The sequence below is a fragment of the Bacteroides sp. AF29-11 genome, from assembly GCF_003602895.1.
Taxonomy (GTDB): domain Bacteria; phylum Bacteroidota; class Bacteroidia; order Bacteroidales; family Bacteroidaceae; genus Bacteroides; species Bacteroides uniformis.
Genome location: NZ_QTLY01000001.1, coordinates 591 through 231276, shown reverse-complemented (window position 1 = coordinate 231276; position 230686 = coordinate 591). Strand labels below are relative to the sequence as shown.

The following is a 230686-nucleotide window of genomic DNA, read 5'->3' as shown; positions in this document are numbered from 1 at the left end:
ACGGGGGCCATCTCTTCCGTAAAGGCTGAAGATTTTGAAAATCGTACCATTACCAATGCCGAGCAGGCCTTGCAGGGTAAGACAGCCGGTGTGCAAATTATTTCTGCATCTGCGGCTCCTGGTTCGAATCCCGCCATTCGTATCCGTGGATATAGCAGTAATGCCAGCTCAGATCCTTTGTATGTAGTCGATGGTCTGCGTACGAAAGACATCAGCAACCTCGATCCGAACGATATTGAGAGTATGGAAGTATTGAAGGATGCTGCCTCTGCTGCTATCTATGGCGCCCAGGCCGGTAACGGTGTTGTCTTGATTACCACCCGGAAGGCAAAAAAGGGAGTCCGCCGTATTTCTTATGATTTCCAGTTGTCCTCCCAGTCTTTGGGTCGTACTCCTGATATTCTGAATGCTCAGGAATACGTCAATTATATGACTGAAGGCAATCTTATTCCCAGAGAAACAATAGATAGGTATTGGGATGGAAAGACAAATACTGATTGGGTGAAAGAAACGTTTGAATCATCCATGATGCAACGTCACAATGTCAATTTCCAAGGGGCCAATGATAATGGTTCACTGTTTGCATCGCTTTCTTATTTAAGCAACAATGGTCCCATTGTAGGCAATAAGGACGTTTTTGACCGTATTACCGGCACTGTCAATGCAGATTATAAAGTAAAGGATTGGTTGAAGTTCACGACAAACAATTCATTTTCCCGTTATCATGTACAGTCTGTAAGCGAAGGCTCAGCAACCGGTTCTTTGATGCTGTCTGCCATTCAGCTTGACCCTCTTACTCCAGTTACCTATACACCGGATAAACTGCCCGACACTATGATTAATTATATGAACCAAGGGCATACCTTGCTTCAGAATGCCAATGGTGATTATTATTCTATTTCCCCTTATGGTGACTCCAATAATATCAATCCGTATATTATGCGTGACCGTGGTACAACGAAAAGAGATGGTTTTGTGTTCAGCGGCTCCACTTATCTGGATTTTACTCCGATTAAAGAGCTGGTCATCACTTCACGTTTGGGATACCGTTATACTTACAGCAATTCCTACGGCTATGTTATGCCTAACATTACCTGCTCTGACCTTTATCAGGACTATGTATCGGTAAGTGCGACAAGCTCCAACACCACGTACTGGCAATGGGAAAACTTTGCCAACTATACCAAGACATTTGCAGATAAGCACAATGTAAACGTGATGCTTGGTATGTCCTATTCTTCCAATACTTCCTTTGGAGTGACGGGAGGAATCAATGGTAGCCGTTCCGGCGACAAGGTTGATTTGGGTATTACCAAGTTGGATCCCAATTATGCCTATTTTGCTTTTCGGACCGGTACTGCCACCCGTACGGTAAGTGGTGGAGAGAAACGGAGGTATGCCAATCTTTCTTACTTTGGCCGGGCATCTTATGACTATGCAGGCAAGTATTTTGCCCAATTCACCCTTCGTGCGGATGCAGCCGACTTGTCTATCCTTCCTTTGCAGAAACGTTGGGGCTATTTCCCGGCTGTGTCTGTCGGCTGGGTACTTTCCAACGAGAAATTTATGGAAAACCTCAAGTCAATCTCTCATTTGAAGTTGCGTGCAAGCTGGGGACAGAATGGTAGTATCGCCGGTTTGGCAGACTATATGTATGATGCTACGATTTTGTCTGGAATCAATTATCCAATGTCCGGTGATGTGTCTTATGAAACAGGTTCGTTGCCATCTGCAACCGGTAACTATGATTTGAAGTGGGAAACTTCCGAACAGATAGACTTGGGTATTGACCTCCGGATGCTGAATGACCGTTTGAGCTTCGGATTTGACTATTATGAGAAGAAAACCAAAGACTTGATTGTAACCGGTATTACTCCTTCTTTGATTGTGGGTAACACTACTTCACCTATGAATGCGGGAAATGTCAAGAACAGCGGATTTGAGTTTGAACTCTCATGGCGTGATCATATCAAAGATTTCAGTTATAGTGTAAAAGCTAACATCGCTACTTTGAAGAATAAAGTAACTTATCTTCATGAAACATTGGAGCGTATTGCCAGTACAACAAGTGCAGGTATCGGCACTATGAATTATTTTGAAGAAGGACATCCCATTTGGTACATGCGCGGTTATGAGTGCACGGGTATTGATCCGCAAACGGGTGACCCAATATTCAAAGACAAGAATGATGATGACATTATTGGAGATGCCGACCAGACAGAAATCGGTTCTGCCATTCCCGACTTTACTTATGGTATTACTTTGACAGCTGCCTGGAAAGGCCTTGACCTGACAATCTTTGGTTCCGGTTCTCATGGCAATGATGTGTTTGCCGGCTATAACCGTACTTCCCGTATGAAAGCGAATACCTTGAAGGAATTCTATGACGGACGGTGGACTGCTGTGGGAGACAATGCAAAATATGCCCGTTCCAATCCCAGCAATTATGATAAGTATTTAAAGAGCTCCAAATTTGTATTCGACGGTTCATATTTTAAAATCAAGCAGATACAGTTGGGCTATAACCTGCCTAAGAATTTGTTGAAGCAGGTGGGTTTGAGTAACCTTCGTTTGTATTGTTCTTTAGACGACTTCTTCACATTTACCAAATATCCCGGATTTGATCCTGAATTTACGAGTACAGGCAATGCGATGGGTTTGGATATGGGCTCTTATCCGTCCAGCAAGAAAGTCGTGCTCGGTCTTAACGTAGTATTTTAATCTTTAATTCAATACGAAATATGAAAGCAAAATATATTTTATCAAGTCTGTTACTTGCCGGCTGCACTTTCTTTTCCTCTTGTGAGGACAATCTGGATATTTCGCAGCATGGGGTAAGCACTTTCGAAAATTTCTATAAAACGGATGCCGATGCGGAAGAAGCCATTATAGCCTGCTATAGCAATTGGAAGGACACCTATGCGCCTGCGTTCTGGCTGAAGAATCTTCTTTCTGACGATTGCTATTCGGCAGGGGAAAGCTGGACGGCTGCCAGTGCACAGTTGCTGTCGACTTATACGTTCGACTCTGATTTTTCCCATATTAAAACGTTGTATACGAATCTTTATAAAGTGATTTATGCCGCCAACATTGTTTTGCAGTATGTAGGCGATGATTCTGAGGTTAAGCTTCGTGCACGTGCAGAGGCAAAGGTTTTCCGTGCGATGTCCTACATCGAATTGATCAGTCTTTGGGGAACTCCGCCGTTGGTGGACCATCCGTTGAAAGCAAACGAATATTCCCAGGCAAATGGTAATACAGAGGCGCTTTGGGCATTGGTGAACCAAGATTTGACCGAAGCTGTCAACAGTGGCAATTTGGAGGAAAAGACAAGCTTGGACAACTTTACCTATCGTATCACCAAACAATTTGCACAAGCCTTGTTGGGCAAGGCATACGTATTCCAGAAGAATTATGGTGCTGCTGTTACAGTTTTGGATGAGGTAATCAATAGCGGGAAGTACGACCTTTACAGTGATTATGAGAATATCCAGACTACCAAAGGCGAGGCGAATTGTGAAAGTCTGTTTGAAAGTAATTATGTTTACGACGCCAACAATGTTACCGGCATTATGAGTAACATGATTTGGGTATATGTGCATTGGCGTGGAGACATGCTTGCATTCAATGAGCCTACTCAAATCTATTCTCATGGCGGCTGGGGATTTTTTAATCCGACGAAGGAAAGCTACGATGCGTTTGTCGAAATGGGAGATACTTATCGCTTGAATGCCTCTATCAAGACATACCGGCAAATGGAGGATATGGGTATCTCATTGAGCAATGCCATAGCTTATATGCCGGACAATGCCGGTTACTTCAGCTGGAAATACCGTGTTTATGAAGCAGATGTCATCAACTATTGGTGGTTGCGTTGTCCTAACAATACCCGTGCCATGCGTTATGCCGAGGTTCTGCTGCTTGCTGCTGAAGCGAGTCTTCAGTCCGGAAATGCAAGTAAGGCTGCCGGATATGTGAATAAAGTGCGTGACCGTGCCCAGTTGCCTGCATTGGGCAGCGTCTCTATGGATGATATCAAGAAAGAGAAGCGTCTGGAGCTTTGGATGGAAGGCTGCCGTTACCAGGATTTGATTCGGTGGGGTGATGCTGCTACGGTACTTGCCAAGAGAGGGCAGGAAAGACCGGCTCTTTACAAAGACGGCCGTGTAAGTTGGGATGAACAGAAAAATGCTTCTGCCGGCTTCAAGAGCGGTAAGCATGAACTGCTTCCGTTCCCTGCTACTGAAATGAATGTCAATAAGAATATGACCCAGAACCCGGGTTGGTAATTAATCAATAAAACTTAGTTTATGAATAAATTAAAATGCTTATTCCTATCAGGCCTTATGGCTGTGATGCCGGTTTGCATGAGCGGACAGCAGACGCCCGGTGAAAAATCGTCAAAACCGCGTGTCATCATTACTTGTGACCCGGAACTTGATGACCTGAACTCTTTGATACGTTTCCTGCTTTTCAGTACGGATTTCCGTGTGGAAGGCTTGATTTATGCCAGCAGCCAGTTCCATTGGAAAGGTGACGGGCACGGCACGAAGTGGTATGTGCCTGGACGTGAATATTCCCGTAATGGCATAGACTACGGACCTATGGAAAGCTGGCGTTGGGATCCGGATGAACGTTTCATTGACGATGCCGTGGAAGCTTACGAGAAAGTATATCCCAATCTGAAAGTGCACGACCCGTCTTATCCGACTCCCGAATACCTGAAGTCTAAAGTGCGTATCGGTAATATCGAGTTCGACGGTGATATTTCCAAGGACACTCCGGGGTCGGAGCTGATTAAAGCTGTATTGCTCGATGATTGTACGGATCCGGTATTCATCAATGCTTGGGGAGGTGGCAGCACCATCGCCCGTGCCTTGAAGTCCATTCAGGATATTTATGAGCATACCGATGCCTGGAAAGGCATCCGTGAGAAGATAATAGGAAAAGTGGTCCTTTCCCTTTCGGGTGATCAGGATGATACGTATGCACGGTATATCCGACCTTTCTGGCCGGAACTCAGACAAATGGAGATGGGGGGGATGACAGTCGGCCTGGCTTATAATGCACAGTTAAGAGCCTCCAAGGAAAATCAGGTTTTCTACTCTCCGGAATGGATGCAGGAGAACATCCGCAGTAAAGGTCCTTTCGGTGAAATGTATCGGGTCTGGGGAGACGGTAAGCAGATGGTGAAAGGTGATAAGTTCGATTTCTTCGGTTTGTCGGGTTATACGGTTGATGAATTGAAAAAGCAAGGCTATGTGGTTTGGACCGGAATCCAGCCGAAAGGCTCCTATCTGGCTGAAGGCGATACTTACTGTTTCCTGAATTTGATAGGTAACGGCCTGCGTGGTCACGAAGACCCCACTTATGGGGGATGGTGCGGTGGAAGAACCGTCCTTCCCGATTCGGTGAAGAATCTTCCGCGCATGGAGCAGATGAAGTATAGAGCCGAGCACTATCCTTTGCCCGACTTCACAGCTCCGGTAATGAATGGATTGGCTGCCCGCTTTAAATGGTCGGTCACTCCAAACTATGCCGACGCAAATCATGAGCCGGTGATAAAAGGGGCGCTTGCCATGAGTGCCAAGCCGGGTGAGAAGCTGAAACTTAAATACACTGTAACCGATCCGGATAAGGATGCCCTTACCATTAAATGGTGGCAGTATGTGTCAGCCGGTACATATCGGGGCAAAGTAACGGTAGATGACCCTGCTTCTGCAAATACAGCTTTTACTGTTCCGGCTGATGCCAACCCCGGTGATACCATCCACTTGATTTTGGAAGCTACGGATAACGGTACGCCACAGATGAACCGCTATCACCGCCTGATTATTACAGTGGCAGAATGAACTTGAATCAATGAACTTTAATTTGAAGAACTGAAATGAAAAAGATTATATTGGCTGCATTTATGGCAGCTTGTGGACTGCAAATGTCTGCCCAGCAGAACTTGTTTGTTGCGCAAGACCTCGAGTCTGCAATCGTGAATAAAGACAACACAGTGACTTTTAACTTCAAGGCTCCCGATGCCAAGAAGGTACAGATTGCAGGTGACTTTGCCGAAAGGGCGGAGGGACAACACATTGGCGGTATGGTGGGCGCAGGCCTGATAGACATGACGAAGAATGCCGAAGGAATCTGGACCTATACCACCAAACCGCTGGACTCGGAACTCTACAGTTATGAATTCATGGTAGACGGCGTACCGACCATAGACCCCAACAATGTTTATGTCTATCGTGACTTTGCCACAACAAGCAATGTATTCATCGTAGGGAATGGCAAGGCTGATTTATATAAGGTCAATAAAGTGCCTCATGGAACATTGGCCCACCGTTGGTATCACTCTGATGGCATGAAAATGGATCGCCGTATCAACATCTACACACCGGCGGGTTATGAACAGTCCGGTAACAGAAAATATCCTGTGCTCTACTTGTTGCATGGCATGGGCGGTGATGAAGACGAATGGACTACTTTCGGACGTGCGGCACAGATTCTCGATAATCTGATAGCACAAGGCAAGGCTGAACCGATGATTGTCGTGATGCCCAATGGACATGCCGCCATGGAAGCTGCACCGGGTGAAAGCAGCCTGGGTTACTATAAGCCCTACCACATGAAGAACGGAACCATGGACGGTGCATTTGAAACCTATTTCCCCGAGATTGTGAAGTTCGTAGAAAGTAATTACCGTGTGCAGGCAGACAAGGCACACCGTGCCATTGCAGGCCTTTCAATGGGTGGCTTTCATTCTGCCAATATTTCTTTGAACTATCCCGATATGTTCGATTATGTAGGTTTGTTCTCTGCCGCTCTTAATGTCCAGAGTGCAGGCCAGCGGAATAGCCCGGTTTATCAGGATATGGACAAGAAGCTGGCTGTCCAGTTTGAAAAAGCTCCTAAACTCTACTGGCTGGGTATCGGCAAAGACGATTTCCTGTATAAGAACAATGCCGCCTATCGCGCCGATTTGGATAAGAAGGGATATAAGTATGAGTTTATGGAAACTCCCGGTGGGCATGTATGGACTTGCTGGCGTATTTATCTCTCTGTATTTGCTCCCAAGTTGTTCAAATAAATCATAACACACCATGAAGAAACAACTATTCAGTCTGCTGTTGGTCGCAAGCGTTTTGAGCGCTTGTGGACCGGCGGCTCCCCAACTGGGTAAAGATTCCGTTGAGGATGTTATTGGTGCCATGACTTTGGAAGAAAAGGCACATTTGGTTATCGGTACCGGAATGGTGGGTACTTCGGGTGACAGTACGGTGATTGGCACTACAAAGAAGTTGGTTCCCGGTGCAGCAGGTACTACTTATCCGATACCCCGTTTGGGAATTCCTGCCATTGTGTTGGCTGATGGACCTGCAGGTTTACGTATAGATCCTATCCGCGAAGGGGATTCTGCTACTTATTATTGTACACATTTTCCTATCGGTACGTTACTTGCTTCTACTTGGAATCAGGATTTGGTAGAGGAAGTTGGAAAATCAATTGGTAATGAAGTGTTGGAATATGGTGCGGATGTTTTACTGGCTCCTGCTTTGAATATCCATCGGAATCCTTTGTGCGGGCGTAATTTTGAATATTATTCCGAAGACCCGTTAGTGTCTGGCAAGATAGCTGCTGCATATGTTAGAGGGATACAGAGCAACGGAGTGGGAACTTCCATCAAACATTTTGCTGTTAACAACCAGGAAACCAATCGGAATGCTAATGATGCTCGTATCACTCCTCGTGCCTTACGGGAAATCTATTTGAAGGGGTTCGAAATTGCAGTGAAGGAATCGGCACCATGGACAGTAATGTCCTCCTACAATCATATTAATGGCACCTATGCTTCTGAGAATACAGACTTGCTGTCCACTTTATTGCGTGATGAGTGGAATTTCGAGGGTATGGTGGTAACTGACTGGTTTGGAGGAAAGGATGCCGTGGCTCAGATGATAGCAGGTAATGATATGCTCCAACCGGGAAGGGCTAACCAGTATGATATGATTATCGAAGGGGTGAAATCCGGAAAATTGGATGAATCCATACTGAATCGTAATGTGAAGCGTGTTCTTGAACTTATTCTCCAAACTCCTCATTTTAAAGAATACAAATATTCCAATAAACCTGATTTGAAGGCGCACGCAGCAGTTACCCGCCAGTCAGCGACTGAAGGAATGGTTTTGTTGAAGAATAATAACGAAACCTTGCCATTTGAAAGGAAGGTCAGAAATATAGCTCTTTTCGGGTGTACTTCCTATGATTTCATAGCAGGAGGTACCGGCTCAGGTAATGTGAATCGTGCCTATACAGTCTCATTATTGGATGGTTTGAAGAATGCTGGATACCAGATAGATGAAGCATTGAAGGCCGATTATGAACAGTATATTGAGGCCGAGAATAAGAAAAATACTCCTGACTCGTCTCAGCCTTTCTCCAGATTTATGCCGGTACCTCGCCCGACAGAACTTATCCCTACTACAAAGGTGTTGTCAGAACAAGTTGCTAAAGCGGATGTTGCATTGGTTACGCTGGGACGTACTTCCGGTGAATTTGTAGACCGTAATGTCAGTGATTTTGAACTGAGTGAGGAAGAATTGCAACTGCTGAAGTCCGTCAGCCAAGCTTTCCATGCTGCTGGGAAGAAAGTGGTGGTGGTATTGAATATCGGAGGTGTAATCGAAACAGCTTCTTGGAAAAAACTACCGGATGCTATTTTGCTGGCTTGGCAGGCAGGACAGGAGGGTGGAAATAGTGTGACGGATGTGTTGAGCGGTAAGGTATCTCCATCGGGTAAGTTGACAATGACTTTCCCGAACAAGTTGATGGACGTTGCTTCTTCGACCAATTTTCCTATGGATGCTAGGGCTAATACAGATGTGAGGAATAAGGAGGACAAAAGCTCTTCAGTGAAGAATGTAGACTATACGGATTATGAAGAAGATATTTTTGTCGGTTATCGCTATTTCGATAGTTTCGGAAAGCAAGTGTCTTATCCTTTCGGCTATGGTCTTTCGTATACAACATTCGAGTATGTCAATCCGTCTGTCAAAGTTGATAATGGTATATATTCTGTTTCTATTGATGTGAAGAATGTTGGTAAGTTTGCAGGGAAAGAGGTTGTTCAGCTTTATGTCTCCGCTCCCAATAGGTTTCAGATGAACAAACCGGAAAAAGAACTTAAAGCTTTTACCAAAACTAAGGAATTGAGGCCAGGTGAGACTGTTACTGCCACTTTGAAACTGAACACTACGGATTTGGCTTCTTATGATGAAGCTTCTTCTTCATGGGTAGTGGATGCTGGAAATTATAAGTTTTTGATTGGAACCTCTTCCAAGGATATTAAGGCTGTACTTGATGTTGATGTGGTATCAGTTGTGGAAAAAACAAATAACATATTGAAACCACAAGAGACTGTTAATACGATAAAACGCTGAAGGTGAGTATAATATTATTCTTGGTTGTGATTAGGTTGATTTGTAGTGCTTAGGTAAATTAATTGTAATTGGGTAAAATTGGGAAAGAAGCTGCCTCGGAGTTATGAGGTAGCTTCTTCTTTTATTTGGTAATAAGATAAATTAATACCCTTCGTGTCCTACTTACGATATAAATCCCTATCTTTGTGGCGCTTTTTAGCTGAAAATAAGATTCAAATTAATTTAGATACAACAGAAAATGGCACAAGAAGACGTTTTTAAGAAACTCGTATCACACTGTAAGGAATATGGTTTTGTGTTCCCTTCCAGCGAGATTTATGATGGACTGGGAGCTGTGTATGACTATGGTCAGATGGGTGTGGAACTGAAAAATAACATCAAGCAATACTGGTGGCAGAGTATGGTGCTGCTGCACGAAAATATTGTCGGTATCGACTCAGCAATCTTTATGCACCCCACCATCTGGAAAGCCAGCGGACACGTAGATGCTTTCAATGACCCTTTGATTGACAACCGCGATTCCAAGAAACGTTATCGTGCCGATGTGTTGATAGAGGACCAGCTTGCTAAGTACGATGACAAGATAAACAAAGAAGTGGCCAAAGCTGCCAAGCGTTTTGGTGAGGCTTTCGATGAGGCTCAGTTCCGCAGTACCAACGGTCGTGTGCTGGAACACCAGGCCAAACGTGATGCCTTGCATGAACGTTTTTCCAAGGCTTTGAACGATAATAATCTGGACGAACTCCGTCAGATTATCCTTGACGAAGAAATCGTTTGCCCTATCAGTGGCACAAAGAACTGGACAGAGGTACGCCAGTTCAATCTGATGTTCTCAACTGAAATGGGCTCTACCGCCGATGGTGCCATGAAGATATACCTTCGCCCGGAAACGGCACAAGGTATCTTCGTAAATTACCTTAATGTACAGAAAACCGGTCGCATGAAGATTCCTTTCGGTATCGCCCAGATTGGTAAGGCTTTCCGTAACGAAATTGTAGCCCGCCAGTTCATCTTCCGTATGCGCGAGTTCGAGCAGATGGAAATGCAGTTCTTTGTGAAGCCGGGTACAGAGCTTGACTGGTTCAAGAGTTGGAAGGCTACTCGCCTGAAATGGCACAAGGCGCTGGGCTTCGGTGATGACCATTACCGTTATCACGACCACGACAAACTGGCCCACTACGCTAATGCTGCTACAGACATTGAGTTCTTGATGCCTTTCGGTTTCAAGGAAGTAGAGGGTATTCACAGCCGTACAAATTTCGACTTGTCCCAGCATGAGAAGTTCTCCGGCAAGAACATCAAGTATTTCGATCCGGAAACCAACGAAAGCTATACCCCGTATGTCATCGAGACTAGTATCGGTGTAGACCGCATGTTCCTTAGCATCATGTCGGCTTCCTACTGTGAAGAGACGTTGGATAGCGGTGAATCCCGTGTTGTCTTGAAGTTGCCTGCTGCACTGGCACCGGTGAAACTGGCCGTAATGCCGTTGGTAAAGAAAGATGGTCTGCCCGAAAAAGCGCGCGAAATCATTGACAATCTGAAGTTCCACTTCCATTGTCAGTATGATGAGAAAGATTCTATTGGTAAGCGTTACCGCCGCCAGGATGCCATTGGTACTCCGTACTGTGTCACCGTGGATCATCAGACTTTGGAAGATAACTGTGTGACACTGCGTAATCGTGACACCATGCAGCAAGAGCGCGTGGCTATCTCTGAACTGAATAATATTATTGCAGACCGTGTAAGCATCACATCGTTGCTGAAAACCTTGCAATAAAGCGGTTATGGAATAGACCGGTGCGTGAACAAACTGAAATAGTAAATAGTAAAATAGTAAAATAGTAAATGAAAAAGTCCCTTTTGTTTTTGCCTTTCTTGCTGTTGCTGGTGGGTGCTTTTATCTCTTGTGAAGAAGTGGAAGAGGCTGGAAAGTATGATAATTGGAGAGAACGCGGCGAGGCTTTTGTTGACTCGATAAAAAGGCTGACTGGCGAGAATTATGTCGCCACAGCAGAGCAGGCCGATGCTATGGAACTCGGGAAACTGTATGCCATACAGACGACTGCAAGCACTTCTGAAGGTGCTCAGTATGTCTATTGCAAGAAGCTTGTGAAGAATGAGACGGGTGAACGCCCGTTGTATACGGGTTATCATTCAAAGGTGAATGCTTATTATTATGGGACTTATGTGAATGGCGAAGAATTCGACGGTTGCTTTGACGGTTATAGTGCTATTGACCGCGATATACCTATTCCTCCGGTAAAAGAACCTACGGTTTTTGATTCATTCGTGGATTTTGAAGTTTCGGGTGTCGTTGCCGGTTGGGCAGCTGCCTTGCAGCTTATGCGGATGGGTGAGCGGTGGATGTTGTATATCCCTTATCAAAGCGGATATGGTATAAATGATTATACTGCTCCTTATTCTACAAATACAATCCCCGGAGGCTCTCTGTTGACGTTTGACTTGCAACTGGTTAGCTTTGCCGAATGAGATAAAAGAGGGTGTGTGCCGAAACGCCCCGAATATAAGAATTCCCCCTGCTATAGATGTCTATGGCAGGGGGAATCTAGTTAATGGAGAGATGTCTTCTTTAGCCTGTTGGTAGTGTGGCAGACGTTCGGAGACTGGTTCGTTTTATATTTTCTTCTTAATGGCCTTTACCCAGATTTTGTATCCATCCTCATTCAAATGCAGTCCGTCGCCGGTCAACTCACTGCGTAGTACATTTGTTCCCTTCTCTGTAAATAGTGGAAAAAGATTGATATAGGCAATGCCTTCCTCTTTGGCAAACGCCTCCAGACGGGAGTTGATTTCAGGAACCATATCTGTCTTTCCAGTCAGTTTTTTGTATCGGCCGAAACTTTCATTGAAAGGGAGTAGGCTTTGTAGGTAGAGTTTTGTGTCGGGAGATTCTTTCCGGATGCGTTCCACCGTCATGCGAATCATGTCTACAATACTGTCTGGTGCCAAGTCATGGGAAATGTCATTGACTCCGATAAGCAGGAACAGCTTGGCGGGATGTCCGGGAAGTATCTGATGCAGGCGGTCATAGATACCCATCACTTCATCACCGATGATGCCGCGATTACGTACATTCTTCTTACCAAGACGGGCAGACCAGTCACCGCCACCTTCAGTCAGGCTATTGCCAAGCATGACGATGTCCTTGCTTGTAATGGCAGGCTCATCCATAAACTGTAGGAAACGTTTGTAGTAATGGTCTGTATAAATACGCGGAATGGGGTAGATGGAAGCCGCCACAGCGTTGGCAACCAATGAACGCAGGCGAACTACGCTGTGTCCGTCTTCCGGATGTACGGCGTTGATAAGGAGTATGACGGAAGTGTCATTGTCCGGATCGATAATGATGGAGGTACCCGTGTAGCCGGTATGCCCATAGGTATTAGGACCAAACAAATCTCCATTGTTGGAGGCATAGGCTGTAAAATTATCCCAACCGAGAGTGCGTCCCAGACTGGCGGTAGTGCGTGGCACAGTACGCATGGCTTTTACACCCAGCGGACTCAGGATGCGGCGTCCGTTCCATTCACCTCCGTTTTGCAGGGCTGCGCAGAGTATGGCAATATCATCAGCACAAGAGAATACTCCTGCATTACCGCTGATACCTCCGTTCATGACACGTGCCAGCGGGTCATGAACTTGTCCGCAGAGAACTTGTCCATTAGGTTGCTTTTCAGTGGGGGCAATGTTATTCAATTGAGAATTGCGAATTGAAAATTGAGAATTGGCTACGTTGTTTTCCTTGTGTCCTTGTTTTCTCGTTCCTTTGTCAACTATCGTAATCCAGTTACCATCCTTATCACGTTGGCAAGGCAGATAGTCGGTATGCTCCATGCCGAGTACATCAAATAGGTTTTCACGTGCAAAGTCACGCAGGCTCTGTCCGCTTATAGTCTCGATAATGTGCTGCAAAGTGATGAAGTTGAGGCAACTGTATTGAAAATCAGTCTGCGGCTTGAAGTCGCGTTTACAAGTAGCAATATATTCCATAAGCCCATCAGGATTGGGAGAACCGTACTGCTTTTCTAGCTCGGCTACCGGTGCATAGGGAGGAAGACCGGAAGTGTGTGTCATCAAATCGGCAATGCGGATTACCTTTTTCTCTTTGCCGTCTTCGCTTTCCCAATTCTTAAAATTGGGTATGTAGAGGCTGACGGGGTCCAGCATGCGGAGCTTGCCGTGTTCTGCCAGTATCATTGTACATACGGCAGTCGACATGGATTTGCTGCATGATGCCATATCAAAGATGGTATTGGTAGTCATTGGCTCTACACTGGGGTAGATGCGCTTGTTACCATAGGCTTTCAAGTATGCCATTTTCCCATTGCGCACTACGGCAAGTACGGCACCGGGAATATCCTTGTTGGCGATAGCCGTTTCAATCGCTTCATCGGCATACATCAGTTTGCGGGAGTCCATTCCCACTTGTTCAGGAGCTACACGCTGCAAAGGCTGCGCAGTGGCAACTTGCAGACAAAGAGAAAAGAGAAAAAAACAGATTGCTTTCATAATAAAAAGATTTGCCCCGCCCCCCCTATGAAAGGGGTTTTGACACACTCTTGAAAGGGGAAGGGGATAATTAATCGGGTTAATTGTTCTTGAAACTATTCTTCTTCCTCTTTAGTGGCACGAGGGGCTCTGTACGCATCCACTGCCTTCTTCACCGAGCCGTGCATCAACAGCAGTGCCTTGGCTTTGCCATAGTCCAGTCCGAGTTCCTCTACAATCATACGGGTACCACGGTCCACAAGCTTTTTGTTACTGAGTTGCATATTCACCATTTTGTTGCCTTTCACGCGTCCCAACTGTATCATGACGGAAGTGGTAATCATATTCAGTATCATTTTCTGTCCTGTTCCCGATTTCATGCGTGAGCTTCCCGTCACATATTCAGGTCCTACAATCATTTCGATGGCTACATCTGCCTCTGCTGCCATTGGAGAGTCCGGGTTGCTGGTGATACAGCCGGTCAGTATGCCGTGTTCGCGTGCCTCGTGCATGGCACCAATCACGTAGGGGGTGGTACCGGATGCAGCAATACCGATGACCGTATCCTTATCTGTAATATTGCGTTCCGTCAACTCTTCCCAACCGCGGTGAATGTCATCTTCGGCATTCTCTACCGGATTTCTCAATGCAGTGTCACCACCGGCAATCAAGCCGATAACCAGCGTGGGGGGCATACCGAAAGTCGGTGGAATTTCCGAAGCGTCGAGTACGCCCAGACGTCCACTGGTACCCGCACCCATGTAGAAGATGCGTCCGCCTTGTTTCATGCGGGGCACAATCTGGGTTACCAACTTTTCTATTTGAGGGATTGCCCTCTGTACGGCAAGCGCCACTTTCTGGTCTTCGGTATTGATGTCTTCCAGAATTTCACGGACTGATTTCTTTTCCAAGTCATTGTAGAGCGATGGTTGCTCTGAGATTTTTACGAACATAAGGCTATTTACTATTTGACGATTTACTATTTACGATTTGTCACTTTCAGTTGTGATATTTGATGAGTCCTTCCATGGGGCTCTTGATGATTGCACCCAGTTGGATACCCATTTCTTTGGCAGCTTCTGCCAGAACTTCCTTGTAATAGAAGGCTACGGAACCGATGAAATGTACTTTTTGATGCTGATAGTCTTCATATTGCATGACATTGCGTTTAAGGAATGCCTTAAAGCTGTTCAGTACCAGAGCGCGTACACAAGGTTCACCCAGATTCTGTGCAAGAAATGGTGACAAGCTTGCCAGGAAACGGTTGGGGAAAGGTTTACGGTAGACACGGTCGATGATATCAGCAGGTGTCAGGTCGAACTGTTTGAGGAATTTCTCTTTCAGCTCGGGTGTCATCTGATTTTTCAAGATATCGCCTACCAACAGTTTGCCCAAGCAGGCTCCGCTGCCTTCGTCTCCCAAGATGAATCCCAGAGGAGATACATTGGTGACAATGCTTTTTCCGTCATAATAACATGAGTTGGAGCCGGTCCCCATGATGCAGGCAATGCCTGAGTCATGTCCGCAGAGGCCACGTGCGGCAGCCAGCATATCGGTATTGACTTCCACTTCATTTTTCACACTGAGGTGTTTGGTTATGGCACGGTGCACCATACTTATCTTGTCGGGAAATCCGCATCCTGCACCATAAAAGTATACGGCATCCAGCTCACTTGTCTTCAGCTGAGGTAATAGCGCTGTTGCTATTTCATTACTGATTTCCTCTTCCGACTGAAAGAAAGGGTTCGTCCCTTTCGTGAATATCTGTTGGAGAAGTACTCCATTCTCTACAACACACCAATCGGTCTTTGTAGAGCCACTGTCTGCTATTAGAATCATATAAATAATGTTTAATGATTAGGGATTAGGGGTTAGTGATTAAGGATTAGTGATTAATGGTAGGTGATACTGTTTCTTAATTATAGGCAACGTATTAATCACTAATCCTTAATCACTAACCCCTAATCCTTATATTTTGATATATATTTTTCGTTTGTACAACTGGTAGCCGATACACCAGTTAATGGCGATAAACAGCAGGGCAAAGGCAAGGGAACCGGCGGTTTCACCGAAAACGGGCATGAGGACTATATTGTATAAGAATCCGTGTATGCTGATGCTGCTGTTTCCCCACGGGAAACTGATACTACCGAAAAGTATGCTAAGTACGCCGCCCAATACATACATGAACAGCGGATTCACACCGAATGCCTCGAAAAACATGCTCCACTTCTTATAGCCTTTCACATCAATAATCCAGATAAGCAATGCCAGAAAACTGGATGCCAGTCCGCAAGTGACGAGTACGTAGGTAGGAGACCATATTTTCTTGTTGATGGGGCAGCCGTAGCTTAGCAGGAAACCGGAGAAAGTAAGGATAACACCTACCAGAAACAGTGTGATAAGCTGCGAATTGAGAAATGAGGCACGGTCTTCCGACTTGTTGCCATCCAGCATCAGCCGCCCTACACAGAAGCCCAGCAACACATGTGCAATGGCAGGAATGGTGCTTAACAAACCTTCGGGATCTATGCCGTTATCCTTGTACATGTGTGCAGGGGTCAGGATGGCACGGTCTACCACGGAAAGAATGTTTGTTTCATTATAGGCGAAACCGTTGCCGCACATCAACAGTATGAAGTAGCCTGTCAATAGGCCGGCTATCAGATAAGGTATATGTTTATGCTTCATGGTTAGTGCAATGATGGAGGCTGCTCCGTAGCAAAGGGCCAGCCGTTGCATGACACCCAGAATACGGATACGGTCGAATGTCCAGACGGAAGCCCATAGCTTCTCTCCGAAACTGAGGTCGTCCGGAGCGGAGGCCCAGTAATAGCAGAAACGCGAGAACCAGCCGATAGCCATGCCTATAAGGAAAATGACGATGGTGCGTTTCAGTATCTTCATGCCGGCGGCGTGGCTGAACTCGAAGTTGTATTTCTTCAGGGAAATGTATGTGGAAATTCCCATGATAAACATGAAGAAGGGAAAGACGAGGTCGGTGGGGGTCAGACCGTTCCACTCTGCATGCCGCAAGGGGGCATAGATATGTCCCCACGAACCGGGGTTGTTTACCATAATCATACCTGCGATGGTGACACCACGGAAAATGTCGAGTGCAAGGATGCGTTTACTTGCTTTTGTACTGTTCATTGTAATATTTGTGTGTTAAGTTAATTATCAATCCTAATTATCAGCTGCCTTTGTACATTCGTCTACCAGATAGGCAATGGATACATAGGGGATACCTGAGTTTGTTGTCAATCCGATTTCACAAGTACGGCTGTTAGAGTAGCCTATATTCACTCCGGACGCTTCTATTTGCGGGCGGAGTTTGCGTAGGGCGTACGAGTTCAGCTCAGGATAGGTGAATCCCCGGTCTCCGGCAAAACCGCAGCAACCTACTTCTTCCGGCACGATGACTTTATTGGAGCAAAGGCGTGCAAGGGCTATAATGGTATCTGCCAGTCCCATTTTCCGCATGGAGCAGGTGATGTGGATTGCTACGGGGCGGTTAATAGGTGTGAAAATCAGCTTCTCACGTAAGAATGTATAGATGAATTCTGCAGGTTCATACAGTTTCATCTTCTTGATACATTCGCGCATGCGGTGCAGACAAGGGCTTTGGTCACAGAGGACGGGGTATTTGCCTTGTTCGCTGGCTTCCCAAAGTGCGGCCTCCAGTTCGGCTGTCTTGCGATCGGCAATGTCCAGCATCCCTTTACTTTCCCAAATGGTGCCACAGCAAAGCTTGTCCATATCTTTCGGGAAGATGATTTCGTAACCGGCTTTTTGCAACAAGGACACCATTTTATTTACCAATGGCTGCTCTACGGGAGACTTCTTTGCCAGACCCATAGTCTGGTTGATGCAGCTGGGGAAGTAGACGACTTTGTAGTTACGAGTTACAGAGCTACGAGCTACAAGTGCTGCGCTATTATGCTGCATAGTGCTTGTAGCTTGTAACTCCGTAGCTTGTAACTGATAACTTTTCGGCATAGCCGGCGTCCATAGAGGTATGCCTAATGCATTGTGCAGCCCCTTGGTAATGCCGCTCATCGCCTTTGTCCCTAATAGTGAATGTCCGAAGTTGGCTAAGGACAATACGGGACGCAGTGCACTCTTGACACCAGCGAAATGATTGGCGACAAAGTCTCCGGCTTTGTATCCCAGACTGCCTTTGGGTAATGCTTCCTGGCGGATTATATGGGTAAGGTCGCCCGTATTGATACCCATCGGGCACGACATGGAGCAGAGGCCGTCTCCGGCACAAGTCTGGTTGCCGGGATAGCGGTATTGTTTTTCGAGCAGTGCAAGGCGTGTCGGGTCCTCGCTGCTTTGTTTCAGCCGGGATATTTCGCGCTGCAACACGATACGCTGGCGCGAGGAAAGGGTAAAGCCGCAGGAGAGACAGTTGACTTCGCAGAAACCGCACTCGATGCATTTGTCAGCTACGAGTGACGTAGCTTGTCTCTTGTCACTCATCACTAATAAAGGCAGCGGCTTGAAGTTCTTGATATGGCATTGCGGGTCATCATTGAAAATGACACCGGGGTTTAGCAATCCTTGTGGGTCAAACAGCTCTTTGACGGCTTTCATGGCTTTGTAGGCGTCATCTCCCCATTCATGGCAGACAAAGGGAGCCATATTCCGGCCCGTGCCATGCTCGGCTTTCAGGGAACCGTCATATTTATCTACTACCAAGGTCTTGATGTCATTCATCAAGTCTTCGTAGCGTTTCACTTCCGCTTGGGTACTGAAGGACTGGTTGATGATGAAGTGGTAGTTGCCTTCGAGAGCATGGCCGTAGATGCAGGCGTCATTATATCCGTGGCGGGCTATGAGCTGTTGCAGTTCTGCCGTTGCCTCCGGAAGGTCTTCAATGTGGAAGGCGATGTCTTCGATGAGACAAGTGGTTCCCGGCTGGCGCGTACCTCCCACAGAGGGGAAGATGCCGGAACGGATGGCCCAGTATTTGGAATATTCCTCCGGACGGTCGGTGAAGCGTACCGGAATATAGGTGGTGAAGGCTTGCAGGCAAGCTTCAATGGCAGATATGTTCTGTTGCAGTTCTTCCGGGGTACGGGCTTTGGTTTCGGTCAGCACTGCTGTCAACCCGGTTTCGTCGCCGGGCTCCACGCCGGGGAGGGCAGAGGAGGCAACTTCGCCTTTGTATTTTAGGAATACGGGGTCGTTGACGGAAGAAAGGCTCTTATAGTCTAGCATTTCAGCCCCTTTTACTGTCCATTCGCCGGTTTCGTCGACCAGCTTCTTCATGGCTACCACAGCGCGGCTCGCTTCTTTGATGGTCTTGAAGTAGAGCATAGCGCTGGCCTTGTAGGGATAATCATATTCAGTCTTCATCGTCACTTCCGAAAGGAACGCCAGTGTACCTTCGGAACCTACCATGAGGTGGGCAATGATTTCGAATGGGTCGTCGAAACGGACGAAGGGCAACAGATTGAGCCCGGTTACATTTTTGATGGAATATTTGTAACGGATGCGTTCGGCCAGTTTTTCGTTGGTACGTATTTCATCGCGCAGTTCGCAGATGCGGCGAATGAAGTCACGGTGACTCACTTCGAAGGAGGCGCGGCTGACGGGATTTCCGGTATCCAGCAGGGTACCATCCATCAGGATAATACGGGCGGAAACAAGCACCTTGTCGCTATTGGCGTGCGTACCGCAGTTCATGCCGGAAGCATTGTTCATGACAATACCGCCTACCATGGCGCTTTTCACCGAGGCGGGATCCGGTGCAAACTTACGGCCGTAGGGAGCTAACAGTTCGTTCACACGTTGTCCGATGATGCCCGGTTGGAGGGTTATCTGTTTGTAGTCGGTGGATATGCTGTATTTTTCCCAATTCTTACCGGCTACGATGAGGATGGAGTCACTAATGGCTTGGCCCGACAAACTGGTCCCTGCCGCTCGGAAGGTGACGGGCAGCCCGTGGCGGCTCGCCAGTTTCAACAGTTGTGAAACTTCATCTTCGTCTTTCGAACGGATTACAATCTGGGGAATCAGTCGGTAAAAACCGGCATCCGTACCCCAAGCCAGCCGGCGAAGTTCGTCGGTGTAAATCCTTTCCTGCGGAATGAATTGTTTTGCTTCCTGCAGGAAAGCCATGTAACTATGCTCTTTCATGTTCACTTTTTTTATTGCATCACTTCGCTTCAAAGTGCTCTGTAAACGTGTCTTACGAGGGGGTACATTCAGTCGTATACTGAATATATTTAAGTATACGACTGAATGTGGTTCTGTATACGACTGAAATAGTCTCCGTATCAGGCTCTTTTCCCTTCCTTATTTATCTGTAAATTTATTTATATAAATAATACTTTTTCGACAACTTACGGAAGTCTTCGGCATCTTTATACCAGTAGTCGCGTATGTCCTCCCAACGGTTCCGTTTCGAGAAGCGCTCGCGTATCTGCCGCGAACCGCTTACTTTGTCGAACATGTTGAAACGTCCCTTGTCGGCATGGTCAAACACGGCACGGTCAGGATAGAGGGCGGCGACTTCCTGCATGACCAGGAATTGCAGGTCGCTCAACGGTGCTTTGCCGAAATCCATGATGTGCACTTGCACACCTTGCAGCAACTCGCCTTTGCCTACACTATAGAACGGCTTTAGGTACATCGGTCTGAAGATGACCCCCGGTACGTTCAGACGGTTCAGGTTTCCGGCCAGCTTTTCCGCTTCCATCCATGGTGCGGCAAACATCTGGAACGGAATGGTATACCCCACGCCGATAGACATATATCCTAGTTCGCCCAGAATGCCGCTGACGGGGTAGAAGAATGCAGAATGAGGATGTGGAATGTGTGGAGAGGAGGGAACCCATTGCAGTCCGGTTTGGGTATAATCCATCTTGCGTTTCCAGCCTTTCATCTTCACTATGTGGAGATTACATTGTTCCCCATCCTTCAACATCTTCTCGCCATTGAGCATCAGTGCCAGCTCACCGCAAGTGAGGGCGTAAAGGTACGGAATTTTAAACTGGCTTACAAAAGAAATGCAATCATCTTCAACCAAGTTGCCTTCAATCTTCAATCCGCCTACGGGATTGGGCCGGTCCAGCACAATGAATTCCTTGCCGTTTTCGGCAGCGGCTTCCATGGCCAGTCCCATGGTGCTGATGTAGGTAAAGGAACGGCAACCGATGTCTTGGATATCATACACTAATACATCCACATCTTTCAGCATGTCCGGCGTGGCCTTGCGGGTCTTTCCGTAAAGCGAATAGACGGGCAGTCCGGTAGTCGCGTCTTTGATGTCCGTCACATGGTCGCCTGCGTGCACATCGCCGCGCACGCCGTGTTCGGGGCCGTAGAGTGCCACAAGGTTCACGTTGGGCGCCTCGTGCAGGATGTCAATGGTGGACCTCATCCGGTTGTCCACCCCCGTCGGGTTGGTAATCAATCCTACACGCTTACCTTCCAGGCATCGGAAATTCTGTTCTTTCAGTACCTCGATACCGGTCTTTATTCTGATCTTCTGTGCTTGCATCGCACCTCCGCAAAGGAGGCAGAGCAAGGATATAATAATAGTCCTCTTCATAACCAATCACTAAATATTACTCACAAAACATTAATCATTAACCATTAATCATTTTTTTCCATATTCCGGGTCTATCCTTCTGTCTGCAAAAATGGTGACAACAACCGTGGCGAAACAGCATATCATTACCAACCAGAAGAAGTCCGTATATCCGATAGCCTCCTGGATATATCCCGCAAACATACCTGGTATCATCATGCTTAGTGCCATGAATGCGGTACAGATGGCATAGTGGGATGTTTTGAATTCACCTTCGGAGAAGTACATCATGTAGAGCATGTAGGCCGTGAAACCGAAGCCGTAGCCAAATTGCTCGATGGCGATGGCGGTTGAGATAGCAAACAGATTGTCGGGCTGGGCAATGGCAAGATAGACAAACGTCAGGCATGGCAGAGTCATGCATCCTGCCATCCACCAGATGGATTTTTTCAAGCCAATGCGTGATGCGAACAATCCTCCGAGGATACCGCCCAGGGTGAGGAATATGACTCCGATGGTGCCGTATACGATACCTACTTCTGCTGTCGATAGTTCCAGACCTCCCGATTCTTTGGAGGCAACCAGGAAAGGCATACACATTTTGATGAGGAATGCTTCAGGCAGGCGGTACAGCAACATGAACACGATGGCCAGCAATGCGCCCGGTTTGGTAAAATAGGTGGCGAATGTTCGTCCGAATTCTCTGAATATAGCTCCTGCAGTGGCGGCATCGGCAGCCAGTGTTGACTTATCTGAGGTGGGTTTGGGGACTGCAAAGAGGTGATAGAACGTCACCAGGCTGAACAGAACGGCTGTAACCAGCATCGTGATGGTCCATGACAGCGGAATGTTTTCGGTTCTCAGTTCGATGGCGCCGGCAATGGCTACGAGCACGCCTTGTCCGAAGATAGAGGCGAGCCGGTAAAACGTGCTTCGGATGCCAACGAAGGCTGCCTGGTCACTCTGTTTCAGTGCCAGCATGTAGAAGCCGTCGGCGGCAATGTCGTGTGTGGCAGAGGCAAAAGCCGTGATGATGAACAGCATCAGCGTGATGCTGAACATGCTGATGGGGGTTGTTCCGGCCGCCATAGTCGCCTCGTCCGGCCGTGGAATGGACAGCGTCAGCAGGATGAATGCCACAGACATCAGAATCTGCATGGAAAGGGTCCACCATCTTTTGGTCTTGATGATGTCGACAAACGGGCTCCAGAAGGGTTTGATAGTCCATGGCAGATAGAGCAGGCTTGTGAACAAGGCCATTTCTCCGTTCGGTACGCCCATTTTGGTAAACATCATCACGGAGATGTTGTTTACGATAAAATATGGAATGCCTTGTGCAAAGTACAAGGTGGGTACCCATGCCCATGGCGATATGTTTTTTGTATGGTTCATGATATTGATTTATTGTGTTCTATTCGATTATTCATACAGCTTGTCAATGCTGGCACCTATATAGTAGTGCAGCAGTATTGCATCATACTTATACCCTTGCTCGCCCATCACGGCTGCACCTATTTGGCAAAGTCCCACACCATGCCCCCAACCGGCGCCGGTGAGGATGAAGCGTCCGGGAATGCCTTCGGCGGACAACTCCTCTTTGTCTACCACGAAGGCAGAGCTGTAGAGGTGTGAAGTGGAGAGCGTGCGGCGGATTTCCAGTTCCTTGCCGATGGTGAGTGTGCGTTTGGTTCCCACAATCTTCAGTTTCCAGAGGCGTCCGCTGGTTCCGCGGGCTATGGGGATAAGGTCGATGATTTGTCCGTAGTCGATGCCCGAACGTTTCAGAATGAGGGCTGAAAGCTCTTCCTGGGTATATTCCACTTTCCAGCGATAGAAGTCCGTAGTCTCCTGGTCATAGTTATTGAGTACCTGCGAGAGGATTTTCTTGTCGGTGGTGTTGCAGAATGCTTCGGGGGAGGTACGAATCCAGCGGTCCGCTTCGACTTCCTGCGTCAAATCGGGCAGTGTGGCGTGCGTTTTGCTGTCTCGTTGTTGGGCAAGATAGGGGTATTTGATGTCTTCCCAGCAGTATTGGAACTCCTCGAAAGCACCGCCGCAGCATTTGGAGAAACGGGCGTCGCAAATCTTACCATCAGATGTCAGTACCTGGCCGCGGGTAGCGGAGATGGCTTGTTTCACAATATCGGTAGAGGCACGTGTAATGCCCTGGTAGCGTTGACAATGGTCGTCGGCGCATACATCGAAACGTGTGTGGTCTTCTCGGTCGTACCAGCGAATCAGCTCTTCGTCGGTCTGCGTAAAGGCCGAGTAGTTAGCTTGGGCTTCGGTGATTTCCTTATTCTTTTGTATTTGTGCCAGTAGCCAGCTTCGGGAGATGACAGCGTGTGCCTTGAGCAGCTCCAGAGAAGCGGTGGCACTCATCTCGGAGGAGATGACGCTGGTCAGATAATCTTCTACATGGATGACGTTGATGCCGGTGAGCTTTCCATTCTCAACGATGATTTTGAGAGCACCCAGAAAACGCTGGTCTTCCTTGCGCTCCCAATGGAAATTGATGCCGATGGTAACGTCCAATAGTTCGAAGGCATCGGTCTGCTCGTGTTGCGGTTCAAACAGCAGTTCGTCATACCGGCGTCCATTCCAGAGAATCTTGCCTTCGTCGTAGGTCACTACCTGCTTGCCGCTGACTTCCGTTCCGTCCATGCGATACGGATTCAGCAAAACGAATTCTATCTGCGGTTCAAACAGAATGCCTACTTGTACTTTGGGCTCTTTCATAATGGTATTTCTTTAAAATTAGAGTTCTTGGATTTCAGAAGTCATATTTTTTCCCTGATACGCTGCCGTACCTTGTGGAAATCTGTGGCAGAGAGGCATACTTCACTTAATATCTGCGCCACGTCTTCCGCAGTGATTTTCAAGAAATCCTTTTCTACGGGGGTGATAAAGACACCTCCCAAGTCGACGGATGCCGGGCTGCTCAACAGATTGGCTTCTCCTTCGGCAGTATAGCAGGCGGGGCGGTGTTTCTCGCGCGGGAAGACAAAGACCACCCAACGGTCGGCCTCGTATAGGACCAGTACGTTCATCATCGGCTCGTCTTCTTCGGGTTTCACGTCCAGAGAACGGTAAATGATGTCGAACAAGTCTGCCGCGTCCTCTTTGGAGGTGGATTCAATCACAAGTGTGGCACGGGGAGCGTCGTCAAGATACCACAGTGCTGCTTTCCTATAATCGGCTATTTTCCCGGCAGTCTGTCCGCGCCACTCCTTTTCAATAGGCATGAACCCTTTGTTTCCTGCCTGGAAATGAGCATGGTCGGGGGCGGAAGCACCACATTTGGGACCGTTGTAGAAGATGGTGTAATCCGTCAGCGCCTCGGCCAGCTCCAGCATGTCGGTGAAGCGGGTGGCTATGCGTTGAGGGGTATGTGCCAGTTCCGGTACTGTCAGGTGGCGGGGGAAGATGGGGAACGGATTCACCAGAATATTGTAGTGTCCTCCGAACGGGATACCTTTCTGTACCGGCGGCAAATTGGCTGGGCACAGAAAGCATTTCCGTTCCAGGATGGACTTGGCATCCACTTTGGCACCGGAGGAAACGATGCGTGCGGGGTTGAACTGTACCTTATAAAGTATCCCGTTTACATTCAGCTCTTTCACCCGCACACCGGAGAGGGCGGCATAGTTGTTGCGTGCCGTCTCCCAGGATGCCAATTGTCCAGTCAGAAGATGGTGTATCGTTTGATTCATATCACTTGTTTTTGTTCATCGCTATGCGTGCCTGAAGTTCCCAGGTACGGATGCGGTCTTTGTAGAGGTTGTGTCCGTTCATTTTCACGATGTCCAGTGAGGCATCGGAGTTGTCGTCCCAACGGCGGCAGAGGTAGACCACGTCGTACACACGTCCTATCTGGTATTGGCGGGAGAAGTTCAGTCCCAGTGCATAGTCTTCGCCATAGCTGGTATTGGGTACTTTCACTTCGCGCAGCACCGGGGTATAGAAGGCGCGCGGGGCACCCAGACCGTTGATGCGGAGGGCGTTGTTGCGTCCGTTTGCCGGAGTCCATTCCTTGTGGTCGATGATGCCCGGAGCAATCATGTTCATGTTGAAGTCCGTCATCATATAGGTGCCTACTACCATGGCGCAGTTCTGCTCGTAGAAGGCGCGGACCATGATGGCGAGTGTATTTTCGTCTTTGTATACGTCATCGCTGTCCAGCTGCACGGCAAACTTGCCACACTTGGGGTGGTGTACACCTACATTCCAGCAACCGCCGATACCGAGGTCGTTGCGTTCGGGGACGATATGGATGAGGCGTTCGTCGTCCTTGAATTCGTCGATGGCCTCCGTTGTGCCGTCTGTGGAGTGGTTGTCGATGATGATAAGATTATATTTGAAGTCTGTCTTCTGCATCAGTACCGACTTGATGGCATCGCGGATGGTACGGATACGGTTGCGCACCGGAATGATGACCGAAGCTTCATACTCAAAGTTACCGGCAGAGAACTCAATCTTCTTGAACTCCGGTGCCAGATATCCCCCGATTTCTTTCAGATGTTCGGTACATGCCTGCTCCATCTCAATCTGGCGGTCACGGTTTTTGGGGTCTACATAGTCGAAAATCTTTTCGCCGCTCTTGCGGGTATCGTTTTCCACCTCGCTGTATAAGTATTCGTTGATATGTACCAAGTTTGAATGTTGGCTCAATTTCAAGCGCAGGTCGTAAAGTCCGGCGAAGTTGTAGTCAGACTTCATGTGTCCGGCGGCTTCCTTTAGTTTTTCGGTGTTGAAAAGGAGCAGGGAGCCAAAGTTGAAGTCATCCCTCAAGGAACCGAATTGGTAGTCGATTACCGGAGCGTTGCTCTGCTTGCCGTCTGCTATTTGGTAGTGGTCGGCATATACCATACCGGCGCTTGAATCTTCAAGGATGTGTATCATACGTTCCAGTGCAAACATACCCATTTCGAGCGTAGTCTCTTTGGTATAAAGCAATGTGTATTCTCCCTTGGCTGCATTAGCAATAGCTTTGAGAGTTGCACTGCTGTAGGGCATGTCAACAAACAATATTTCGCAGTCCGGGAGCGATTCCAGAGTGGCATCGGTCGTGATTAACCGGATTTCTTCTATAAGTCCTGTCGCCTGTAGGCTATTCACTGTTTTTTCTACTTGTTCTTTTCCTGCGTAGGGAAGAAAGCAACTGATTTTATTCATGATATATCTTTTAATTTTTAATTCTCAATTTTTAATTCTCAGAAGTCCCACTTCCCCGCTGGTTGCCGTGAATAGAACTTCGTGGCCGTTCAACGGAACTACGGTACTGATGAGTGAATTTCCTATTTTATGTTTCCACAGTACTTTGCCTGTTTTTCCTTCCAGTGCGAAGATAAGTCCTTCTTTGGTACTGCCAAACATTACCCCCTCTTTTTCCACTTGCATGGAGGGGGCATGCTCATAACCGAAACCTACATTGGTTGCCCACAACTCCCGCGGAGTATCTCCTTGAGCTGCATAGCAAACAATGCTGTCGTTCATCGTTTTGCTATAGATACGTTCACCGTCTTCGGAAAGTCCGATGGTCTCGCGCACCATGGACTGGAAGGTGCGCCACACGGTATTGCCCGTATGGATGTCTATGGCGGTCATGGCGCGTTGCGGGTCGGTAATGAATACTTTGCCGTCGGTGGCTACCGGCCATACGGCGGCTGGAGAGAAGTGCATACGGGTCAGTCCGCCCGTCCATTTCCATAGTTCATGCCCGTTTGCCTTGCTCAGGGCATACAGTGTATTGTCCCATGCGCCGAAGATAACTTTGTCTTCCGTCACCAACGGCTTGGTCTCGATGTAGCCCTTCACGCCGGTGTAGGCCCAGATTACTTTTCCCGTATGGATGTCTATGGCACGGAAAGTGGCGTCACTGGCACCGATGTATGCTCTGCCGTCTGCGATGGTCACGGCTCCGAGCACCGGTTCGGCGGCTTCTACCGTCCAGAGCAGGCTGCCGTCTTTGGCGTTCAATCCGTAGATGCGACGGTCAGCAGACCCGAATACAACGATACCCTCGCTTACGGCCGGAGTACCGACAATGCGCTTGCCGGATTCAAAGCTCCATAGCTTTTTACCGTTTTTCAGGGCGTAGGCTGTCAGCTGTCCCATATCGTCTCCTACGAACACTTTATCTTTTTCTACGGCGGGAGAGCAGTAAATGCCTGCGCCCGTCTGCACCATCCATTGCTCCTTTACTTGCGGATACTCCTTGTTGACCGAGAAGTCAGGATATTTCTCTGCCTTTCCGTTGCGGTCGTAATACTGTCCGGTCAGCGAGAATGCTGTCCACTGCTTCTTGGGCTCGCCGATACGTTGCGTGTATACCCGGATGGAATCCCCGGTTACTTCATAGATGCCGTAACCCGGTTTCCCTTCTTTGTCGCACAGGTTGCTGCGCATCAGTACGCCCGGAATGCCGTCGTAACGTAAATCCCGGTTGCTGTGGTAGTGTCCGCCGATAAACAAGCGCACGTTGTAGGGGCGGACGGCATCCGTCACCTCATACCAATTGTCCACATCACCTTCCATTAGCGGGTAGTGGGTGACAAGTATCACCGGTTTGTCTTTGCCGTTTTTATCCATTTCTTCCGTCATCCAACGGATATCTTGCGGCACTACATGCCCGTAGGCCATACGCATCAGCGGACCGGAGTTGAAGCCGAGGAAAAGGAATCCCTTATGCTCGAACTCGAAGCGTTCGCCGCCAAAGATTTCTCCGAAAGCGGTACAGCCGGAGTCGCTCCATTTCGTTTCATGGTTGCCTAGGACTACGTGGTAGGGGACCTTCAGCAAGTCAAGGCACGATTTCACTTTTTCCATGGTAGTACGGTCGCCTTCTTCGGTCAGGTCGCCCGTCACCAGGACAAAGTCGATACTGTCGGTGGCATTAATCTGTGCCACGGAACGCAGCAGGTCCTCTGTGGGATTCGGATTGTTCGGGGTCAGATGAATGTCCGTCAGTTGGGCAAAACGGAATGTCCCTTGCTGTGCCTGCATCCCCAGGGGGAGCAGGCAAGCCATCAGGACGATTATTAACAGTCTTCTGTTCATAGATGATGATTGGTTGATATTACTTGTTGTCGTTGAAGAATGTCAGTACAGCATTCATGAGTGCCTCTCTTTCAGAATCAGTACGTATGGATTCAAAAGGGAATCCCAATACACAAGTCTTGTAGTCGCCTTGGTAGGCCACACCGGCACTCAGGTTGTTTTCAGAATACCGCATCACGGTGTGTGCATCTTTGGTTGCCGGTTCAATGGCGTCCGGTGATTCCACCACATACGAATCGGCATTCAGCTCATTGTGATAGGTATAGTTTCCTGAAAGGGCGGGGAACGGAGAAGCTACGCTTTTCACCTTACCCATTGTAGCCGCTTGTCCCACACGCCACTTATATTTCAGTACTTCCATCGCAAATTTCTTGTCGGCTTCGTCGGCGGTTGCAAGGCGGTTGTCCCATAAATCCGTTCCTACAAAAGCGCCCGAAACAAAGATATTTCCACCTTGCTTACAATAAGCCGCAATAGCCTCCTGCATCGGTTTGCTGAAAGTCTTGAACTCCAACGGTTTTACGCCTCCCCGTCCCATCTTGGTCTGGCATTGCTTCCCAAGTATCAAGTCCACATACCTATACTCCCTCATATCCACCGGAATATTCTTCTCTCCCTTTCCTACGGGGGAGAGACTTTCATTACTAACCGATACAAACGAATATCCCGCTTTCAGGATAGCTGCACCATGTACAGCAGGATAATCGAACGTATTTCCTGCAATCACTTGAGTTTCGTAGTTCCCATAGCTGTCGCCAAAACCGGAGGCGTCGTCGTCCATCCAGGGAATGGAACGGCGGTATTCCTTCATCTTGCCAATGTAGCTGATGTCATGGATATAGGGGACCCCGTGGTCCTGCTCATCCAGAAATCCGGCAAGGAGGGTGTCGGCGGGGGCGGGGGCCGTAAAGTCGGCAGGGGCACTGATACGGTCGAATCCGTTTATCACCAATACGGTACCTTTGGAATTGAACGCCCGTCCGGCGGAAAGAATTTCGGAAGGGAAACTTTCACCGCCCTTGTTGACAGCGGTAACCTTGTAGCTGCATACCATGCCGGCGGGGAGCGTGGTTCGGTAACTGTTGCCGTCCACCAATACTCCGTTGTCGAAATCCCCGTCGCCGATACGGGTATAAACAATGTATTTCTCTGCTACGGCAGTTGGTTCCAACGCATCCGCTACGGGTTGCCAGGTCAGTTCCACTTCGTTCTCGCTGGTCATGCGCAAGGCCATGTGGTCTACCGGTAACGGTTGCACTACATAATCCATGTTGTATTGTGAGCAGAGGAACTGAAGCATACCTTTGTAGATGGCGCGGCTTACGGTGAAACGAAAACGCGGGTCCAGTCCGTAGCGCATGTCTGCAAAGTTTTGATGGGAAAGTAGTTCGAGTAGCATGGTAGGTACGCGGGGTACACGGGCCTCATAGTAGGATTGGTTCCATTTGCCCCGGCGTGTCCATTGGGGTTCGTAGAGGGTACGCACGTCACGCACGATGTTGGACTGAATCAAGTCTGTCAGGTCGTGGCTCAAGTAGCGGGATGCTCCGTTGGCGAATTTCTCATTGTAGGCGTTGGTATAGTAGATGCCGAGTGTCCCGATGATGGAATCGTTCAGTGTAGTTCCTGCATCGGAGTGGAAGGCAAAGGCCATGTTGACAGGGATGTTCAGCCCTTTTTCCGTCGGGTTCACGGCAGAGCCTCCGGAAAGGTAGTTCACCCAGATACCACGGCATTTATAGTCGTCGGTATAGTCATTCTTGCCGTTGCTTTCTGAATATACGCTGTCCGGTATGCCTGCCCATTGCAGCCAGTAGCGGGCGGCTTCGCAGAAACGGGGATAACCGCTGACTTCCTCTTTGAATTGAGAATTGAGAATTGAGAATTGAGAATTGGCTGCGCTGTGTTCGCTTGTGAGGTTGCGGGTATCGGAGCTTTTCAGGTTTTCGGTGGCACCTTCTTTGGAGATGCAGCGAGCTATGTTTCCCATGCCGCCGCCTATCTTCACGGCGTCGGCAGTGATGATTCTTCCTACTTTGGAGGAAAGGTTGCTCAGAACGACTTTGCATTCATTGTTCCGGCCGGCATTGAAGCCGAAGGTGCCGAGGTAAATCCAGGTGCCGCCTCCCATTTGCTGGTTTACCTTGAACTGCGTGGTGCCGCCTTTGTGATAGACGGTGTAAAGGGCATCGTCCGCGCTGTTTGGCAAGGTTTGGTAAGAGACGTATACGGCGTATTGTCCGGTCGAAGGAATTTCGGGAATCCATTCGGCGGTGCTTGCGTTTCCTTTCTTGATGGTTTCTATGGCGCGGTAGGTGCCTTCCTTGAAAGGATTCTCAAAGTCTATGTATTGGGGGCGCAGGTGGGCGAAGCCTTGTCCTTCTCCCTGACTCCAGAGCTTGTCACCGGAATTTTCTGTATAGACGGAACGGCCGGTCAGGCAACCGTCATTGTCTACGATGACTTCTGCCGTCTGGCAATCGCGTTCGCGGGGAAGCAGCACATTGGCACCGGCATTTTCCAACATCGGTACAAGGAAGGGCAATACGTAGCTCTGGGTGTAGAGGTCTTCCACTGTCTGGAAGATACGCGCACGCTGCCATTCCCAGCGGTCGAGTTTTGATTCGTAGTACCAGCCGTGGCTTTGCCATAGGGCGATATGCCGGTTATGCAAGCCGTTGGTGGGGGTGTAGGGGGAGGAAACTTCGGTAACCAGAGGCTTGGAAGCGACGGGGCTGAATGTCTTCGTCTTTTTGTCTTTTTTACTGCGCAGGGCTTGGGGAACCAGTTCTTCGATACTGCGCTTGTTGGTACGGATTTGCAGCTTGTATTTGGCAAACTCCACCGGCAGCAGGGCGCTTACGCCTTGGTAGATTTCGGCCACATTGTCCTCACGGAAAGGAATATAGGCACAGTTCATGTTGGCAAACAGTTGCAGTGTATTTCCTTCCACAGCCACTGAGTCGATGCTGATACGTCCTACGGAAACTTCTTTTCGTGCGGTGGTATCCAAGAATTTCCCGATTGCCTGGCGGACATCCGTCGGAAGTCCTTGCGCGCCTCCCGCGTGGGGGAAGAGGGAGGCGGCAAGCAGACTAAGTAAAAACTGACGTCTTACATTCATAGATGATGTATTAAGTTAATTGTTCTTTTTATCTTTCTTAATCAATAGACAGAGACCGATGAAAGTGAACAGTGCATTGAAAATCAGCAATTCGTAGCTGAATTGATAACCTCCGAACCAGGCTTCGGAATTCTTCTGCAGAATGAAGCAGAGAACCGGGGAGGCGATGGCAACTAACGGGATGTACTTGTCACGCACTTGTTGTTTCATGAAAATGCCGAAAGCAAACAGACCCAGTATAGGACCGTAGGTATAGCTTGCCAGAATATATACAGCGTCGATGACACTGGTGTTGTTGAGAAGATTGAATACGAAAATGGTGATTCCCATGACAACCGCCATGCCGATGTGCACTTTCTTGCGCATCTTCACAACCGTCTCTTCCGACTTGCCTTTCGTTCCCAGAATGTCTACGGTGAAGGAAGTGGTCAGCGCGGTGAGTGCCGAGCCTGCGGCTGAATAGGCAGAAGAAATCAGGCCGATGATGAACAGTATGCCCACAATGGCAGGGAAATAGTTGCCGGTGGCAATCAGCGGGAACAGTTCGTCACTCTTCTCCACCGCAATCTGCTGGTTGGCGGCAAAGATGTAGAGCAGCACGCCCAGCATCAGGAAAAGCAGGATGACGAAGAACTGCGAAATGACACTGGTAATCATGTTCTTCTGTGAGTCCTTGAAGTTCTTGCAGCTCAGGTTGCGCTGCATCATGTCCTGATCCAGCCCGGTCATGGCAATCATGGTGAAGGCACCGGCGAGGAACTGCTTGAAGAAGTACTGCTTGCTGTTCACATCGTCGAAGAAGAAGATGCGGGACATGTCACTGTCGGCAATGGTGCTTACCATACCGGTAAATGACAGATTGAGGTCGGAAGCGATATACCAGATGCAGAGTACGACCGACACCACCAAGCAGAATGTCTTCAGAGAGTCTGTCCAGATAAGAGACTTTACGCCACCCTGGAAAGTGTACAACCAGACCAGTGCCACCGTGATGGCCACGTTCAGTAGGAAAGGCAGTCCGAAAGGTTCGAATACCAGCAGTTGCAACGTCAGGCATACGAGGAACAGACGGACAGCGGCACCGAGCATTTTGGAGATGAAGAAGAACCAGGCACCCGTGCGGTAGGAAGACATGCCGAAACGGTTCTCCAGATATTCGTAGATGGATACCAGGTTCATTTTGTAGAACAGCGGTACCAGCAGATAGGCTATGATGAGCTGTCCGGCAATGAAGCCCAACACCATTTGCAGATAGCCGAAGCTGCTGGCGGCAACCATGCCGGGTACGGATACATAGGTCACACCTGAAATGGCGGAACCGACCATGGCGAACGCCACGACATACCAGGATGACTTGCGGTTACCCACAAAGAAGCCGGCGTTGTCTGCCTTCCTTCCTGCAATATAGGATACCGTGAACAGTATCGCGAAGTAGGCGGCTATGGTGATGATTACGGATAGTGGAGTCATGAGGTTATTTACGATTTTATGATTTACGATTTTATGATTTACGATTTACGATTGAAATTACTTCTTTTGATGATATGTACGACTTTGATTATCCTATGTACGCTCTGACGTTCTCTTCCAATTCACGTTCATTTTTTTATCGTAAATCGTAAATCGTCAAATCGTACATCCCTTTATTCTTCGTAGAGCAGGTAGGGCTTGCGCTGTACCTTGAATTTCTCTACGTCGTCTTTCCATCTTGCCTTGATTTCTTCGGCGCTCTTCCCTTCCTTTATCATTTTGCGCACGTAGTCGGTGCCTATCAACAGTTCGAAGAAGGAACGGAAGAAGTGGTCGTCCATGTTCAGATTCCGGTAAGCGTCTATCACGTAACTCAAGTCAATACCGCGTTTCCAGATTTCCTCGTCGCTCATGTTGCTCAGGTTCACGCCGTGGCAAAGCTTGCCCAGCTGGGGCGGATTCTTGGCTCCGGGAACACTGCGCGGGGTGAAGCTGTAGCTGTAGCCCGTCATGTTGGGATGCCCGTAGACCTGGAAGGGGAGGTCGGTTCCTCTTCCCAGACTGACCGGAGTGGCCTCGAAATAGCAGGTCGAGGGGTACAGATAGATGGACTTCATGTTCGGCAGATTGGGGGACGGGGGAATCGGCAGCTTGTATAGGGTCTGGTGCGTATAGTTCTTGCAGGGAATGACGGTCAGGTCGCAAGTGCGTGACGCCGGCAACCAGCGTTCGCCGTTTACCATCAGGCCCAGTTCGCCCAGCGTCATGCCGTGCACCACGGGAATCGGCAGCCAACCTACACCGGATTTATATTTCATGTCCAGTATCGGGCCGTCCACGTAGTGTCCGTTCGGATTGGGGCGGTCCAGTATCAGCACCTTACGGTTGTATTCTGCACAAGCGTCCATCAGCCGGCACATAGAGGCATAATAAGTATAGAATCTTAGGCCTACATCCTGGATGTCTACCACAAGGATATCAAACTTGCGCATGGATGCTTCGCTTGGTTTTCCGGATTTCCCGTCGTACAGCGAGAGGATAGGTACTCCGGTCTTCTTGTCTACCGAGCTGGACACGTGTTCGCCTGCGTCGGCATCTCCTCTGAAACCGTGTTCAGGGGAGAAAATGGCTACTACATTGAACTTGTTTTCCAGCAGAATGTCCAGCAGATGCTTGTCTCCTATCATTCCAGTATGATTGGAGAATATGGCAATTCGTTTATCTTTTAGGATTGGAAAATACTCGGAAGTCTGTTCATCACCTAAAATAACTCGTTCTTCTTGTGCCCGGCACAGTAAAGAACTACATAGCACAAAGGCTAAAAGCAGCAGTTTCTTCATAATAGTATTATTAAGGAGGACGTTGTTTGCAACAAAGATACGTTTTATTTTAATATCAAAAACACTTATTTGGGTATTTTTAGTATTATCAATCATAATTTGCAAATAGTCAACTGTTCACCTTATTAATAATGGTTGAACTGCATCAACTGCGTACGGAAATACTTTTTATAAAAAGAGTGAGGGCCAAGTTTGCCCTCACTTTGGTACAATCGGTGGGAGTGCCGACTCATTCTTCTATTCTTACCAGATGATAAAGTGTTCCCCGGTTCGATTTCTTGTTGAGGATGTCCAGCTTGCGGAGCGTGCGCCCGAAAGCTGCTATCCGGTTGATGGCCAACTTATCCCTCGTTTTCTGTTGCAGGTCGTTGAAAATCTGCATGGCTGTGAGCCATTCGCCTTCTTCGCTCTCCTCCGCGCCACGGAAATGGCAAAGGAAAAGTTCTTCCAATGGGTCTACCCGCTCGAATTCCCGGTTGTACTCCTTTACGATTGCTTCGTCAGTGTCGTCCAGCCAGTAGCGTTCACCCTTCATGATGTCGTGCATGGCTTGGGCATAGAGCTGGCGATAATTGATAGTGACGTTTGTCTGGATAGGACCGGTCACTTCGATGCAGATGAAACGGCGACTTCCCGACGGGTCGGTCAGCAGGTCTTTCAGATTGCTGGTCCCGATGAAGGAGGCATAGCGGCGCATTTCCTGAATAGTGGTACCGTAGGGCTTTCGCAGGTTGGCAACCGGTTTTTGCAGGAGGTGCTTCAAGAAGCCTTGCTGATTGGCGTTTATCTGGTCGAATTCGTCGATGTTAATCAGAAAAAAGCGGCCAAGGCTGCGCTCCGCTTCCTGCTTGCTCTTGAAGTCGATACTGTCGGTGTAGCCGAAACGCAGTTCCGGTGGCAATAGGATACGGCAGAAAGTACTTTTGCGGTAACCTTGCGGACCTACGAGCAGGGGCGAGGTATTGTTGCCGTGCTGTTTGTCGATTCCCCGCCAATGTGCCACCATGCCAAGAAACCACCGGTAGAACAGTTCCCTCCAGTGGGGATTGTGGCAGGGCACGAGGTCGGCCAATGCGCGGATGCGGTCTTTGCCGTCCCAGCGTCCGGTGTTATAGAGATATTCTTCGATGGGGTTGTATAGCGGCACGTAGTCCGAAGACAGGAAGCGGGTAATGTCGCGGTCCCACACACGTACTCCCTCTTTCAGTGCCTTCATGGCGATGCTGCTGCGTACGCGCTGGTCGGCAGGCTGGAAGTAGAAGTGGATGGAGTCGCGCTGCCGGTATTCCAAGTCGCCAAGCACGGTGTTGTAGCGGAATTCGTAGCGGCGTTTCATGAACTCCTCCAGCCGGAAAGCAGTTTCCTGGTCTTTGTTCAGGCTGCTGCGGGTGCCGAAGCCTTTCAATTCCCCGTAAAGGTTATGCAGCGTCAGGCGTACAAGGGGTTCGTCTGCCTCCCGGTAGTAGTGCATCAGTGTCTGGCGCACCGCTTCTTCTTCAGGAATGCCGGCTTTGAAGCAATGTTCGGCAAGGCGGGACAGCAGCGGGCGCAGGTCGTCGCCCCGTCGCCAGTTGTCCAAATCGCGGAAGGCACGGTCGAGGGCGGCCTCGAAGAGCAGGTTGCATGTGTCCGCCACTTCGTAGCCGGGAGTCATTCTCAGCAACGGATTGCTTTCCTGCTGTTTCCGTTGGCGGTAGTTGTCTTCCGAGGGCAGGGCGCAGGGCTGTTCCAGGCAGAAGGCCACGGCGGTGGGGCTATAATAGGGCTGTTCGTCCACGGTCATCCGGCAGCTTTGTAGGAGTGAAGGAGCCTGGAGGGTGATGGGGAAAGGGAGAAGGGGTTGGTAGCACTTCACTGCCAGGCGGTAGGCGTGGGCGTGGAATAAGGCGATATCGTCTTCATTCTTTGGAAGCCCTCCGTCGGGCAGGGTGAAGCGTACCCATATTTTGGCGCTTCGTCCGCTGGAGCCACAGAAGGCGGCAAAGGTTTGCGGCAGCAGGGCGGCTTGTTGTTTCACCAGTTCGGCTTCGGCCACCCCGGCCAGATTGTTTACTTCCAGTAGTACCAGCCCGTTGTAGGTCTTTATCCGGTGTTCTCCTGCTTTGGTGCGGGTCATTTCTACGGCGGGATAGAGACGCGGCAGTCTGTCGATATGCTCATATCGGGCGTTGGTCCCTTTCAAATGCGGGATGATGCTACGCAGCTCCGTAATGTATCCGGTCTTGTTCTCTGTTTTCAGCTTTTCCATCAACATGTCCGTTTCTTGTGTGCTGACGGCCTCTTTTCCGCTTTCGCGTTCCTCTCTGATCAGTGTGATTTTCATTCTTTATCGTGTATGTAATATTCTTGTAAAGATACGCCGGGAAAGGGGGGGATACAAGCTTTTCAAGGATTATTTTCCGATTGGCTTCTTTTTGGGGGTGGAATGTCTATATGTTTCTTTTATAAAAGGTGTTCGTTTCTTTGCTTATCCCCATAGTTTTGTCTACTTTTACACCAGAGTTTATGAACAGTCCACTAAAGTGGTCTTTCTTGTTCATATTAGTGAACGGAGCAGCTCACTACAGTGAACGGTTCTGCTCACGGGCTGGGCTGTGATATAACCTTGGTACTTCAACAGACTGCGTACGTACTTCGCACGTGTTCCGTGCAGTGCTTTATCGTATAATGTAACCCTTTAACGCAGTTTGAACTATGGCTATTTTGTTTGATTGGTACGAGAATCCGGACTCGTACGACAAATCTCCGGAAGATAAAATCCTTCATCCCCGTCTCCGCCTAAATGGGAGCAGGTCTACCGATGAATTGCGGCGGGACATCCAGGCACGTTGCTCATTGACAGAAACCGATGTGACGGCTGTGCTTGATGCTGTGTCGCACGTCATGGGCAGGGAACTTGCCGAAGGAAGGCAGGTGCATCTCGACGGCATCGGCTACTTTCGCGTGTCGCTCACCACGATCGAACCGGTAGTGGCTGCTACCAAGCGTAAGTTGACGAAGGTGAAGATGGCGGGTGTGAAATTTCGTGCCGACCAAAAACTGAAAAATGAAATTGGTACCATCAAGGCAAAGGCTTTGAAGGCAAACGAGCATTCGGCTAAACTGACGGATAAAGAGATAGACCGTCGGCTGACCAACTATTTCGCCACTCGCCCTTTTATGACACGGAATGACTTTCAAAGCGTTTGCGGCATGATGCGTACTACTGCCATGCGGCATATCCGTCGGCTGCGCACCGAAGGAAAGTTGAAGAATGAGGGAACAATGCTGCAACCGATTTATGTACCCGTTTCAGGATATTACGGTAAGAATGAGTGACTTATAACTTTGAACGAAGAAATCTTGTGGTGAGGGCAAATTTTGCCCTCACTTTTTAAATTTGCTCTCACCCACCTCTTGAATGCCGATGAATAGGGCGATGCGTGCGAAAGGTGAGGGTGGTGAGGGTGGATGTGTGAAATTTAGTTTAGTTTGATGGGCGGCTGAATATGGGTATTCCCATACGGTGTATATGTTCCAAAAGGTCGGCATTCTTTAATTTGCCATAGATGGAAAGGTCTACGCTGTAAGGCAAAAGCAGGTCGTCTATTTCATCGGAAAGGCTGCTTAAAGTATTATACGTAAGTCTGTCTCCCATCAGCGTGATGTCTATGTCGGAAAAAGGCTTGAAATTTCCTTTGGCTCGTGAGCCGTACAAAACAGCCTGCTCTATTTCTTCATGTTTCCGGAAGAGATTGCATAGCTTTTCCAGTTCATTGTCGGTCAATCCGTACATAGCTCAATCGAATAAGGATGGTGTATTCAAGGATTGCATTTTCTCTTCAGAGACTACATCGTTGTCATGATTGTGCGATGTCAGATTTCGGGCTTCTATAGTCTCCGTCCATTGCTTGTCATCAATCAATCCCATTTCAAGGGCTTTGCGTATGGCATCACGGGAGCTGCGGATGTCGGTATACCCCTGATATTCTGCATAGTCCTTCATCACTTTCCAGGCCAGTTCGTGGGTATATTCAAAACGCTGTATCCATCGTATGTCTTGCTGTACCATGATAGCTGTCTGTTTTTAAGTAAGCAAATATAAGCTTCTTTTGTGTAACGAGCAAATGGATGGGGGCTTTTTCGTGAAAGCTGTCTGGGGCTATTTTGGAGAAAGGCTGTTTTTAGGTGTGGAATAAGTTCCTGAATTTGTTGAGCCGATGTCGAAATAGTTATATATGTATGTTCTGGTTCCACATGCATTTATGAAATCAACCGTTACGCAAACTCGTTCAATTTCATGACTGTTCCGACTGCTGAAAGTAGTGAAATAATATCCTTGCATGTCTACCTCCCAATCGCAGTCAACACTCCAATGAAAATCATGCGCACCTTCAGGAATAGGATTCAATCCGCATTCACCTCCGCTTTGTGACAGATAGCCATATATAATGTCATGGTCATTTTCTTGTATTCCTGATACATTGAAAGTAATTGGTTTGGAAAACTGAACAGTGTATTCCTTTGTGTGTACTATTGCGGTTAAGGTCGTATAAATGGAACTGCCTCCGGGTGTCCCTAAATTATTCAGGGTGATAGCAGGTGATGCCTGATTTAATTGCGAATATAAATCGTTGCCAACAATCCAATCCACTGTTGCTTTTGTGGGAAAATTCTTGATACTGAATGTCCCGTTGTCACAGATTACGTCAGGGCCAATCAGTTGCATTGATGTCTTAGATACACTCAAAGGTAGCTCATTGGTAAAATTATCGGTTTGATTTTTATATTTGTAGCTCACTTTGACACTTGCGTTACCGGGTTGTGTCGGTACGATTGTTACCGTAGAGCTGTTCTGACCACTTACTATCTTAATATTCTTCCCGGTCCAATAAAATGTATGTGCCTTGCTGTCATTGATGGAATATATGTATTCTTTATATTGTTCAATATTTCTGTAGCCATCTATTTGAGGACCCATATTGGGAAAACTGATATTGCTTTTCCGAGCCATGAAATACTCTTTTGCTCCGATAGAATTTATGTAGAAATCATGGACTTCTACTCCGACATCGCTGTTCTTGAAGGCTTGCTTTGATTTCAAATTTATTTGGAATCTACTTTGTGTGACAGATGCACTTTGAGAGACTTCAGCGAATAGATTTTTATCGTAAGTCCACTTTATGCCCGTATCTTTGTTTATGGAATAATTGCACCAAAGTGTTATCGTATCTCCCAATTCAAATGTTGAAGGGGCATTGATTGGCATAGGTTTCATTTTGACATTGATGTTTCTTAGATCTGCGGTAAGTTCGATTGTACTTTTTTCAGGACGTACCATCAGGGTAGAATTACTACCTGCTTTAGTCCATAATACATTTATTGGAAAATGGTTTTTTCCTGCTGGAATTTGGGTTACCCATGTACTCTCGAATCGTTCTTGGTAGTTTGTTTTGAATCGTGCTTCTCCACCGACTGCTGAAATTCTTATACCTACAGATTGTTTTTGTATAGGAATACTTAAATCATAAGTGTAGTAACCATCACTAACATAGGGGTTCATTTCGCCCGTAATAGTACCGCTTATGTAGGAAGCACGTGTTGTGACATCAGAATAGAAATCCTTATCTTGTAACTCGTCTGTTTGTTCTTCTTTGTTGCAACTACTATTGATGAAGCAGATTAGTAGTACGAAAAATATGTTCTTCTTTTTCATGATATGTTTCTTGTTAGTATGTTATGAACGAAGGGAAAGTATATGATATTGATTTATGGTTCCTTTTAGAAGGTGCTATTCGTGTTTCTATACACCTTTTAAAGGGAATAACAAAAGCGTCCATACATTTGTATTTAGATACATGGAATGTATGAACGCTTTAATTAAATCCAAACGAGGTACAGCGCGATATGCTGTTTTTAGTTGATTACCAACCCGGATTCTGCTTCATGTTTTTATTCAGGGTCAACTGTGTAGTTGGAATCGGGTAGAAATAATGTTTGGCTTCATAAGTACGGATTTGTGCATCGGAGGCATCTATATATCCGTTCTTGGTCGCTTCTTCACAGTCAGGCACATTGCTTACGTTGGCGCCCAACATGGTGTTCGGGTACTTGGTTGAATCCAATTTGTCGAGCTGGTGCCAACGGATTAAATCCCAATATCGGTACCAGTTATCCATAATCAGTTCGCAACGGCGACAGCGGCGTATCTCCCAAATCAGATTGCTTACTCCCATATTATTGGCAGGATCGGCATCTGGAGTAGTTGTCATAGCCGGCAGGCCGGCACGAGCCTGAAGCTTGTTTATGGAGTTGTTGAGATCGTCTTGTGTGAGAGAACCCATTTCGGCTTTGGCTTCTGCAAAGTTCAGATAAATAACTGAAATCCAATAGAGCGGGCAGTCGGTGTATTGGTAGCCGATGTTGTTTCGGTCGCTAACACTCAATTCTTCGGGGTTATCATACTTGGCGATGCCATAACCGGTCGATGTGGTGAAGGCTGCTACACCGGCACGGCTGTAGGCGTGGCCTCTGAAAGAAAGTACCGGGTCAAGAATTTCGGACAGGCGCTTGTCGCGTACGGCCAAAACCTCTCTTATAGAGTAATTTTTGTCTGCATCCAATACGGCTGCATCGTCCTTGTTTTTCGAGGTTGTTGCCAACGGTTTTCCATCAAGGAAAAGGAAACTGTCGAATGCGTCCTTTGAAATGCCGTGCGTACCACTTGTATTGATTGTGTAGTCAATGGTGGAGTGCCTTAACGAACTTTGTGCATAAGGCTTGTAGAAAATCATTTCCGGATTGCTTGCCAGGCTGACAGAATTATAGTTGGCTTTGTAACTGTTACTTAGAGAGTAGTTTTTGGCCATAAGATATTCGCAGGCTGATACACATTCTTGCAAGTATTTGTTGGCGCGGCTCTCATCAGCGGCTTTGCCATTCTCAGCTTGAGTGCGATATTTGCAGTATGTACCTTCATATAAGGTGATGTCTGCTTTCATGGCATATGCCATGTCGGTGCTGAAACGTTGCCGATTGCTGTTTGCGGTAATGTGTTCGCACGCATAATTGATGTCTGTCAGCACATGGTCCATCACTTCATCCCGGTCGGTGCGTGGTCCGTAGAGGGCTTCGTTGTCGGCTGGGTCGATAACTTTGTCTATCCATTGAACATCGCCGTACATACGGACCAACTGATAGTATTCCCACGCACGGTTCATGCGTGCAAGACCTTCATAGTGGGCCTTTGTTGCTTCATCAAGAGAGGAAGACTGTACACCGGCAATGATATAGTTGGCGCGTCGGATTTCTGTGAAAGGGGCTGACCAGTTTGTGGAAGATGCGACCACGTTAGTGTAAGTCCAGTTATGGCTTTCTGCATCTACCTGGTCATCGCTTATTGTTTTGAAGTAGAACCATCCTCCACTGGCTCCGTTGCCAAAGCCGGTAAAGTTGTTATAAAAAGTATTGCACTGATTATCCAAATTATCGGTGTTGCTCCAGTATGCCGGAGTATTCGTGAAGGTATCCAAGGGGGATTTGTCCAGCAAATCGTTGCAACCGGTTAACATCGCCAGCGCTGTGACCCCATATATAAATAATTTCTTCATTGTTCTTAAGTTTTTGAGGTTGTTATAATGTTACCTGGACTCCAAATGAGAATGTGCGTGTAATAGGAGCTATACGTCCCCATCCACCGGCTGTAAGTCCATTGCCTGTACTGATTTCGGGGTCGACTGGAAGGTCATTCCCTTTGTGGAGCAGAAAGAGGTTGCTGCCACTGAAGTAGATACGTGCTTTCTCAATGTAGGCTTTGCGTGTCCACTCTTTCGGAAGGGTATATCCCACAGTTACGTTCTTCAGACGAAGATAGGACATGTCTGTCAAATAGCGGGATTGGGGATAGTAGTTGTTGCAGCCGTTAGCTATACCGGATACGGTACCTCCACTATTATTTGTACCACGATAAAGACGTGGATAACGGTTGCCTTGATTTACTTCATAACCGGTAATGGCGGTATAGTCTGAATTCCAAAGCACTTTGTTATAGCTTGTTTGGTGGGAATAGATGGCTACGTCGGCATGTACCATGGCGGGAAGGTTTAGGGAAGAAGTCGTCCAGTCCTCACGTTTGCCTACACCTTGGAAGTAGAGGTCAAGGTCGATACCTTTCCACGCTCCGCCTAAATGGAAGCTGTATTCGTAGCGTGGCATAGAGTTTCCGATGACTTTCAAATCGCCGTGGTCGTCTGCTGTGCCTTTTCCACCGTCAATCTTGCCATTGCCGTCCAAATCCTTGAACTTGACGTCTCCCGGGCCGTAATGGAAATTACCGGATTCCAGTCCTGCCTGGCTTGCAATGCCGTTTGCATAATTCCATGAGCCGTCTGCATTTTGGCTGGTGAAGTCTTTTTCCTCGAAGTAACGGTCGGTTTCAAAACCGAAAATGTCACCGTAGGTTTTACCGGTGTAATAGGTGCTGAGCAGTTTGGAATCATTGTCCCACTTTGTTACTTTAGTCTTGGAGTCACCGATGTTGAAGTTGGCATATACGTCGAAGTCGCCGAAGGTATGGCGCCAGTTCAAGTTCAACTCCCATCCACGTGTACGTAAGGTACCGGCATTTTCATAAGGAGCAGAAGCACCCAGAGTGTTCGGCAATACTTGTGCCGGTGCCAGCATGTCACGATTCTCACGTTGGAACCAGTCGAAACCTATAGTCAGTTCGTCATTCAAGAGACCCAGGTCAAGACCTATATTGAGGGTGCGGATACGCTCCCAGGTCAAAGTACTTGATACCAAATCCGGCATGTTATACATGGTCAGGAGATTAGCGTTGGCATTATTGTTTTCAATCCAATAGATATAGCCGGTACTTTTATTGTTCAACCGTTGGCTTATTAATTGTTCGAACATGTAGTCGCCCACAGCCTCGTTGCCGATTTCGCCAAAAGAAGCACGCAACTTACCATTGCTGACAATATGTTTCAGTGGGGCGAAGTAGGCTTCTTCGGAGAAGCGGTAGCCGATGGATGCAGAAGGGAAGAAGGCCCACTGGTCGGTATGGGGGAAACGGGAAGAACCGTCGTAACGTCCGTTCAGTTCCAATAAATAAATGCCTTTGTAGTCATAATTGATACGGCCGAAATAACCGGCAGAAGCGCGGGATGTATGATTCCAACTCAAATCTTGTCCATCCTTGCCAGCCATATTCAGTTCGGGGTATCCCTCTTGATCGTACATCACATTGCGGGTACCATACAGATATTTGTATTCCTCTTCTTCTGCGTTGACACCTGCCATTACATTCAGGTTGTGTTTTTTGGCAAATGTTTTGGTATAGTTTACGTATGCGTTGGCCGTCCATGTGTTCTGTTTGGAAAAGTCTCTCCAGATACCGCTATTGCCTTTAGTGACGATGTAAGAGGGTACCGGTTTCCCGCTCCAATTGATGCCGTAAACGGAGTTGTCCTGCGAACCGCTGTTCATATTCTGAATGGCATATGTAAAGTCTGCATTAAGGGTCAGTCCTTTAACGATTTCAGCTTTCAAGAAGGTGTTCATACGGGTCAGGTCTGTTGTCACTTCACGATCGGCAGCTTGCTTCTGCATGGCTATGACGCGTGTGTCATAGCCGTCGATTGTGCCCGAAGGAATGAAATAAGAACCCCAACGCCACAAATATTGGTAGGTGTTGGCCCATGTGTCCGGGCGTTTATAGTTCTTACGACTATAGTTGATGCGTGCACCCACCTGTAGCCAGTCGTAAACATTAGTGGTGACATTGACTGAGGCATTGTACTTTTTTAGTTCGTCCGGGTGAATCTTCATCTGTCCTTGCTTTTCGTTGTAGCCGAAAGATAGGTAGTAATTGGTCTTACCAGATGTTCCTTGTATAGAAACATTGTGGCTCATGGAAGGAGCAGCTTTGTTGAAGTAGATGTCCTGTACATCCCAGTCAGCATAATAAAAAGGAGTGCCGTCCAATACGATATAGTCACCCACGTTACTATCGCTTTGGTAGAGGTTCATAGGACGGTAGCCGGTCTTGCCGCCGTTCTGTTGCTGCCACTTTTCGGCGTAAGGTAACAATTTGTCGAAATACATACCGAACAATTCAGGCATACCGGCACCACCGTTCATACTGGCTTCGATACCCATCTTTAATTGTGTGGGTACATCGGGATAGTCCGGCAGGTAAGTAGCTTGATCCCATGCAAAATTGTTGCTGTAATTGATGGTAACCTTTTCGCTAGGCTTTGCGCTCTTGGTATTGATTAGAATCACACCGAAAGCGGCGCGCGTTCCATAAATGGAGGAAGCGGAAGCGTCCTTCAGTACGGAAATATTTTCGATGTCTTGCGTATCGAGGAAAGAAATGTCATCCATCGGAACGCCGTCCACTACAATGAGTGGATTGCTGACTTCTCCATTACTCAATGTCCCCAAACCACGTATACGCATGGAGGCTGTCTCGTCGATGGCACCACTTGTGGTGAGAATGCTTAGTCCCGGAACAGCCCCTTGCAATGCTTTGGCTACATCTTGTTGTGGACGACCTGCCATTGTCTTGTTTAAGTCCACTGTAGAAACTGCTCCTGTCAAGTTAGCCTTCTTTTGTACACCGTAGCCTACTACTACTACTTCATCCAGCATCTCGGTATCTTCTTTCAGAGTTATTCTCATCGTTTTGGCTGCCTTCACTTCTTGTGTCTGATAGCCCACAAATGATATTTTTAGTGTTGCTCCCGGTGTTATGGTCAATGTAAACTTACCGTCTAAGTCGGTAATTCCGCCGTTGGTAGTCCCTTTTTCTACTACGCTGGCACCGATAATCGGTTCGCCGGCTGCATCGACAACTAAACCGCTGATGGTGATAGCTTGTAATTGTTCTGTTACACCAAGCGATTTATCAGGATTGGCTTGTGCAGCCATCACGTTGCCGCTACTTAATAACAGTGAGCTGATTGCCACTGCTGTGAGGAGTTTGCTATGTGTTAGTCCTCGTTTTTTGTGATCTTCATTCATAAATGATTGATGATTTGTTGTTAATTAAATACTTCTTAAATTTAGGGTAAGGGTAATAAGGGCCGAATAGTGAGACTATTCAACTTGCAGGATTGTTTCTTTTTCCATAGGCATTTTCTCTTTTTAAAGGTTCATAACTTTATATTATCTCTTGTTTTCCTATTTGTTTGCTAAGTTCAGACGGAACTTGGAATTCAGTCAGATAGTATCTTATTGTTAGTCTGTTATCGTCTTGTTTTGACTAAAACGCGGTTGCGTTGGAAAAGTGGGAATACTTTGTTGGATGATTGAGGATATGAGCAAAAGGGAGATGTATGGCCAGTAAAATGATTTTTTCTTGAAATAGCCTTGGAAAGATTAAAAAAAGCTATATATTTGTATTCAATTCTAAAACTAACTACCTATGAAACTAATTGCAGAAAGTGGTTCTACGAGAACAGAATGGGCGCTGGTTGAAGATAATCGTCTGATACAGCGAGCCTTCACAGAGGGCTTAAATCCTTTCTTTCAAACGAGAAGAGAGATTAGCCGAAGTGTGCGGTTAGGATTACCCGAGCATTTTTTCAAAAGGAAATTGGAACAAGTCTATTATTATGGTGCCGGATGTACTTCTTATGAAAAGAAAAATGTATTGGGAGCTTCATTGGTAGCACAATTCAAAACTCCAATTCAGGTAGAGAGTGATTTGCTGGCAGCTGCACGTGGCTTGTTCAAATGCGAGGCCGGCATTGCTTGTATTTTGGGAACCGGCTCAAACTCATGTTTTTATGATGGGAAAATCGTTGTAAAGAATGTCCGGGCAGGAGGTTACATCCTGGGGGATGAGGGTAGTGGTGCTGTATTGGGCAAAATGTTCTTGTCTGATGTACTGAAAGGTTTGGCTCCTAAAGATGTAACGGCGGATTTCTTTGAGAAGTTCCGTATAAGTCCGAATGAGGTTATGGAATCTGTGTATAACCGCCCGTTCCCCAATCGCTTTTTGTCTACTATATCTTATTTTTTGGCTGATTATACCAATGATGACTATGTATTTGAGCTGATTACCGGTAATCTGAGAAATTTCTTTACTCGTAATGTCTGCCAATATGACTACAAAAATTATCCTATTCGTTTTGTGGGTTCATTGGCTTACAGCTACGCGACCATTTTGCGGGAAGTTGCCCGTGAATTTGGCATCGAACTGGAAATCATTGAAGAAACACCAATGAATGGCCTGATTGAATTCCATTCTTTAAATATAGAAGAACCTTAAATTCTTTATATAATAAGGTGTATAACCTCCTTTTTGCAAATGTATAAATATAAAGTTAAATAAATGCAAAGGAATGTTCTTGATATTAAATAATAATGTATCTTTGTTAGGACGAAATGAATGAATCATTTCTCACCTTTGTTAATAACGAGTTTTTTATCTCTTAAAACAACCAATAGAGTTAAGTAATTAACAAGATTTTAACCTTGTATAATATATAACTAAGTTCCGTCTGGACTTGGTAAATAAATAGAAAAAAAGAGAGATAATATAAAAGTTATGAACCTTTAAATAAAGAAAACGCCTATGAGAAATTAAAGAAGCCTTCGGAAATAGTCTGACTAATCCGAACTATATGATTCCCTTACCCTAATTTTGAAAAACTGGTTTAATTAACAAAATCATCAATCACTTATGAATGAAGATCGCAAAAAACGAGGACTTGCCAATGGTAAGTTCTTTACGGCGGTGGCAATCTGTGCTCTGTTTTTAGGCAGTGGCAACGTGATGGCTGCCCAAACAGCATCCAACGACTCACAAGGAGTACAAGAACAGATGCAATCTATCTCTGTAACTGTCACAGTTGTAGATACAAAAGGTGAACCTATTATTGGTGCCAATGTCATTGAGAAAGGTACGACCAATGGTGGCATTACGGATTTGGATGGAGTTTCCAAATTAAATGTAAAGCCCGGTGCTATTCTGCAAGTATCATTTGTGGGATATACTACTCAAGAAGTTAAGGCAACTTCGGTAATGAAGGTTGTTTTGAAAGATGATACGGAATTGTTGGATGAAGTTGTCGTAGTAGGTTATGGTGCACAGAAAAAGGTGAACCTGACCGGTGCGGTGGCTAATGTAGATGTCCAAGAGGCGATTGCAAGCCGTCCGGTAACAGATATTGCAAAAGCTTTGCAAGGTATAACTCCTGGTTTGAGTATCACGACTAATGTAGGAGGTATTGGCGTTGATTCTAATATCAAGTTGCGTGGTGCTACTGGTTCTTTGAGTGCTACGGAAGGGACAAGTCCACTGATTTTGGTGGATAATGTGGAAGTTCCCAGTTTAAGTTTGGTGAATCCGGACGATATTGCCAGCATCTCTGTCTTGAAAGATGCTGCGTCTGCTTCTATTTATGGTACACGTGCTGCCTGGGGGGTAGTCTTGATTACGACAAAGACTGGTAAAAAAAATGATAAACCGCGTGTTACCTACTCTAATAACTTCTCTTGGAGTACTCCGACTGTGATGCCACAAGTCGCTAAAACCTATGAGGGAGCACAAGCTATGTTACTGGCTGCCAATAGAAGCGGCGCTTCTACTGTAAGTTCGATAGGATATAATGTCGATGAAATTGCAGTTCAGAAGATGAAGGAATGGTACAACACTTATGGTGGAATGTCACAATCGGAATTAGGCGAAATGCAATTAGGTAGAGATTTTGAAGAACGTGGTGGCAAGTATTATTTTTATCGTCAGTTTGATCCGTTAGATATGTTTATGAAAGATTGGACTCCCCAACAGAAGCATAATCTTTCTGTCAGCGGCGGTAGTGATAAGACAACCTATAATATTAGTTTAGGCTATTTGAATCAACAAGGTATTTTAAAGGTTAATACAGATGAGTATGACCGTTATAATTTCAATGCCAATGTCAATACACAGATTCGTGACTGGTGGTCTGTGAGAGCAAATGTTATGTTCTCTCGTTCCACAAAATCAGAACCATATCAATACACAAGTGGTTATACAGACGTTTGGTACTATTTGTTGCGTTGGCCTTCTTTCTATCCTTATGCTGATTACCAGGGGATTCCTTTCCGTTCAGCTATGACTGAGATAGCACAGGCTAATCGTGAAAGTTTAACTAATAACTTTACTCGTGTTAATTTAGGAACTACTATTAATCCGATTAAGGATTTGGCCATTAATTTTGACTACACTTTCGCTCTACTTAATGATTATCAGAAGCGTAACGGTGGTGAAGTTGGTGGTTGGGATATGTTCAACAGTAGTAATCCTTTGACTTATAATTCAAGTTTTTATGGTGCTACCCATAATCGTGTAGTTGAACGTAGTCGATATACAATGTCCAATACTTTCAAAGCTTATGCCACTTATGAAAAATCTTTTGTACAAAAGCACAACTTGAAAGTGATGGTCGGTATGGATGCTGAAACCCGTGAAAAACTGGGTCATAGTTCAGACCGACGGACATTAGTGAACTTTGATAAACCGGAAATTAATCTGGCCATTGGTGATCAGTATGTAGATGGTACTACCTATCATAATGATTTTGCGGCAGCCGGTTTCTTCGGACGTATTAACTACGATTATATGGGTAAATATCTTCTTGAGGTGAATGCACGCTATGATGGTTCTTCTAAATTTCCCTCGGGAGATCAATGGGCTCTGTTTCCTTCTGTTTCTGCTGGATGGCGTTTAAGTGAAGAAACTTTTATGAAATGGGCAAAACCAGTTCTTTCTGATTTTAAAGTACGCGGTTCTTGGGGTACAATTGGTAATCAGGATGTAGCTGCCAACTCTTTCCTTTCTGTAATGTCTGTAAATAAGTCCTCGGGCTGGGTGATTGATGGTAAGCAGGTACCTTATATTGGTATTCCTTCCGTTGTTTCTCCGTCATTGACTTGGGAACGTGTTACTACTATTGATCTGGGTTTTGATGCCCGTTTTTTCAATAATGAACTTGGTGTCAGTTTTGACTGGTATCAGCGTACTACTTCTGATATGCATTCACCAGGTGAAACATTGCCTTCTACTTTCGGAAGCACAACAATGCCTAAGGTTAATTCCGGGGAATTACAAGGACGCGGCTTTGAGTTGTCAATAGATTATAATAAAAGATTTGCTTGTGGGCTTGGTTTAACAGCACGTGCAACTTTATCTAAGATTCGCGAAAAGATTACGAAGTATAACAACCCGAATAAGAATATTTATGGTAACTACGAAGGCAAGATTATAGGTGAAATCTGGGGATATGAGACAGATCGTCTGTTCCAATATGAAGACTGCTATCAAGATGCAGATGGAAAATGGTTTATTGATACCAATAAAGTACCTTCGCAGGCATTGTATGAAACCGGTGCATTCAAATATGGTCCGGGTGATGTAAAATATAAAGATTTGGACGGTAATGGTGAGATTACTTATGGTGAACAGACTTTGGAGGATCATGGTGACTTGAAACGCATTGGTAATACTTTACCAAACTTTGAATACGGTTTCTCTGTAGCATTGACATATAAGGATTTTGACTTCAGCACATTCTTCCAAGGTATTGGCTCAAGAGATGTATGGGCTGTTGGGCAAACTGGTATTCCGGGATTTATGCCAGGCGAAGGGTGGTTAGAGCATCAGATGGATTATTGGACTCCTGAAAATACAGATGCATTCTATCCTACACCGACTTCTCACTCTTGGATAAACAACGGACAGAATTTCCTGCGTCAAACTCGTTATTTGCAGAACATGTCATATCTGCGTTGTAAGAATATTACATTAGGTTATACTGTTCCGGAAAAATGGATGAAAGTAATAACTTTTACAAGTGGTCGTATTTATGTTAGTGCGGAAAACTTGTTCGAGTTTGATCACACTAATATTCCGGTTGACCCTGAAACGACAGAGAAAGCTGCTGCTTCTAACGGTGAGTACAAATTTGGTAAGAGTTATCCGTTTATGAGATCTATTTCATTTGGTGTTCAACTTACATTCTAATAAAATTATGAAAACAAAAATATTTGCAGTTTTAGCATTGGCTGCTGGTCTCTCTTCCTGCTCGGACTTTCTGGATCGTCCGCCTATGGATCAGATAGAGAATAGTGCAGATTTCTATAATAGTGAGAATAATATTCGCTCTACGATATATGGATGGTATGATATTTATTTTACCGGTTATCAAAGCGGTTGGGTGAAATCGGATTTTTTCGACGGAACTAATGTTGCTAATTGGGTAGATGATTTGGCGCAGAAAGAAGCGACTTTCTTTACAAATACAGCCCCTGCAACTAGTGCCGACTGGTCTTTTGCAAACGTTCGCCGTATTAACCTTGTGTGTGACGGACTTGTAAATTCCACCTTGCCTGAGAGCGTTAAGAACCATTGGATAGGCGTAGCACGCTTCTTCCGTGGTATGGAATATGCTCGTTTGGTAAGGATGTTTGGTGATGTTCCATATTATGACCATGTTGTAGATAATACGGATGAAAAAGCTCTTTATAAAGGGAGAGATTCCAGAGATTTTGTAATGGATAAAGTGTTGGAAGACTTGGAATTTGCTGCAGACAATGTAAAAGAGGCTGATGGAACAGATGGGCTTTGTGTAAATCGGCATGTGGTGAATGCTTTTGAGTCTCGTATTATGTTATTTGAGGGAACCTGGCAGAAGTATCGTGAGGGAAATACAGAATTGGCAAAGAAGTATTTAGAGGCTGCAAAGACTGCCGCGAATAGAGTAATGTCTGCGCAAAAATATAAAATTTCTAGTGATTACAAAGCATTGACTATTTCACTGGACTTGGCTGGTAATCCTGAAATGATATTATATCGTTCTTATGTGGAAGGTATTCTTACTCATGCTGAAATGTCATGGCAATCAGAACAAACATTGGGCAATGGACCTTCTAAGGATTTGGTTGATAGCTATTTGACAACTAATGGGTTGCCTATTCATCAAGACGGAAATACAGTATTTAAAGGTGATAAGGTTTTCAAGGATGAAATGACTGACCGCGACCCACGTTTGGCAGCCAATATTGATCTTGAAGGTGTACGTTTAAATGGTATTGCAGGTGCGGTATATGGTATTGGAGGTTATTTTGGTACTCGTTTTGTTAACGAAGATTTATTCAATACTGCTGCAGGACAGAGTAATACTAATACAACCGACGCACCTATTATGAAACTGAATGAGGTGCTATTGAATTATTTGGAGGCTGCTGCTGAATTAAATGATATGGGAGCTTATACCTTGTCACAAAAAGATTTGGATATTACAATTAATGAAATTCGTAAGAGGGCTTCTGTAAACATGCCTGCTGTTACATTAAGTGGTAAGAACTTTAGTGTGAATGGGGTGATTATCAATGACCCAGATCGTGATTTAGGAAACTCCGAAGTGGTTGGTGACTATGAAGTTTCGCCTATCCTTTGGGAAGTACGTCGTGAAAGACGCATCGAATTGGTGTATGAAGGCATTCGCTTCGATGATATTCGCCGTTGGGGAAAATTGCATTATGCGGATATGAAGATTAACAAAAAGTTAAACTTGGGGGCATGGTTGGATAAGGAAGCTTATTTGAAAGAATATAACCAAGCTAACGGAACGTCATATACCATTGATGATTTGAAAGACATTCTTTTGGATCGTGAAGGTAATTCAGGTTATATCAAACCTATCCAGGTTTCTTCATTATTGCGTACTTATGGAGAAAAAGATTATCTTTATCCTATCCCGACAGGACAGATATCCTTGTATAACAGTAAGAGTGAACAACTGGGAGATTCTTCTATTAAGTTAGAGCAGAACCCAGGCTGGTAATAAGATGCATCACAATGGGAGCTGATTAATTGCTACCCATTGTGATGCATGTTTATTTAGTTGAATCTATAATGGCGGTATACTTGCCTTAATATTTGAAAGATTACAAATAGTTGAGCTGTTATAAACTTAAATTAATATTTATGAGAACATTAACGAAGCTTTTGTGGATTTTATTGCTAGGAGTTGTTTTTTCTTGTCAGGACAATGTGATTGACGCAATTGATGCGACGATAGATGAAAAAAACTTTGATACGAAAATGTATGAGACTTCTGTATCTGTGGAAGATGCAAGAAATGTTGCTGAACTTTTTACTGTAAAGGATGCTCCTCGGACTCGCGTTAGTAAATCTGTCAAGGAAATAATTACTATTGAGGGAGAAGTTAATAAGCCAAGTATGTATATTATCAATTATGATAATGAACAAGGCTTTTTACTTGTTAGTGCTACCAAAAACTTCCAACCTATATTGGCTTATGCTGAGAGAGGTAGTTTTAATGCTAATAATAGAATGCCGGATGGACTTTCTGATTGGCTGGGAGATATGAAGAATGTTATTGAGGAACGAGATAAAATGCCGATTGATAGTACTTTTCAATATAGAGCAATGTGGGAAGAATATATACCTGCTATGAAAGATAAGGTATATACGCGTTCTAATATAGCTGAGTTTGAAAATTACATAGCAGATTGTTGCCGTGAATGGAAAAAGGAAGGCTATGGATATATTCCGTTTGCTGGTGCTAGGGATTATTTGCCGGAAAGTATATACGAGCAATTTCGTGCTGTTGCGGAAGGAATGACTTATATTGAATATGATTATAATCAACATGCTTACTTGCGCTGGAAACAAAAAGGTTATGAAGAAAAAATGGGAAATATATTATCAACAACTTGGACACAAGAATCTGGTTTTAATGTTGCATTACCTCAAATAAGTGGTCAATATCCACCTGCTGGTTGTGCAACAATAGCAATGGCTCAAGTAATGAAATATAATGAGTATCCAACTTTTTTTAATTGGAATTCAATGCCAAATAGTTATGCCTCTTCTGTCACTGCTGCATTTATCAGAGATGTTGCAGATGCAATTAACGCAGATTATGCATTAGATGGGACTAGTGCGTCATTATCGGATGTGCGAAATGCATTAGTGTCCAAATATGGCTATTCGACGACAGCTCAAGTTGTAAATCATTCGGCAGCAAGAACTATCGGCAACTTGAGAAAAAAGCAGCCGGTAATTATGCAAGGCTTTACAGATGATGGTAAGGTGGGGCATGCGTGGGTTGCATGTGGATATCATGACATTGATCATTATACAGAATATGAACTATTAACAATGCCAGAGGAGTTCCATCCTGGAGGGACATTCGTTTTTCTTATTTCAGATTCTTATACAACTGATTTTGATATCCGTACTTATTTTTATATGAACTGGGGATGGGGAGGTAGTTATAATGGAATGTATCTTGATACTAATTTGTATTTGGAACGTTCTGATGGTAGCTTCTCTTGGAATCGTAATCGTAAAGATATAGTTGATATTGTTCCTAAGTGAGGTGTTATTGTCTTTTTGATTTTGTCATGAAATATATGAATAACAAATAGTATTTTGACTTAAAATGTTTTTTTTGAATTACTTATAGCAAAATTTGTTCATATGAATTAGCGAACTTACCCTTATAAAAGGTGATAAAAATGCAAGTTCTAAAAAGGGTGAGAGACTGACTTCAAAATGAAGTCAGTCTCTCACCCTTTTTAGAATGCTTTTTCCTTAATCAGGTATTCTGCAATCTGCACCGCATTCAGTGCAGCGCCTTTCTTAATCTGGTCGCCCACAATCCAGAACGTCAATCCGTTTTCGTTGCTGAGGTCCTTGCGGATACGGCCTACGTAAACCGGGTCTTTGCCGGCGAGGAACAACGGCATGGGGTATTCCTTTTCTGCCGGATTGTCCATCAGAACCAAGCCTTCGCCGTTGGCAAATGCTTCGCGGGCTTCTTCTATGGAGACGGGGCGCTCGGTCTCTACCCAGATACTTTCGGAGTGGGAGCGGAGAGCGGGAACACGTACGCAAGTAGCACTGACCTTTACGTCAGAGTGCATAATCTTACGGGTCTCGTTGAACATCTTCATCTCCTCTTTGGTATAGCCGTTTTCGGTGAATACGTCGATTTGCGGAATGAGGTTGAATGCCAGCTGGTAAGCGAATTTCTCAACGGTTACGGGTTCGCCTGCCAATACCTGGCGGTATTGCTCGTACAACTCATCCATGGCAGCGGCGCCGGCACCACTGGCAGCCTGATAGGTAGAAACGTGTACGGTCTTTATATGGGAAAGCTGTTCGATGGCTTTCAGTGCCACTACCATTTGGATAGTAGTACAGTTGGGGTTGGCGATGATGCCGAGAGGACGTTCTTTGGCGTCGGCGGCATTCACTTCGGGCACTACCAAAGGTACATTGTCGTCCATACGGTAAGCGCTGGAATTGTCAATCATCACTGCTCCGTACTTGGTAATGGTTTCGGCAAATTCTTTGGAGGTGCCTGCGCCTGCGGAAGTGAAAGCGATATCAACCCCTTTAAAGTCATCATTGTGTTGCAAGAGTTTCACCTCGATCTGTTTACCGCGGAAGGTATATTTGGTTCCGGCACTGCGTTTAGAACCGAACAATACTAACTCGTCCAACGGGAAATTTCTTTCATCGAGCACTCGCAGGAACTCTTGTCCCACGGCTCCGCTTGCTCCAACAATAGCTACTTTCATTTTTCTTTTGTTTTAAATTAAGTTTATAAAAAAGTGAAATACTATCTCTAAAAAGATAGAATTGGTCGCAAATTTATAACAAAATGCTGTATAACACCGCATAAAGTGAAAAGTTTTTCGTTATTTTGCATTCAAAACCTAAAACTTATAGCCTATGGATTGGTTTGACTTCAGCTTGAAACTTCCCATCACCGACCCTACATGGATATTCCTCCTTGTACTCCTCATTATATTGTTTGCTCCCATATTGTTGAATAAGCTTCGTATTCCGCACATTATCGGAATGATACTGGCGGGGCTTGTCATTGGGGAGCATGGTTTCAATATCTTGGTGCGTGACAGCAGTTTTGAGCTTTTCGGCAAAGTAGGCTTGTATTACATCATGTTCCTTGCCGGTCTGGAAATGAATATGGGGGACTTCAAACAGAACCGGGGCAAAGCGCTTGTTCTGGGGCTCTTGGCTTTTATTGTGCCCATAGGCATAGGCTTGGTAACGAATATAGCTTTGTTGAAGTACGGGGTGCTGACCTCTGTCCTACTGGCAAGTATGTATGCGTCACATACGCTGGTGGCCTATCCCATCGTGATTCGTTACGGTGTGTCGCGGCATCGCAGTGTGAGTATTGCAGTGGGGGGGACGGCGGTTACGGATACACTCACTTTGCTGGTTCTGGCCGTTGTGGGTGGTATGTTCAAGGGGGAGTCGGACGGCTTCTTTTGGGTATGGCTTGTCATAAAGGTTATCTTCCTGGGTATTTTGATTGTATATCTGTTTCCACGCATAGGCCGTTGGTTCTTCCGGAGGTACGATGACAACGTGATGCAGTTCATATTCGTGCTTGCCATGGTTTTCCTCGGAGCCGGATTGATGGAGTTTGTGGGGATGGAAGGTATCCTGGGTGCTTTCCTTGCAGGTTTGGTTTTGAACCGGCTGATTCCGCATGTCTCTCCGTTGATGAACCATCTGGAGTTTGTGGGCAACGCCTTGTTTATTCCTTATTTCCTGATAGGTGTGGGCATGCTGATTGATGTGCACGTGATTTTCGGTCATGGCGATGCTCTGAAAGTAGCGGCTGTAATGATTGTGGTGGCATTGGCAGGTAAATGGATTGCCTGCTGGCTGACGCAGAAAATATATAAGATGGGAGGGATTGAACGGGAGCTGATGTACGGATTGAGCAATGCACAAGCAGCGGCAACGCTGGCGGCTGTGTTGGTGGGGTACAACATCATTCTGCCCAATGGGGAACGCTTGCTGAACGATGATGTTTTGAATGGTACCGTCCTGCTGATTCTTGTAACTTGCATTGTGAGCTCGTTCATTACGGAGCGTGCCGCACGGAAGATTGCCATGGAGGAGGCGCATCTGGAAGAAAACCGCTCCGTGGAAGCGGAGAAGATATTGATTCCGATAGCCAACCCCGATACGATTGAAGACTTGATAAATCTTTCTTTGGTGATACGCGACCCGAAGCAACGGGATAATCTGTTGGCACTGAATGTCATCAACGACGATAGCAGTTCTGAAAGTGCCGAATTGCGTGGGAAACGCTATCTGGAAAAGGCTGCCATGATAACGGCCTCGGCAGATGTGCCGTTGAGGCAAATCACGCGTTACGACTTGAATATCGCTTCGGGCATTATCCATACAGCAAAAGAATATGCGGCAACGGATGTCATTATAGGTCTGCACCGTAAAGTCAATATTGTGGATTCATTCTTCGGTATGCTGACGGAGAATCTGCTGAAAGGCTTGCATCGCGAGGTGATGGTTTCCAAGTTCCTGATGCCCATTAACACAATCAGGCGGGTGATTGTGGCGGTACCTCCGAAAGCCGAGTATGAGGCGGGATTCCTGAAGTGGGTGGAACATTTCTGCCGGTTGGGGAGTACTTTGGGCTGTCGGGTGCATTTTTATGCCAATGAAGAGACTACCGACCATCTTCAAGGGCTGGTGAAAGCCAAATATGGACAGACATTGACAGACTTTTCCCGCCTGGACGATTGGGGGGACTTACTGATATTGACCGGACAAGTGAACTTTGACCATCTGTTAGTGATTATCAGTGCTCGCCGGGGCTCCATCTCCTATGACAGCTCCTTCGAGAAGCTACCGGCACAAATCAGCAAGTACTTTGCAAATAACAGCCTGATAGTACTCTATCCCGACCAACTGGGCGAGCCGCAGGATGCGGTATCCTTCTCCAACCCGCGTGGCAACAACGAGTCGCAGCACTACGAGAAGGTAGGCAAATGGTTCTATAAATGGTTCAAGAAGAATTGACGATTGACAATTGATAATTGACAAAAATCTGTGTAAATCCGTGTAATCTGTGGTGAAAATGGAAGATTGGCAACAACGAACGCAACTTTTATTAGGAGATGAAAAAATGGAACGCCTGCGCCGGGCACATGTACTTGTCATAGGACTGGGTGGTGTAGGTGCTTATGCGGCCGAGATGATATGCCGTGCCGGAGTGGGGCGGATGACGATTGTCGATGCCGATACCGTGCAGCCTACGAATATAAACCGTCAGTTGCCGGCTCTGCATTCTACCCTGGGGCAAAAGAAGGCGGAGATATTGGCATCACGTTTCAGGGACATTAATCCGGCTCTGGAACTGAGAGTGTTGCCCGTATTCTTGAAAGATGAGAACATACCGGAACTGCTGGATGATGCGGCTTATGACTTTGTGGTGGATGCCATCGATACGCTTGCTCCAAAATGCCACTTGATAGCGGAAAGCATGAAGCGGCATATCAAGATAGTGTCCAGCATGGGGGCAGGAGCAAAGAGTGACATTTCGCAAGTGCGCTTTGCCGATATCTGGGATACCTATCATTGCGGGTTGAGCAAGGCTGTGCGTAAGCGTTTGCAAAAAATGGGCATAAAGCGGAAACTTCCAGTTGTTTTCAGCACCGAACAGGCTGATCCGAATGCCGTTTTGCTGACGGACGACGAGATGAACAAGAAGTCCACCTGTGGAACAGTGAGCTACATGCCTGCAGTTTTTGGCTGCTATTTGGCCGAATATGTAATTAAAAGACTATAGTAATAGCACTTGAAAGAAAACTATCAAATAGTAAATAGTAAATTGTCAAATTGTAAATAGCCTAGTGATTCATTTAGAGAATATAACGAAGAGTTTCGGTAACCTGCAAGTGTTGCGGGGTATTGACCTGGAGATAGAGAAAGGGGAGATTGTCAGCATTGTAGGCCCCAGTGGAGCGGGTAAAACTACCTTGCTGCAAATCATGGGTACGTTGGATATGCCGGATGGCGGTTCGGTGGTTATTGACGGTACACAAGTCAACCGTATGAGGGAGAAGGAACTTTCCGCATTCCGCAACCACCATATCGGCTTTGTGTTCCAGTTCCATCAACTGCTGCCGGAGTTTACGGCTTTGGAGAATGTAATGATACCAGCCTTCATTGCCGGAAGAGGACAGCAGGAAGCCAAGGAGGCGGCTACGGAAATTCTTGAATTCATGGGGCTTGCCGAACGGGCCTCCCACAAGCCGAATGAGTTGTCGGGAGGTGAGAAGCAGCGTGTGGCGGTGGCCCGTGCTCTCATCAATCATCCAGCAGTGGTGCTGGCAGATGAACCTTCCGGCAGCTTGGATACCCATAATAAGGAAGAACTGCACCAGCTCTTTTTTGATTTACGTAACCGTTTCGGACAAACGTTTGTTATCGTAACCCATGATGAAGGACTGGCGCAGCTCACCGACCGGACGATACATCTGATTGACGGGGAAATCAATAAAATGGTCTGAGCCTATTTCCCCGTGCCCATTACTCCCGAGTCATTGTCACTGTTGTTTACCTTCCGCTGTGCTGTCTTGAAACTGCGGCCGAACGAGAAGTTGTAGGAAAAGTTCACCAGGAACATGCGGGAGCTTTCTTTTATGTAATTATTTGTCTTGTAGGATGCGAATTTATTCCAGTTTTCGCTTTGTACTTTATAGTTGTCGGTGAAAGGATTGAATGCACCGACTCCTACCCGAAGATTCTTATGCTTGTAATATACAGCTAACATCTGGATGTTTTCTCCTCCCGAGAGGGTTTCTCCCCAGAAATTGTTCCAATTGGTGTTTATCTGCCAGAACAGAGAGAACTGTTTGTAGTTTAATGAGGCTTCTGCCTCACAAAACCAGTTGGTGTAGGTATGCGAGTAGTGATTGCCATGGCTCATGTAATGGTTGACACCGCCCGTAAAAGAAAATTGCAGAATGTCGCGGATGGGGCCTACGCGGAGCATGGCACGTCCGGAGAGTTTCTGCCAATCCTTCTGATTGTCCCAAGTCTGCACTATTTTGTTGCCTTCTTGAATCTTCTCGTCCATAATGGCATTGGGACGATAGTCATAGGCTCCCCATAAGTTGGTGTAAAAGATGCCTTTTTTCCACTCGTAAGTCAGCTCCGTATGATAGCACATGTACGACTTCAGATTCGGGTTACCACGACGTATCTGGAATGAATCCACTGCTTGTTCCACATCGCTGAGGTCGCCCAATGAAGGAGAAGCGTTATAGATGTTTCCCTTCCAGCGGAGGTAGGAGTTGTCTGACATGGCATAGTGCAGAACGATACTCGGGTTGAAACTGTAGCTCTCGGTAGATTTGTCCTTGCCGCTCTGATTATAGTAGAAACGGGTCATGGCCACTCCCAGCCGGTAGTTTAGTTTGTCTATCTTTCCACGGTATTCTCCGAATATGTATGTGTTCCCTTGGTGCATATTGGTTTCATAATAATGCCCGTTTCTGTATTCATTGTTGGAGTAGGACTGTGTATGGTTCAATCCAAAGCTCAATGCGTTCCCCTTGGAATATTGCTTCTCGTAAATGACCTCGGCAATCAGGGAGTATTTGTTTCCTCGGATATTGTTGTCAATATCGGTCAATATGTTTCCCAGGGTGCTTTCTTGGTAGAGCCGCTGCGATTTTTCCCGATTGTAGGTGCCTACTACATTGAATACCAGGGTTTGTTTGTTTTTCAGGTCTTGTTGGTAGTACAAATCGAGTGAGGGACGTGTCCAGCTCTGGTCGGTACGGTCGGTCATGTCTACCACGTCCGCTTCGTCATTGGCGTTATAGAGAGTTCCTTTATAATCCCAGTGCGGCTGATTGTTTCCTCGAAGGCGGAAGGTGGCGCTGAAAAGGGAATTTTCAGAAGCCTGCAAACTGTAATTTACGTTTAGGTTGTGCTGGTACATGGTTGCCTTGCTGGGCTCTCCTTTCTCCAGGCGTCTGAGTGTAGTGCCGTCTGCCAGGTGGAATTCTTCTTCATTGTCGCGGTACATGCCGTTAAAATCCCGCGGTCCCATGTAATAGGAGAAGCCGAATTCTGATTTTTTGTGGTTTACTTTGCCGTACAGATTATAGTTTCCCCACATCGTGTTCAACCCTTGGGAAATGTCGGCACCGAAGTTTCCGCCCGTTTTAGGTCGGCGCACTATGTAGTCCAAAACGACTTCGGCATTACCGTAGCGCAGTCCCGGATTGTCATGGTACTCTATACGTATAATGTCGGCAGGGCGAATGGCTTTTATCTCGTCTATTTCGGCTTTGACTCCATTGATGCGTAATTGCAGTTCTCCACCGCCGGACAATCCAATCTCATTGTTCATGGGGTTGACCAGAATACGTGGCAGCATCAGTTCCTGCAACAGATTCACTCCGTTTGTGGAAGTTTTCATTTGTCTTTCGGATGGGAAAACCAGTTTACGGTCGGCACGGCTGATTTGGCTGGAGCCGGTGATAGTCACTCCTTCCAGTGCGATAGAAGCACTGTCTAATACGATTGGTCCAAGGTCGGTATGGCGCTTTACTCCATTGAGGGTGATGTATCCGGTATTATACCCGATGCTGGAAAGAACAAGTCTGTAATCTCCGGCAGCCGTGTTCTTGAAGATGAATTCTCCTTCTGGACTTGTGGTCACACCGGCGACAAAAGTAGAGTCGATGGTCTGTAATACCACATTGACATACTCTATACTCTTGTCGGAAGCATCGCGGACGGTTCCTTTTATTTCTATTTTTTGAGCAAAAGCATTCTGTGCCATACTGCCCAGCAGCATGGTTATAATCATTAATTTTTTCATATTGATACGATGGTTCTAATCCTTATTGCAGTAGGCCTTCCTGTTTTTAGGGTGTTTCTGCTTGTTAGACGAAATGACTGGTGAAAAGGTTGCATCAGACATTGAAAAATGTTGCATGATGCTGTTATTCAAAACAAACGTAGTGACTGATTTTCTCCAAATCGGTATCGGAGAATTCCTCGTAAAGTGCAAAAGGTTTCAGACTATGAAGGTCGCCTTTCTTCTTCCGGTATTCTACAAAGGCCTTTGCCTGGTAGAAGTTGATGTAAGGATGGTTGCGCAGCCTCTCTATGCTACTACGGTTCAGGTTGATGAGGTGGATGGCCCGGGTGTCGATGGAAAACCAGGACTGCAATTGGGTGGTGTCCAAATGGATTTCTTGTAATTGCGTGATGTTGTAGAATCCTCCCAAGCGTTGCCGATAACCGATGATTAGACGGGCAATGCCACTACCGATACCTGGTATTTTCTTCAGTTCTGTGGTGTCGGCGCGGTTCAGGTCGACAAGGGTCCCAGACGGATATTTTTCCGGTGCAATTCGGAAAGTAACGGCGCTGTCATTGCTTGCAGGAGAGCTGTACAACTGGACGGTTCTTGTTTCTGTGTCTTTCGGAGTGATGTGGATATAGGGTAAGAGTGTCTGATATTGTTTTTCTGTCATTCCATATATTTTCCGGAAATCTTCTGCCTTATGGAACTTCCCTCCTTTACTACGGTAGCGGAGTATGTTCCGCGCCATCCATCCGGGCAGTCCCAGTCGGCAAAAAATGACGGAGTCGGCGGTATTGGGATTGAAACGGGCCAAGGAGACGGTTGTCGGTTGTTTTTGGGAGGAAGGTTTAAGTCTGTTGTCCCATTTTTGTTCCTTTTCTTGTATGGATGCGATGAACGATTCGTATTCTGCCATGGCAGTGGCCTGCCGCCGGATTACTTCATCGGAGAGGGGGCGGTTCTCTCTTTGGTATATATAAATATACCCGGAGAGAAAGACGAGAATAATGCCGGTAATCAAAACCAGTATTCCGCGCCTTTCTCCCCGGGAGAAATAAAGGAATTCTTTAAAGGGGTTCTGCATGATGACCTATTTCAGAAAACCCAGTTCATTGATAAAAATCAGTGCAATTCCTATCGGAGCAATATATTTCAGGATGAATATCAATAGCTTGTAGACGGATACTTTCAGAGTGCCATTGTTGCTGACTTCTTCCCATACGATTTTCTTGTCCAGATACCAGCCTATGAAGATGGAAATGAAGAAACCGCCTAACGGTAGCATTAGCTTGGCCGTTACAAAGTCGAACAAATCGAATAGGTTTAATCCGAATGCGGTATAGCTCTTGCCGATACCGAGAGACAGTGAGCAGAATACTCCTAAGAAAATACAGCCCGCTGTCACGTATCTGGCTGCCTTGCTGCGTGAGAACTTGAACTCTTCATGTAGATAGGCAGTTACCACTTCGTGCAGGGAAATGGTGGAAGTAAGTGCTGCCAATGCCAGTAGGATATAGAACATCAGAGACAGCAGTATCGCCAGCCAGGGAATATTGCCGAACGCTTGCTGAAAGACATTAGGTAAGGTGATGAATAGCAGACTAGGACCCGCATCCGGTTTGATGCCTACAGAGAAGGCGGCAGGGAAGATGATGAATCCTGCCAAAATGGCTACCATGGTGTCGATAGCCGCCACGTTGAGTGCCGTTTTGGGCAGGTTCGTATCATTGCGGAAGTAAGAAGCGTATGTACAGAGACATCCCATCCCCAAGCTCAAGGAGAAAAATGCCTGGCCCATGGCTCCAAGGAACACATTGCCGTCCACTTTGCTGAAGTCCGGTTTCAACAGGAATTCAATGCCTGCTCCTGCTCCGGGCAGGGATATGGAGCAGATGGCAAGGATTATCAATAGGACAAATAGCATTGGCATCATGATTTTGGCTGATTTTTCAATACCTTTTTCCACTCCTTTGACAATGATGAGATGGGTGGCCAGCAGGAACAGCACCAGCCAGATGACCGGACGCCAGGGGTTGCTGACAAAGCTGTTGAAGGATGCGATGAAATCGGCTGCCGACTTCCCGGCAAAACTGTTGGTAGCCGCTTCGCCGATAAACTCAAGCGTCCATCCTGCCACAACGGAGTAATATCCCAGAATAAGGAATCCGGCCAGTACGCCCATACGTCCTACCCAGCGCCAATGCGTGCCGGGTGCCAATTTCTGATAAGCCCTTGCCGTATTGGCACGCGAGCGCCTGCCGATGAGGAATTCTGCAATCATGATGGGGATGCCGAGAATGAGCACGCAAACCAGGTATACAAAGATAAATGCCGCACCTCCGTGATTCCCGGTCTCAAACGGGAAACGCCAGATATTGCCTAAACCGACTGCGGAGCCTGCCGAGGCAAGTATGACGCCTAATTTGCTTCCGAAGTTGGCTCTGTCACTTTTTGTCATAAAACGTAGATTTTTCTTTCAATTCGTTATTAATACCAGCTAAAACATGCAAATATAGAAAATGTTCTGTACTTTTGCGCACAGTTCGTTGATAATTTGGTATATGCTATATTATATTAAGAAATATCCGGTGTCGCTTTTTATTATTCTGACGGTGATTTATCTTTCATTCTTTAAACCGCCTTCTACAGAAATAAGCAAGATTCCCAATATAGACAAGGTGGTGCATATCTGTATGTATTTCGGCATGTCAGGAATGCTGTGGCTGGAGTTTCTTCGCGCTCACCGGAGAGACAACGCCCCTTTATGGCATGCATGGGCAGGGGCGTTTGTCTGTCCCGTTTTGTTCAGCGGAATGGTGGAGTTGCTGCAAGAATACTGCACGACATACCGTGGTGGAGACTGGCTGGATTTTGCGGCCAATACCACGGGAGCGGTGCTTGCATCAATGGTCGGCTATTTCATTTTAAGGCCAAGGATGAAATAGGATTATAAGTATTCAACTACGGAACTTAGCTTGATGCCGTTCGACCCTTTTATCAGAATTGTTTTCCCGCAAGGTTTCTCTCTTTGCAGCTCTGCGATGAGTGCGGTTACATCGGGATAACTCTGATAAGAGTGGCGTGTGGCGGCAAACAATTCCCCTACAAGAACTACATCCTTGAATCCGCATTCTTCCAGATAGTCTGCAATCTTCTGGTGCTCGTCGGCACTGTCTTTACCCAACTCCCGCATATCTCCCAATATCAACATTTTGTTTTCGGCCTGCATGTTCCGGAAGTTACTAATGGAAGCCATCATGCTTGTGGGATTGGCATTATAGGCATCGATAATCAGAGTGTTGTCCGCTGTTTTTTTCAGTTGTGAACGGTTGTTTTGCGGGGTATATCCGACCAGTGCCTTGTCTATTTTCTCCGGTTCCACACCAAAAAAATGTCCGATGGTGACAGCTGCCAGAGCATTGGGGAAGTTATATTCACCGATAAGCCGGGTTTGTACTTCGTGATATTTGCTTTCGTTGTCCGTTTTCCACTCGAAGGTGAGGTAAGGAGAATTGCCGGTGACGTGTCCGTTGATGTACAGCCCGTCCTCACTGCCGTAGGCAATCTGGTGGAGTCCGTAGGCTATCTTTTTCAAGTAGGGGTTGTCGTTATGGATAAAGATGGTAGCTTCTTTCCGCGTCCGCAGATAGTCGTACATCTCTCCTTTGGTCTTGATGATTCCTTCAAAAGAGCCGAATCCCTCCAGATGGGCTTTTCCTACGTTGGTAATGATCCCGTAGTCAGGTTCGGCTATCTCTACCAGCTCCTTGATGTCTCCCGGGTGGCTGGCACCCATTTCCACCACGGCAAGGTCGTGTTCAGGGCGCAGGCGGAGCAAGGTGAGGGGAACACCGATGTGATTGTTCAAATTTCCCAAGGTATAGAGCACGTTGTGAGTTTGCGAAAGTACGGTGGACATCAGTTCCTTGGTAGTAGTCTTTCCGTTTGTACCCGTAATGCCGATGATGGGTGTACGCATCTGCCGACGGTGGTAATTGGCAAGTTGTTGCAAGGTTTTCAAGCTGTTTTCCACCACGATGTATCGTGTATCGCCTTCAGGGGCATAGGCTTCTTCGTCCACTATGGCATAAGCACTTCCGCTTTCCAGCGCCCGGGCGGCAAAGGCATTTCCGTTGAACGACTCGCCTTTCAGCGCAATGAATAAAGAGCCTTGGGGGCAGTTACGGCTGTCAGTAGTGACACTGGTGCATGTTAGGAATATCTGATGTATAGCTGTTATATCCATGACTTTATAATTAAATCAATCTGTGTGAATCTGTGTAATCTGTGGTAAACCATCGTGCAAAGATATAGTTTTAATCCTCTCCCTTCCCGGGTACAAGCAAAAAACTTATCAGTTTTATGAGTTTATGTATTTTGAAACCACTTTTTTGTTTACATTTGCAGGTACTATATAGAACAGACTGCCTATGGAAATTACAACTGCCCGATATATAAATGTCAACGGTTCGCTGCTCGACCTCTCTCAACCCCGTGTCATGGGCATACTGAACGTTACTCCCGATTCCTTTTATGCCGGTAGCCGTACACAGACAGAGGCGGAAATAGTACGCCGGGTGAAACAGATAGTTTCGGAGGGAGCGGCCATTATTGACATAGGCGCTTACTCTTCCCGTCCTAATGCCGACAATGTCTCTGCCAGGGAGGAGATGGAACGGTTGCGTATGGGCCTGAAAATACTTTTTGAGATACAGCCGGATGCTGTGGTGTCAGTAGACACTTTTAGGGCGGATGTGGCAAGAATGTGTGTGGAGGAGTATGGTGTTGCCATCATCAATGATATTGCGGCCGGTGAGATGGATGCGAATATGTTCCATACCGTTGCGGCATTGAACGTACCTTATATTATGATGCACATGCAAGGCACTCCGCAAAGTATGCAGCAGCATCCTCATTACGACAATCTTCTGAAAGAGGTTTTCTTGTATTTTGCGCGCAAGGTGCAGCAATTACGTGACTTAGGTGTAAAAGACATCATTCTGGACCCCGGTTTCGGCTTTGGAAAGACAATGGAGCATAACTATGAATTGCTGTCCCATCTGGAAGAGTTCCGTATTTTTGAGTTGCCTTTGCTGGTAGGCGTTTCACGTAAATCGATGATATACCGCTTGTTGGACATTACTCCTCAGGAGGCGCTGAATGGTACTACGGTGCTCGATACCATCTGTTTGCTGAAAGGTGCTGACATCCTCCGCGTACACGACGTGAAAGAAGCCGTGGAAACCGTACGGATTGTGCAAGCCATGCGAAATAATTCCTAATCCCTAACCCCTAATCATTCAATATCGTGTTTTTTGAATTTGGAATAAAAGATTTTATAGATATTCTGTTAGTGGCTTTCTTGCTGTACTATACGTATAAGCTGATGAAAGCCTCCGGCTCTATCAATGTGTTTACGGGTATTCTGGTGTTTATCCTGATATGGCTGGTGGTGTCGCAGGTGCTGGAGATGAAATTGCTCGGCTCCATCTTCGACAAGCTGGTCAGTGTGGGCGTGCTGGCGCTTATCATTTTGTTTCAGGACGAGATACGGCGCTTCTTGCTGACACTCGGTTCGCATCAGCATGCCAGTGCGCTGGTACGCTTCTTCACCGGCAATAAGAAAGAGAAGTTGGAACATGACGACATCATGCCGGTGGTAATGGCATGTATCAGCATGGGGAAGCAGAAGGTTGGTGCCTTGATTGTCATTGAACATAATTTGCCTTTGGATGATGTGGTGCGTACGGGAGAAATTATCAATGCCGATATAAACCAGCGTCTGATTGAGAATATTTTCTTTAAGAACAGTCCGTTGCACGATGGAGCGATGGTTATCAGTAAGAAACGTATCAAAGCGGCGGGATGTATCCTGCCTGTTTCCCATAATCTGGACATTCCTAAGGAACTGGGGCTGAGGCATCGTGCTGCCATGGGAATTTCCCAGGTGTCTGATGCGCATGCCATCATTGTATCGGAGGAGACCGGAGGTATTTCAGTGGCTTACAAAGGACAATTCTATCTGCGTCTGAATGCAGAGGAATTGGAAAGTTTGTTAACAAAGGAAAGCTAAGGTGTGACAAAATCTCCTATTTTTACGTCATATAACTATGATATAAAAAACAATATCTTATAACTAATAACTGAAAAGGATGGATAGACGAAATTTCTTACGGACGGGAAGTCTGGCGATGTTAGGTTCGCTGGCAGTACCCTCGTTGGCTATGCCTGCGTCAGTACGCGGAGCTTTAGGAGGAGCAGATAATCAGTCTGCCGTAGCTTCGGCAATGGTTCACTTCGGTGTGACGGAGGCTGACTTGAAGAAAGTGATGGCTGCCGCTCTGGAAAAAGGCGGCGATTATGCCGACCTTTATTTTGAACACACATTCAACAACAGTGTGGTTCTGATGGACGGCAAAGTAAACAACTGTGGAGCTAACATTGACTTCGGTATGGGCGTACGCGTATTGGCAGGCGACCAGACGGGGTATGCTTATGTGGAAGGGGTAACTATGGAAGAAATGCTGCGTGCTGCACGTACTGCTGCCCGTATCGCCTCTTCGGGCAAGGCCGGAAAATCTGTAGGACTGACGGAAAAGACAATTACCAAAAGCCGCTATGCCGTCACTGAACCTTGGGAGGACGTGAGTGTCAAGGCAAAAATACCTTATTTAGAAAAGCTGAACGAAAAGATTTTCTCTTTGGACAATCGTGTACGTAAGGTGCAGGCTTCTCTTTCTGACAGTACATCGCACGTGCTGTTCTGTAATTCCGAGGGCGTGAGCTACTACGACTACCGTCCGATGGTTTCTTTTATGGCAGTCTGCATCATGGAAGAGAATGGAAAGATGGAGAACGGTTATGCCGGTCGTTCTTACCGCAAGGGTTTTGAATTCATGACGGATGACATCGTGGATATTATTGCACGTGAGGCGGTGGATAAGACTGCTATCTTGTTCAAGGCTGTGAAACCCAAAGGTGGCGAAATGCCCGTCGTGATGGGGGCTGGCGGTTCGGGTATCTTGTTGCACGAAGCCATAGGACATGCTTTTGAGGCTGACTTCAACCGTAAACGTACTTCCATTTTCTGCGACCTTTTGGGAAAGAAGGTGTGCGATGAGCATATCAACGTGGTGGATGACGGTACCATCGCTTTCAATCGTGGAGCCGTGAATTTCGACGATGAGGGTGTGGAAGGCCAGAAAACCTATATCGTGAAGGAAGGTATCCTGACCAGTTATCTGCACGACCGCATCAGTGCCAAGCATTATGGGGTGGCTCCTACTGGAAACGGACGTCGCGATACTTTCCGTAATACTCCTATCCCCCGTATGCGTGCCACTTATATGGAAGCCGGCAATATGAAGGAAGCGGACATTATCTCCACCGTGAAGAAAGGTATCTATTGTGACCAGTTTACCAATGGCCAGGTGCAAATCGGTGCCGGAGACTTTACCTTCTTTGTGAAGTCGGGTTACTTGATTGAGGATGGCAAGTTGACGCAGCCCGTCAAGGATATAAATATCATCGGTAATGGTCCGAAAGCATTGGCTGACATCACGATGGTGGCAAATAACGATAAGATTGACAACGGTACTTGGACCTGTGGTAAAGACGGTCAGTCTTGTCCCGTTACCTGCGGTATGCCATCGGCACTAGTCAGCAAGCTGACTGTAGGAGGAGAAAGTTAATTATCAACTATCAATTAAAGACATGATTACAGACGACAATAAGAAATTGGCACAATGGGCAATGGAATATGCCTTGAAGAACGGTTGCCAGGCAGCCAAACTGGTGCTATATACAAATTCTAATTCTTCTTTTGAACTGCGTGACGGCAAAATGGACCGTTTGCAGCAGTCTACGGAGAATGGTTTGGGATTGAATCTTTATGTGGACGGACGTTTCGGCTCTTTTTCCACCAATCGGCTGGATAAGAAAGAATTGGAAACTCTTATCACGAATGGTATAGAGTCTACCCGCTATCTGGCGGTGGATGAGTCGCGTATGCTGGCCGACCCTGCACGCTACTATAAAGGAGGCAAGCCTGACTTGCAGCTTTTTGACAAGAAACTCTATGAAGTCAACCCGGATGATAAAGTGGCGATTGCACGTGCTGCTGCAGAGGAGGTATTGGGCAAGGATGAGCGTATCATTTCGGTTGATTCTTCTTATAGTGATGGCGAGGGTTCTTCCTATCGTTTGATAAGCAACGGATTTGAAGGCGAGTCGAAGAGTACCTGGTTCTCTGTCTCAGCCAGTGTATCCATTAAGGGAGAGGGCGAAGCTCGCCCTCAGGATTACTGGTACGACTCGGCTCTGTTCTATGATAAATTGACGAAGACGGGAATCGGTGCCAAGGCATTGGAACGCGTATTGCGCAAGCTGGGACAGAAGAAAGCAAAGTCGGGTAAATATACAATGGTGGTTGACCCTATGAATGTGGGAAACCTGCTCAGTCCGATGCTAAGTGCATTGTATGGCAGTGCTTTGCAACAAAAGAACTCCTTCCTGATGGATAAGCTGGATACGAAAGTGGCTTCCGACCTCTTCACGTTGCGTGACGAGCCGCATGCTATCGGTGCAAACGGTTCACGCTATTTCGATAATGAGGGTGTGGCTACCGAACCCCGCACTGTTTTTGACAAAGGCGTGCTGAAAACTTATTTCATCGATACCTACAATGGTAAGAAGATGGATATAGCTCCTACTATCAGTGCACCTTCACGTCTAATTCTGACACCGGGCGATAAGGACCTGAACGGATTGGTTGCAGATATTAAACAAGGCATCTTGGTTACGGGCTTCAATGGCGGTAACAGCAATAGCAGTACCGGTGACTTCTCTTATGGTATAGAGGGTTTCCTTATTGAAGACGGCAAGCTGACACAGCCCGTCAACGAAATGAATGTGACGGGTAACATGGTTACTTTATGGAATTCCTTGGTTGCTGTGGGCAATGACCCTCAACCGAACCGTTCATGGCAGATTCCTTCGCTGGTATTTGAGGGAGTCGACTTCAGCGGATTATAATGCTAGTTCAACATCAGGCTCATATATGGGCTTGATGTTGCAAATATTTTTTCGGTGAGTTCACCGATTGTAAGTGCCAAGTGGCTGCCCGGCAGACGCTTGGCACTATTCATATATTTACCATTGTTCAGGTAGTAGTAGCCGTTATTGGCACTGACCTGCTCATCGGTGAGATGAATGCTGAGTTCCAGTTCCGGATGGGCCGTAGCATAGAGTTGCAGCATGGTTTTGGCATTGATGATGCGTGCCATGCCCAAAAGTTGGCTTTCACCGGTAGCGGGAGGAGTGAGAACCCGGATGGACGGGAGATTCAGGTTTTGGCAGATATGTTGAAGCAGTAAAGTTTTTGTTGCGGGAGTATCCGACACGATTTCTCCAATGCGCCAGTTGGCTTTCCCTATCGGATAGGTAATGGCCAAAGCCGTGATTTCCTCCCCATTGCTCAATGTGCAAACGAAGCCCTGTCCCAGTTGTAAATCGGCAATGATAACCTGGAAATCCTCTTCCGTATGCTGGATGCAGCAAGGGCGCTCCCGCAATTTCCGGTCGAGATATTCATATCTTTTTTCAGTATATTCGGCAGACATTTCCAAAGTAAGGCCCGTATCGGCTGTCGGTGTACCGGAAGCGATAAAGGTCTCTTCGGCATAGCGGAATACGGGGGCATAACCGCTGCGGCCATAGTAGTCGAACAGCCACGGTTCTGCCGGTATCAGGGTGGATAAGGCGACATTATTGTGTAGCATCCGTGCAAAGGCTTGTGATAACAGCTCGTGCATTACGCCCCGGTTACGGTAATCAGGGTGTGTGCAGGCGCCGGATATATAGGCCGTATGAATATCTTCTCCTTCGAACGTCATAGGATAAGGCAACATCTGTAGGGCGGCAATCACTTCTTCGCCGCTTTGGATGGCAATATTGATATCATTGTTGTAGCGGAGCCGAAAATACAGTTCAGTAAATTCCTCGCTATCATTGAAACAGAGCTTCCATAAGTTCTTTACCTTTTCCCGTATCATCAATCCCTTATCCTTTTAATCCTTAATCTCTAATCCTTACTCTCACCATTTGATAGCTTCCACCGGTTCATCTTTCAGGCATGCCACGTATTTTTCCAGAATAATGGCAGGCTGGTACGAAAGTTTGGCCTTGCGCAATCCTTCAATACCCAAATCCTCTTCACGGTTGAGGTAGACATATTGTTCGGGGATATGGTTGGCAAATTCATAGTTAATCATTGCGTACGCTCCGTCTATGCTGGTGTCGGCCTTTTCCACATGTACTCCGAAGGTATCTTGGTTGATGGGCATTCCGAAAGTGAAGGCGGCAATTTTGCCGTCTACATGCAGGATGCCTCCGGTCAATCCCAGTTCTTCAAAATTGTGGAGGGCGTAGACCAGTGCGCGACGTTCGTTGCCCGTTCCTTCATGCTGGTCGCAATTGTTGGCCTTACACCATTCGGCTTCCAGGTCCAGACATTCCTGGATGCGGTCGGGAGTGATGGGAGTATATTCGTAATTATAGGTGCGTTTGAATTTGTTGACATGATTCCGTTTGGACTGGAATTTCTTTCCGGCAAGCGTGGCGAGGTCTGTACGCAGATAGAGGTAATCGGCATAGTCCCGGTCTGCTGTGAACTGGAATTTTCCGGGCATGAAGGCTTCCAGTTCCGAGCACATGCCCGAACATATTCCCAGCAGGCAGAAAGGTTCCCCTTCCCGGTGTGCGTCTTCGACCAGTGCGTCCAGTACTTTTGTCAAATCTCCGTTACCTATCGGCATCATGTACACCAGTTCATCGTTTGCCCAGAATTTCAGCAGGAGGAAGCCGTCCATGATGGCAAACTTTGTATTGTATAGAAAACGCCAGCTGCATAGGTTGGAGAATGAGAGGTCACAATTCCGTCGCGGACTGTTCTGTGTATAGGAAGTAATCAGTTCTTTGTCTTGTAATTCGATATCTTTAAATGAAATCATACGTTGTTTTTAGTTGGTTATGATTATAGATAACAAAAATAAGAAGATTTTGTTAGAGTAGCCCTAATAATCGCAGAATAGTTGGGGTCAGCAATGCAGTGAAAATACCGTTCAGGGTCAGGCCGAGGCTGGCGAATGCGCCGTATTTGCGGCTGATGTCCATGGCTGTGGAAGTTCCTACCGCGTGGGCAGCGGCTCCCAAGGAAAGGCCTTGTGCCATAGGACTGCCGATGTGGGTCAGTTTCATGGTCTTGAAGCCCAGTATTCCTCCCAGCAAGCCTACACAGACCACTACGGCGGCGGTAAGTGAGGGAATGCCGCCCAGCGACTTGGTTACTTCCATGGCTATCGGCGTAGTGACCGACTTGGGCGCCAGGGAGTAGATAATCTCGTCGGAAGCCCCCATCAATTTAGCTATCAGCACGACAGAGATAACTCCCACAATGCAGCCGGCAAGTTGTGACAGCATGATGGGGAGCAGCTGTTTCTTAATCGTTTCCAATTGGAGGTATAGGGGGACTCCCAGGGCCACAACAGCGGGTTTCAGCCAGAATTCTATCAGATGTCCTCCTTCATTGTAGGTCTCATAACTGATATGTGTCATCTTCAGGAAGACAATGAGGATGGCAATTGTCAGCAGGATGGGGTTCAGCAACATGATGCCGGTCTTTTTCTGCAGGAGTTTGGCCAGAAAGAAAATCCCGAAGGTGACAGCCAATAGGAAAAATTCGTTTTCTAAAAAGTTCATTTGATTTTACGTGTTAGTTGATGAACCCATCCGGTGACTACAATCACCAGCAGGGTGCTGATTATGGAAGCGGTCACTATCGGCCAGAACTCGGAGGCGATGACATCGAAGTAAAGCATGAGAGCTACACCGGGCGGTACGAAGAAGAAGCCCAGGTTGGCAACCAGGAAGTCGGACATACCCTGCACCCAGTGCAGTTTAATCCAACCCAATTTCAAGAATAGGGTGAGCAACAGCATACCGATGATGCTGGAAGGTAACTTGATACCCGTAAAGAAAACAATCAGTTCACCCAAAGCTAAGCATCCGAAAAGGATGGCGCATTGACGAATCATACTATTATAATACCTATTGTTATACGTTGAAAACGCTGCAAAGGTAGGTATTCTATGTATTGCTTGTTATCGTTGTATCCTGATTTTTTTTATGTCGTTTGTAGAGTCGGGCGGGTTGTTCCTGCCGGACGGGTAATTGTTTGTTGCAGAGGGGCACGTGTGCGTACACATGAATGCTGGGAATACCTAATGTTAAATATTATAATAATTATGGTCTGAACGGTAAAAAGACCGATGTTTGCAATGTAGATATTGCAAAATTGTGTACTTTTGCGGCGTGAATAACACATACTGCCGATTCTTAATAGACAATTAAAATATCATGCAAAGATTAATTAACGAAATTGTTGAGCGTGCCAAAGCAAACCGCCAACGAATTGTTCTTCCCGAGGGTACGGAAGAGCGTACACTGAAAGCTGCCAATCAAATCCTGACTGACGGAGTAGCCGACTTGATTATCCTTGGAAAACCTGCCGAGATAGAGGCTTGTGCCAAAGAGTGGGGGCTGGGAAATATAAACAAGGCTACCATTATCGACCCGGAAGACCATCCTAAGAAAGAAGAATATGCCCAACTGCTTTGCGAGCTCCGCAAAAAGAAAGGCATGACCATCGAAGAGGCTCGCAAGTTGGTTGTCGATCCGCTTTATCTGGGCTGCCTGATTATAAAGAATGGCGATGCTGACGGCCAGTTGGCAGGTGCACGCAACACTACGGGTAATGTACTTCGCCCTGCTTTGCAGATTATCAAGACTTCCCCGGGCATCACTTGCGTTTCGGGTGCCATGCTGCTGCTGACACATGCTCCTGAATATGGAAAGAACGGTATCCTGGTGATGGGTGACGTGGCTGTGACTCCGGTGCCCGATGCAGAACAATTGGCACAGATTGCCGTATGTACGGCGCGTACAGCCCAGGCAGTTGCCGGTCTCGACCCGAAAGTTGCCATGCTGAGCTTCTCTACCAAGGGCTCTGCCAAGCACGAAGTGGTGGATAAAGTGGTTGAGGCATTGAAGATTGCCAAGGAGATGGCTCCCGATATTGCCATCGACGGTGAGTTGCAGGCCGATGCAGCTTTGGTGCCGGAAGTAGGTGCAAGCAAGGCTCCGGGTTCTTCTATCGCCGGACATGCTAACGTATTGGTTGTCCCCAGCCTCGAAGTGGGCAACATCTCCTACAAACTGGTGCAACGTCTGGGACATGCTGATGCCGTAGGACCTATCCTACAAGGTATCGCCCGTCCGGTGAACGACCTTTCACGCGGTTGCTCCATCGAGGATGTGTATCGCATGATTGCCATCACTGCCAATCAGGCCATTGCTGCCAAAAAGAATGCTGAATAACTTTTAAATCTGATATATAGTATGAAAATCTTAGTATTGAACTGCGGTAGCTCGTCCATCAAATACAAATTGTTTGATATGGACCGGAAAGAAGTTATCGCCCAGGGTGGTATCGAAAAAATTGGTTTGAAGGACTCTTTCCTGAAGTTCACCTTGCCCAGTGGCGAGAAGAAAGTTCTTGAGAGGGACATTCCAGAGCATACCGTAGGTGTGGAATTTATCCTGAACACTTTGACAAGCCCTGAATATGGAGCCATCAAGTCTTTGGACGAAATCAATGCCGTAGGTCACCGTATGGTGCATGGAGGCGAAAAGTTCAGCGAGTCTGTACGGCTGACGCCGGAAGTGCTTGCCGCCTTCACTGCCTGCAACGACCTGGCTCCGCTCCACAATCCTGCTAACCTGAAGGGGGTAAATGCAATATCTGCCATTCTGCCTAATGTTCCGCAGATTGGTGTGTTCGATACGGCTTTCCATCAGACCATGCCGAAGCATGCCTATCTGTATGCCGTGCCTTACGAACTTTATGAAAAGTACGGCGTACGCCGTTATGGTTTCCACGGAACCTCACACCGCTACGTATCGCAGCGCGTCTGCGAGTTCCTAGGTGTAGAGCCGGAAGGAAAGAAAATCATCACTTGCCACATTGGCAATGGTGGTTCCATTACTGCTATCAAGGACGGTAAGTGCGTAGACACCAGCATGGGCTTGACCCCGTTGGAAGGTCTGATGATGGGTACCCGCAGTGGTGATATTGATGCCGGTGCCGTTTCCTTCATCATGGAGAAAGAGGGTCTGGATGCCAACGGCATCTCCAACCTGCTGAACAAGAAGAGCGGTGTGCTGGGTATCTTCGGTGAATCCAGTGACATGCGCGACCTGGAAAATGCCGTAGCTGCCGGCAATCCGAAGGCTGTTCTGGCTGAAGAAATGTACTTCTACCGCATCAAGAAATATATCGGTGCCTATGCCGCTGCTTTGGGTGGTGTGGATATCGTGGTATTTACCGGTGGTGTCGGCGAGAATCAGGCAAGTGCCCGCTGGGGTGCATGTGAAGGCCTGGAATTCATGGGCATAAAGCTGGATGCCGAGAAGAACAAAGTACGCGGTGAAGAAATGGTTATCTCTACCGAAGATTCTCAGGTGAAGGTGGTGGTAATCCCCACTGACGAGGAACTGATGATTGCTTCGGACACGATGGATATTCTGAAGAAGTAATATCGCTGTAATATTTCCCGGTTCCGGCTTCCCGGAGTCCGGATGTGGTTTCGCCCCTGCAAATATGTAATGTATTTGTTGGGGCGAAATGTTTTCCGAATCCTTTAAAATCCTTATCTTTGTTACTCGGTTAAAAACAATAAAGGCAATTTTCCGAATAACTTTAAATAAGAACTGCTTATGAAACGATTAATGTATGTGTTGTTCTTTGTACTGCTGACCAGCGGCATGGCCTATGCCCAGCAGGCGAAGTACGTGTTTTATTTCATCGGTGATGGAATGGGTGTGAACCAGGTGAACGGTACGGAGATGTATCTGGCCGAACAAGAAGGGCGCATCGGTGTAAAGCCTTTGCTGTTCACTTCTTTCCCGGTTGCCAGCATGGCAACTACCTTTTCTGCCACCAACTCGGTGACTGACTCTTCTGCTGCCGGAACAGCCCTGGCTACCGGTGCAAAGACCTATAACGGCGCCATTGGTATGGACGATAACAAGAGTGTGCTTCAGAGTGTGGCCGAGAGAGCCAAAAAGTCCGGTAAGAAAGTTGGGGTAACTACCAGCGTCAGTGTAGACCATGCTACTCCCGCCGCATTCTATGCCCATCAGCCGGACCGTGGCATGTATTACGAGATAGCCCTCGACCTGCCGAAAGCCGGTTTCGACTTCTATGCAGGCGGTGGTTTCTTGAAACCGACTACCACTGCCGACAAGAAAGAGGCTCCGAGCATCTTCCCTATCTTTGAAGAAGCCGGTTATACCGTTGCAAGAGGCCTTGACGAATATAAGTCGAAGTCTGTCCAGGCGGACAAGATGATTCTTATCCAGAAAGAAGGGGCAGAGCCTTCTTGCCTGCCCTATGCCATCGACCGCCAGGAAGGCGACCTGACGCTGGCCGAAATTACCGAAAGCGCCATTTCTTTCCTGACCAAAGGCAGTAACAAGGGTTTCTTCCTGATGGTTGAAGGTGGAAAGATTGACTGGGCCTGCCACGGAAACGACCCCGCCACAGTCTTTGAGGAAGTGGTGGATATGGACAACGCCATCAAGGTGGCTTACGACTTCTATAAGAAGCATCCCAAAGAAACGCTGATTGTGGTAACTGCCGACCATGAAACCGGCGGTCTGGGGCTGGGTACCGGTAAGTACGAGCTTCAACTGAAAGCCCTTGCCAAGCAGAAGCAGTCTCAGGATATCCTTTCACGTTCCATCACGGATTTACGCAAGATGCGCAAGGTTATCAACTGGCCGGAAATGAAGGAATTCCTGGCAGAAAAGATGGGTTTCTGGAAAGAGCTGCCGGTGAGCTGGGAGCAGGAGAAGATGCTGCGTGATGCTTACGAAGAATCATTTGTGAACAAGCATGTAGTGTTTGAGGAAAGTCTTTATGCCAAGACTGAGCCCCTGGCTGTTGCCGCCAAGAAGGTAATGAGCCAGATTGCCATGGTAGGCTGGACCAGCGGTGGCCATACAGCCGGATATGTGCCGGTATTCGCAGTAGGTGCAGGCTCCAAGCTGTTCGTGGGTAAGATGGACAACACGGAAATCCCGAAACGCATAGCCAAGGCTGGTGGATACAAATAATAGAAAGTCACTACAGATTACACGGATTCTCACAGATTGGAAGCTCTGATATCAAGTATAAGAGACTAATCTGTGAGAATCTGTGCTATCTGTGGTGGCTGTCTATTTATTCCTTAAGGTCCTTCTTTATAATTTCATCCATCTCCCGGATACGTTTCTCCCGTTCCTTGGCAGATTTTATTTTCTGGTCCTTGTATCCGGTATCTGTCCGTTCGGAGACCTCTTCGCTCCATTCCTCGAATTCATCCGTTGCCGGACGTCCGTGCGGGTCTATGTTCTCTTCGGCAATCGGGTCGTTTCTGTAAATCATATCATCCATAACGCTAATGTTTTTAATGTTATGATGTTACTACAACCATGCCGGGAAAAAGTTCCGGTAACCTTCACTTTTTCGTAATCATTTATAAGAATAAACGTTTTATAGCGCGGGCAGCAGGTACTTCCATATTAGATTCAGCTCTGCCTGCATGTCGGGGATGTTGGCGGTGACGGCAATGACAGCATCCTTGTCCGGCAACACCAGTATGTATTGTCCGTTGGCACCATCGGCACGGTAGGCGTTGTGGCGGCAGCGCCACATCTGGTAGCCGTAGCCCTGCAGCCAGTCGCTTGTCTTGGCGCTCATCTTCGCTTTCTTCAGCATCTCCGGTTTCATGCCGGCGGGCAGTGAGGGCACTTGGCAGGCAGATGCCTCCTTTACCCATTCTTCGGGCAGAATCTGCTGTCCGTTCCAGTTTCCTTTCTGCAGGAACAGTTGTCCCATCTTGGCAAGGTCTTCCGTTTTGAGGTACAACCCCCAGCCTCCGGTATTGATGCCTTGCGGGCTTTCCTGCCACCGGGCGTTGACGATGCCAAGCGGGCGGAACAGACGGGGATAGAGATAATCCACCACTTTCTCGCCCGTCACTTTCTGTACGATGGCTGAGAGCATGTAGGTTCCCAGGCTGTTGTAGGTGTAGAAGGTACCGGGCTTGTGCTCCACGGGGAAGGCAAGGAACTCCTGCACCCAATCGGCGTCCGCCTTTTTGCGTACCGTTCCGGTGGGGTCGGTGTCGTGCCCGCAGTTCATGGTCAGCAGGTCGCGTACGGTCATGGCTGCCAGATTTTCGCTGACGGTTGCCGGAAGCTTGTCGGGGAAGAAGGAGATGACCTTGTCCGTCAGCTTCAACCTGCCTTCGGAGGCGGCAAGTCCCACGGCGGTGGCGGTGAATGTCTTGCTGACGGAGTTCAGGATGTGAGGCTCATCCTCTTTCCCTTCGCCCATCCATTCTTCGGCAATGACATTGCCGTGTTGCACAATCATGATACTGTGCAGGTCTTGTCCGGCTTTCTTTACGGCATCCAGATATCTGTTCATGGCTTTGTCCAGCTTCGGAGTAGCGGCGGCGCGGGGCAGGCCCTTGGTCAGTTGGTTGATGGAAATCAGCTTTATGCCTTTGTCTTCAATGGCTTTCCGGACGCGGGGGCTTGTCAGCAGGTCGGTCACTCCCTGGCGGTCCAGCGCCACGTCCTCATATCCGATGTGGAAGACGGTTTTCATTTCATCGTTGTCCAGTGCCGGGTGGTCTAAGAAAAGGTAGCGCTGGCCCGGTTGCAACTTCTCCAATGCTTTGATGAAGCTGGCCTCCTTTTCTTCGGCGGTTCTTTTGGGGCCGTCGTACCCGATGTAGGTAAACCGGTAGTCCTTGGAGGAGTCCATGCGGTCGATGGACGGCAGGTTGTATTCTTTGGCGAGCCGTTGCACCAGCTCGTTCACTTCCTTGCTGAAACCGGTGGAGAGCATGTGTCCGGACAGATGGCTGAGTTGCGGAATGCTTTTCAGCGTCGTCTCTATCTGCGCGCGGAACTCCTGCTCTATCTCCTTGATGTCCCATTTCTGCTCCATGATGGACTGTCCCGGATAGGCGGGGTTAGGGAACATCATCGGGTAGAAATAGCCGTTCTCGTCCGTCAAGCTGGGGCAGTGGGTCAGCGGACGCCACTTCACGTTCTCCCACTCGCTGGTGATGACGAGGTGCAGGCCGACGTCCAGTCCCGGATTTTCTTTCAGCATCTTGATGGCTTCCGGATACCAGGCTGCTACGGGCATCACTTCCACGCTGCGGGCAATACCCGAGCGGTAGGTCTGGATGCAGGCTTCGTTGACGGAATGCAGGGCACCGAGATCGTCAATGCGGATGACAAGTGTCGGGGCGCCGGATTGTCCCCATACCGGCAATGCTCCTGCTGCGAGCAGGCATCCGGCAATCATGTTTTTCAGTCTTAAAGGTTTCATGGGTGGTAATGGTATGATGGTTAACAGTTTGGAAATGCGGGTTATAGCTTCGTCTCTCCCTCCACAAAATTCTCAAGGAAGAGGTTCTCGCCGTCAAAGACGGCGTACGAGAAGTAGTTTATCCAGTCGCCGAGGATGAGGATGCGGGCGGTACTGCTCAGCATCAGGTCCAGTTCGATGTGGCGGTGACCGTAGATGAAGTAGTTGATGTTGGGATGGCTTTTCAGGTATTCCTTGGTGTAGAGCACCAGGTATTCGTTGTTTTCTCCCATGTATGCGGGTTCTTTCCCGTCTATGCGTTTCAAGCGGCTGTGCTTGGCCCAGTTCAGTCCCAGCTCCATGCTCCAGCGGGGGTGCAGGGCAGAGAACAGCGTCTGTAGGGTACGGCTGCGGAACATGGCGCGCAGCATCTTGAACTTCTTGTCCGGGTCGCCTAGCCCGTCACCGTGGGCAAGGTAGAACTCTTTTCCGAAGATTTCGGTGGTCAGCGGTTCGCGGTGTATCATGACGCCGCACTCCTTGGTCAGATAGTCGCCGCACCAAAGGTCATGGTTTCCCGTGAAAAAGTGGACTTCTACTCCCAGGTCGGTCAGTTCGGACAGCTTGCCCAGAAAGCGGGTGTATCCTTTGGGCACTACGGTACGGAATTCGTACCAGAAGTCGAACATGTCTCCCAGCAGGTATACGGCCGATGCCTTGTGCTTGATGCTGTCCAAGAAGTTGACCAGCCTCCGTTCTTGGGTTCGTCCGTGTTCGATGGCTCGTGAGCCCAGGTGAGCATCCGAGAGGAAATATACATTCTTCATTTTCAACTTTCCATTTTCAACTTTGAACTTTCAACTGATTTAAAGGAATCCCAGCTCCAGTTTCGCTTCTTCGCTCATCATGTCCTTGTCCCACTCGGGTTCGAAAACGAGATTGATGGTGGCGGAGGTTACGCCGTCGATGGATTCCACCTTCTGGCGCACATCTTCCATGATGAAGTCGGCTGCCGGACAGTTGGGGGCAGTCAGCGTCATGTCGATGGAGGCTTCTCCCTGGTCGGAGACGTCTATTTTGTAAATCAGTCCCAGGTCGTATACATTTACCGGTATTTCCGGGTCAAATACGGTCTTGAGCATGGAGACTATTTTCTCTTCTATTTCAAATTTGGTCATATTCGTAGGGTTTTATATATAGGTTTTCAAAGAACAAAGCTATGGAATTTAATTGAAAATGCAAAGGAACGCCCTCCTTTTCATTACTTCAGAAAGGGTTTGACGGTGGGGAAACACGCTTCACCCTCTGGGGGAACTCCCTTTACCCCTGGGGAAACTCCTTTTACAATAGGCGGTAAAGGTCTTTACAATATGGGGTAAAGGGCGTTACAATATAGGGTAACGGCTTTTACATACCGCGGTAACGGCTTTTACATTAGCTGGTAAATAGCAGGTAAATACAATGTGCTGATAGTTAGTGTTATGACCGCTTTTGTCTTTCGTATAGTATGTCCGTAACTTGGATTATTTATAGCAATCCTTCGTCGTTGAAGCTGTAATGGCTTCCGTCCGTGACGATGACGTGGTCGGTCAGGTGTATGTTCATGGTTTGGGCGGCTTTCCTCACGAGTTCCGTCAGCCGCTGGTCGTCGTTGCTGGGGTGCGGGTTGCCGGAGGGATGGTTGTGGATAAGGGCTATCTGTGTGGCGCGTTGCAGCAGGGCTTCGCGCAGGATGCTGCGCACGTCGGCGGTGGTCTGGTCGATGCCGCCGCGGCTGATGCGTACCTTGTCTATCACTTTGGCGGCGTGGTTCATAAGCAGTACCCAGAATTCTTCTGTGGCAAGGTCGCAGAGCAGGGGATGGAACAGCTCGTAGATGTCGGCGGAAGAGCGGATGGCGGTACGTCCGGAGCGTTCCTGCAGCTTGCGGCGTTTGCCCAGTTCCAGGGATGCCATGACGGTGATGCTTTTGGCGGGGCCCATGCCTTTGAATCGGGAGAAGTCCCGCACCTCCCATTTGCCCAGGCGGTTGAGGTCGTTGCCGCAGGCGGCGAGTATGCGCTGCATCAGTGTCACGGCGGTTTCTTCCGTATTGCCGGAGCCGATGAGGATGGCTAGCAGTTCGGCATCGCTCAAGGCTTCCGCCCCTTTCTGCATCATCTTTTCCCGCGGGCGGTCCTCTGCAGCCCACTGGTTGATATTCAGTTTCTCCATATCATCCCTAATCCTTAACCCCTAATCCTCCTTATTTGTAAAAGTTCTTTTTGAACGCCTCGAACTCGTCCTTGCCAAGTATGCAGCGGTTCCACCAGGCGCGCAGGAACCCCGTCCCGTATCCGATGAGCTGGATGAAGGAGGCGGCGACGGAGTAGAGCCCGATGCTGAGGCTACGGTTCCGGATAGTGGAGTCCATGCATACCAGAAGCGCATAAAGAGCGATGGGCAGCAGGCTGTACGGGCAGAAGGGCGTTCCCAGCAGGAATATGGCCACTCCCAGGGTAAATGCAGCCGGCAGCAGGTGGACGAGCTTCAGAGATTCCGGATACTTCTTGTACAGATTGATGCGGGCAATCCCGGAATTGTGTACCTGTTTGAAGAATTTCCGGAAGTCTGTCCGTCGCTTGTGGTATACCCAGGCACCGGGGAACAGCCGGCATGTATATCCTCCCTTGAAGATTCGGATGCTGAAGTCGATGTCCTCCCCGAAGCGCATCCGCGAGAATCCGCCCAGGGCTTGGTACACTTCCCGCCGCACACCCATGTTGAAGCTGCGCGGATAGAACTTGTCCATCTTCTTCTTCCCCCCACGGATACCGCCGGTGGTGAAGAAGGAGGTCATGGAGTAGTTGATGGCTTTCTGTATGTCTGTGAATGATTCGTGCGCGCGGTCGGGGCCTCCGAAGGCATCGGCGGCTTCGTGCTGCAGCTCTTCTTCCACAGCAAGGAAATAACCTTCGGGCAGGATGCAGTCCGAGTCCAGTATTATCAGGTATTCGCCCTTGCTTCGTTCCGCCCCGTAGTTACGGGTCTGCCCGGGGCCGGAGTTGGGCTTGTCATAGTAATGCACGTCCAATAGTTCCTGATACTTCTCTGTGACCGGCTTGCAGGGGATGGAGGAGCCGTCCTCCACCACAATCACTTCAAAATCCTTGAAACTTTGCCGCGTCAGGCTTTGCAGCAGTTCGTCTACCTCATCGGGGCGGTTGTATACGGGGATGATGACGGAGTATCTCATGGGTATGGCTCTATGTTTTGGTTATCTCCGCAAAGATATATCATTTAAGCTTTGCAGATGAATAAATGGAAAGAAAAATCCCCGGATGCCAAGTGGAGCACCGGGGATGATATGAAAAGGGCATTTGCCTGATTTCCAAAAGGGCTTATGCTTTTACGCGGCTTACGTAAGAACCGTCGCGCGTATCGATTTCGATAGTCTCGCCTTCGTTGATGAACAAGGGGACGCGGACTGTGGCGCCGGATTCTACTGTGGCGGGCTTCAGCGTGTTGGTGGCTGTGTCGCCTTTCAGTCCCGGTTCCGTATAGGTAATCTTCTGCTGAACCTTGATGGGCACATCAGCATAGAGTACGGTTTCTGTAGAAGCGTCTGATACCACGTCTACTATCATTCCTTCGAGCAGGAAGTCAACACCGTTGATGAGGTCGTGGGCGATGGGAATTTGGTCAAAAGTCTCCTGGTTCATGAATTGGTAGTTGTCACCGTCATGATAGAGGTATTGGTGGGGACGACGTTCTACACGTACGTCTTCCAGTTTCTCACCGATGTTGAAACGGCGTTCCAGAACGTAACCGTTCACCACGTCTTTCAGCTTGGTGCGCATGAAAGTATTACCTTTTCCCGGCTTTACATGCAGGAAGTCGATACAGAAATACAGCTTGCCGTCCATACGGATGCAAGTTCCGATTTTAATGTCTTGGGCATTAATCATACTTATAGTCTTTAATATTATTATATTGGTATTTACTTCGTTAGTGCTGGTTTGCGAGTGCAAAAGTAATGGAAATCGGTAAAAAACACAAAAACTTTTGAGAGAAAATGAGTTATCTCTTGGTTTATTTGAAAAAAGTATCTATTTTTGCAGCCCGAATTCGTGAGAATAATAACATAAAACAAGATACAGTAATGAAAAGAACATTTCAACCCTCGAACAGAAAGAGAAAGAACAAACACGGTTTCCGTGAGAGAATGGCTACAGCAAACGGCCGCAGAGTATTGGCAGCACGTCGTGCTAAAGGCAGAAAGAAACTGACTGTTTCTGACGAATACAACGGAGTAAAGGCATAATAGTCGTTCTCGTTCGTATTAAAGAAATAAGGGAGCTGCAAAAGACTGATTCTGGTCTTTTGCAGCTTTTCTTATGTATTGTGCCCGCTTCTCCGGAAAAAACTATTGCCAACTCCGTGTACTATGTGGTGAAAATTGTATCTTTGTCCCAAATAATGCATTATCGATTATGACAATAAAAGATTTTTTCTCTTTCCGGCAGAACCGGTTCTTCTGGGCGAACATCCTTGCGATGGCCGTTGTGGTAGTGGGATTGCTGTTCGGAGTGCTGAAAGGACTGGATATATATACCCGCCACGGCGAGGCTGTGATAGTGCCCGATGTGAAGGGTATGGGAGTGGAGGAAGCCGAGAAAATGTTCCGTAACCGCGGCTTGGTCTGCATCGTTTCGGATTCCAGTTATGTCAAGACTCTTCCTGCCGGCTGCATCCTCGAATATAATCCGGCAGCCGGACAAAAGGTAAAGGAAGGACGTACCATCTATCTTACAATCAATACGATTGAAGTCCCTCTGCACATAGTGCCCGATGTGGCGGACAACAGTTCGCTGCGGCAGGCGGAAGCGCGTATTCTGGCTTCGGGCTTCAAGCTGGCCGAGATACAGTATATTCCGGGTGAGAAGGACTGGGTGTATGGCGTGAAGTATAAGGGGCGTCAGCTTTCCATCGGCGAGAAAGTGCCCACCGGCGCAGTGCTGACGCTGATGGTGGGAGATGGAGGCGCCTTGAAGGCAGACTCCCTGGGAGTGGATGCCGTGGGAGGTACCGTTGAACCCGTGTTGTCCGAAGACTCTGCGGCAGATGAGTCCTGGTTCTGATAAACATCTGACTCCAATCGTAAATTGTAAATAGTCAAATTGTAAATGCCGTGATGATAGAAGAATTGCCGGATGATATAGATAATGATGAGCTGGACGACGTAGAGTCGGTGGGTGACGAGGCGCAACTCTATGAACACTTCCGTGTGGTGGTGGACAAGGGGCAGGAGATGGTGCGGGTGGACAAGTATCTGTTCGACCGCTTGACGAACTCCTCGCGTAATCGCATCCAGAAGGCTGCCGATGCAGGCTTCGTGATGGCGAACGGCAAGGCTGTGAAAAGCAGCTATAAGGTGAAGCCGATGGATGTAATCACTGTGATGATGGACCGTCCACGCTATGAGAATGAAGTCATCCCCGAAGACATCCCCCTTGATATAGTATATGAGGACAAGTATCTGATGGTAGTGAACAAACCTGCCGGTCTGGTGGTGCACCCCGGTCATGGCAACTATCACGGTACGCTTGTCAACGCCATAGCCTGGCATATGAAGGATAATCCCGATTATGATGCCAATGACCCGCATGTGGGACTGGTGCACCGCATCGACAAGGACACCTCCGGCCTGCTGGTGATAGCCAAGACTCCGGATGCCAAGACGAATCTCGGCAACCAGTTCTTCAACAAGACGACAAAACGCCGTTACCGGGCGCTGGTCTGGGGAAATGTAGAGCAGGATGAAGGGACCGTTGTCGGCAATATCGGTCGTAATCCCAGAGACCGCATGCAGATGACCGTCCTCCCCGACGACCAGGGAAAGCATGCCGTCACCCATTACCGGGTGCTCGAACGTTTGGGATACGTCACACTGGTGGAATGTATCCTTGAAACGGGACGCACCCATCAAATCCGTGTGCACATGAAGCACATCGGACACATACTTTTCAACGACGAACGTTACGGTGGACACGAAATCCTGAAAGGAACCCACTTCGCTAAATACAAACAATTTGTAAACAACTGCTTCGACACTTGTCCGCGGCAGGCATTGCATGCCATGACGCTGGGGTTTGTGCATCCCGTCACCGGAGAAGAAATGTACTTCACTTCGGAATTGCCCGATGACATGACCCGGCTGATAGACAAATGGAGAGGCTATATCAGTAACAGAGAATTAGAATGAAACGCACGATTGCTATTGTAGCCGGAGGAGATACCTCCGAATTCCACGTCTCCCTGCGTAGTGCACAGGGGATTTACTCCTTCATCGACAAGGAGAAGTATACCTTATATATTGTAGAAATGCACGGACTGGACTGGCATGTACAGCTGCCCGACGGCGCTAAGACTCCGGTAGACCGCAATGACTTCAGCTTCGTGCTGGATGGCGAGAAAGTGACATTCGACTTTGCCTATATCACCATCCACGGAACTCCGGGTGAGGACGGCCGTCTGCAGGGCTATTTTGATATGCTCCACATCCCTTATTCGTGTTGCGGAGTACTGGCAGCGTCGCTCACGTACGATAAGTTTGCCTGCAACCAGTATCTGAAAGGTTTCGGTGTGCGCATTGCCGAATCGTTGTTGCTGCGCGGCGGACAGTCGGTAACGGATGAAGATGTGATGGAGAAAATCGGTCTGCCTTGCTTCATTAAGCCCAGCTTGGGAGGTTCCAGCTTCGGCGTGACCAAGGTGACGGCGAAAGAGCAGATACAACCTGCCATAGCCAAGGCATTTGCGGAAGCGCAGGAAGTACTGGTGGAGGCCTTTATGGACGGAACCGAGATTACCTGCGGCTGTTACAAAACAAAAGACAAGTCCGTAGTGTTCCCCATTACGGAGGTGGTGAGCCACAACGAGTACTTCGATTATGAAGCTAAGTATAATGGTGCGTCTGACGAGATTACTCCCGCCCGCATCTCGGACGATTTGACCCGCCGGGTGCAGACGCTGACTTCTGCCATTTATGATATACTCGGGGCCTACGGCATTATCCGTGTGGACTATATCATTACCGAAGGGGAAAAAATCAATCTGCTGGAGGTGAATACCACCCCCGGAATGACTGCCACCAGCTTTATTCCCCAGCAGGTTCGTGCTGCCGGAATGGAGATGAAGGATGTAATGACAGATATTATAGAAAACAAGTTTAAGGATTAATCATTATTCATTATGAATGCGAACGTGGAATTTGATGAAATCCGTCCTTATCATGATGAGGAACTTCCTCAAGTCTATGAGGAACTGATTGCCGATGCGGCGTTCCGGCAGGCAGTGGATACTGTGATGCCTGGTGTACCTTTTGAAGTCTGGTCGCAGAAAATGCGCGCGTGTAAAACCAAGCTGGAATTTCAGAAGACCTTCTGCTATGGGCTTCTGTGGAAATTGGCGAAGGAGGTTACGGATGGATTGACTTTGGACCATACCGCGTTGCCGGCAGACAAGTCGGCGGCGTATACCTATATCTCCAATCATCGCGACATTATTCTCGATTCCGGTTTCTTGTCCATTCTTTTGGTAGACCAGGGTATGGATACGGTAGAGATAGCCATTGGCGACAACCTGCTTGTCTATCCGTGGATTAAGAAATTCGTGCGTGTCAACAAGTCCTTCATCGTGCTGCGTGCGTTGACCATGCGCCAGATGCTGGAGGCTTCCGCACGCATGTCCCGCTATATGCATTATACCATCAGTGAGAAGAAACAGTCTATCTGGATTGCACAACGTGAAGGGCGTGCCAAGGATTCCAACGACCGCACGCAGGACAGTGTGCTGAAGATGCTGGCAATAGGCGGTGAAGGCGACGTCATTGACCGCTTAATGGAAATGAATATAGCTCCGCTTGCCATTTCCTATGAATACGACCCTTGCGACTTCCTGAAAGCGCAGGAGTTCCAACTGAAACGGGACATTGAAGGCTATAAGAAAACGACGGCTGACGACTTGCTGAATATGCAGACCGGACTGTTCGGCTATAAAGGGCGGGTACATTTCCAGACGGGTGCCTGCATGAATGATGAATTGGCGAAGATGGACCGTTCACTTCCGAAGCCCGAACTCTTTGCACGCATGTCTGCACTGATAGACAAACGCATTCATGCCAGCTACCGGATGTATCCCAATAATTATGTGGCACACGACCTTCTCGAGGGGAAGGAGGATTTTTCCGACCATTACACTGCCGAGGATAAGCAGCGCTTCACGGCCTATATAGAACAACAGTTGGAGCGTATCTCCATTCCTAATAAGGACGTGGACTTTCTGCGCGGAAAAATGCTGCTGATGTATGCCAACCCGTTGAAGAATTATCTGGCGGCTATAAAAGAATGAATACATGAAGAAGTACTGTGATTGGTGGCTTTTGCCTTTGTTGGCCTGTCTGTTGGCTGGTTGTGGCGATGATGATTATCATTATCCTTCCGTGAAGTTGGAATTCTTGACTGCCTTTTCGGGGGCTGACGGCTATCTGCGGTCTGTTGTGACGGATGAAGGGGAAACCTTGCCGGTAGTGGAGGACAAGACAAAGACGAACATAGAGGCAAACGCTTCGGTACGTGTCATCAGTAATTATGCTTCGGAGGTAACTGCCGATGGAACTGCCGGTGCGGTGCTGTATGCCTTGAGCGGTGTTCTTTCTGTCGTTCCCCAAACGGCCGACAAGTTCGAGGAGGGCGTCAAGACAGACCCTACTGATGTGCTGGGTATCTGGATGGGACTCGACTATCTCAATATGACACTGATAGTCAAGGAGAATGGTGAACATAAGTTCCATTTTGTTGAGGATGAAGTGATTGTGGATACTGCTACCGGGTGTAGTGAAGTATATCTGACGCTGTATCATGACGCAAAGGAGGAGGTGGTGTCTTATACCAGGCGTGCCTACGCTTCCGTACCTTTGCGGCAGTATGCGGCAGAGGGTATACAGAAGGTTATGGTTCATTTCAGTGTGCACACTTATTCCGGCGACATCAAGACTTACGATTTTGTTTATAACCCTGACTAAAATGAAATATTCGATGAAGACATTGTTCGCGGGCCTTTGCCTCGTTTTTACCACCCTCTTTTCCTGCCAGCAGAAGGAGGGACAGTTCAAGTCTGTTTCGGTAGATGACTTTTCCACATTGATAGCCAATCCGGAGGTGCAGCTTCTGGATGTGCGTACTGTTGCCGAATACTCGGAAGGACACGTGCCCCACAGTATCAATATTAATGTATTGGATGAGTCGTTTGAAACGATGGCCGACTCCACTCTGCAGAAGGACAAACCGGTTGCAGTATATTGTCGTAGTGGTAAGCGTAGTAAAAAGGCCGCTGCCATACTGAGCAAAAAAGGATATATAATCTATGACCTTGACAAAGGTTTCATCGGTTGGGAAGAAGCGGGCAAAGAAGTGGAAAAGTAATAGCGGTGTAGCTGAAATGCATTTGCTATAATTTCTTTTTAGGCGAGGATTACGCGGATTCCACGGAAAAAATTTAAGAAAAGAATCCGCGTTTTCCGCGTAATCCGCGCCTAAAAAGAATAAAGTAGTCTTGTCCTCTGGTTAGAGGCTTTCAAGCAGTCTCTTTAGCACCACTGTTGCTGAAATCTCCCGGTTGGCCGCTTCGGGGATTACGATGGACTGCGGGCTTTCTATCACATCATCCGTCACAATCATGTTGCGTCGAACCGGCAGGCAGTGCATGAAGTAGGCATTGTTGGTAACGGCCATCTGGCGCTCGCCTACTGTCCAGGTGCGGTCTTTGCTCAATATTTGTCCGTAGTTGTCGCCTGTATAGGCCGCCCAGTTCTTGGCATAGACAAAATCGGCTCCTTCAAAAGCTTTCATCTGGTCATATTCTACGCGGGCATTTCCTACGAACTTGGGGTCGAGTTCATAACCTTCGGGATGTGTAATCACAAAGTCATAATCAGTTGCATTCATCCATTCGGCAAAGGAGTTGGGGACAGCCTGGGGCAATGGACGCGGATGTGGAGCCCATGTCATCACTACTTTGGGGCGTGCCGTCTTCTTATATTCCTCAATGGTTATCAGGTCGGCAAAACTCTGCAGCGGATGGCGTGTGGCAGCCTCCATGGAGAATACCGGCCGGCCGGAATGCTTGATGAACTGCTCCAGTATCACTTCGTTGTAATCGTCTTCCTTATTTTCGAAGCGTGCAAAAGAACGTACGCCGATGACGTCGCAATAGCAGCCCATCACGGGAATGGCTTCCAGTAAGTGTTCCGGTTTGTCACCGTCCATGATGACGCCACGCTCTGTCTCCAGTTTCCAGGCTCCCTGGTTGATGTCCAGTACAATTACGTTCATGCCCAGATTCAATGCGGCCTTTTGTGTGCTGAGGCGGGTGCGCAGGCTGGAGTTGAAGAAAATCATCATCAGCGTTTTGTTACGTCCCAGTTCCACATATTTGAAACGGTCTTTTTTAATCTCGAATGCTTCGTCCAGTGCAGACTTCAGGTTGCCGATGTCCTGCACGCAAGTAAAGTTCTTCATATTTACAGTCTTTTTAGTGTATCTATATCTTTGTTATTCGGCTGTCAAGGTCTGGTCTGTCCGGAACCTTCGACAATCCATTTGTATGTGGTGATTTCTTCCAGAGCCATCGGACCGCGGGCGTGCAGCTTCTGTGTGCTGATGCCGATCTCGGCACCGAGTCCGAATTGTGCGCCGTCGGTGAAAGAGGTCGGTGCATTGACGTATACGCAAGCGGCGTCCACTTCCCGGCAGAACCATTCGGCACGTGTCTTGTCGTCCGTAATGATGCATTCGCTATGTTTGGAACCGTACTTCCGGATATGTGCCAATGCTTCCTGGAAAGAATTCACGGTTTTAATGGCCATCTTGTAGTCCAGGAACTCTCTGCCGTAGCAGTCTTCAGTGGCAAGTCTCAACAGTTCGGCGGGATATTTGCCATGCAAACTGTGGTAGGCGGGTTCATCGGCAAATATCTCTACATTGCTTGATTGCAGCGGCAGGCATAGGTCGGGCAAATTAGCCAGGCTGTCGGCTTCGATAATCAGGCAATCCAAAGCGTTGCATACACTGACCCGGCGTGTCTTTGCATTGGCAATGATAGATGGACCTATGCTTATATCGCCATAGCGGTCGAAGAACGTATGGCATACGCCGGCACCTGTCTCTATAACCGGTACTGTGGCATTCTGGCGTACGAAGTTTATCAGGCTGCTGCTGCCGCGCGGAATTATCAAATCTACATAATCGTTGGCATGCAGTAGTTCGGCAGTCGCCTCTCTGTCGGCAGGAAGCAGTTCCACGATATGTGTATCTACGTTGAAATGCTCCAATACCTCGTGTATCACGCTGATTATGGCACGGTTGGAATAGTCTGCATCGCTTCCGCCTTTCAGAATACAGGCATTGCCGCTTTTAAGGCAGAGTGAGAATACATCGAAACTGACGTTGGGACGGGCTTCGTAGATAATGCCTATGACACCGAAAGGTACACTGACCCTTTTTATCTTCAATCCGTTGGGTAATACGTTCTCTTTAAGGACTTTTCTCAAAGGAGAAGGGAGGGCGGCTACGTTGCGGATGTCCGCAGCGATGTCCTGCAAACGGCTTTTTGTCAGTTTTAGGCGGTCGTATTTAGGGTCGGTAGAAGGCATACGCTCCAAATCCTTCTGGTTTTCACTCAGAATGAAGTCTGTTTTGTTTATGGCAGCGTCTGCAACAGCCAGTAATATTTGGTTGATTTCTTTGTCGCTCAACGCTAGCATGTTACGGCTGGCATCTTGTACGGCGACAAAAGTTTTGTTTAAGTTCATTTTCTTACTGAGTATAGAGTGATAAATATGCAAGTATGAATATCGTGGATAGTATCCGTCTGTGGCCTATTCTATATATAGGTAGTCGTAGTGCACTACGGGTTTCTTTCCATGTTTTCCCATTGTTTCCCGTGCCTGGCTGGAGTCACAGTTGGCTTTTCCCACACCGATGGGTTTACCGCCGAAGTCGATAATCCGTACGATGTCGTCCTTCTCGAACTCGCCTATAACGTCAGTGATGCCTACCGGTAGGATGCTTACTGCTTTGTCCGAGAAGAGCAGTTCGGTGGCACAATGATTGATGTGCAGTTCGCCTTTGGCAAACCCTTCGCTGTGCGCAATCCATTTCTTGATGCTCGATACCGGTTCCGGAGACGGAATGAAACGGGTATAGTTTAATTCTTCATTATTCATTATTTTCACGAGGATGTTGTCCCGCTTCCCGTTGGCTATGATTACTGTGATGCCCTCATCCGCCACTTTGCGGGCAATGTTGGTTTTTGTCAGCATGCCGCCGCGTCCGAAGCTGGATTTGGAAGTTTGTATGTAGGAGGAGAGGTCTTTGCCTTGTTCTATTTCACGGATGACTTGAGACTCCGGGTCGGCGGGTGAACCGTTGTAGATACCGTCTATATTGCTGAGAATGATTAGTGCCTGGGCATCCATCATGGAGGCTATCAGGCCGGACAGCTCATCGTTGTCGGTGAACATCAGTTCACTTACGGAGATGGTGTCGTTCTCATTGACAATAGGAATGACGCCGTTCTCCAGCATTACGGTCATACAGTTTTTCTGGTTGAGGTAATGGCGGCGGGTGGAAAAGTTCTCTTTCATTGTGAGCACTTGTCCCACGGGGATGCCATGCTCTCGGAACAGCTCGTAGTAGCGGTTGATGAGTTTGGCCTGCCCTACAGCGGAAAAGAGCTGGCGCTGGTCTACGCTGTCCAACTTCTTGGTGGGGTGCACTTCACTACGTCCCGAAGCAACGGCTCCGGAAGAAACAAGTATTATTTCTATGCCGGCCTTGTGCAGCTCGGCTATCTGGTCCACCAAAGCGGACATGCGGGTGACGTCGAGAGTGCCGTCACGACGTGTTAAAACATTGCTGCCTACCTTGACAGCAATTCTATTGAAATCAATCTCCATTTTCTCTCTTTTCGTATTCACGGACTACTTCCATGGCGGCTTCGTAGTCCTTCTCATTGACGAGAACGGAAACATCTACCGCAGTGGCAGGCAGTACAACGTTTACTACCATTCCGTCTTTTGTTACAGCTTCAATATCACTATTTCCCAGCAGGCTCTTTACGAGTTCTGCTTCCCACGGTGAACCGGTGAACACCTCAACGAGTTTGCTTTTGTCTTCTTCTTTCATGATGGTATGAATTTAGAGGTTTCTGTCTTACAAATATAACAAATGTTTTTGTTTTAATGTTTAATGCTGACGAATTTATAGTTCAATCCTCTCAACTCTTATCGATTCATTCAGGAAAGTAGAAGCCGATTCTGTGAATTTCTCCTCCGATTCCGTGGTGCGGTAGACGCATCTTCCACCTTTGGTACATTTTTTGTCCATTTCCGGATGGCGGTGAAGATAGTCTTTCAGACTGTCTGCCACCAGTTCCCCTTGGGTGACGGTCGTGATGCCGTCGGGCATGTATTGCTGTATCTTGGGCAGCAGCAGCGGGAAGTGCGTGCAGCCTAGAATGACGGTATCTATCTGTGTGTCTTTGGCCAGCAGGTTGCCGATGTTCTTGCGTATGAAGTAGTCGGTACCCTCACCTTGTGCCTCGTTGTTTTCTACGAGGGATACCCATAGAGGGCAGGCTTCACCGCTCACTTTGATGTCGGGGAAGAGTTTATGCACTTCCAGCGGATAGGATTCAGACTTGATGGTTCCTGCTGTGGCAAGCACTCCCACATGGCGGCTTTGGGTTATGTTCCCTATGCATTCTACGGTTGGGCGGATTACTCCCAACACACGACGCATTGGGTCGAGGCGGGGCAAATCATTCATTTGTATGTTGCGCAGGGCTTTTGCCGAAGCTGTATTGCATGCCAGGATGACGAGATGGCATCCCATCTCGAACAGTTTGGTGACTGCCTGCAAGGTGAACTCATAGACAATCTCGAATGAGCGGGTCCCGTAAGGCGCACGTGCGTTGTCGCCCAGGTAAATGTAGTCATATTGGGGAAGGACTTCCCGTATCTTGCTTAGGATGGTCAGTCCGCCATATCCGGAATCGAATATTCCGATGGGACCGGCTGCAGAAGGTAATGTCTGTTTCATGCGTTCTAAAGGCTATGTACCATGCAAAGATAATTCAAATTTCTCAGTAATGTATAAAAAATAAGCGCGGATAAAACTATCCGCGCTTGCTTTATCATAAATAATTCTATTATTTAATGCCCAATTGCGTTTTGACTTTGGCAGTTACATCAACGCTCTGTGCTCCTACGAATGGTATCGGGGTACGGGCTAAGTCGAAAATGTAGACAACACCTTCAGTTTTGCCGACAGCTTGGATGGCTTCGTCCAGTTTCTTATAGATGGGAGCCATAGCATCTTGCTGTGCTTTCTGCATACTTTGATAAGCTTCTTGTTGGAACTGTTCCTGACGTTGAGCCATATCCTGCAGCTCTTTCTGACGTCTTTCTGCAATGTTTTTCGGCAGAGAGTCGGCTTGTGCCAGGAATTCTTGGTACTTCTTTTGGAATTCTTCGTTGGTACGCTGCATTTCATCCTGGTATTTTTTAGACATGGCGTCCAAGTCAGCTTGGGCTTTGGTAAATTCAGGCATAACAGCGATTACATCTTGAGAATTCATGTGAGCGAATTTAGCTTGCGCCATAGCTCCCAGCGGGAGGGCGAACATAACTACGAGTAGTGCGATTTTTTTAAGCATAATGTTTATTATTTATTTGAATGATTATTCGTTGGGGGCAAATATAGCGCAAACTGAACGCAATACAAAATAAGCAAGCTTATTTTTAATCTTGAATGCAGTCTATATTCTGAAACAAATGTATGAAATTAATTTGAATATCCCAGTTTTGCAAGTACTTCATTGCTGACGTCAATACTTGGCGAGGCAAAAATGATACTTGATGCGGAAGCACGGTCTACAACTACCGCATATCCGTTCTGTGTAGCAATTTCCTTTACAGCATTGTATATTTCATCTTGAATGGGTTGCATCAGACTTTCACGTTTTTTATACAGTTCGCCTTCCGGACCGAAGTATTTGCGGCGCAGCTCGGCTGCCGATTTCTCTTTAGCGACAATCTCTTCTTCCTTTTTGCCTCTCTGTGTTTCAGAAAGGGAAGCAATCTGAGACTGATAGTTCTTGTACAGAGTCTTGGCTTCTTCGGAAATCTTTTCGACTTCACTCTGCCATTGTCTGGAGGCTTGTTCCAGTTGTTCATTGGCACGTTCGTAAGCAGGAATATTTTTCAGGATATATTCCATGTCAATCAAGGCGAACTTCTGTGCACCGGCTGTTATACTTACTGCAAACAGCGTAAAAAGGATCAATAAACTCTTCTTCATAACGATATTTATTTAATTGACGATGGATAATTGTCTATCGTCCATTGCTTAGAATTCTTGTCCCAGGATGAAGTGGAACTGGCTACCGCCATATTGCGAGGAACCCATTATTTTGTCGAAACCGTAAGCCCAGTCAATCCCCATCATACCAATCATCGGGAGGAAGATACGGACACCGACACCGGCTGAACGTTTCAACTCGAACGGGTTGAACTTATTGACATCATGCCATGCATTACCGGCTTCCACAAACGTTAACGCATAAATGCTGGTACTTGTTTCGAGCATCAAAGGATATCTTAATTCCAGTCCGAGACGTGTATAGGCATAACCTTCAGAACCGTATGGAGTCAATGAACTGTTCTCATAACCACGGAGGGCGATACTTTCTGTAGCATAGCTGGAGTAGCCGGTCATACCGTCACCACCCACGTCAAACGTTTCGAACGGAGACTTTTTGTATTTGTTGTAGTGTCCCAGCAAACCGAATTCTACACGTCCCATCAGCACCGGAGTACGTTTGACGGTAATCGGGTCCATCAACGGGATGTAGACTTTGGATTTGAATTTCCACTTGTGGTATTCAATCCACTTGTGCATCTTGTTCATGTCTTCCTGGCTGCTGGTGCTGTACTTGCTGTAATCGGTACCGTCGAACAGAGAGAAAGGCGGTGTGATTTGTGCAGACAACGAGAACTCGGAACCTTGGCGCGGATAAATCGGGTTGTCGATAGAGCTACGGGACAAGGTCAGGTTGAGGCTGAGGTTATTACACTTACCGTTGGTAACCGGGAAGTACTGCCAGTCACTCAGAACATAGCGTTGGTAAGACAACTCGGCTGTGAACTGGAAGTAGTCATCCGGCCACTTCAAACGCTTACCGAACATCACTGCAAGACCATACATCTGGATAGATTTGTCCGGGTCGTAATAATTCTCGTAGTTGTTGTAATTGCCGTAGTTGTACATACCGTAGCCATACATACCGCTATAATAGCTGTTGTAATAGCTGTTCATGTAGGCTGAATTGTAATAACGGCTACTGATGTCGGTCTGGCGGGAATAGAAAGCCGATACGGAGAATGCATTCGGGCGTTTACCGCCAAACCACGGGTCGTAGAATGAAACGCTGTATGACTGATAGTATTTGGCATTGGTCTGGCCGCTGATGGTCAATGTCTGACCATCGCCTTGCGGGAGGATACCGCGGTAGTTCTCACCCGGATGCAGCAGGTTGGACAGAGAGAAGTTGGTGAACTTCAGACTTAACTTACCGATAATACCCGTTTGTCCCCAACCGGCGGAGAACTCTACCTGGTCGTTGGCTTTGGATACAAGGTCATAACCGATGTCTACCGTGCCGTCTTCCGGTCTCGGCTGGATGTCGGGCTGGATTTGTTCGGGGTCGAAGTGTCCCATCTGCTGGATTTCACGCATGGAACGCATCAGGTCTTCACGGCTGAAGAGTTCGCCCGGACGGGTACGGAGTTCACGGCGTACTACGTTTTCATACAAACGGTCGTTACCGTTGATGCTGACTTTATTGATGGTAGCCTGGCGACCTTCGTAGATACGCATTTCCAGGTCGATGGAGTCGCCCACGATGTTTACTTCCACCGGTTCGAGGCTGTAGAACAGATAACCGTTGTTGTAGTAAAGGTTACCGATGGCATCGTCATCGGTCATTGTACGCTCTTCAAGTAACTTTTGGTTGTAGACATCACCCTTCTTCATCTGGAGGAGGAAGTTCAGTTGTTCGGAAGGATACAGTGTGTTACCTACCCAGGTTACATTGCGGAGATAGTATTTCTGTCCTTCCTCAATCTGCATGAAGATGTCTACCGTGCGGTCATCGTAGGGCTTGATACTGTCTGTCACGATGATGGCGTCACGATAACCCAGTTCGTTGTATTTGTCGATAATCAGCTGTTTGTCCGCTTCGTAGTTGTCCTCAATGAATTTCTTGGTGCGGAACAGATTGAGCAGCTTGCCCTTTTCGTTTGTTTTCTTCATCACACGCTTCAGCTTCTTGGTCGTGAGGGCCTCGTTGCCTACAATGGTGATTTGATGTACTTTCACTTTCTCCTTCTTGTCGATGTCGATGTTGACAATCACTTCATTCTTCTTTTCCGGATCATCACGTTGGGTGATGATTACATCTGCATTCTTGAAGCCCTTGTCGTCAAAATAGCGCTTTATCAAGGTCTTGGCGCGGTCCACCAGATTAGGTGTAATCTGACCGCCCTTTATCATGCCGATTCTGCTTTCCAGGTCTTCACGCTCTGACTTCTTCACACCGTTGTAGCGTATGTCGGAAACACGCGGACGCATGGTCAGATGAATGGTCAGCCAAATTTGGTCGCCTTCAATCTTGTCTGCTGTAATTTCCACGTCAGAGAACAGACCGTGGCGCCAGTAGCGCTTACAAGCTTGTGTAATCTCGTCACCCGGCACGGTGATAGTCTGCCCTTTGGATAGTCCGGACAATCCGACAATTACATAATCCTCATAGTTCTGGGCTCCTTCGACCTTAATGTCGGCTATTTCATACTTCTTGGGTGTTCCCGAATAGAGTATAACCGGCTTTTCGGTTTCATCGGTGTTGTTTACGTCCTGTGCTGCTGTTGTCAGTGCGCAGCCGAAAAGGCAGACAAACGTTACGAGTATGGAGAAAATACGATAGTGCATCTTTTTATTTACTATTTTACAATTTACTATTTACTATTTGTGTGTCCGGTGATTAATTGATTTGCTCGCTGGTCTTGCCGAACCTGCGTTCGCGTTTCTGATAGTCACATATGGCTTTGCGTAATTCTTCTTCACGGAAGTCGGGCCAATAGGTATCACAGAAATAAAGTTCCGAATAGGCGCATTGCCAGAGCATGTAGTTACTAAGGCGGAGCTCTCCTCCGGTACGTATCAGCAGGTCGGGGTCGGGCATGAAGTGGGTTGTCAGATGACGGGATATGAGCTCACTGTCGATTTGTTCGGGTTTCAGCTCACCTTTCTGTACCAGGTCGGCTATTTGCCGGGCAGCTTCCGTTATTTCCCAGCGGGAAGAGTAGCTCAATGCCAGTACCAGGCACATTCCCGTGTTGTGGGAGGTGTGTGCCACGCAAGTGTTGAGCCGTTGCTGTACGTTGGCAGGCAGTTTTTCAATATCTCCTATTACCCGGAAACTGATATTGTTCTTCATGAACGTCTCTTCCTCTATGGAGTCGAAGAGCAATCCCATCAAGGCGGCTACCTCGTCCGACGGACGATTCCAGTTCTCGGTAGAGAACGTATATAAAGTAAGGTATCTGACTCCTAATTTAGCGGCTTCCTCTGCAATGACGTGCACAGTCTCTGCGCCGGCCTGATGTCCATAGCTGCGTTCGTGTCCACGCTGCTTGGCCCACCGTCCGTTACCGTCCATGATAATCGCCACGTGCTGGGGTATCCGGTTTAGATCGATTTCTTCCTTATATGACATCATTATTATTGTATTTCGAAGCCCAATCTGTTAAGACGTCCGCGCCATACTTCATTCTTGGTGCCGTTACCGCCGAATATCACCCAAATGAAGTCCCGTTTGTCTGCCGGGGCCACAGTTTTGTCTTTCGTCGGTTCCACTATAATGGAGTACGCGCCTTTCCCTTTGAATTCCTGGGGTAGCAGGAACTTGGTTTCTGTCTTGCTCCACGCAATGCCTGTGATGGAGTTGTAGATGGCGTCAAGTTCTCCTCCAAAGCAATAGAACATGTCGCCATAGTACATAATGGCAGGGTTGACCATGCCGGGACAAGATGTGTCGTACACCGTGTTAGCCAGGCTTGCCCAGCCTTTGCCGTCCAATGAGAACCAGGGTATTGTCTCTTGTTCGTTGGCCAGCGGCATTCCTGCCAGAACCACCTTCTCTACACCATTGCCGGTGTTGGTCTGGGTGGTGGATATGTTTTCGGTAGGGAATCCTGCCGGGACTTCCTCAAGGGTAAGGTTGTCAGCCGTGTTTTCCGCTTCCCAATTCTTTCCGTCTTTACAGATGTTGAAATATTGCTTTCCGTTGATTTCCACAATACCCGAGAGCCGGTCGGAGAAACCATTGATGAGGACTATGACATTGTCTCCCAATGTAGTGACTTCTGTCCAGGCGCCGCCGTTGGTAGAGCTGAATACTCTTTTGCTTTCTGTAACCATATAAAGCGCATTGTTATACTCTACGGCAGATGTCAGCTTTACGTCTGAGGGGAGGTTGCTGACATTGACTTTACTCCAGTTGTATTTATCGGGCGCAGTCGATGTCTTGTAAGCAGTACTGTTGGAAGTGTAGACAAATAGTTCGTCTCCCAGTACAACCGCTTTTTGCTGACCTAAATTGATGGTATTGGAGAATATATTCCCCCTTTTCTGCATGTCTGTCCATACGAGTGAGTCCGGGTCTTGCAGGTGTACATTAACTTTCAATTTATATTCGCGGACTGTAACACCGTCGGCGGCATGTGCTTTGAACAGCATGCCGGCATCGTTATTCATGGCGGGTCTCAAATCCACGGAGTCCGACATGACGAATACCGTGTCGGTAGGCGAGCCTGAAGTTATCCTACCGGTAACGGTCATAGTATCAATCAGAATACGGTCAATGATGGTATCTGAACCTACGGGCAATGAATCTCTGTTATAGATGAGTCTATTGAGCTGGTCAATTGTAAATTTGTAATGTTTGCCATGTATGGTATCGATACCAAAAGCATGTATAGTAGCATCGGAGCTGAATTCATAATTGTCGTCAGAGTCAAGGCATGAACTTAGAGCAAATGACACAATAAGAAAACTCACAATTACTGATAGAAACTTTATTCTCATTTTGAAAGTTAGTGTTTATTTACAAGTTGCAAAAATAGGAACATTTTTTTCTATAAACAGCTTTACGGGGAAGTTTTATATAAAATTATAGATAATATCCCCCTTTTTCTCGATAAAAAAGCCCTGAAATGAGGCTATTGACTGTTTCTTGAGGCCGTATAATGGCGAAAACTCCTGCCGAAAGAATACTCTGTTGCAAATGGATATCCGTCACTGATTTCGGGTGCTTTGACGCCGGAATGAAGAAGGTGCGGAGCTTCTTCCACAAAGATTTCGTCCCACAATCCGGCATCAATGAAGGATTGGAGCGTTTGGCTGCCACCCTCTACCAAAAGGGATTGTAATCCGCGTGTATACAGCATTTCCATGATTTCGGGGAGTATATTCTGCCGGTAGTCGCTGACTGGCAGATATTCTACATTCGGTAGCGGAGCGTGCGGGATTTCTGTAAAAACGAGGGTCGGCACGCTACCGTCAAATAGGTGAAGGCTGGGGGATAGCTTTTGTTGCCGGTCCAGCACGATACGTACCGGTGAACGACCATACCAATGGCGGACATTCAGGCCGGGATTGTCCAGTTCAGCCGTACGGGTACCTACTAATATGGCACTGTGCTCTGCCCGTTTCTTGTGTACCAGCATCGAAGTCAGCGGGCTGGAGAGGATAACCGGTTTACCGTCCGTGCGGGAGTAATCGATATATCTGTCAGAAGATTCCGCCCATTTTAGGGTGATGTAGGGGCGTCGCAAAGTATGGAAAGTGATGAACCTGCGGATGAGCTGCCGACATTCTGTTTCCAGCACTCCGACAATAACTTCACGTCCGGCATCCTTCAGTTTCTGTATGCCTCGGCCCGCAACCTTAGAAAAAGGGTCCCGGCACCCGATGACGATGCGTGGAATCTGCTTCTCGATGATGAGGTCTGCACAAGGAGGAGTTTTGCCATAGTGCGAACACGGTTCCAGGCTGACATAGATGGTGGAACGTTTCAGCAGGGACGTGTCTTTCACGGAACGGATGGCGTTGACCTCGGCGTGGGCTTCTCCACAGCGCACATGGTATCCCTCGCCTATGATTTTCCCGTCACATACTATTACCGCTCCCACCATCGGGTTGGGTGCTGTATTGCAAAGTCCGTTTTGTGCCAGTTGGATGCATCGCAGCATATATTTCTCTTCTTCTGAATTCATATCCTTGCTTGTCTTTTGGTTGAATAATCAAAATTAATGATTACTTTTGCAGCCCGAATAAAACCGGACTCCGAATGAATGTAACCGTTTCACATATCCGCAGTGCTTTGCAGGAGTGCTATCCTCCCCGGGAGGCAGCCAATCTTTCCCGTATTGTCTGCTGTGAAATGTTAGGTCAGAGTCATATTGACTATTACCTGGGCAAAGATATGATTTTATCTCCAAAGGATGAAAAGGAATTGGAAAGCATTCTTTCCCGTCTGTGCAATTTTGAGCCCATACAGTATGTGCAGGGTACTGCCCGTTTCCTGGGACGTACTTTTCGGGTGGCTCCGGGGGTGCTTATTCCCCGTCCCGAAACGGAAGAACTGGTGGAGAGGATGCTGGAGGAAGTCGCTCCGGCTTCCCGTATTCTCGACATTGGCACTGGAAGTGGGTGTATTGCCGTCACTTTGTCTAAAGAGTTGCCGGAAGCGGAAGTAACTGCTTGGGATATTTCCGGAGAAGCTCTTGCCATAGCCGGCGACAATAACCGCCTTTTGCAGACCTCCGTACAATTTGTACAGCGTGATGTCCTGACGTATCAACCGACTGAGGATGAGTACTTTGATGTAATCGTCAGTAATCCGCCTTATGTTACGGAAACAGAAAAGAAGGACATGGATCCAAATGTCTTGAACTGGGAACCTTCGGGAGCTTTGTTTGTTCCAGACAGCGACCCGCTCCGTTTCTATCGGCGTATAGGTGAACTGGGACGGAGCATGCTGACGGTCGGCGGCCGACTCTATTTTGAAATCAACCGGGCATTTGGAGAGGCTGTCGCTTCGATGCTTCGCAAGCAAGGCTATACGAATGTCCGTATCCGAAAAGATATTTCCGGCAACGACCGGTACGTAATTGCAGAACGATGATAGAAATAACTGAAACTGAAGCTTTGAACAGAGTGGCGGCATATTGCTCCACTGCCGAGCATTGCCGGGCGGAGATTGCGGAGAAACTGCAACGCTGGGGCATTGCCTATGATGCCATAGACCGTATCATCAACCGTCTGGAACAAGAGAAGTACATTGATGAAAAGCGCTTCTGCCGTGCTTTCATCAACGACAAATACCGTTTTGCCAAATGGGGCAAGATGAAGATAGGGCAGGCGCTCCAGTTGAAAAAGATATCTTCATCTGTCTATTGGCCCTATTTGAACGAGATTGATGAGGAGGAATACCACGCCGTCTTGCAGAAACTGCTGGCGGCAAAGCGTAAAAGCGTCCGTGCCGAAAGTGAGTATGAGTTGAATGGCAAACTGGTGCGTTTTGCCTTGAGCAGGGGGTTCGAAATGAAGGATATATGTCGTTGCATAGAGGTTTCTGAGGAAAATGACTACTCCGAATGAAAATTATCGGCTTTCTCTTTTTTATTCTCATTCTGTTTCCGTATTTTTGTGCCATATTTATCATATATAGATTAGTTTTGCTATGAAAACTTTAGAAAGATTGTTTGCAGAGAAGTTGCTGAAGATAAAAGCGATTAAACTACAACCGGCTAACCCGTTCACTTGGGCATCCGGATGGAAGTCTCCGTTTTATTGTGATAACCGCAAAACCCTTTCTTATCCTTCTCTCCGTAATTTCGTAAAGATTGAAATTACGCGTCTGATTTTGGAACGTTTCGGACAGGTGGATGCCATTGCCGGTGTGGCAACGGGAGCTATCCCGCAAGGTGCCTTGGTGGCCGATGCATTGAACTTGCCGTTTGTATATGTACGCTCCACTCCGAAAGACCATGGACTGGAGAATTTGATTGAAGGTGAACTTCGTCCCGGTATGAAGGTGGTAGTCGTGGAAGATTTGATTTCTACGGGTGGAAGCAGCTTAAAGGCTGTAGAAGCTATCCGCCGTGACGGATGTGAGGTCATCGGTATGGTGGCTGCCTATACTTATGGTTTCCCGGTTGCCGAAAAGGCTTTCAAGGATGCCAAAGTGCCTTTGGTGACGCTGACCAATTACGAGGCTGTGATGGAAGTGGCACTGCGTACGGGCTATATCGAGGAAGAAGATGTGGAGACTCTGAATGAATGGCGTAAAGACCCTGCACATTGGGAATCTGGTAAATAAGAACTTATTTGTAAAAATGTTAATATGGATAAAAGAGCCATTCGGATAGATTCTGTCCGGATAGTTCTTTTTTCTTTTTGAATACGATTGATTATGACGAAATTTGAGAGTGGAGTGAAAGTTGTACCGGCTTCACAAGAAGCTGTTTATGAAAAGCTTTCCAACTTGAGCAATCTGGAGAAGGTGAAAGACCGTCTGCCTGAAGACAAAGTGAAGAACTTGAGTTTTGATGCGGAGAGCATGACGATAGAGGTGGCTCCCGTGGGAAAGATTACGTTGCAGATTGTGGAGAAGGAACCTTGCAAGTGTATCAAGTTTGCAACAACCACTTCACCGCTGCCCTTCAATCTGTGGATACAGATTGTACCCGTCACCGAAACCGAATGTAAAATGAAACTGACCATCGGCATGGATATAAATCCGTTTATGAAGGCCATGGTGCAGAAACCCTTGCAGGAAGGATTGGAGAAGATGGCAGATATGCTGGCGATGATACAATATTAATCATTAATCATTAGAAACAACGTGGCTCAGAAACTTTGGGAAAAATCCGTTCAGGTAAATAAGGATATCGAACGCTTCACGGTAGGCCGTGACCGTGAAATGGACCTTTATTTGGCAAAGCACGATGTGCTGGGTTCCATGGCGCACATCACAATGCTCGAAAGCATTGGCTTGTTGACGAAGGAAGAACTGCGGCAATTGCTGGCCGAATTGAAGAAAATCTATGCGATGGCCGAGTGTGGAGAATTTGTGATAGAAGAGGGAGTGGAAGACGTTCACTCACAAGTGGAACTTATGTTGACGCGCAACTTGGGTGATATAGGTAAGAAAATACACAGCGGACGTTCGCGCAACGACCAGGTGTTGCTCGATTTGAAGCTCTTTACCCGTGCAGAGATAAAGGAAGTGGCGGAGGCTGTGGAACAATTGTTCCATGTGCTGATTATGCAGAGCGAACGCTACAAGGATGTACTGATGCCGGGTTATACACACTTGCAGATAGCCATGCCGTCTTCTTTCGGACTTTGGTTTGGGGCATACGCCGAGAGCCTGGTGGACGATATGATGTTCCTTCAGGCAGCTTTCAAGATGTGCAACCGCAATCCTTTGGGTTCTGCTGCGGGATACGGTTCCTCGTTCCCGCTGAACCGTACGATGACTACCCGTCTTCTGGGATTTGATTCCCTCAACTACAACGTAGTGTATGCCCAGATGGGGCGTGGCAAGATGGAGCGTAATGTAGCTTTCGCCCTTGCCAGTGTGGCCGGAACCATATCGAAATTGGCTTTTGACGCATGTATGTTCAACAGTCAGAACTTCGGTTTTGTGAAGCTGCCGGACGATTGCACTACCGGCTCCAGCATCATGCCTCACAAGAAGAACCCGGACGTCTTTGAACTGACGCGTGCCAAGTGCAACAAACTGCAATCCCTTCCCCAGCAGATTATGATGATAGCCAACAATCTTCCTTCCGGCTATTTCCGTGACTTGCAGATTATCAAAGAGGTCTTCCTGCCTGCTTTTCAGGAACTGAAAGACTGTCTGCAGATGACGACTTACATTATGAATGAAATCAAGGTGAACGAACATATTCTTGATGATGACAAGTATCTGCTTATTTTCAGTGTGGAGGAAGTCAACCGCTTGGCACGTGAAGGGATGCCTTTCCGCGATGCCTACAAGAAGGTGGGACTGGATATTGAAGCCGGAAACTTCTCGCACAGCAAAGAGGTACATCATACCCATGAAGGCAGTATCGGAAACCTTTGCAACGATGAAGTCTCTGCCCTGATGCAGAAAGTGGTAGATGGTTTCAATTTTGAGACCATGCAAGCTGCAGAGAAAGAGTTGCTGGGCAGGTAAAAGGTTCTGCGGGTTCAAGTCCCGCTGCGAGTACTGTACTTTTATAAAAAAAAATTTGGCAGAAACGGGAAAACTGTTTATCTTTGCACCCGTTCTCCAAATGCGGAAATAGCTCAGTTGGTAGAGCATAACCTTGCCAAGGTTAGGGTCGCGAGTTCGAGTCTCGTTTTCCGCTCTCTTTTCCCTTTTTAGGATGCTCGAATGGTGGAATGGTAGACACGAAGGACTTAAAATCCTTTGGCCATTGCGGCTGTGCGGGTTCAAGTCCCGCTTCGAGTACTCGATTAAGCTCTGTGAATCATTGATTTGCAGAGCTTTTTCTTTATAAGCTCTTGATATGAAAGACCGTTTCCCTATAGCGAACAAAGTGTTTCCCTTAATGAAAACAAACTGTTTTTCCTTATTGGAACAAACTGTTTCTCTATACTTGAACAAAGTGTTCATCGCTGTGAACTAACAAACTAACTATAATGCTTAGTGGATGATGTGCGCGTGGCACTTACTAATATGTGCTTGCAGATGAAATAAAAGAATCTATATAAATAGCCTCCTCTTTATTGTTCAGAACAGCTTGGGGCGTTTGTTATTGAACCGATAGCCGATACCCAACATCAGATAATTGGGCTCATGAAATTCCCGGAGGTTATATCCTATATGGAGATACGAATTGCGTGTTACGTCTATTTTCAGGGCAAGAATCTGATAGAAAGACTTCATGTCACCGCCGCCGTGCAGAACATTGGCTCCCAGACCGATACCTACCGTGAAGTAAGGCATGACAAATTCTCCGCGGGCGGATAAGCCCAATGCCATCTGTTTCTTGGCGGGCGGAGTATAGAAGCCGTTCTCTTCCTCGTACGATTCTTTCATGTTCGCACTGTGGTCGTATACGCCGTCCAACGCCACACCGGCGCGGAATTTATAGCCGAAGTTGTACATGGGTGCAAAGCTGAAACCGAACACGTTGTAAGTGCCGGGTGCGGGTACCTGGCCACTACTGCCCTCATGGGCCACTGCTTTCTTTCGCCAGGAGCCGAACAAAGTCAGGTCGTAGCTGACGTGGCGGGGGAATGGAGGAACGATAGGGCGTTGCCATGACTGGGCAAGCTCATCCGCTCTGCGGTTAAAGTTATATACCAGTCCCACTTTGCAGTCCACCGTGTTCAGACCGGAGTTGGGATATTGGGTGTTTCCGTTGGAAAAGTGGCTTCCGGTAGCTCCTATCATCAAGTCGAACTTGGGGGAGAGTGCCCACTTTAAGTAGAGGTTCACATTGAGATAGGCATTCACTTTCGAGCCGATAATCTGGTTCTCCGGGTTGTCATATTCATCGTAGGGTTTCCAGCCGAACGATGCGCCGAAGTTCCATTCATAGTTCAAGGATATGCGGGGGCTGAATTGGGCGATGCGTCCCCCTTGAAACAGATAGACCGCCAGCGGGTTGCCCAGCTCTTCCGGATTGCCGAAGTTGAAATAGCCGACTCCAATCCCTTGATAGGCTCCTATATAAGCCTGGTCGGCAACGGTGTGGGGACGGAGCTGGAAGGAGTATTTCAGATGGCCGGCATAGGCATTTTTCATGGCCTTGTATTGGTGGTTGGAGTACTCCAGAAAAGGGTTGGTCTGAAAAATATAGCCAGCACGCCCTTCTACGCCTAATCTGTGGATGAAGCGCTGTGAGAAAGGGAGTGTATCCCGTTTGTATTCCGAATGACTATCGGATGTCCATTGTTGGGCGTATATTGTATCAGACAAGAAAAGTACCGCTCCTAAGAAAGCCAGTATTTTCCATATCTGCATTCTATTTTTCATATGCCGTGTCGGTCTTTCTTGTTTATAAATGTTCCAAGTGAAGTTTAATTTCGTGCAAATATAGTTTTTTTCTCCTTTTGGTATTCACAATGAGACAACTATTTGTAAAAAGAGGGGGTAAAACTGAAATCGTCAATAGAATGGCAGACTTCGGTTTTACCCCTTCCTTATTCATTTACCCGGATGTTGTCTTATGATTCAGATGCTGGGTGGCGAGTGTTATTTCCGGTCGTTCTCCCGGATTTCCACACGGCGGATTTTCCCGCTGATGGTTTTGGGGAGCTCATCAACAAATTCGATGACACGCGGGTATTTGTAGGGAGCCGTCACTTTCTTCACATGGTTCTGCAACTCCTTGACAAGCTCTTCTCCGGCGCGTGCCTTGTACTCTTTTGCCAACACAATCGTAGCTTTTACCACTTGGCCGCGGATTTCATCGGGCACACCGGTAATGGCACATTCTACTACGGCTGGGTGGGTCATCAATGCACTTTCCACTTCGAACGGGCCGATGCGGTAGCCGCTACTTTTGATGACGTCGTCGGCGCGACCCACGAACCAGAGGTAGCCGTCTTCGTCCTTCCAGGCTACATCTCCCGTGTAGTAAATGCCGTTGTTCCATGCCTCGTGGGTGCGGTTGGCATCACGGTAGTATTCCTTGAACAATCCCAGCGGTTTGCCTTTGTCGGTACGGATTACAATCTGTCCCTGTTCACCGGCTTCCACGGAACGTCCTTCGTGGTCTATCAGGTCTACATCGTATTGCGGATTGGGCAATCCCATGCTGCCGGGTTTCGGTTCCATCCACGGCATGGTGGCAACGGTAAGGGTCGTTTCGGTCTGTCCGAAGCCCTCCATCAGCTTGATGCCCGTTAACTTCTTGAAGGTCTCGAATACAGCGGGGTTCAAGGCTTCTCCGGCGATGGTGCAGTATTCTAGGCTGGATAGGTCGTACTTCGTAAGGTCTTCGTGAATGAGGAACCGGAAGATGGTGGGCGGTGCACAAAGCGACGTGACGTGATAATCCTGTATCTTCTCCAGTATGGCTGCGGGAGTGAACTTCTCGTGGTCGTATACAAATACGTTGGCACCGGCAATCCATTGTCCGTAGAGCTTGCCCCACACGGCTTTTCCCCAACCGGTGTCGGCAATGGTGAGGTGTAGGCTGCTCTCTTTCAGGTTGTGCCAGAAGCTGCCGGTGACGATATGTCCCAACGGATAGGTGAAGTCGTGGGCCACCATTTTGGGCTCTCCGGTAGTACCGCTGGTGAAGTACATCAGGGAGATGTCATCGTTCGTGTTCGGATGTTCCGGTTTCACGAAAGGAGCGGCGGCCTCGATACCTTTGTGGAAGTCTTCGAATCCTTCGGGAGCTTCCGGCCCGACGCTTACGAGGCGTTTCACAGAAGGAGACTCTGGCATAGCTGCCGTGATATGGTCGGTGATGACGCTTTCGCCGGCACAGACTATCATTTTAATGTCTGCGGCGTTGCAGCGGTATACGATGTCTTTCTTCGTCAGCAGGTGGGTGGCGGGAATCACCACTGCACCGAGTTTGTGCAGTGCCACAATGCTGAACCAGAATTCATAACGGCGTTTCAGTATCAGCATCACCATGTCTCCGTGCCCGATGCCGAGGCTTTGGAAATAGGAAGCCGTCATGTCTGTGTACCGTTTCATGTCGGCAAAGGTAAACTGCCGGCATTCGCCCTGGTCATTGGTCCACAACAGTGCGGGTTTGTCGGGCTGCTCGGCTGCCCAGGCATCCACTACGTCGTAGCCGAAGTTGAAATTCTCCGGTACGTTTATCTTCAAGTTCTTGATGAAGTCCTCCTGTGAGGTGAAGGATGTTTGAGATAAAAATCTTTCTACCATAACTTTATTACATGATTACTGCCAGGAATTTTACAGTCTTTCCGTCAAGCGCCTTCATGCCGTGCGGCAGTTTGGAGTTGAAGTATAGACTGTCTCCTTCGTTTAAGATTAAGTCTTTGCCGTCGATGCTGACCATCATACGGCCTTCCAGTACGAGGTTGAACTCCTGACCGGTATGGCTGTTGTAATGTATCGGCTCGCTGTCCGGTTTCGGTTCTACGGTCACGATGAACGGGTCTGCCGTGCGGTTGATGAAACCGGCTGCCAGCGATTGGTATTTATATGCCTTGGTACGTTCTATACTGGTTCCTTTTCCGGCACGTGTCAGGAAGTAGGAGCTCATTTTGGGCTCTTGCCCAAACATCAGTGCGTCCAGTGATATGCCGTAGTGCCGTGCTATCTTCTGCAGCATGCTGACCGAGATGTCGAATTCTCCGGTTTCGGCCAGACGGTACTCTTCTGCAGAGATGTCGCAGTCGCGGGCGATATCGTCGGCAGTCAGTTCCAATACGTCACGCAGTCCGCGCAGGCGTTCGGCTATTTGTCTGATTTGTTCGTCCATAATTATATTTTTTTAATGGGTTGTTATTAAAGTGTGGCAATGTGCCAATAGGCTGCACAATGTTTAATTATACCGTAGCTCATAGGCATATCGGGACATCGTTACATTAGCACATTAAATATCATTTACTCGCTTTGATGGCTTTAATCACAGTGGAGGTGAATCCTTCATGTTCCAGCTCGTTGATTCCCTTGATGGTAATTCCTCCGGGGGTACACACCTTGTCAATCTCAACACTGGGGTGCGTGTCGTTGTTCAGAATCAGCTCGGCTGCCCCTTTCACGGATTGTGCCACCATGCGCATGCCGTCTTTGGGATAGATACCCATTTCAACGCCGGCCTGCATGGCTGCCTGGATATACTTAAGCACGTAGGCGATGCCGCAGGAAGTCATGGCAGTGGTTGCCGCAATCTTTTCTTCGGGAATGAGCATGGCGAGTCCCATCTGGTTGAAAATGTCCAGCATCAGTTGCTCCTGCTCCTTGGTGGCATTGCGGCTGGCGATGAGTGTCATGCTTTCCATCTCGCTGATGGCGGTATTGGGAATAAGACGGAACATGGTCATTTCTTTGTCTGCTACATAGTGTGTCAGCTTTTCAAAAGGAATGCCGGCTGCAACGGATATAAGAATCTCTGTGCCTTTTAGTTCCAGTTCCTTTATCACTGGCTCCATCAGCCATGGCTTCACGGCAAAGATTATCATATCTGCACCGGCTGCCGCTTCCTGGTTGTCATTGGTCACTTGCAATGCGGGGAATTCTGCCTTCAGCTTGTCCAGCTTGCCCTGGGTGGGGTTGGAGACAATGATGTTACCGGCAGGGATGATTGTTCCTTTTGCCAGCCCTCGGGCAATGGCTCCCCCCATATTTCCTGCACCGATAATTGCTGCTTTCATATCTTTTTGTTGTTAAAAGAGTTGTTTTGCTGGCAAAGGTAGATAAATTTTCTACAAAAAACGACCGAGAGAGAAAGGTATTCTGCTTTTCGGTCGTTTCTTTTGCTGGCTGATTATTTGTGTCAAATATTAAAGTACTTTCTTGAAGCGTTCCAAGAATTCCTTTGCTTCATCCATGCCGAGGCACAGAGGCGGCAGCAGGCGAAGTACATTCGTACCGCTTACACCGGTGAATACATGCTGCTCTTTCAGTAGTCTTAGGCGCAGTTCCTTGATGGGTTCTTCAAATTCCAGCCCTATCATGAGTCCGCGTCCGCGAACGTCCTTGATTTGAGGGAATTTCTTTAGTTCCGTTATCAGGAAGTTGCCGACTTGGGCTGCATTCTCTATCAGGTTTTCCTGCTCTATCACATCCAGCACGGCAAGGGCGGCACTGCAAGCTAGGTGGTTTCCACCGAAAGTGGTTCCAAGTTGCCCGTATACTGGTGTAAACATTGGGCTGATGAGTACGCCTGCCATCGGGAAACCATTGCCGATGCCTTTTGCCACGGTGATGATGTCGGCTTTGATGCCGTTGTACTGATGGGCGAAGAACTTGCCGCTGCGTCCGTAGCCGCTTTGGATTTCATCGAGAATCAAGACCGTGTTGTATTCCGTACAAGTCTGGCGGAGAGCCTGCATGAATTCGTCTGTCGGCAGTTGGATGCCGCCTACACCTTGTATGCCTTCGATAATCACTGCGCAGACATCTCCTTTGGACAATTCGGCCTTCATGGCTTCGATGTCGTTCAACGGGAGGTAGGTGACGTGCCCGCAGTTGTTGATGGGAGCGATGATTTTAGGATTGTTCGTTACTTCCACCGCCAGTGAGGTACGTCCGTGGAATGCTTTTGAGAAGGATATCACACGGGTACGGCCATTGTAGAAGGAGGCGAGTTTCAAGGCGTTTTCATTGGCTTCGGCACCGCTGTTGATGAGGAAGAATGAGTAGTCGTCATAGCCACAGACTTTTCCCAAGCGTTCTGCCACTTGCTGTTGCAGCTTGTTAATTACTGAGTTTGAGTAGAATCCTAACGTAGCAACTTGGTTACTCACCATCTCTACATAATGTGGATGTGCATGTCCGATTGAGATGACTGCATGGCCACCGTAGAGGTCGAGGTATTCGGTACCGTTCTCGTCCCATACATGGCAGCCTTTTCCTTTGACGATGTTGATGTCAAAGAGAGGGTATACGTCGAATAAATTCATTTTTTTTAGAATGCAGAAGGTTTCAACCGTAATCCTACGGTCTCTTCCAGGTTAAACATTAAATTCATGTTGTGGACTGCTTGTCCGCTGGCACCTTTCAGGAGGTTGTCGATGCAGGAAATGATAAGCAGCTTGTCACCGTGCTTCTCCAGGTGGATGAGGCATTTATTGGTATTCACCACTTGTTTCAGGTCAATGTTCTTTTCCACGACAAATGTAAAGGAATCTTTGGCGTAGTATTCTTCGTACATACGGATGATTTCTTCCAGAGCCACTTTGGTCTTTACTACGATGGTAGTGAAGATACCGCGCGGGAAGTCACCCCGGTAGGGGATAAAATCTATTTCTGCATCGAAACTGTTTTGCAGCTGGCGGAGTGATTGCTTGATTTCGGGCACGTGCTGGTGCTCGAAAGCTTTGTAAACACTCATGTTGTTGTTGCGCCAGCTGAAGTGGCTCGTGGCACCCGGTTTCACTCCGGCACCCGTACTTCCGGTGATGGCATTCACCATGATGTCATCATTCAGCATCAGGTGCTTGGCGAGCGGCAGCAGCCCCAATTGTATGCAGGTGGCAAAGCAGCCCGGATTGGCTACATGCTTTGCCTTGCAGGTGGCGCGGCGGTTCAGTTCCGGCAAGCCGTAAATGAAGTCGTGGTCAGGAGAGGCTATGCGGTAGTCCATGGAGAGGTCGATGATTCTCAGCTCCTCGGGCACGTTGTGGCTTTCGAGGAATTTTCTCGTGTCGCCATGTGCCGTACAGAAAAACAGCACGTCGATTTCTTCCAGCGGAAGCTGGTCGGTAAATACCAAATCTGTTTCACCGTACAGTCCTTCGTGTACATCAGTAATTTTGTTGCCGGCGTTGCTTGAACTGTTTATGAATACGATTTCCGCTTCCGGATGGTTGAGCAGTAAACGTATCAGTTCGCCTGCCGTGTATCCGGCTCCGCCGATGATTCCTACTTTAATCATTTCTATAATATCTATTGGATTCTTCTGGTATGATAATCAATAATATAATGTATATAATTACACCTGCAAAAGCAGTAAAGACGGTAGCGAACGTATAAACGATGCGTACTAAAGATACGTCAAGTCCGAAAAAGTTTGCCAGTCCTGCACATACACCGGAAAGTATTCTTCCGGTTCGGGGACGTGTCAGTTTCCGTTTCTTGTCCGTCATTTAGATTTTCTCGTCTTTGTGATTTGAATAATATGCACGCAGTGCCGTGGAGGTTACTTTGATGAAGCCCTTGGCATCTTCTGCCGTCCAGCCTTTCTGCATTTCGCCGTATTCGCCGAACTTGTTTTTCACAAGGTCGTCCTTGCTTTCTACACCTACGGTAGAGAAGCAGAGTGGGTGAAGCTCGAGGATAGCCGTACCGTTTACGTTGCGTTGCGAGGATTCCAGCATGGCTTCGATGTCGCGCATTACCGGTTCCAGATATTGGCTTTCGTGCAGGAACATGCCGTACCAGTTGGCTACCTGGTCCTTCCAGTATTGCTGCCATTTGCTCAAGGTATATTTCTCCAGGAACTTGTGTGCGCCGATAATCAGCATGGGTGCGGCAGCTTCGAAGCCTACACGGCCTTTGATACCGATAATCGTGTCGCCTACGTGCATGTCGCGGCCGATGCCGTATGCTGCACCGATCTCTTCCACTTTCTGGATGGCTTTGATGGGATCGTCGAATGTCTCGTCGTTCACGGCTTTTAGTTCCCCCTTCTCAAAAGTTAGGCGCAACTGCTCGCTGCCCTCTTTGGTGCAGTGTTTCAGGTAGGCGCTTTCGGGCAATCCTTGTGCAGAATCTAGAATCTCACCACCACAGATGGAGGTGCCCCACAGACCCACGTTATAGGAGTATTTCAGTTTGGTGAAGTCGGCGGCAAAACCGTGTTGGTTCAGGTAGTCAATCTCTTCCTGACGGCTCAGTGCCATGTCGCGTGTCAGCGTAATGATTTCCACGCCCGGAGCCATGACGAGGAAAGTCATGTCGAAGCGAATCTGGTCGTTACCCGCACCCGTAGAACCATGAGCGATGGCATCGGCGCCGATTTCGTTGGCATAGCGTGCAATGGCCAGTGCCTGGAAGATACGTTCGGAACTTACGGAGATGGGGTAGGTGCCGTTACGCAGTACGTTTCCGAATACCATGTATCTTAGGCTTTTTTCGTAGTACTCTTGCGTCACGTCAATGGTGACGTATTCTTTGGCACCCAGCTTGTAGGCATTCTCCTCGTTAGTCTTCAACTGTTCGGGGCTGAAACCGCCAGTATTGGCACAAGCTGCATATACTTCGTATCCTTTTTCTTTGGCAAGATACATGACCGTGAATGAGGTATCCAAACCGCCGCTGAATGCGACTACCACTTTTTTCTTCTTTTCCATATCCTTATATTTTTATATTTTATCTTCTTCGTGCAGCTTCGGGTCGTAAAGCATTGCTGTGCAGATGCAGAATTTACGGTTCTTGGCTACCAATATATCATGGTTGATACAGCCTTCGCAACCTTTCCAGAAGGATTCGTCATCGGTTAGTTCGTTGAAGGTGACGGGCACATATCCTAGCTCGGTATTCATTTTCATGACGGCAGCTCCACTGGTGAGACTGAAAACTTTGGCATTGGGCCAACGTAGGCGTGCCAGGCGGAAAGAGGCGGTCTTGATACGTTTTGCCAGTCCCAGTCCCCGGTATTTGGGGTGTACTATCAGACCGGAGGTTGCTACATATTGCTTGTTGCCCCAGCTCTCTATGTAGGTGAAACCGGCAAAATCGTCTCCACACAAGGCTATGATGGCCTTTCCTTCTTTCATCTTAGTAGCTACGTATTCGTGTGTGCGTTCTGCGATGCCCGTTCCACGTACCTTAGCAGCTTCCCGGATGGTATCCAAAATCTTGTCCACGTAAACTTCATGTGAGGCGTCAGCCACCATCACATCAATTTGTTTCGAATCCATTTCTTATTTAATTTCTTGTTTTTTGTTGTTATCTATCATTTAATGTTCGGGATGATTTGCGATAGGAAGCTGCGTACCTCGTCATGTGACGCCGCTTCGTGCACCACCAGCATGATGGTGTCATCTCCGGCAATGGTACCCAGAATGGCGGGACACTCCCGGTTGTCGATGTCGTAGGCCATGCTGCTGGCATATCCGGGCCGGGTACGGATGACGGCAATATTGCCCGAAAATTGAAGTGAAACGAATCCGCTTGTCATCAACATCTCACTTGCACTCTGGTCGTTCGAACGTTTATACATGATGTTGTTGGGCAGCACATATACGTATTTGCCGTTCATGTTCGCTGCTTTCGCTACTTTCAGCTGTTTCAAGTCGCGTGACAAGGTGGCTTGTGTCAGTTCAAAGCCTTCCTTGCTCAAAGCTTGCAACAGTTCTTCCTGAGAACTGACGTCTTTGCTTGAGATAATCATCTTGATGGCGTCTAACCGATTGGCTTTTTTCTTCATTTTCTGTATAATTATTCTAAGGGTGGCGCAAAATTAGGGATTATTTCGGAAAGAATATGCAAAAAGGAGAGTTTTTTTATTCTTTTTATACATAGGTATATTATATATGTTGTTCTTGTTCTCTTTGTAGCAGCCTTGTTTATCTGTTCTTTCACGTTATTGGGGATTGTTTCTGTATGCATTTGATAAATGTTGATATAATATAGAATAGATATGCAATTGCCAAATCTGATACCCTTTCAATCAAAAACTGTACAAAAAGTAGGGGGATAATCTCCTATTTTTGTATCGTTGAATAGCAACTAAAACTAATCACCATGAAACAATGCTTTTTTGCGGTCGACTTGGGGGCTACCAGTGGCCGTACAATTCTGGGAACTTTTACTTCGAACGGCTTGGAAATGGAGGAAGTAAACCGTTTCCCAAATCATCTGATTGAAGCCGGCGGACACTTTTACTGGGATATTTATGAACTTTACCGTCATATTATTGAAGGGCTGAGGATTGCCGCCCGTAAAGGTGTAGAAATAACTTCCATCGGTATCGACACTTGGGGAGTAGATTTTGTCTGTGTAGGTAAGGATGGGGGATTTCTTCGCCAGCCGTATTCCTATCGTGACCCTCATACGGTGGGTGCTCCGGAAGCGTTCTTCACACGTATACCTCGTAGCCATGTGTATGGATGGACGGGGATTCAGGTGATGAATTTCAACTCCTTGTTCCAACTTGATACATTACGCCGTAATCATGACAGTGCATTGGCAGCTGCAGATAAATTGCTGTTTATGCCTGATGCTTTGAGCTATATGTTGACCGGTCAGATGGTAACGGAGTATACTATTGCCAGTACGGCACAGTTGGTAAATGCCAATACCTGCAGGCTGGAGGATGCCTTGCTGCAGGAGATTGGACTGACACAAGCTCATTTCGGGCGTTTTGTCTATCCTGGTGAAAAAATAGGGGGCTTGACGGAGGAAGTACAACGAATAACCGGACTTGGCGCTGTCCCCGTGATAGCTGTTGCCGGGCATGATACGGCTTCTGCTGTTGCTGCCGTACCTGCCATGGACCGTAATTTTGCTTATCTAAGTAGTGGTACTTGGTCTCTGATGGGAGTGGAGACGGATGCTCCAGTCATTACTGCTGAAACAGAATCCTTGAATTTTACGAATGAAGGCGGTGTGGAAGGAACCATTCGTTTGTTAAAAAATATTTGTGGTATGTGGCTGCTTGAACGTTGCCGTACCGAATGGGGGGAAATCCCTTATTCCGAACTCATCGTTGAGGCTGGTACTTGTGAACCATTCCGTAGTCTAATTAATCCGGATGATGCTTTGTTTACCAATCCGGCGAATATGGAGCAAGCCATCAAGACCTATTGTTCCGATTATCGTCAGCCTATTCCCATGACACATGGACAGATAGTACGCTGTATCTTTGAGAGTCTTGCTTTGAGATATCGTCAGGTGCTGGATAGCCTGCGAAATCTTTCACCACGTCCGGTGGAGGCTTTACATGTTATCGGTGGCGGTAGCCGTAACGAACTGCTTAACCAGTGGACAGCCAATGCTGTCGGTATTCCCGTGATTGCCGGACCTTCCGAAGCTACTGCTATCGGTAACGTTATGGTTCAGGCATTGGCTGCCGGAGCAGCTAGAAACATTGCTTCCATGAGACAGCTCATCAACCGTTCCATACCATTAAAGACTTTCTATCCGCAGGATATGGAGGATTGGAATACCGCTTACCTGCACTTCAAGCAATTGACGATGACTAATTATAATGGATAATGATTACCAATAACTTATAACTCATAATCAAATCACGTATCATGAAAGAAGAATTGATAAACAAAGCGTATGAAATTGCTAAAGAGCGTTACGCAGCTCTCGGATTGGATGTAGAAAAAGTAATGGAGCAACTTCAGAAAGTGTCTATCTCCATGCATTGTTGGCAGGCCGATGATGTTCAGGGATTCGAATCTGCCGGCTCATTGACCGGTGGTATCCAGACAACAGGAAACTATCCCGGTAAAGCCCGTAATATGGAAGAACTGCGTTCCGATATTTTGAAAGCTGCTTCTTATATCCCCGGTAAGCACCGTTTGAATTTGCATGAGATTTACGGTGACTTTGGCGGTACCTTCGTAGATCGCGATCAGGTAGAGGTGAAACATTTCGAAAGCTGGATGCAATGGGCAGCCGAGAATGGTATAAAATTGGATTTTAATTCCACTTCTTTCTCTCATCCGAAGAGCGGTAATCTTTCTCTGGCTCATCCGGACCAAGGTATCCGTGACTTTTGGGTCGAACATACTAAACGTTGTCGTGCCATTGCCGAAGAAATGGGGCGCCGCCAGGGAGATCCCTGCATCATGAATCTTTGGGTGCATGATGGTAGCAAGGATATCACTGTAAACCGTATGAAGTATCGTGTGCTTTTCAAAGATTCTCTCGACCGTATTTTTGCTACGGAATACAAGCATATGAAGGACTGCCTTGAATCGAAGGTGTTTGGCATAGGTTTAGAGAGTTATACAGTAGGCTCCAATGAATTCTGTATGGGCTATAGTGTACAGCATCAGAAACTTATTACCATTGATACCGGGCACTTCCATCCTACGGAAAGTGCTGCAGACAAGGTGTCTTCCATGTTGCTCTTTGTCCCTGAGCTGATGCTCCACGTAAGCCGTCCGGTACGTTGGGATTCTGACCATGTAACTATCATGGATGACCCCACTCTTGAACTTTTCCAAGAAATTGTCCGTTGCGATGCACTGGACCGTGTACACATTGGTCTTGATTATTTTGATGCTTCCATCAACCGTATCGGTGCTTATGTAATCGGTACCCGTGCGGCGCAGAAATGCATGTTGCGTGCGTTACTAGAACCATTGGCAAAGCTTCGCGAATATGAGGCCACCGGTCAAGGTTTCCAGCGCCTTGCTCTGCTCGAAGAGGCTAAGGCTTTGCCTTGGAACGCTGTTTGGGACATGTTCTGTCTGAAAAACAATGTTCCGGTAGGTGAGGAGTTCATCGCTGAAATAGAGAAGTATGAAGCTAATGTAACCTCTAAAAGAGGATAGGAAACCCTTGTAACTGACAGAAATGGAAATAATATTAGGGTTATTGATTATTGCCATCGGAGCATTCTGCCAATCCAGTTGCTATGTACCCATTAACCGCATCAAGGAGTGGAGCTGGGAGTCGTATTGGATTGTACAAGGTGTTTTCGCTTGGCTGGTTTTTCCGTTCTTGGGCGCGTTGCTGGCAGTACCTGCCGGCAATTCGCTGTTCGAGATTTATGCAAACAATCCTGCGGATACGCTTTGGACTATGTTCTTCGGAGCTTTATGGGGAGTGGGGGGACTGACGTTTGGTTTGTCTATGCGCTATTTGGGCGTAGCTCTTGGGCAGTCTATCGCTTTGGGTACTTGTGCCGGATTGGGAACGATATTGACTCCGGTATTTACTGGTAAGGCAGGAGATTTGACAACATCGGTTATTGTTGGTGTAGTGGTCACGTTGGTAGGTATTGGCATTATCGGTCTGGCCGGTAGCATGAAGTCTGCCAGCCTGAGCGAAGAAGAGAAGAAGAAGGCCGTAAAGGATTTCAATTTTACTAAAGGTATTATTGTAGCCCTTCTTGCTGGATTTATGAGTGCGTGTTTCAGTATAGGATTGGGTTTTGGAGAGAAACTCTGTTTTGCTGAAAGTGCGGATATATTCAAGACACTGCCTGCTACATTGATGGTGACACTGGGTGGTTTCATTACGAATGCCGTCTATTGTTTCTATCAAAATTCCAGGAACAAAAGTTGGGGCGATTATGGCAAGAAATCCCTTTATGTAAACAATGTCTTGTTTTGTGCTTTGGCCGGTGTGTTGTGGTACAGCCAGTTCTTTGGTCTTAGCTTGGGTAAGGGATTCCTTGCTGACTCTCCGGTATTGCTCACATTCTCGTGGTGCATCCTGATGTCGTTGAACGTAACGTTCTCCAATGTTTGGGGTATCCTTTTGAAGGAATGGAAAGGGTGTACACCCAAGACAATTACAGTGCTTGTCATAGGCTTGGCAGTCTTGATAATTTCTTCTTTCCTGCCACAGTTGCTGGGGTAAGTTTAAATACCTATCTTTGAATATAAAACTAAAATATATCTGCATATATGAAATCAATTCTAGAAAATCGTCCGGCGCTGGCTGCGGAAGTTAATAAGGTGGCTGAGGTGGCTGGTTATCTCTGGCAGAAAGGTTGGGCAGAACGTAATGGGGGCAATATTACGGTCAACATCACTGAGTTTGTAGACGATGAAATCAAGGCTATGCCCGCCATTAGTGAGGTGAAATCAATCGGTGCTACTTTACCTTATTTGAAAGACTGCTATTTTTATTGCAAAGGCACCAACAAGCGTATGCGCGATTTGGCCCGTTGGCCGATGGAGAACGGTTCGGTCATCCGCATTCTGGATGACTGTGCCAGCTATGTCATTATAGCCGACCAGTCTGTACAGCCTACATCGGAACTTCCTTCCCATCTTAGTGTACACAACAATCTGATAGCGAAAGGTTCTCCCTATAAAGCTTCGGTGCATACGCATCCTATTGAGCTGGTAGCCATGACTCACAACAAGAAGTTTCTGGAAAAAGATGTAGCTTCGAACCTGCTTTGGAGTATGATACCGGAAACAAAGGCTTTCTGTCCCCGCGGTTTGGGCATCATCCCTTATCAACTTCCCAGCTCGGTAGAATTGGCTGAGGCTACCATCCGCGAACTGGATGACTATGATGTAGTGATGTGGGAGAAACATGGTGTGTTTGCTGTGGATGTGGATGTGATGGCTGCTTTCGACCAGGTGGATGTACTCAATAAATCCGCCCTTATTTATATCGCTGCCAAAAATATGGGTTTTGAACCGGATGGTATGAGCCAGCTTCAAATGAAGGAAATGTCCGTAGCGTTTAATTTGCCCAAATAATTGTTTTAACAGATAGTGTGTAATTATGTATAGAATGATATTGAATGAGACCTCTTATTTCGGTGCCGGCTGTCGCGAAACGATTGCCGTGGAGGCTGCCCGCAGAGGTTTCAAAAAGGCTTTCTTTGTAACGGACAGAGATTTGATCCGTTTCAAGGTGGCTGATAAAGTGATTGAAGTTTTCGAGAAGAACAGTATACCTTATGAGCTCTTCAGTGATGTGAAGGCCAATCCTACCATTACCAATGTACAGAATGGTGTGGCTGCTTTCAAGGCATCCGGTGCCGATTTTATCGTGGCTTTGGGTGGCGGCTCTTCCATTGATACGGCAAAAGGTATTGGTATTGTTGTGAATAATCCGGATTTTGCAGATGTGAAGTCTCTGGAAGGTGTGGCGGATACTCGTCAAAAGGCTGTCCCTACTTTTGCTTTACCTACTACGGCGGGAACTGCTGCTGAGGTGACCATCAATTATGTTATCATTGACGAAGAGGTCAAAAAAAAGATGGTTTGTGTAGACCCTAATGATATTCCGGCAGTAGCTATTGTTGACCCGGAGCTGATGTATTCCATGCCGAAAGGATTGACTGCTGCAACCGGTATGGATGCACTGACTCATGCCATAGAAAGCTATATAACGCCGGGTGCATGGGCTATGTCGGATATGTTCGAACTGAAAGCCATTGAAATGATTGCTGTCCATTTGAAAGCTGCCGTAGACAATGGCAGCGATTCGGTTGCCCGCGAGGCCATGTCTCAAGCGCAATACATTGCCGGTATGGGGTTCAGCAATGTCGGTCTGGGCATCGTTCATTCCATGGCCCATCCTTTGGGTGCCCATTATGACACTCCGCATGGGGTGGCCAACGCATTGCTTCTTCCTTACGTAATGGAGTATAATGCAGCGTCTCTGGCAGCTTCCAAATATGTCCATATTGCGAAGGCGATGGGAGTCAATACGGAAGGTATGAGCGTGGAAGAAGGTATATGTGCTGCTATTGATGCTGTCCGGAAATTGTCTTTAAGTATTGGCATTCCACAGCGGTTGCGTGAAATCAATGTTAGGGAAGAGGATTTGCATCAATTGGCTATCGATGCTTTCAATGATGTCTGCACCGGTGGCAATCCGAGACCTACATCTGTGGAAGATATAGAAGCTCTGTATCATAAAGCTTTTTAAGGCAAGCGCTATTTTAGGTTACATGTCTATTCCCGTCCGTGATGAATAATATTCGCTGCGGACGGGATTTTTCATAAATAATCTCTATTTTTGTTCCGGAGCTATTATGGAAGGCACGTGTTATGACTAAAAATTATAATGATTTAGGAGTAGAGTTTAAGTACCTTATTGTAAATGACATGGACCAGAGATATGGTCTTTGGGTAAATACTGTGGGCTTTCAGTCTATCCAGCCTAATTCTCCTTATCCGTTGAAGGATCATCCTACCGGTTATTTTTTCAATGCGCAGAAAGGACGGATTCTGCGCGAGTACCAGTTGGTCTATATTACTAAAGGGAGGGGGTTGTTCTCCTCGGAGACCACGCCAGAGAAGCAAGTGTGCAAAGGACGACTGATGGTGCTGTTTCCCGGTCAGTGGCATACATATTATCCTTATGTGCAGACGGGTTGGAATGAATATTATATTGGTTTCGAGGGAGCTGTGATTGATGATATGGTGAAAGGTGGTTTTCTATCGAAAGAGAATCAAGTGTTGGAGGTGGGGTTGAATGAAGAGCTCGTTTCACTTTTCTCTCGCGCTTTGGAAATTGCGGAAGCTGATAAGATTTCTTCCCAGCAATATCTTGCCGGTATTGTGCTACATATGATAGGGATGATATTGTCCATCTCTAAAAACAAGATTTTCGAAGTGGGTGATGTCGATCAGAAAATAGAGCAGGCTAAAATCATCATGAACGAGAATGTATTCAAGGATGTTGACCCGGAAGAACTGGCAATGAAGTTGAATATCAGTTATTCTTGGTTTCGCAAAGTATTTAAGGATTATACCGGCTATGCTCCTGCAAAATATTTCCAAGAGCTAAAGTTGCGTAAGGCTAAGCAATTGCTGGTGGGTACTTCTTTATCGGTGAAAGAAATCTCTTTTATGCTCGACTATAAGTCTACCGAGCATTTCTTCTCCTCGTTTAAGAAACGTACGGGGTTCACTCCATTGGAGTATCGCTCTTATGGTCGGGAAACCGGAGGAGAGGAGGTATAAAACAAAAAAAGACTTAACTTCTAAAAGTTAAGTCTTTTCTGTCGGAATGAGGCGACTCGAACGCCCGACCCCTACGTCCCGAACGTAGTGCGCTACCAACTGCGCTACATTCCGATTGCTTTTGAAAAGTGGTGCCACCAGGAATCGAACCGGGGACACAAGGATTTTCAGTCCTTTGCTCTACCAACTGAGCTATGGCACCTTTTTCGTTTGCGGGTGCAAAGATAAAGAGTTTTTTTTATACCGCAAGGCTTTTTGAGGAAAAATATCTAAAAAAGGTGCCTCTTGCTCTATGGAGCGAGGCACCTTACTTCTAAAAATCATTTGCTATCGAAGACATCAGTCGATATTCGGATTGATGCTGTGCCAGTCTTTGATGGCAGGCAGTACACCCATTTCTATCACCTCGTCACGAAGTGTGCAGAGATGGGCATAGCTTTCTTTCAGTTTGGCTTCTTCTTCGGGCGTGCCGTTCAGTTCCTTATAGTGTACACCGTCTTTGGTAATTTCAGTTTCCATTGCCATCATGATGTGGTCGAAGCCGTGGCTGTGTACATATGTACCGGCAGGCCAGCGGAACGGTTTGCCACCCATCGCTGCAGCTATCATTTCGATAGAGACGTATGCCGGACTCTGGAAGGAAGAACGTCCACGGAGGGCGATGATGTTGGCACCGCCTTTGGTTACCTTAGTCTGGATTTCGACCCACTGTTCTTTAGTCAGGGCAGGGGTACCGATGATATCAAGTAACGGTTTACCGTCCACCTTGGCGGTAGAGGCATATACAGCCATCTGTTCACCATGACCGCCGTAGGTACGGCAATTTTCGATTTTGTCGGGGGCGATGCTGAAGTGCTTGGAAAGTTCACTGCGCAGGCGGGTGCTGTCGAGGGCAGCCAATGTGGTCACTTGTGAAGGTTTCAGGCCGGAATACAATAGGGTAATCAGACCGGTGATGTCGGCAGGGTTGAAAATGACAACCACGTGCTTCACATCCGGACAGTAGGCTTTTACATTCTTACCGAATTCTTCGGCAATAGCGGCATTGCCTTTCAAAAGGTCTTCGCGGGTCATGCCGGCCTTGCGGGCGGCACCGCCTGATGATACCACATACTTGGCACCGGTCAGCGCTTCTTTGATATCGGAGGTAAATGTGATGTTCATTCCTTCGAATCCGCAGTGGAACAGCTCTTCGGCCACACCTTCCAGTCCGGGAGCATAAGGGTCGTACAGACATAGGTTGGGAGTGAGATGCATCATGATTGCAGTCTGTGCCATGTTTGAACCGATCATGCCGGCTGCGCCGACGATTGTCAATTTGTCATTTGTCAGAAATTCCATAATCTTTTTTATTTAAAGGTGAGTAATATCTTTTCTTGCTGATTGTCACGATACAAAGATAACCCTTTTTGAAGAGAGTTGTTCATAGAAAAAAGTTATCTTTTAGAGCAAAAAGTTATTTCTTCTTTCCGAACTGCTGTATTGTACCTAAATTACTTATCTTTGTTGGGAAAATGAAGATAAGTAAGAAACTATGAGCATTGAGTTAGGAAAGTACAATACGCTGGAAGTGGTGAAGGAGGTAGCCTTCGGCATGTATCTGGACGGTGGCGAAGAAGGTGAAATTCTGCTTCCGTCGCGTTATGTCCCCCAAGACTGTAAGGTGGGAGACAAACTGAACGTTTTTATATATCTTGATAACGAAGAACGTCTGGTAGCCACTACTCTGACACCGTTAGTGCAGGTCGGGCAGTTTGCCTGCTTGGAGGTGGCGTGGATAAACCAGTATGGTGCTTTCCTTAACTGGGGATTGATGAAGGATCTTTTCGTCCCCTTCCGCGAACAGAAAATGAAGATGCAGGTGGGAAAGAAGTATGTGGTTCATGCCCATTTGGATGATGAAAGCTATCGTATCGTGGCATCGGCCAAGGTAGACCGTTATCTTTCCAAAGAGAAGGCCGCCTATGAGTCGGGGCAGGAGGTGGATATCCTGATTTGGCAGAAGACGGATTTGGGATTCAAGGCGATCATCAACGATGAATATAGCGGCTTGCTATATGAGAGCGAGATATTTCAGCCACTGCACACGGGCATGAGGATGAAAGCCTATGTGAAGCAGGTACGTGAAGACGGCAAGATAGACCTGCTGCTTCAAAAACCGGGGCAGGCTAAAGTAGAAGATTTCTCAGCTACGTTGCTGGACTATATCCGTGAACAGGGCGGACGGATAGCTTTGAATGACAAGAGTCCGGCAGAAGAAATCTATGCAACTTTCGGTGTCAGCAAGAAAACCTTCAAAAAGGCTGTGGGAGATTTGTACAAAAAACATCTGGTTGTATTGGAGGAAGATGGAATCAGGATTAGGAATTAGTCCCAGTCATTAGGAATTTCCCTACTTGTAAATAGAGACAATCATTAGGGAGGGGAATTTCCTCTCCCTATTTTTGTCGTACAATAAAAAAAGAAAAGTCATGATACGTCATTTGATATTAAGTGTTTGTCTAGTTCTGGTAGCGTTTCCCGCAATAAAAGCGGCGCCCATAGACGGAATCCGTATAGAAAGTCCATACCGTAGAGTGGTGGTACTGGTCGACGGACAGCAGGTTTGCCTGCCTACTTTCAGTTGTTTTGTAGCCAATCTGCGTGGTAGTTGTCGGGTAGAGGTTTATGAAGCGCCATCCCGTGGGGAGAATTCCCGAAGAGGAAAACTCCTATATGATGAACGTGTGCATTGCTCCATCAATGAAGTGGAAGATATTTTCATTCCAGAGGACAAAAGACCTGGTGGAAACTGGGGTACTTCTAATCATCACAAGCCTGGCAGACCCGGTGACAGACCGTTAGGAGGCGAGCAGCATGAACCGGTGATGTCACCATCTGCCTTCGAACAGTTTATGGGGCTGATGGAAAAACAGAGTTTCGATTCAGACCGTAAGGAAGTGCTCGACCATGCCTTGCTGACCTCTTGGTTCACTACTGACCAGTGTATCCGTCTGATGGATTTTTATCGTTTCGACAGTGAAAAGAAACAGTTGATGAAGAAGATTTATCCTAAAATAGCCGATAAACCGAATTTCTATTATGCGATAGACAAGCTGACCTTCTCGTCGGACAAGAACGAGATAAATGCCTTCATCAAACAATATCATGAGAAGAATAACTAAAAAAAGGAGGGATTATGAAACGGATTATATTTATATTTCTTGCCGCTATGATGAGTACAGCTGTTTGTAGTGCGGCAATGAGCAACAGCAAAGTGCGTAAAGAGACCCGTTTTCTTACGGACAAGATGGCCTATGAATTGAACCTGAGTACAGAACAGTATAATGACGTGTACGAAATAAACTATGATTTCATTTCCGGTATACGTTATCTGATGGATGACGTTCTTCGGGGGGAGGAATGGGCCTTGAATCGCTATTACGATTATCTGGATGTGCGCAATGACGACCTTCGATGGGTGCTGAATAACCGGCAGTACGGCCGTTTCATGCAGGCCGCCTATTTTTACCGTCCGGTTTATGTAAGTGGTGGTCGTTGGTCTTTTAGGGTTTACATCACTTACACCAACCATAATCATTTCTATTTCCCGCGGCCGTATCATTACCGTACATATTGCGGTGGGCATTATCGTACGCACTATCACAACAGCTATTATCGCGGTCGTTACCATCATCCGCACTATACTGGTTCGTGGAGTATTCGGAATGATAAGTCGTACCACACCAGCCGCCGTTCAGATTTCGGTTCGGTGAACATCCGCCCTAATTCGCATAAGCGTCCGGCAGGCAGGGATGATGTATATACCACGCGACGTAGCAACAGTAGTAATAATCGCATTAGCACAGGTACACGTAACAGCAGTACGCGACGTAGTAGTGTGGATAGTGGCAGAAAGTCGAGTAAAGAGAAAATAGAAACCACAAGAATTAAAAATAATGATAAGAGCCCCAGCCGTAGCAGGGTAAAGACGGCAAGCAAGGAAAGAAGAAATGCTTCCGGCGTACGGAGTTCCGAAAGCCGTCGCAGCAGCTCTTCAAGCACTACCCGCAGTTCTACCGGCAGTAGCTCTTCCCGCTCTTCGGAAAGGAGATAGAAGAACAAAAAACTCCCCTCTTGTCAGCCTGGAGGCAGGGAGAGGGGAGAATCAAACACAACAACTAAAATTATACTTCTTTTTTTATTCAATCGGTTCTCCCTTATAGAAATCCAGAATCTTGGTACGGAACAGATAGTCATACTTGGCTTGCAATTCGTCCGATTGGGATTTCATAAGGTTCTGTTTTGCTTCATTGTATTCTACGGCATTTGCTTTTCCGTTCTCATACTTTTCGCTCATCAGCTTGAAAGACTCTTCGCTGGCAACGGTGGCTGTATGGCTGCTGGTATATTTGCTTTCGGCAGCGGCGGCGTTGTACCATGCCTGCTGGATTTCCTTGTAAAGCGTCTTTTTGGCGTTATCCAGTTGCAAGGCATAGTTCTCGCGTTGCAGGCGTGCCGTGCGCACCCGGTTACGGGTAGAGAGGCGGTTGAAAATAGGCACGCTGAGGTTGAAGCCTACGTATTTGTTGAAGTTATCGTTCATCTGCTGGCTGAAGGTGCGGTCGATGGTAGAATAGTAATTCGTACCGAGACTGCCGTTCAGGCTCAGTTGCGGGTAGTAGCTGCTCTGGGCAATACGGATGCTGTGCTTGCTGCCTTCCAGACGAAACTGTGCAGCCTGTATGGAGGCCTTACTCACCATGGCCGTTTGGAATATTTCATCAGGAGGAGTGAGAGGAACCAGATCCGGATTGACTGTCGGAGATTCCAGATTGAACCCTTCAGGTGTTTCCAGCTCGATAAGCTGGCTAAGGTCGAGCAGGGCCAAGTCATGGTTGTTCCTTGTCTGCACTACATTCATCTCGTCTTGTGCCACGCGTGCTTTGGCTTCTGCCAGTTCTGCCGGAGAAGCTTTGCCCAAGTCGGCAAGCCGGCTGATGCGGGCATATTGCTCTTTGCTCAGTTGTACTTGTCCCAACGCCACCTGGTGAAGTTCTTCATTGAACAGCACTTGCAGGTAGGCTGAAGCTATGTTGATGGAAATATCTTCTTTGGCCTTATCCAGGTCGGCAATGGCGGCTTTGAGGTTCAGTTTGGCCAATGCATACTGGTGGGGAATTTCCAGACCGGTAAAAATAGGTATGCTGGTACTGACAGACATATTGGTACCGTGGCTGCTTGTATTGACGTATACGGTGGAGTAGTCTCCCGTATCCTCGTTCTTGATGGCCGTTTGCGTACGTCCCCAGTTCCAGTTCTGGCCGGCGTTGGCATTCAGGTTCGGCAGTCGTGCCCATTTGGCTGTATTTACTTCGACAGCGCTCTGTTCGGCGGCGTTGGCTGTCTGGCGGATGCCGATGTTATGCTCGATGGCATAGTCTATGCATTGGCGCAAAGACCAGCGTTCCTGCGCCTGCATTGAGACACTGCCGAGTATGGCGAGGTATAAGAATATCTTTTTATTCATATCGTATATCTGTTTAAGCTATTCCGTTTCTTAATCCTTTTTCTCTGCACTGCGAATCTTGTCCTGGGCAGTGATGCCGCTTTTGATGGCAATCTTTATGCCGTCGCTCATGCCGACTTGGATAGGACGGCGTTCGAACTTCTGTACCGGTATGCTGTCCGTCATTACGTATACAAAGGTGCTGTCACCATTGAATTCAACGGTACTTTCCGGTACGGCAAGAGCCTTTTGAGCACGTTCCAATACGATTTCTGCGTTGGCAGAATAGCCGGAACGTATCTGTACGCTGTCCGGTGCGGCAATGGCAGCTTTGATTTCAAACTGATTGGCACCGTTTTCTTCCACGCCTTTCGGGGATATGTATTCCAGCGTGGCGTCGAACGAAAGATTCTGCAGGGCGCCGATGGTCAGTTTCACCGGCATGCCTTCGTGTACACGGCCCACTTCCGTTTCGTCGATGTTGCCGCGGAAAATCAGGTCGTTCATGTTGGCAACAGTGGCGATGGTGGTGCCGTCATTGAAGGTATTGCTCATGATAACCGAGTTACCTACTTTGATGGGTACATCCAGAATCAGGCCGGTGATGGTGGAACGTATCAGCGTACTGCTGAAAGAGGCGCTGTTCTTGGTGATGCCTTCCTTTACGATTTCCAGATTGTCTTTGGCTGTCTGTAACTCTTCGCGTGCCTGCTTTACGTTGACTTCTCCCTTTTCGTACTCTTCGGCGCTGATAAGCTTGTCGTCGTACAGCTTCTTGGTACGTGCGAAATCTGTTTCAGCTTGGGTGGTACTGATTTCAGCCAGTCGTACGCGGCTTTCAGCGGAGTTCAATGTGCCCAGCTCTGGAATAACCTTCACTTTGGCAATCACTTCACCTTGTTTTATGCTTTGTCCGGCCTCCTTGTACACTTCAGATATGATGCCGGAAATCTGCGGTTTGATAAGTACTTCGTCTCTAGGTTCCACCTTGCCGGTGGCTACGGTAGTCTTTTCGAGGTCTGTCACTTCCGGAACGACAGTTTCGTATACCTTCACTTTGGGCTGGGACTTTTGGTATAGGAATACAAACGTCCAGATAAATAGGGCAGCTATTACTACCAATAATGCGATTTTCAGATACTTTTTAGTTTTCATCTTATATTTACGATTTAATTATTTACAATTGATATGGCAGCCATTGTTTCATGTTTCACGGTTACCGGTTTATTCATCCCTGATTGCCTCAATCGGCTTGATGGCCATGGCGCGGTAAGCAGGTGCCAGTCCGGCAAGCATTCCCAATGCGATGAGGAGGATGCAGGTCCCGATAGCCAGTCCGAATGAAACCTGATAGTGGGTTTTGACGATGTCCGGACCATTGGCTGCCTTTTCAAGTATTTGCAGCACGAATACGGCAAAAGAAATACCTGCCATACCCGCTATAGTGGTCAGCACCATGCTTTCCGAAAGAATTTGTTGCAGAATGTCTTTAGGACGGGCACCTATGGCACGGCGTATGCCTATTTCCGTTGTGCGCTCCTTGACGGTTACCATCATGATATTCGATACGCCGATAGCTCCGGCAAACAGCGTCCCCAAACCTACCATCCAGATTAGAAAGCGCACTCCAATCATCAGGTTGTCCATCATGGAGAACATAGCTTCCGCATTCAGAAGCATGACGGCTTGTTTGTCATCGGGAGCAATGTAGTGCGCCGCTTTTACAAGACGTTCCACTTCGGGCTGCACGTCTTTCACTTTTACTCCCGGTTTCATGATGAAACATACTACATGCAGTTTCTTTCCGAGGTTGTAGGTCTGTTGCATGGTGGAAAAAGGCAATGTAATGGCTTCAGAGGCCTGCCCTTGTATATTGACATTGCCTTCGGATGAACACATTCCGATAACCCGGTAATAGATACCATTTACCCGGACATATTTGCCGCAGGGGTCTTCACCGGGTTTGAAGAGGCTTTCATAAACACGTTTGCCGATTACACACACTTTACGCGACTCTTTAATGTCGACATCATTGATGAAACGTCCATAGGTCATCTCTTGATGTTCTATCTGTTCATATTCGGGATACAAGCCTTTCACACTACAGTCGTACTTGTTGTCTCCGTAGACAGCCACTTGTCCCCATAAGGCAATGGAAGGCGTGGCAAGCGCCACACCGTCCACATTGCGTACACGGTCCACATCTTCCATCTCCAAATCCCACCATCGTCCTTTGCGAAAACCTTTATAAGCCTCGCTTGTCTTTTGTGCAGCGATAAAGCCCGAGTTGGTTGCAAATCCTTCGAACTGGGATTTTAGTTCTTCCTGCATGCCCTGGCCGCCACCGATAAGCGCCACCAGCATAAAGATACCCCAGAATACGCCGAACGCCGTAAGCAGGCTTCTCGTTTTGTTCCTTGTTATTGTGATGAGGATTTCCTCACACGTATCTATGTCTATTCTCATAATCTTTAATCTGCTCTAAGTGCTTCAATAGGACTGATACTTACCGCTTTCTTAGCCGGGAAGAACCCAGCCAACGTACCCGCTATGATAAGGGTCAGGGTAGCTTGGATAGCAATACTGAGGTCTACGGTGGGATCGGAGAACATGGTCTGCTGGAACATGCCGGCATCCATCGTCTGGCTACCGAAAGCAGAGTTCATCCATTCCGTCACCCCGATGCCTGCCACCATACCGATATAACCGAATAGCGTAGTGATAGTCACGCTTTCCACAATAATCAGCCAAAGGATGGAGAAAGGTTTTGCTCCCAATGCCTTACGGATACCAAATTCCCGGGTACGTTCTTTCACGGTAATCAGCATTATGTTCGACACGCCGACAATCCCACTCAACAGTGTGAAGATACCGATAACCCAGATTGCAGTCCGGAGGATACCCATTGCATTCTGTGTCTGCAGATAGTTGGTGAAACGATTCCATATCCATATGGCGCTCTCATCTGTGGGGTCAAAGCGGTGATTGGTGGCAATAGCCTTGCGGTATTCTTTTTCAAAGGCTTCGTTACTTTCTATGCTGTGCAGGTTCTTGGTTGTAAAGATGATGTTATTCAGCTTGTCTCCTTTATTATAGATGGTCTGCAAGGTGGAGAAGGGGATATACGCTTCGTTTGCCTCGCGGTCTCCCTGGTCATTGTAGAGGCCTACTACTTGATAGGCCACTCCACTGGCATTGACAAATTGTCCGATGGGTTCAGTATGCGTTTTTCCGAAAAGGATATCTGCAGATTTCTTATGGAGGATGATGACTTTACGTCGGTCTTTCAGGTCGTTGTAGTTGATGAAACGTCCGTCCGCTGTTTTCACGGTTTCCACTTCGGTGTAGTTGGGATATACGCCCAGCAGAGAGATATTGATATATTCTTGTCCGAAGCTGACGTTTACATTACTTTGACGCACGGTGGCACCGGCACTGATGACATTTTCAGTGAATTGCTTCTCCGTGTCATCCATGTCCCGGTTGTCCAGTTGGACGCGGCGTCCTTCTTTCAGACCGTCGTATGACTTGGTGGTCCAGCCGGGGAAGATGCGGATAGAGTTCAAGGCACGCTCCGACGCATTTTGCTCGAAGGCATGTATGATACCGTTTCCGGCTCCGAGCAGCACGATGAGCATGAAGATTCCCCATGCCACGGCAAAGCCCGTCAGGAATGTACGCAGTTTGTTGCGTTTGATGGTTCCGTATATTTCTTGCCAAAGGTCTATCATTGATAATTAAAAATTAAGAATTAAAAATTAAAGGGGGAGGGGGCTCTTCCTTTATTATTTCATGAATCCGTCTTTTCCGAACGGGCTTGCATCGTGGTTCAGATTCGTCTCGATGCTACCTATGATACCGTCTTTGATATGGATAATCTTGTCCGTCTGGTTGGCAACACCGCTTTCGTGGGTCACGACTACGATGGTCATGCCCGTATCGTGCAGTTCCTTTAGAATCTGCATCACCTCTACGGAAGTCTTGCTGTCGAGCGCGCCGGTAGGTTCATCGGCAAGGATAATCTGCGGTTGGGTAATGAGGGCACGGGCGATGGCTACACGTTGTTTCTGTCCACCGGACATCTCATTTGGCATGTGGTGTGCCCACTCTTTCAGCCCCAGGCGGTCCAGATATTCCAGTGCCAGCGCATTACGTTTGCGGCGGCTCACTCCTTGATAAAAGAGAGGAAGCGCCACATTCTCCACTGCATTCTTGAAGGAAATGAGATTGAAGGACTGGAAGATGAAACCAATCATACGGTTGCGGTACTCGGCTGCCTTCGTTTCGCTGAGGTTCTTGATGAGGGTACCGTTCAGATAATATTCCCCCGTGTCGTAACTATCCAGAATACCCAGTATATTGAGTAAAGTGGACTTTCCCGAACCCGATGAGCCCATGATGGAAACAAATTCGCCTTTCTGAATGTCGAGGTTGATACCTTTGAGCACATGCAGCGGTGCTCCGTTGTTGTAGGTCTTGTTAATGTCTTTTAGTTGTATCACTGTTTTCCCTGTTTATTGCTTTACTCTTATTAATTTTCACTATTAGACGCAGCAATGCTACGAAAAGTTGCAAAAGTTGCAAACTTTTTTAAAAAAAGATTTTGCAGTGTCGTTTTTCTTTGTGATTTTTGTAACCATGAATGTGATTAACTAACCCTTTAAACAAAAGTAATATCATGAATTCAAACATGGAAAAGCCCTATGTAGTGGGCATTGACATAGGCGGAACAAACACCGTCTTTGGTATTGTAGACGCACGCGGAACTATTATTGCAAGCAGTTCCATCAAAACCGGAGCTTATGAGGACGTCAATGATTACGTAGACGAAGTTTGCAAGAATCTGTTGCCGCTCATTATTGCCAACGGTGGAGTAGACAAGATAAAAGGTATCGGTATCGGTGCTCCTAACGGAAACTATTACAGCGGTACTATTGAGTTTGCCCCGAACCTTCCCTGGAAGGGTGTAATTCCTTTGGCTGCCATGTTTGAAGAGCGCTTGGGTATCCCTACCGCTTTGACAAACGACGCCAATGCTGCCGGTATCGGTGAAATGACTTACGGTGCGGCTCGTGGTATGAAAGACTTTATCATGATAACTCTTGGCACCGGTGTAGGTAGCGGTATCGTTATTAACGGTCAGATGGTATATGGCCATGACGGTTTTGCCGGAGAGTTGGGACATACTATTATCCGTCGTGAAAACGGACGTCTCTGCGGATGCGGACGTCACGGCTGTCTGGAAACTTATTGTTCGGCTACGGGTGTGGCGCGTTCTGCACGTGAGTTCTTGACCAAGAGTACCGAACCGAGTTTGTTGCGCGACATTCCGGCAGAAAACATTACTTCCAAGGATGTGTATGATGCAGCGGTGAAGGGTGACAAGATTGCTCAAGACATCTTTGAGTTTACCGGAACCATCTTGGGTGAGGCTTTGGCTGACTTCATCGCTTTCTCCAGTCCGGAAGCTATCGTGTTGTTCGGTGGTCTGGCAAAAGCGGGAGACTATATCTTCAAGCCTATCCAGAAAGCTATTGACGACAATGTATTGAATATCTACAAAGGTAAGACCAAGTTGCTGGCTTCCGAGTTGAAGGACTCTGATGCTGCAGTGCTGGGTGCCAGTGCGTTGGGCTGGGAGCTGAGAGATATCAAGTAATCAATATTAGGGAAACTGATAAAGGAGGGGATATGTCAAAACTCCCCTTCTATCGAAGTCACCCTCGCTACACCTATCTGTGGCGAGGGTGATTTTTAGTTTATGAGAGTTTCGACACACCTTTTTTTCTTTGGTGGCACATATTCCTCAGCAATAAAGTTATGTCACAAGTTGCTTCCACACTTCCACCCATTCTCTGTATCCCTTTATTCATTGGGGTTGCGGATGCTGTGGAAGCAACTTGAAAAGGTGGAAGCAACTTTTGCTTCCACCTTAAATTTACGCCAAATAATCTATTAATGTCTTGTAGTACAATAAATTAATAGGATATGGGGCAATTTGCCAATATCGTGTAAACAAGCTATTGGTTTCCTGCAAACACGGTATTAACTTCGTAAAAGCCCGTGCGATAATAGGTGGAAGTCAGGTTTTTGGTATGGATAAGATAGGTATTCAGTATAGGCAAGCTATGCATATGAGAGCTGTTTAACGGCCGTGAGGCGTTCGCCTAACGGCCATAAAGCACCTTGTTGACGGTCGTTAGCAGAGCGTCTCACGGCCGTTGGGCGCTGATAAACTAACATATCAGCAAGAAGGAAGGCTTATGTGAAAGGAAAGGAGCGCAGGCTTACAATGTTTTGAATGAGGGAGTAGCAGTAGAGTATCGCATGGTGTGTATGCCTACTGTGTATATCACTAAAAAAGGGAAACCGACATTGTCAGTTTCCCTTTTTTATTTCGAAATAGGAGTCTGGAATTAACCGTTAACTCTTTTTTCTTTGATTCTTGCTTTCTTACCGGTAAGAGCGCGCAGGTAGTACAGTTTAGCGCGACGAACTTTACCCACCTTGTTCACTTCGATGCTGTCGATAGCCGGTGATTCAATCGGGAAAATACGTTCTACGCCTATGGTTCCTGACATCTTACGTACTGTAAAACGCTTCTTGTCTCCATGTCCGGCAATCTTGATAACAACACCACGGTACAGCTGTACACGTTCCTTGTTACCCTCGACAATACGATATGCTACTGTTACAGTGTCACCTGCCTTGAAGCTCGGGTGCTGTTTTCCGGTAGCAAATGCTTCTTCTGCAATTTTAATTAAATCCATTGTTTTTATTATTAAATTGTTTCATCGTTACAACGCAACATACCAGGCTTCTCTCTTGGTGTCCTGACAGCGATTGCGCGAAAGCGGTGCAAAGGAACGAATTATTTGCCAGATACACAAGTGCTTCAAGCTTTTTTTCGCCAGTTGGGATGATTTTTGAGCGTTTCATTCTGCTAAACGCAAGTCTAAATAATCGGTTAATTGTGTGGCTCAGTCGCAAAAGAAAAGTATATTTGTAGCAATTTAAAACTAAATGAATATGAAGAAACAAACTTTCAGTCTCCTTGCGGGGGCAGTGTTGGCGGTTGCGCTTCTATTGGTTTCCTGCCATTCTTCCTACGAAGTAACCAAGGTAGAGGGAGGCAGAATTCCCATGAACTCTGTCTGGGATGCCGAGCCGGATGCCGAAGCCGTGGCTCTGCTGGCGCCTTACAAGGCCCGGATGGACAGCGTTATGTATCATGTGGTGGGAACCGCAGAAATGTCGATGGACAGATTCCGGCCCGAAAGCCTTTTATCCAATCTGATTGCAGATGTACTGCGTGAGGCTGCGGTGGAAGTGCTGGGCAAACCGGCCGATATGGGGCTAATCAATATCGGTGGAATCCGGAATTCCCTGACGGAAGGAGATATCACTACCGAAAACATCTATGAGATATTGCCTTTTGAGAATTCGCTCTGTGTGCTGACGATGAAAGGCTCTGCCATGAAGCACTTGTTTGAAAACATTGCGGTGAGACTTGGTGAAGGGGTGAGTGGTATACAGTTGGAAATCAGCAAGGATGGCAAGCTGCTCCAGGCTTCCATTGCCGGCAAGCCGGTGGAGGATGACCGTGACTATACGGTTGCCACGATTGATTATCTGGCTGATGGAAACGATGGAATGACGGCTTTCCTGCAGGCGGATAAAAGGGAGTGCCCGGATGGGGCTACACTGCGTGGTCTGTTCATGAAGTATGTGGAGAAGCAGACGGCAGCCGGCAAGAAGGTGACTTCGCGCATGGAGGGAAGAGTGGTCGTTAAAGAGTAAGCATTAAAAAAACAGAAGTTCTATGAAACATATGTATTCCTTGGCAGCCCTGCTGCTTTTCATGCTCCCCGCATCGGCACAGCAAGAGGGGCGTGTCATTACTGAAGAACCCCTTTGCCTGGTGTCCGCCGATTCTGTATCGTCCGGCCAATCCGGAAAACAACTGTTTATCCTGCACACCAGCGATACGCACAGCCGTATAGAACCCATCAGCGCCGAGGCTGCCGACGAGTATGCCGGGATGGGCGGTGTGGTGCGCCGTGCCGGTTTTGTAAAGCAGTTTCGCGGCAAGCATCCGGATATGTTGCTGCTGGATTGCGGAGACATCTCGCAAGGTACCCCTTATTATAACTTTTTCAAAGGCGAGCTGGAGGTCAAGATGATGAACCTCATGGGCTATGATGCCATGACGATAGGTAATCATGAATTTGATTTCGGACTTGAGAATATGGCGGAATTGTTCCGTATGGCGGATTTTCCCGTGGTCTGTTCCAATTATGACGTGACGGGTACGGTACTCGAAGGGCTGGTGAAGCCTTATATCACCTTGGTGCGCGAAGGGGTGAAAATCGGAATCTTCGGCCTGGCCCCCAAGATGGAAGGGCTGGTGCAGGCGGATAAATGCATAGGCATTGTCTACAACGACCCGATAAAGGTGGCCCAAGAAATGACAGACCTTCTCAGGGAGAAGGAGAATTGCGAGGTTGTGATTTGCATGTCTCATTTGGGTATCCGCAGTGCAAATCCCGAAGGCGCTTCCGACGAGAACCTGGTAGGCAAGACGCGTGGCATTGATGTCATTTTGGGAGGACATTCGCATACTTTTATGGAAAAGCCTGCCGTTTATCTGAATGCGGACGGCAAGAGCGTTCCCGTGCTGCACACCGGAAAGAGTGGCATCTACGTAGGAGAAATGGTACTTACTTTAACTGAAAAATAGCATGATGAAAAGACTCACCCTCCTTTTATGGGTTGCAGGATTGTTTATATTGGGATTATCTTCACTTCACGCCCAGACGGGAGGCCCGTTTCTTCCTTCGGCTGCAGACAACCGGTGCCGGCAATGGGTGGACTCCGTGTTGTCAGGTCTGAATGTACACGAAAAAGTGGGGCAGCTCATCGTTGCCACCATTCCGGCCAGAGCAGACAAGGCCACGAAAAAGCAGATGCGCGAGCTGGTAAAGAAATACAAGGTCGGTGGCTTGCTGTTTTCCGAAGGTACTCCGGAAGAGCAGGCTATCTTGACCAATATGGCCCGGAAGGATGCCAAGATTCCCGTTATGGTTACTTTCGATGGAGAGTGGGGACTGTCAATGAGGCTGAAAGGCGCTCCGGACTATCCCCGTAATGCCGCCTTGGGATGTATCGAGGACAATGGCCTGATTGAAGAATATGGACGTGAGGTGGCCCGCCAGTTCCGCGAATTGGGGGTACACGTCAATTTTGCACCCGATGCGGATGTCAATACGAATCCGCTGAACCCGGTGATACACGTACGCTCCTTTGGCGAGAACCCGCAGCGGGTGGCGGAAAAGGTGGTGGCATACAGCCGTGGGCTCGAAAGCGGGGGCATACTTTCCGTTTGCAAGCATTTCCCCGGGCATGGCGATACGGATGTGGATTCTCATAAGGCGCTTCCCGCCTTGCACTACGACCGTGCACGCCTGGACAGTGTGGAACTTTATCCCTTCAAGGAAATGGTACGTGCCGGATTGGGGGGTGTCATGGTAGGCCATCTGCAAGTGCAGGCGCTGGACCCGGACGGGGTGACTCCTTCTTCCTTGTCGCGGAATGTGGTGACCGGGCTGTTGAAGGATGAACTCGGCTTTAAAGGGCTGGTGTTTACCGATGCCTTGGACATGAAGGGTGTGTCTGCCATTCCGCAGGTAACTACCAAAGCGCTGCTGGCGGGAAATGATATGGTGCTGGTACAGTTCAATACGAAGAATGCGGTGCAGGAGCTGGTAGATGCAGTGGAGTCGGGACAACTGAGTAAGGACGAACTTGATGCCAAGTGCCGCAAGGTATTGATGTACAAGTATATGCTTGGCTTGAGAAACCGCCAGCCGCAACTTCGGGTCAGCGGAATGAGCTATCGCATCAATACGGAGGAAGCGCAGGCGTTGGCTGCCAAGTTGCGCCGTTCGGCAGTGACTGTATTGAACAATTATTTCGATGTCCTCCCGCTGGCACCGGTGGAAGGTGATATTGCCGTGCTCAGCATCGGAGAGAAGGAGGCAGATGCTCCCTTTGTGGAAGCTATGAAAAAGAATGCAGGCATCAGCCATTTCCACTTGCCTTGGAATGCCGATGAGGCTCTCTGGCAGGAAGTGCAGGGGCAGTTGGCTGCTTTCCGTCGCGTGGTTATCAGCATCACCGGTTCGGCTTATGTCAGCGACCGTGATGTGGCCTTTCTGGAAGGCTTGAACCTGCGTGCTCCGCTGGTCTATACTTTTTTTACCTCTTACCGTACATTGCAACCTCTGATGCCCGCACTTGCCAAATCTAGCGCTGTGGTGCTGGCACATTCGGCAGAGACGGATTTGCAGCAATACGTGGTTGATGTTCTTTTTGCCAAAAAGCCGGCCAGTGGCAGAATGTCGATGAGTATCGGTAAACTGTTTCCAGCGGGAACGGGCTGTATGATTGAACCGGGCATGAAACCGGGGAAGACTGTTCCGGAAGATTACGGCATGAAATCGTATGTGCTGCAAAGTATCGATGCCGTTGCCCGGAAGGGACTGGAAGCGGGAGCTTATCCCGGTTGCCGCGTGCTGGTGTGGAAAGACGGACTGCCGGTATATGACAAAGGCTTCGGAACCCACTCTGATAAGGATACCACTACTGTCCGTTCTTCGGACCTTTTTGATTTGGCTTCGCTGACCAAGACTACGGCTACGTTGCTTGCCGTCATGAAACTGTATGATGAGGGCAAGATAAAACTGGATGACAAGGTTTCCGCTTATCTGCCCTTCTTGCGCAATGGCAACAAGCGGAACATTACCATCCGCGAACTTTTGTTCCACGAATCGGGGCTTCCTCCCTATATCCGCTTCTACCTGGACATCATAGACCCGAATTCGGTACACGGTCCGTACTCCCAGAGTTGGGTGGACGAGTGGCATCGTACGCAGGTAAGCGAGCATAGCTATTATTGTTCCGATTTTAAGTTCCGGAAAGGGATGGTGTCCGACAAGAATACACCGGTCTATACCCTGCACATGGCAGATGGCATGTGGCTGAACAAGAGTTTCAAGAATTCTATCCTTCAGCGGATAGCCAAGTGCGAGTTGGATGGCAAACGTTATGTTTACAGCGACCTCGGCTTCGTGCTGTTGCAGCAGGTAGTGGAGAAGGTGACGGAGCTGCCGATGGATTTGTACCTTGCCCGTGAGTTCTATGCCCCGATGGGATTGCAACGTACTATGTTTCTGCCTTTGACGAAGTTCACCAAAGCGGAAATCATGCCCACGGCATCCAATGACTTCCTGCGTCGCCAGGATATATGCGGATATGTGCATGACGAGACTGCTGCCTGCATGGGTGGGGTGTCCGGTAATGCAGGACTTTTCTCTACGGCCGAAGAGGTGGCAAAGGTTTATCAAATGTTGCTGAACGGCGGTGAATTCAATGGCAAGCGTTTCTTGAGTGAGGCAACCTGCCGTTTGTTTACGACGGAGAAATCTGCCATCAGCCGTCGCGGTCTGGGATTCGACAAGCCGGATGTATCCATTGTGAAGCGCAGCCCTTGTGCTCCTTCCGCTCCGGAAGCAGTATATGGACATACCGGATTTACCGGTACTTGTGCTTGGGTGGACCCGGAAAACAAGACAGTGTATGTATTCCTCAGCAACCGCTTGTGCCCCAATGTATGGAACACGAAACTGGGTGACATGAATATAAGAAGAGATATCCAGGAATTGATTTATAAAAGTATTATTCCGCAAATCCCCTAAAAACAATCTATCTATAAGGAATGAAGAGAATATACCTGCTTGCCTATATCACTATATTGTGTTGTCTTTGTCCGCTTCTGAAAGCGCAGCTTGGCCCGATGCCGTTTACTCCGGTGCCGCCGAACGACCCTTCGCTTGTACGTCTCTTGAACAGTGACGTGCGGTGCAGGCAGTGGGTGGATTCCGTCATGCAGCGTCTGACTCTGAAAGAACGCATCGGACAACTGTTCATCTATACGATTGCCCCCCAGCAGGACAAGGCCAACAAGGAACTGCTGCGTAAGGTGGTGGAGGACTATAAGGTAGGCGGTCTGTTATTCTCCGGCGGATTGATGCAGAACCAGGTGATGTTGACCAATGAGGCGCAGCGGATGGCGGAAGTTCCGCTGATGATTACCTTTGACGGTGAATGGGGACTGGCTATGCGCCTCCGCGGTACTCCGAACTTTCCGCGAAACATGGTGCTGGGCTGCATACAGAACGATACACTGATTTATGAATATGGGCGCGAAGTGGCCCGCCAATGCCGTGAACTGGGGGTGCAAGTGAATTTTGCTCCTGTAGCGGATGTGAATATCAATCCCAAGAATCCGGTTATCAATACCCGTTCCTTCGGTGAAAGTCCGTTCAATGTGGCGAACAAGGTTGTTGCCTACTCCAAAGGGTTGGAGGATGGTGGTGTACTTTCTGTCAGCAAGCACTTTCCGGGGCATGGGGATACGGATGTGGATTCTCATAAGGCGTTGCCCGTGCTGCCTTTTACCCGTGCCCGTCTGGACAGTATAGAGCTTTATCCTTTCAGAAAAGCCATTCGTGCCGGATTGGGAGGAATGATGGTGGGGCACTTGGAGGTGCCTACCATAGAGCCGCAAAAGGGGCTCCCGTCTTCGCTTTCGCGTAAGGTAGTTTCCGGTCTGTTGGTGAATGACCTCGGCTTTCAGGGGCTTGTCTTTACAGATGCCCTTGCCATGAAAGGGGTATCGGGCAATGAAAGCATCTGTTTGCAGGCGCTGAAAGCCGGCAATGATTTGCTGCTTGTCCCCCGGCGTATTAAGGAAGAAGTGGAGGCTGTGCTTGCCGCTGTGAAAAAAGGGGAGCTGACAGAGAAAGAGATAGAGGCGAAATGCCGTAAAGTACTGAAATATAAATATGCCCTTGGGTTGGAAAAGAAACCCCATGTACAGCTTTCAGGTTTGGGGACCCGCATCAATACTCCGAAAACGCGTGATTTGATGCGCCGGCTGAACTTGGCGGCCATCACTGTGCTGGATAACCGGGACGAGGTACTTCCGCTGGACCCTTCCATCGGTGAAGTTGCCGTGCTCAATGTGGGAGAAGCGCAGGAAATCCAGCCGTTCCTCAAGGAACTGTCGCAGTATACCCGTCCTGTGGAGTTCCATTTGGGCAAGAATCTGCCGGAGGCTGACGGGAACCGTTTGAGGAATGCGCTGGCCAAGTACAAACGTATTCTGGTCTGTGTCACCGAACACCGTTTGACGCCCTATCAGAATTTCTTTGCAAAGTTCGCTCCTGACGTACCGGTGGTTTATCTGTTCTTTATTCCTGGCAAGCAGGTATTGCAGATAAAACAAGGGGACGCTGCTGCTGAAGCGGTGATTTTGGCACACTCCTCCAACGAGGAGGTACAGCGGCAGGTTGCCCGGATTGTTTATGGCAGCGCTTGTTCAGAGGGACGCTTGTCTGCCAGTATCGGTAGTCGGTTTGCTGCCGGTGCGGGAGTGACGCTGACTCCTCAAAGCGCCCCCCGCTTTGTACCCGAAGAGCATGGTATGAATTCCCGTCTGCTGGCTGAAATAGACAAGATAGCTGAAGAAGGCATTCGTGAAGGGGCTTACCCCGGTTGCCAGGTGGTGGTGCTGAAGGATGGTAGGGAGATGTATAATAAAGCTTTCGGTACCCACGTCTGGAACGAGGCCGGAAGCAAGGCGCTTCCCGTAAAGAAGACGGATGTATACGACATCGCTTCGCTGACAAAGACCACAGCCACGCTGCTTGCTGTGATGAAGTTGTACGATGGCGGACGCCTCAATCTTACAGACCGGGTGTCGGATTATCTGCCTTTCCTACAGGATACGGACAAGAAGAATATTACGGTACGCGAACTGCTGATGCATGAATCCGGTCTACCTTCTACCTTGCTATTCTATCAGGAAGCGATTGATGAAGAGAGCTACACCGGCACTTTGTTCAAGGCACGTCCCGATGCCCGGCATTCCGCACGCATCGGACGGCAGACTTGGGCGAACCCTAAGTTCCGCTTCCGTCAGGGACTGACGTCGAAGGTGCAGACACCGGAATATACGATGCAAGTGTCCGACAGCCTTTGGCTGAACCGTTCCTTCAAGCAAGAGTACTTGCAGAAGATTGTGGATACTTCGCTTAGAGATAAACGTTACCGTTATAGTTGTGTGGGCTTTATCTTGTTGCAGCAGTTGGTCGAGGCGCGCACCGGCATGTCTATGGACGAATATCTGGCCAAGGAATTCTATACTCCGATGGGATTGGAGCGTACGGGGTATCTTCCTCTGCGCTTCTTGAAGAAGGAAGATATTGTACCTTCATCAACAGATCCTTTCTTGCGTAAGACTACCTTGCAAGGATTTGTACATGATGAATCTGCAGCTTTTCAGGGCGGCGTTTCCGGTAATGCCGGGCTGTTCTCCACTGCCGGAGAAGTGGCAAAAGTCTATCAGATGTTGCTGAATGGGGGTGAACTGGACGGTAAGCGCTATTTGAGCAAGGAGACTTGCAGGGTATTTACTACCACCGTCTCAAGGATAAGCCGCCGGGGGCTGGGATTTGATAAGCCCGACCGGCGTAATCCCCAGAAGAGTCCCTGCGCAGAGTCTGCCCCTGCTTCTGTCTACGGTCATACCGGTTTCACGGGTACTTGCGCCTGGACAGACCCGGAGAACGGCTTGGTTTATGTCTTTTTGAGCAACCGCACCTATCCGGATGTGTGGAATAACAAGTTGATGAGGCTGGATATAAGGATGAGGATTCAGGAGGCGGTATATAAGGCGATGCTGAGAGGAAAAAAATAATTGGTACAAATTAAAAAGAGCCTCCCTTGCTCACGCAGGAAAGGCTCTTTTCTTCTTCAATTTTGAAACAATTAAATTCTATCTGTTAAGCTTTAAGTGTGTGTCTTATCAGAACGCAATACCTACGCGCAGACCGAAATTGCTCAAACCGTCTACGCTGTACGTAAAGAGGTCACCTTTGTTCGTACCGTAGCTGTAATAGGCTGCGAAATGCAAGCCCGGTCCATAAGCCCAAGGATACACATTGAAACCAATTTCAGGAGATACATAGAAACCCCATGTATCTTTGTTGGCTTCGAATACGTTGAAAGTTGACTTCAACTGTGCATATTCAGCACCCAGTTTTACACCGGCATACGGCTGGAATGCACCTCCACGGTTCCATACATAGCGGGAGGCCAGCCCGAAAGGCAACTGGAATGCAGTGTGCTGCTGGTCGGTATTCAGACTGCCGCCTTCGCCTACGGGAAGTGTCTGCCGACCGAAATACTCATGGTTGCTATGGTAGTTCAAGAAAGCTCCCAATGCAAAATTGTCTGTCAGGAAGTAACCGCCTTCAAAATTCATACCCCAGCCGCTTGATTTGTCGGCGAAGTTGTTGCTGAGAGGAAAGTTATATTGCCAGTCGATATTGGCATAACCGTTATCGGTCATCTGTGCCTTCGTCGGTAGGGCGAAGACGAGAGCAAGAGCGGTAACCGCAAATACTCTCAAGGAAAGATATTTTATTGTTTTCATACTTTGTTCTTGTTTTTTGGTTCAATGGCAACTTCCCAGTCCGGAAAGGATGCTGCCGTATTATTCTTGTTACCTTAATATTGGGTAACCCGTCATTTGTCACTTATAGCTCGTAGCTTGTCACTACTTGTTAGTCAGGTAAGTTGATTGAGTGAAAGCTTGGTTCACACCTTGCACGGCAAGTTTGGTATTGACAGAAGTAGAACCACTCAGCAAGCCGCTCATATAGCTGGTCCACAGAACAGGAAGTTTCTCGCTCTGGCCTTGCGGCGCCTCCAGATTCAACAATTCGCTGATAAAGGAACCGGTGCTGTAGGAATAGTTCACGGCATAGGGATAATACCATCCGCCCCAGTTGCCCCAGTAAGGAGCATCCCAGTAGCCTGGATAGTTCCACCACCATTCGGGACGTCCGTAGTCGGTGAAGTAATAGGTACTTCTGACATAGCTTACCTGCAAGCCAAGGTCGGCTTCTTCCCGGTCATCCACACGGATGTAGCCGCGGCTATTCATGTTAGTGACATAAGCGTTGAGAATTTCCTGGGCATTCTCATCTTTCCAGTATTCGGCGTTTTCCTTATCACCGATGACCAGAATGCTGTCCGGCAAGTAATAAGTTTCGAAGGTTTTGAAATCCGCCTTCTTGTCATAGTTGGTATAAACCAGATAATTATTGTCCAGCTTATCCATGTCAGGGTCTTTTTCGCAAGATGCAAGCGTCACTGCAAAGACCGCTAATAATAGGGGAATAAATTTCTTCATACTTTTATAATTGTTTAGGTTTAATATAAATTCCTGCCCTATGGTACCTTAGGCTTTTGTGAGAAAAAACAAGATAGGATATAAAAGGTTCACGTAGAGGTATGTTAAAAGTGATAAAGGAATAGGGTGACAGCACTTTTAACGTAACTGTCACCCTATTGCACTTATCATGTCATTACTTTATCCCCCTGTCATCTTTTCCATATCCGTGCTGTCCATCCTCCTCCGGGTGCCATGTGTATGTTCAGCTTGTCCCCCGAGGTCACGGTGCGTACTTCTTTCTTGTAGTCGGTTGCTTCCCGGTCGGCATTGATGCCGTCGGAAAAGATTTCGGCTTCGTAACTTCCTTCTCCGAGGAAGGAAAGGTCGATGGTACAGTCGCGTGGTGTCCAGTCGGTCATGGAGGCGACGTACCAGACGTCTCCCTTGCGGCGTGCCAGTGTAAGGTATTCACCTACTTCACCGTCCAGTGCCACGGTCTCGTCGAAAACGGTAGGCACTTTGGCAATGAAGTCCGTGCATTCCTGCTCCTTCATATATTTGCTGGGGCTGTCGGCAAGCATTTGCAGCGGGGCTTCGAAGAGGGTGTATATCGCCATCTGGTGGACGCGCGTACCCTGGCTCATCGGATGGTCGTTGACGGCACGGAAGGTTTCGCGGGTTGCGTTCATCATGGCTCCCGGTGTGTAGTCCATCGGGCCGACAAGCATGCGCAGGTAGGGAGCAGTCACGTCATAGCGTGGGAAGTTGTGGAGGGGGGCTCCGTTCACTATCGGTTCCCATTTGGCGTTCTCCAATCCCTTTACACCTTCAAAGTTCAAGACGTTGGGATAGGTGCGCTGTATACCGTATGGCTTGAGGCCATGCAGGTCCAATACCAGGCGGTGCTCGGCGGCGTAGGCTACAATGCGTTCTACGGACTGTACCAGTGGCTGGTCGTCACGGTCGAAGAAGTCTATCTTGAAGCCCTTGATACCCATCTGTGCATAGTGGCTGAATGCGGCTTCCGTATCTTTGGCAGAATTTCGCCAGCTTGCCCAGAGAATGATGCCGACGCCCTTCTGGTTTCCGTAGGCTACCAGTTCCTTTAAATCGATATCCGGATTCAGGTCTTTCAATAAGGATTCGTTTCCGCTCCAGCCGTCATCGATGATGATATATTCCAGGTTGTTGTCGGCGGCAAAGTCGATGAATGCCTTATAAGTCGGGGTGTTCATGCCGGCTTTGAAGTCTACGCCAGTCAAGTTGCAGGTGTTCCACCAGTCCCAAGCCACTTTGCCGGGTTTAATCCAGGAAATGTCTTTGATGCGGCAGGCGGGGGCAAGACGCTGTGCCATGTCATTGTCGGCAAGCTGCGTGTCCTTTTCGGTGACGAGCACCACACGCCAGGGGAGCTCCTGCTTGGCACAACGGGCGATGTAGTCTGCACGTTTTGTCGGTATCAGGTTCAGCCGGTTGTGTCCGCCGATTGTTTCTTCCAGCGGATAGGGGGCAAATGCTGCCTGCACTCCTTGACGTGTCTGGGGATTTGCAGTGAGGAACATGCCGGGATAGTTTTCCAATCCGGCTTCCATGATAACGGCTTTCTTTCCTCCGTCCAGGCAAACCATCAGTGGGGTGATGGAGAGTGAGTCGGTGTGCATTTTGGACAACGGGGCTTCGTCGTAGTAAGACTCGAAAGAGAAGCAATAGCGCTCACCGTTGCGGTTGTCGTTTATGTAAGGTACAAATGCCTGGTAATCCTTGTCGAAATTGAAGTCCGCAGTTTCGTTGAGGACGATAAACGGCTTGTTCTGTTCGGAAATGAAGCGATAGGCAGCGCCGTCATCGTATGCGCGGAACTGTACGCTGTAGCCTCCGCGGCATTTCAGTGTCAGCTGGTTGTAGACATCCTTCACACTTGCTTTTTTATAGAGGGGAGTGGGGAAGGAGGACTCCACGGACTTGCGTTCTGCACGGATTACTTTTACATTTTTACCGAAAGTTATTGCTTTCTTGGCTGATTTTTCATCTCTGCCTTGCAGGGCGATGGCAGAGGGTTGCAGCACCGTGGTTCCGTCGTGTGCTATCTGCCAGGTGAGGGCTTCTCCGGCATCTACCGTAACGGATAGTTTTCCGTTGGGTGATGCAAGTTGGTATTGCTGTGCACGGACCGTGCCCAAGCAAAGGAATAATAAACAAAAGGTTTGAATAAGGAGGCTTTTCATGTTGATTTATTTTTGAATGATTTTCTTTATCTTCTCCAGTTCCTCGGCAGAGAAGTCTGTATTTTCAGTCGCTTTCAAGTTATCTGCCAGTTGGGCAACGGAGCTCGCTCCGATGATGACGCTTGTCACCAGGTCGTCCTTCAACAGCCAGGCAAGTGACATCTCGGCAAGGGTTTGCCCGCGTGAGGCAGCAACTTCGTTGAGTGCCTTGATTTTTTGCAGCGTCTCGTCGGTCAGTGCTTCTTTCTTCAGGAAAGCCCCCTTTGCCATGCGCGAATCTTCGGGAATACCATTCAGGTAGCGGTTGGTCAGCAGGCCCTGCGCCAGCGGGGAGAAGGCGATGAAGCCGGTTCCGTTCCCTTTGGCTTGCTGCAGGATACCTTCTTCTTCCGGTTCGCGGTTGAAGAGATTGTATCTGCCTTGATAGAGCAGGCAGTGTACATCCCGTTCTTCCAGGTATTTGTAGGCAAACTCGGCCGCCTCTTTGGGATATTTGGAGATTCCTACATAGAGTGCTTTGCCTTGCCGTACGATATCAACCAGTGCTTGCAGGGTCTCTTCAAGCGGAGTATCCGGGTCGTAGCGGTGGGAGTAGAAGATGTCCACATACTCCAGGTTCATCCGTTTCAGACTTTGGTTGAGGCTGCTCATCAGGTACTTGCGTGAGCCCCACTCCCCGTAGGGGCCGGGCCACATGTCGTGTCCGGCCTTGGTGGAGATGAACAGTTCGTCCCGATAGGGCATGAAGGATTTCTTCATAATCATTCCGAAAGTCTCTTCGGCGGAACCGTAGGAAGGACCGTAATTGTTGGCGAGGTCGAAATGCGTGATTCCACGGTCGAAGGCATAGTGCGCCATGGCCTGGGAATTGGCAAATGTGTTCACGTCGCCGAAGTTGTGCCACAATCCGAGTGATATTTCCGGCAGCAGGATGCCGCTTTGCCCGCAACGGCGGAATTTCATGCCGTTGTCATAGCGTTCGGGCGCTGGAGAATAAATAGGGTTTATCATGATATTGTATTTTGTGGGTTATCCCATTATTACTTCTACTGTATGCGTGCCCGGCAGATGGTTCACCACATTGCCTTCTATCGGCTGGCCGTCTACTGTGACGGACTTGATGCCTTTGCACACACCATCGGGATTCTTCACGGTAATATGATATTCTGCCCCGCGGAACCTACGCTTCACGTTGAAGCCTTTCCAGCCTGCCGGGATACAAGGATTGATTTCCAGACCTTCATACGAAGGCTTGATGCCGAGTATGAATTGCGTGATGGCATACCACATCCAGGCAGCCGTTCCAGTCAGCCAGCTGTTCTTGCCTTCACCGGGGCGGGCGGCGTCCTTGCCGGCCACCATCTGGCAGCATACGTAAGGTTCTACTTTATGCAGGGCACTGTGCTCTTCGGTGTACGACGGGCATATCTTGCGGAAATACTCCCAGGAACGGTCACCCCGTCCCAGTACGGTTTCTCCGATGATGACCCACGGGTTGTTGTGGCAGAAGATACCCGCATTTTCCTTGTAGCCGGCGGGATAGGTGGAGATTTCTCCATACTCCACAACATAGCGGGTGAAGGGTGGATTGTTGAGTACAATACCGTGTTCGCAGTCCAGGCGTTCCTTTACGGAGTCCAGTGCTTTTTCTACCATGCCTTCTTCCAGTCCGATGCCTGCCATGGTGCACCAGCCTTGCGATTCGATGAAGATTTGTCCTTCTTCGTTCTCTTTGGAACCTACCTTGTGGCCGAAGTAATCGTAGGCGCGCAAGTACCAGTCACCGTCCCAACCATGTTTTTTTACGGCTTCCACCATATTGTCTATGTAGGTTTGTGCGCGGTTGGCTTCGTCGTCTTTGCCCAAGCGGCGGCACAGTTCCACATAGTCGCGTCCGCACACTACGAACAAGCCGGCAATCATCAGCGATTCCGCCTGACTACCTTCCGTCTGGTTTTCCGTGGTCTGGAAGGATTCATTCGGGTCCCAGGAGAAGCAGTTCAGGTTCAGGCAGTCGTTCCAGTCGGCACGGCCGATGAGGGGCAGCATGTGGGGGCCGAGGTTCTCGATGACATGGTTGAAGGAAACGCGCAGGTGCTCGAACAGAGAAACCTCCGAACCCTCCTTGTTGTCGAAGGGAACGGGCTCGTCCAGGATGCTGAAGTCTCCCGACTCCTTGATGTAGGCCACGGTGCCGAAGATAAGCCACATGGGGTCGTCGTTGAAGCCGCCGCCGATGTCGTTGTTGCCGCGTTTGGTCAGCGGTTGGTATTGGTGGTAGCATCCTCCGTCGGGGAATTGAGTAGAAGCTATGTCGATGATTCGTTCGCGGGCGCGTTCCGGTATCTGATGCACGAAGCCCACGAGGTCTTGGTTGGAGTCGCGGAAGCCCATTCCACGACCGATGCCGCTCTCGAAGAAAGAGGCGGAACGGGACATGTTGAAGGTAATCATGCACTGATACTGGTTCCAGATGTTCACCATGCGGTCCAGTTTTTCTTCGTCGGTCTTCACGACGTAGATGTCCAGCAGGCGGTCCCAGTAGGCTTTCAGTTCGGCAAAGGCAGCATCTACTTTGGCGGTAGTGTCGAAGGCCGAAATCATCGCCTTAGCTTTTACCTTATTTATAATAGGTGAAGAGGGTACACTCTGCTTGAACGCTTCATGCAGAGATTCTTCACGTTCCTCGAACTTTGCCTCCTGCTTGTTTTCCACATAGCCCAGCAGGAAGATGAAGTCGCGGCTTTCGCCGGGTTGCAGTTCTACTTCCAGATAGTGCGAGGCGATGGGACTCCAACCGTGGGCAATGCTGTTGCCCGGTCTGCCTTCTACTACCCGTTCCGGGTCGGCAAACTCGTTGTAGAGTCCCACGAATGTTTCGCGGTCGGTATCGAAACCGTCTACGGGTGTATTGACACTGTAGAAGGCGTAGTGATTGCGGCGTTCCTTGTATTCCGTCTTGTGGTAGATGACAGACCCGTCCACTTCCACCTCTCCCGTGGAGAAGTTACGCTGGAAGTTCTCCATGTCCGTAGCGGCATTCCACAAGCACCATTCGGCAAAAGAGAATAGTTTGAGTTTTCTCACTTTGGCAGAAGTGTTCCGCAAGGTCAGCTTCTGCACCTCTCCCCAGGTCTTCAGTGGGACGAAGAAGAGCAGGCTGGCTTCGATGCCGTCTTTGGCTCCGGTGATGCGGGTGTAGCTCATGCCGTGGCGGCATTCGTAGCTGTCGAGTGCGGTCTTGCAGGGCTTCCAGGTGGGAGACCATACGTTGCCGCCTTCATTGATGTAGAAGTAGCGTCCCCCGTTGTCCATCGGCACGTTGTTGTAGCGGTAGCGGGTGATGCGGCGGAACTTGGCGTCCTTGTAGAAGGAATAGCCTCCGGCGGTATTGGAGATGAGTGAGAAGAAGTCTTCATTGCCTAGGTAGTTAATCCATGGCCAAGGTGTCTTGGGGTCGGTAATGACGTATTCGCGGTTGTCGTCATCGAAATATCCGAATCTTTTGTCTTGCATATTATTTCTTGTATTTAGTTTGATACATTCTTCATTAGTTGTGCCATCCGGCCATTTTCCCGGAAGCACGCTTCAAATTTAAAAACTTTTCTCCTATCACCCTTGTTTGCCCGGCGTGTTTTTTCCCTTCGGAAACATGAAGTACCGGAAAAAGATACAAAAGTATCACTGTACGAGTCTATTTCGCCCTATCTTTGTAAACACATTTTATGATTAACCGATATGAAACACTTATTCGCATTTCTGTTCCTTCTTGGAATTACCTTTTCTCTTTCCGCCCAATCTGTCCGCGAACGTATTTTGCTGGACGACGGCTGGCAGTTTGCTTTTGGCAATGCTTCCTCACCGGAGAAAGACTTCGGCTGCGGAACGGAGTACTTCAACTATCTGACCAAGGCAGCCTCTATCCATAACGAGGGTCCTTACTCCCTCAAGTTCAATCCGGAGAAGTGGGGTGTGGGCTGGAAGACGGTCAACCTTCCGCATGACTGGGTGGTTGATTTGCCTTATGCCAAAGAGGCGAGCCACAGTCATGGCTATAAAGCCGTCGGCTATAAATTCCCCGAAAACTCTGTGGGATGGTACCGAAAGACCATCACCGTGCCACAAGAGGACCTCGGCAAACATCTTTATCTTCAGTTCGACGGTATCTTCCGTGATGCCCGTATCTGGATAAACGGTTTCTACCTGGGACACGAACCGAGCGGCTATGCCACGCAGGTGTATGACATTACGGAATACTTGAATTACGGAGAAGAGAATCTTATCTGCGTCCGTGCGGATGCCACGCTCGAGGAGGGCTGGTTTTACGAGGGTGCGGGCATCTACCGCCATGTATGGCTGAACAAGACGGCGCCGTTACATGTAGCTCCTTTCGGAACCTTTGTGCACAGCACGCTGGCCGCACCTTTTGACAAGGCCAAGCTGACGATAGAGACCACTGTTGAAAACTCCGGTCTGCAAACGGAGGATTACCGCCTCTGCCATATCCTCCGGGATGCCGACGGCAAGGAAGTGGCACGCTGCGAAACGGCCGGTAAGCCGGTACTGCCGAAAGACCGCCAGCTCACCGTCGGTGAAATAGCGCTGGACAAACCTTATCTTTGGAGTGTGGATACACCTTATCTATATACACTGCTTACGGAAGTCTATCAGCATGGCAAGCTGGTGGATGCTTATACCACTACTACGGGTATTCGTGACATCCGCTTCGATGCCGACAAGGGCTTCCTCTTGAACGGACAGCCTCTGAAACTGAAAGGTGTGAACATGCACCAAGACCACCCCGGAGTAGGTGCCGGCATTCCCGATGCCCTGCAAGTGTACCGACTGAAGGAACTGAAGAAGTTCGGCTGCAATGCCTACCGTTCTTCCCATAACCCGATGACTCCCGAAATGCTCGATGCCTGCGACAGCCTCGGCATCCTTGTGATAGAAGAAAACCGTCTGACGGGTGTCAACGAGGAACATACTCGCCTGCTGAAACGCATGATAGACCGCGACCGCAACCATCCGTGCATTATCCTTTGGAGTGTAGGCAACGAGGAGTGGGGCATCGAGTGGAAAGAAAGCGGTACACGCATTGCTGCCACGATGCGCGAATATTGCCACCGTTTCGACCCTACGCGCCTCATGACCGTTGCTTCGAGCAGTGGCCCTGCCATCTTGATTCCCGCAGACGTGGCCGGTTATAACTACATCCTTCAGAATCCAGTAGAGCAGCACCGCAAGGATTATCCCGGCCGCCGTGCGCTCGGTTCGGAAGAGACTACGGGCTGTGGTACGCGCGGCATCTACTTCGATGCCCACGACAAAGGCCACATGGTGGCGCACAACCGCAAGCCGAACGGACCTGACAGCCTGCTGAACTGCATCGAGCGTGGCTGGAAATTCTATGACGAACGTCCCTATTTGGCGGGTCTTTTCTATTGGACGGGTTTCGACTACCGCGGCGAGCCCAACCCCATGAAGTTCCCGGCTACGGGTTCACAATTCGGCATTCTGGACTACTGCGGTTTCCCCAAGGACGAAGCCTGGTATCTGAAGTCCTGGTGGACGGATGAGCCGGTGCTGCACATCCTTCCTCACTGGAATCTGCAAGGTCACGAAGGTGATAGCATCGACATTTGGGTATACAGCAACTGCGATGAAGTGGAACTGACTGTGAACGGCAAGAAACTGGATCGCAAACCGATGCCCCGAAACGGCCATCTTTCCTGGAAAGCCGTTTTCCAGCCCGGTGCAGTGAAGGCTGTAGGCTATAAGAACGGCAAAAAAATATTGGCCCGTACTGTGGAGACTACCGGTGCTCCTGCCCGTATCTCCCTGACGGCAGACCGTCCCGTCATTCAGGCAGACAATCGGGATGTGGCAGTGTGTAATATTGAGTTGCAGGACAAGAAGAAACGTTTTGTCCCCACTGCCTGCAACGACTTGACGATAACCGTCTCCGGTCCGGTACGCATCCTTGGGGTGGGGAATGGAGACCCCGCTTATCAGGCTACGGAACGTCCGGCCGACGCCGATGCCCGCACCTATCAGGTAAAGGCATTCAACGGACTTGCACAGGTGCTGTTGCAAAGTACCGGCGAAGCGGGAGAAGCCACACTGACGGTCGTTTCGGAAAACCTGCCGGAAACTTCCTGCGTTTTGAAGCTGCAGAAGTAAGCAGCTTATCATTCATATCATCCGGCGAAGCGGAGACCTTTCTTTTGTCTATGGGGCAAGAGAGGGATCTCCGCTTCTTTCTTCCTCAAACTATAGTGTGTAAGTGTACGAGATGCGCATCTCATACATCCTTACATTAGAGCCTGAGGGGGAGAAGAACGGAAGTTTTGCTTTTCCGGGTGGGACTTTCCCGGGTATCTGCTCATATATAACAATTATTACCTCTAAATGTAACAAATGGTACTGTTGTGGGATTAAAAAGAATGAGTATATTTGTGGCATGATATTTTTTTAACCAATGCCTATGGAAAACCAGAACTATATCATGAGGGAGATAACCCCTCTGTCGGAACGTGACTGTTTCTATATTGCCGATCGTCGCAAAACAGAATTTACCTACCCCATCCATTGTCACGCAGAGTATGAACTGAACTTCACGGAACATGCTTCCGGCGTACGCCGTGTGGTGGGCGATTCTGCCGAGATTATCGGTGATTATGACCTGGTGCTGATAACCGGTAAGGAGTTGGAGCATGTATGGGAGCAACATGAATGTACCTCCGGGGATATTCGGGAGATTACCATCCAGTTCTCTCCCGACTTGTTCTTCGGGAACGTTGTCAACAAGAACCAGTTCGACAGTATCCGCCGGATGCTGGAGCGTGCACAGTGCGGACTTAGTTTCCCCATGCAGGCCATCATGAAGGTGTACAACTGGCTGGATAAGCTGGCTTCCGAGGAGCAGGGCTTTTATGCCGTGATGAACTTTCTCCGTATCCTTTACGAACTTTCCCTCTATGACAATGCTCGGGTGTTGTCCAGTTCTTCGTTTGCCAAGATAGAGACTTTCTCTGACAGCCGCCGGGTACAGAAGGTGCAGAAATACATTTCCACCCATTATCAGGAGGATATCCGGTTGGCTTCATTGGCCGATATGGTGGGCATGACCCCGGTCTCTTTCAGCCGTTTCTTTCGCCTGCGCACCGGCAAGACGCTTTCCGACTACATTATTGATATCCGTCTGGGCTTTGCCACGCGTATGTTGGTAGATTCCACGCGTACTATTGCAGAGGTGTGCTATGACTGCGGCTTCAACAATCTGTCCAATTTCAATCGTATGTTCAAGCGGAAGAAGGGATGCTCGCCGAAGGAATTCCGTGAGAATTATCGGAAAAAGAAGCTGGTGATATGATAAAAAAGTATTGGTATTCTTCATTGGAAGTGCCTATTTTTGCACCGATGATTAATACTAATATCTGATATCATGAAAAGAGTTTTTTCCTTATTTTTATGTCTGCTGTGTGTATGTGCTGTGACGGCGCAGATACGCGGCAATGAGATCCGTGTAGTCGTTTCACCCGACCATAGCGATTGGGTGTATCGTCTGAATGAGAAGTGTACGTTTACCGTCCGGGTGCTGAAGGCACAGAACCTCTTGCCCGATGTCAAGATTGACTATGAACTGGGCCCCGAAATGTATCCTACTGAAGTAAAGAAAGACATGGTGCTGAAAGATGGTACCTTGAAGTTGCAAGGCACGATGAAGACTGCAGGCTTCTTGCGTTGCAAGGTCAAGGCGCATGTGGACGGCCGGACTTATGAAGGGCTGGCTACATCGGCCTATGCTCCTGAGCAGCTGCAACCCGTGACGAAACTTCCTGCCGATTTTCAGGATTATTGGGCCAAGACCTTGGAAGAGGCGCGCAAGACTCCGTTGAATCCCCTTATGACGCTGCTTCCCGAACGCTGTACGGAAACGGATAATGTATATCAGGTCAGCTTCCAGACAAAAGCCTGGGGAGGACGTTTTTACGGTATTCTCAGTATTCCCAAGAAAGAAGGGAAGTATCCGGCTTTGCTGCGTGTGCCCGGTGCGGGTGTCCGCCCTTATGCGGGAGATACGTATACGGCTCCTGGAAAGGTAATTATATTGGAGGTGGGTATCCACGGCATTCCCGTCACGATGCAGCAGTCTGTATATGATGCGCTGGCAGGTGGGGCGCTGAGCAATTACTGGACGTTCGGCCGCGACAGCCGGGATGCTTCTTACTATAACCGTGTGGTGGTAGGCGCTTTGCGTGCTGTGGATTTTATCTGTTCGCTGCCGCAGTACAACGGGAAGGCGCTGGGCGTTACGGGCTCCAGCCAGGGCGGTGCCTTGTCTGTGATTACGGCGGCTCTTGATTCGCGCGTTACTTTCCTGGCGGCTGTTCATCCTGCCTTATGCGACCACGAAGCGTTCTTCAAGAAGCGCGCTTGCGGCTGGCCCCATTATTTCTATTATTACGGTGCTCCCGATGAAAAGCAGCTTGAAACGGTGCGCTATTATGATACGGCAAACTTTGCCCGCCTGCTGAATGTGCCCGGTTGGTTCAGTTGGGGGTATAACGATGAGGTCTGTCCTCCCACTTCCATGTATGCAGCCTACAATGTGATTTCTTCTCCGAAGGAACTGCATCCTTATCTGGAAACCGGGCATTACTGGTATCAGGAACAGTGGGATGAATGGCTGGACTGGATACGGAGACAACTTAATGTGCCAATGTGATTAATCACATTGGCACATTAATCTGATAATATAGTATCATTTTTTATGATATGAGCCGCGTATCTTTGTGTATCGCTTAAAAACTGATAATATGAAGAAACAATTCCTTTTGCTGACAGTACTTTTATTCCTTTTGGGGGCATGTGCCCCTAAGCCTGCGGAGCATTCGTTTATTAAGGTCAATGCCGATGGACAGTTCGTTCGCGACGGAAAACCCTATTATTTTGTAGGTACCAATTTCTGGTACGGTGCCATTCTTGGTTCCGAAGGTGAAGGCGGCAATCGTGAACGGTTGCATAAGGAGCTGGACTTTCTGAAAAGTATTGGCATCAACAACCTGCGCGTATTGGTGGGTGCTGACGGTGAAAATGGCATAAAGACGCGGGTAGAGCCCTCTTTACAAGTGGCACCGGGCGTCTATAATGATACTATTTTAGCCGGATTGGATTATTTTATGAATGAACTGCGTGAACGTGATATGACAGCTGTCCTCTATTTGAACAATTCCTGGGAATGGAGCGGTGGCTATTCCGTTTACCTGCAATGGTCCGGACACGGTGATGCCGTGGTACCTGCCGTAGACGGATGGCCCGCCTATATGGAGTATGTCAAGCAGTTCCCCCAATCGGACAGCGCGAAGGCCTTGTTTGCCAATCATGTCAATTATATTGTTTCACGCACCAATAGGTATAATCAGATAAAATATGTGGATGACCCCACTATTATGTCTTGGCAGATTGGTAACGAGCCTCGCGCTTTCTCTGACGAGAACAAGGAACCGTTTGCCCGCTGGATGGCCGATGTGGCTGCACAAATCAAGTCACTTGACCCGAACCACATGGTGTCTTCCGGCAGTGAGGGCTCGTGGGGATGCGAAATGGATATGAATCTTTTCGAGAAGATTCATGCCGACCCCAACATCAATTATCTGAATATCCACATCTGGCCTTACAACTGGAGTTGGGTGAAGGCGGACAGCCTGAAGGAACTTCTTCCGCGTGCCAAGGAAAATACTAAGAAGTATATAGATGACCACATGGTCATTGCTCGGAAGTACAGCAAGCCGATTGTTTTGGAGGAGTTCGGTTTTCCCCGTGACGGTTTCAGCTTTTCCAAAGAGGCACCGACCACTGCCCGCGATGAATATTACCGTTATGTATTCGACCTCATCCGCCAGGACCGTGAGAGCGGCGGACTCTTTGCCGGATGCAACTTCTGGGCATGGGGTGGTTTTGCCGGACAAAATCCCGACCATGTATTCTGGGAAAAGGGAGATGACTATACCGGTGACCCGGCTCAAGAACAACAAGGACTGAACTCTGTCTTTGCCACAGACAGCACTATTGAAATAATTAAAGCGGAAAACCGGAAGCTGCAAAATTGAACCTATCCGTGCTTTTCCGTGTAATCCCTGCCTGAAAATTAGAATGTAAGCGTGTACAAAGCGTTTGTACCGTTATATAAGAAAGATTATTACTCTAAATACTAAGTATGATATGAAAAGCATATGGAAAGTTATGTTGGCGGTTTGTTGCCTAGGTATGACCATTGGTTGTGGAACAAACCCGTCGAAGAATGAAAATGTAAAGGAAACGCTACCGGCATTGGTGGTCAATGGTACGCAGTTGATGAATACCGAAGGAGACACGGTGGTATTGCACGGTGTCAGCTATGGCTGGCATCAGTTCTGGCCCCGTTTCTACAATGCCTCTTCGGTTGCTTATCTGGTCAATGACTGGGGCGCACAAGTGCTTCGGGCCTCTATGGGAGTGGATTTGGATAGCGCCTGCTATGTGAACAAGCCCGAATTCGGTATTGAGTGTGTTACGAAAGTGGTGGATGCTGCTATCGAGAACGGCGTTTACGTCATCATCGACTGGCATAGCCACAATCTGCGGCAGGAAGAAGCAAAGGAGTTCTTCACCCAAATGGCTACCCGTTACAAAGGGGTTCCTAATGTCATCTATGAGGTTTTCAACGAACCGGTGGAAGACAGTTGGGAGCAGGTGAAGGCATACTCTGTGGAGGTTATCAAGACGATTCGTGCCATAGAACCGGATGCCGTTATCCTCGTTGGTTGTCCGCATTGGGACCAGGACATCCATTTGGCAGCGGACGATCCTATTACCGGATATAGCAATATAATGTATACACTCCACTTTTATGCCAACACCCACGGACAGTGGCTGCGCGACCGCGCCGACTATGCTCTGGGCAAGGGCTTGCCGATTTTCGTTTCCGAATGCGCCGGTATGGAGGCAAGTGGGGACGGCCCCATCAGTAAAGAAGAGTGGGGGAATTGGCTGGACTGGATGCAGCGGCATTCCATCAGCTGGGTGGCCTGGTCTTTGTCTGACAAGGATGAGACTTGCTCCATGTTCTATCCGTCGGCTTCTTCCGAGGGAAACTGGAAAGATGCAGATATGAAGGAATGGGGAAGAATGGTACGGGACGAACTGAAGAAATGACCCTTTCGGGAAAAAGCAATATGATTTAACCATTAATAATTTAAGAAAAAAAGAATTGTGCCTATGGGAAAAAAGGAAAAACGGAACTATGAAGACATGGACTGTTTGGAAGTAAACCTAAATGTCAAGGCTGTGATAGTATATCAGGGCTTTTTGACTCAGTCTCATTTTTGTTAACTAAAAAAATCTTCTTTTGGGAGGTTTTGTGTTTGTTTTAAATCTAAGAAATACAGTATGAATTTGAATTTTAGAAAGACAGCGCTGCTTGCGGGGATATGCTCGGTGTTCAGTCTGGGTTATGCTCCTCAGCTTTTCGCAGTATCATCGACGGATACCGTTGAGGCAGTGCAGCAAACAAAGAAAATTACGGGTGTCGTCAGTGATGCTATGGGCCCTATTATCGGTGCCAATGTATTGGAAAAAGGTACAACGAATGGTGTAATTACCGACATTGACGGTAACTTTGCCTTGAATGTGAAACCAGGAGCTACCATTGTAGTCTCCTTTATAGGCTATGTCAGCCAGGAAATAAAGATAACGAACCAGACAACAGTGAACATCACGCTGAAGGAAGACTCCGAGATGTTGGACGAAGTGGTGGTTGTGGGGTACGGTACGATGAAGAAAAGCGACCTTTCCGGTGCTTCCGTTTCCATGAGTGAAGACAAGATTAAGGGTTCTATTATCACCAATCTCGACCAGTCCCTTCAAGGGCGTGCTGCCGGTGTGACGGCAGTCAGCACTTCCGGTGCTCCGGGTTCTTCCTCCTCTATCCGCGTACGTGGTCAGGCCACTATCAATGCTAATGCCGAGCCGTTGTATGTAATTGACGGTGTGATTGTACAGAGTCAGGGACAAAGCGGTTCATCTTATGGTTTGGGCGATGCACTGGGTAATGGCTCGGTTTCCACCATTTCTCCGCTTTCCACCATCAACCCTGCTGATATCGTCAGTATGGAAATTCTGAAAGATGCTTCGGCAACCGCCATTTACGGTGCGCAAGGTTCCAATGGTGTGGTTTTGATTACGACCAAACGTGGTAAGGCGGGTGAGGCTAAGTTTACTTATGACGGTATGTTTGCCGTTCAACGCCAGACAAAGCGTCTGGATATGATGAATCTGCGTGAGTATGCCACTTATTATAATGATTTGGCAAACATGGGTGAAATCTCTGACCCTAGTAATTATTATGCCGATCCTTCTCTGCTGGGAGTAGGTACAAACTGGCAGGACGCCATCTTCCAGACTGCTTTGCAGCATCAGCACCAGATTTCGGCACAAGGTGGTACAGAGAAGATACAATACTACGTATCAGCTTCCTATATGGATCAGGACGGTACCATCATCGGTTCAAACTTTAACCGTTACAGCTTTCGTGCCAACTTGGATGCCCAACTGAAGAAGTGGTTGAAACTCGGTTTGACCGCCACCTATACAGCAACGGGTGATGACCTGAAACTGGCAGACAGTGATGAAGGTTTGATTAACTACTCGTTGACCACTCTTCCTGATATACCTATCTATAATCTGGATGGCAGCTATGCCACCGTTGTTCGCGAAGGCTACACGAATCCTAACCCGATTGCCCTTGCCATGATGGATGACATTCTGCTGGACCGTCAGAAACTGACGGGTAATATTTTCTTTGAGGTTACTCCGATTAAAAATCTGGTATGGCATGCCGAATTGGGTTATGACATCAGTTCCAGCAAAGGTGAGCGCTACAAGCCGATGGTTGATTTGGGTGGATGGGTACGTTCCAGTAATGAAAGCAATATCCAGAAAAACAGCAGTACATTCTGGCAATTGAAGAACTATGTGACCTATTCCGGAAACATAGGCGACAAGCATCATTATACAGCCATGGTGGGTCAGGAGTGCTGGGAGTCCAGCTATGACTTCACGAGTGTGTTCAATAGCGGTCTGCCTTCGGATGAAGTGCACAATCCTGCCTTGGGTACGGGAACCCCGACTATCAATGCAGGTTTTGGAAGCTCGTCTATGGCATCTTTCTTTACACGTCTGACTTATAACTATGCCGACCGTTATCTGGGTACTTATACCTATCGTTATGACGGCTCTTCAAACTTCGGTCCCGAGAACCGTTGGGCAGGCTTCCATTCATTGGCTACTTCCTGGCGCTTTTCCAACGAAACGTTCTTTGAACCGTTGAAGAAGGTCATCAGTAACGGTAAGTTGCGTCTGGGATGGGGACAAACTGGTAATGCCAACATCGGTGGTTATGCTTGGGGTACATCCATGAGTCGTATGCCTTCCGGTCTGGGTATGGGGTATCGCCCCTCCAATATACCGAATACTTCCATCAAATGGGAGTCCCAGGAGCAATGGAACGTCGGTGTGGATTTGGGATTCCTGCACGACCGTATCAACCTGACGGTAGAGTGGTACAAGAAAACTTCCAGTGATATGTTGATGCCGTTGCAGTTGCCTTCTTATATGGGTACTTCCGGTAATGCCTCTTCTGCATTGGCTGCTCCGAAAGGTAACTATGGTGACATAGAGAATACCGGTTTTGAAATCTCTCTGAACACACATCCTATTACGGGTAAGTTTGAATGGGATTCTGACTTCCAGATTTCTTTCAACAAGAACAAACTGAAAGGATTGGCTGGTACAGCCAATGCGCAGATTGTGGGTTACGGACAGTGGACCGATGTAGTCAGTGTATCCAGTGTAGGCGAATCACTTTATAACTTCTATGGATTTGTTTGTGATGGTGTTTACAAGGACCTGGAGGATCTTCAGACTTCTCCGAAACCTGCCAAGTATCCGGCAAACGGTGTATTCGACCGTACCAATACCGTATGGGTGGGTGATGTGAAATATAAGGATATCAGTGGTCCTGACGGTGTGCCCGATGGCGTTATCGACGACTATGACAAGACCAATATCGGTTCTCCGATGCCTAAGTTTACTTTTGGCTGGACTAATACTTTCCGTTACAAGAACTTCGACTTGTCTGTTTTCATCAACGGTTCCTATGGCAACAAGGTGTACAACTACCTTTCCATGAAGCTGACACATATGAACTCTCCCTGGACTAACCAGCTGAATGCTGTAAACGGACGTGCACAGCTTGTTCCTATCAATCCGAACAAGGTCTACGAAGATGGAACGATGTGGTATAATGATGTGTCTAACGTCATGGTGGCAAACCCGGGAGCTTCCATTCCACGCGCCACTATCAATGACCCGAATGACAACGACCGTATCAGTGACCGTTATATTGAAGATGGTTCTTATATCCGTCTGAAGAACATCTCTTTGGGATATACTTTCCCGAAAAAGACGATTGATAAACTGGGACTGAGCAACTTGCGTATCTATGCCAATATCCAGAACCTGCTGACCATTACCGGTTATGACGGCTATGACCCTGAAATTGGTGCCAGCACTTCAAGCGTCAATGTCTATGGTTTGGACAACGGACGTTATCCGTCTCCTACAGTTTATTCATTCGGCTTGAATGTTTCATTCTAACACTTTAAATTGAAGAAAACATGAAAATCAGATATATTAAATATTGGGCGTTTGCAGCTGTACTCGGTATGGGAACAGTTTCATGCGAGGATTTCCTGAACCGTCCTACCGAAGACAATTATAACGAATCGAACTTCTATCAGAATGACGAACAATGTGTGCAGGGGGTTAATTATCTTTATAACTCACCTTGGTATGACTTTCAGCGCGGTTTTATTAAAGTCGGTGAAATCTTGTCTGGAAACGTATACGAGGGAAACAGCCCTTACTTGAATTTTACGGTGAATGGTACGGATGAAAACCTTGTGAACATGTCCTATTCTCTATGGGCAGTGATTGGCCATGCCAATACTGTATATACTCGTTTGAAGACGGCAAATGCGTCAGAAGCAGTGAAAAATCAGTGTATGGGCGAGTGTCTGGCATGGAAAGCCATGGCTTACTTCTATTTGGTACGTAGTTTTGGCGCAGTACCCATTATCCATGATAATACGGACGAATTGAATTCCGGTAATTATAACTCCAAATTCAAAGTGGAGGCAGCAGATGTGTACGAATATATCATTATGACTCTGGAGAAAGCTATGGAGTTGCTTCCGGCCAGAGGTGAAACGGGACGTATTGACCGCTATTGTGCCGAAGGTCTTTTGGCTAAGGTGTATCTGACTAAGAGTGGCCTTTCCGGTACCCGCAATGCGGATGATTTGGCGAAAGCGGCAGAATATTCCAAGGATGTAATTAATAATTCCGGCCGTAACTTGCTGGCTAACTATTCCGATGTTTTCCGTTTGGCAAACAACAAGAATGAAGAGTGTCTCTTCTCCTGGCACTGGTCGGCAGGACGTGACCCCTGGACACAGCAGAATACGTTGCAGTCGGACTTGGCAATGGTGGGATTCGATGAATTTGGTGATTGCTGGGGTGGCTATGCAGGTCCGTCGGTTGATTTGCAGGATGCATTTGGAATTTCCGCTTTGGAAAGTCCTGAGACGCGTTCGGATACGGATACCCGTCGTAAGGCTACTATGATGATGGCAGGTGATGTATACGATTATTTCTGGCAGGACAAGGGCGGATTTGATTATCTGCGGTTTATTTATGATGCCGAATATGGTAAGGGAGGACCTAATGGCGATTACCAGTCTCCTACCGGTGCCAATCACGTGAAGCATCTCTATGGTAACAATAATGACCATGTATTGGGCTTGGGCGTATCGGCTGGTAATATGTACAGCGGCCTGGCAACCCATATCCTGCGCCTGTCCGATATCTATCTGGTATATGCCGAGGCGAAAATGGGACTGGCTACCTCTACTACAGACCAGAGTGCACTGGATGCTTTCAATGCAGTACGTGGCCGTGCCATTCCGGGAGTTACTCCGAAAACCTCCATTACTTGGGAGGACGTCTGGAAGGAACGCCGGCTGGAACTGGCTTGCGAAGGCGACCGTTGGTATGATTATGTACGTTTGGCATATTATGATTCCCAGCGTGCTATCAATGAGTTGAAGGCACAGCGCCGTGATGTTTATTATAGTCTGGGTACTACTTATAAGGCTTATTATGAAAACGGCAGTTGGACGGTGAATCCGGACGAGACCCGTTACAATCCGGATGCAAAGGCGCCGAATGTGACAGTCTCCAGCTTTACATTGCCGTTCCCGACAGAAGACGTGGTGTTCAATCCTAATTTGATGAAAGACCCGGTACACGTAGATGTACGTTCTGAATTCAGTTATTAATTTAATGCTTGAAAAGATGAAAAATAATAGATATACGAATTGGTTCTTCGCGGCAGCTGTTGTTGTAGCAGGCTTTTCCATGGCGGCTTGTGAGGATGAACCGGATAAATATGAAGTGGCAGGGGGAAAGCCTACCTTGAAATATGTTCGTGTCCCTGATCCGGCAGCGGCAGACTCTTTGCTGACGGGGGCTTATATGGCGAATACGATTTGTCTGGTCGGTGAGAATCTGCGGAGTGTTTACGAGCTCTATTTCAATGACCAGAAGGCGATACTTAATACCAGTTACATCACTGACCATACACTTATGGTAGATGTTCCGAAAGAGATTCCTTCGGTAGTGACTGATAAGATTTATATGGTGACCAAAGCAAAGGATACCATAGATTATGATTTCAAGGTGTTGGTTCCGGCTCCTACCGTGAACTCCATTTCTTGTGAGTTTGCAAAGCCGGGTAGTGAGGTGACACTGATTGGTGACTATTTCATTGATGACCCGAATGTGCCGCTGACCATTACGATGGCCGGTAATGTGGAAGTGACTAATATTACGAACATAACCAAGACTGCGGTCAGCTTTATTCTTCCGGACAATGCTCCTGCAGGCTATATCAACGTGAAGTCCATTTATGGTACCGGACGTTCCAAGTTCCGCTATTATGATACACGTAACATTCTCTTTGACTGGGACGGTTCTCATGGCGGTATGGCTATTGCCCACGGTTGGCGTGATGGTAGCAAGGTGTTGAGAGAAGCCGATGAAAACAGTATTGACGGTGCTTATATCTGTCTCACCGGAGCACTTGACGGTGCTATCGGAGCTACTTGGGCAGAAGATGAGTTCTCGTTCAACTATTGGCCGGAACCGTCTGCCGGTTATCCCGAACTTTCTGCACGTCCTGAGTTTGCAGAACTGCTCGAGGAGTATGGCGTCAATGGCTTGCAACTGAAATTCGAGGTGAATATTCCTTCTTCCAATCCGTGGCAGTCTTGCGCTCTACAAGTGATGTTTACGGGTAATGATGTGGTGACTTATGCGACGGGAACTAATGCTTATTTTAGTGATACGAATGTGCCGCGCGGTTTGTGGTTGCCTTGGAAGAATACGGGTTCGTATGATACGGGTGGTAAATGGACAACCGTTTCCATGAATCTGTCCGAGTTCAACAAGACGCATGAAGGTAATAAGTGTGATAGAACTTTTGACAAGACTATGCTGACCGGATTGACATTCTTTGTCTGGGCAGGTGGTGTGGAAGGTAAGGATTGCAATCCGGTGATTATGATTGACAACATCCGTGTGGTACCTATTGAATAACCTTTTAAATAGAATACTGATATGAATAAAACATATAAATTTCCGGCACTGTGGATGATGTGCCTGATGCTCTTCAGTTGCTTGACGTTTACGGCCTGCGACAATGGGGATGATGAAGATACCAACCAATATAAAGGGGGAATCAGTCTGAATGTATTCGGACCGAGTCCCGTATCCCGCGGCGGTGTACTCCGTTTCCTAGGCAGTGGCATGGATAAAGTGACTGCGGTCGCTATTCCCGGTTGCGACGATATAACAGACATCGAAGTAGTCAGTGATACGGAAATCCGTGTCACTGTACCTCAGACAGCCCAGCCGGGGTTGGTTGTCTTGAAGACTCCGAAAGGGGATATTACAACAAAAACCGAGTTGACATTTACGGAGCCGATTGCTTTGGAGGCTTTTGCACCGGCAGAAGTAAAGCCTGGTAGTGAATTGACCATTACTGGTGAATATTTGAATTTGATTAAAGAAGTGATATTTGCTGACGAGGTAACAGTGCCTGCTGATGAGTTTGTCAGTCAAAGCCGTCAGGAGATTAAAGTTATTGTTCCTGATTCTGCTCAGACCGGTAAGTTCATCTTGTCTGATGGAGCTGAAATCCCCAATTGGATTTATTCTGAAGGGGAACTGGAGGTTACTTTGCCATCGGTAGAGGCTCCACTCGACCTGGTAGATAAGAAGCCGGGGGATGTCATTCGAGTTTCTGGTGAAAACTTTGATTTGGTGAAGAAAGTGCAGATGCCGAATGGGGATGAAGTTGAATTTACGATGACTGCCTCTTCCGAAGGAGATGAACTTACTTTTACATTGCCGGATAATGTCTCGGACGGAGAAATTACGGTACTTCCTGCTTCGGATGTAAAAGTTGTGGTTGCTACTGTTGTAGTAGCTACGCCTTCGAACGTAGTGGCTGTTCCTGCTGTGAACTTGCGTGGTGGAGATATGATTACCTTGAAAGGTACCAATATGGATTTGGTGACTGATGTAACGTTCCCTGGTGTAGAAGAAGCAGTAGGATTGGAATCACAAAACTCGACTGAAATAAAGGTCTTGATGCCGGCTGCGGCTATTAGTGGTGATTTGCAATTGAATACAAATAGTGGAAAAGCAACTGCCGTATCTATTGCAACGGCAAAGCCGGAAAACATTTCTTATAGTGCGGCGACAGTCCCGGCAGGAGAGGCTTTGACTGTCAAAGGAGTAAATATGGATGTAGTTTCGGCTGTTGTATTCAGTGGTAATGTGGAGGTTACCGTATCCGATGCCACTGCTACTGCCATTTCTTTGACTGTACCTACAACTGCCGAAACTGGGGCCTTACTTTTGAAAATGGCCAATGGTGAATTTGTGGAAGCACCGTCTCTGACAATAGAGAAACCGGTATGCGCCTATTTGCCGGCATTGCCTGACAAATTGGTTCGGGGACGAATTGTGGAACTTGAGATTGTTAATGCTGATAAACTGACAAATGTATTGCTGAATGAGGCTTCAGTCCAGTATATCAATGATGCGGCTAAAGGGGTATTGATGTTGAATGTACCGGCTGAACTGAATGGAACTTATAGTCTGAAACTGATTTCTTCAAATGGTGAAATTGCTTATGATGTTCTTGTGGTTGCTAATGAAGAAACAGTTTGGGCTGGTCCGCTCGATATTAGTTGGGGTGATGGAGGACGTGTGTTGGTACCGGCTGTATCTTTTGCCAAGGTAACGGCAGGCACTGTCATGAAAGTCTATTTCGATCAGAAAGACCAGACTTGGGCACAGGCTCAGTTTAACTATGGCGATTGGAGTGGCATAGCTTTCTCTTTGTTTGATACGACTATGGTACCGACAGACATTTACGGCTGGAGTTTCGAGAGCCGTGTGATGGAGTTGACGTTGACTCAGGAGATACTTGATAATATTCAAGCTAAACAAGGAGATTGTGAAGACCAGACAAATGTAGGTATCATTATTCAGGGCAGTGATTTGACGTTTACAAAAATAACGATTGTAAATTGATGAATTGTGGCTTGAAGAATGTGACTATGGATGCCCTGATTAAGAATGAAATAAAATCATAATTAAGATGAAGAAACTGAATATAAAATGGATGCTTTCGTTGATAGCAGCTTTTACTTTTGCCTCCTGCGATACTGATGTCGATCATGATATCCCAGCAGTGGATGCACCGGTATTGGTGTCTACTACTCCTGAAAGTGGAGCAGCCAAAGTGAAAACGGGAGAAATCACTATTGAGGTGAAATATGACAAGAATATATTCTTTGCAACAGACAATCTGAGCGAAATCAAGTTTACCGGTGGTGAACTGATAAGTGCCGATGTACTTGGCGCAAGCAATATACTGACTGTAAAAGTGAATGTTCCCGGGAGAGAGACGGCTTGTTCTCTCTCTATCCCCGAGGGAATAGTAACCGGACCGAACCAGATGCCTGCTCCGGCTGTATCGGTTCAGTTCTCTACTGTTGCTTTGGACAAGACGCTGGTTGCTGCCACTTCGGCCAAAGCTGTGAAACTGTACAATTATCTACTGGATAATTTTGAGACGAAGACACTTTCAGCTATGATGGCCAATGTTGCCTGGAATACGGAAATGTCCGAAAAGGTGTATGGATGGACTGGAAAATATCCGGCTATCAACTGTTTCGACTATGTTCATCTGCCGGCATCTGTAGCTGGAGCAGACTGGATTAATTACGGTGACATTACTCCTGTTAAGGATTGGTCTGACAAAGGTGGCATCGTAGCTGCCATGTGGCATTGGAATGTACCCAAGAAAGCTGTAGGCGAAGCTTCTTCTACCCAAATATGGGAAGGAGAGACAGTAATGCCGGGTGATTGGAGTGGAAATGTACAGATGACGGATGATGCTGCAAAAGCTGTCTTTGCTGATGCACAAGTGGGTCAGGTGATACGCGTGGCTGTGAAGGATGTGGCAGCGGGTGCACAAGGTTCGTTCAAAAACAGTGGTTGGAGCGAGATTGCTTCAGGAACTGATTATTTTGACATATCCGGGGACTATACATTGGTGATTACCGAAGATGTTTTGAAATCCCTGCAAGAAGGTGGTCTCATCATTGGTGGACATGATTATACAGCAGTTGCTGTTTATCTTGAAAATAACGGTACAGCTCTCGACCCGAATAAGGATTATGCCTTTTATAAGGCAGATACGGAGTTTGATGCTGCCAATGCCACAGTGGAAGGCACTTGGGAAAACAAGGTGTTTACCGAAGATTTGAAAAATGCTGCCGCTTACTTGAAGCTATTGAGAGATGCGGATATTCCGGTATTGTGGCGTCCATTCCACGAGGCAGCCGGTGGCTGGTTCTGGTGGGGTAAGGATGCTGCCAGCTTTAAATCTCTGTGGATTGCTATGTTCAATTACTTCAAGACTGAAGGATTGGATAATCTTATCTGGGTTTGGACTACCGAGGGCAATGATGCCGATTGGTATCCGGGAGATCAATATGTAGACATCGTGGGACGTGATGTTTATAATAAGGAAACTGCAGATTGTGTTTCAGAATATACTTCCATTGCCGAAAATTATGGAAACAAGATTGTTTCGCTGAGTGAATGTGGTACGGTCGGACTTATTTCCGAACAATGGGCATCTGGTGCACGTTGGAGTTGGTTCATGCCGTGGTATGACGGGACAAATGAGGATGGTAGCCCGGTAGTCCATGCTGATGAAGCATGGTGGAAGGATGCTATGAGCCAGGAATTTGTTGTTTCCCGTGAAGAGCTTCCTTCTATGGAATAGCAATTTTTAATAATAAAATAGAAAGGGTTGTCTCTGGTTAGTATCGGGGCAACCCTTTCTGTCTTTTATAGCTTTTAGTTGTTGGTTATAGAATTCATGCTTTATACTTTTTAGGAAAAATAGTAATGGATGTTAAATGAGTGTCGTTATTTGATAAAATAGTATTATAAGGTTTGCTGCTAAAAGTCTACTTTTGTCAAGCCTAATTAAAATTTGATAATAATCATATAATGTTTAACCGCTAATGAAATGAAAAATGCCTATGAGAAAGGAGTGATATGTATACCAACCACTTTATAGAATAAGGTATATTTAATTTTTCCTCAAAAAGAGAAGTTTAACCTTATATTAAACGGTAGATGCCGCCAGGCAATACCAATTCATTAATCTAAGAAAAATACAAGTATGAATTTAAATTTCAGAAGAACCGCGCTGCTCGTGGGTATCTGTTCGGCTGTCAGCCTGACTTATACTCCGCAACTTTTCGCCGCATCGGTCGATGCAATAGATGCTGTGCAGCAAGCAAAAAAAATCACAGGTACTGTAACAGATGCAATGGGACCGGTCATCGGTGCCAATGTATTGGAGAAAGGAACCACAAATGGTGTCATTACCGACATTGACGGTAATTTCACATTGAATGTTCAGCCGGGAGCAACGATTGTTGTGTCTTTTATCGGTTATCAGCCGCAAGAAATAGTGGTAGGTAACCAGACTAGTTTCAAGATTCAGCTAAAGGAAGATACGGAATTGTTGGATGAAGTAGTCGTAGTGGGTTACGGTGTACAGAAGAAGAAACTGGTGACAGGTGCTACGGTTGAGGTAAAAGGCGAAGACATCGCAAAATTAAATACTACGCAGGCATTGGGCGCTTTACAAAGCCAGTCTCCGGGTGTAAATATTCAGGCCGTTTCCGGTCAGCCGGGTGATGGGTTTAAAATTAATATTCGTGGTGCTGGTACTAACGGAAATACAGCTCCAGTTTACGTTATTGATGGTGTAGCCGGTGGCGATATTAACGCCTTGAATCCTGCCGATATTGAACGTATTGACGTGTTGAAAGATGCTGCATCTTGTGCAATTTACGGTTCGAGCGGTGCCAACGGTGTTATCCTTATTACTACGAAGCAGGGTAAGGTAGGAAAGGTTTCTGTATCTTATGATGGAAACATAGGTTGGGCAAATATATATAAGATGCCTGATATGTTGAATGCCAAAGAATATATGGCGGTAATGGATCAAGTGGCCTATAATAATGGAGGCCAACCGTATGATTGGTCAAAATTCGTAGATGCTGATTTGCTGACTGCTTATCAGAATGGTACCAATCCTGGTACAGATTGGGTAAAAGAATTCCGGAATAAAAATGCTGTGGTTACTAATCATGCGTTGAATGTAACAGGTGGTTCTGAATTCTCCAAATTTTCGACAGGTATAGGCTATCAGTATCAGGATGGTGCATTCGGTGGTCCGGTGAAGACTGACTATCGTCGTTTTACTTTCCGCATTAATTCTGAGCATGTGATATATCGTAAGGGAGATGTGGATGTGATAAAGTTTGGTGAGAATATATATTATCAGCACAAACAGAATCAAGGTGTGCAGTTAGGTAATCAATATTCGAATGACCTTTCTAATGCTTTGCGTGCTATTCCTCTGATTCCTGTATATAATGAAAATGGTGATTTCTTCATGTATGATGATTTGAAGAATTTTGGAACGAGTGCTAATGGTATACTTGATTATACTGCATATGCTTCTAATCCGATGGCTCACATGGTATATAATCAGGCTGGGAATAATAAGAATAAGAATTTTAATCTGAACACAGCGGCATATCTGGAAGTACAACCACTTAAGAATCTTATTTATAAAGGTCAGGTTAGTTACAAACAATGGTCAAGTTCATGGCGTTCATATCTTCCCGTTTACCAAATTAATAATCAGGGAGATAGCCGTGATAAAGACCAAACGATAAATAACGTGTCTTTGGGTTGGAACTGGAGTTTGACTAATACGTTGAGTTATCGGTTTGATATTACAGACTTACATCATTTTGATGTTTTGGCTGGTACAGAGTATTCTAAATCAAGACCAACTTATGGCGAATCAGTAGAGGCAACCGGTTATAATAGTGCTTTTGGTGACTTTACACATGCTTATTTGCATAATACAGAACGTAAAGCTACTGCTACAGTAAATGGTTATCCCTCGGATTATGGTTCTAAGATGTCTTATTTTGGACGTTTGAATTATGACTTTAAGGAAACTTATATGTTTTCTGCTATCATTCGTGCCGATGGCTCGTCTAAGTTTGCGAAAGGCAATCAATGGGGATATTTCCCATCATTCTCTGCTGGTTGGGTTATTTCAAACGAGGCTTTTATGAAGAATACTGCTTCTTGGCTTGGTTTCTTGAAAGTCCGTGCTGGTTGGGGACAGAATGGTAATGACAATATCCCTAATTCAAATTGGCGTGCCGGTTACGAGTTTGGCGATTATGGTCTTTATACATTTGGCTCGGATAAGAATGGAGGTACAACCGGAGCTTACCCGAATCGTTTGGCTAACCCCGATTTGACATGGGAAACTTCAGAACAGACCAATATCGGTATTGATGCCCGTTTCTTGGATAACCGTCTGAGTTTTACCATGGACTGGTATAGCAAGCAGACGAAAGACTTGTTAGTGGAAGTGGGTACCAATGCGGCTTCCGGTTTCGCTACTCAATATCAAAATGCTGGTACGGTAAAGAATACTGGCCTTGAACTTTCAATGGGCTGGAGAGATCAGATTGGTAAGGAGTTCAAGTATGGGGTGAATGTCAATATGGCCTATAATAAGAATGAAGTAACGGAGGTTAATAACGCCAATCATTTTATTGAAGGCGGTAATGATTTGTTGGCTCAAAGTACGGGTCGGTTTGTCCGTATGGAAGAAGGACATCCTATTGGCTATTTTTATGGTTATAAGACGGATGGTGTCATTCAGAACCAGAATGACTTGCAGGCATATCTTGACCAGAATTGTAAAGGAAATGCGGCAAACTCTAAGCAAGGTGCAAGTATTAAACCGGGTGATTTGAAGTTTGTGGATGTTGATGGAAATGGGGTGATTAATGATGACGATAAGACTGATTTGGGTAATCCTCATCCTGACGTGACAATGGGTCTTACGTTAAGTGCGGAATATAAAGGATTTGATTTCTCTGTAACAACCTATGGCGCTTTTGGTGCACAGGTAGCTCGCTCTTGGCGAAAGTTCTCAGATGGACAGTATGAAAACTATACGACAGAAGTTTACGATTACTGGCATGGCGAAGGAACCTCAAACAGATATCCGCTGCTTGCGCCGGGAAATAGTGGACAGAATTTCCAGGCCATTTCAGATATTTATATTGATGATGCCGACTATGTTCGCATTCAAAATCTGACTATAGGATACGATTTCAAGAGAATTTGGAAGAACTGTCCGTTCCAGCAACTTCGTGTGTATGCTGCTGCACAGAATCTATTTACTTTTACCGGTTATAAAGGGATGGATCCGGAGAATGGTAGAGCCCTCAATGACAAAGAACCGTGGGTAACCGGTGTTGATGTAGGTAACTATCCTCAACCTCGTACTTATATGGTAGGTGTTAATGTTAAATTCTAAAATTGATACACGATGAAAAAAATAGCATATTTAATAGGTGCAGCTTTGATGATAGCAGGAATGTTTGCTTCTTGTAGCTTGGACTCGATGAGTCTGACGGAAAAAGATACGACCAATTTTCCTAAAACGGCTGAAGATGCCAATCAGGCTTTAGCTGCCATATATCAGAACCTGAATAATGTCAATGCTTTTCCACAGCAGTCTTTCTTGTATAATTCTCTGCTGGCTTGCGATGATATGTTGGGTGGTGGTGGTCCCAATGATAAGTTGATGCAATCTTTGGACCTTATTTGTAATACGGGTACAAATGCTACGCAGGACTACTGGGTGGCTCGCTATCAAGGAATCAACCGTGCCAATACGTTGTTGGAGGCTCTTGCTGGTATTGAAATGGATCCGGAAGTAAGAGCGCAGGCTGAGGGCGAAGCCAAGTTCCTTCGTGCTTTTTATTACTACGAGTTGGCTTCCATGTATGGGCGCGTACCTTTGGTGATTACTGCTTTGTTGCCCGAAGATACTACTCCTCCGACTGCCGCTGTTATCTGGGGGCAGATTCTGCAGGATCTTCGCGATGCGGCTGCAAATATGCCGGCTGTTCGCAAGTCGGATGGGCATGTTGATAAATATACGGCTGAAGCTATGTTAGGACGTGCTTGGTTGTATTATACTGGTATGTATGGCAATGGTGAAACTCTGAACGATTTGGTTAGTACGAACTATAGTCCGTTGACTTCAGTTGATTTGCCTGATGGGACAACTTTGACCAAGCAGGATGTGGTTGGGTATATTGATGATTGTGTGAATAATTCTGGTTATAGTCTTGTTCCTGAGTTTCGTAATTTGTGGGCATATACCAATAAATGTACGGTAGAAGATTTTCCGTTTACTGCCGGTCAGGGATTGAAGTGGGTAGAAGATGATGCAGCGGTAAATCCCGAATCCATGTTTGCCATTAAATATAATAAACTTGCATCTTGGAGCACTACTATCGGTTATGGTAACGGTTATGCTCTGCATTTTGGTGTACGTGGCAATGATCAGGCCAATTCTTTCCCCTTCGGACAAGGATGGGGTGCCGGTCCTGTAGCTCCCAATTTTTATAATGATTGGAGTGTGGCAGAACAAGATGATGCCCGTCGTCCGGCCTCCGTATTCAAGACGGAGGATATGCCGAGTTATAATAAAGGTGGTGGTGACGGCTTTATCCAAGAAACGGATTATTATCAGATGAAAATAGGTTCTATCATGGCTTATAGTACGGATGCGGCTGGAAATAAAACGATTGAGCCGGTATTTGAGAAGATAATGTATGGTGCCGACGGCTGGATTAATGATAATCTGATGCAAACCGGTTCTATTCATGATTTGGTTTTGATTCGTTTTGCGGATGTATTGTTGATGCAGTCTGAATTGAAGGAAGATGTTTCCGGTATAAACAGAGTGCGTAGTCGTGCCGGACTTGAACCTATTGGTACATATTCGTTGGCTGCATTGCAGAATGAACGCCGTTGGGAATTATGTTTTGAAGGTACTCGCTGGAACGATATTCGCCGTTGGCATATTGCTGCCGATGCCCTTGAAAGACAGACGGGAGCAAAGGTTTATACAAATGGGGCTGAAAGCCGTAATGTGGCGCAGAACGGTGGTTATGCCGCACGTTATAAGGCTACGGCAGGTTTCCAGAAGATTCCCGAAAACCAAGTCCTCCTGAATGAAGGAAAGGTAGAACAAAATGAGGGTTATACGGATGCAAGTGCTGAGTATAATGGTTGGCAAGAATAGAATATGAATTTAAAATGAAAAAAGATATGAAAAAGATATTATTCGCAATACCTTTGTTTGCAATGCTGCTGGTGGCTTGCGATCCGATAGTGGATGAAATCAGTCCGGATCCCAATGTCACACCGGAAAATCTTACTTTTGAACTTGTGGCCAAGAACCAGGGAAACAACAACATTCAGATTGTTCCTACTCCGTCACGTTATGTGAAGGTTTATGATGCTACGTCTGATATCAAGTTGGCAGAAGGTACGGCTCCGTCGGTTCAAGTAGCTCCTCCTAATAAAGAATTGCAAGTATATGTAACAACCATTAATTCGGACGGCTCCATAACAAAATCGGCTTCCAAATCAATAGCAGTAACGGAGTATACAGATCTTCCCGCTATTTATGCTGATGTATTCGGCACAACTCCGGACGGTGGTTATGGAACAACCACTTGGGTCTGGAATACAGAAGCTGCAGACGGTTGTTGGGGTAATGGAGGTTATCTCGGCAATACCGGCCCCGGTTGGTGGATTTGTGATGCTGTGGGAGATGTCGGAAACGGTAGAGGGCAAATTGATGAACAAGCTGTAGGAAAAGGATTGCCTGATGATGGATTAAATGGTTGGTTCTCACTTAGTTTGACTGGTGTTCAGACAAGTCGTGGTGAAAGTGGTTCTGTCAAGGTGTCAGAAGATGTGGTGCAATCCGGTTGGGATGTAGGTACTATGGAGTTCTCTGGTACTATTCCATTGTTAGGTATACAGCCGAATCAAGGAAATGCACGTCAGTATGAGTATCATATTTTGAAGATTACAGAAGATGAACTTCGTCTTTGTGCTCCTGAACCCGGTGCTGGCGCTTGGGGTACGGCATGGTTCTGGAACTTCAAGAAAAAATAGTTAATATTGAAAGGTACGGGTGGGTAACGACCACTCGTATACTTTTATTACTAATAAAAAAATGCAACAATGAAACGAACTTTCTTTTTGATATTACTGTTCTTCTGTGCTCTTTTTGTTAAAGCGGATGTTTTGGGACCGTATACAATGGATAGTAATGTACCTCCCACACCAACCGGATATGCTCGGGTTGTACTTCCGATAGGAGGTGCTGACGCTTCGGTAGCCGTAAGCATAACTGTTTGTGACGAAAGTGGTCAACAGTATGTTTTGAGAACTACTACCCCAAATGCTGCTCCATATTGTTATTTCTTGGCTTATGGCGTTTACCGCGTGGTCGCTTTAGAGGATTGTACAGCACAATCTAATTGGGGCGCACTTACGGTTGGTACAATTTTCGAAGTGACAGGAGGTGGCTATATTTCTTTAAATTATATAGGAACAATCTCTACTCCAAGTATTGTTCAAGCATCGGGTACTGATGATAATGTTCCTCCTTCCAAAGTAGGTTACAATATAATGAAAGTGTATGGAATAGAGACAAACGGCGGTGGGGTGTTGGTTGATTCTGACAAAAAAGAATATGGTATCTTTAATTATACCGGACATATAGGCGGTGCTCATTACTTTTACATTAAGCCAGGCACATACACTATAAAATCTTTGAGTGCTACCAATGGAAATTATATTTATTTGGAGTATGGAAATGTTAGACAACCGCTTTCTGCTGGTAGGACTTTCACAGTTCCTGCGTCATTCTTCTCCATTGTGTTTTCTAAAAAGGCACTTTAAGAATAATCTATAAATGAATTATTCAACTCAAAGCAGTTGTCGTTACCCCCCGACTTTATTAGTCGCCCGTAACATCGGATAATTGTAAATGCATTAACCGAATAGTACAATTGTTTAATGGTTAAATCAGGAAAAGGCGAGTCGTGAGATTCGCCTTTTCGCATTCATTCTCTATTGCCTTTCCGGATGCAATTCACATTCCTTTTTGTATTACCCCTGATTTCAGGGCGCAGAATGTTTCTTTTTATCCCTGCATCTCCTTCACCTCCTTCTCCCATCCTCCTGTTCATTGGCTTTCCCGGTGAAACCGCTTTCCACCCTCATCGCCCCGCCTTTGCATCGCGCGACACGCCGTAGTATCCCGGCATGGCCCGGTAGATGGGTTGCGTGGGCTTCCCCACATTCTTCAGCTTGCCCTCTTGCTGCAACCGTTTCAGGTGGACGTTCGCGGTGGTGCGCGCCATGCCGCAGAGCGCTTGGAAGTCACTGCGAATCAGCACGTCGTGGTCGGCAAAGTATTCTTTCAGCTTCATGTCTATCTCCACTTCCGAAAGCTTCAGGGAGTGGCGGGTGTATTTACTGCGGATGGCATTGACTCCCGTCATCGCTTGTTTCAGCCTGACGTCGGGACGGAAGCTGATGCTTTTCAGCCGGAGTTTCAGGTGCTTGTTCGGGGTGCTGCGGGTCACTTTCTGTGTGGCTTCCAGGGTGGGGGCGAAGTAGCCCAGCCCTTCGATGTGCACCTCGTGGCCGTCGCGCAGTTCTTCGCCGCAAATTTGCGCCAGGCAGTCTATCGCGTTCATCACGTCGCCCACCGTGAGCGAGCTGCGGGCATGCACGCGGTTGTAGAGCTGCCGCATGGTTACTTTCCCGTTGAGCAACGGGCGGGGATGGAGGCCTCTCTCTTCAGGGGCTTCCTCATTAGTGCCCGGATTCTCGTACCAGTCATATAGTATTGCCATATCAATAGGTTTTAGTGCGTTCAACATACTTGTTTCTTCCCTCGGAAGTGTCTTCCTGTAAGTGAACGACTCCGGTCGGCCGAACGAATAACCCGGGTCGTTCGATTGAACGACCTAAGTCAGTCGATTGGACGACCCGGGGCGTTCACTTATAAAGAACCGTGCAAAGGTACTGAAAATAAAGGGTTCCGAAGCATAAATAAGTATGTTTGTCGGCAGGAATGATTTTTGAAGAATAAGCGGAGAATGGTTTGCAAAACGCCCTCGGCAGGCAGTAACTTTGGCGAAGAGGCGAGAGGAAAGAAAGGATGATTCCCTTCCTCGAAACCTCCCAATAATCATTTTAATAAAAAATATTTATGAAGAAAAAACTGATGACTTTGCAGCAACACCGGCTCTTGAAGGAAGCGGGACAACTGATAGCCTTTTCCGAAAGGCTGAAACACGCACAAAAAGAAACGACCGACCGAAACTGGAAGGAGCGGGAAGAGCAGCGCCGCCGGAGCGCGAAAGCCGCAAGCACCGTGACTGCACTGAGCGGCGACATCGAGGAGTTCCTCACTTCGCGCTACGACTTTCGCTATAATCTGCTGACGGATGAAACCGAGTTCCGCCCCGCCGGACAACGCTCTGCCGCCTTCACCCCCGTGGGCAAGCGCGAGTTGAACACTTTCTGCATCGAAGCCCATGCCGAAGGTATTCCTTGCTGGGACAAGGACTTGAACCGATACGTCTATTCCACTTACATCCCTGCCTACCATCCCTTCCTGCTCTACATGGACGAACTGCCCGATTGGGACGGCAAGGACCGGCTGACTGCGCTTGCCTGCCGCGTCTCTTCTCGGCCTCACTGGGTGCGGGGATTCCATACCTGGATGCTGGGACTTGCCTCGCAATGGATGGGCGTGTCCGGACTGCATGCCAACAGCGTGGCTCCCGTTCTCGTCAGCCGCGAGCAGGGACGACGGAAATCCAGCTTTTGTCGCGCCTTGATGCCTGACGTGCTGACGCGTTACTACGCCGACAACCTGAAACTGACCTCGCAGGGACAAGCTGAGAGAATGCTGGCGGAAATGGGGCTGCTCAATATGGACGAGTTCGACAAGTATGCCGACAACAAAATGCCCTTACTGAAAAATCTGATGCAGATGTCGGTGCTCAACATCCGCAAGGCCTATCAGCAGAACTTCAGGCAACTGCCCCGTATCGCCTCGTTCATCGGCACCAGCAACCGGTTCGACCTGCTGACCGACCCCACCGGGAGCCGGCGCTTCCTCTGCATCGAGGTGAAGCACAATATTGACTGCATAGGCATAGAGCACGACCAGATTTTTGCCCAACTGAAAGCGGAACTCATTGCCGGGCGGCGCAACTGGTTCACCAAGCCGGAGGAGGAGGAACTGCAATGGCATAACGAGGCTTTCTATCGTGTCAGCCTTGTGGAGGAGGCAGTTCACAGCTTGTTTCGTGCCCCGCTTCCGGCAGAGAAGAGCTTCGATCTGACTGCCGCCGACATCTTTGATGAGTTACAAAAAACGCATCCCGCCCTGATGCGTGGCAGCAATCCCATGCAGTTCGGTTCGGTGTTGCTGCGGGTGGGACTGAAACGCCGGCATACGAAGTACGGCAATGTATATGAGGTGGTGAGAAGGAAGAAAGAAGTTTCACCGGAAAGGGTTGAACGATAGGGAAATAATGCGAAAGGTGAAGGGGTGAAGGAAGAGAAAGCCGGTTTATAGTCTCATTACGGATTGACATAGATTCCTATTAATTCAGGTTGTAGATGCCGATGGGATAAATATTTTCGCTCATAATAACTGTATATTTTATAGATTTCTATAAAAGTAACTTTTTTATAAGAACAAAACAAGCGAAAGTTGCGATTTTCACTACTCCTTGTCGGATAAAAAACTTATCTTTGCGATTGAAACAATCTCTTGTTAATGATATGAAATACACATCATACTCTTATCCTTCAGGCAGGGCGGAAGTGGCTGCATTTGTTGTGACCGGCGGAGTGACGGAATACCATGTGATGATACATGCCACTGACCCGAAACAGACCTATCGTGAACAGATGAATGTCGTGTTGGATGCGTATGCCGCTTTACTGAAAAAAGAACTGTCCGGAGCCGTGGCGGTTTTTAAAAGATACTTCCTGAGTGATGCCGCCAACCAAGCGGAACTGTTGCTTGCCGCTACGGCGGAAAGCTCCGATTGCGCGCTGTCTGTGGTGGAACAGCCTCCGCTGGATGGTACCAAGATTGCTTTGTGGGCCTATCTGCAGACCGATGTGCAGACACGAGTGCTGCCGAACGGACTGTATGAAGTGAAACACGGTGTTTACCGCCAGCTCTGGATGGGAGGCAGCTTCAACCGTGCCGCCAATTCGGAATACCAGATGCGTCTTTTGCTCAACGACTATGCCATGCAACTGATGGAAGAAGGGTGTACCTTGGCCGACAATTGCCTGCGTACCTGGATATTTGTGCAGAATGTGGATTGCAATTATGCCGGTGTAGTCAAGGCACGCAATGAGATGTTCGTCATCCAGAACCTGACAGAGAACACGCACTATATTGCCAGTACCGGTATCGGTGGGCGTCATGCCGACCCGAAAGCATTGGTGATGCTTGATGCTTTTGCTGTAGCGGGATTAAAGCCCGGACAAATCAAATATCTCTATGCCCGCACACACCTGAACCCCACTTATGAGTATGGAGTCAGTTTCGAACGGGGAACGGCGGTGGATTACGACGACCGTCGGCAAGTACTCATTTCCGGTACGGCGAGTATCAACAACCGTGGGGAAGTGATGTATGCCGGAGATGTACGCCGTCAGACAGAACGGATGTGGGAGAATGTGGAGGCTCTGCTGAAGGAAGCTGACTGCGGCTTTGGAGATGTAGGGCATATCATTGTCTATCTGCGTGATATTGCGGATTATGCTGTAGTGAAAGAGATGTTTGACAAGCGTTTTCCCGATACGCCGAGAGTGATTACGCTGGCTCCCGTCTGTCGCCCGGGGTGGCTGGTGGAAATGGAGTGTATGGCGGTGAAGAAAATCTCTGATTAAAAATATTATCTTTGGTTAATTGAATATTAGGCTGACAGTTGGTAAACGCCTACCTTTGTTGAAATTCTAATGTATAAGGATGAAAACACGTATCTTGCTTTTCTGTATCAGTTGCCTTCTTTGGGCAAGTTGTGGAAATTCCGGACAGAATTATGTGATTGAAGGAACGTTGCCGTCGGTGAAATACGACGGGGAATGGATATACCTCGTGCCGATGGAGAATGCGCCGGGGCGGGTGGATTCTGTAAAGATAACCAATGCCTCTTTTTCTTTTTCCGGACAAGGGGAGGAGATGAGGGTGTTGCGTCTGCGCCATCTGCTGCGTATCTACATCCAGGAACTGCTGGTGGTGACGGAGCCGGGAACCATACATGTGAAGGCCGACTCTGTCGGTTCGGTAACGGGCACTCCGCAAAATGATGCCCTTCAGAAATGGAAAGAGGGGAGGGAAAAGATGCAAGAGGCTTACCATTTCATCCGGACGGGACTACGGAATGCCACCGGAAAAGATTCACTGCATCTGACACAGATACGTGACAGTCTGAGGATGCAGGAGCAGGAAACGAACTTTCAGTTTTTGAAAGAGCAGGGAAACAATACGTTGGGGACATTCATGCGGAAGATGGTGCGTGGCTCCTTGACGGAAGAACAACAAAAACTGTTGGATGAAAGCTTGCAGAAGGAAATACATTGAATGGGGAGCGGCAGGAATCGGTGCTTTGGCGTTGTTTCTTTTTTTCTTCCGGATATTGCCCTATCATCTGTTCCATCGGGAGCAGACACAGCTCTTTTTGCTTGCCACCGAACCATTGGCCGGGTATCTGCGGCATCCGGCGGCTCTGGCACGTCTGTCAGGAGATTTCCTCACTCAATTCTTTTATTACGAAGGGGGTGGCCCGACCATAATGGCTGTCGTGCTGTTGCTTTGGGGAGTGGTGGTGTTTCGTTTGTTGGTTCCGTACATGGGACGTTGGGCGTGGGTTCCTACGGTGTTGGCGGTGGCTTGGGAGGCAGGAAGGCAATGCGGATTGAGTTATCCGCTTTCCGGCACAATCGCTTTAACCGGTATCGGAGGTGTTTTGTTGTTGTGTCGTAGCTGCATGCGACGTTCGTGGAAGTCGGGCTTACCGGTAAGCATATTGGCGGTATTGTCCGGCTATTGGCTGTTTGGCTGTGGCGATTGGTCGTCACGATGGTACAATATGCCCGATTTAGGGCGGGAATATCTTTTGGCGTTGGATTCGGAAATGTATTTCGGCCGTTCGGAAAAAGTACGGAAACTGTTGGCGGAGGGTGAATACCGCTCTCCGTTCACTGCCTATTATTATAATTTGCTGAATGCACAGCAGAACCGACTTCCCGACCGGCTGATGGATGGTTATCAACCGGCTTCGCAAGGGCTGTTTCTGCCCGTGGCTCCCCATTCTACCTACCTCACTATTTATGCAGCCAATGAAGTCTGGTTTGCGTTGGGAGATATGACGATGGCTGAACATGCCGCCATTCTGGGAATGATTTTTTCTCCGCATCATACCGGAGCAAGAGCTGTCAAGCGTTTGGCGGAAATCAACCTGGTGAACGGTGATGAGGCGGCGGCTATGAAATATCTTCGTCTCCTGCAAAAGACAATGTGTTACCGTGATTGGGCAGAACGACGTATTCCCGGAAAACAGACGGCCGAAGTCTGCCAATGGCTGGAACGGAAGCGGTTGTTGTTGCCTGCAACGGATACTTTGCGTTCTTCTGCCGACATTCCGCTTTCACTTCGTCATCTGTTACGTAATAATCCTGATAATACGTTGGCATGCGATTACCTTCTCTGCTTTGATTTGCTGAATAAGGATATTGGGGCTTTCGCCGGAGATTATCGGGAGTTTGCTGCAAAGAAGTTTCCTTCCAGATTGTATGCCGAAGGTTTACTTATCTATCTTGCCGGGAAAAAGGCTTCGTTGGATGAAGTGGAAAAATGGAATATACCGCCTCAAGTATTGGATGAATTTGGCGATTATACCCGACTGTACGAGGCGAATGGTGGTAATGGTGCCCCTTTGCAAGCCAAATACGGAAAAACATATTGGTTTTATTTCCACTATGCTACGATGAAAAAGGGGAAGTGATTTATGATGAACATAGATATGAAATATATACAAGTTGTTGTGGGGCTGTTACTGTGCTACTGCCTATATGCTTGCAGTCCCCGTCCGGAGTCTGTACAGCCTGCAGACCGGTTATTGGTGCTCTATCCGGAATATCAGGATGTAACCATTCCCTACAATGTGGCTCCTTTGAATTTCCTTGTGCGGAATGAAGGGGTGGATGCGGTATGCGTGAGTGTAAAGGGAGCATCGGACAGCTTGGAGATAAATGCGCGCGGGAACAAGGCGATATTCCCCTTGAAAGCTTGGCGTGCATTGCTTGAAGCGGAGAAGGAACATACTTTGGAAGTAGTTGTTACTGCCCGTACCGACGGCCGCTGGCTGCGCTATCCTTCCTTTGCATGGCAGGTAGTGGCGGACAAGCTTGACGCCTATGTCAGTTACCGTCTGATAGAGCCCGGTTATGAGGTATGGAATACCTTGCAGATACGTGAACGTTGTATTGAGAATTTCGAAGAGCGTATTTTGGCGGATAACAGTCAGACAGACGGCAAGTGCATGAACTGTCATGTGCACGGAGGAAATAGTGGCAACCTTTCGATGTTCCATCTTCGGGGTGAGGGAGGGGGGACTGTCCTGAACCGTGACGGCAAGCTCCGTAAGCTTGCCTTGAAGAATGAACAGATGATATCTGCGGCTGTCTACGGGGATTTCCATCCTGACGGGCGGTATGGTGTGTTCTCGTCTAATGTGATTATTCCCATGTTCCATACGGAAAGTAACCGCCGTCTGGAAGTTTACGATACCGTCTCCGATTTGGCTGTCTCCGATTTTGACGGAAACCGGATGATTCTATCTCCGCTTACGGCGGATTCCACCGTATTGGAAACTTTTCCCACATTCTCTGCCGATGGGAAATGGATATATTACTGCTCAGCTCCGACTGTTCCATTGCCGGACAGCGTACAGCAATTACGCTATTCGCTTTGCCGCATTGCGTTCGATGCCAATCACGGCGCATGGGGTGACCGCGTGGATACCCTTTGGAATGCCCGGCTGGAGAAAGGCTCCGTGTGTCATCCGAAAGCTTCACCGGACGGCCGCTACCTGCTCTATACCGTTGCTGATTATGGAACATTCCCCATTTGGCACCGGGAGACGGAATTGCAGCTGATGGATTTGCAGACGGGTGCCATCGATTCCCTGCCAATGGTCAATTCCAACCGTTCGGACACTTATCACAGTTGGTCGTCAGGCAGCCGTTGGTTTGCCTTTGCCAGCAAGCGGGGTGACGGGCAGTACGGGCGGGTTTATTTTGCCTATCTGGATGCCGAAGGGAAGGCGCATAAGCCTTTTGTGCTACCCCAGTCGGACCCTGAAAAAGACGATTTGACATTGAAATCCTACAATATCCCCGATTTGTCGGCTACTCCCGTTCCTTTTGATGCTTCTTCCATCAAGCGGATAAACCGGCAACTGAAGGCTGAGGAATTCAAATGACAAGACATACAGAGAGTACCAAATTGTAAATAATAAATTGTAAATAGTAAATGTTCTTATTTCTGAAAAAGACTTGGAAGATAGGGTTGTCGATACTTTTTGGCGTAGCGGTGCTTCTCTTTTGGGGAAGCGTATATCCGGCCCATATTTCCTATCAGGAGCAGTTCCAGCTTTTCTTGTTCGATGCCGACTACTGGTGGGAACGGATAGTGGTTCCCGGTGGGTTGGCCGATTATATCGCAGAGTATCTGACGCAGTTCTATTATCACGTGTGGGCGGGAGCTTGTATTCTGGCTTTTTTGTACGTGTTGTTGCAACGGTTGGTTTGGAAACTGGCGAAGGAGCAGGGTGCGGCTGATGTGTATTATCCGTTGAGTTTTCTGCCCATCATTGTCTTGTGGCATTTCATGGGTGATGAAAATGCGATGCTGTCATTGGCGGTGGCTCTACTGCTGGTATTGTCAGCATCCTGCTGGTATGTGGATTTGAAGGGGAAGTGGCAGCGTGTCGCGTACATTCTGATTGTCCTTCCGCTGCTTTACTGGACAGCGGGTGCGGCACACTTCATCTTTATGGGCTGGGTGACTGTACGTGAGTTCCGGTTGAATCTTAAAGGTAAGAATTTCTGGGGTGGTGTCGGAGTGTTCTGGGGTGTAGGATTGTGGGGTATCGGCTGTCCGCTATTGGCAAGCATGTGGGTACAATTCCCCATTTACCGTCTGATGGGCGGTATAGGATATTACCGTTTCCCGGCAGTGATTCCTTGGATAGAGATAGGGCTTGCCGTATTGCTGATTGTCCTTCCCTTCCTGCTGGCAGCTTTGCCCGTTTTGAAGAAGAAGCCGGTATTTTATGGAGTTCTGCAAGTGGTGGCGGTAACATTGTTCGGTTATTACTGCGTGGCGGCCGGTTGCGATATGGATAAGGAGGAAGCGATGGAGTATGACCAGCTGGTGCGTAATAGACAATGGCAGGAGATTATAGAAAAGGCAGAAGAGAAGTCGCCGGTTTCACCTTTCGGCGTGACCTGCCTGAATCTTGCTTTGGGAAAGACGGGACAGATGGGCGACCGCATGTTCGAGTTTTATCAGAACGGGACGGAAGGGCTGCTACCGGAGTTCCAGCGTGACTTTACTTTGCCGTTGCCCACCAGTGAGGCATACTATCATTTGGGAATGGTCAATACGGCACAGCGTTTCACTTTTGAGGCGATGGAGGCCATACCTAACTTCAACAAGAGTGGCCGTTGCTTCAAGCGTCTGGCGGAGACGAACCTGATAAACGGGCAATACGAAGTGGCAGCCAAGTACCTGCGTTTGTTGAGGAAGACAATCTTCTACAGGGATTGGGCGGAGGATGCCATGACCTATCTGTATAATGAGGAAAAAATCAATGCCCACAAGGAGTGGGGTTGGCTGAGGCAGATACGCTATACGGAAGACTTCTTGTTCAGCAGCCAGGAAACGGACATCATGCTGGGGCTGCTTTACCAGCACAACCACCGGAACCGGATGGCATTTGAGTATATGCTGGCCTATGTCCTGCAGCAACGTGATTTGGAACGTTTCATGAAGTACTATCCGTTAGGCAAGTATGCCGGCTACGACCATATTCCCCGCAGCTATCAAGAGGCGTTGATATATGTATGGACACAGACGCACAAGAACTTCCAGGGTATGCCGTGGAGCATTTCGCCCCAAGTGGTGCGGGATGTAACGGAATTTGCGCGGATATATACCTCGCAGCAGAATGCCCGGCAGATGTTGGAGGCGCGTTTCGGCAGTACATACTGGAATTATTTGCTACTAAGAAAGTAAAATGAAAAAGATGAAGAATATAGCTGTTTGCATAATGGCTGCATGGTGGTTTGCCGCTTGCGGCAATCCGGTGACTTCCCCGGAAAGGGTGGATGAATGGCCGGATATCTATCCCGACTATATCGGTGTGACTATTCCTGCAACCATTGCTCCTATGAATTTCAATTGTATTGGTGGAGCGTACGAACGTGTGGATGTGACCGTGACCGGAGGAAAGTCCGGAGAGATGCACGTAAATGATAAAATAGTATCATTTCCGCAAGATGCATGGCAAGAGCTTTTGGAGGAGAACAAGGGTGATAGCCTTCTGTTTACGGTATGTATCCGGAAAGACGGCGAGTGGAAACAGTACCGCTCTTTTCCCATGTATGTCAGTCCGTATCCTATAGATTATGGGGTGGTATACCGCAAGCTGGCTCCCGGATATGAAGTTTATAGCAAGATGGGCATTTATGAGCGTGACCTTGCTTCGTTCGAGGAGCGTCCCTTGCTGGAGAATACCATGGTGCCGGGCATGTGCCTGAATTGTCATGCTTTCAACAAAACAAATCCGGACCATCTGAGCCTGCATATCCGTGGAAAGAACGGAGGGACCTTGATGCAGATAGACGGGAAGCGCGAAATGCTGGATACGAAAACGGATTCCACTCTCTCTGCGGGGGTGTACCCTTATTGGCATCCAAACGGCAAATATATTGCCTATTCTGTCAACAATACGCGCCAGTCTTTCCATGCGGTGAAGGATGAGCGTGTGGAAGTGCTCGACTTGGAATCGGATGTACTGGTCTATCATCCCGAGACACATGAATTACTGCTCTCTCCCTTGCTTCAGAAGAAGGAAGTCTTCGAAACCTTTCCAGTATTTTCACCGGACGGACGCAAACTGTATTTCTGTACTGCGGAGGCCAAGCCGATACCGGCGGAATATAAGGAAATACGTTATAGCTTGTGTAGTATAGATTTCAATCCGGAAGACGGGACATTTGGCGAAAAGATAGATACGCTGGTCAATGCGGCAGCTATGAAGAAAAGCATCTCCTTCCCGAGGCCCTCGTACGATGGCGAGTATATCATGTTTACTTTGTCGGATTACGGGAATTTCTCAATTTGGCATAAAGAAGCCGATTTATGGCTGTTGGATTTGAAGGATGGCGGTATGCGTCCCATAAAGGAGGTGAACAGCGATGATACGGAAAGTTTCCATAACTGGAGCAGTAACTCCCGATGGTTTGTGTTCAGTAGCCGCAGGGGAGATGGGCTTTATACCCGTCTGTATCTGGCAAGTATGGATGAGAATGGGGTGGTGGGCAAGCCTTTCCTGCTTCCTCAGGAAAATCCTTGGGAGTATTACGACCGTCTGGTCTACTCGTACAATGTTCCCGATTTTACAAGCGAACCGGTGAAGCTGGAACGCCGGAAAGTGGAACGGGGAATTGTCTCGCGGAAGCGCGTTCCGGTGAAAGTTAGATGATACGTTTTTTATATTCTGCTTTTTAATACAGTAAAGGGATAAAATTGTATCATTTTCTCTTGGTGCAATCCGCTATCTTTGTGCCAGGAATTAGTGTTACCAATAACAATACCAGATTGAAAAACATGGATATGAGAAAAGTAAAATTTGCTATGATGATTCTGGCGGCAAGTCTGTTGACCGCCTGCGGTTCTTCCAAGAAAGAACAGAGTGTGAATGAAGAGACGGCTGCTGCGCGTACGCAGGAAACGGAGAACTTACTGGCTAACTTGAAAAAAATCCCTTCCAAAGGTATCATGCTCGGCCATCATGACGATACGGTATATGGTATCGGCTGGGAAGGTGAGGAAGGCCGTTCGGATGTGAAAAGCGTGTGTGGCGACTATCCGGCTGTCATCAGCTTTGATTTGGGAGAGCTGGAACTAGGGAATGCCGCCAATCTGGATAAGGTGCCCTTCGATAAAATCAGGAAAGAGATAATCAATCAGTATCAGCGGGGCGGCATGGTTTCGCTCAGTTGGCATGCGCGCAATCCCAAGACGGGCGGTGATGCCTGGGATGTATCGGATACGACGGTGGTGAAGTCCATCCTGCCCGGTGGCGAGAATCATCAGAAGTTTGCCGGCTGGTTGGGAGGAGTGGCCGATTTCCTTCATTCGCTGAAGACGGCAGACGGCGTGAAGATACCCGTACTTTTCCGTCCCTGGCACGAACACAGCGGCAGCTGGTTCTGGTGGGGCGAAAAACTGTGTACCCCTGAAGAGTATAAGACATTGTGGCACATGACAGTGGACACTCTGCAGGCCAGGGGAGTGGATAATGCACTCTATGCTTACTCTCCGGGCACGGAACCCAAGGACACGACGGAATACTTGAAGAAGTATCCGGGCGACGAGTTGATAGACGTTATCGGCTTCGATACTTATCAGTTCGACCGGGATACCTATCTTGCCGGGATGGATAGGGCACTTTCCATTATCGACAGTATAGGGAAAGCACACAATAAGGTGATTGCTGTGACCGAAACCGGTTACGAAGGAATTCCCGATGCCAAATGGTGGACTGGTACTCTGCTGCCTGCGTTGGAGAAATATCCGCTTGCCTATGTGCTGGTGTGGCGCAATGCCCGTGAAAAGGTGACCCATTACTATGCCCCCTATCCGGGACAGACATCTGCGGAGGATTTTGTGGAGTTCTATAACAATCCCAAGACGCTGTTTGCAGCTGATGTAAATCTGTATCAATAAACAAACAATCAATATAACAGACATGGAAGCTTTTAAAGAAAAGGTAGAGAGGCTCTTTCAGAGACACGAAGAGTTGATTACGAGAAAGAATGTGGCCGTGGAAGACGGCAATGGCATATTCACCCGCTATAAATATCCGGTAGTGACGGCTGCTCATACACCTGTATTCTGGCGGTATGATTTGGATGAGAAGTCCAACCCGTACCTGATGGAACGTATCGGTATGAATGCGACCATGAATTCGGGGGCCATTAAGTGGAATGGCAAGTATCTGATGGTGGTACGTGTAGAGGGCGCTGACCGCAAGTCGTTCTTTGCCGTAGCCGAGAGTCCCAACGGCATTGATAATTTCCGGTTTTGGGATTACCCCATCACCATGCCCGAAGACGCGATTCCGGCAACGAATGTATACGACATGCGCCTCACGGCTCATGAGGACGGCTGGATTTACGGTATCTTCTGCGCCGAACGCCACGACGACAATGCGCCCGCCGGTGACTTGTCCTCGGCTACGGCTACAGCTGCCATTGCTCGCACCAAGGATTTGAAGAATTGGGAACGCCTGCCCGACCTGAAGACCAAGAGTCAGCAGCGCAACGTGGTGCTGCACCCGGAGTTTGTAGATGGCAAATATGCCCTCTATACCCGTCCGCAGGATGGCTTTATTGATGCCGGTAGCGGTGGTGGTATCGGCTGGGCGCTGGTGGACGACATAACCCATGCCGAGGTGAAGGAAGAGAAGATTATCGACCAGCGCTACTATCACACCATCAAGGAGGTGAAGAATGGTGAAGGTCCGCATCCCATCAAGACTCCGAAAGGCTGGTTGCATCTGGCTCATGGTGTCCGCGGTTGTGCCGCCGGATTGCGTTATGTGCTTTATATGTACATGACTTCTTTGGAAGATCCGACGAAACTGATTGCCACTCCCGGTGGGGCCTTTATGGTACCCGAGGGTGAGGAGCGTATAGGTGACGTAAGCAATGTGCTTTTCACCAACGGCTGGATTGCCGATGAAGACGGAGCTGTATTTATTTACTACGCTTCTTCCGACACGCGGATGCATGTAGCCACTTCTACCATTGACAAGCTGGTGGACTATTGCATGAATACGCCTGCTGACGGCTTGTCTTCATCAGCTTCGGTAGAAACGTTGAAGAAGCTGATAGACAAGAATTTGCAGATAATGAAATAATAAAAATACAACATACTATGGCAACACTAAAAGAGAAAATCGGTTATGGTTTTGGGGATATGTCTTCCTCTATGTTCTGGAAAATATTCTCCTATTACTTACCGTTCTTCTATTCGAATATTTTTGGCTTGAGCTTGGCTGATGCAGGATTGCTGATGCTGGTGACACGTATTTGGGATGCAGTGTCCGATCCGATGATGGGAGTCATTGCAGACCGTACTCATACGCGTTGGGGCAAATACCGTCCTTATTTGTTGTGGATTGCAGCTCCTTTTGCCATTGCCGGGATTTTACTTTTTACAACGCCCGACATGGGGACAACGGGTAAGCTGGTATGGGCTTATGTCACTTACATCCTGATGATGACGGTATATACGGCAATCAATGTACCATACGGGGCTATGCTGGGAGTAATGACTGATGATTCGAATACAAAAACGGTTTTCTCTTCTTACCGTATGTTTTTTGCATACGGAGGTAGTTTTATCGCTTTGGGAGCATGGGAGCCATTGTGTAATTGGTTTAAATCAATGGACTATAGCAATGCTTCCAGTTGGCAATATGCCATGGTATGCATTGCCACGCTCTGCTTTTTGGGTTTTCTGTTTTGCTTTAGCATGACGCGCGAGCATGTCAAGAGTGTGGCGTCCGAATCCATCGGTAAGGATGTGAAGTCACTGGTGCGCAATTCGCCTTGGTGGATATTGAATGGTGCGGCGTTGTTGTCGAATTTCTTCAATACGGTACGCGGAGCTACTGCCGCCTACTTCTTCAAGGACTATATCAGTGCCAATGCATTCCTCGATTTCGGGGTGTTCAATCTGGTATTGTATGCCGGCTTGTTCCTGATGGTGGGTGAAGTGTGTAATATGATTGGTGTGGCGCTGGCTGTGCCTCTGTCCATGAAGTTTGGAAAGAAGTCCACTTATATCATTTCGCTCGTGTGCCTGGTAGTGCTCAGCGTGCTCTTCTTCTTTGTGCCGAATGACGGGCTGGGATGGTGGCTGATGATGATTTTCCAGGTGCTTATCTCCATCTGCACCGGTATCGTATCTCCGTTGATTTGGAGCATGTATGCGGATGTGGCGGACTATGCCGAGCAAAAGGATGGCACATCCTCTACGGGGCTGATATTCTCTTCCGGTTCTATGGCGCAGAAGTTTGGCGGTGCATTTGCAGGCTGGGCAGTAATGGCACTGTTGGCATTCTTCGGTTACAATACCGCAGAGAATGCCGTGCAGACTCCCGAGGCGCTGGATGGCTTGAAGTATCTGATGAGCTTTATTCCTGCTGCGATAGCCGCACTTTCCATCGTTGTCGTATTCATCTATCCATTGAATAAGACGCGTATGGCAGCCATCAATGCAGACCTGAAAGAGCGCCGTGAGAACCTTCAGCAGAATAACTTATAACTCATAACTCAAAAACTTGTGGATATCAAGAAGATGAAACAGGAGATGGAGGAGGAGTTGGTCTCCAATATCCTCCCCTTCTGGATAAACAGAATGACGGATGAAGTGAACGGCGGCTTCTACGGCCGTATCACGGGTCGAGAGGAGGTGAAGCCCGAAGCTGAAAAGGGGGCCATCCTGAACGCCCGCATCTTGTGGACCTTTTCGGCTGCATACCGCTTGCTGAGGAGGCCGGAGTATCTGGAAACGGCTACGCGTGCCAAACGCACTCTTATCGACCGTTTCTACGACAATGAATTTGGCGGAGTTTACTGGTCTCTCGACTATAAAGGCAATCCGCTCGATACCAAGAAGCAGATTTACGCTTTGGGTTTCGCCATCTACGGGCTGAGTGAATATGCTCGTGCCACGGGCGATGATGAAGCGCTGGCATATGCCATCCGTTTGTTCGAGACTATCGAAGAGCATAGCTTCGACCCCGTGAAGAACGGTTATTGTGAAGCCTTGACCCGCGAATGGGGAGAGATAGCCGACATGCGCCTCAGCGCCAAGGATGAGAACGAGCGCAAGACGATGAATACCCATCTGCATATTCTGGAACCTTATACCAATCTTTTCCGCATGTGGAAGGATACCCGTCTGGAGAGGCAACTGCGCAATTTGATAGGCCTTTTCACGGAACGGATTCTGAATATCAAGACCGGTCATCTGGAATTGTTCTTCAATGATGATTGGGTTAGTAAATACCGCATTGTCTCCTATGGGCACGATATCGAAGCCTCCTGGTTGATACACGAGGCTGCCCTTGTTCTGGGCGATAAGGACCTCCTGGAGAAAGTGGAACCACTTGTAGAATACATCGCTGCCGCTGCCGATGAAGGATTGACGCCCGACGGCAGCATGATATACGAGACTTTTCTGGATAAAGGAAAGACCGATACCGACCGCCACTGGTGGGTGCAGGCCGAGAACGTAGTGGGACATGCCAACCTCTACCAGCACTTTGATGACGAAGTGGCCATGCAGAAGGCTCTCCGATGTTGGGACTTCATCAAGCAGCATCTGGTAGACTACAAGTACGGAGAATGGCATTGGAGCGTGCGTGCTGACGGCACGGTGAACACCGATGATGACAAGGCGGGATTCTGGAAATGTCCGTATCACAACGGACGTATGTGCATGGAAATTATTGAACGTTTTTCATAGGTTTTCTATCATAAGAAGATGAATAGATTGATGGTTTTGGGGATTCTTGTCTGGATGGGGATTGCGCTGCACGCGCAATCTCTTTATCCGGACTTCAGCAAGCTGAACTTCGGGTGCGACGGAAACAGCATTACCGCAGGCGAACAATGGTCTAAGACTGTAGTGGATAAACTCGGATTCGCTACACATCACAACGTGGCGGTCGGTTCTGCCACATGGGCATGCCATCCCGATACTCAGGATTATGGCAGCGAAGCTTTTGCCGGCATCTCTGGCGGTTGGCAGGTTACGGAGGATAGGCATGAGTTACAGATGCGGCACAACAACGTGTCAAAGGTGCATATCCAGAAGTTCATAGCCGAAGTGGAAAGTGGCGCTTACCCTGCGCCCGATGTCTTTGTGTTCTCTATGGGAACGAATGACCGTAACTTGGGTAGTGCCGAAGAGGCCCTTAAAGGGAAGACGCTCGATGAAGTAGATGTCAACACCATGGCGGGCGGTGCCCGTTGGTCCATTCAGACCATTCTGGAGCATTATCCCCAATGCCGCGTATTCGTGTGCACGCCGATTCAGACCGGCAACCCCGAACACAATGCACTGAATCTGCAGAAGATTGCCATCTTGCGTGAGTTGTGCCGGGCGCTTTCCGTGCAGCTGATAGACTGTTACTCCAATTGTGGTATCACCGAAAAGTTTGAGCAGCCTTCCGGTAGCGGGCGCTATCTGCGCGACGGGTTGCATCCCGACAAACCGGGGCAGGAGCTGATGGGCCGTTACATCGCGAAGGAGATACGGAACCATTTCTTTTAGTTCCGTTCTGCATATTCCGGTTGGAATAACTTATCATTTAGGGCTTGTAAAGCCCTTTTTTTGTCTGTATTCTTAATGACGAATGCCACGTCATTATTGCTGCTGCCATATGAAATCATCCGTAGGGGGATGTCCTTTAGCGCCTCCATAATCTTTGCCTCAAACCCGGCATATTCCCATTGCATGTTGCCCACCACGGAGACGATGGTCATGCGGTCTTCTACCAATACATGGGCATATTGGCGTAGTTCGGAGATGATGTTCGATAAACGAGTGCAGTCGTCTATAGCCACAGATACGTCCAGATTGGAGGATACCAGCAGGCAGAGGGGGGTACGGTACTTGGCAAAAATGTCGAAAATCTTGCTGATGAACAGATAGGGACACAGATTATGGTTCGATTCGAACTTTATGTATATGATGTGGTCCTTGGCGGCTATGGCCTTGATGATATTGTCGTCCTGCAGGTTGGAAATTAGCGTGCCTTCTGCCGACGGTTCCATAGAGTTAAGCAACCGGACGGGAATATTCCTTAGGCGTGCCGGGGCGATACAGAAGGGATGCAGTATCTTGGCACCATAGAAGGCCAGTTGTTCGGCTTCGTTGAAGCTGAGGCGTTTCACGGGGCGGGTACCTGACACCTCGCGCGGATCATTGTTGTGCATGCCATCTATGTCCGTCCATATTTGTATCTCGTCTGCTTGGAGGGCGGTGCCAATGAGGGAAGCAGTGTAATCACTGCCGCCGCGTTTCAGGTTATCTGTTTCGTTATAGGCATTCTTGCAGATGAAACCCTGAGTGATGAAGAGATTGATGCCGGGATGGCAGGCAAGCTGTTCTCGGAGTTTTTGTTCTATATATTCCAAGTCGGGTTCGTTGTCGGGGCCGGTACGCATGAAGTCGAATGCACAAAGCAGTGCATTGGGAATTTTCAGCTCGCGCAGGTAGAAATGCATCAGAGCGGTACTGATAAGTTCGCCTTGTGCCAGCACCTCCTTCTCTTCGACGGAGGTGAAAGAGTTCTTGGTAAATTTCCATAGTTGCTGGAAGCGGTCGAGGATATAATCTATTGCTTCCCGTTTCAGTTTCTCGTCGGTCAGCAACCCATTGGCAAATTCGATGAACTGGAATTCCAGCCGGGTGATGCGGTCGTGGGCTTGTTCTATTTCACGGTTGAACAAGTTGGCGGCAATCTCCTCCAGATGGTTGGTGGTGCCTGCGGTGGCAGACAGTACCACAATCTTGGGTGTTGCATCTTTAATGAGTGTTGCTACATGTTTCATTCTCTCTACGGTGCCGACGGAAGTTCCGCCGAATTTACAAACTTTCATTTCTTGTTTCTTTTTTAACAGTTTCATAATTGCATTCATCCGGATGTTCTTCCTTCCGGCTTTTCATTTCAGGTGGCCTCTTTCCAAAATGGAAGGGGGAGGCATGAGGGGCTGTCACTGGGACTAGGCCTGCATAATGCCGCTGTGGCATTGTTGTGGTGGGATATTCATATCCCGGTTGGTGGCAGGCTCTTGCCCCTTCACCTATAAAAGTTCAAAAGATATGCCGTTGGTATTTGGGAAAAGCTTATATTTGCACACCCTGTTTTTTACCGTTATCAGTTTAAAAACTTATCGAATAGATATGAGTAAGATTCTAATCATTGATGATGAGGTACAAATCCGTACCCTTCTGACACGGATGATGGAGTTGGAGGGATATGACGTCTGTCAGGCTGGTGATTGCAGGGCTGCCCTGAAGCAACTGGAACTCCAAAATCCCGATGTAGTTTTGTGTGATGTGTTTCTGCCCGATGGAAATGGGGTAGACCTGGTGTTGGCTATCAAGAAGGCGGCACCCAATGTGGAAGTTATTCTGCTGACAGCGCACGGCAATATTCCCGATGGGGTGCAGGCCATCAAGAACGGTGCTTTCGACTACATCACCAAGGGAGACGATAATAACAAGATTATTCCTCTGATAAGCCGTGCTGTAGAGAAAGCGCGTATGAATGTGCGGTTGGAAAAACTGGAGAAGAAGGTGGGACAGACGTACTCTTTTGATTCTATCCTGGGAGAATCCAAAGTCCTGAAGGATGCTGTTTCATTAGCTCAGAAGGTGTCAGGGACTGATGTTCCTGTACTGTTGACTGGAGAAACGGGCACGGGTAAGGAGGTATTTGCCCAGGCCATCCATTACAGTAGTAAGCGTGCACGGCAGAATTTTGTAGCGGTTAACTGTTCTTCGTTCAGCAAGGAGTTGCTGGAAAGTGAAATGTTCGGTCATAAAGCCGGTTCGTTTACCGGCGCATTGAAGGATAAGAAGGGACTGTTCGAGGAAGCGAATAATGGGACTATTTTTTTGGATGAAATCGGTGAGATGGCGTTTGAACTGCAAGCCAAGTTGCTGCGTATTCTTGAAACCGGTGAGTATATTAAGATAGGTGATACGAAACCTACCCGTGTCAATGTCCGCATCATTGCCGCTACGAACCGCAACTTGTCCCAGGAGATTGTTGCCGGACGTTTCCGCGAGGATTTGTTTTATAGATTAAGCGTATTTCAGATACATCTGCCGCCATTGCGCGAACGTGCAGGTGATATCCGGCTGTTGGCGAAGGCTTTTATAAAGAGTTTTGCGGAACAGCTGGCGCGTCCGGTGGTTGAAATAGCTCCCGCATTTCTTGAAGCATTGGACTCCCAACCGTGGAAGGGAAATATTCGTGAATTACGTAACGTGATAGAACGCAGTATGATTGTTTGCGAGAGCGGATATCTGGACATTGCTGATTTGCCGTTTGATATTCAGAATGCCCATTATGAACACTCCAATGATTCAAGTCCCGGCAGTTTTGAACTTTCAGCTATGGAACGCCGGCACATTGCCCGTGTACTGGAGTATACAAAGGGGAATAAGACAGAAGCAGCCCGGTTATTGAAAATAGGTTTGACGACGTTGTATCGGAAGATTGAGGAATACAAGATCTCAGATCTATAATAGGGGGCTCAGTATACGACTGAGGTACCTTCGATATAGGACCGTGGCAAGATTATTCTTGAAACAGGCTTAGAAGCAGAAAGTGCCTATGGGCTAAAACATATCAAAACAGGTTGCACCTTTTCATTTTGAAAGGGTGCAACCTGTTTCTTTTTATACTTGTTTAGTATGTATTCTGTTGATAATTAATGGTGTATGGTATATGCGCTCTTTTTGGCACATATTTGGCACATTCCTGGCAGACAAAAATATGTAGTAACATTTTAAAAGGTAAAAACATGGGAATAACAGTATCATTTATTTTTTGCCTATTGAGCGGTTTGTTCGCCTTTTGGCTTTTCTGGAAATGCGTAGATTGGTTTGAGAAGATTTAAAAGAGAGAATTATGTACACAGCTTTATTTGTATTAGGTATTGTAATGTTCGGGTATCTGACTTATGTGCTGATAAGACCCGAAAAGTTTTAATGAATGGAGAGTGGAGAAATGAACACTGAAATTTTAGGTGTAGCCTTGCAGATTGTTCTGCTGATTGTGATATCCTATCCTCTGGGAAAGTATATTGCCAAGGTTTACAAAGGCGAAAAGACATGGTCGGATTTCATGAAGCCGGTCGAGAGATTGATTTATAAAGTGGCCGGAGTCAATCCGGAGGAAGAGATGAACTGGAAACAGTTCTTGAAAGCCCTGCTGATTCTGAATGCCTTTTGGTTTGTATGGGGCATGGTGCTGCTCTGTACACAGCAGTGGTTGCCGTTAAATCCGGATGGAAACGCTAACCAGACACCGGACCTGGCATTCAATACATGTATCAGTTTTATGGTGAACTGTAACTTGCAGCATTATTCCGGTGAAAGCGGACTGACATATTTTACACAGTTGTTCGTCATTATGTTGTTCCAGTTCATTACCGCCGCTACCGGTATGGCAGCTATGGCAGGTATCATGAAGGGTATGGCTGCCAAATCGACGAAGACTATCGGTAACTTCTGGATGTTCTTGGTTTTGAGCTGTACACGTGTATTATTACCGCTTTCGTTGATTGTGGGCTTCATCCTCATTCTACAAGGTACTCCGATGGGATTTGATGGTAAGATGGAAGTTCAGACGATGGAAGGACAGACCCAGTTGGTTTCACAAGGTCCTACGGCAGCGATTGTTCCTATCAAGCAATTGGGTACGAACGGTGGCGGTTATTTTGGATGTAACTCTTCACATCCGTTGGAAAATCCTACTTACTTGACAGATATTGCAGAATGTTGGTCTATCCTGATTATACCTATGTCTATGGTGATTGCACTCGGCTTTTACATCAAACGTAAGAAGATGGCCTACTCTATCTACGGCGTAATGCTTTTTGCTTTTCTTGTGGGTGTTTGCATCAACGTTTCGCAGGAGATGGGAGGTAATCCGCGCATTGATGAGATGGGAATTGCCCAAGACAATGGAGCAATGGAAGGTAAAGAAGTCCGTTTAGGGTCTGCTGCTACTGCTCTTTGGAGTATTGTGACTACAGTTACTTCCAATGGCTCTGTGAATGGTATGCATGATTCAACGATGCCTCTTTCCGGTATGATGGAAATGCTGAACATGCAGATTAATACGTGGTTTGGAGGTGTGGGTGTAGGTTTCATGAACTATTATACATTCATCATTATCGCCGTATTCATCAGTGGACTGATGGTGGGACGTACTCCGGAATTTCTCGGTAAGAAGGTAGAGGCGCGTGAAATGAAGATTGCTACCATTGTGGCACTGCTTCATCCGCTTATCATCTTGGGCGGTGTGGCACTTTCTTGCTTTTTGTTCGCTCATTATCCTGAATTTGTGGCAGGTGAAGGCGGCTGGTTGAATAATCCCAGTTTCCACGGACTGAGTGAGCAGCTTTATGAATATACTTCGGCTGCGGCCAATAATGGTTCTGGCTTCGAAGGATTGGGCGACAATACTTACTTCTGGAACTATACTACCGGCTGGACGCTGATTTTAGGACGTTTCCTGCCTATCGTAGGTCAGGTAGCCATTGCTGGTCTGTTGGCCGGAAAGAAATATGTTCCGGAGAGTGCCGGTACGCTGAAGACAGATACAGTAACTTTCGGTGTGATGACTTTTGCCGTTATCTTTATTGTGGCTGCCTTGTCATTCTTCCCGGCACATGCATTGAGTACGATTGCTGAACATTTCAGTTTGTAATAGTAGTTTGTAAAAAGTAATTTCATAGGTATGAAAGATAATAAATCAGCTTCTCTGTTTCAGAAGGAGCAAGTAATGGAAAGTTTGAAGCAATCATTCGTGAAGCTAAATCCACGGGTGATGATAAAGAATCCGATTATGTTTACGGTGGAAGTCGTAACAGTCGTCATGCTGATTGTCTGTTTCCTTTCATTGGGTACTTCGGAATATGGAGCATTCGGATATAATTTCTTGGTATTCGTCATCTTGTTTGTGACGTTGCTGTTTGCTAATTTTGCTGAAGCCATCGCTGAAGCGCGTGGTAAGGCCCAAGCTGACAGCTTGCGTAAAACCCGTGAAGAGACTCCGGCTAAAGTGCTGGTTGACGGTAAAATCCATACCGTTAGCAGTTCACGTTTGAAGAAAGGCGACTATTTTATTTGTGAAGCGGGAGATACGATTCCTGCCGACGGTGAGATTGTGGAAGGTTTGGCTTCCATTGACGAAAGTGCCATTACCGGTGAATCTGCTCCGGTTATCCGTGAGGCCGGTGGTGACAAGAGTTCCGTAACTGGTGGTACAAAAGTTCTTTCTGATAAAATCAAGGTATTGGTGACGCAGCAACCGGGTGAGAGCTTTCTTGACAAGATGATTGCTTTGGTAGAAGGCGCTACTCGCCAGAAGACTCCGAACGAGATAGCATTGACTATTCTTCTGGCCGGTTTCACCTTGGTATTCGTCATTGTATGTGTGACGTTGATTCCTATGGCTGACTATACGAATATCGACCATCCGGGAACTTATATCTCCATTGCAGCCATCATTTCTTTGTTTGTCTGCTTGATACCGACTACTATCGGCGGACTGCTTTCTGCCATCGGCATTGCTGGGATGGACCGTGCTTTGCGCGCTAATGTAATCACCAAATCCGGTAAGGCGGTAGAAACAGCCGGTGACATTGATACCTTGTTGCTAGACAAGACCGGTACCATTACAATCGGTAACCGTAAAGCTACCAAGTTTCATTCGGCTTCGGGTGTTGACGAGAATTTGTTCGTAGAGGCTTGCTTGTTGTCCTCACTTTCTGACGAGACTCCGGAAGGTAAGTCTATCATTGAACTGGGACGTGAAAACGGTCATCGTATGCGTGATTTGAATACTACCGGTGCTCATATGATTAAGTTTACAGCCGAAACAAAATGTTCGGGTGTGGATTTGCAGGATGGTACTCAGATACGTAAAGGCGCCTTCGACGCTATTCGCAAGATTGTGGAAAATGCCGGAAACAAGTTCCCGAAAGAGATTGAAGAGGTGATTGCTGTAATTACCAGCAACGGTGGAACTCCGTTGGTAGTATGTGTCAATCAGAGGGTTACCGGGGTAATCGAGTTGCAGGATATTATCAAACCGGGTATTCAGGAACGTTTTGAGCGTCTTCGCAGGATGGGTGTGAAAACTGTGATGGTGACCGGTGACAACCCTTTGACAGCCAAATACATCGCAGAGAAAGCTGGAGTGGATGATTTCATTGCTGAAGCCAAGCCGGAGGACAAGATGGAATATATTAAAAAAGAACAGCAGGCCGGTAAGCTGGTGGCTATGATGGGTGACGGTACAAACGACGCTCCCGCCCTTGCACAAGCTAATGTGGGGGTGGCGATGAACAGCGGTACGCAGGCAGCCAAAGAAGCCGGTAATATGGTGGACCTTGACAACGACCCGACGAAGCTGATTGAAATTGTGGAGATTGGCAAACAGTTGTTGATGACACGCGGTACGTTGACTACCTTCTCCATTGCGAACGACGTTGCCAAGTACTTTGCCATTATCCCTGCTTTGTTTATGGTAGCCATCCCTCAGTTGGCTCCTCTGAACATTATGGGACTGTATAGCCCTGAAACGGCCATTCTCTCGGCTGTCATATTCAACGCTATCATCATTCCTATCTTGATTCCGTTGGCTTTGAAAGGTGTTCAGTATAAGCCAATCGGTGCCAGTGCATTGCTTCGTCGCAACCTGCTGATTTATGGTGTGGGCGGTGTCATCGCTCCGTTTGTCGGCATCAAACTGATAGATATGATAGTTAGTCTGTTTTTTTAAAACTTGGATAAAATGAAAACTCTTTGGAAATCATTTAAAATAACAATTGCATTTTGCATATTTTTCTCTCTGTTCTATATCCTTGTCTTGTGGATATTTGCACAGTTCGCCGGTCCCAACAAGGGAAATGCAGAGGTGGCAACCCTCAATGGTAAAGTGGTAGGTGCTGCCAATGTAGGCCAGATGTTTACGCAAGATATTTATTTTTGGGGACGCCCGTCTGCGGGTGATTATACAGCCGATGCTTCGGGTGGTAGTAACAAGGGGCCTACGAACGATGAATACCTGGCAGAAGTGGAAGCCCGTATCGATACTTTTCTGGTACATCATCCTTATCTGAGCCGCAAGGATGTGCCTGCTGAAATGGTAACCGCCAGTGGTTCCGGTCTAGACCCACATATCACACCTGCTTGTGCTTATGTACAAGTGAAGCGTGTGGCTCAGGCACGTGGCATGAACGAGGCTGAAGTGAAAGCCATTGTAGACAAGAACATCAGCAAACCCTTTTTAGGACTGTTTGGTACGGAAACTGTAAACGTGCTGAAACTGAACATTGCATTAGAAGGAGTCGATCAGAATAAATAATTTTTTTAGTTGTGTTTGTCATGTGTTATGGGCAGGAACGGAAGTATTTCTGTTCAGGCAGTGAAAGGCTGTCATTTTACAGGGGGAGCCGAAACTTCCTTCCTGCCTTTCAACGATTGATTAGTAATGGTAAATAAATAGTTGGATATGAAAAGTCTAAAAATATCAATTTTAGTTTTTGTGAGTATGGTGGCTGCTTGTTTTATAGGAATTGGCAAAGTGCAAGCTCAGGAATTTACAATACAAGGTGATTTAGTCAGTTCTTATGTTTGGCGCGGCTTTTACCAGACGGGAGTCAGTTTTCAGCCCACTTTGGGTTTTGGGGTCGGTGATTTTTCTTTGACGGCATGGGGCTCTACCGATTTTGACGGAGTTTCTTCAGGGGAAGGGGCTGCGGCTAAGGAGATTGATTTGACGGCTGCCTATGCTTTGGGAGAATCAGGTCTAACTTTTTCTGTTGCCAGCTTGTGGTGGGGCGGACAAGGAGCAAGAAAGTATTTTAATTTTAAGAGTCACGAAACAGCTCATCACTTTGAAGCGGGATTAGCCTATACATTGCCGGTTGAAAAGTTCCCTTTGTCAATCGCTTGGTACACAATGTTTGCCGGAGCTGACAAAGATGACAAAGGCAGGCAGAATTATTCTTCGTATGTTGAACTCAACTATCCGTTCAGTGTTAAGTCTGTAGATTTGAACCTGACTTGCGGATTTCTGCCTTATGAAGCTGGGGTAGGAGTATATGGTGTTCCTAACAGTGGATTTGCTGTAACCAATGTGGCACTGAAAGGTATTACGGAAATCAAGATTACTGACAGTTTCTCAATACCTGTATTTGCACAAGCCATTTGGAACCCTCGTATGGAAGATGCACATCTGGTATTCGGCTTTACTTTAAGGCCATGATTTATTTAGATATAACTTTAGAACTCATGAATTAGTGTTGGATGCCCGTGGCGGTCGTGATGATCGTTACGGGTTATATGGCATATATAAGACAAGTAAAAAAACAGAAGAAATGAGTAGGGAAGAAAGCGTACAGCATTTTCTTGATTTGATTAAAAAGTCGCGGCGTGGCAAGTTCAAAGTCTACATCGGCATGATTGCTGGTGTAGGTAAATCTTATCGTATGCTTCAGGAAGCACACGAGTTACTTGACAACGGAGTAGATGTGAAGATAGGCTATATAGAGACACACGGGCGTGCCGGTACGGATGCTATGTTGGAAGGATTGCCCGTTGTTCCTCGTCGTAAGATATTCTATAAAGGAAAAGAGCTGGAAGAAATGGATTTGGATGCCATTATCCAGATACACCCTGAGATAGTAGTGGTGGATGAACTGGCACATACCAATGTGGAAGGTAGCCGGAATGAGAAACGCTGGCAGGATGTGATGGATTTGCTTGATGAGGGTATCAATGTGATTTCTGCCGTTAACATCCAGCACATTGAGAGTGTCAATGAAGAAGTACAAGGCATCTCGGGTATTGAGGTGAAGGAACGTATTCCCGATAGCGTTTTGCAAGAGGCAGATGAGGTGGTGAATATTGACTTGACTGCGGAAGAATTGATAGCCCGTCTGAAAGCTGGAAAAATTTACAAGCCGGAAAAGGTCTCTACTGCCTTGAACAATTTCTTTAAAACGGAAAATATTCTCCAATTACGTGAACTGGCTTTAAAAGAGGTGGCTTTACGGGTGGAAAAGAAAGTGGAGAATGAAGTGGTTACCAGTGTGGGAGTCCGTCATGAGAGATTTCTGGCATGTATCAGCAGCAACGAGAAAACACCACGACGCATCATTCGTAAAGCTGCACGTCTGGCAACCCGCTACAATACTTCGTTTGTTGCCCTTTATGTGCAGACTCCCAGAGAAAGTACTGACCGCATCGGTCTGGCAAATCAAAGGTATTTATTGAACCACTTCAAATTGGTGACCGAACTGGGAGGGGAGGTCGTTCAGGTGCAATCGCCGGATGTGCTGGGAAGCATTGTTGATACTTGTAGGGAGAAACAGATAACAACTGTCTGCATGGGAAGTCCGTCACTTTCTTTTCCGAAATCATTGTTCATGATATTGAAATACCGAAAATTTGTGCGTGATTTGGCACAAGTAAACATAGATTTGATTATACTTGCATAATATTAATTCTTAGGAACATTATGAATATTCGTACAAAATTGATACTCAGCGTAGGGGTATTGGCTGGAATGATTATTTTGTTGGTTGCTCTTTCTGTGGTGAATCTACAGATACTGACGGCTACAGAGCCGGATAGTCCTGCTGCTGTACCGGGATTGCAACGTGCATTGCTCTGGATTTCTGTGATAGGTGGGGTATGTATTTTTGCCAGTATCATATTGTTGGTATGGCTTCCCCGTTCCATCAGCAAACCTATTCAAGAACTGACGCGTGGGATTCTTGAAATAGCGAACCATAATTATGAGAAACGTCTGGATATGAGTGGACGCGAGGAATTTCGTGAAGTGGCTGATAGTTTTAATCGGATGGCGGAACGACTGACGGAGTATCGCGCCAGTACGCTGAACGACATACTTTCTGCTAAGAAATTTCTTGAGGCTATTGTGAATAGTATTGATGAACCTATTATTGGTTTGAACCGTAATAGGGAAATTCTCTTTATCAATAATGAGGCTTTAACTGTGCTGAATTTAAAACGGGAAGAGGTAATTCGCCGTTCGGCTGAGGAGCTTTCTTTGAAGAATGATTTGCTCCGCCGTTTAGTTCGTGAATTGGTAAATCCGGGTGAAAAGAAAGAACCGTTGAAGATTTATGCAGACAATAAGGAGAGTTACTTTAAAGCTTCTTACATTACCATTATAAATGCAGAGGCTGATGATGACGAACCTCATAATCTTGGCGATGTGATTTTACTGAAAAATATTACAGAATTCAAAGAATTGGATAGTGCCAAGACTACTTTTATCTCGACTATTTCTCATGAACTGAAAACGCCTATATCCGCTATTCTGATGAGTCTGCAGTTGTTGGAGGACAAACGGGTAGGGGTGTTGAACGACGAGCAGGAGCAATTATCGAACAGCATTAAGGAAAATGCTGATCGCCTTCTTGGGATTACCGGAGAACTACTGAACATGACGCAGGTAGAAGCCGGTAAACTGCAGATGATGCCTAAAATAACAAAGCCCATTGAACTGATAGAGTATGCCATCAAGGCTAATCAGGTACAGGCTGATAAATTCGGTATTCAGATAGAAGTGGAGTATCCGGAAGAAAAAATGCCTAAATTGTTTGTCGATAGCGAAAAGATTGCTTGGGTACTCACCAATTTGTTGAGTAATGCTATCCGCTATTCCAAAGAGAACGGGAGGGTGGTTATCGGCGCCAAGCATGACGAGGATTTTGTGGAAATGTATGTGCAGGATTTTGGAAAAGGTATCGACCCGCGTTATCACCAGAGCATTTTTGACCGTTATTTCCGAGTGCCGGGCACTAAAGTGCAAGGTAGTGGCTTAGGACTTTCCATTTCGAAAGACTTTGTGGAAGCGCATGGCGGTACACTGACTGTCCAGAGTGAGCTGGGTAAGGGGAGCCGCTTCGTTATCCGGTTGAAAGCGTAACGTTTTCTATTTTTTGCGGTACTGTTGCGGAGACATGCCTGTTTGTTTCTTGAAAAATGTACCAAAATAAGAAGCATTGGGAAAATTGAAGAAATCGGCGATTTCCTGGATATTTTTCTGGGTGTTCTTGAGTAGTGAGATGCTTTTGCGGATGATGGATTTGAATATCAGTTCCTGCACGGTGAATCCGCAGACGGACTTGGATAGTGCAGAGAGGTATTTGGGTGATAAGCAGAGTTTGTCTGCATAAAACTCTACACCGCGTTCTTCCGTGTAGTGCGCATCTATCAACTGAATCAGCCGGATAAAAATTTCATGTTTGTGGCCAACCGTTGTTTTAAGGTTCATCAGTTTACGGTTGTAAATGGAACAGATGCGGTATGTGAGTCCCAGCAGAAGCAGCCTTTGTTCGTTGTCGTTGAAGGTGTTGTTGTCTAAGTGCAGGGTATTGTCCAGTAAGGACATGTATTTCAGGACTTCTTCTTCGTCTCCGGTGTTCCATACGTAGCATGGTTCGGTCCGGAGCTGCATGTATAGGTACATGGTTGCCACTGAATTGCCTATGATGTCCCTTATCGGTTCTATCTGGTAAATGAATATGAATAGTTGCAGGTCTTCCGATTCGCTCAGCACTTGGAAGAGGGAATCTTCCGGAATGAAAACTGTTTCGCCTGCCTGGGCCGAGAATACCTTCATGTTGAGCGAAAAGGTGAAGTTGCCCTGGCGGCAGACCATCAGTCCTGCTCCATTAATCATGAAAGGTTTCTTCAAGGAGGCAGGGAAGGAGCAGAGCATACCTTCTGAACTACAAATGTTTTCTCCGTTGGACAATGCGCGGTCCAAGTGGGATAAACGTTCTTGTTGAGTATCCATAACAGACAAAATTACAGGTTGTACCGAAAATTGTCTGCTAAGTTAGTAATTTTCGTTTAGGATACCGCACGACAAGCACAAATATCATGCAAATCAGGCAGGCATAGAGTGTCCATCCTGCCATTTCCTTTACAGCAGAGAGGGTGGCCTGCACCTGGATGCGTCCTTTGGTGGATATGGCAGCCATGTTGATTGCTTCTTGTTTGCTTTTTCCCTGATATTGCATGCCTTGTACGGTTTGGGTAAACGAGGCGGACGCTTCGGGGTGCAACATGTCTACATTCTGTGCATAGCGGGTGACGTAGTGCTGCTGGCGTTCTTGCAGCACATTCGTATAGAGTGCGGCTCCGATGCAGGGAGCCAATACCATGCGTACGGTAATCATGGTACATATCCAGGAAGAAAGATATTTGTAAGGCATGCGTTGGGTGGCGTAGGTTGGAATCAGCGAGTAGAGGAACATCATGCCGGTGGAGCGGATGATGACCGGATATTTCATCCGTTCGTACAGTCCTGCACCTTGTACCTCGAAATACATGAACATGGCAGAAAGCCCCAATAGAAGGAAACCGGCGGCAAAGAGATATTTGAAGTGTACGCCTTTCACGCTGAGCCAGATGGTGGCAATGCCGCCGATGAGGTAGCCCAGCATGGACCAGTTGCCCAAGGTGGCGTTTTGGAAGTTGTCCAGCTTCATGCCTATGCCCGTGAATACGTTGACAAACATGGCGCTGGAATTCAGTACCATTAACAGAAAATAGAATAGGAAACCCATACGGATGGTGCGCAGTTTGAATACATCGAGTTGATAGTAAGGATTGCGCTGGGTGGACTCGATGTAGAGGAATATGCCACCGGCAATGATGGCGCAGGCTGTGGCCCATTGTATGGTTGGGTTGTCGTACCAGTCGAGCACTTTGCCATAAGTAAGCACATAGGTAATGCAGGCCAGAGTGATGCAGAAGACGGAGGCATTGCCGAACTGCTTGAGGTTGATGGGGAAGCGGCGGGTGGTATATTTATGATAAGGCATAGTGATGAATGTGATGAGGATGCAAAGTAATAGTAGCCCCATCATAAAGTAGTGTATGTACTGCCATTCATATTCAAAAGCGAGCCAGGCGGTGAGCGAGGTTCCCAATTGCCCCAGTACCATGAAGAATAGATAGATGGCGGGTTGTGCCGCACTCCGTTCGATGTCCAGCTTGTCCCAGCCTTCGTCAGTTGTGGGCTCGTTGCCGGGTGTAATTTTGTCGTACGCCTCGATATGCCCTGCATACTTTATGAGGGTGAAGAGGTTGACCATCATCAGCACCATTCGTAGGAATCCCATAAAGATGCTGCATAGTGCCAGCAGGAAAACGCTGTCTGTCTTGGCACAGATATAGCTGAAGATGTACATCAGGGAGAATCCTGCCAGGCACATCATTTTCTGCCGGCGTATGACTACCAGCCTATACAGAAAAGGGCAGAATGCTGCCATGCCAATGGAAGTGGCGAAGTTGGCAAACTGGATATGCTCGGAAATGATGCCGAGTTCGCTCATCATTTCGGTGCTTGCCACCGAGTAGGTACCGCCCACAGTCAGTATCGGCAAAAAGAATACGAATAGGATGATGATACCTACCGGTTTGGGTACCCAGTTGTAGAAAGGATAGTTCTTGGGGTATGAGGGCATGGGGATAAGGGTTAAGGGGTTAGGGATTAAGGGTTAAAGATTAAGGATTAGGGGGTAAGGATTAAGGAGTTGGTTGCCTTAATCCCTAACCTCTAATCCTTAATCCCTATTTTTTTGTTTTCGCTTTGACTATTACCATCATACCGGCGGCAAGGCTACTGTTGTCTTCTTTAGACAAATCGGTAAAGTCGATGCGGACTGGGATGCGTTGCTGTATCTTCACGAAGTTGCCGGCAGAATTATCCGTGGGCACTAGGGAATATTTGGAGCCGGTGGCTCCGGAGATGGCAGTGATTTTTCCTTTGAATTCTTTGTCGCTGATGGCATCGACGGTAATGACTACTTCTTGTCCCAAGTGCAGATTCTCAATCTGGGTTTCCTTGTAGTTGGCTATAATCCACTTTTGTGTGTCAGGCAGAATGTAGGTGATGGTTTGTCCGGCAGTGATGAATTGTCCTTCTTCAAGGGTACGCCGCCCCAATTTCCCATCACAAGGAGCTACTACTACGGTGTAGGAGAGATTCAGTCGTGCCATTTCGAGTGCGGCTGTTGCCCGTTGTATGGCAGCTTCGGTATTTTCACGGCGATGTGACACTTCGTTCACACCCGACAAGGCAGCTTTCTGTTGTCGTTTCACGGCTTCCAACTTCTTGTGGGTAGCTGCATATTCGGTTTCTATCTGTTCCAATTGAATGGGGGTGGCAGCGTTTCTCTTCACCAGGTTCTGGTATCGTTGGCGGTCTTTCTCCAGCTTGGTAAGGCGGATTTCTATCTCTGCTATGGAGGCGTCGTAGACAGAGGCTGTAGTTTGCGTGGTTTGTAGTGTGGCACCAATGACTGTGGCACCGGCTTGTGCATCCTTGAGTGCAGCTTCAGCTTCCATGACTCTGATTTTATATTCCCGGTCGTCCAATATAAGTAAGGTATCTCCTTTGTGTACTTCTTGGTGTTCTGTGAAACAAATTTTCTTGATATATCCTGATGCGCGCAGATTGACGGGAGATATGTATTGTTCAATCTGTGCATCATTACTGGTTTCCGTCCGTTTGTAGTTCAAAAAGAGGCAGACCACTTGAATAATTCCCCAGATAAGGATAGCTATTCCTAATAGGCTGACAACGATTTGCCAACGGCGAAGCTTCTTCAATTTCCGTGCTTTTTCTTGGTGGGTACTTGCGGTGTTATTGTTCTCTTTTGTTTCCATATTTTCTATATTATATTGTTTACTTATTATATATACATCCGTCCTTGAATACGGGCTCTATTCATCTTCCTCTTTAATGAATTGAGGGGCTCAACGTCTCCAGCTGTCCCGTCAGCTTCAGCAAAGTCAGATTGGTTATCCGGTAATTGTAGTGGGCACTGATATAGTTGTTTTGGGCTTCGCTCATCCGCATTTCGTCCTGCAATACTTCGGTCATTGAGGCGATTCCTTCCCGATAACGGTCCATGGTGACGGTATATACATCTTCGGCAAGCAGATAATTGTCCTTCTGCTTCTTAAAGTTACGTTGGCTGTTCATCAGGTCATTGGTGGCATTCAGATATTGTGTCTGAAGATTCTTTCGGGTATTCTCTTGGGCGAGCTTGATGTTCTCTATGTCAATGGTTGCCTTGCGCATCTTGTAGCGTTTGTCCAGTCCGTCGAAAATGGGAATACGCAAGGAGAGTCCCACTCCATAGGAGCGATACCAATGGTTGGAAGGGCCGGAATGGAACCAATGGTAAGCTTTGTCCGTATAGGCAGAGAACATCCAGCTTCCCGTCAAGCTCAAGGAGGGGATGTAACCGTTGCTGACTATTGTTTTTTGTTGCTCTGCGAGTTGTTTCTGTGATTGCAGCAGCTGTAGTTCATATAGTGTTTCAGATAGCCCGGTGAGTGCTGCGGGCGTAATCATTTCTGTATTCACCGGTACCAGTGCTATATTTTCTTCTGCCGGATAGTCGATGATGTATTTCAGTAGGTTCAGTTGCTGTTCCATCATGGCTTGTGCGTTGTCGTGTTGCACCTTGAGGTTCTCCAGGTTGATGTTGACGCGTTTCACATCTACTTCCATAGCCATACCGTTGTCATAGAAGGCCTGAGTGATATCTCTCAACTCTTCTAGGCGAGTGATGTTGGCTTTTATCAAAATAATCTGTTCAGCTGTAACCTGTCCTAGGTAGTACATTTGACTAATTTGAAGGATGAGGTCTTCTCTTGCCTTTTCATAAGAAAGGCGATTCATCTCATCCATGGTTTTAGCTATGGACAGAGTGGTGTAGAGTGTTTGGTTATAAAGTGGTATCTGCAGCTGTAATCCGAAGTTGGCGTTGTATTGCAAAGTTTGGGTTACATTGTAGGGATTGCCATACGCTGAACCATCGGTAACGGAGACGGGTGGATCGATATTGTCGTTATAGTTGGCAAAACCATTGATTTGGGGCAGCAGTTTGGCTCGATTCTCAGAGATGCCGTATTTCCCTTTTTGTATTTCTTTCCGTTTGCTTTGCAAGGATAAGTTGTTTTCGATACCTATTTCGAGGCAGTTCTCCAAGGTTAGTGTATCTTGTGCTCTTGTACCTAGTGCAAGCAGACACAGAAAGGAAAATGTGAACAGTTGTCTTTTCATAATAGTCACTTGATATTTGCACACAAAGTTAGTGGCTTAAAATGCAAGAGGACTATCCATATATCAACTGTTTGTATTCATATTTTCCTTTTTACTATAATTTGAAAACAAACCATAGCACAAACGAGTACTAAAAACAAAAAAGACCGCCAAGAGTGGAAGCCTCCTAACAGTCTAAATCTTCTTTGTAGCGGGACCCGGGATTGAACCGGGGACCTCATGATTATGAATCATGCGCTCTAACCAGCTGAGCTATCCCGCCATCATTTCTCGATTGCGGGTGCAAAGATATAGCTTTTATTTAAATTGCCAAAACTTTTATGGATATTTTCTGCTTTTTCTTTTGCTGATAGGGTGCTGAAGTGGTTTGCAGTACTTTTTATTAAAAGTCTTTGTATAACATTATCAATGAATTAGGGGTGTATGGAAAGGGAGGTATAAATAAATTTGATGATTTATTTTCTGTAATTAGAAAAAAGTATTTATCTTGGCTGGCGCAATAAAAAGCAGAATAGACTATGGAAAGAAAGAAAATACATTTGGAATATCTCTTGAATGCGACTTCTAAAAGTATTCTTTGGGCAGCGATAAGTACCCCTACTGGTTTGGAGGGCTGGTTTGCTGATAGGGTTCAGTCAGACGATAAAACAGTAACCTTTTTTTGGGGAAAAACAGAAAAACGTGATGCCGAGATTATTGCCGTGCGGGCGTATTCATTCATCCGCTTCCGCTGGCTGGACGATGAGAACGAGCGAGAATACTTTGAACTGAAGATGACAAACAATGAGTTGACCAATGATTTCGTATTGGAGATAACAGACTTTGCCGATATAGACGAGGTGGGTGATTCGCGTGAATTATGGGAATCGCAAGTGGATACTTTGCGAAGAACTTGTGGTTTTTAGTTAACTTTAGATTAAAAATTTCCCGTACTCCCTTTTTTTGTACTACTTTTGTGCTCTCATTGCATGAAACGAGTAAAATGCTGCGCATAAAAAAGTTAGATATATTTGTTTTGAAGAGCTTTTGCATGCTCTTTATGGGTACTTTCTTCATCTGCCTCTTCATCTTTATGATGCAGTTTTTATGGAGGTATGTGGACGAAATGGTAGGAAAAGGATTGGAGATGACTGTCCTTGCACAGTTTTTCTTTTATTCTGCGCTTTCGTTGGTACCTGCGTCGTTGCCGCTGGCTATTCTGCTGGCTGCCCTTATCACCTTTGGAAATTTCGGAGAACGTTTTGAATTACTTGCCATGAAGGCAGCCGGTATTTCTTTATTGAAAATCATGCGGCCCCTGATTATCTTTATTTGTTTCATCTGTTGTGTCTCTTTCTATTTCCAAAATGTCATAGGACCAAAAGCCCAAACAAAATTATGGACTTTGCTTATTTCCATGAAGCAGAAATCTCCCGAAGTGGATATTCCTGAAGGTGTGTTCTACGATGAAATAGATGGTTATAATCTGTATGTGAAGCATAAGAACCGCAAAACTGGTATGCTGTATGACGTACTGATATATAATTTTGAGAAAGGTTTTGAGAATGCTCAAATTATCAAGTCTGATTCGGGACGTCTGGAGATGACGGCTGACAAACAGCATTTATATTTGCATTTATACAGTGGTGAGCAGTTTGAGAATTTGAAATCGCAGAACATGAACCAAAGGAATGTGCCTTACCGGCGTGAGACATTCCGCGAAAAGCATGCAATCATTGAGTTCAATTCGGATTTTAATATGGTGGATGCAGGTATCATGAGTAATCAGTCCAACAGTAAGGATATGAGAATGCTGCAGGCGGATATTGATTCCATGAAATTGCAGAATGACAGTGTGGGACGTGGTTATTATAAAGAAGCTATGGCAGGAACTTATAAGGTGACAGCCAGCTTGTCTAAAGAGGATACATTGAAGATTGAAAAGGCCTATTTAGGTGAGTACAATGTAGACAGCCTCTACAATGTGGCTACACTGATGCAGAAACAGAAGGTTATATCCACAGCCGTCAGCCGTGCAGAGAGTGCGGGGAGTGACTGGAGTTTTAAGAGCTTTAATATATCGCAGACTGAAAGCAGCCTTCGACGGCACATGACTTCCTGGCATGAGAAACTGACTCTTTCTCTGGCATGTCTCATCTTCTTCTTTATTGGTGCGCCACTCGGAGGAATTATCCGTAAAGGAGGCTTGGGAATGCCGGTGGTGGTTTCTGTATTGATTTTTATTATCTATTACATCATCAACAATACGGGGTATAAGATGGCCCGTGACGGACAGTGGGTTGTCTGGATGGGTATGTGGACCAGTACTGCTGTCTTGGCTCCATTGGGTGCGTTCTTGACATATAAATCCAACAATGATTCAGTGGTATTGAATGCTGATGCTTATATAAATTGGTTCAAGAAGGTTGTGGGTATTCGCAGTGTACGCCATCTGTTCCGTAAGGAAGTAATCATCCATGATCCTGATTATACACGTATTCCGGAAGAGCTGAAGGCTTTGTCCGTAGACTGTCGTGAATATGCTGATAGAAAGGGGTTGAAACGTGCTCCCAATTACTTTAAATTGTGGATGACTGATAGCCAGGATGAGGCAGTGGAAGATATTAACGAACGTTTGGAAAGTCTGATAGATGAGATGTCGAATACAAGATCCGTTACTTTGTTGACAGCGCTGAACACCTATCCGGTCATCCCCATCCATGCGCATGTCCGTCCGTTCCGCAATTATTGGTTAAACTTGCTCTGCGGTATTGTTTTCCCGATAGGCTTGTTCTTTTATTTCCGTATCTGGGCATTCCGTATCCGTCTGAATAAGGATATGGAGCGGATTATCAAGACAAATGAAGATGTGATTGGAATTATAGAAAGGGATCAGAATAAATAAAAACAAAATAGATTATGGAAAATGTAAAGTTGAATACGATAGAAGAGGCCATTGAAGACTTCAAAGCCGGTAACTTTGTGATTGTTGTGGATGATGAGGACCGTGAGAATGAGGGTGATTTGATAATTGCAGCTGAAAAGATTACACCGGAGAAAGTAAACTTTATGTTGAAGCATGCCCGTGGTGTGCTTTGTGCTCCAATTACAGTTTCGCGTTGCAAGGAACTGGATTTGCCGCATCAGGTATCGGATAATACTTCTGTATTGGGTACTCCCTTCACTGTTACTATTGATAAATTGGAAGGCTGTAGTACCGGGGTTTCTGCGGCAGACCGCGCTGCTACTATCCAGGCGTTGGCCGATCCGGCTTCTACTCCGGCCACTTTCGGGCGTCCTGGCCACATTAATCCATTGTATGCTCAGGAGAAAGGTGTGTTGCGCCGTGCCGGACATACGGAGGCTACTATTGATATGGCACGTTTAGCTGGACTTTATCCGGCGGGAGCCCTTATGGAAATAATGAATGAGGATGGTACAATGGCCCGTTTGCCCGAATTGCGCAGAATGGCAGATGAATTTGGCTTGAAATTGATTTCTATCCGTGACTTGATTGCCTACCGTTTGAAGCAGGAGTCTATTGTAGAAAAAGGAGTGGAAGTGGATATGCCTACAGACCACGGTCATTTCCGTTTGATTCCTTTCCGCCAGAAGTCGAACGGTTTGGAACATGTAGCTTTGTTCAAGGGTACTTGGGAATTGGATGAACCGATTCTGGTGCGTGTACATTCTTCTTGTGCCACTGGTGATATATTCAATTCCAAACGCTGTGATTGTGGCGAGCAGCTGCATAAGGCAATGGAGATGATAGAGAAAGCCGGTAAGGGGGTAGTTGTATATCTGAATCAGGAAGGTCGCGGCATTGGCCTGATGGAAAAAATGAAAGCATATAAATTGCAGGAAGAAGGCATGGATACTGTGGATGCTAATATTTGCCTGGGACATCTGGCAGACGAGCGTGATTATGGTGTGGGTGCCCAGATTCTTCGTGAGATAGGAGTGCACAAAATGCGGCTGATGACCAATAATCCCGTGAAACGTGTGGGCTTGGAGGCTTACGGTTTGGAAATAACGGAGAACGTAGCTATTGAGACTACTCCGAATCCATACAACGAGCGTTATCTCCGTACCAAGAAAGAACGTATGGGACATACACTTCATTTCAATAAGTAACTGTCTTTTTGTTTTCTTATATCAAAGAAAATCGCTTATTTTGCAACCGGATTTGCGTAACAATCATTAAATAGTAACAAAATGAACCAATTATCAGATCGTTTAAACAGTTTGTCGCCTTCTGCGACACTGGCTATGTCTCAAAAGAGCGCAGAGCTGAAGGCTCAAGGCGTAGACGTAATTAACCTGAGTGTGGGAGAACCGGACTTCAATACTCCCGACCACATTAAAGAGGCTGCGAAAAAGGCGATAGACGATAACTTTTCTCGCTATTCTCCAGTGCCGGGTTATCCTGCCTTACGTAATGCAATTGTAGAGAAGTTGAAGAAGGAAAACGGTCTGGAATATACCGCCGCACAAATTTCTTGCGCCAATGGTGCCAAGCAGTCGGTTTGCAATGCAATCCTGGTATTGGTAAATCCGGGTGACGAAGTAATTGTACCTGCTCCCTATTGGGTCAGTTATCCGGAAATGGTAAAGTTGGCTGAGGGTACGCCGGTTATCGTACCTGCCGGTATCGACCAGGACTTTAAGATAACACCTGCACAGCTGGAGGCTGCCATCACCCCGAAGACAAAGGCGCTGATTCTTTGCTCTCCCTCTAACCCTACGGGTTCGGTGTACAGCAAGGAGGAGTTGGCAGGCCTGGCCGCAGTATTGGCAAAGTATCCGCAGGTTGTTGTGATTGCCGATGAGATTTACGAACATATCAACTATATCGGCAAGCATCAGAGCATAGCACAATTCCCCGAAATGAAAGAGCGTACGGTCATTGTGAATGGTGTTTCCAAAGCATATGCAATGACTGGTTGGCGTATCGGTTTCATTGCAGGTCCGGAATGGCTTGTGAAGGCTTGCAATAAATTGCAGGGACAGTATACTTCCGGTCCTTGTTCTGTATCTCAGAAGGCTGCTGAGGCTGCTTATACGGGTACACAAGTTCCGGTGGAGGAAATGCGCAAGGCTTTCGAGCGTCGTCGTGATTTGATTGTAAAGTTGGCCAAGGAAGTTCCGGGTTTCGAGGTGAATGTACCGGAAGGTGCTTTCTATCTGTTCCCTAAATGCGATTCATTCTTCGGTAAATCTGCCGGAGAACGTAAAATCAATGATTCAGATGATTTGGCCATGTATCTGTTGGAAGTGGCTCATGTGGCTTGCGTAGGTGGTGCTTCTTTCGGAGCTCCCGAATGCATTCGTATGAGTTATGCAACCAGCGATGAAAATATAGTTGAAGCTATCCGTCGTATAAAAGAAGCACTGGCTAATCTGAAGTGATTCTAACTTCTTCTACAAACTTATTTTAGCAAGACATCTGTCATGCTGTCACGAACAGTTCGTTTCATCAAAGCGGACTGTTCGTTTTGTTATGACGAACACTTTGTTTTGTTATGACGAACACTTTGTTTCATTATAGCGAACACTCTGTTCCATACAGTATAAACACTTTGTTTTATATTATACGAACATTTTGTTTTCTACTATATGAACACTTTGTTTTATACTTATGGAACAAAGTGTTCATGTCTGTGAACTAACGTATTATCCGTATATAGAAAATAACAATGAGGGGGGTGAAGGTACTGAATTTCACGTGGGGGATATAAAAAAGCGCAGGCAGTTTATCTACCCACGCTTTTGTTTTTGATACTGGGATTGTATTATTCTCCCGGATGAATTGCTTCAGAAGGACAAACATCTGCACAAGTACCACACTCTGTGCAAGTCTCAGGGTCGATATGATAGATATCACCTTCAGAGATAGCGCCAACCGGACACTCGTCGATACAAGTTCCGCAAGCAATACAATCGTCACTAATTACGTAAGCCATTTTCTTTTAGATTTAAATTATTATTAGTACTAATTCGTTTGGCAAAAATAGTGGTTTTCTTTATTACTTGCTATCAATCTTGATTAAAAACGTATAATTTGTATGTCGTCTAAATAAGGAGTCGAGAAAGCGACACAGCATACCGCAGAGACTGAAAAATGTTCGTTTTTGAATTTCGTAAACGAATTGCTCTGATACTATTGGCTTTAGCTGGAGCTTAAGCCGATTTTCAACTTTTAAGAAAGAGTCGGATAGGTAAAAGTAATCACTGCGATTTCTCCTTCTTCGACATTCTCTGTTTGATAGGTACCTTTGAAATGTTCAAAGAACAACTGGTTGATTTTCTGTTGCACTGATACTTTTTGAGAGGCAAACCTGGAATCGGCTATAGGACTGTTCTCTATCCGGCATGCGATGATGTGTTTGTCCGGATGGTTGACCAAGAACATGCTGACTTTGCGCGTTTCTTTGCAGTCGTTCGGATAAAGCAGCATACTTGTCACTATTTGTGTAAGGCGGTTGACGTCGGTATGGATACGCACATCTCCCACCTCTACTTGTAGTTCCAGGAGGATACGGCCTTCACTACGCATTTGTATTAGACAACCTAGTTCGTTGCACCATTCTTTTACATTACAATCCTGCAATTGAAATTTCATCATATTCGCTTCCAGGCGTGAGAGGTCCAATACGTCGTTTACCAGTTGGATAAGCTCACCCGAATTGGCTTGGATAATACAGGAATACTCTTTTCGCTCTTCTTCATCCAGCTCGTTGTCGGTGGAAAGCAGTTGGGAGAAACCGACTACATTGTTCAGTGGGATACGGATATTATAACTCATATTGGCAAGGAAACGGCTTTTTATTTCGTTGGCTTCTTCGGCAATAATTGCCAATTTACGCATTTCCTTCTCATCTTGTTGCAGCCGCTTCCTGCTTCTATACATATGTAGGTTGAAAAGTAACAAGGCTATAATGATGATGATGGAGGTAACGAGACAGATACGGTGAAAAGTGGCTTGCCGCTGTTCTTTTTGGAAAAGCAGTTGGTCCATATTATATAGGCTTTGTATCTGTTCTATCTGTGAGGTGGAGAATACTGTATATAACGAATCTTTTGCCTTGGTTATTTGTTTATAGACAGGAAGTGCGTCGTCCGGAAACCCCATCTTTACTAATATATCCGCTTTCTGAAGTCCATAAATCATGGCATCATCCAGTGAAATAGGGGTTACAAGTTCAATGGCGTCTTCTAAATAAACCAAAGCTTTGTCGTATTCTTTTGTCAGTTGGTAATATTCGGCATATGCTGCCAAACGTATCAACCGATAAGGAAGAAATGAAGATGTACTGAGATGCCGCTCTGCTTTCTGCAAATATTCCCATGCTTCCGCAGGACGTTGAAGGCGGGTATAGTAAAGGGCGTATTGTAAATCTATGAGCAGATACAAATTGGTATAGCCGTTTGTCAGTACGGTGGTGCCTTCTTCCTGCAATCTGTTTTTTGCATTGTTGAGTTCCTCCAGATACCGGAACATGTTGTCATTGTCATGCAGATATGAGTAAGCCAGTACCGCTTTTGTCAATAAATCAATCTGAGTGGCAAGGGAGGAATCCGGACTTGTCAGTTCAAAAGCCTTGTTTAGGTAGGTGATTCCTTCTTTGTAACGTAAGGTATTGAAATATCCAGTCATCAGGCATAGGCATGCTTCGCGCATACCGTCATGGTTGCCAAGACTTTGAGCCTTGTCGTACATGTCTTGTGCTTGTTTGAGGGCTAATTCAATCTTCTGGCTGATGACATAGAATTCTATCATCATCTTTTTGCCTCTGAAGTAATGACGGTAGTAGTTGTGCTCTTCAGACAACTGTTCGAGCCTCTTCAGCCATTGTTCTGCATGTTTTTGGTCCAGTAGGTTGTAGTAATAAATAATGTGCGCATATATGGCCGCACTCTGGTAAAGTATATTTTTCTGGGCGATGGCCTCTTCCAGTAATTTGTTCTCGTAATAGATGAATGTCGGTGACAGTTGGTCAAGCAGTGCTATCTGATATAGGGTTTCCAATCTGGTGGTATCGGCTGGGGAGGCAAGATATATACGTAGCAGGCTATCCTTGGCTTCTGTCCGTCGCACATCTGCGTGTGCGGACGGTAACAGCCAGCATAAGGCAATGAGCAATGTAAATATCTGTTTCATTTCTTATTCTCCTTTCTGCCTGTCTGGCTTATGGGGTGGGTGAAGCAGAAGCGTGAGCCTTCGGCATACTCTGAATCAATCCATATTTGTCCGCCGATATGCTCTATGATAAGTTGGCATATGGAGAGCCCCAACCCACTGCCTTGAGCATTCTCATTCAGCTTTTCAAAACGTTGGAAAATGTTGGCTTGCTTGTCTTTGGGAATGCCGCAACCGGTATCTGTTACGGTGAATAGTACGGTGTCGTCCGTTTCTTTTTCCAGCTTTAGGACAATGCTGCCTTGTGGGGTAAATTTGGTAGCATTTATCAGTAGGTTAATCAGGACTTGCTGCAGGCGTGAGTCGTCAGTCTCGATGGGCATTTCTTCCAGCTCGGTGGTGAATGTAAGTTCAGCTTGTGTCTGTTTCACTTTGTTCACGGTATCTATCACGTTTCTGCAGATGCTTACGGCATCATGTTGTGCAATACAGAATTGCAGTTTGCCGAATTCAAGACTCGATAGATCTATCACGTCGTTAATAAGCTTCAGCAATAGTTCTGAGTTCTGTTGGATAACTTCATTGCACTGACGGCGTGTCTCATCGTCCAGTCCCTCTTCCGTCAATAGGGATGAAAAGCCCGATAATGCATTGAGTGGGGTACGGATTTCATGGCTCATGTTCGAGAGGAACACGCTTTTTGCACGCATGGCATTTTCGGCATTTATCCGTGATGTTGCCAGTTTTTGGGTGGAGAGTTTCACCTTTTCCCGTTGCCTTTTGAGTAGGATGGCAAGTAGAACAAATAACGTTACTAATGCCATCGTTCCTACCAATATGCTGGTTATGATTTTATTGTATTCGTTATTGCTGGCCGTCTCTGCCTTATCTACCTGGTATTTTGCCTTTATCGTATTGATTTGCCGGATATAGCTTTGTGAAGCGAGTGTATCTATAGGAGGATACAATTCCTGGTAGATTCGGCAGGCTTCCATGGCCATGCCTTGTATTTTACAGAGATAGATTTTTTCCAGCGAAGTCCAGCGGTAATACGTGGAGCGCTTATTACCGGAGTATTCTGCTTGCAATTTGGAGTAGATGTCCAGAGCTTGTTTCCAGTATTGTTTGTCCCAATTTCCCATGGCTCTATAGTAGGCGGCAGTGGTATAATCCAAGTGAAACCGATAGAACTTCTCTGGGTGCAGTTGGTAAATGGAGTCCATTTTGTGGAGCCAGATGTTTGCTTCATCAAGATAGTCTTGTGAGAGGTGTCCATGGGAAATGGCAAAATTCGTCTTTTCGATGCAGAAAAAGAAGTCTGTCGGGTAGTCAGGCTCCTGATATAATATTTTCTCCAGCTCTTCCAGGATTTTTTCCGCTTCTTCCAGACGTCCTTTCCGTTGCAGAACGTTGGACATTTTTAAAAGAAGCTGTGCCCTATATGGATGCTGGTCTGAAATGTTGGATAGTTCAGTCAAAGCATCCTGGTATGATTCCAGGGCTTTATCCCCCATGTTGGCTATTGTATTATAGGCGTCTCCGATGGCTTGGTTGGCCACTACCATACCAAATTGGTAGTCTGTTGCTTTAGCTTCTTCGTACATAAGTTGTGCCCGGTTCGTCGCTAAGCTGATATCGCCGCGCAATGTATAGGCATTGGCCAATTGAAGTTGTAATAGAAAATACGTTGTTCTATCTTCATTTGATTGTTGGGTGGGAAGAAGTTGCTCGCTCCACGCAATGACACTGTCTATGGATATGGAGTCATCATAGAGAACTTGTCTTTTGACCAATGATTGCAGAATACTCTGCTTTTCTTGATTGGCTATTGTATGTGCTGATAAGACAGAAGTATACAGTATCTGCCCCAATAGCATCCATATAATCATTTTTGTTCTCAAATGTTTGTTTGCCTCTTTTGTTTATTATTGGCAAAAATAAATATAAATGAATAAATAAAAAATTAAATAGATGCTTTTTTTATCCTTTATACTCAATTTGTTAGCAACTTTATGCAGGCGATTGGAAGGGATTAATAGAGTTCCAAACCAAACTCTTCTTTTAGTTGTAATAGTGCACTGTTCTTTTGTGCCATCATTTGGAATTTTTCAACGCGTCCATAGGCACGTACCTTTTCAGTAGGAGCACTAATCCGGACAGTCATGGTGACTTTGCGGTTCTTTAGCCGGGTACGTAGGTAATTTTGCAGAGTGGGTATCATGCCGGTAAATTCCTTGGCAACGATTTCATTGTCTACCACAGCCTCAAAAGTTGTGTCATTTATTAAAGTGATGCGCATGTTCTGCATGCGCTTGGCAATGGCTACTTGCTCCTTGGGCATACGTCCGGCATACTCCTGCCAGTAATAGTTCAAATCCCTTTCATTGAAGATGTAGTCTTCTTCCGGTTGTGCTGCTTGGTGGGCGGCAGTAGGGTTAGATGAAGGGTTTCTTTGTTCCTCTTCTATATGGGGGCGTTTGATGGAGACCCCTAATCCGGACATTTTCATGACCGGAATTTTTTTCTCTTCTCTCCCTTGCGCCATTAATACGGCAGCAGGTGTGGCATGTGGAGTTGTTGCATTACTATGCTGCGTGGCAGCAGGTTGGGGAGTGCTGTTTGTCTGTACTGCCGGCTGTACGGTTTGTTGGGGCATGGCAGCAGTGGCCTGTGGCTGCTGAGCGGCGGCAGGCTGCGTGAATATGGGTTTTATAGCTTGTTTAGGGCTGCGCCCATTGGCACCGTCGTCCTCCTCGGCGGTCAGTTGTGCCACTTGTATCAGAGTGAGCTCTACCAGTAGCCGTTTGTTTTTACTGGCACGGTAGTTCAGGTCACAATCGTTGCAGAGCTTCATGGCACGGTAAAGAAAAGGGAGGGGGCATTGCTGTGCTTGTGCTTGGTAACGTTCGCGGATGCTTGCGCCCACTTCAAGCAACGGCAGTGTCGCCGGGTCTTTGCTGACAAGCAAGTCGCGCAGGTGGGATGAAAGTCCGGTGATGAAGTGGCTGCCGTCGAAGCCTTTGTTGAGCACATCATTCAGTAATAGCAACGCGTCACTGATTTTGTTCTCAAGAAAGAATCCGGTTAGTTTGAAGTAGTATTCATAGTCCAGCACATTGAGGTTTTCAATCACGCTCTTATAGGTGATGTGTCCTCCGGTGAAGCTTACCACCTGGTCGAAGATGGATAGTGCGTCGCGCATACCGCCGTCTGCTTTGAGGGCAATGACATTCAACGCTTCCGGTTCAGCAGTGATACCTTCTTTGGAGGCGACATATGCGAGGTGTGCTACGGTATCTTCCACACCAATCCGGCTGAAATCATATATTTGGCAGCGTGAAAGGATGGTGGGCAATATCTTGTGCTTCTCGGTAGTGGCAAGGATGAATATGGCATGGCGTGGAGGCTCTTCCAGTGTTTTCAGGAAAGCATTGAAAGCCGAGGCGGACAGCATATGTACCTCGTCAATGATATATACTTTGTATTTGCCTATCTGAGGTGGAATGCGTACCTGCTCCACCAATTGGCGGATGTCATCCACAGAGTTGTTTGAGGCGGCATCCAGCTCATGGATATTGTAGGAGCGCTGCTCATTGAAGGAAGTACAGGATTCACACTGGTTACATGCTTCACCGTCTGCTGTGGGGCTCATGCAATTGATTGTTTTAGCAAAGATACGGGCACAAGTTGTTTTTCCCACGCCTCTTGGACCGCAAAAAAGATAGGCATGCGCCAGTTTTCCGGTGGCAATGGCATTCTTCAAGGTAGTGGTCAGTGCACGTTGGCCTACTACGGACTCAAAGGTCGAGGGACGATATTTCCGTGCAGATACGATATAGTTTTCCATATTTGGGATATTCTTTGCTTTTTGTGCAAATGTACACAAAAAAAAGAAATCTTTCGGTTATTCCTCTTATCTTTGTGACGTGAAGTTATATGATGGACAAGCTCCATCATGAATGATAAATTGCTAAATAGTAGATAACGAGATGGATAAACTTGCTTCTCTTTGGTCTTTTGTCCGCAAGCATAAATATCTGATTACGCTTGCGTTGTTTGCTGTAATTATCGGGTTCCTGGATGAGAACAGTGTTGTACGCCGTTTGGGTTACGCCCGGGAAGAAAGCCGTCTGCGCGATGAAATAGAAAAGTACCGCAAGGAATACGAGGAGAATACCGAACGGCTCAATGAGCTTGCCGTCGACTCCGGTGCCATCGAACGGATTGCCCGTGAGAAGTATCTGATGAAAAAGCCCAATGAGGATATTTATGTATTTGAAGAAGATATAGAAGAATGAAACAACTGATACCCGCCCTTTTCGCAGTAGGGGCCGTGATGCTCTTGGCAGGAGCTGCCGTTTATATCACGGGCTGGCCTCTTTCACCTTATATATATACTATCGGCGCTACGATGGTTGCTTTGGCCCAAATTAATTCTCCGTCCAAATGTAAAAGTCCCACTGTCAAACGCCTGCGCCGACAGCAAATATTCGGTGCGCTTTTGCTGGTGCTTACGGGGGCATTCATGCTCTTTACAAGGGGCAATGAATGGATTGTGTCTCTGATGATAGCCGCCATTCTTGAGCTTTACACTTCGATACGTATTCCACAAGAAGAGGCGAAAGAAGGTTTAAGCTAAATCCGGAACATATATTCTGCATAAACAAGAGGGGCTGAACTCTTTTATAGAGCCAGCCCCTTTCTCATTTAGTTAATCTTCTGCGTTATCCGTCTATCTTTCTACCTTTTCTACTGTCAGAACTGCCGAAGAGACACCTGCCGTTACGTCAACTGTGAACCGGTAAGCGACACCGTTTTCCAGGCTTTTGCCTTCTACGAGGCCCAAGTTGCCGGCATCACGTCCGTTGGTACCGTCACCTATAAATACTAAGTCACTGGTGGTAGACAAGGCATCGTTTTTATATTCACCTCCCCAACCTTGCTGGTGGAAGAACTTGAAGTTGATGTCATCAGATTTGATTTGCTCTCCCGCTACTACTGTTACCTGATACTTCTTCGCTTCAATCTGTGACATGCAGAGACCTTTTTCTGTAGTCCAACCTACGGCATTGGTCGCTACGGAAGGTTTACCGATACCGTCACCGATAATCCAAAGGGCGCCGGTTCCGTCATCGTTCAGAGTGGCGGTGCTTGTTCCGTTCATTTTCAATACTTCCAGATAATTCAGGGCCAGGTTGGCAATGACGCGATAAGTTCCATCGATGGGCAGGAACTTCAGCGAACCGTCTTCATTCTTTTCGAAGAAGTCGGGGTCTATCCAATATTGGTCGAAGTTGGGAATATCTGCAGTGATGTTGTCCCCTTGCTTCAGATTGAGGTCGATGCTGTAATGGTCATCATCCACCATCTCCATTTCAGAACCGTTCAGCAGTAGTTTCACGAAAGGAGCGGCTGCATAAGTCAACGTATTGAAGGAGATGGAATATTCTCCAGCTGACAGATTGGAGAAGGTAATTTCACTGGAGGTACCTTGTGTAATGGCACCGTTGCTCCATCCGAAGTTGATTTCATTCCCGTTGGCGCCTACTTTAGGAGCTTTGATGTAACCTTTCACTTTTTGTGCAAATTCACCGGTCACGCTATACTGATTGGCTGCGACTTTTTCCATGCGGTATTCTTGGTCTCCGGAAATCAGAGTTAGGTAGGGGAAGTCCGGACGACTCAGCGCCACGTCATAGCTTTTTTCTGTAATTGTGAAATTGATGTTCTGCAGAATGAACTTCAATGTAGCTGTTCCGTTGGGAATATTTGCCAGATAGGGAACATATATTTTCCCGGTATAGTCTTGACCGTTTACTTTTGTACGGATTATAGTCTCTGACACCATTTCGTCGCTGAAGTATAACCGCGCTTTTAACGTGGAAAGGGGTACATCTGCGTCCGATGCCTTGATTGTAAAAGGCAGACTGTCTCCGAACAAGGCTGAAGAAGGTTCTGCCTGAAAGTCCATTGTCGGGTTGCCGGGAACCGGATCGTCATCGCTGCAAGCATTCAGCATGGCTATGCCTGCCAATGCCATTAGATAGTATTTTAAGCTTTTCATTATAATCTTCTGTTTAAATTATTAGTTTTATTTTTTCCAACGGTAAGAAACGACTGCTTTGGCCGGAACTTCGTAGGAGAAGTAGTGTGTGCCGTCGCTTACGGTGATTCGCTTGGTCTCCGCATTGTTGTTGGCCAATACGAATGCATAGGTACCGTCCGTATTCTCGAAGGCGGAGTAAGTGATACCGCTGGCGGTGTAACCGGTCGTTCCGATACGTACAGCTCCCGGCTTCACAACCGAAGACATGTGGCCGATAAGGTAGTAGTGGGAGTTACGGACAATTTTAGAATAGTTTGTATTGTCAATATCCACTGCACCGTAGCAGGTCTTGCAAGAACCGTCTGAAGGACTTACCGGTCCCAGGTCACTGTCCAATACCAGATTCCATACAATGGCGCCGCGGCACCAGTTGTTGGCTGTTCCCAATGCTATTTCTTCCATATCGTTAAGCAGGCGTGCTTCCAAATCGCGACCGGAGTTCCAAGTACCGATGGAGGTTTCCGTAAAAAGCAGTTCCTTGTTGGGATAGAGTTTGTGGATATTCAGCAACTCAGAACGGTTACCGCCATAATTATGGTAGGCAGCGCCCGCAATGTATTGTGAGGCTTCCGCATCATCATAAATCTTGGTAGGGTAACTTTTTTGGTCGGCCAGATTGTCGTAGTTGTAGTTATGGTCGAAAACATAAATCTTTGTAGTAACTCCGGCTTCTTTGAAGGCAGGGCCCAGGCCGGTCTTGATGAAGTCACGGGCTTCTTCCCATCCCATGAACAAGGATGCTGAGTTACCGTGGTTCAGCGGTTCGTTCTGCGGAGTCACAGCGTGGATTTTGATGCCTTCCTTTTCGAAAGCTTGTATCCATTTTACGAAATAGTCGCCATACGTTCTGTAATATTCGGGGTTCAAGTGTCCGCTGGTCCATGAGTCAAAGGGTACACGTTCCTCCAGGCTTTTCACTTTCATCCACTTCGGACATGTCCAGGGAGCGGCAATTATTTTGACGGCAGGATTGATTGCCAGAATTTCCTTCAATATAGGAATCACATATTTGGTGTCTTCCATCGGAAGGGCAAAGTGCTCAAGCCCCTTTTCGTCACAGCAAGTGAATTCACTGAATGAGAAGTCGGAACAACCGATGGCAATACGTACATAGCTGAAGCCATAGCCTTCTTTGTCCGAGAATGTTTCAGTCAGAAACTTCGTGCGGTTCTCTTGTGTCATCTGTATCAGGTTGTAACCGGTAGAGCCGGTGATGGCTGCACCGAAACCGTCCATTTCCTGATAGCGGGTGGCAGGGTCAAGTGTCACGGTAGAAGGTGACATGTTGCTTCCGGTGCCGAAGGCCAGCCCGGACTTTGTCAAATCATAAGTACGACTGGTGTTCGTTACATAGAGGGTAACATCCTTTGCCTCTTCCGTGGGTTGGTCTGGCTTGGGTTCCGGTGTAGGGGTGATGTTACTGTCATTGTCATTGCCGCAGGCTGCCAGTATGGTGAAGCAGCCTAATGCGGTAGTGAATATATTTCTTAAATTCATATTCAATTGATTTTTATATTACTCATTAGTATTAATAGCCCGGGTTCTGTATCAGATTTTCGTTCTGGTCGATGGCTCCTTGGGGAATAGCCAGCAGATAGGAGTTCTCATTGAACAGATTTTCTTGTGCATGGCGGCCGCTGTCTTTGGCGTAAACGGCGTTCATCACTTCTTCTACCTTATTGAGGCGGCAAAGGTCGTACCAGCGCTGTCCTTCAAAGGCAAGCTCCATGCGGCGTTCGTCCATATAAGCTTGGAGCAATGCTTCTTTACTGCTGCGGGTGCTTTGTGGAAGTTTGCCCAGTCCGGCGCGGTTGCGGATGCGGTCGATGATGTCGGCTGCACCGTTCAGGTCGGGAGCCTCTCCCATAATTTTTGCTTCGGCTTTGAGGAGCAGGATATCGGCATATCGCAGATAGATAATGCTGTTGAACGCAGAGCGGCATTTGTACATGAAGGCATAATGGTCTGCCGGATAATAGTTGCTCCATCCGCAGTCATACCATACAACAGATTCATTGTAACGTTTCGTGTCTCCTTGCTCTTCATAGAGGCGGATAAGGTCACGGGAAGGGGTAATCCATTTGGCCCAGGTGAAACTTTCATCCCAGTTGCTCAAGTTACGGCCGAACATCCAAGTACACCAGTTGCCGGAGCCGGGAGGAAAGTGGGCTTCGAGAATTGCCTCCTTGGTATTGCGTACCCGGCAGTCTTTTTTTTCCGTATCATACGCCCAAAGGTCGCTGAAGTCTTCCACGAGGTCGAAGCCGTCGGCAGCAAGTTCATCGGCATATTTGATAACCTTTGCATAATCGCGCAGAGGTTTTTCTGCATAGACCTTGGCAAGCATGGCACGTGCCACCGATTTGGTAAGTATGCTCTTGTCTGATGTGTCGTTTGTCGGTGTGTTGGGGTTTTCCACTGCTTCAGTCAGGTCTTTCTCTATTTGGGCGTAAGCCTCTTCAGCCGTATTCTGTGGAGGAAAATAGGTCGGGTACATTTCTTCTACGTTGTCTTCGGTAATGTCACCGCCCACGGTAGTGATGACCGGGAAGTTACCCCATAAGCGTACCATATCGAACATGACCATGGCACGGAATATCTTGGCTTGTGACTGATACTTGCCGCGTTCACTTTCACTGAGTGCCTTGAGCTGGTCACAGCCCACGATGATGCGGTTGGCAACGGCAATGTCGCCTAAGAAACGGTCCCAGTCACGTTTTAGTACAGAATTAGAGCCTTCAATGGAGTTGGTTTCGTAAGGCACCACTTCGGCCCCCGTTGTTCCGGCGTAGGCATTATCGGAATGAGCGTCACCGATAAGCAGTTTGTCGACATACCAGTGCTCCTGCTGGTCACGAAATTTTTTGTGAAGGGTTACCATTGAAGTTTCCACGTCTTGCACACTGTTGAAAATAGGCTTTTCATCAGTTTTGTTCACTCCTTCCGTTACATCCGAGTAGGTGTCTACCGGATTATAGTCCAAGTCACATGAGGTTGCGGTCATTGCCAACAATACACCGCAAGCTATACTTTTATATATATGGTTTAGTTTCATAAGTTATTTCTTCCTTTTTTAGAATTCAACATTGATACCGAAAACGAATGATTTGCTCTGCGGGTAAGTTCCATAGTCGATGCCCTGTACAGAACCGCTGTTGCCATATTGGTTCACTTCAGGATCCATACCTGAATAGCTGGTCCAGGTCAGCAAATTGCTGGCGGTAAAATAAGGCTGTACGCGGCTGATACCCCATTTCTTGAACTGGCGGCAACGGATGTTGTAAGAGAGTGAAATGTCTTTGACACGCAGGTAGCTGCCGTCTTCTACAAAGTAAGTGGAGTTCTTGATGTTGAAGTTGGCTTTCGGGACATTCGTAATCTGTCCGGGAATTCTCCAGCGTTTCAATACTTCCGTTGACTGGTTTTTGCCGTCGTACATGCCTTCGGTTTCCATACGGGACACATTGAAGATGTCGTTTCCGTAGCTTCCCTGGATGAAGATGCTCAGGCTGAGGTCTTTCCATGTAAAGGTGTTTGTCAATCCGTAGATGAAGTCGGGATTCGGGTCGCCGATATAGGTACGGTCGGAAGTGGAAATCTTGCCGTCTTCGTTAAGGTCGCGATAAATCAGGTTACCGGTTTCGGGGTCTACACCGTCGCTGATGTAGCCGTAGAAACCACCCAAAGGACGTCCGGGCTCATTGCGTACGATATTTTCTTTCACCACCTCGGCACTGCTTGCTGCTGTATAGATTTTCTGCAATGACAGCTTGGTCAGCTTGTTCTTATTGAAAGAAATGTTGAAGTCTGTATCCCAAGAAAACTCGCCGGTCAGGTTATGGGAGTTGATGGCGAACTCGAATCCCTTGTTGGTCATCTCGCCTTCGTTACGGGTGATGCTGGTGGTTGCTGCCGCACCAGCAGGCAGACTTACATTCATCAACATGTCTGTAGTTTTCTTGTAATAGTAGTCCATGCTGAAGGTTAGTCTGTTGTTCAGTACAGTCAAGTCAAGACCGATGTTCGTCTGGTTGGTAGTTTCCCATTTCAGGTCACTTGTTCTCAGGTTGGCCTGGCTGATACCGGGAACTGCATGGTCGTTACCTTCTTCAAACCAGGGTATGCGGTTGATGTTGTAACGTTGCAGATACGAGTAATCGCCTATACCGCTTTGGTTACCGGTCTGTCCCCAGCCACCGCGGAGCTTCAAGTCATCAATCCAAGCGATGTCTTTCATGAACTTTTCCGACGAAATGCGCCATGCAGCCGAGAAGGAGGGGAAAATACCCCAGCGATGGTCGGGATGCAGCTTGGATGAACCGTCGGCACGCATGTTCATGGTAAGCATGTACTTGCTGTCATAGTTGTAGGACACACGGGCGAAATAGGAAGAGATGGCCCACTGTGAAGCTCCTGTTCCGGTACCGTCCCATGAAATTTTATTGGCAGCGTTCAGGGTTTGTATTTTATCGTCCCGGAAATGTGAGCCGTTTATCCAGCTGTTGGTATAGTCCGATTTGGTATAGGAAGAACCTGCCATTACGTCGATGCCGTGCTTCTTGATATTGGTATTGTAAGTCAATATATTATCGAAAACCAACACGGTATTCATATTCCGGTTGTCAGAGGCTGTACCGAAGCTGTTGCGTCCGTCGGTGGTCGATATTGGATCGAGGAATGTGGTGCTTACACCGTTACGGCGGTCCAGGGCTACAGATGATTTCAACTTTAGGTTGGGCAGGAAGCTGATGGTAGCGGCTCCGGATGCGATGAGGCGGTTTTCCTTGTTCTTGTTGTTTTTCTGGCGGGCCAGGTTTTCCATCGGGTTCATGATGTTCACTCCATAGAAGTTCTTATTGTATTGATTCGGTTTTTCAGGATCCCAAATAGGAGCATAGGTCGGAGTGTTGATGACCGAGAGGACTACACCACCACGGTTGGCACCCGTACCGGAGATGATGCCGGTGTTTCCGATGTTGTCGGAGTAGGAGATATTGGCACTTACATTCAGCCAGCTGCGTATTTGGTTGTCGATATTGGCGCGGAAGCTATACCGCTTGAAGTATGTTCCTTCCAAAATACCTTTTTCATCCAGATAACCGGCAGAGAGGAAGTATTTCATCTTTTCATTTCCGTTTGATACGGACACTTGGTAATTCTGGGTTTGTCCGGTCTTGTAAACCTCGTCAAACCAGTCTGTCTGGTCGGTCAGCCCTTCAAGAGCAGTTGGATTTACAGCCCCGATTTCTTCTTGCAATTCGCGGTACTGTTCTGTATTCAGTGCTTCCATGCTCTTGCCTACTTTTGTCATGCCATATTGTACGTTCAATGCTACTTTGGCGTTGCCTGCCGAGCCGCTCTTGGTAGTAATCAATACCACACCGTTGGCTGCGCGCGAACCGTAGATGGCTGCTGATGAGGCATCCTTCAGAATAGAGAGGTTTTCAATGTCGTTGGGAGAGAGAAAGTTGATATTGTCTACAGGTACACCATCCACTACGTAGAGCGGGTCGTTGCTACCATTGAATGAGGTGGTACCACGTACGCGGATACTCATACCACCGCCCGGTTCGCCGCTGGGCTGCATAACCGACACACCGGCTGCTTTACCTTGTAGGGCTTGGGCTGCCGATACAATGGGGCGTTGGTCCAAATCCTTTGTAGAAACCGTAGATACGGCAGTGGTTACGTCTTTACGCTTCACACTTCCATAACCGATAACTACCACTTCGTCCAGCAGTTCGTTGTCTTCCTGCAATGTGATATTCATGTTGGTGGCTGCTTTTACCTCTATCGTTTTGTAGCCGATGAAGGATATTACCAGTGTGGCATTCTGTCCTACACTCAGGGAAAACTCCCCATCCAGATTGGTAACAACACCGTTGGTTGTTCCCTTTTCCAATACAGATGCACCAATGACCTCCAGGCCTGCGGCATCTACTACTTTACCCGTAGCTGTCAATCGTTGGGCAAATGCATTTGTTGACATTAGCAGTACGAGTAATGTCAGAAGGAGCTTGTAACTCCGCGTAAGAAGATTTCTTGTAATCATTCTCATAGTACTTTAATTAAAAGATTTAATTTATTTTAGAAAAGTATGTTCTAATAGAGATTGGATGTTTTCTATAGTACACTTTTCTTTCTCTGTTGCAAAGATAGTGGACAACCTTATTCGTCCGATAGGCGGGTAATGTATAGAAGTAAGTCGGAGTAAAATGTAAATGCCACATATATAGCGAGTTATATTCTTGCTGATTGCTGTATAAAGTAAAGGTCAGCTACTATGGAAGGAGGTCTGTATATGTTGTTTTATCGCTGTAAATGGTCGAAATACCTCTTAACTTTCATGTACTTTTTAGGGTAGAAGTAGCTTATGTTTAGATAGATTAATTTATCTTTGTGCTCTCAGCTTTATATAAATAATAGAAATGAAAAGAAAAATCATAGCTTTACTATTTTTACTGATGGGGTGTACCTTTCTGAATGCGGCACCTTACAGTGAAAAGATAAAAGAACTGCTGGTGCGCCTTGACTCTCTGATTGCGCAAAAAAACACGTTTGCTATGCTTAAAGAGGCGAAGATTGCCCAGTTGCACAAGCTGCAAAAGGATGTGCGTACTTTGGAAGAGAGATATTGGCTGAATAAAAATCTTTATGATGAGTATTGCGTCTATAACGCCGATTCTGCAATGAATTATGTGGTAGACAATTTGAATATAGTTTATAAGCAGAATGATAAATACCGGCAGATGGAGTGGAAGATAAAAAAGTCTTTTCTGTTGGCTGCCACCGGTTTGTTGAAAGAAGCTCAGGATGAATTGCGCGGAGTTTCAGGCGGTTCGCTCCCCAAAGAATTATTAGTGGACTATTACGGGCAAATGCTGTATCTGTATTCGCATTTCAATCAGTATACCGGTAGTGAAATGGGTACTTTGCATGAACATTATGCACAGTTGGAGCGTGTTTACAAGGACTCTTTGAATATGGTTCTTACCCCTGAAGACCCCTTGTTCTTGTGGTATAAAGGGCAGGTAGTACAAGGTACGGACAGTATGTATGTTTTTAAAGAACGTTTGCAGAAGGGAATTCTTAATTCTGCATTCGACACTCGGCGCGATGCCATGAATGCTTACGTGCTGGCCTGCTTTTATCGCGAGTCCGATGAGCAGGAAAATTATCTGACTTACCTGATATATTCTGCTATGGCCGATGTACGTATCTCCAATAAAGATATTGCTTCGTTGGAAGAGCTGGCGGGGGTACTTTTTAGTTTGGGTGATATTGACCATGCCTATGTCTACATGAGTTACTGCTTACAGAATGCCTTGGCATATCGGAACCGGGTGAGGGTAGTGGGCATCTCTGCGGTGCAGGACACCATTCATCAGATCTATCAGGAACGTAATCAGAAGCAAGAAGCGCGGTTGCGCATGTACTTGGTACTGGTCAGTGTCTTGTCCTTGATATCCTTGTTTGCCTTCCTATATATATACAAGCAGATGAAGCGGTTGAAGCAGTCGCGCCAACAGCTGAATGAGGCAAACAACCGCTTGAATAAGCATGTGGAAGAGCTTTCGAAAATGCACGGACAAGTGGCAGAAACGAATGTACAGCTTACTTCTTTGAATGAACAGTTGAGGGATACCAATAATCAGCTTCGTGAATCCAACTATGTGAAGGAGGAATACATAGGTTATGTCTTTTCCATTTGTTCCAATTATATCAGTAAGCTGGATGAGTATCGGAAAAATATCAATCGTAAGCTTAAGGCAAACCAGTTGGAGGATGTGAAAGCATTGACCGATACTCATTCTATGGCACAGAATGAGTTGAAAGAGTTCTATCATAACTTTGATGCTATCTTCTTGCACATTTATCCGGATTTTGTAAGTGACTTCAATGCCTTGCTCCATCCTGACGAGCAGATTGTGCTAAAAGATGGTGAGTTACTGAATACGGAATTGCGCATTTATGCTTTGGTGCGTTTAGGTATCACTGATAGTGTGAAGATTGCCGAATTCTTGCATTATTCACCTCAGACCGTTTATAATAATCGTTTGAAAACACGTAATAAGGCTATCATTCCTCGGGAAGAGTTTGCTGCCGTTGTGCGTTCTTTGGGTAGGGCACAGAAGTGGATTTGATAAAGGCTTCTACTGATTGTCGCTGTATGATGCGTAGATGACACCTAAGAGTTAGGAAAAAAACTGCGATGTACTACCTTGTTTTTCCCTAAAAAACTAATCTTTCCACAGCAATGTTCTTTTCTTACCACAGCTGTGG

General features: G+C 47.2%; 173 protein-coding genes and 5 tRNA genes (1 of these 178 running past the window's edge). 92 read left to right on the top strand and 86 right to left on the bottom strand.

What is annotated here, in order from left to right; genetic code table 11:
• The 7 genes from DWZ03_RS00900 to DWZ03_RS00870 form a co-directional block, all read left to right on the top strand.
• Positions 1 to 2721, top strand: the 3' portion of a protein-coding gene (locus DWZ03_RS00900; protein WP_005834663.1) for a SusC/RagA family TonB-linked outer membrane protein. 336 nt of this gene lie to the left of the window's left edge; 2721 of the gene's 3057 nt are visible here — the last part of the coding sequence; the start codon falls outside the window, past its left edge; the stop codon is at positions 2719 to 2721.
• 20 nt (positions 2722 to 2741) lie between these two features.
• Positions 2742 to 4289: a RagB/SusD family nutrient uptake outer membrane protein gene (locus DWZ03_RS00895; protein ID WP_005834665.1), complete on the top strand. Its 1548-nt coding sequence runs from the start codon at positions 2742 to 2744 to the stop codon at positions 4287 to 4289.
• 21 nt (positions 4290 to 4310) lie between these two features.
• The gene (locus DWZ03_RS00890) at positions 4311 to 5852 is read left to right on the top strand and encodes a DUF1593 domain-containing protein (RefSeq protein ID WP_005834667.1); all 1542 of its coding nucleotides are present in this window, start codon (positions 4311 to 4313) and stop codon (positions 5850 to 5852) included.
• A gap of 35 nt (positions 5853 to 5887) precedes the next feature.
• Entirely contained in the window at positions 5888 to 7084 is a 1197-nt protein-coding gene (locus tag DWZ03_RS00885) for an esterase (RefSeq protein ID WP_044468058.1), read from the top strand.
• Positions 7085 to 7097: 13 nt separating this feature from the next.
• Positions 7098 to 9434, top strand: a complete 2337-nt coding sequence (locus tag DWZ03_RS00880) for a beta-glucosidase (RefSeq protein ID WP_120128472.1) — start codon at positions 7098 to 7100, stop codon at positions 9432 to 9434.
• A 238-nt stretch (positions 9435 to 9672) separates the two neighbouring features.
• Positions 9673 to 11214, top strand: coding sequence for a glycine--tRNA ligase (locus DWZ03_RS00875; RefSeq protein ID WP_005824984.1), 1542 nt, complete (start codon positions 9673 to 9675; stop codon positions 11212 to 11214).
• A gap of 68 nt (positions 11215 to 11282) precedes the next feature.
• Positions 11283 to 11927, top strand: coding sequence for an FKBP-type peptidyl-prolyl cis-trans isomerase (locus tag DWZ03_RS00870; RefSeq protein WP_005824983.1), 645 nt, complete (start codon positions 11283 to 11285; stop codon positions 11925 to 11927).
• Between the two features lie 144 nt (positions 11928 to 12071).
• On the opposite strand, the gene DWZ03_RS00865 is transcribed toward DWZ03_RS00870, so the two are convergent.
• The 15 genes from DWZ03_RS00865 to DWZ03_RS00790 form a co-directional block, all read right to left on the bottom strand.
• Positions 12072 to 13967 (bottom strand): serine hydrolase, encoded by a 1896-nt coding sequence (locus DWZ03_RS00865; protein WP_120128470.1) that lies wholly within the window; start codon positions 13965 to 13967, stop codon positions 12072 to 12074.
• A 95-nt stretch (positions 13968 to 14062) separates the two neighbouring features.
• Complete coding sequence (gene murQ, locus DWZ03_RS00860; RefSeq protein WP_117600240.1) at positions 14063 to 14899, bottom strand: N-acetylmuramic acid 6-phosphate etherase; 837 nt, start codon at positions 14897 to 14899, stop codon at positions 14063 to 14065.
• Positions 14900 to 14945: 46 nt separating this feature from the next.
• Positions 14946 to 15785 carry a BadF/BadG/BcrA/BcrD ATPase family protein gene (locus DWZ03_RS00855; protein ID WP_005824980.1) on the bottom strand — a complete coding sequence of 280 codons (840 nt, stop codon included), beginning with the start codon at positions 15783 to 15785 and terminating at the stop codon, positions 14946 to 14948.
• A gap of 129 nt (positions 15786 to 15914) precedes the next feature.
• Positions 15915 to 17099: an acyltransferase family protein gene (locus DWZ03_RS00850; RefSeq protein WP_120128468.1), complete on the bottom strand. Its 1185-nt coding sequence runs from the start codon at positions 17097 to 17099 to the stop codon at positions 15915 to 15917.
• Between the two features lie 33 nt (positions 17100 to 17132).
• Entirely contained in the window at positions 17133 to 20093 is a 2961-nt protein-coding gene (locus DWZ03_RS00845) for an FAD-binding and (Fe-S)-binding domain-containing protein (protein WP_120128466.1), read from the bottom strand.
• 175 nt (positions 20094 to 20268) lie between these two features.
• Positions 20269 to 21510, bottom strand: a complete 1242-nt coding sequence (locus DWZ03_RS00840; RefSeq protein ID WP_005834674.1) for an exo-beta-N-acetylmuramidase NamZ domain-containing protein — start codon at positions 21508 to 21510, stop codon at positions 20269 to 20271.
• A 48-nt stretch (positions 21511 to 21558) separates the two neighbouring features.
• A complete protein-coding gene (locus tag DWZ03_RS00835) occupies positions 21559 to 22881 on the bottom strand; it encodes an MFS transporter (protein WP_005824972.1) in 1323 nt (440 codons plus the stop codon).
• A gap of 27 nt (positions 22882 to 22908) precedes the next feature.
• Positions 22909 to 24228, bottom strand: a complete 1320-nt coding sequence (locus DWZ03_RS00830; RefSeq protein WP_005834675.1) for a SpoIID/LytB domain-containing protein — start codon at positions 24226 to 24228, stop codon at positions 22909 to 22911.
• A 41-nt stretch (positions 24229 to 24269) separates the two neighbouring features.
• Positions 24270 to 25202, bottom strand: coding sequence for a DUF4922 domain-containing protein (locus tag DWZ03_RS00825; RefSeq protein ID WP_120128464.1), 933 nt, complete (start codon positions 25200 to 25202; stop codon positions 24270 to 24272).
• 1 nt (position 25203) lies between these two features.
• Positions 25204 to 26664, bottom strand: coding sequence for a glycosyltransferase family 2 protein (locus DWZ03_RS00820; RefSeq protein ID WP_008662785.1), 1461 nt, complete (start codon positions 26662 to 26664; stop codon positions 25204 to 25206).
• 24 nt (positions 26665 to 26688) lie between these two features.
• Positions 26689 to 28548, bottom strand: coding sequence for a PQQ-binding-like beta-propeller repeat protein (locus DWZ03_RS00815; RefSeq protein WP_118264269.1), 1860 nt, complete (start codon positions 28546 to 28548; stop codon positions 26689 to 26691).
• A 19-nt stretch (positions 28549 to 28567) separates the two neighbouring features.
• A complete protein-coding gene (locus DWZ03_RS00810; RefSeq protein WP_120128462.1) occupies positions 28568 to 31672 on the bottom strand; it encodes a xanthan lyase in 3105 nt (1034 codons plus the stop codon).
• A 15-nt stretch (positions 31673 to 31687) separates the two neighbouring features.
• Positions 31688 to 33142 (bottom strand): sodium:solute symporter, encoded by a 1455-nt coding sequence (locus tag DWZ03_RS00805; protein WP_009037758.1) that lies wholly within the window; start codon positions 33140 to 33142, stop codon positions 31688 to 31690.
• A gap of 173 nt (positions 33143 to 33315) precedes the next feature.
• Entirely contained in the window at positions 33316 to 34482 is a 1167-nt protein-coding gene (locus DWZ03_RS00800) for an exo-beta-N-acetylmuramidase NamZ domain-containing protein (RefSeq protein WP_034532683.1), read from the bottom strand.
• 229 nt (positions 34483 to 34711) lie between these two features.
• Complete coding sequence (locus DWZ03_RS00790) at positions 34712 to 36805, bottom strand: BT4734/BF3469 family protein (protein WP_117887563.1); 2094 nt, start codon at positions 36803 to 36805, stop codon at positions 34712 to 34714.
• 371 nt (positions 36806 to 37176) lie between these two features.
• Between DWZ03_RS00790 and DWZ03_RS00785 the strand changes: the two genes are divergently transcribed.
• Complete coding sequence (locus tag DWZ03_RS00785) at positions 37177 to 37800, top strand: HU family DNA-binding protein (protein ID WP_005824951.1); 624 nt, start codon at positions 37177 to 37179, stop codon at positions 37798 to 37800.
• Positions 37801 to 37948: 148 nt separating this feature from the next.
• Here the strand turns inward: DWZ03_RS00785 and DWZ03_RS00780 are convergent, their stop codons facing one another.
• From DWZ03_RS00780 to DWZ03_RS00760, 5 genes are all read right to left on the bottom strand, one after another.
• Positions 37949 to 38257, bottom strand: a complete 309-nt coding sequence (locus DWZ03_RS00780) for a nucleotidyltransferase domain-containing protein (protein ID WP_005824948.1) — start codon at positions 38255 to 38257, stop codon at positions 37949 to 37951.
• A gap of 3 nt (positions 38258 to 38260) precedes the next feature.
• Complete coding sequence (locus DWZ03_RS00775; protein ID WP_005824947.1) at positions 38261 to 38533, bottom strand: HI0074 family nucleotidyltransferase substrate-binding subunit; 273 nt, start codon at positions 38531 to 38533, stop codon at positions 38261 to 38263.
• Between the two features lie 90 nt (positions 38534 to 38623).
• On the bottom strand, positions 38624 to 40177 hold the full coding sequence (locus tag DWZ03_RS00770; protein ID WP_005824945.1) for a hypothetical protein: 1554 nt from the start codon (positions 40175 to 40177) through the stop codon (positions 38624 to 38626).
• 208 nt (positions 40178 to 40385) lie between these two features.
• Positions 40386 to 42071: a RagB/SusD family nutrient uptake outer membrane protein gene (locus tag DWZ03_RS00765; protein ID WP_120128460.1), complete on the bottom strand. Its 1686-nt coding sequence runs from the start codon at positions 42069 to 42071 to the stop codon at positions 40386 to 40388.
• Between the two features lie 22 nt (positions 42072 to 42093).
• Positions 42094 to 45489, bottom strand: coding sequence for a SusC/RagA family TonB-linked outer membrane protein (locus tag DWZ03_RS00760; RefSeq protein WP_120128458.1), 3396 nt, complete (start codon positions 45487 to 45489; stop codon positions 42094 to 42096).
• 403 nt (positions 45490 to 45892) lie between these two features.
• On the opposite strand from DWZ03_RS00760, the gene DWZ03_RS00755 reads away from it, so the two are divergent.
• The 4 genes from DWZ03_RS00755 to DWZ03_RS00740 all read left to right on the top strand — a co-directional run bounded on the left by DWZ03_RS00755 (position 45893) and on the right by DWZ03_RS00740 (position 53863).
• Positions 45893 to 46741 (top strand): hypothetical protein, encoded by an 849-nt coding sequence (locus DWZ03_RS00755; RefSeq protein ID WP_005824933.1) that lies wholly within the window; start codon positions 45893 to 45895, stop codon positions 46739 to 46741.
• A 414-nt stretch (positions 46742 to 47155) separates the two neighbouring features.
• Complete coding sequence (locus tag DWZ03_RS00750; protein ID WP_005824930.1) at positions 47156 to 50479, top strand: SusC/RagA family TonB-linked outer membrane protein; 3324 nt, start codon at positions 47156 to 47158, stop codon at positions 50477 to 50479.
• 7 nt (positions 50480 to 50486) lie between these two features.
• Positions 50487 to 52301 carry a RagB/SusD family nutrient uptake outer membrane protein gene (locus DWZ03_RS00745; protein ID WP_005824929.1) on the top strand — a complete coding sequence of 605 codons (1815 nt, stop codon included), beginning with the start codon at positions 50487 to 50489 and terminating at the stop codon, positions 52299 to 52301.
• A 143-nt stretch (positions 52302 to 52444) separates the two neighbouring features.
• Complete coding sequence (locus tag DWZ03_RS00740; RefSeq protein WP_005824927.1) at positions 52445 to 53863, top strand: C10 family peptidase; 1419 nt, start codon at positions 52445 to 52447, stop codon at positions 53861 to 53863.
• A 200-nt stretch (positions 53864 to 54063) separates the two neighbouring features.
• On the opposite strand, the gene DWZ03_RS00735 is transcribed toward DWZ03_RS00740, so the two are convergent.
• Positions 54064 to 55071, bottom strand: coding sequence for an aspartate-semialdehyde dehydrogenase (locus DWZ03_RS00735; protein WP_120128456.1), 1008 nt, complete (start codon positions 55069 to 55071; stop codon positions 54064 to 54066).
• 154 nt (positions 55072 to 55225) lie between these two features.
• On the opposite strand from DWZ03_RS00735, the gene DWZ03_RS00730 reads away from it, so the two are divergent.
• The 3 genes from DWZ03_RS00730 to DWZ03_RS00720 all read left to right on the top strand — a co-directional run bounded on the left by DWZ03_RS00730 (position 55226) and on the right by DWZ03_RS00720 (position 58848).
• Positions 55226 to 57355, top strand: coding sequence for a cation:proton antiporter (locus DWZ03_RS00730; RefSeq protein ID WP_120128454.1), 2130 nt, complete (start codon positions 55226 to 55228; stop codon positions 57353 to 57355).
• Positions 57356 to 57413: 58 nt separating this feature from the next.
• Positions 57414 to 58124 carry a ThiF family adenylyltransferase gene (locus DWZ03_RS00725; protein ID WP_120128452.1) on the top strand — a complete coding sequence of 237 codons (711 nt, stop codon included), beginning with the start codon at positions 57414 to 57416 and terminating at the stop codon, positions 58122 to 58124.
• A gap of 64 nt (positions 58125 to 58188) precedes the next feature.
• Positions 58189 to 58848 (top strand): ABC transporter ATP-binding protein, encoded by a 660-nt coding sequence (locus DWZ03_RS00720; RefSeq protein WP_005824920.1) that lies wholly within the window; start codon positions 58189 to 58191, stop codon positions 58846 to 58848.
• A 2-nt stretch (positions 58849 to 58850) separates the two neighbouring features.
• Here the strand turns inward: DWZ03_RS00720 and DWZ03_RS00715 are convergent, their stop codons facing one another.
• The 3 genes from DWZ03_RS00715 to DWZ03_RS00705 all read right to left on the bottom strand — a co-directional run bounded on the left by DWZ03_RS00715 (position 58851) and on the right by DWZ03_RS00705 (position 63624).
• The gene (locus DWZ03_RS00715; protein WP_120128450.1) at positions 58851 to 61175 is read right to left on the bottom strand and encodes a TonB-dependent receptor; all 2325 of its coding nucleotides are present in this window, start codon (positions 61173 to 61175) and stop codon (positions 58851 to 58853) included.
• A gap of 124 nt (positions 61176 to 61299) precedes the next feature.
• A complete protein-coding gene (locus tag DWZ03_RS00710; RefSeq protein ID WP_120128448.1) occupies positions 61300 to 62250 on the bottom strand; it encodes a helix-hairpin-helix domain-containing protein in 951 nt (316 codons plus the stop codon).
• A 6-nt stretch (positions 62251 to 62256) separates the two neighbouring features.
• A complete protein-coding gene (locus DWZ03_RS00705) occupies positions 62257 to 63624 on the bottom strand; it encodes a sodium-dependent transporter (protein ID WP_120128446.1) in 1368 nt (455 codons plus the stop codon).
• Positions 63625 to 63727: 103 nt separating this feature from the next.
• Between DWZ03_RS00705 and DWZ03_RS00700 the strand changes: the two genes are divergently transcribed.
• On the top strand, positions 63728 to 64111 hold the full coding sequence (locus DWZ03_RS00700; protein ID WP_005824913.1) for a VanZ family protein: 384 nt from the start codon (positions 63728 to 63730) through the stop codon (positions 64109 to 64111).
• Positions 64112 to 64113: 2 nt separating this feature from the next.
• Here DWZ03_RS00700 and DWZ03_RS00695 read toward each other — a convergent pair whose 3' ends face one another.
• Entirely contained in the window at positions 64114 to 65412 is a 1299-nt protein-coding gene (locus DWZ03_RS00695; protein ID WP_120128444.1) for a UDP-N-acetylmuramoyl-tripeptide--D-alanyl-D-alanine ligase, read from the bottom strand.
• Between the two features lie 184 nt (positions 65413 to 65596).
• Between DWZ03_RS00695 and folP the strand changes: the two genes are divergently transcribed.
• The 4 genes from folP (at position 65597) to DWZ03_RS00675 (ending at position 70199) form a co-directional block, all read left to right on the top strand.
• Positions 65597 to 66448, top strand: a complete 852-nt coding sequence (gene folP, locus DWZ03_RS00690) for a dihydropteroate synthase (RefSeq protein ID WP_005834717.1) — start codon at positions 65597 to 65599, stop codon at positions 66446 to 66448.
• A gap of 26 nt (positions 66449 to 66474) precedes the next feature.
• Complete coding sequence (cdaA, locus tag DWZ03_RS00685) at positions 66475 to 67239, top strand: diadenylate cyclase CdaA (RefSeq protein WP_005824908.1); 765 nt, start codon at positions 66475 to 66477, stop codon at positions 67237 to 67239.
• A 79-nt stretch (positions 67240 to 67318) separates the two neighbouring features.
• Positions 67319 to 68857, top strand: coding sequence for a TldD/PmbA family protein (locus DWZ03_RS00680; protein WP_005824906.1), 1539 nt, complete (start codon positions 67319 to 67321; stop codon positions 68855 to 68857).
• A gap of 22 nt (positions 68858 to 68879) precedes the next feature.
• Positions 68880 to 70199, top strand: a complete 1320-nt coding sequence (locus DWZ03_RS00675; RefSeq protein WP_005834721.1) for a TldD/PmbA family protein — start codon at positions 68880 to 68882, stop codon at positions 70197 to 70199.
• Positions 70200 to 70201: 2 nt separating this feature from the next.
• On the opposite strand, the gene DWZ03_RS00670 is transcribed toward DWZ03_RS00675, so the two are convergent.
• Genes DWZ03_RS00670 through DWZ03_RS00655 form a run of 4 tightly spaced genes read right to left on the bottom strand, consistent with a single transcriptional unit; the run spans position 70202 to position 73258 of the window.
• Positions 70202 to 71218: a GNAT family N-acetyltransferase gene (locus DWZ03_RS00670; RefSeq protein ID WP_120128442.1), complete on the bottom strand. Its 1017-nt coding sequence runs from the start codon at positions 71216 to 71218 to the stop codon at positions 70202 to 70204.
• Positions 71219 to 71260: 42 nt separating this feature from the next.
• Positions 71261 to 72175, bottom strand: coding sequence for a DUF2156 domain-containing protein (locus DWZ03_RS00665; RefSeq protein WP_005824900.1), 915 nt, complete (start codon positions 72173 to 72175; stop codon positions 71261 to 71263).
• Positions 72176 to 72227: 52 nt separating this feature from the next.
• The gene (locus tag DWZ03_RS00660; protein WP_005824898.1) at positions 72228 to 72923 is read right to left on the bottom strand and encodes an LrgB family protein; all 696 of its coding nucleotides are present in this window, start codon (positions 72921 to 72923) and stop codon (positions 72228 to 72230) included.
• Entirely contained in the window at positions 72920 to 73258 is a 339-nt protein-coding gene (locus DWZ03_RS00655) for a CidA/LrgA family protein (protein WP_005824896.1), read from the bottom strand. The genes DWZ03_RS00660 and DWZ03_RS00655 overlap by 4 nt, the downstream gene beginning before the upstream one ends.
• A gap of 322 nt (positions 73259 to 73580) precedes the next feature.
• On the opposite strand from DWZ03_RS00655, the gene pta reads away from it, so the two are divergent.
• From pta to DWZ03_RS00635, 3 genes are all read left to right on the top strand, one after another.
• Complete coding sequence (gene pta / locus DWZ03_RS00645; protein ID WP_005824889.1) at positions 73581 to 74600, top strand: phosphate acetyltransferase; 1020 nt, start codon at positions 73581 to 73583, stop codon at positions 74598 to 74600.
• 21 nt (positions 74601 to 74621) lie between these two features.
• Positions 74622 to 75818 (top strand): acetate/propionate family kinase, encoded by a 1197-nt coding sequence (locus DWZ03_RS00640; RefSeq protein WP_022401075.1) that lies wholly within the window; start codon positions 74622 to 74624, stop codon positions 75816 to 75818.
• Positions 75819 to 75998: 180 nt separating this feature from the next.
• A complete protein-coding gene (locus DWZ03_RS00635; RefSeq protein WP_044468262.1) occupies positions 75999 to 77399 on the top strand; it encodes an alkaline phosphatase in 1401 nt (466 codons plus the stop codon).
• A 106-nt stretch (positions 77400 to 77505) separates the two neighbouring features.
• Here DWZ03_RS00635 and DWZ03_RS00630 read toward each other — a convergent pair whose 3' ends face one another.
• The 7 genes from DWZ03_RS00630 to efp all read right to left on the bottom strand — a co-directional run bounded on the left by DWZ03_RS00630 (position 77506) and on the right by efp (position 83600).
• Positions 77506 to 77718, bottom strand: coding sequence for a hypothetical protein (locus DWZ03_RS00630; protein WP_008662841.1), 213 nt, complete (start codon positions 77716 to 77718; stop codon positions 77506 to 77508).
• A gap of 99 nt (positions 77719 to 77817) precedes the next feature.
• Positions 77818 to 79674, bottom strand: a complete 1857-nt coding sequence (locus DWZ03_RS00625; protein WP_057086993.1) for a ChbG/HpnK family deacetylase — start codon at positions 79672 to 79674, stop codon at positions 77818 to 77820.
• Between the two features lie 41 nt (positions 79675 to 79715).
• The gene (locus DWZ03_RS00620) at positions 79716 to 80480 is read right to left on the bottom strand and encodes a UDP-2,3-diacylglucosamine diphosphatase (RefSeq protein WP_005824878.1); all 765 of its coding nucleotides are present in this window, start codon (positions 80478 to 80480) and stop codon (positions 79716 to 79718) included.
• Positions 80481 to 80519: 39 nt separating this feature from the next.
• Positions 80520 to 80831 carry a metal-sulfur cluster assembly factor gene (locus DWZ03_RS00615; protein ID WP_005824875.1) on the bottom strand — a complete coding sequence of 104 codons (312 nt, stop codon included), beginning with the start codon at positions 80829 to 80831 and terminating at the stop codon, positions 80520 to 80522.
• 349 nt (positions 80832 to 81180) lie between these two features.
• Positions 81181 to 81867, bottom strand: a complete 687-nt coding sequence (gene radC / locus DWZ03_RS00610) for a RadC family protein (protein WP_005825180.1) — start codon at positions 81865 to 81867, stop codon at positions 81181 to 81183.
• A gap of 31 nt (positions 81868 to 81898) precedes the next feature.
• Positions 81899 to 82888 (bottom strand): glycosyltransferase, encoded by a 990-nt coding sequence (locus DWZ03_RS00605; protein WP_009037770.1) that lies wholly within the window; start codon positions 82886 to 82888, stop codon positions 81899 to 81901.
• 145 nt (positions 82889 to 83033) lie between these two features.
• A complete protein-coding gene (gene efp / locus DWZ03_RS00600; protein WP_005825176.1) occupies positions 83034 to 83600 on the bottom strand; it encodes an elongation factor P in 567 nt (188 codons plus the stop codon).
• Positions 83601 to 83794: 194 nt separating this feature from the next.
• Between efp and rpmH the strand changes: the two genes are divergently transcribed.
• The 7 genes from rpmH (at position 83795) to DWZ03_RS00565 (ending at position 89117) form a co-directional block, all read left to right on the top strand.
• Positions 83795 to 83956, top strand: coding sequence for a 50S ribosomal protein L34 (gene rpmH, locus DWZ03_RS00595; RefSeq protein ID WP_004292199.1), 162 nt, complete (start codon positions 83795 to 83797; stop codon positions 83954 to 83956).
• 169 nt (positions 83957 to 84125) lie between these two features.
• Positions 84126 to 84773, top strand: a complete 648-nt coding sequence (locus DWZ03_RS00590; protein WP_005825170.1) for a PASTA domain-containing protein — start codon at positions 84126 to 84128, stop codon at positions 84771 to 84773.
• A gap of 53 nt (positions 84774 to 84826) precedes the next feature.
• Entirely contained in the window at positions 84827 to 85897 is a 1071-nt protein-coding gene (locus tag DWZ03_RS00585; RefSeq protein ID WP_120128440.1) for an RluA family pseudouridine synthase, read from the top strand.
• Positions 85894 to 86874, top strand: coding sequence for a D-alanine--D-alanine ligase (locus DWZ03_RS00580; protein ID WP_005825166.1), 981 nt, complete (start codon positions 85894 to 85896; stop codon positions 86872 to 86874). Before DWZ03_RS00585 ends, DWZ03_RS00580 begins: the two co-directional genes overlap by 4 nt.
• 12 nt (positions 86875 to 86886) lie before the next feature.
• Positions 86887 to 88044 carry a hypothetical protein gene (locus DWZ03_RS00575; RefSeq protein WP_005834743.1) on the top strand — a complete coding sequence of 386 codons (1158 nt, stop codon included), beginning with the start codon at positions 86887 to 86889 and terminating at the stop codon, positions 88042 to 88044.
• Positions 88045 to 88048: 4 nt separating this feature from the next.
• Positions 88049 to 88717, top strand: coding sequence for a hypothetical protein (locus DWZ03_RS00570; RefSeq protein WP_120128438.1), 669 nt, complete (start codon positions 88049 to 88051; stop codon positions 88715 to 88717).
• Between the two features lie 13 nt (positions 88718 to 88730).
• On the top strand, positions 88731 to 89117 hold the full coding sequence (locus tag DWZ03_RS00565; RefSeq protein WP_008662859.1) for a rhodanese-like domain-containing protein: 387 nt from the start codon (positions 88731 to 88733) through the stop codon (positions 89115 to 89117).
• 141 nt (positions 89118 to 89258) lie between these two features.
• Here DWZ03_RS00565 and DWZ03_RS00560 read toward each other — a convergent pair whose 3' ends face one another.
• From DWZ03_RS00560 to ribD, 11 genes are all read right to left on the bottom strand, one after another.
• The gene (locus tag DWZ03_RS00560; RefSeq protein ID WP_005825157.1) at positions 89259 to 90212 is read right to left on the bottom strand and encodes an acetylornithine carbamoyltransferase; all 954 of its coding nucleotides are present in this window, start codon (positions 90210 to 90212) and stop codon (positions 89259 to 89261) included.
• Between the two features lie 44 nt (positions 90213 to 90256).
• Complete coding sequence (locus DWZ03_RS00555; RefSeq protein WP_008662864.1) at positions 90257 to 91504, bottom strand: glutamate-5-semialdehyde dehydrogenase; 1248 nt, start codon at positions 91502 to 91504, stop codon at positions 90257 to 90259.
• Between the two features lie 66 nt (positions 91505 to 91570).
• The gene (proB, locus tag DWZ03_RS00550; RefSeq protein ID WP_005825155.1) at positions 91571 to 92650 is read right to left on the bottom strand and encodes a glutamate 5-kinase; all 1080 of its coding nucleotides are present in this window, start codon (positions 92648 to 92650) and stop codon (positions 91571 to 91573) included.
• Positions 92640 to 92879 (bottom strand): DUF2007-related protein, encoded by a 240-nt coding sequence (locus DWZ03_RS00545; RefSeq protein ID WP_005825154.1) that lies wholly within the window; start codon positions 92877 to 92879, stop codon positions 92640 to 92642. Before DWZ03_RS00545 ends, proB begins: the two co-directional genes overlap by 11 nt.
• Before the next feature lie 75 nt (positions 92880 to 92954).
• On the bottom strand, positions 92955 to 93794 hold the full coding sequence (gene murI / locus DWZ03_RS00540; RefSeq protein ID WP_005834749.1) for a glutamate racemase: 840 nt from the start codon (positions 93792 to 93794) through the stop codon (positions 92955 to 92957).
• A gap of 109 nt (positions 93795 to 93903) precedes the next feature.
• Entirely contained in the window at positions 93904 to 94410 is a 507-nt protein-coding gene (locus tag DWZ03_RS00535; RefSeq protein WP_005834750.1) for an OmpH family outer membrane protein, read from the bottom strand.
• 128 nt (positions 94411 to 94538) lie between these two features.
• Positions 94539 to 95054, bottom strand: a complete 516-nt coding sequence (locus tag DWZ03_RS00530; protein ID WP_005834752.1) for an OmpH family outer membrane protein — start codon at positions 95052 to 95054, stop codon at positions 94539 to 94541.
• A gap of 48 nt (positions 95055 to 95102) precedes the next feature.
• Positions 95103 to 97742: an outer membrane protein assembly factor BamA gene (gene bamA / locus DWZ03_RS00525; protein ID WP_005825149.1), complete on the bottom strand. Its 2640-nt coding sequence runs from the start codon at positions 97740 to 97742 to the stop codon at positions 95103 to 95105.
• 52 nt (positions 97743 to 97794) lie between these two features.
• Complete coding sequence (locus tag DWZ03_RS00520; RefSeq protein ID WP_005834753.1) at positions 97795 to 98529, bottom strand: isoprenyl transferase; 735 nt, start codon at positions 98527 to 98529, stop codon at positions 97795 to 97797.
• A gap of 5 nt (positions 98530 to 98534) precedes the next feature.
• Complete coding sequence (locus DWZ03_RS00515) at positions 98535 to 99899, bottom strand: DUF6242 domain-containing protein (RefSeq protein ID WP_120128436.1); 1365 nt, start codon at positions 99897 to 99899, stop codon at positions 98535 to 98537.
• A 134-nt stretch (positions 99900 to 100033) separates the two neighbouring features.
• Positions 100034 to 101089 carry a bifunctional diaminohydroxyphosphoribosylaminopyrimidine deaminase/5-amino-6-(5-phosphoribosylamino)uracil reductase RibD gene (ribD, locus tag DWZ03_RS00510; protein ID WP_005834757.1) on the bottom strand — a complete coding sequence of 352 codons (1056 nt, stop codon included), beginning with the start codon at positions 101087 to 101089 and terminating at the stop codon, positions 100034 to 100036.
• 74 nt (positions 101090 to 101163) lie between these two features.
• Between ribD and prmC the strand changes: the two genes are divergently transcribed.
• The 7 genes from prmC (at position 101164) to DWZ03_RS00475 (ending at position 105342) form a co-directional block, all read left to right on the top strand.
• Entirely contained in the window at positions 101164 to 102000 is an 837-nt protein-coding gene (gene prmC, locus DWZ03_RS00505) for a peptide chain release factor N(5)-glutamine methyltransferase (RefSeq protein WP_005834758.1), read from the top strand.
• Entirely contained in the window at positions 101997 to 102476 is a 480-nt protein-coding gene (locus DWZ03_RS00500; protein ID WP_005834760.1) for a regulatory protein RecX, read from the top strand. The genes prmC and DWZ03_RS00500 overlap by 4 nt, the downstream gene beginning before the upstream one ends.
• 82 nt (positions 102477 to 102558) lie before the next feature.
• The gene (pyrE, locus tag DWZ03_RS00495) at positions 102559 to 103197 is read left to right on the top strand and encodes an orotate phosphoribosyltransferase (RefSeq protein ID WP_005825142.1); all 639 of its coding nucleotides are present in this window, start codon (positions 102559 to 102561) and stop codon (positions 103195 to 103197) included.
• Positions 103198 to 103290: 93 nt separating this feature from the next.
• Positions 103291 to 103701 (top strand): SRPBCC family protein, encoded by a 411-nt coding sequence (locus DWZ03_RS00490; protein WP_005834762.1) that lies wholly within the window; start codon positions 103291 to 103293, stop codon positions 103699 to 103701.
• Between the two features lie 21 nt (positions 103702 to 103722).
• Positions 103723 to 105063, top strand: coding sequence for an argininosuccinate lyase (gene argH / locus DWZ03_RS00485; protein ID WP_005834763.1), 1341 nt, complete (start codon positions 103723 to 103725; stop codon positions 105061 to 105063).
• Between the two features lie 102 nt (positions 105064 to 105165).
• Positions 105166 to 105238 (top strand) — tRNA-Gly (locus tag DWZ03_RS00480).
• 20 nt (positions 105239 to 105258) lie between these two features.
• Positions 105259 to 105342: transfer RNA gene (locus tag DWZ03_RS00475), tRNA-Leu, on the top strand.
• 282 nt (positions 105343 to 105624) lie between these two features.
• Here DWZ03_RS00475 and DWZ03_RS00470 read toward each other — a convergent pair.
• The 10 genes from DWZ03_RS00470 to argR form a co-directional block, all read right to left on the bottom strand.
• Complete coding sequence (locus DWZ03_RS00470; RefSeq protein ID WP_035457578.1) at positions 105625 to 106875, bottom strand: acyloxyacyl hydrolase; 1251 nt, start codon at positions 106873 to 106875, stop codon at positions 105625 to 105627.
• A 219-nt stretch (positions 106876 to 107094) separates the two neighbouring features.
• Positions 107095 to 108750 carry an AMP-binding protein gene (locus DWZ03_RS00465; RefSeq protein ID WP_009037781.1) on the bottom strand — a complete coding sequence of 552 codons (1656 nt, stop codon included), beginning with the start codon at positions 108748 to 108750 and terminating at the stop codon, positions 107095 to 107097.
• A 7-nt stretch (positions 108751 to 108757) separates the two neighbouring features.
• Positions 108758 to 109312, bottom strand: a complete 555-nt coding sequence (locus DWZ03_RS00460; RefSeq protein ID WP_005825132.1) for a helix-turn-helix domain-containing protein — start codon at positions 109310 to 109312, stop codon at positions 108758 to 108760.
• A 121-nt stretch (positions 109313 to 109433) separates the two neighbouring features.
• Positions 109434 to 110207, bottom strand: a complete 774-nt coding sequence (gene proC / locus DWZ03_RS00455) for a pyrroline-5-carboxylate reductase (protein ID WP_005825128.1) — start codon at positions 110205 to 110207, stop codon at positions 109434 to 109436.
• Positions 110208 to 110336: 129 nt separating this feature from the next.
• Complete coding sequence (locus tag DWZ03_RS00450; RefSeq protein WP_057097735.1) at positions 110337 to 111458, bottom strand: aspartate aminotransferase family protein; 1122 nt, start codon at positions 111456 to 111458, stop codon at positions 110337 to 110339.
• A 5-nt stretch (positions 111459 to 111463) separates the two neighbouring features.
• A complete protein-coding gene (gene argC / locus DWZ03_RS00445; RefSeq protein ID WP_005834778.1) occupies positions 111464 to 112432 on the bottom strand; it encodes an N-acetyl-gamma-glutamyl-phosphate reductase in 969 nt (322 codons plus the stop codon).
• Positions 112425 to 112643 carry a PspC domain-containing protein gene (locus DWZ03_RS00440; protein ID WP_117720784.1) on the bottom strand — a complete coding sequence of 73 codons (219 nt, stop codon included), beginning with the start codon at positions 112641 to 112643 and terminating at the stop codon, positions 112425 to 112427. Before DWZ03_RS00440 ends, argC begins: the two co-directional genes overlap by 8 nt.
• Positions 112644 to 113849, bottom strand: coding sequence for an argininosuccinate synthase (locus tag DWZ03_RS00435; RefSeq protein ID WP_035449833.1), 1206 nt, complete (start codon positions 113847 to 113849; stop codon positions 112644 to 112646).
• A 12-nt stretch (positions 113850 to 113861) separates the two neighbouring features.
• A complete protein-coding gene (locus DWZ03_RS00430; RefSeq protein WP_005825115.1) occupies positions 113862 to 114419 on the bottom strand; it encodes a GNAT family N-acetyltransferase in 558 nt (185 codons plus the stop codon).
• A gap of 35 nt (positions 114420 to 114454) precedes the next feature.
• Positions 114455 to 114928, bottom strand: a complete 474-nt coding sequence (gene argR / locus DWZ03_RS00425) for an arginine repressor (protein ID WP_005825113.1) — start codon at positions 114926 to 114928, stop codon at positions 114455 to 114457.
• 317 nt (positions 114929 to 115245) lie between these two features.
• On the opposite strand from argR, the gene DWZ03_RS00420 reads away from it, so the two are divergent.
• From DWZ03_RS00420 to DWZ03_RS00395, 6 genes are all read left to right on the top strand, one after another.
• Positions 115246 to 116718 (top strand): rhamnulokinase, encoded by a 1473-nt coding sequence (locus tag DWZ03_RS00420; RefSeq protein WP_120128435.1) that lies wholly within the window; start codon positions 115246 to 115248, stop codon positions 116716 to 116718.
• A 41-nt stretch (positions 116719 to 116759) separates the two neighbouring features.
• On the top strand, positions 116760 to 118013 hold the full coding sequence (locus DWZ03_RS00415; protein WP_009037783.1) for an L-rhamnose isomerase: 1254 nt from the start codon (positions 116760 to 116762) through the stop codon (positions 118011 to 118013).
• A gap of 22 nt (positions 118014 to 118035) precedes the next feature.
• Positions 118036 to 119046, top strand: a complete 1011-nt coding sequence (gene rhaT / locus DWZ03_RS00410; RefSeq protein ID WP_087332225.1) for an L-rhamnose/proton symporter RhaT — start codon at positions 118036 to 118038, stop codon at positions 119044 to 119046.
• A 47-nt stretch (positions 119047 to 119093) separates the two neighbouring features.
• Positions 119094 to 119903 carry a rhamnulose-1-phosphate aldolase gene (gene rhaD / locus DWZ03_RS00405; RefSeq protein ID WP_005825102.1) on the top strand — a complete coding sequence of 270 codons (810 nt, stop codon included), beginning with the start codon at positions 119094 to 119096 and terminating at the stop codon, positions 119901 to 119903.
• A gap of 25 nt (positions 119904 to 119928) precedes the next feature.
• The gene (gene fucO, locus DWZ03_RS00400) at positions 119929 to 121083 is read left to right on the top strand and encodes a lactaldehyde reductase (protein ID WP_120128434.1); all 1155 of its coding nucleotides are present in this window, start codon (positions 119929 to 119931) and stop codon (positions 121081 to 121083) included.
• Positions 121084 to 121205: 122 nt separating this feature from the next.
• Positions 121206 to 122123, top strand: coding sequence for an AraC family transcriptional regulator (locus DWZ03_RS00395; RefSeq protein ID WP_120028758.1), 918 nt, complete (start codon positions 121206 to 121208; stop codon positions 122121 to 122123).
• 41 nt (positions 122124 to 122164) lie between these two features.
• Here the strand turns inward: DWZ03_RS00395 and DWZ03_RS00390 are convergent.
• The 3 genes from DWZ03_RS00390 to DWZ03_RS00380 form a co-directional block, all read right to left on the bottom strand.
• Positions 122165 to 122237: transfer RNA gene (locus tag DWZ03_RS00390), tRNA-Pro, on the bottom strand.
• Between the two features lie 15 nt (positions 122238 to 122252).
• Positions 122253 to 122325: transfer RNA gene (locus DWZ03_RS00385), tRNA-Phe, on the bottom strand.
• Between the two features lie 137 nt (positions 122326 to 122462).
• On the bottom strand, positions 122463 to 123464 hold the full coding sequence (locus DWZ03_RS00380) for a malate dehydrogenase (RefSeq protein ID WP_120128431.1): 1002 nt from the start codon (positions 123462 to 123464) through the stop codon (positions 122463 to 122465).
• Between the two features lie 193 nt (positions 123465 to 123657).
• On the opposite strand from DWZ03_RS00380, the gene DWZ03_RS00375 reads away from it, so the two are divergent.
• The 3 genes from DWZ03_RS00375 to DWZ03_RS00365 all read left to right on the top strand — a co-directional run bounded on the left by DWZ03_RS00375 (position 123658) and on the right by DWZ03_RS00365 (position 126219).
• On the top strand, positions 123658 to 124494 hold the full coding sequence (locus DWZ03_RS00375; RefSeq protein ID WP_005834783.1) for a S1 RNA-binding domain-containing protein: 837 nt from the start codon (positions 123658 to 123660) through the stop codon (positions 124492 to 124494).
• Between the two features lie 100 nt (positions 124495 to 124594).
• On the top strand, positions 124595 to 125287 hold the full coding sequence (locus DWZ03_RS00370) for a DUF4476 domain-containing protein (RefSeq protein WP_005825088.1): 693 nt from the start codon (positions 124595 to 124597) through the stop codon (positions 125285 to 125287).
• Positions 125288 to 125301: 14 nt separating this feature from the next.
• The gene (locus DWZ03_RS00365; RefSeq protein WP_120128428.1) at positions 125302 to 126219 is read left to right on the top strand and encodes a hypothetical protein; all 918 of its coding nucleotides are present in this window, start codon (positions 125302 to 125304) and stop codon (positions 126217 to 126219) included.
• Positions 126220 to 126303: 84 nt separating this feature from the next.
• On the opposite strand, the gene DWZ03_RS00360 is transcribed toward DWZ03_RS00365, so the two are convergent.
• The 5 genes from DWZ03_RS00360 to DWZ03_RS00340 all read right to left on the bottom strand — a co-directional run bounded on the left by DWZ03_RS00360 (position 126304) and on the right by DWZ03_RS00340 (position 132113).
• Positions 126304 to 127632: a TolC family protein gene (locus tag DWZ03_RS00360; protein WP_120128425.1), complete on the bottom strand. Its 1329-nt coding sequence runs from the start codon at positions 127630 to 127632 to the stop codon at positions 126304 to 126306.
• Positions 127633 to 127662: 30 nt separating this feature from the next.
• Positions 127663 to 128766, bottom strand: a complete 1104-nt coding sequence (locus tag DWZ03_RS00355) for an efflux RND transporter periplasmic adaptor subunit (RefSeq protein ID WP_120128422.1) — start codon at positions 128764 to 128766, stop codon at positions 127663 to 127665.
• 69 nt (positions 128767 to 128835) lie between these two features.
• Entirely contained in the window at positions 128836 to 130077 is a 1242-nt protein-coding gene (locus tag DWZ03_RS00350; protein ID WP_120128419.1) for an ABC transporter permease, read from the bottom strand.
• A 5-nt stretch (positions 130078 to 130082) separates the two neighbouring features.
• Positions 130083 to 131342 carry an ABC transporter permease gene (locus tag DWZ03_RS00345; RefSeq protein WP_005825072.1) on the bottom strand — a complete coding sequence of 420 codons (1260 nt, stop codon included), beginning with the start codon at positions 131340 to 131342 and terminating at the stop codon, positions 130083 to 130085.
• Between the two features lie 54 nt (positions 131343 to 131396).
• Positions 131397 to 132113 carry an ABC transporter ATP-binding protein gene (locus DWZ03_RS00340; protein ID WP_005825069.1) on the bottom strand — a complete coding sequence of 239 codons (717 nt, stop codon included), beginning with the start codon at positions 132111 to 132113 and terminating at the stop codon, positions 131397 to 131399.
• 176 nt (positions 132114 to 132289) lie between these two features.
• On the opposite strand from DWZ03_RS00340, the gene DWZ03_RS00335 reads away from it, so the two are divergent.
• Positions 132290 to 133270, top strand: a complete 981-nt coding sequence (locus tag DWZ03_RS00335; protein WP_005825067.1) for an ROK family protein — start codon at positions 132290 to 132292, stop codon at positions 133268 to 133270.
• A gap of 757 nt (positions 133271 to 134027) precedes the next feature.
• On the opposite strand, the gene rplS is transcribed toward DWZ03_RS00335, so the two are convergent.
• Positions 134028 to 134381: a 50S ribosomal protein L19 gene (gene rplS / locus DWZ03_RS00330; RefSeq protein ID WP_004292313.1), complete on the bottom strand. Its 354-nt coding sequence runs from the start codon at positions 134379 to 134381 to the stop codon at positions 134028 to 134030.
• A 259-nt stretch (positions 134382 to 134640) separates the two neighbouring features.
• Between rplS and DWZ03_RS00325 the strand changes: the two genes are divergently transcribed.
• Genes DWZ03_RS00325 through DWZ03_RS00310 form a run of 4 tightly spaced genes read left to right on the top strand, consistent with a single transcriptional unit; the run spans position 134641 to position 142432 of the window.
• Complete coding sequence (locus tag DWZ03_RS00325; RefSeq protein ID WP_016273980.1) at positions 134641 to 135411, top strand: 5'-nucleotidase C-terminal domain-containing protein; 771 nt, start codon at positions 134641 to 134643, stop codon at positions 135409 to 135411.
• Between the two features lie 22 nt (positions 135412 to 135433).
• Positions 135434 to 136351, top strand: a complete 918-nt coding sequence (locus DWZ03_RS00320) for a bifunctional metallophosphatase/5'-nucleotidase (protein ID WP_005825055.1) — start codon at positions 135434 to 135436, stop codon at positions 136349 to 136351.
• A 1-nt stretch (position 136352) separates the two neighbouring features.
• On the top strand, positions 136353 to 139367 hold the full coding sequence (locus tag DWZ03_RS00315) for a glycoside hydrolase family 3 N-terminal domain-containing protein (protein WP_061411771.1): 3015 nt from the start codon (positions 136353 to 136355) through the stop codon (positions 139365 to 139367).
• A gap of 20 nt (positions 139368 to 139387) precedes the next feature.
• Positions 139388 to 142432, top strand: coding sequence for a glycoside hydrolase family 3 N-terminal domain-containing protein (locus DWZ03_RS00310; protein WP_061411769.1), 3045 nt, complete (start codon positions 139388 to 139390; stop codon positions 142430 to 142432).
• Positions 142433 to 142540: 108 nt separating this feature from the next.
• Here the strand turns inward: DWZ03_RS00310 and DWZ03_RS00305 are convergent, their stop codons facing one another.
• The 5 genes from DWZ03_RS00305 to DWZ03_RS00285 form a co-directional block, all read right to left on the bottom strand.
• A complete protein-coding gene (locus DWZ03_RS00305; RefSeq protein ID WP_061411767.1) occupies positions 142541 to 143170 on the bottom strand; it encodes an outer membrane beta-barrel protein in 630 nt (209 codons plus the stop codon).
• Between the two features lie 123 nt (positions 143171 to 143293).
• The gene (locus tag DWZ03_RS00300) at positions 143294 to 143932 is read right to left on the bottom strand and encodes a DUF4136 domain-containing protein (protein ID WP_061411765.1); all 639 of its coding nucleotides are present in this window, start codon (positions 143930 to 143932) and stop codon (positions 143294 to 143296) included.
• A gap of 191 nt (positions 143933 to 144123) precedes the next feature.
• Positions 144124 to 146139 (bottom strand): glycoside hydrolase family 97 protein, encoded by a 2016-nt coding sequence (locus DWZ03_RS00295; RefSeq protein WP_061411763.1) that lies wholly within the window; start codon positions 146137 to 146139, stop codon positions 144124 to 144126.
• Positions 146140 to 146145: 6 nt separating this feature from the next.
• Positions 146146 to 147150, bottom strand: a complete 1005-nt coding sequence (locus DWZ03_RS00290; protein ID WP_005825039.1) for an aldo/keto reductase — start codon at positions 147148 to 147150, stop codon at positions 146146 to 146148.
• 18 nt (positions 147151 to 147168) lie between these two features.
• A complete protein-coding gene (locus tag DWZ03_RS00285; protein WP_061411761.1) occupies positions 147169 to 149655 on the bottom strand; it encodes a GH36-type glycosyl hydrolase domain-containing protein in 2487 nt (828 codons plus the stop codon).
• Between the two features lie 222 nt (positions 149656 to 149877).
• On the opposite strand from DWZ03_RS00285, the gene galA reads away from it, so the two are divergent.
• The 14 genes from galA to DWZ03_RS00215 all read left to right on the top strand — a co-directional run bounded on the left by galA (position 149878) and on the right by DWZ03_RS00215 (position 174783).
• On the top strand, positions 149878 to 152322 hold the full coding sequence (gene galA / locus DWZ03_RS00280) for a beta-galactosidase GalA (RefSeq protein WP_061411759.1): 2445 nt from the start codon (positions 149878 to 149880) through the stop codon (positions 152320 to 152322).
• Between the two features lie 304 nt (positions 152323 to 152626).
• Positions 152627 to 153514, top strand: coding sequence for a helix-turn-helix domain-containing protein (locus DWZ03_RS00275; RefSeq protein ID WP_009037794.1), 888 nt, complete (start codon positions 152627 to 152629; stop codon positions 153512 to 153514).
• 72 nt (positions 153515 to 153586) lie between these two features.
• Entirely contained in the window at positions 153587 to 154870 is a 1284-nt protein-coding gene (locus tag DWZ03_RS00270) for an acetylxylan esterase (RefSeq protein ID WP_120128416.1), read from the top strand.
• A 91-nt stretch (positions 154871 to 154961) separates the two neighbouring features.
• Positions 154962 to 156254 (top strand): glycoside hydrolase 5 family protein, encoded by a 1293-nt coding sequence (locus DWZ03_RS00265; RefSeq protein WP_005825026.1) that lies wholly within the window; start codon positions 154962 to 154964, stop codon positions 156252 to 156254.
• 112 nt (positions 156255 to 156366) lie between these two features.
• Positions 156367 to 157338 (top strand): glycoside hydrolase family 5 protein, encoded by a 972-nt coding sequence (locus tag DWZ03_RS00260; protein WP_098031859.1) that lies wholly within the window; start codon positions 156367 to 156369, stop codon positions 157336 to 157338.
• 234 nt (positions 157339 to 157572) lie between these two features.
• Positions 157573 to 160839: a SusC/RagA family TonB-linked outer membrane protein gene (locus tag DWZ03_RS00255; protein ID WP_005825021.1), complete on the top strand. Its 3267-nt coding sequence runs from the start codon at positions 157573 to 157575 to the stop codon at positions 160837 to 160839.
• Positions 160840 to 160859: 20 nt separating this feature from the next.
• Complete coding sequence (locus tag DWZ03_RS00250; RefSeq protein WP_005825019.1) at positions 160860 to 162581, top strand: RagB/SusD family nutrient uptake outer membrane protein; 1722 nt, start codon at positions 160860 to 160862, stop codon at positions 162579 to 162581.
• Between the two features lie 16 nt (positions 162582 to 162597).
• The gene (locus DWZ03_RS00245; RefSeq protein ID WP_005834814.1) at positions 162598 to 163899 is read left to right on the top strand and encodes a glycan-binding surface protein; all 1302 of its coding nucleotides are present in this window, start codon (positions 162598 to 162600) and stop codon (positions 163897 to 163899) included.
• A gap of 21 nt (positions 163900 to 163920) precedes the next feature.
• Entirely contained in the window at positions 163921 to 165906 is a 1986-nt protein-coding gene (locus DWZ03_RS00240) for a hypothetical protein (RefSeq protein WP_005834817.1), read from the top strand.
• A gap of 67 nt (positions 165907 to 165973) precedes the next feature.
• Positions 165974 to 167671: a glycosyl hydrolase gene (locus tag DWZ03_RS00235; protein WP_057254000.1), complete on the top strand. Its 1698-nt coding sequence runs from the start codon at positions 165974 to 165976 to the stop codon at positions 167669 to 167671.
• 405 nt (positions 167672 to 168076) lie between these two features.
• Positions 168077 to 171325: a SusC/RagA family TonB-linked outer membrane protein gene (locus tag DWZ03_RS00230; RefSeq protein ID WP_005825009.1), complete on the top strand. Its 3249-nt coding sequence runs from the start codon at positions 168077 to 168079 to the stop codon at positions 171323 to 171325.
• Positions 171326 to 171337: 12 nt separating this feature from the next.
• The gene (locus DWZ03_RS00225; protein WP_005825008.1) at positions 171338 to 173107 is read left to right on the top strand and encodes a RagB/SusD family nutrient uptake outer membrane protein; all 1770 of its coding nucleotides are present in this window, start codon (positions 171338 to 171340) and stop codon (positions 173105 to 173107) included.
• 26 nt (positions 173108 to 173133) lie between these two features.
• Complete coding sequence (locus DWZ03_RS00220; RefSeq protein WP_005834823.1) at positions 173134 to 173991, top strand: hypothetical protein; 858 nt, start codon at positions 173134 to 173136, stop codon at positions 173989 to 173991.
• 69 nt (positions 173992 to 174060) lie between these two features.
• The gene (locus DWZ03_RS00215; RefSeq protein ID WP_005825006.1) at positions 174061 to 174783 is read left to right on the top strand and encodes a hypothetical protein; all 723 of its coding nucleotides are present in this window, start codon (positions 174061 to 174063) and stop codon (positions 174781 to 174783) included.
• Between the two features lie 320 nt (positions 174784 to 175103).
• Here the strand turns inward: DWZ03_RS00215 and DWZ03_RS00210 are convergent, their stop codons facing one another.
• Positions 175104 to 175745, bottom strand: a complete 642-nt coding sequence (locus DWZ03_RS00210; RefSeq protein WP_005834825.1) for an HU family DNA-binding protein — start codon at positions 175743 to 175745, stop codon at positions 175104 to 175106.
• 359 nt (positions 175746 to 176104) lie between these two features.
• Here DWZ03_RS00210 and DWZ03_RS00205 point away from each other — a divergent pair, with 359 nt between their 5' ends.
• The 12 genes from DWZ03_RS00205 (at position 176105) to DWZ03_RS00150 (ending at position 191575) form a co-directional block, all read left to right on the top strand.
• Positions 176105 to 177433: a VapE domain-containing protein gene (locus tag DWZ03_RS00205; protein WP_055288239.1), complete on the top strand. Its 1329-nt coding sequence runs from the start codon at positions 176105 to 176107 to the stop codon at positions 177431 to 177433.
• Positions 177434 to 177693: 260 nt separating this feature from the next.
• The gene (locus DWZ03_RS00200; protein ID WP_120128413.1) at positions 177694 to 178821 is read left to right on the top strand and encodes a Rid family hydrolase; all 1128 of its coding nucleotides are present in this window, start codon (positions 177694 to 177696) and stop codon (positions 178819 to 178821) included.
• A 79-nt stretch (positions 178822 to 178900) separates the two neighbouring features.
• Complete coding sequence (locus tag DWZ03_RS00195) at positions 178901 to 179515, top strand: DUF4369 domain-containing protein (RefSeq protein WP_120128410.1); 615 nt, start codon at positions 178901 to 178903, stop codon at positions 179513 to 179515.
• Positions 179487 to 180938, top strand: coding sequence for a DUF6057 family protein (locus DWZ03_RS00190; protein WP_120128408.1), 1452 nt, complete (start codon positions 179487 to 179489; stop codon positions 180936 to 180938). The genes DWZ03_RS00195 and DWZ03_RS00190 overlap by 29 nt, the downstream gene beginning before the upstream one ends.
• A 3-nt stretch (positions 180939 to 180941) precedes the next feature.
• Positions 180942 to 182417: a TolB family protein gene (locus DWZ03_RS00185; RefSeq protein WP_120128406.1), complete on the top strand. Its 1476-nt coding sequence runs from the start codon at positions 180942 to 180944 to the stop codon at positions 182415 to 182417.
• A gap of 50 nt (positions 182418 to 182467) precedes the next feature.
• Entirely contained in the window at positions 182468 to 184234 is a 1767-nt protein-coding gene (locus DWZ03_RS00180; protein ID WP_120128403.1) for a DUF6057 family protein, read from the top strand.
• 10 nt (positions 184235 to 184244) lie between these two features.
• Positions 184245 to 185705 (top strand): TolB family protein, encoded by a 1461-nt coding sequence (locus DWZ03_RS00175; RefSeq protein ID WP_005834841.1) that lies wholly within the window; start codon positions 184245 to 184247, stop codon positions 185703 to 185705.
• Positions 185706 to 185836: 131 nt separating this feature from the next.
• Positions 185837 to 186952, top strand: coding sequence for a glycoside hydrolase family 26 protein (locus DWZ03_RS00170; RefSeq protein WP_098031882.1), 1116 nt, complete (start codon positions 185837 to 185839; stop codon positions 186950 to 186952).
• Positions 186953 to 186974: 22 nt separating this feature from the next.
• Complete coding sequence (locus DWZ03_RS00165; RefSeq protein WP_098031869.1) at positions 186975 to 188147, top strand: glycosidase; 1173 nt, start codon at positions 186975 to 186977, stop codon at positions 188145 to 188147.
• Between the two features lie 17 nt (positions 188148 to 188164).
• On the top strand, positions 188165 to 189559 hold the full coding sequence (locus DWZ03_RS00160; protein ID WP_005834847.1) for an MFS transporter: 1395 nt from the start codon (positions 188165 to 188167) through the stop codon (positions 189557 to 189559).
• 18 nt (positions 189560 to 189577) lie between these two features.
• Positions 189578 to 190765 (top strand): AGE family epimerase/isomerase, encoded by a 1188-nt coding sequence (locus tag DWZ03_RS00155; protein ID WP_005834850.1) that lies wholly within the window; start codon positions 189578 to 189580, stop codon positions 190763 to 190765.
• An 18-nt stretch (positions 190766 to 190783) separates the two neighbouring features.
• Complete coding sequence (locus tag DWZ03_RS00150; RefSeq protein WP_005834852.1) at positions 190784 to 191575, top strand: SGNH/GDSL hydrolase family protein; 792 nt, start codon at positions 190784 to 190786, stop codon at positions 191573 to 191575.
• Here DWZ03_RS00150 and DWZ03_RS00145 read toward each other — a convergent pair.
• Positions 191572 to 192906, bottom strand: coding sequence for an aspartate kinase (locus DWZ03_RS00145; protein ID WP_005834854.1), 1335 nt, complete (start codon positions 192904 to 192906; stop codon positions 191572 to 191574). The two genes, DWZ03_RS00150 and DWZ03_RS00145, sit on opposite strands and share 4 nt — an antisense overlap.
• A gap of 304 nt (positions 192907 to 193210) precedes the next feature.
• Here DWZ03_RS00145 and DWZ03_RS00140 point away from each other — a divergent pair, with 304 nt between their 5' ends.
• From DWZ03_RS00140 to DWZ03_RS00105, 8 genes are all read left to right on the top strand, one after another.
• On the top strand, positions 193211 to 194563 hold the full coding sequence (locus DWZ03_RS00140; protein WP_008662930.1) for a sigma-54-dependent transcriptional regulator: 1353 nt from the start codon (positions 193211 to 193213) through the stop codon (positions 194561 to 194563).
• A gap of 385 nt (positions 194564 to 194948) precedes the next feature.
• The gene (gene kdpF / locus DWZ03_RS20425) at positions 194949 to 195029 is read left to right on the top strand and encodes a K(+)-transporting ATPase subunit F (RefSeq protein ID WP_055305132.1); all 81 of its coding nucleotides are present in this window, start codon (positions 194949 to 194951) and stop codon (positions 195027 to 195029) included.
• A gap of 18 nt (positions 195030 to 195047) precedes the next feature.
• A complete protein-coding gene (gene kdpA / locus DWZ03_RS00130; RefSeq protein ID WP_120128696.1) occupies positions 195048 to 196754 on the top strand; it encodes a potassium-transporting ATPase subunit KdpA in 1707 nt (568 codons plus the stop codon).
• A gap of 30 nt (positions 196755 to 196784) precedes the next feature.
• On the top strand, positions 196785 to 198833 hold the full coding sequence (kdpB, locus tag DWZ03_RS00125) for a potassium-transporting ATPase subunit KdpB (RefSeq protein ID WP_120128401.1): 2049 nt from the start codon (positions 196785 to 196787) through the stop codon (positions 198831 to 198833).
• Between the two features lie 12 nt (positions 198834 to 198845).
• Positions 198846 to 199418, top strand: coding sequence for a K(+)-transporting ATPase subunit C (locus tag DWZ03_RS00120; protein WP_057281323.1), 573 nt, complete (start codon positions 198846 to 198848; stop codon positions 199416 to 199418).
• 147 nt (positions 199419 to 199565) lie between these two features.
• On the top strand, positions 199566 to 200321 hold the full coding sequence (locus tag DWZ03_RS00115) for a hypothetical protein (protein WP_120128398.1): 756 nt from the start codon (positions 199566 to 199568) through the stop codon (positions 200319 to 200321).
• Positions 200322 to 200433: 112 nt separating this feature from the next.
• Positions 200434 to 201555, top strand: a complete 1122-nt coding sequence (locus DWZ03_RS00110; protein ID WP_005834862.1) for a sensor protein KdpD — start codon at positions 200434 to 200436, stop codon at positions 201553 to 201555.
• 20 nt (positions 201556 to 201575) lie between these two features.
• A complete protein-coding gene (locus DWZ03_RS00105; RefSeq protein ID WP_005824715.1) occupies positions 201576 to 203015 on the top strand; it encodes a sensor histidine kinase in 1440 nt (479 codons plus the stop codon).
• A 6-nt stretch (positions 203016 to 203021) separates the two neighbouring features.
• Here the strand turns inward: DWZ03_RS00105 and DWZ03_RS00100 are convergent, their stop codons facing one another.
• The 5 genes from DWZ03_RS00100 to DWZ03_RS00080 form a co-directional block, all read right to left on the bottom strand.
• On the bottom strand, positions 203022 to 203888 hold the full coding sequence (locus tag DWZ03_RS00100) for a helix-turn-helix domain-containing protein (protein WP_034525423.1): 867 nt from the start codon (positions 203886 to 203888) through the stop codon (positions 203022 to 203024).
• A gap of 37 nt (positions 203889 to 203925) precedes the next feature.
• The gene (locus DWZ03_RS00095; protein WP_120128395.1) at positions 203926 to 205566 is read right to left on the bottom strand and encodes an MFS transporter; all 1641 of its coding nucleotides are present in this window, start codon (positions 205564 to 205566) and stop codon (positions 203926 to 203928) included.
• A 106-nt stretch (positions 205567 to 205672) separates the two neighbouring features.
• On the bottom strand, positions 205673 to 206770 hold the full coding sequence (locus tag DWZ03_RS00090) for an HlyD family secretion protein (RefSeq protein WP_009037809.1): 1098 nt from the start codon (positions 206768 to 206770) through the stop codon (positions 205673 to 205675).
• 73 nt (positions 206771 to 206843) lie between these two features.
• Positions 206844 to 208178: a TolC family protein gene (locus DWZ03_RS00085; protein ID WP_120128392.1), complete on the bottom strand. Its 1335-nt coding sequence runs from the start codon at positions 208176 to 208178 to the stop codon at positions 206844 to 206846.
• A 188-nt stretch (positions 208179 to 208366) separates the two neighbouring features.
• Positions 208367 to 208440, bottom strand: a tRNA-Met gene (locus DWZ03_RS00080).
• A 256-nt stretch (positions 208441 to 208696) separates the two neighbouring features.
• On the opposite strand from DWZ03_RS00080, the gene DWZ03_RS00075 reads away from it, so the two are divergent.
• From DWZ03_RS00075 to DWZ03_RS00060, 4 genes are all read left to right on the top strand, one after another.
• The gene (locus DWZ03_RS00075) at positions 208697 to 209083 is read left to right on the top strand and encodes an START-like domain-containing protein (protein WP_005824726.1); all 387 of its coding nucleotides are present in this window, start codon (positions 208697 to 208699) and stop codon (positions 209081 to 209083) included.
• 77 nt (positions 209084 to 209160) lie between these two features.
• A complete protein-coding gene (locus tag DWZ03_RS00070; RefSeq protein ID WP_005824727.1) occupies positions 209161 to 211062 on the top strand; it encodes an LptF/LptG family permease in 1902 nt (633 codons plus the stop codon).
• Between the two features lie 14 nt (positions 211063 to 211076).
• Entirely contained in the window at positions 211077 to 212291 is a 1215-nt protein-coding gene (locus DWZ03_RS00065) for a bifunctional 3,4-dihydroxy-2-butanone-4-phosphate synthase/GTP cyclohydrolase II (protein WP_005824728.1), read from the top strand.
• Between the two features lie 81 nt (positions 212292 to 212372).
• The gene (locus tag DWZ03_RS00060; RefSeq protein ID WP_005834870.1) at positions 212373 to 213566 is read left to right on the top strand and encodes a pyridoxal phosphate-dependent aminotransferase; all 1194 of its coding nucleotides are present in this window, start codon (positions 212373 to 212375) and stop codon (positions 213564 to 213566) included.
• Between the two features lie 383 nt (positions 213567 to 213949).
• On the opposite strand, the gene DWZ03_RS00055 is transcribed toward DWZ03_RS00060, so the two are convergent.
• The 4 genes from DWZ03_RS00055 to DWZ03_RS00040 form a co-directional block, all read right to left on the bottom strand.
• On the bottom strand, positions 213950 to 214120 hold the full coding sequence (locus DWZ03_RS00055) for a DUF362 domain-containing protein (protein ID WP_005834872.1): 171 nt from the start codon (positions 214118 to 214120) through the stop codon (positions 213950 to 213952).
• Positions 214121 to 214356: 236 nt separating this feature from the next.
• On the bottom strand, positions 214357 to 216318 hold the full coding sequence (locus DWZ03_RS00050) for a sensor histidine kinase (RefSeq protein WP_057256116.1): 1962 nt from the start codon (positions 216316 to 216318) through the stop codon (positions 214357 to 214359).
• Complete coding sequence (locus DWZ03_RS00045) at positions 216315 to 218174, bottom strand: sensor histidine kinase (RefSeq protein ID WP_172679957.1); 1860 nt, start codon at positions 218172 to 218174, stop codon at positions 216315 to 216317. Before DWZ03_RS00045 ends, DWZ03_RS00050 begins: the two co-directional genes overlap by 4 nt.
• Before the next feature lie 155 nt (positions 218175 to 218329).
• Positions 218330 to 220144: a DNA polymerase III subunit gamma/tau gene (locus tag DWZ03_RS00040; protein WP_008662950.1), complete on the bottom strand. Its 1815-nt coding sequence runs from the start codon at positions 220142 to 220144 to the stop codon at positions 218330 to 218332.
• A 142-nt stretch (positions 220145 to 220286) separates the two neighbouring features.
• Between DWZ03_RS00040 and DWZ03_RS00035 the strand changes: the two genes are divergently transcribed.
• Together DWZ03_RS00035 and DWZ03_RS00030 are read left to right on the top strand one after the other, a co-directional pair.
• Positions 220287 to 220595, top strand: a complete 309-nt coding sequence (locus tag DWZ03_RS00035) for an FtsB family cell division protein (protein ID WP_005824736.1) — start codon at positions 220287 to 220289, stop codon at positions 220593 to 220595.
• Complete coding sequence (locus tag DWZ03_RS00030; protein WP_057254345.1) at positions 220592 to 220936, top strand: hypothetical protein; 345 nt, start codon at positions 220592 to 220594, stop codon at positions 220934 to 220936. Before DWZ03_RS00035 ends, DWZ03_RS00030 begins: the two co-directional genes overlap by 4 nt.
• A 93-nt stretch (positions 220937 to 221029) precedes the next feature.
• Here the strand turns inward: DWZ03_RS00030 and DWZ03_RS00025 are convergent, their stop codons facing one another.
• From DWZ03_RS00025 to DWZ03_RS00010, 4 genes are read right to left on the bottom strand one after another with little or no spacing between them, the layout of a single operon-like run.
• Positions 221030 to 222361 carry a DUF5125 domain-containing protein gene (locus tag DWZ03_RS00025; protein ID WP_005834880.1) on the bottom strand — a complete coding sequence of 444 codons (1332 nt, stop codon included), beginning with the start codon at positions 222359 to 222361 and terminating at the stop codon, positions 221030 to 221032.
• Between the two features lie 27 nt (positions 222362 to 222388).
• Entirely contained in the window at positions 222389 to 223900 is a 1512-nt protein-coding gene (locus DWZ03_RS00020; protein WP_057254347.1) for a glycoside hydrolase family 30 protein, read from the bottom strand.
• Between the two features lie 31 nt (positions 223901 to 223931).
• A complete protein-coding gene (locus tag DWZ03_RS00015) occupies positions 223932 to 225458 on the bottom strand; it encodes a RagB/SusD family nutrient uptake outer membrane protein (protein ID WP_044467472.1) in 1527 nt (508 codons plus the stop codon).
• A gap of 18 nt (positions 225459 to 225476) precedes the next feature.
• Positions 225477 to 228392, bottom strand: coding sequence for a SusC/RagA family TonB-linked outer membrane protein (locus DWZ03_RS00010; RefSeq protein ID WP_369872094.1), 2916 nt, complete (start codon positions 228390 to 228392; stop codon positions 225477 to 225479).
• A gap of 439 nt (positions 228393 to 228831) precedes the next feature.
• Here DWZ03_RS00010 and DWZ03_RS00005 point away from each other — a divergent pair, with 439 nt between their 5' ends.
• A complete protein-coding gene (locus DWZ03_RS00005) occupies positions 228832 to 230547 on the top strand; it encodes a DUF6377 domain-containing protein (RefSeq protein ID WP_117749909.1) in 1716 nt (571 codons plus the stop codon).
• Positions 230548 to 230686: the final 139 nt, after the last annotated feature.

Coding starts and splice junctions, on each gene's coding strand:
- DWZ03_RS00895 (WP_005834665.1), top strand. CDS start 2,742: ATGAAAGCAAAATATATTTTATCAAGTCTGTTACTTGCCGGCTGCACT.
- DWZ03_RS00890 (WP_005834667.1), top strand. CDS start 4,311: ATGAATAAATTAAAATGCTTATTCCTATCAGGCCTTATGGCTGTGATG.
- DWZ03_RS00885 (WP_044468058.1), top strand. CDS start 5,888: ATGAAAAAGATTATATTGGCTGCATTTATGGCAGCTTGTGGACTGCAA.
- DWZ03_RS00880 (WP_120128472.1), top strand. CDS start 7,098: ATGAAGAAACAACTATTCAGTCTGCTGTTGGTCGCAAGCGTTTTGAGC.
- DWZ03_RS00875 (WP_005824984.1), top strand. CDS start 9,673: ATGGCACAAGAAGACGTTTTTAAGAAACTCGTATCACACTGTAAGGAA.
- DWZ03_RS00870 (WP_005824983.1), top strand. CDS start 11,283: ATGAAAAAGTCCCTTTTGTTTTTGCCTTTCTTGCTGTTGCTGGTGGGT.
- DWZ03_RS00865 (WP_120128470.1), bottom strand. CDS start 13,967: ATGAAAGCAATCTGTTTTTTTCTCTTTTCTCTTTGTCTGCAAGTTGCC.
- murQ (WP_117600240.1), bottom strand. CDS start 14,899: ATGTTCGTAAAAATCTCAGAGCAACCATCGCTCTACAATGACTTGGAA.
- DWZ03_RS00855 (WP_005824980.1), bottom strand. CDS start 15,785: ATGATTCTAATAGCAGACAGTGGCTCTACAAAGACCGATTGGTGTGTT.
- DWZ03_RS00850 (WP_120128468.1), bottom strand. CDS start 17,099: ATGAACAGTACAAAAGCAAGTAAACGCATCCTTGCACTCGACATTTTC.
- DWZ03_RS00845 (WP_120128466.1), bottom strand. CDS start 20,093: ATGAAAGAGCATAGTTACATGGCTTTCCTGCAGGAAGCAAAACAATTC.
- DWZ03_RS00840 (WP_005834674.1), bottom strand. CDS start 21,510: ATGAAGAGGACTATTATTATATCCTTGCTCTGCCTCCTTTGCGGAGGT.
- DWZ03_RS00835 (WP_005824972.1), bottom strand. CDS start 22,881: ATGAACCATACAAAAAACATATCGCCATGGGCATGGGTACCCACCTTG.
- DWZ03_RS00830 (WP_005834675.1), bottom strand. CDS start 24,228: ATGAAAGAGCCCAAAGTACAAGTAGGCATTCTGTTTGAACCGCAGATA.
- DWZ03_RS00825 (WP_120128464.1), bottom strand. CDS start 25,202: ATGAATCAAACGATACACCATCTTCTGACTGGACAATTGGCATCCTGG.
- DWZ03_RS00820 (WP_008662785.1), bottom strand. CDS start 26,664: ATGAATAAAATCAGTTGCTTTCTTCCCTACGCAGGAAAAGAACAAGTA.
- DWZ03_RS00815 (WP_118264269.1), bottom strand. CDS start 28,548: ATGAACAGAAGACTGTTAATAATCGTCCTGATGGCTTGCCTGCTCCCC.
- DWZ03_RS00810 (WP_120128462.1), bottom strand. CDS start 31,672: ATGAATGTAAGACGTCAGTTTTTACTTAGTCTGCTTGCCGCCTCCCTC.
- DWZ03_RS00805 (WP_009037758.1), bottom strand. CDS start 33,142: ATGACTCCACTATCCGTAATCATCACCATAGCCGCCTACTTCGCGATA.
- DWZ03_RS00800 (WP_034532683.1), bottom strand. CDS start 34,482: ATGAAGAAACTGCTGCTTTTAGCCTTTGTGCTATGTAGTTCTTTACTG.
- DWZ03_RS00790 (WP_117887563.1), bottom strand. CDS start 36,805: ATGAAAATCACACTGATCAGAGAGGAACGCGAAAGCGGAAAAGAGGCC.
- DWZ03_RS00785 (WP_005824951.1), top strand. CDS start 37,177: ATGGCTATTTTGTTTGATTGGTACGAGAATCCGGACTCGTACGACAAA.
- DWZ03_RS00780 (WP_005824948.1), bottom strand. CDS start 38,257: ATGTACGGATTGACCGACAATGAACTGGAAAAGCTATGCAATCTCTTC.
- DWZ03_RS00775 (WP_005824947.1), bottom strand. CDS start 38,533: ATGGTACAGCAAGACATACGATGGATACAGCGTTTTGAATATACCCAC.
- DWZ03_RS00770 (WP_005824945.1), bottom strand. CDS start 40,177: ATGAAAAAGAAGAACATATTTTTCGTACTACTAATCTGCTTCATCAAT.
- DWZ03_RS00765 (WP_120128460.1), bottom strand. CDS start 42,071: ATGAAGAAATTATTTATATATGGGGTCACAGCGCTGGCGATGTTAACC.
- DWZ03_RS00760 (WP_120128458.1), bottom strand. CDS start 45,489: ATGAATGAAGATCACAAAAAACGAGGACTAACACATAGCAAACTCCTC.
- DWZ03_RS00755 (WP_005824933.1), top strand. CDS start 45,893: ATGAAACTAATTGCAGAAAGTGGTTCTACGAGAACAGAATGGGCGCTG.
- DWZ03_RS00750 (WP_005824930.1), top strand. CDS start 47,156: ATGAATGAAGATCGCAAAAAACGAGGACTTGCCAATGGTAAGTTCTTT.
- DWZ03_RS00745 (WP_005824929.1), top strand. CDS start 50,487: ATGAAAACAAAAATATTTGCAGTTTTAGCATTGGCTGCTGGTCTCTCT.
- DWZ03_RS00740 (WP_005824927.1), top strand. CDS start 52,445: ATGAGAACATTAACGAAGCTTTTGTGGATTTTATTGCTAGGAGTTGTT.
- DWZ03_RS00735 (WP_120128456.1), bottom strand. CDS start 55,071: ATGAAAGTAGCTATTGTTGGAGCAAGCGGAGCCGTGGGACAAGAGTTC.
- DWZ03_RS00730 (WP_120128454.1), top strand. CDS start 55,226: ATGGATTGGTTTGACTTCAGCTTGAAACTTCCCATCACCGACCCTACA.
- DWZ03_RS00725 (WP_120128452.1), top strand. CDS start 57,414: ATGGAAGATTGGCAACAACGAACGCAACTTTTATTAGGAGATGAAAAA.
- DWZ03_RS00715 (WP_120128450.1), bottom strand. CDS start 61,175: ATGAAAAAATTAATGATTATAACCATGCTGCTGGGCAGTATGGCACAG.
- DWZ03_RS00710 (WP_120128448.1), bottom strand. CDS start 62,250: ATGCAGAACCCCTTTAAAGAATTCCTTTATTTCTCCCGGGGAGAAAGG.
- DWZ03_RS00705 (WP_120128446.1), bottom strand. CDS start 63,624: ATGACAAAAAGTGACAGAGCCAACTTCGGAAGCAAATTAGGCGTCATA.
- DWZ03_RS00700 (WP_005824913.1), top strand. CDS start 63,728: ATGCTATATTATATTAAGAAATATCCGGTGTCGCTTTTTATTATTCTG.
- DWZ03_RS00695 (WP_120128444.1), bottom strand. CDS start 65,412: ATGGATATAACAGCTATACATCAGATATTCCTAACATGCACCAGTGTC.
- folP (WP_005834717.1), top strand. CDS start 65,597: ATGGAAATTACAACTGCCCGATATATAAATGTCAACGGTTCGCTGCTC.
- DWZ03_RS00680 (WP_005824906.1), top strand. CDS start 67,319: ATGGATAGACGAAATTTCTTACGGACGGGAAGTCTGGCGATGTTAGGT.
- DWZ03_RS00675 (WP_005834721.1), top strand. CDS start 68,880: ATGATTACAGACGACAATAAGAAATTGGCACAATGGGCAATGGAATAT.
- DWZ03_RS00670 (WP_120128442.1), bottom strand. CDS start 71,218: ATGATACGGGAAAAGGTAAAGAACTTATGGAAGCTCTGTTTCAATGAT.
- DWZ03_RS00665 (WP_005824900.1), bottom strand. CDS start 72,175: ATGATTTCATTTAAAGATATCGAATTACAAGACAAAGAACTGATTACT.
- DWZ03_RS00660 (WP_005824898.1), bottom strand. CDS start 72,923: ATGAACTTTTTAGAAAACGAATTTTTCCTATTGGCTGTCACCTTCGGG.
- DWZ03_RS00655 (WP_005824896.1), bottom strand. CDS start 73,258: ATGATTCGTCAATGCGCCATCCTTTTCGGATGCTTAGCTTTGGGTGAA.
- pta (WP_005824889.1), top strand. CDS start 73,581: ATGCAAAGATTAATTAACGAAATTGTTGAGCGTGCCAAAGCAAACCGC.
- DWZ03_RS00640 (WP_022401075.1), top strand. CDS start 74,622: ATGAAAATCTTAGTATTGAACTGCGGTAGCTCGTCCATCAAATACAAA.
- DWZ03_RS00635 (WP_044468262.1), top strand. CDS start 75,999: ATGAAACGATTAATGTATGTGTTGTTCTTTGTACTGCTGACCAGCGGC.
- DWZ03_RS00630 (WP_008662841.1), bottom strand. CDS start 77,718: ATGGATGATATGATTTACAGAAACGACCCGATTGCCGAAGAGAACATA.
- DWZ03_RS00625 (WP_057086993.1), bottom strand. CDS start 79,674: ATGAAACCTTTAAGACTGAAAAACATGATTGCCGGATGCCTGCTCGCA.
- DWZ03_RS00620 (WP_005824878.1), bottom strand. CDS start 80,480: ATGAAGAATGTATATTTCCTCTCGGATGCTCACCTGGGCTCACGAGCC.
- DWZ03_RS00615 (WP_005824875.1), bottom strand. CDS start 80,831: ATGACCAAATTTGAAATAGAAGAGAAAATAGTCTCCATGCTCAAGACC.
- radC (WP_005825180.1), bottom strand. CDS start 81,867: ATGGAGAAACTGAATATCAACCAGTGGGCTGCAGAGGACCGCCCGCGG.
- DWZ03_RS00605 (WP_009037770.1), bottom strand. CDS start 82,888: ATGAGATACTCCGTCATCATCCCCGTATACAACCGCCCCGATGAGGTA.
- efp (WP_005825176.1), bottom strand. CDS start 83,600: ATGATTAATGCCCAAGACATTAAAATCGGAACTTGCATCCGTATGGAC.
- rpmH (WP_004292199.1), top strand. CDS start 83,795: ATGAAAAGAACATTTCAACCCTCGAACAGAAAGAGAAAGAACAAACAC.
- DWZ03_RS00590 (WP_005825170.1), top strand. CDS start 84,126: ATGACAATAAAAGATTTTTTCTCTTTCCGGCAGAACCGGTTCTTCTGG.
- DWZ03_RS00585 (WP_120128440.1), top strand. CDS start 84,827: ATGATAGAAGAATTGCCGGATGATATAGATAATGATGAGCTGGACGAC.
- DWZ03_RS00580 (WP_005825166.1), top strand. CDS start 85,894: ATGAAACGCACGATTGCTATTGTAGCCGGAGGAGATACCTCCGAATTC.
- DWZ03_RS00575 (WP_005834743.1), top strand. CDS start 86,887: ATGAATGCGAACGTGGAATTTGATGAAATCCGTCCTTATCATGATGAG.
- DWZ03_RS00570 (WP_120128438.1), top strand. CDS start 88,049: ATGAAGAAGTACTGTGATTGGTGGCTTTTGCCTTTGTTGGCCTGTCTG.
- DWZ03_RS00565 (WP_008662859.1), top strand. CDS start 88,731: ATGAAGACATTGTTCGCGGGCCTTTGCCTCGTTTTTACCACCCTCTTT.
- DWZ03_RS00560 (WP_005825157.1), bottom strand. CDS start 90,212: ATGAAGAACTTTACTTGCGTGCAGGACATCGGCAACCTGAAGTCTGCA.
- DWZ03_RS00555 (WP_008662864.1), bottom strand. CDS start 91,504: ATGAACTTAAACAAAACTTTTGTCGCCGTACAAGATGCCAGCCGTAAC.
- proB (WP_005825155.1), bottom strand. CDS start 92,650: ATGGAGATTGATTTCAATAGAATTGCTGTCAAGGTAGGCAGCAATGTT.
- DWZ03_RS00545 (WP_005825154.1), bottom strand. CDS start 92,879: ATGAAAGAAGAAGACAAAAGCAAACTCGTTGAGGTGTTCACCGGTTCA.
- murI (WP_005834749.1), bottom strand. CDS start 93,794: ATGAAACAGACATTACCTTCTGCAGCCGGTCCCATCGGAATATTCGAT.
- DWZ03_RS00535 (WP_005834750.1), bottom strand. CDS start 94,410: ATGCTTAAAAAAATCGCACTACTCGTAGTTATGTTCGCCCTCCCGCTG.
- DWZ03_RS00530 (WP_005834752.1), bottom strand. CDS start 95,054: ATGAAGAAGAGTTTATTGATCCTTTTTACGCTGTTTGCAGTAAGTATA.
- bamA (WP_005825149.1), bottom strand. CDS start 97,742: ATGCACTATCGTATTTTCTCCATACTCGTAACGTTTGTCTGCCTTTTC.
- DWZ03_RS00520 (WP_005834753.1), bottom strand. CDS start 98,529: ATGTCATATAAGGAAGAAATCGATCTAAACCGGATACCCCAGCACGTG.
- DWZ03_RS00515 (WP_120128436.1), bottom strand. CDS start 99,899: ATGAGAATAAAGTTTCTATCAGTAATTGTGAGTTTTCTTATTGTGTCA.
- ribD (WP_005834757.1), bottom strand. CDS start 101,089: ATGAATTCAGAAGAAGAGAAATATATGCTGCGATGCATCCAACTGGCA.
- prmC (WP_005834758.1), top strand. CDS start 101,164: ATGAATGTAACCGTTTCACATATCCGCAGTGCTTTGCAGGAGTGCTAT.
- DWZ03_RS00500 (WP_005834760.1), top strand. CDS start 101,997: ATGATAGAAATAACTGAAACTGAAGCTTTGAACAGAGTGGCGGCATAT.
- pyrE (WP_005825142.1), top strand. CDS start 102,559: ATGAAAACTTTAGAAAGATTGTTTGCAGAGAAGTTGCTGAAGATAAAA.
- DWZ03_RS00490 (WP_005834762.1), top strand. CDS start 103,291: ATGACGAAATTTGAGAGTGGAGTGAAAGTTGTACCGGCTTCACAAGAA.
- DWZ03_RS00470 (WP_035457578.1), bottom strand. CDS start 106,875: ATGAAAAATAGAATGCAGATATGGAAAATACTGGCTTTCTTAGGAGCG.
- DWZ03_RS00465 (WP_009037781.1), bottom strand. CDS start 108,750: ATGGTAGAAAGATTTTTATCTCAAACATCCTTCACCTCACAGGAGGAC.
- DWZ03_RS00460 (WP_005825132.1), bottom strand. CDS start 109,312: ATGGACGAACAAATCAGACAAATAGCCGAACGCCTGCGCGGACTGCGT.
- proC (WP_005825128.1), bottom strand. CDS start 110,207: ATGAAAGCAGCAATTATCGGTGCAGGAAATATGGGGGGAGCCATTGCC.
- DWZ03_RS00450 (WP_057097735.1), bottom strand. CDS start 111,458: ATGAATTTATTCGACGTATACCCTCTCTTTGACATCAACATCGTCAAA.
- argC (WP_005834778.1), bottom strand. CDS start 112,432: ATGATTAAAGTAGGAATCATCGGCGGAGCCGGATACACGGCAGGCGAA.
- DWZ03_RS00440 (WP_117720784.1), bottom strand. CDS start 112,643: ATGACGGACAAGAAACGGAAACTGACACGTCCCCGAACCGGAAGAATA.
- DWZ03_RS00435 (WP_035449833.1), bottom strand. CDS start 113,849: ATGGAAAAGAAGAAAAAAGTGGTAGTCGCATTCAGCGGCGGTTTGGAT.
- DWZ03_RS00430 (WP_005825115.1), bottom strand. CDS start 114,419: ATGGATTCGAAACAAATTGATGTGATGGTGGCTGACGCCTCACATGAA.
- argR (WP_005825113.1), bottom strand. CDS start 114,928: ATGAAGAAAAAAGCCAATCGGTTAGACGCCATCAAGATGATTATCTCA.
- DWZ03_RS00420 (WP_120128435.1), top strand. CDS start 115,246: ATGAAACAATGCTTTTTTGCGGTCGACTTGGGGGCTACCAGTGGCCGT.
- DWZ03_RS00415 (WP_009037783.1), top strand. CDS start 116,760: ATGAAAGAAGAATTGATAAACAAAGCGTATGAAATTGCTAAAGAGCGT.
- rhaT (WP_087332225.1), top strand. CDS start 118,036: ATGGAAATAATATTAGGGTTATTGATTATTGCCATCGGAGCATTCTGC.
- rhaD (WP_005825102.1), top strand. CDS start 119,094: ATGAAATCAATTCTAGAAAATCGTCCGGCGCTGGCTGCGGAAGTTAAT.
- fucO (WP_120128434.1), top strand. CDS start 119,929: ATGTATAGAATGATATTGAATGAGACCTCTTATTTCGGTGCCGGCTGT.
- DWZ03_RS00395 (WP_120028758.1), top strand. CDS start 121,206: ATGACTAAAAATTATAATGATTTAGGAGTAGAGTTTAAGTACCTTATT.
- DWZ03_RS00380 (WP_120128431.1), bottom strand. CDS start 123,464: ATGGAATTTCTGACAAATGACAAATTGACAATCGTCGGCGCAGCCGGC.
- DWZ03_RS00375 (WP_005834783.1), top strand. CDS start 123,658: ATGAGCATTGAGTTAGGAAAGTACAATACGCTGGAAGTGGTGAAGGAG.
- DWZ03_RS00370 (WP_005825088.1), top strand. CDS start 124,595: ATGATACGTCATTTGATATTAAGTGTTTGTCTAGTTCTGGTAGCGTTT.
- DWZ03_RS00365 (WP_120128428.1), top strand. CDS start 125,302: ATGAAACGGATTATATTTATATTTCTTGCCGCTATGATGAGTACAGCT.
- DWZ03_RS00360 (WP_120128425.1), bottom strand. CDS start 127,632: ATGAATAAAAAGATATTCTTATACCTCGCCATACTCGGCAGTGTCTCA.
- DWZ03_RS00355 (WP_120128422.1), bottom strand. CDS start 128,766: ATGAAAACTAAAAAGTATCTGAAAATCGCATTATTGGTAGTAATAGCT.
- DWZ03_RS00350 (WP_120128419.1), bottom strand. CDS start 130,077: ATGAGAATAGACATAGATACGTGTGAGGAAATCCTCATCACAATAACA.
- DWZ03_RS00345 (WP_005825072.1), bottom strand. CDS start 131,342: ATGATAGACCTTTGGCAAGAAATATACGGAACCATCAAACGCAACAAA.
- DWZ03_RS00335 (WP_005825067.1), top strand. CDS start 132,290: ATGAATTCAAACATGGAAAAGCCCTATGTAGTGGGCATTGACATAGGC.
- rplS (WP_004292313.1), bottom strand. CDS start 134,381: ATGGATTTAATTAAAATTGCAGAAGAAGCATTTGCTACCGGAAAACAG.
- DWZ03_RS00325 (WP_016273980.1), top strand. CDS start 134,641: ATGAAGAAACAAACTTTCAGTCTCCTTGCGGGGGCAGTGTTGGCGGTT.
- DWZ03_RS00320 (WP_005825055.1), top strand. CDS start 135,434: ATGAAACATATGTATTCCTTGGCAGCCCTGCTGCTTTTCATGCTCCCC.
- DWZ03_RS00315 (WP_061411771.1), top strand. CDS start 136,353: ATGATGAAAAGACTCACCCTCCTTTTATGGGTTGCAGGATTGTTTATA.
- DWZ03_RS00310 (WP_061411769.1), top strand. CDS start 139,388: ATGAAGAGAATATACCTGCTTGCCTATATCACTATATTGTGTTGTCTT.
- DWZ03_RS00305 (WP_061411767.1), bottom strand. CDS start 143,170: ATGAAAACAATAAAATATCTTTCCTTGAGAGTATTTGCGGTTACCGCT.
- DWZ03_RS00300 (WP_061411765.1), bottom strand. CDS start 143,932: ATGAAGAAATTTATTCCCCTATTATTAGCGGTCTTTGCAGTGACGCTT.
- DWZ03_RS00295 (WP_061411763.1), bottom strand. CDS start 146,139: ATGAAAAGCCTCCTTATTCAAACCTTTTGTTTATTATTCCTTTGCTTG.
- DWZ03_RS00290 (WP_005825039.1), bottom strand. CDS start 147,150: ATGATAAACCCTATTTATTCTCCAGCGCCCGAACGCTATGACAACGGC.
- DWZ03_RS00285 (WP_061411761.1), bottom strand. CDS start 149,655: ATGCAAGACAAAAGATTCGGATATTTCGATGACGACAACCGCGAATAC.
- galA (WP_061411759.1), top strand. CDS start 149,878: ATGAAACACTTATTCGCATTTCTGTTCCTTCTTGGAATTACCTTTTCT.
- DWZ03_RS00275 (WP_009037794.1), top strand. CDS start 152,627: ATGGAAAACCAGAACTATATCATGAGGGAGATAACCCCTCTGTCGGAA.
- DWZ03_RS00270 (WP_120128416.1), top strand. CDS start 153,587: ATGAAAAGAGTTTTTTCCTTATTTTTATGTCTGCTGTGTGTATGTGCT.
- DWZ03_RS00265 (WP_005825026.1), top strand. CDS start 154,962: ATGAAGAAACAATTCCTTTTGCTGACAGTACTTTTATTCCTTTTGGGG.
- DWZ03_RS00260 (WP_098031859.1), top strand. CDS start 156,367: ATGAAAAGCATATGGAAAGTTATGTTGGCGGTTTGTTGCCTAGGTATG.
- DWZ03_RS00255 (WP_005825021.1), top strand. CDS start 157,573: ATGAATTTGAATTTTAGAAAGACAGCGCTGCTTGCGGGGATATGCTCG.
- DWZ03_RS00250 (WP_005825019.1), top strand. CDS start 160,860: ATGAAAATCAGATATATTAAATATTGGGCGTTTGCAGCTGTACTCGGT.
- DWZ03_RS00245 (WP_005834814.1), top strand. CDS start 162,598: ATGAAAAATAATAGATATACGAATTGGTTCTTCGCGGCAGCTGTTGTT.
- DWZ03_RS00240 (WP_005834817.1), top strand. CDS start 163,921: ATGAATAAAACATATAAATTTCCGGCACTGTGGATGATGTGCCTGATG.
- DWZ03_RS00235 (WP_057254000.1), top strand. CDS start 165,974: ATGAAGAAACTGAATATAAAATGGATGCTTTCGTTGATAGCAGCTTTT.
- DWZ03_RS00230 (WP_005825009.1), top strand. CDS start 168,077: ATGAATTTAAATTTCAGAAGAACCGCGCTGCTCGTGGGTATCTGTTCG.
- DWZ03_RS00225 (WP_005825008.1), top strand. CDS start 171,338: ATGAAAAAAATAGCATATTTAATAGGTGCAGCTTTGATGATAGCAGGA.
- DWZ03_RS00220 (WP_005834823.1), top strand. CDS start 173,134: ATGAAAAAGATATTATTCGCAATACCTTTGTTTGCAATGCTGCTGGTG.
- DWZ03_RS00215 (WP_005825006.1), top strand. CDS start 174,061: ATGAAACGAACTTTCTTTTTGATATTACTGTTCTTCTGTGCTCTTTTT.
- DWZ03_RS00210 (WP_005834825.1), bottom strand. CDS start 175,745: ATGGCAATACTATATGACTGGTACGAGAATCCGGGCACTAATGAGGAA.
- DWZ03_RS00205 (WP_055288239.1), top strand. CDS start 176,105: ATGAAGAAAAAACTGATGACTTTGCAGCAACACCGGCTCTTGAAGGAA.
- DWZ03_RS00200 (WP_120128413.1), top strand. CDS start 177,694: ATGAAATACACATCATACTCTTATCCTTCAGGCAGGGCGGAAGTGGCT.
- DWZ03_RS00195 (WP_120128410.1), top strand. CDS start 178,901: ATGAAAACACGTATCTTGCTTTTCTGTATCAGTTGCCTTCTTTGGGCA.
- DWZ03_RS00190 (WP_120128408.1), top strand. CDS start 179,487: ATGAAAGCTTGCAGAAGGAAATACATTGAATGGGGAGCGGCAGGAATC.
- DWZ03_RS00185 (WP_120128406.1), top strand. CDS start 180,942: ATGATGAACATAGATATGAAATATATACAAGTTGTTGTGGGGCTGTTA.
- DWZ03_RS00180 (WP_120128403.1), top strand. CDS start 182,468: ATGTTCTTATTTCTGAAAAAGACTTGGAAGATAGGGTTGTCGATACTT.
- DWZ03_RS00175 (WP_005834841.1), top strand. CDS start 184,245: ATGAAGAATATAGCTGTTTGCATAATGGCTGCATGGTGGTTTGCCGCT.
- DWZ03_RS00170 (WP_098031882.1), top strand. CDS start 185,837: ATGAGAAAAGTAAAATTTGCTATGATGATTCTGGCGGCAAGTCTGTTG.
- DWZ03_RS00165 (WP_098031869.1), top strand. CDS start 186,975: ATGGAAGCTTTTAAAGAAAAGGTAGAGAGGCTCTTTCAGAGACACGAA.
- DWZ03_RS00160 (WP_005834847.1), top strand. CDS start 188,165: ATGGCAACACTAAAAGAGAAAATCGGTTATGGTTTTGGGGATATGTCT.
- DWZ03_RS00150 (WP_005834852.1), top strand. CDS start 190,784: ATGAATAGATTGATGGTTTTGGGGATTCTTGTCTGGATGGGGATTGCG.
- DWZ03_RS00145 (WP_005834854.1), bottom strand. CDS start 192,906: ATGAAAGTTTGTAAATTCGGCGGAACTTCCGTCGGCACCGTAGAGAGA.
- DWZ03_RS00140 (WP_008662930.1), top strand. CDS start 193,211: ATGAGTAAGATTCTAATCATTGATGATGAGGTACAAATCCGTACCCTT.
- kdpF (WP_055305132.1), top strand. CDS start 194,949: ATGTACACAGCTTTATTTGTATTAGGTATTGTAATGTTCGGGTATCTG.
- kdpA (WP_120128696.1), top strand. CDS start 195,048: ATGAACACTGAAATTTTAGGTGTAGCCTTGCAGATTGTTCTGCTGATT.
- kdpB (WP_120128401.1), top strand. CDS start 196,785: ATGAAAGATAATAAATCAGCTTCTCTGTTTCAGAAGGAGCAAGTAATG.
- DWZ03_RS00120 (WP_057281323.1), top strand. CDS start 198,846: ATGAAAACTCTTTGGAAATCATTTAAAATAACAATTGCATTTTGCATA.
- DWZ03_RS00115 (WP_120128398.1), top strand. CDS start 199,566: ATGAAAAGTCTAAAAATATCAATTTTAGTTTTTGTGAGTATGGTGGCT.
- DWZ03_RS00110 (WP_005834862.1), top strand. CDS start 200,434: ATGAGTAGGGAAGAAAGCGTACAGCATTTTCTTGATTTGATTAAAAAG.
- DWZ03_RS00105 (WP_005824715.1), top strand. CDS start 201,576: ATGAATATTCGTACAAAATTGATACTCAGCGTAGGGGTATTGGCTGGA.
- DWZ03_RS00100 (WP_034525423.1), bottom strand. CDS start 203,888: ATGGATACTCAACAAGAACGTTTATCCCACTTGGACCGCGCATTGTCC.
- DWZ03_RS00095 (WP_120128395.1), bottom strand. CDS start 205,566: ATGCCCTCATACCCCAAGAACTATCCTTTCTACAACTGGGTACCCAAA.
- DWZ03_RS00090 (WP_009037809.1), bottom strand. CDS start 206,770: ATGGAAACAAAAGAGAACAATAACACCGCAAGTACCCACCAAGAAAAA.
- DWZ03_RS00085 (WP_120128392.1), bottom strand. CDS start 208,178: ATGAAAAGACAACTGTTCACATTTTCCTTTCTGTGTCTGCTTGCACTA.
- DWZ03_RS00075 (WP_005824726.1), top strand. CDS start 208,697: ATGGAAAGAAAGAAAATACATTTGGAATATCTCTTGAATGCGACTTCT.
- DWZ03_RS00070 (WP_005824727.1), top strand. CDS start 209,161: ATGCTGCGCATAAAAAAGTTAGATATATTTGTTTTGAAGAGCTTTTGC.
- DWZ03_RS00065 (WP_005824728.1), top strand. CDS start 211,077: ATGGAAAATGTAAAGTTGAATACGATAGAAGAGGCCATTGAAGACTTC.
- DWZ03_RS00060 (WP_005834870.1), top strand. CDS start 212,373: ATGAACCAATTATCAGATCGTTTAAACAGTTTGTCGCCTTCTGCGACA.
- DWZ03_RS00055 (WP_005834872.1), bottom strand. CDS start 214,120: ATGGCTTACGTAATTAGTGACGATTGTATTGCTTGCGGAACTTGTATC.
- DWZ03_RS00050 (WP_057256116.1), bottom strand. CDS start 216,318: ATGAAACAGATATTTACATTGCTCATTGCCTTATGCTGGCTGTTACCG.
- DWZ03_RS00045 (WP_172679957.1), bottom strand. CDS start 218,174: ATGCTATTGGGGCAGATACTGTATACTTCTGTCTTATCAGCACATACA.
- DWZ03_RS00040 (WP_008662950.1), bottom strand. CDS start 220,144: ATGGAAAACTATATCGTATCTGCACGGAAATATCGTCCCTCGACCTTT.
- DWZ03_RS00035 (WP_005824736.1), top strand. CDS start 220,287: ATGGATAAACTTGCTTCTCTTTGGTCTTTTGTCCGCAAGCATAAATAT.
- DWZ03_RS00030 (WP_057254345.1), top strand. CDS start 220,592: ATGAAACAACTGATACCCGCCCTTTTCGCAGTAGGGGCCGTGATGCTC.
- DWZ03_RS00025 (WP_005834880.1), bottom strand. CDS start 222,361: ATGAAAAGCTTAAAATACTATCTAATGGCATTGGCAGGCATAGCCATG.
- DWZ03_RS00020 (WP_057254347.1), bottom strand. CDS start 223,900: ATGAATTTAAGAAATATATTCACTACCGCATTAGGCTGCTTCACCATA.
- DWZ03_RS00015 (WP_044467472.1), bottom strand. CDS start 225,458: ATGAAACTAAACCATATATATAAAAGTATAGCTTGCGGTGTATTGTTG.
- DWZ03_RS00010 (WP_369872094.1), bottom strand. CDS start 228,392: ATGTCAACAAATGCATTTGCCCAACGATTGACAGCTACGGGTAAAGTA.
- DWZ03_RS00005 (WP_117749909.1), top strand. CDS start 228,832: ATGAAAAGAAAAATCATAGCTTTACTATTTTTACTGATGGGGTGTACC.